The organism is Rheinheimera maricola, from assembly GCF_016918075.2.
Taxonomy (GTDB): Bacteria; Pseudomonadota; Gammaproteobacteria; order Enterobacterales; family Alteromonadaceae; genus Alishewanella; species Alishewanella maricola_A.
The window spans coordinates 1-230,686 of the sequence record NZ_JAERPS020000005.1 but is presented as its reverse complement, the minus strand read 5'-3'; the positions used below and the strand labels follow the sequence as shown (position 1 = coordinate 230,686).

The following is a 230,686-nucleotide window of genomic DNA, read 5'->3' as shown; positions in this document are numbered from 1 at the left end:
CTGCGTTAATGCGCAAAACACTTAATTACAATGAAGCGGCTGAGCTGGCATCGATTAACGGCATCATTGCTGCGACAACAGATTTAGCTATCGCAGCGCCCACAGAGCAAGGTTCTGGTCCAATTTTTATTGTTGGCATGCCCAGAACAGGTACGACGCTGGTGGAGCGTATTCTGACGCAGCATGACGATGTTTGTTCTGTTGGAGAGTTTTCGTTATTCCCGCAGTTGCTAAGCACTATGGCAAACGAATACCTGGCCCAGCATAAAGACAGTGTTGCCAATTTGCATGAGGCTGCACTGCGGCTGGATTATGCTGAACTGGGTCGCCGTTATATGACGGCAGTAACGGCTGCGTCAGATGGTAGTGCGCGAACAATTGATAAATTGCCGGTTAATTTTTTATACTGTGGCTTTATCAAAAAAGCGCTGCCAACTGCCAAAATTATTCATTTGCGTCGCAACGCCATGGATAGCTGTTACGCGATATTTAAGACCTTGTTTATTAACGCTTATGCATTTTCGTATGATCTTGATGAATTAGCCAATTATTATGCGGTGTATCGCAAGATGATGACGCACTGGCACAGTGTTATGCCCGGACATATTTTAGATGTTCAATACGAAGATTTGGTTACCGACGCTACAGAGACGGCAAAGCACGTTACACAGTGGTGTGGTATGACGTTTAAACCAGAACTGCTTGATTTTCATAAAGCCGACGTAGCGAGTACCACTGCCAGTGCCGCTCAGGTGCGTAAACCGATTTATACCAGCTCGGTAGACAAATGGCGTAATGTGGAAACGCAGCTCGCTGCACTTAAAGTTAAATTACAGCAGGCTGGAGTTGAAGTTTGATATGACTGTAAGCGACAAGGTAAAGCCAGCGACAGCCACCTTATTGCAGCAACGACAGAAGTTGCTGCAGCAATTTGCAGCCACACCACAGAGTGCGGCTTTGGCGCTGCAATTGGCGCAGTGCTATGTCAGCTGTGGTGAGGCTGAAGCCGCGTTTGACACCTTTATGCGCTTTATGCAGCTTTGCACGCATCAATTAAGCTATTTGGCGCCATTTTGTTCGCTATTGCACCAGCAGGGGTTTGCCGCTCAGGCTGCCCGACTTTATGCACACTACTGTGCGAAGATGCCAGACCGGGCGAGCCTATTTTACAACCATGCTTATTATTTGCGCTTTGCCGGCCAGTATCAGCAAGCGATTACCCAGTATCAGCAGGCATTGCGGCTGAACATAACGCAACCTGAAGAAGTTCTGCTTAATATAGCGGTGATTTTCAGTGATCATTTGCGGCAGGAAGAGTTAGCCGAGCAGGCGTTGTTGCAAGCGCTGCAGTTAAAACCAGACTATGTGCCGGCATTATATAATCTGGCAAATTTGGCCGAACAGCAGGGTGATAAGGTACGTTCTGAGGCGCTATTTAAGCGTATTGTTGAGCTTGATAGCCATTATTATCAAGCCTATGCCAGATTGGCAGATGTTATGACATTCAAGCAGCCGCAGGACCCAGTGATCCACCAGATGTTAAATGCGGTTGCTAGCAGTAAAATCGATGCCGACAGTAAAATTAATCTGCATTTTGCGCTGGGTAAAGCGTTTGATGACTGCCAGATATATAGTAAGGCTGCAGCACACTATATTGAGGCCAACCGGCTTAACGCTATGACGATGCCAGCCTACCAGCCGGCGGCTACTGAGCAGCTGATGCAGCAAATTATCCAGACTATTACGCCTGGCTGGCTAAAGCTGCATCAATTAGACAGCTCAGCGGCACCCATTTTTATTTGCGGTATGTTTCGCTCGGGTTCGACTTTGGCAGAACAAATTCTGGCTCAGCACAGCAAAGTAACCGCCGGTGGTGAAATTGAGTTTTTCCATCGCGAGCTACATTGCATTTACCCGCTGCAATGCGCCGGTATTAATCAGTCGGTATTAATGGACCTCGCTCAGCGCTATCTGCAGTATTGCCAACAATGCTTTGGTAGCACTGAAATGCTAACAGATAAACGACCGGACAATTATCTGTATCTTGGTTTACTCAAGGCTTTATTTCCGCGCGCAAAGTTTATTTTCACCCGCAGAAATAAGCCGGATAATTGTTTGTCGGTGTATTTTTTACGCTTGGGCAGCGCCATGAATTATGCTAACCGGCTGGAGCATACAATTCATTATTATCAACAACATGATCTACTTATGGCGCATTGGCAGCAGATGTTTGGTAGTGATATATATACCCTGGATTATGATCAGTTGGTGGTGCAGCCTGAAACAACGCTGCAACCGTTGCTGGATTTTCTGGGTTTGGAGTATCAGCCGCAGTTATTGCAATTTCATCAGGCAAAAAACGCGGTAAAAACGGCCAGTGTCTGGCAAGTTCGACAGCCGTTGTATAAGCATGCTTCTGGACGCAGCAGTAACTATGCTGCTGTTCTGCCTGAGCTTGCGCAGCTGCTGGTTGAGCCGTAACTGCGTAACTGGCTTTGGTGATTATATATCTGGCACGACGTCGCATGGCAGGGTAATACGGGCATCATCACCATTAAATGGCACGGTGCCATGCCAGATATAGCTGGGAAAGATGACACAAAGGCCTTCTTCCGGGCAAATGCTGCGGGCAATCTGTTCTCTCTCGCCAAGTTGCAATGATGTTTCCCCGAGTTTTAGCCAACCTTGATGCTGCGGATCTGTAGCGGATATTGTCTCAGGCACATGTAAATAGGTACAAATAGACAGCCAGCCTTGTGGGTGCACATGGTTGGTATGAAAGCCGTCGTTACGTAATTTTACCGACCAGCTGCCGGAAAAGCGCTGGTTTGAGGTTATGCGCCGTAATAACGGGTGGTCAGGGTCTGAGGGTAAAGCCGCTAAGTACTGCTGCAAATGCTCAGTTAGCAAATCGCGATATATTTGTACAATGCCGGCAGGATTATTAAATAGAAACCCGACTGTTTGTGTGCCATTACGCACACTTTGGTCTAGTGGCTGATGGTCGGTGGTATGCAAAGCATTCACGGCGGTTTTTAGTTCTTGCCAGAATGCAGCGAAGCTTTCATATCCGGCTGGAGTGGGTAATTTCTTAACACTAATGAACTGGCTGTAGTTATTTAACCAATTGTGTTGTGGGTCTGCCATTAAACGCCAGCATAACCCTAGATAAGCCCATACCTCCTGGTTGTCGGGAGCTATTTGCCTGGCTTGTTGTAATAGCGGCAGTGCAGCGTGGTACTGCTGTGCTTTAAGTAAACAATTGGCGTTATCCAACTGATACCTGACGCTATTTGGGGCTTGAGCCAATGCTTGTTGAAATAGCGGCATGGCCTTATCTATTTGATTTTGTTTGCAATGTAGGGTGCCAAGTGCATGCAGTAGCTGATGCTGTTTACCGCAGTGTTGTATTGCTTGATTGGTAACGGCAATGGCAGCTTCAAGGCGCTCAGCCATCAGCAAATGAGAAATATAACTTAAATACACGGCAGTAGAATTGGGTATGGCTATTAACGCTCGCTGAAAAGAGCTGAGGAATTGTGTGCTATTGCTGTGCTCCCAATAGAGTTTGTTTATTGCCGCGTGGGCGTCGATATAATCCGGTTGCAACGCTAGCGCTTGCAGCAATTGCTGTTCTGCTACGTCATATTGCTGTAAATCGTAATATAGGCAGCCAGCCAGATAGCGCGTTGTAGCGCTGTCTGGCAGCTGCTGAAAACAATCTAATGCTTGCTGTGGCTGCTGTAATTGGCGTAATGCCAGGATTTTTGTCAGGGTTAAGCCGCTATTGTCTGGTGTTAACTTTAGCGCCTGGTCTAGCGAACGCACTGCGTCATCTGGCTTACCACAGTCAATTAAGGCGCGTGCTTTTAACGTGAGCCATTTTGCTGCACTGGTATCAGGTACCGATGTTTTATCGATCAGGCTAAGTGCCGCCCGATAGCGCTGTTGTTGATAATGAACAAACGCTATGCCGTAGCTAATATCAGTATCAGCAGGGTTTAATGCTTGTAATGGCTGATACAGTGCGAGCGCTTCGGTGTATCGTTGACTGGTTAGTAAGAAATTAGCATAGCTTTTTTTAAACGTGGTATTCGCCTGGGCTGCCTGAATAGCGCGCTCAAAGTACTGTTCAGCTTGTTTGGGTTCACTGTGTGCAGTACATAACGCCATTAGGTGCATAGCATCCGCTGAATGCGGGGCGATTTGTAAAATTTTATTGCACAGTGCCGCTGCTGGCGCAAATTGACGCTGTTGGTAATAGGTTAACGCCGATTGAAAAAGTTTGGCCGGGCTATTTTGTTGCATTTGTATCCAATTACTTCCACAGGTATATTCGTGAGAATATCTGCCGAAGCGTTGAAAGACAAGCGTATGGGCACTCTGTAAAGGCTCGCTGACAACAACTGCCGGTAAAAGTTCGCATATTATCTGAAATTGAACCAAAAACTATTGCAAACTGTAAACAGATATTGCTAACTTGAGCACGGTTCGCGCAGTTGCATTTGTAGTTAGCGTGAAAAATTAAGCAAAAAAATTATTAGAAAAATAAGGAATCCAGGATGCAAACAACGAATAAGGTAACACGCGCTGTTCGTCTTGCTATGGCTTTCGGTGCGCTGTCAGCTGGTATGCTGACATCTGCTGCCGTAAGTGCACAGGAAGAAGAAGCAAAAAGTGATAATACGGTAGAACGAATCGAAGTAACCGGTTCGCGTATTTTACGTGAGGGTGCAATCGCGCCGTCACCTGTAACCGTAATCAGCGGTGAAGACCTAATCAATACCGGTGCCATGAACATCGGTGAAGTACTGAATAAGCTGCCTGCACTGGCAACGACATTCTCATTAGCAAACTCTGGTCGTTTTATCGGTACTGCTGGTATCAGCTTACTCGATTTACGTGGTATGGGCACTGACCGTACATTGGTATTGGTTGATGGTAAACGCCATGTTGCCAGCTCGCCAGGCACCTCTTCTGTTGATACTAACACCATTCCAAGTACCTGGATTGACCGGGTAGAAATCATCACCGGTGGCGCCTCAGCCGTATACGGTGCTGACGCGGTAACGGGTGTAGTTAACTTCATTCTGAAGAAAAATATTACCGGTATGAATGTTGGCGCCATCAAAGGTTTTGCTGAAAACAGTTCTTACCAGAATGAAAAGTACACCTTCTCTTATGGCCAGGACTTTGCTGAAGGTCGTGGTAATGCTGCTTTGTCTTTAGAGTACAATGCGCAGAATTCATTAAACGCGGTTGACAATCCGTGGACTGCAACGTCTTATGCTGCATTCCCGTATGCACTGGCAACTGGCCAGGCTCGTCCAGCTGATAAAGTAAATGACGAAGCGTTCCCGGACCGTATTACGCTGCCAAACGCAGGTTACTATGTAATTTCAAATCAGGGCACTGTATGGGACCCGTTTACGGGTGACATCTTAGGCTTATTTAACTCAGACAGCTCAATGCGTGATGTATATAGCGGCCCACTGGCTGATGCTAACTTCTGCGCCAGCCCAGGTTGTGATTACATCAACTTGCGTCAGTACACTGAAGTACAACCAAAGTTTGAGCGCGTTAACTATAACTTTAAAGTTAACTATGACGTGACAGAAGACTTAAATGCCTACTTTGAAGCGAAATACTCAAAAACCGAAGGCGAAAACATCGGCCAGCCGTTTTTCCGTTTCTTCACCGGTGCTAACCTGATCCAGCGCGACAATGCCTTCTTAGATCCGGGTGTTGCAGCGATAATGGATGAGCGTGGCTTACCTTTCATCGGCGTTAACAAGATGTTTAACGACATCGGTCGTCGTTTAGAAGAAAACACCCGTGAAACCACACGTTTTGTTGCTGGTATTCAGGGCAATATTTCTGAAGACTGGACCATGGACTTGTCGGTAGTGCACGGTGTATCAGAGATTGAGCGGGTTAACGGCGCCAACGTGATCATGGCAAACTATGCCGCAGCAATTGATGCTGTATTTGATGGCAATGGTAATATCGTTTGTCGCAGCGAAGCGGCGCGTGCAGACGGTTGTGTTGCGGCTAACATCATGGGTGATGGCGCGATAAGCCAGCAAGCGATTGATTATGTTACTACTACATCAATCGGTACCTCTGAAATCGAACAAACGGTATTTAGTGCTACGTTCAGCAACTCGGCTATTTATGAGATGCCAGCGGGTATGGTTGGTTTTGCCGGCGGTGTAGAATACCGTGATGAAACCAGCGTGACTATCGAAGATCCGTTCGCTAAAACAGGCGCGACTTTCTTCAACGCCCTGGGTGAAACCGACGGTGGCTACGATGTTACAGAAGGCTTCTTCGAATTATCAGTGCCATTGTTAGCTGACGTGTTCCTGATTGACACCCTGGTATTTGACACTGCAGTACGTTATGCCGATTATTCTACTATTGGCGATGCAACCAGCTGGAAATTGGGCTTAGACTGGACCATCAACTCAGAATTACGTGCGCGTTTTACCGTGTCTGAAGCGATTCGTGCACCAAACATTGATGAATTATTCTCTGGCCAGAGCCAGTCATTTGCCCGTGTTCGTGACGTATGTAAGGTTTCAGAGCTTGCCTTATTGGCACCGGAAGGCCGAGCGGTTCGCCAGGCTAACTGCGCTGCCTTAGGTGTTCCAGCAGATTTTAACTCTAACTACGATTCTGCCACGTTAGAAACGTTGGTAGGTGGTAACCCTGGTCTGTTGCCAGAAGAGTCACAATCTATTACTGCCGGTATTGTTTACCAGCCAGAATGGATAGACGGCTTCAGCTTCACAGCTGACTACTGGGAAATCGATATTGAAGATACCATCAGCGGTATCGGCTTCCAGACTATTCTTGACCGTTGTGTTGATTCACCAACCGGTATTAACAACCAGTTCTGTGCGTTGATTACCCGTGATCCTGCGACCAGTCAGATTACCTTACTAAAAGGTTTTGCACTGAATATTGCCCGCAGCCTGAACTCTGGTGTCGATTTTGAATTCGGTTACGATTTCGATGCTCTGGGTGGTCGTTTCAATACTAGCTTTATCGGTACTTATCTGATTGAAGCTAAAGACTATCCGTTCCAGGACGAACCTGATAACAACACTGATTATCAAGGTGTGTTAGGTGATGAAACCTGGCAGGGTAGTCTGTCAATAGACTACACCTATGGTGCCTGGTCTGTAGACTGGAACACGCGTTTTATCAACGGTGTTGAGTTATATGACCCAACTCAGCTGGCAACTAACCCTAACCCAAGCAATGAAATGCGCTACGGCTCATACTTCATTACCGATGCAGCAGTGGGTTATAACTTCGAGAATGGTTTAGGCCTGAAGTTAGGCGTAGACAACCTGTTTAACCGTAAATTACCTGGTACAAGCCAGGGTAACGGCGCAGGCTCAGCGATTTATGACAACATCGGCCGCTTTGGTTATGTACAAGCGACGTATAAGTTCTAATATTGCTTTGATTTAAGTTAAGCCGGCATTCGTGCCGGCTTTTTTATTTGCATAATTTACTCATTTTGCCTAGTTTTTATCACTTAGCTACATGGCAAAAAAACTATGAAATATTTTTAGCGGTAGCCGGGTCTTTTATTCGGCAATTAACAACATACAGGTGTGAATATGAAAACAATTAAACATTCAAATGTCGCTATGGCAGTTGGCGCTCTGGTATTAGGCTCATTAGCAACAGTGGCAACTACGGCAAATGCAAACCCCTTTACTGCCATGGAGCTGGCGTCTGGCTATGAAATGGTTGCCGCCGAGGGTAAATGTGGCGAAGGCAAGTGTGGTGAAGACAAGGCAAAGAAAGTCAAAGAAAAAATGAAAGACGGCAAATGCGGTGAAGGTAAGTGCGGCGCTGACAAAGCAAAAGAAAAAATGAGTGATAAAGCGAAAGAAGTTAAAGCCAAAGAGGGCAAGTGTGGCGAAGGTAAATGTGGTGAAGGCAAGTGTGGCGGTAGCGTATAAATTAGCCGCGTAAGGCCTGCGGCAGCAGGCCTGTTGCTTTGCGGAGTAAAGTGTATGAAAACGTTTTCGACAACGCCGTTGCATGGCTCAGGGCTTGGCCTGCGCCGCGAAATGTTAGACGATATCCTCCGGCTAAAACCGGCAGAGATTGACTTTTTTGAAGTGGCACCAGAAAACTGGATCCCTTTTGGTGGTAAGTTACAAAAGCAGTTTCGTCAGCTTACCGAGCAGCACCGTTTTATCTGCCATGGTTTGTCATTGTCTATTGGCAGCCCGGAGCCGCTCGACGTGGTATTTGTACGGCAGGTAAAGCAGTTTCTACAGCAGCATAATATTAGCTTGTATAGCGAGCACTTAAGTTACTGCTCTGGTGCGGGCCATTTATATGACTTAATGCCAATCCCGTTTACTGGCGAAGCAGTAAGTTATGTGGCAAAGCGGATACGACAGGTGCAGGATATCCTGGAGCAACCACTAATTCTGGAAAATGTGTCTTATTATGCCGCACCTGGGCAGCAGATGTCAGAACTCGACTTTACTCTGGCTGTGCTGCAAGAGGCTGACTGCCAGCTGTTGCTGGATGTAAACAATGTTTATGTTAACTCAATAAACCATGGCTATGATGCGCAAGCCTTTTTACGCGCTATGCCGTCAGAGCGTATTGCCTACTATCATATTGCCGGCCACTTTAATGAAGCAGAAGATTTATTGATTGATACCCATGGCGCGGCGGTAATCGATCCGGTGTGGCAATTACTTGCCAACGCTTACCAGCTGCACGGTGTTAAACCTACTCTGCTAGAGCGTGATTTTAATATTCCCGATTTATCAGTGTTATGCGACGAGTTAAACCAGATCAAGACGTTGCAAAATGCCGCTGGTAATTTTGTCGAACTCAGAGCGTAAATTTATGCAGTTTCAGCAAATTCAGCAGGCTTTTGTTGACCATATTAAAGATCCTGTACATCAGCCAGCACCAGAAGGTATTGAAGATCGGCGCATGGCTATCTATCGCGAGTTGTTCTTCAATAATGTCCAGGGCTTTGTCAGCACGGCTTTTCCGGTGCTAAAATCACTGTATACCGACAACCGCTGGCAGAATTTAATACGGCAGTTTTTTATTGGTTATCAATGCAGCAGCCCGTATTTTTTGCATATTGCTGAACATTTTTTGCAATACTTGCAGCAAGACTACCCGATACAAGCCGACGACCCAGCATTCTTGCTTGAGCTGGCGCATTATGAGTGGGCTGAGCTTTATCTGGCGACCATGCAGCAGACACAGGCCGAAACTGCGCTTAGTGCTGAGCAGGTTTTACATCAGGCCATGCAGCTGTCACAGCTAAGCATGCTTGTGGCCTACCCTTATCAGGTGCACCGTATAAGTACAGAATATCAGCCCGCGCAATCTGGAGATGTGCAGTGTTATCTGTTGTACCGCAATGATGCGGATGAGGTGAAATTTATACTGATAAACCCGCTAACAGCAGCGCTAGTGCACAGTTTGCAGCAACATCCTGGCAGCACGCTAACGCAACTGGTACAGCAGTTATCAGTTGTTTTGCCGCAATATACTGCCAGTCAATTGCAACAAGGTGCGGCGGTGATATTGCAAGACTTTGCTGCAAAAGGTGCCGTGGTGTCTTTTCAAGTTGGCTAAAATTCATTACCATAAGCGCCGTTAATTTCACTGATGACAGAAGAGTAGTGCAATGGCAAACGAAGAGTTCAAAGAGTCGTTTAACCTGTGGCAGTTTATTGCCGTGGTAATAGTGTTTGTGTCATTGCTGTGTCTTGCGCCAATAGTGCGTTGGCTGCAAATTCTGGCATAATACGTTAGCAGTGTTTAAGGCCGCCCGAGGGCGGCTTTTTTGTCCGGCAAAGAGTCGCATTTAAAAAAGGTTTAGCAAAATGGATAAGCAGGTGTTAGCTACTGAATTAAAAAAGGTTATCAAGGCCGTGATAGATTATCCCAAACCGGGAATCGTGTTTCGTGATGTAACAAGCCTGATGCAAGATGGCCCAGCCTTTAAAAAAGTTATCGACGCGTTAGCCCAGGCTTATGCTGATACCGACATCGACAAAGTGGTCGGCACAGAGTCTCGAGGTTTTATCTTCGGTGCGCCACTAGCCTATGCGCTTGGACTGCCATTTGTGCCTGTGCGTAAGCCTGGCAAATTGCCGCGTGAGCGTATTGCGCAAAGTTACCAGTTGGAATACGGTGAAGACACCTTGGAAATTCATCGTGATGCGATAAATTCAGGTGATAAGGTATTGTTGGTTGATGATTTACTGGCAACTGGCGGCACTATCGATGCCACAGTTAAGCTTGTGCGCCAACTCGGTGGCATTGTTGATCATGCTGCTTTCGTTATTGCACTGCCAGAGCTGGGCGGAGTAACGCGGCTTGAACAAGCTGGGTTAAATATCCTCAGTTTGGTTGAGTATAGCGGCGAATAAGTTTAGTCTGTGAGCGACTATCCTAAGTAAAACAGCAGCCGCCGTTATGAGTTATCAGGTTTTAGCCCGCAAGTGGCGCCCACAGCATTTTGCCCGCTTAGTCGGGCAGGATCATGTAAAAAATGCGCTTGGCAATGCACTAAGTAATAACCGGCTGCATCATGCTTATTTATTTACCGGCACCCGGGGTGTGGGTAAAACCACCATAGCACGTATTTTTGCCAAAAGCCTGAACTGTGAGCAGGGTATTACTGCCACACCCTGTGGCCAATGCTCTGCCTGCACTGAAATTGACGCTGGTAACTTTGTCGACTTGCTGGAAATTGATGCGGCCTCCCGCACTAAGGTCGAAGATACCCGCGATTTGCTGGACAATGTGCAATATGCGCCTAGTCGTGGCCGCTTTAAGGTCTATCTGATTGATGAAGTGCATATGCTGTCCAAGCATAGTTTTAATGCGTTACTAAAAACGTTAGAAGAACCACCACCACACGTTAAGTTTTTACTGGCGACAACTGATCCGCAAAAGCTACCCGTTACGGTGTTATCCCGATGCTTACAATTCAACTTATTAGCCTTGAGCCCGTTGCAAATTGAACAGCATCTGGCGTATGTGTTAGAGCAAGAGCAAATCCCATTTGAATCTGCAGCCTTGGTAATGTTAGCCAGGGCAGCGAAAGGTAGTTTGCGGGATTCATTAAGTTTAACGGATCAAGCGATTGCGCAGAGCAACGCCAATATCACGCTGGACACCGTGCGCACTATGCTGGGTTTTTTAGATCAAAGCTGGGCGCAGCAATTGTTACAAGCGATATTGATGCAAGACGCCGCCCAGTTGCAAATACAGCTAGCTGCTTTAGTACAGCAGCAAAGTAATTTTGCTCAGGTATTGGATGACATGCTGTCGTTATTGCATTTGACGGCGTTAACGCAGTTTAGCCAGGCCGCCGCCGCTTTTTCGGCACAGCAGGAGTATGTGCAGCAACTGGCCGCCAGTTTGTCGCCGGCACAAGTGCAGTTATATTACCAGTTACTTATTAGTGGCAAAAAAGAATTGCCGTATGCTCCCGACCCGCTCACCGGGTTGGAAATGGCATTGCTCCGCGCTATGGCATTTACTCCAGACAGCCAACCAACACAAGTAGCGGTAAATCCTGCAACGTTACACCCGGCACCACTAAAACCGCTGTCAGCAACTCAAGTTGTGTCTAAGCAAATAGCGTTAAAGCCCGAAGCGGAGCATCAACCAGATGCAGTAGCGTCATCCGGGGTAAGTTCGGTCACACATAATAATGTGGCCGAGCCGGCAGTTACTCCAGCTCAACCGGCTAGGCCGGCAGAGCCACCGGCACAACCGGCCGGCATTGATGCTGTTACTGCACGCATTATGGCGCGTCGAGGTTTACAAGTAACTGCAGCGCCAGAGCCAAAAAAGTCTGAGCGCCAACCGGCGCCTGTTATTGCAGAGGTGCCAGCGCCTGAGCCTGTGTCGGTTAGCAATGCACCGGTAGTTGAACCTGATGAAAGTGATATACCCCAGTACGATGTTGTGGCCACCGAGGCACTGTGGCAACAGTATCAACAAGATACTACGCAGACTGAGTCGGCACCCGCTGTGCTGGAGAATTTTGATGGCAGCATTAACGAACAAAATTTTTCAGTACGCTTTGCCGCACAAGTGGATGCCTGGGCTGCCAGAGTCGAAACACTGGATACAGGCGGTTTAAGCCGGTTATTTCTACTCAATGCTGCCATGCAGCTAAACGGTGACGAGCTGACGTTAACTGTGGCACAAAGTCAGCAACATCTGGATAGTGCTGAATTTCGTACTAAGTTACAACAGGTGTTACAGCGTAGTTTTAATCAGGCGCTAAGTATAGAAATTTGTTTTCAGGCCGAGGTCGCACAGAGCCCGCTGGCTATTCAGCAAAAGATTGTGCAAGAGCGTTTTGGCTACGTCAGTCGTTTATTGCAGCAAGATGAAAACGTGTTGCAGATACAACAGTTGTTTGATGCGCAGTTAGTTCCCGACAGTATCGTGGTAAATTAGCTGTGCAGATGCTCTTTGCGGGTGCAGCTTGTAATTTAGTAGCGAAGTTATTATCTTGTCGCTGTTAATTACGCAGCCTGACTGCGCAACTATTCCAATTTACATTTACAGCAGGTAAAAGCATATGTTTAAAGGCGGTATGGGCAATATCATGAAGCAGGCGCAAGCCATGCAGGATAAAATGCAAAAAATGCAGGCAGAAGTTGCCGCTATGGAAGTTACCGGTGAAGCCGGCGCTGGCCTGGTGAAAATAACCATGCTGGGTAATCACAATGTGCGCCGTGTCAGTATTGATGACAGTCTGATGCAAGACGACAAAGACATGTTAGAGGACTTAATTGCGGCGGCCATCAACGATGCCGTGCGGCGGGTTGATGAGACCAGCAAAGAAAAAATGGCCGCGGTAACCGGTGGTTTGCAATTACCCCCTGGAATGAAAATGCCATTTTAATGAGCCGACATACGCCTCTGCTACAACAGCTAATTGATGCGCTACGTATTTTGCCCGGTGTAGGGCCGAAGTCTGCTCAGCGCATGGCATTTGCTTTACTGGAACGTAACCGTGACGGCGGTATGCAGCTAGGCGCCGCGCTGAGTGCGGCTATGATGAAAATAGGCCATTGTCAGCAATGCCGTACTTTTTGTGAAACGACACTCTGCGCTATTTGCACCGATCCGAGCCGTGCTGTTGACGGCATCTTGTGTGTGGTCGGTTCGGCGGCCGATCAGTTGGCAATTGAGCAAACAGGCCAGTTTCATGGCCGTTACTTTGTTTTGCAAGGTTATTTATCGCCACTTGACGGAGTGGGGCCACAAGATTTGGGCTTGGATAAATTAGCCGCGCTGCTGGCAGAGGGTAGCGTTACTGAGCTTATTCTGGCGACTAACCCAACGGTAGAAGGTGATGCTACCGCATTTTATATTGCCGAGTTGTGCCACAAACACCAGGTTAAGGTGTCGCGTATTGCCCAAGGCATACCGGTTGGTGGTGAGCTGGAATTTGTTGATGGCACCACCTTGTCACATGCTTTTAGTGGTCGTAAAGCGTTTTAACTACCGCATCCCTGCTTGAAATCCGGTTAAACCTCCCCATATTAGTTGTCATCGTCTGGCTGCAACTGCAGCCACTATTGTAACTGCTAACCTTTGATGTGTGAGGATAACCACAATGAGTGATACCACAGCCACTTCCAGCGGCCAGAAGCAAACCCATGGCTTTCAGGCAGAAGTAAAACAGCTGCTGCAGCTGATGATCCATTCACTGTATTCAAACAAAGAAATTTTCCTGCGTGAGTTGGTATCTAATGCCTCAGATGCCGCCGACAAACTGCGCTTCTTGGCGTTATCTGATGGCAGTCTCTATGGCGATGATGGTGAACTGCGTGTTCGCATCAGCCTGGATGAAAAGGCCCGTACGCTAACGATTAGCGATAACGGCATTGGTATGACACAGGACGAGGTGATCAGCCACCTCGGCACCATTGCTAAATCGGGCACTAAAGAGTTTTTTTCACAGCTTTCCGGTGACCAAAGTAAAGACTCTAAGCTGATTGGCCAGTTTGGTGTTGGCTTTTACTCGGCTTTTATCGTGGCAGACAAAGTTACTGTGCGTACGCGTAAAGCGGGTGCGGCTGCCGATGCCGCTATTGAATGGGAATCTGCTGGTGAGGGTGATTACAGTATTACTCCAATCAGCAAAGACAGCCGCGGTACTGAAATTACACTGCACCTGCGCGAAGGCGAAGATGAATTTTTAAGCCGCTGGAAGGTAGAGAGTATTGTTACAAAATACTCTGATCATATTAGTATTCCGGTGGAGTTGTGGCAGGAAGAACAACCAGAGCGTGACGGCGCAGAAGGCGAGAAAATTGCTGCTGTTCCGGGTCATTGGCAAGCAGCTAACAAAGCAACTGCACTGTGGACTCGTGATAAATCAGATATTTCCGAGGAAGAATATCAGGAATTTTATAAGCACATCTCGCATGATTGGAGTGAACCATTAAGTTGGAGTCACAACAAGGTAGAAGGTAACAGCAATTACACCAGCTTGCTGTATGTGCCGAAAAAGGCCCCATTTGATTTGTGGAACCGCGATGCTCGCCATGGTTTGAAACTATATGTGCAGCGCGTGTTTATTATGGATGATGCCGAGCAGTTTATGCCAAGCTACCTGCGTTTTATCAAAGGTGTGCTTGATTCAAGTGACTTACCTTTGAACGTGTCGCGTGAAATTTTGCAAGACACTAAAGTGACTCAGACTTTGCGTAAAGGCTGTAGCAGCCGGGCACTGAAGATGCTGGAAAAGCTGAGTAAAGATAGCGAGCAGTATCAAGCATTCTGGTCTGAATTTGGTCAGGTGCTAAAAGAAGGCCCAGCTGAAGATGGCGGCAATAAAGAGCAAATTGCTGCGCTACTGCGTTTTGCCTCAAGCCACAATGACGACAGCACGCAAAATGTGGCGCTGGCCGACTATATTAGCCGGATGAAAGAGGGACAGGACGAAATTTACTATATTGTTGCCGACAGCTACGCTGCTGCCAAGCACAGTCCGCATTTGGAAGTGTTGCGTAAAAAAGGCCTGGAAGTGTTGCTATTGTCCGACCGCATTGATGAGTGGTTGGTGCAACATTTGACCGAGTTCGCTGGTAAAAAGCTACGCTCAGTCGCAAAAGGCGCGTTGGATTTATCTAAGTTGGATGATGACGAAACGAAAAAAGCTCAGGAAGAAACTGAGAAAGCTTTTGCCGATGTCATTGGTCGTTTTAAAACAGCACTGGGTGAGCAGGTAAAAGATGTCAAAGTCAGTCATCGTCTGACGGAAAGCCCGGCCTGTGTGGTAACTGATGAGTTTGATATGAGCACGCAGATGATCAAACTGATGGAGTCAGTTGGCCAGGCGGTACCTGAAGTGAAACCAATATTTGAACTGAACCCCGAGCATCAGCTGGTAAAACGTATCGCCGATGAGCAAGATGAAGAACGTTTTGCACAATGGGCACAGGTACTGCTGGATCAGGCATTATTATCTGAGCGTGGTAATTTAAAAGACCCCGCCAGCTTTGTTACCCGTTTAAACAACCTGTTACTGTCACTTGCGAAATAACGCCTGCTAAACGCCATGATACAAGTGTTAACTTGTATCATGGCACTTTAATTACAACTTTAGTCGACATTAGTCGCAGTTACAGCCCGGAAAAACTGCTGTTTTTACTCGTTTGGCACTTAAATGTACCGTCAAGCCTGTCTTTATGCAGTGGTACGACTAAAAGCCAATGAAATAGCCAGACCAGTTGGCAGAGCAAGACAAATTTCTTGTTTCAGCCTGCACATTATGTAAAGATCCAGCCCTTAATAATTTTGAATTAATCCCAAGACATGAGGGTGTTGCTATGCGCATAATTTTGTTGGGTGCCCCGGGTGCCGGAAAAGGAACCCAGGCTCAGTTTTTAATGAGTAAATATGGCATTCCACAAATTTCTACCGGCGACATGCTGCGAGCTGCCATTAAAGCGGGTACCGAGCTCGGTTTAGCCGCGAAGCAAGTAATGGACGCTGGCCAGTTGGTGTCTGACGACATTATTATTGGCCTGGTAAAAGAGCGTATCGCCCAGCCCGATTGTAGCAATGGCTTTTTATTAGATGGCTTTCCGCGCACCATCCCGCAAGCCGATGCGATGAAAGATAAAGGCATCGTTATTGATCATGTTATTGAATTTGATGTGCCGGATGACGTTATTGTCGAGCGTATGAGCGGTCGCCGAGTGCATCCCGCATCAGGCCGGGTTTACCATGTGCGTTATAATCCACCTAAGAGTGAAGGCAAAGATGACGTTAGTGGTGAAGACTTAGTTATTCGGCCGGATGACATCGAAGAAACCGTACGTAAGCGTCTGGATATTTACCATGAACAAACCGAGCCGTTAGTAGGCTACTACCGTGCTGAAGCGGATGCTGGTAATACCCATTACCATCATATTGATGGCACTAAAGCCGTAGAGGCCGTGACCAATGAGTTGGTTAGCTTACTAAGTTAAATTATCATACTTAGCAAAAAGCCCTGTTGAATCAGGGCTTTTTTGTTTCTGTTGCGCGAGCTATTTAGCTTTTATTCACTAATTGCTTAAGTGCGGCTAACGTGTGGTCGTAGTCGGGCTCTTTTGCCAGTTCATCTACTAACTGTTGATACGCCAGGGTGCCTTTACTGTCGATAATCAATACACTACGTGCCAGTAATCCCATGTCCTTGATCAATAAACCATAATTGCTGCCAAAATCACGCCATACTGCATCTGATAGTACGGCCATGTTTTCAATTTGTTCCTGCTGGCAGTAGCGCTTCTGTGCAAACGGTAAATCGGCGCTAATGGTAAGTAGCACTACATTTTCCGGCAACTTAGCTACCTCCTCGTTAAAACGTTTAGTTTGCAGCGAGCAGATACCTGTATCTATACTCGGCACCACACTGATCATTACGGTTTTGCCGGCGTAGCTGGCCAATTCGACCTTTTTGAAGCTGGCGTCGACTACTTTGAAGTTGGGCGCTGTGTTGCCGACAGTCAGTTTTTTCCCCAGCAACACAACTTGCTGATTGCCAGCTTTTACGCTGCTTAACCGTTCAGGTAATTTACTCTGCAAATCCACTGCTTGTGCAGCACTGTTCAAACCAAACAAGGCGCATGTAAGAAAAAGCGTATGAATATTAAAAGACAGTGTGAACATGATACAGCTCCTGTTAAGATAATTGCGATCAAAGTAATCAGCTGGAACACAACAATTTTTTCTGCGATACACACTAAACGAGTATTTCAGTCTAGACTGAAATGAAGCCTGTGCTAAGTGAGAAGCCGATGACAACTGCGGTACTAATTTGCGATGATTCAAATCTGGCGCGCAAACAGCTGGCCAGAATACTACCAGAAGACTGGCAATCCAAGCTGTTTTTTGCCGGCCATGGTGCCGAAGCGCTTGATACACTAAAGCAGCAACATATCGATTGGTTGTTTCTTGATCTGAATATGCCGGTAATGGATGGCTATGAAGTATTAGCTGAGTTAAAAAGGCGGCAGCTGGATATCAAGATTGTTGTGGTATCTGGTGATGTACAACCTGAAGCTATTGAACGTGTAAAAAGCCTTGGCGCACTCGACTTTATCCGTAAGCCGGTAGATGCACAAAAGTTACAGCAGTTGATGTTACAGCATGCGGTAGTCGCATCAGCATCGAGCAAACCGATGCCAGTTATACCAAAAGCGGCTGCGAACGTTGAGCTTGGTGCTGAGATGCGGGACGTATTGCAAGAGTTGACTAACGTTGCAATGGGGCAGGCCGGTGATTTACTTGCCCGTTTACTGAATGTTTTTGTTAAATTGCCTATTCCAAATGTGAATTTGATAGAAGTTAGCGAGTTGCATATGGCGTTGGCCTCTGTTGAACATGAATCAACCACCTCAGCTGTATGTCAGGGCTTTATTGGCGGTGGCGTGTCCGGGGAGGCGCTACTAATTCTCAACGACTCCAGCTTTAAAGATATTGCTCGCTTAATGAATTACCAAGGCGAGCTCACAGTGAAAGTTGAGCTGGAGCTGCTGATGGATATTGCCAATATACTTATTGGCGCAGTGCTAAAAGGGCTGGCTGAACAAATTGATATGAGCTTCAGTCAGGGCCACCCTGTGGTGCTTGGTCAGCACGCGGCGGTTAGCGAGCTGATCAAAGCTAATGCTAAGCGTTGGCGCAAGACGTTAGCTATAGAGGTGAGTTACAGTATTGAAAACTACAATATCAGTTGTGATTTATTGTTGCTGTTTACTGAAGACAGCTTAAAAACCCTAAATTATAAAGTCGCGTTTTTGCTGGAGGGTTAAGTATGTCGCAGGCGCAGGTCGAAGTTTCAGAAATTCATTGGTTAATGGACATGTTCCAGACAGTCGATGTTGGGCTGGTAGTATTGAATTGTGATTATCGCATTCAGGTTTGGAATGGTTTTATGGAGAACCATAGTGGCCTTACTCCCCGGCAGGTTAGAGACCGATATTTATTTGATCTCTTCTCTGAAATCGATGAAGACTGGCTGCGTCGTAAATGCGACCCGGTAGTGTTGTTAAAAAATCGTGCTTTTACTATCTGGGAGCAGCGGCCGTATATTTTTAAATTTCGGAACTATCGGCCGATTACCGGCAGCGCCGAATATATGTACCAGAACAGTACTATTTTTCCGTTAACGGACGCCCGAGGCCAGGTGACACATCTGTGTTTTTTAATTTATGACGTTACCGATGTTGCAGTTAGTCGCATCGAGCTGGAGTCGATGAATGGCCGGCTTAAGCAGCTATCTAAAACGGATTTTCTCACCCAGTTATTTAACCGTGGGCACTGGGAAGAGAATTTGATCCAGGAATTTAACCGCTTGCAGCGCTATTCTCATCAAAGTACTTTGTTAATGTGTGACATTGACCATTTTAAGCGCGTTAATGATACCTACGGCCACTCTGCCGGTGACTTAGTGATCCAACACATCGCTGACGCGGTGAGAAAAAATTTACGCGCAACCGATATTGCCGGCCGCTATGGTGGTGAAGAATATGCCGTATTGTTGGTGGACACCAGCCTGGATCAAGCCGCCTACTTTGCTGAGCGTTTGCGTAAATCTGTCGAACAGATGTCTATTGAATATAATGGGCAGCTGCTAAAAGTGACCCTAAGCCTGGGCTTAGCTGAGCACAATAAGCAGATGAAAGATCACCGGCAGTGGATCGAAGCATCGGATAAAGCGTTGTATAACTCCAAAGGTAACGGTCGCAATCAGGTAACCTGTTATCAAGCGGAATGATGCTGCTACAAATCACCCTGTTCCGGGCAGCTGGCCAATAATTCCGTGCTGCCATCCTCATTTTGTTGCTCCAGATACACGGTAAACCCCCATAAACGATGCAGGTGCTTTAACACCTGTTTTTGGCTAGCGGCTAGCGGTACCCGGTTCTGTGGAATATAGCGCAGTGTCAGTGAGCGGTCTCCGCTAAAATCGACATTATACACCTGTATATTCGGTTCTATCTGGCTCAGGTTATATTGCTGCGACAGCATCTGACGAATATTCTGATAACCCTCGGCATTGTGAATAGCTGCAACTTCTAGGCTGCTATCTTCGTCATCGTCGACAATAGCAAACAAGTGAAAGTCGCGGATCACTTTTGGTGACAGATACTGACTTATGAAACTCTCATCTTTAAAGTTTTGCATAGCAAAATGCAACGTATCAAGCCAATTGCTGCCTGCAAGGTCGGGAAACCATTGTTTATCTTCCGCCGTGGGCTGCTCACAGATACGACGTATATCGCTAAACATAGCAAAACCCAGGGCGTACGGGTTGATACCAGTATAATATTTACTGTTGTATTCTGGTTGCGCTACTACATTGGTATGGCTGTGCAACACTTCCAATATAAAGCGGTCGCTAACTTTACCTTCGTCGTATAGGTGCTGCAAAATAGTGTAATGCCAAAAGGTTGCCCAACCTTCGTTCATTACCTGGGTCTGTTTTTGTGGATAAAAATATTGTGAGATTTTACGCACTATACGCACAATTTCGCGTTGCCAGGGTTTAAGTAGCGGCGCATTTTTTTCAATAAAATATAAAATGTTTTCCTGCGGTTCGCTTGGATAGCGGCTGGTTTTTTGTTCGGCACTGACGGCCTTGGTCGGTATGGTACGCCATAAGTCATTTACTTGTGATTGCAGATAGGTTTCTCGCTCCTGTTGGCGTTTTTGCTCTTCATCCAGCGAAATCTTCTGCGGTCTTTTATAGCGATCTACACCATAGTTCATTAGCGCATGGCAGGAATCCAACATGTTTTCCACATCGGTAATGCCGTATTTTTCCTCACATTGGCTGATATAGTTTTTCGCAAATACCAGATAATCAATAATAGAGCCTGCGTCAGTCCAGGTTTTAAACAAATAGTTGTTTTTAAAAAATGAATTATGGCCATAACAGGCATGTGCCATAACCAGTGCCTGCATGGTTATGGTATTTTCTTCCATTAGATAAGCAATGCAAGGGTTGGAGTTAATTACAATTTCGTAGGCCAGTCCCATATAACCACGTTTATAGTTCTGTTCGGTATGGATAAACTTTTTACCATAAGACCAATGGTTGTAGCCCAGTGGCATGCCAACACTGGAATAGGCGTCCATCATCTGCTCAGCAGTAATTATTTCTATCTGGTTTGGATAGGTATCCAGCTTGTAAAGAGTCGCCACCCGGGTTATTTCCAGGTGATAGGCATCCAGCAAGTCGAAGGTCCAATCTGGACCATCTGGTAAACACGTTGTGGTTTGCACTTTAGCTTTGGCCATATAAACTCTCACTGCAAATTTGTTGTTTGGTAGACAGTCCGGTTTGGCTGCTATGCGGCCTGCTTTTTGAACAGCTCGCGAAACACCGGATAAATATCGCTGACTTCCTGAATATGCTGAATGGCAAAATTGTCAAACACGGGCAATAGTTTTTCGTATTCCTGCCATAAGCTTTGATGTGCCCTGGGCGTGATTTCAATGTAAGCGTAGTAACGCAGTAATGGCAGCAATTTGCTCGCCAGAAACTCGGCGCAGGGCGCGCTGTCATCAGTCCAGTTATCGCCGTCCGATGCCTGGGCTGCGTAGATATTCCACTCTGCCGGGTCGTAACGTTGCTGTACTATGTCATACATCAATTTGACTGCACTGGATACAATGGTACCGCCGGTTTCCTGAGAGTAGAAAAATTCGTGTTCGTCTACTTCTTTTGCTTGCGTGTGGTGGCGGATATAAACTACTTCTACGTTTTTATAACTGCGGCTTAAAAACAGATACAACAAAATATAAAAGCGTTTAGCCATATCTTTAGTCGCCTGATCCATCGAACCGGAAACATCCATCAGGCAAAACATCACCGCTTTGCTGGTGGGCTCTGGCCGTTTTTGAAAATTGCGAAAGCGTAAATCAAAGCTATCGATAAAAGGCACCGCAGCGATGCGTTGTTTCAACGTGGCAATGTCCTCTAGCAATACAGCTAACAGGTGCTGGTCGGGAATTGGCTCACGTTCCATGGCGGCAAGTTGTTGTTCCAGCTCGCGCAGCCTGCCTTTTTTGTCGGCTGTCATGGCAACACGCCGTGCTAGCGAGCCACGCAGCGAACGCACGATATCAATATTGCTGGGTACGCCGTCTGAACGATAGCCAGCGCGGACATTTTTATATTGCACCAGCTTATCCAGCTGGTTCTTTTTCAGGTTGGGTAACTCAAGATCTTCAAATAGCAGGTCAAGATATTCATCTTTAGAAATAGAAAAGACAAAATCATCACTGCCTTCACCGTCACTCGATGCATCACCCGGGCCGCTGCCACCGCCAGCACCGCCTTGCGGTCGCTTTATTCGATCTCCTGGGCTGAACTGGTCGTTGCCCGGGTGCACTATTTGCCGTTTACCGCCTTTACCCTGGTGAAAAAAGGGTTCGCTAATATCTTTGCTTGGAATGGTGACACTTTCCCCACTGCTGATGTCGGTAACGCTGCGATTACTTATCGCATCTGATACTGCTTTTTTAATTTGTTGCTTGTAACGGCGAATAAAGCGCTGACGGTTTACCGCGCTTTTGTTTTTGCCGTTAAGTCGTCTATCTATAAAGTGCGCCATACTGCCTCCGGCTACTCTGCTTATTGCGATTTACGCACGCGCAGATACCACTCTGACAGCAACCTGACCTGCTTACGGGTATAGCCTTTTTCCATCATCCGGTTGACAAAGTCATCGTGTTTTTTCTGATCGTCAGTTGAGGTTTTGGCATTAAACGAAATAACAGGTAACAGCTCTTCTGTACTGGAGAACATTTTTTTCTCAATAACAGTACGGAGTTTTTCATAACTGGTCCAGGTTGGGTTTTTGCCATTGTTTTTTGCCTTCGCCCGCAGTACAAAATTAACGATTTCATTACGAAAATCTTTCGGATTACTAATGCCGGCAGGTTTTTCAATCTTTTCCAGTTCTGCATTCAGTGCAGAACGGTCAAAAAGCTGGCCTGTTTCAGGATCGCGGTACTCCTGATCCTGGATCCAAAAGTCAGCATAAATGACATAACGATCAAAAATATTCTGGCCATATTCCGAGTATGACTCTAAATAGGCGGTTTGGATTTCTTTGCCAATAAACTCAATATATTTAGGGATCAAATAGCCTTTCAAATGCTCCAGATAGCGTTCTGCCGCGTCAGCTGGAAACTGTTCACGTTCTATTTGTTGTTCCAGAACATAAAACAAGTGCACTGGGTTGGCGGCTACTTCGGTACTGTCAAAATTAAATACCCGCGACAATATTTTAAAGGCAAACCGTGTCGACAACCCTGTCATGCCTTCATCAACGCCGGCATAGTCCCGATACTCTTGATACGATTTTGCTTTAGGGTCGGTGTCTTTTAAACTTTCACCGTCATAGACGCGCATTTTAGAATACAGGCTGGAGTTGTCTGGGTTTTTTAAACGTGATAACACGGCAAATTGCGCCAACGAAATAAGTGTACCCGGTGCGCACGGGGATGCATTTAATTCACTGTGTTCCAACAGCTTCTGGTAAATGCGCATCTCTTCACTTACCCGCAGGCAATATGGCACTTTAACAATATAAACCCGGTCCAGAAAGGCTTCATTGTTTTTGTTGTTGCGAAAAGTTTGCCACTCAGACTCATTGCTGTGCGCCAGAATTATTCCGTCAAACGGCAGTGCGGCTAAGCCTTCTGTACCGTTGTAGTTACCTTCCTGGGTGGCGGTAAGCAAAGGATGCAGTACTTTTATTGGCGCTTTGAACATCTCGACGAATTCCATCAGCCCCTGATTTGCGCGGCACAGCGCTCCAGAGTAACTGTATGCATCCGGGTCATTTTGAGCAAAATGTTCCAATTTTCGAATGTCCACTTTACCGACCAGCGAGGCGATGTCCTGATTATTTTCATCACCAGGTTCAGTTTTCGCTATCGCCAACTGGTCGAGAATTGACGGGTATTTTTTCACGACTTTAAATTGGCTGATATCCCCGTTGTATTCATGCAGACGCTTACTGGCCCAAGGTGACATGATATTACGCAAATAACGTTTAGGGATGCCGTATTCCTGCTGCAGAATATTCCCATCTTCATTGACATCGAACAGGCACAGCGGATTATCGAATACCGGCGAACCTTTGAGATAATAAATTGGAATTTGCTGCATTAAATGTTTTAGCTTTTCAGCCAGTGAAGATTTACCACCGCCTACTGGGCCAAGCAAATAGAGGATTTGTTTGCGCTCTTCCAATCCCTGTGCCGAGTGTTTCAGGTACGACACAATTTGTTCAATGGCTTCTTCCATGCCATAAAATTCACAGAACGCTGGGTAGCGCGAAATAACCCGGTTAGAAAACAGCCGGCTTAATTTAGGGTCTTGTGCGGTATCAACTAATTCTGGTTGGCCTATGGCCAACAGCAATCGTTCTGCTGCACTGGCATAGCAACTCTTGTCTTGTTTACATAACGCCAGGAACTCCTGGATGGTATATTCCTCTTCTTTTGCCGCCTCGTAGCGTGATTTGTAGTGCTCGAAAATACTCATATGCACCTCCAGCTTTTAAAAATCGGAAAAAGGTTAGCAGCCAAGCTGTTATTTTAAGGTTAGACAGTAAAGCCAATTCCCGCCTGACAAATAACAGAAAAACCTACAATTTTGTTTTAACTATACGGTTAAATTGATAAACAGATTTGTTTCCGAAGCAAGACGGGCTTGTAAAGCAGGTGAGACAAAAAACCCGGCAAAAGCCGGGTTTTTTATAAGGGGGATGATATTAGCCGGCGAAGTTACCGTTGGCAAAGTCCCAATTTACCAGTGCCCAGAATGCATCCAGGTAGGTTGGGCGGGCATTACGGTAATCAATGTAGTAGGCATGTTCCCATAAATCTACTGTCATTACTGGCGTTAGACTAGAGTCAGTTAAGGGTGTAGCGGCGTTGCTGGTGTTGACAATATCCAGGCTGCCATCGGCTGTTTTAACTAACCAGGTCCAGCTTGAGCCAAAGTTGTTGACAGCTTTGTCGTTAAAGGCAGCTTTAAATGCGGCAAAAGAGCCCCATTTTGTATTGATAGCGTTGGCTAGCGCGCCTGTTGCTTCGCCGCCACCATTTGGTGACAAGCAGTGCCAGTAAAACGTATGGTTCCACACTTGAGCGGCGTTATTAAAAATACCACCTTCAGAGGTACGAACGATGTCTTCCAGTGATTTACCGGCAAACGGGGTACCTTCAATTAAGCCGTTTAACTTAACGACATAAGTGTTGTGGTGCTTACCGTAATGGTATTCCAGCGTTTCGGCGGAAATATGTGGCACTAATGCGTCTTTTGCGTAAGGTAATGCGGGTAATTCAAAGGCCATAGTCGTTCTCCGTTGGCGTTGTTTATGATGTCTGCATGGCGTAGACTACAAAACCTGACTAAAATACTCAAGTTTTACAGTGTTGGCATTATGCTGATCTGGTGTCATGAGTTGTTATGATCAGTCTGTTTAGTATCAGCTGTTGAAGTGGGGTTTTTTTCTCAGATCTCAAGTGCCAGTTGCTGCAAACCAGCGTAAAATAACTGTCAGTGTGAACAAGCTTATATCCTGAGGTAGTAATGGAAACGTTAGATAAAATTAAACAGCAAATTGCTGATAACCCAATTTTGTTATTTATGAAAGGCTCGCCGAAATTCCCTAGTTGCGGTTTTTCTGCTCAGGCGTCGCAGGCGCTGATTGCATGCGGTGAGCAGTTTGCTTTTGTTGATATTCTGCAAAATCCGGATATCCGGGCAGAGTTACCCAAGTTTGCCAACTGGCCCACGTTTCCGCAGCTGTGGGTAGATGGTGAGCTGGTTGGTGGGTGTGATATTGTGCTGGAAATGTTTCAGCGTGGTGAATTGCAACCGCTGGTAAAAGACACTGCAGCGAAATACAAAACCGACACCCCTGCAGAATAACATCTGCAGCTGTGCACTCTGGCCGCATTGCGGCCTTTGTCTTTTATGCAGGCACAGTTTCATCCGGAGTATCTAAATCTACTGCTAAATTGTCATTGCTCAATGGCCAGCCGCCTAGTTGTTTCCAGCTGTTTACAATGTAGCAAAACAGCTCTGCGGTACGTTCAGTATCATACAGTGCGCTGTGTGCCTCGTTATTGTCAAATGCAATACCTGCAGCCTGGCAAGCCTTCGCCAGTACAGTTTGTCCCAGCGCTAATGCCGATAAACTGGTCGTATCAAATGACACAAAAGCATGAAAGGGCGAGCGTTTAAAATTGAGACGTTCAACTGCGGCGTTAAAGAAGCCCTGATCAAAAGCCGCATTGTGTGCCACGATAACACTGCGCTGGCAGCCGGCATCTTTTTGCGCTTTGCGCACCGCTTTACAAATTTCTGTGATGGCTTCGCGCTCTGGTACCGCACCACGCAGCGGGTTAAACGGGTCTATGCCGTTAAACGCCAACGAGCTGGCGTCAAGATTGGCACCTTCAAAGGGTTCAACATGAAAGTGCAGTGTTTGCTGCGGCACTAAATTGCCTACAACATCCATATCCAGCAAAGTAACCGCTATTTCAAGTAAGGCATCGGTTTTTGCATTAAAGCCAGCCGTTTCTACGTCGATAACTACGGGGTAGTAGCCCCGAAACCGTTGGGCAAGCAGAGATTTTGGTTCTGTCATAACGTCGCCATTTTACGAATTAGTGGCTATTATGCCAAAAAACTTTCTCAGCGTCTTGTTGCGGCATAGTGTTTGCTTATTATTAAAGGTTATTAGCAAAGGTTGGGTACAAAAGTGCTGAATTGCCAAAAAATAAACTGCGTTATCTTGTTGAGCGGGCTGTTCTTTAGTGCCGGTAGCGCTGCACAGTATCAGTTGCGTCAATATTCTGCCTCTATTGAGCAGTCAGCGTGGTCGTTGTCAGTTGATACACCACTACAGTGCTCGCTTGAGCACCAGATCCCGCATTTTGGCCGCGCAGTATTTCGCAGTGTGGCCAATAAATCGCTCAATTTGCAGTTTGAGTTGCAGATGTTGCGGCTGCCGGATAACTACGGTTTGGCAGAAGTGTTATCAGTACCACCAGCCTGGCGCCACGGCGAACCCGCTAAAGCGCTAGCGAGCATGCAGTTGTTAAAGCAGTTTAACGGTGATTTGCCGAAGAAAACAGCTTGGACGTTGTTAACTGAGTTAGAGCAGGGTTTTAGCCCAACTTTTTATTACATAGATTGGCACAGCCCTTATGATAAAGTGGCTGCGGCAATGAACCCGGTGCAATTTCCTGCAACGTATTATCAATTTAATCAGTGTATTACTAACCTTTTGCCGTACGGATTCGATGATATTGCCTTTACAGTATTAACTTACGAATCTGGCGGTGATCAATTGACGCGGGAGTCACAGCGGCGCCTGGCGCAAATTGCTGAGTATTTAAAGTATGATCCGGAGATAGATTATATTGAAATCCAGGGCTATACCGACAGCTACGGCGGGCGCTGGATGAACGAGCAGCTATCGGTTAAGCGGGCAGAAAAAGTAAAAAGTTTTTTTGTCGCAGCAGGTTTAAGCGAAGATAGGGTACAGGTAGAAGGTTTTGGTGAGCGGCGACATGTGGCACCAAACGACACGACAATTGAGCGCCAGCGCAACCGCCGCGTTGTACTGCAACTTACAAAACCTTAAAGTATTTGTTATGTAAGCCAGCTCAATAAGTGCTTGGCGCTTTTGTTAAGCATTTTGGCGCGTCACGCGGATTGGCTGCGACGTTGTTTTTCCATTAAACGCATCGCGGCTAATATTTTATCACCACTGAACGGTTTTACGATAAAAGTGGCGGCTCCCATCTTGATGCTCTGAGTCACATTTTCCAAGGTACTCACGCCACTTATCATCACCACAAAGCAGTTAGGTTTAGCTTGTTTAAACTGTGCTAATAACTCCAGACCGGAACTATCAGGTAGCTCAATATCCAGAAATACGATATCTGGCTGGTGCAAGCTAAATAACACTTTTGCATCGCCTGCTGTACCAGCGTTAAAGAAATTGAACGTGCGGTGTTCGAGTAACTTGTTATCAGCCAGTGCCATAATATTATTGCGTAGCAGCTGGCGGCTATAATCTACATCATCCACCAGTAGTACTTTAGGTTCTCTCATTTTTAACTCCTGACTGCTGAATAATCAGAAGAAATTGTTTACATTCCTTGAGCAAATCTTTGTTGTGTGTTTCGGATATCAAGCGTTGTTGCAGGTTGTCCGCCAAATGACTTAAATTTTGATGGCCAAAACTTGCGGCTCCGCCTTTAATTTTATGGCAAATTTGGCGCATCAAGTTTAAATCTTCTTGTTGCAGTGCTACAGCGAAGTCTTGACCGAGCTGCAGCAAGTTTTGATAAAACAACGCTGTTAGCTCATCGTTTAGGAGCAACGGCACTCTATCTTGTTGTGGTGTTTGATTAAACAGCTCGGCTAACTGAGTAATATCGACGGGCTTTTGCAAGGTGCAATCAAATCCTTCGCAGTCAATTTTATCTGCCGACATGGCAAATATCGGCCGGTCATAACCCAAGCGCCGCAGTATTTGCATGGCCTCAATGCCATCACACAATGGCATCTGAATATCAGTGATGACAATATCATATTTATAGCTAAGTGCTTCAGTTACAAGCTGTTCTCCATTTACAACGCCACAGGTTTGCATGCCCAGACTTTGACATTGTAATTCGAGTAATGTCAGCAGAAAACTGTCGTCTTCGCCAATCAAAATATGTTTATCTGAGGTCATGCTGGCTCCTGTATATCAGTCTCTGCCTGAAAACGCAGCGGAGATAAACGCTGGCAAAGTTGCTGAGATAACGGTAGAGGTTCCTGGCAAATTTGGCAAGCCAGTGCCTCTGCTAATAGCGGTGATAGCATAATGCCCCGGGCTCCCAGACCGCCAATCAGATACAGATTGTCTTGAGCGTTTGTCTGGCCTAACAATGGTAAACGATCTGGCAATGTCGCTCTAAAGGCGGCGGCGGCGCCGTCGATGGTACTAGAACTAAACCAAGTTGGTTGCTGTAATTGCTCATTTACCAGCTGCAGGTTTTCGGCATTATCGGCATCATAAATAAACGCTTCTGTTGCGTTACGGTCGAAGGTAGCACCAACACAATGCAGGCCCTGCCACTGTGGAGTAATGTAGCCTTTATGGCACAGCACTGTTTTTAATGGCGCCATCGCGCTATTTTGCACGTGGCTCACTTGACCCCGAATTTTATTCAGCGGCAGTGTTGCGGTTTGGCTAAACATTGCCAGTTTACTGCCACAAGCTAACACCAGGGACTCTGTGGTTTTGATGTCGCTATTGCTGTGTAGCAGCCAGATGTTGTTTTGCCGTTTAATATGATGTATCTGGCAAGCAAGGCTAACTTTAAAAGAGCTTTGCTGTTGCAGATAGTGCAGCGCCTGGCGACAAAATTGCTGTGGGTTTAGCCAACCTGCCAACGGGTAATAAATTCCGTTGAGCAAGAGCTCCAGCCCGGCGATGGCTGATGCCGTGTCAGCGTCTACTGCATGCACCAGTTCGCGCGGCCACAATGCTTTGCTAATCAGTTTATCCTGGCGCTGTTGCAATTGTACTGTACTGGCAAGATGCACTACACCACACCAATCCATGGCAAAATCGAGCCCTTGCTGTTGCCAGCGTTGATAAAATAGCCGGGCATACAAAAAGGCCTGAGCATGCAGTTGGCTATCATCGGTGAGGTTAGCATGCAAATTGGGGTATACCGCGCCCTGTCGATTTTGCGAAGCTTGCGATGCAACTTCGGCGTCTTCACATAGAAGGTGCACAGCAATACCGCGTTGAGTTAGCGCTAATGCAGTACAAATTGACGCAATTCCACCACCGATGATGGTAACTTCGCTGTGCGGTAGCACAGTTTTAGTAACTGGCTTATGCATCAAAGCCGTCAACATCTCGCGTTTACGGCCAAAACCTTTAACTTTTGTTACGGTAAAACCTGCTTGTTGCAAACCGCGCTTGACTAAACCGGCGGCAGTAAACGTTGATACGCTGCAGCCAGCTTGGCTTAGCCGTGCTAGCTGGTTAAATAAACTCTGCTGCCACATATCCGGATTTTTGCTTGGGGCAAAGCCATCCAGATATATCGCATCGCACGGCGCTACTAACTGTGGCAGCACGCTTTCGACATCACCAAACCATAAATCCAATAACACAGTATCTTGATCAAAGCTTAATCGATGACAACCAGCTACACACAAAGGATAGGCATCTAATAACAGCTGGCAGAGTTCGCTAAGTTCGCTATGCGTTGCCAGCGCACGGGTTAAATCAGCATGGCTTAACGGATATTTTTCCACACTACTAAAATACAAACGCTGGCAGTGTGCCTTGGGGTATTGGCGGCGATATTGACGAAAGCGCAGCCAGGTAAGTAAAAAATTGGCACCGGTGCCAAAACCGGTTTCAATAATATGGAAGGCGGATTGGGGGTGCGTTTGCCAACGCTGCGGTAACGCATTTTGCTTTAAAAACACGTAATCTGTTTCGGCCATACCGCCGCCATCAGAAAAATAAACATCATCAAAATCCGAGGCAAAAGGTATGCCCTGGTCATTAAAGTGTATTTTGGCGTGGGTAAGCTCAGGCATTAATTGATGGGTCCGGCACTAAATTCGGCTTGTAGTTTACCCTAAGCTACCGCAGAATTGGAAACAGAGTACAAGTGTGCGCTCAAAGCTGACCACTTTCTAAAACAAAGTCCGTACAATAGCGCACAATATTATTTCAATTTTGCCGGCGATAGGCCGGTTTGTGGGAGCAAGTATGAAAAGAGCGGTAATCACAGGTATCGGTATTGTATCCAGTATTGGAAATAATAAGCAGGAAGTACTGGCATCATTGCAATCTGGCCGTTCCGGCATTACCCGGTCAGAGCAATTTGCTGAGCTGGGGTTACGCTCGCAGGTGTGGGGTAATATTAAGCTGGATCCAGCAGAGTTCATCGACCGCAAAGCTATGCGCTTCATGGCTGATGCCGCGGCATATGCCTATATTGCCATGCAAGAAGCGATGCAAGATGCTGGCTTTACCGAAGAGCAAATTTCCAGCCCGCGCATTGGTTTGGTTGCGGGCTCAGGTGGTGCATCGTCAAAAGTGCAGGTGGAGGCTGCTGACATTCTGCGCGAAAAAGGCGTAAAACGTGTTGGCCCTTATGCCGTACCAAAAACCATGTCCAGCACCTGTTCAGCCTGCTTAGCCACACCGTTTAAAATTAAAGGCGTCAATTACTCTATTAGTTCAGCTTGCGCCACCAGTGCACATTGTATTGGCCATGCAGTAGAACTTATTCAGTTGGGTAAGCAAGACGTTGTGTTTGCCGGTGGCGGCGAAGAAGTGCATTGGACCCTGGCAATGGAATTTGACGCAATGGGCGCATTGTCAACCAAATACAATGACACGCCAGAGCAAGCGTCGCGCACTTACGATGCTAATCGTGATGGCTTTGTAATTAGCGGCGGCGGCGGTATGGTTGTAGTTGAAGAATTAGAGCATGCATTAGCCCGCGGTGCCACCATTTATGCCGAAGTTGTCGGCTACGGTGCGACGTCAGACGGCTTTGACATGGTTGCGCCAAGTGGTGAGGGTGCGGTGCGCTGCATGCAAATGGCGATGCAAAATGTTACTGGCGAGGTCGATTACGTTAATACCCACGGCACTAGTACACCCGTAGGTGATGTAAAAGAGCTGGGGGCAATACAGCAAGTGTTTGCCGGCAAAAAACCGGCTATCAGTGCTACTAAGGCGATGACAGGGCATGCTCTTGGCGCTGCAGGTGTACATGAAGCCATTTATTCGTTGCTAATGATGAAGCATAGCTTTATTGCGCCGTCTATCAATATCAGCGAGCTGGACGAAGCAGCTAGCGGCTTGAATATCGTTACTACTGCTACACCGGCAGAGCTTAATACCGTAATGTCTAATAGCTTTGGCTTCGGCGGTACCAATGCCACTTTAGTGATGCAGAAATACCGCGCATAATCGGTAATAGTCGAAACAAAAACGGGCGCATCACTGCGCCCGTTTTTTTATGCTTCAATATCGTCCAGCTCCCAGTCATCTAATAGCTGACGCAAGCGCTTTTGCTCCAACAGATCATCAATACGGCGTCTTGCTTCCAACTTTTGCTTATTTTTGCTGTCTTTTAATGTAACATCTTTGATGATCTCAACCTCGTCGGGTTGGTCATCCAACTCAAACTCGTTGCTTTCTAACTGTGACATAAGCGCACCTCAGATTTTTTTGCTTATTTACCGAGATTTATCGGTTTAAAAAAGTGAATTATTTTTTTAACCACGATAAAAATTTTTCACACAAGCGCTTCAGCATCACTAAGCAAAGGTCGGAACACCTGTTTGCGTGGTGACAGTTGGGTTTTAGTGCTTACCATATGCTCAATAAAATCAATAACTTTTTCTTGTAATCGTACGCTGTTTAAGCGGTTTATTCTTGCGATGCCACCCGGGCTCATTACGTTAACCTCAATGAGTTTGCCGTTAATTACGTCGATTCCAGCGAAAAATAAACCATCGCGTGCCAGCTTAGGGCCAATATGCGCGCACAGGCGCTTCTCCTGTTCGGTAAGCTGATGTTTTATCACCGTGCCGCCGGCATGCACATTGGAGCGTACATCATCTGCCGGTGGGATACGTCGCATGGCACCAATAGCTTTACCGTTGAGCATTAAAATACGAATATCGCCCAGTTCTGCGCCAGTAACATATTCCTGCAAGATAACGTAGTTACCTCGCTCGGTATCGCCTATGTAAAAATCCAACAGTGAGCGTGCGCTTTGTGCCGCTGACTTTTCCAACAAAATAACGCCTTTACCGCCATAGCCGTTCAACGGTTTTAATATCATTTTGTCGGTTGGTGATTCTGCCAGTACCCGTGCCAGATAATCTTTATTTTTTGATACATGGGTAACCGGAATAAATTCGTTGTCCGGGTCATGCAAAGAGGCCGTGTACATTTTATTGTTAGCAATGCGCACGCCGTCCAGATCATTCATGATAAAGGTATCTTCACGTACCGAGTCGAGAAAATTCAGCACTATGGGATCTAGCGGAGGGTTCAAGCGGATAAAAATAGCGTCAAAAGCTGCTAACGGCAGTTTTTGCTGGTTAAACTGAGCGTGGCGATAAAAACTGGCAATATTACTGGAAATTTTCTGGCCTTTAACAAACACCTTACAAAATGCCTGGGCAATGCTGTCGCGCACTGTTAAGTTATTGGCATGCGTAATCGCCACGCTGTGGCCACGACTTACCGCTTCGTGGATCATGCGAATGGTGCTGTCGCCATCGGGCTGCACTTTTTCCCACGGGTACATTAAAAAACAAATGCGCATAGCACTCTCGGCAAAGGACATTCTGGCTAAGCATACGAGAGCCAGCAGAAAATGGAAGCGGATGATAGCGGATAGGCAAAAAAACACACGTGAATTTTGCAATAACTACTGTGTTGGCTGCATCTAATTCAGGTAGTACGTCGTATCTGTAAACAACAGCATACTTATCAGGGGCGTAAATGGAACAATCACAACAACAATTGCTGCATTGGCTATATGCTACAGCGCAAGGTAATAAGCAGGCATTTGAGCAGTTGTATCAGGCTACGTCGGGCAAGTTGTTCTCGGTCAGTTTGCATTTACTGCGACGTAACGATTGGGCAGAGGATGTATTGCAGGATGCCTATGTACGAATTTGGCACAACGCGGCCGATTATCATGCTGAGAAAGGCAGCGTAATGAGCTGGATGATCAGTATTACCCGCTATCGTGCGCTGGACTTACTTAAATCTCGCCGGGTAAAAGCCGAGCATTTGGATATCTCGGATGCTGCTAATGATCAAAGCTCAGACGAGGTGCAGCCGGGGGAGGTGATAGGCTTGGTCCGGGAACGGGTTAAACTGGATGATTGTATGCAGGGCTTGAGCGAAGAGCACCGGCAATCCATTCAGTTGGCTTACTTTAACGGACTGAGCCATCAAGAGATCACTGAACATACTGGCTCGGCGCTTGGAACGGTTAAAAGTTGGATCCGCCGTGGTTTAACGCAATTAAAAAGGTGTCTTGAAGCATGAAGTATCAGGATCAGGATCTGCTCGACGCCCTGGCCGTCGACTTTATTCTTGGCGCCATGAAAGGTGCTGCACGCAAACGCTTTCAGCGTTTAATGATGGCTAACCCTGAAGTTCGCCGAACAGTTTGGCGCTGGGAGCAGCATCTAAATCCGCTTGCAGAAAGTTTGCCCGTTACGGTGCCCAATTCGGCTGTCTGGCAGCGTATTCAGCAACGTTTGGGCTGGCTGGCGCCGGTTGCCACAAGTGCAGCTGTGGCTAAATCGGGCAGATATTGGTTGGCATTAGCCACCGCAGCCTCGCTATTGCTGGCCGTAGTAATGCTGCGCCCGCTATTGCTAAGTCCGGTGCCTCAGCATATTGCCGTTATTCAGACCAGCGATGCCAAAGCCTGGTGGTTGGTGAGCAAGGCTGAGCGTGTTTTAACGGTAAAAGCAACCGGGGCGGTGAACCAAGAGCAACTTAATGACTATGAATTATGGATGCTGCCTGAAAACGGTGCCGCACCAATTTCATTAGGCTTATTGCCCCAGCAAGGTGAGCAATTGCTTAGCTGGCCTGATGCAGCCCAGGGCATTGCTATTGCAGCACTTGCGGTAAGTTTTGAGCCTCGAGGCGGTTCTGTAACCGGAGCACCTAGTGGACCGGTATTATTTACGGCTGAAATTGTCACGCTGTAGGGCTATCTAACACAATAAAAAACCGCTGCGGCGGTTTTTTTTTATGTTTTTTTCATTTCAGTGCATCTAGCTGCATCCAATAATACCAGTGTGTCGTTTCTAGGTAGCAATATTAATTAATAGGGAACACCCAACATGAAACGCACTGCAACCTTTCTCGCCGTAACTGCGGCAATTAGCACCTTGTCATTGGTTAGTCATGTCCAGGCATCAAGCCACCGCGAAGCGCCAAGCATTACTAAATCGCCTACTGTTGACGCGACTGATTTCTACCTGTTTAACAGCTATGAAACAGGCCGCGACGCTTACGTGACGGTTATTGCCAATTACATTCCGCTACAGGACGCTTATGGTGGTCCAAACTATTTCGCAATGGACCCTGCGGCGGTTTACAGCATTCACATCGATAATGATGGTGATGCGATGGCAAATATGAGCTTCAACTTTCGTTTCAGCAATACGCTAGCCAATGACGGTGCTGGGGTTAAGTTACCGATTGGGCCAGCTGGTAATCAGAAAATGGTTGCCGTGCCGCTGAAAAATGTTGGTGGTATTAGTGCTGGAGACTCTGGCGCACTGAATTTCATCGAAAACTACAGTGTTGAAGTTAACTCTGGTGCCAACAGCACTATGCTTAGCGCGCCTGGCGGCGCCATGCAATTTACCAAGCCTTACGATTTTGTTGGCACTAAGACGTTTACCAGTGCTGCCGCATATCAAGCTTATGCCGATCAGTATGTATATGACGTTGCCTTGCCAGGTTGTGATGGCATGGCGCGCATTTTTGTCGGGCAGCGCAAAGACCCGTTCGTGGTTAACTTAGGTGAAACCTTCGATTTAGTGAATTACGTGCCCGTCGAAGGTGATAGTACGCCTGGCGCCGGCGATGGTGCTGGCTTCCCTGGCGGCATTACGCAGAGCAGCAGTAATGATGATCTGGTGGATAAAAATGTCACTACGTTTGCTATAGAGGTACCAAAAGACTGTGTTACTGGCAGTGGCAACGGTGTTATTGGCGCCTGGACCACAGCTAGCTTGCCTCAGGCGCGGGTTTTAAATCCAAATGCTACTTTTTCGCGCCCAGATGTAAACGGTGGCGCTTTAGTGCAAGTGTCGCGTTTGAGTAACCCGTTGGTTAATGAGCTGATTATCGGTTTGGCCGACAAAGACACGTTTAATAGCAGCCAACCGGCTGACGATGGCCAGTTTGCCGACTATGTAACTCACCCTAGCTTACCGGCGTTGTTAAATATTCTATTCCGTGATGCGGTTAACACGACGTTGGGCACCAACATTGCCGATTTAGCGCCGTCTAATTTCCCGCGCATGGATCTGGTTAACGCGTTTTTAACCGGCGTAGCCGGTGTTAACCAACTGGCGACGGTTACCCCGTCCGAAATGCTGCGGTTAAACACTGCAATTCCTGCCACACCAGCGCAGATGCAGTCGGCTTTTGGTGTAGCAGGTGATGACCTGGCCGGTTTCCCTAATGGTCGCCGCCCGGGCGATGATGTAGTAGATATCGCGCTTCGTGTTGTTATGGGGGCATTGTGCCATGACATACCTGTAGCCGGAACGCCAACGAATCTGGGTTATTGTTCACCGGAAGACGCACCTGTAGGCAATGTACCCTTTACCGATGGTGCACCGCTTAATGCCAACATGTTAAACACCAGCTTCCCTTATTTGCTTACGCCGTTGGCAGGCTCGCCTAACTAAGGAGTTCAGAATGAAAATGAAACACTATACCTTAGCATTTTCGCTACTGTGTGCAGCAGTACTGGCAGGCTGTAATTCAGACAAAAAGCTCAATAGCCCACCGCAAATTGGCGCTAATAGTTTTGTTACTGAAACCGATGTCGCCATTATGGATCGGGTTGCCGCACAAGACGCTGATGACGATATGTTGGTCTTTGTGCTTGGCTCTCAACCGTCTAACGGCAGTGTCACCTTAGCTGCAGATGGTGTATTTACCTATACTCCGGCGGCCGAGTTTACCGGTAGTGACAGCTTTACCGTAAAGGTAAGTGACGGTGAACGCATTGCACAAGGACTGGTAAATATTAGCGTTGAAGTTGCTACCGTGTCTTTCTTAAGTTACTCACGTGCGGCGTTTTTGCAGCCGGAAGACACGAAAGCCCTGCCGATAAACGGGCGCATTTTTACGCAAGATGCGCAAAACGAAGCGGATTATGCTGATCTACTTACCGATCAGTAATACACACTATGGCGGAGCCAGTTTTGGCTCCGTAAACTATTTTGGGTACAATATGCGCTGGTTTTTCAGTATTGTTATGGCACTTGGGCTTAGTAGCGCCAACGCCACAGAATTTAAACCGGCAGCTGGGCAGCAGATAATATTGCAAGCCGAGTTGCCAGAAACGGCTGACATGCAGCAGTTACGGCAAGCTCTGATGTATCAGCGCGACAGTACTGCTACCTTGCCGTTGGCACAGCTTTATTTAATCGGTGCTCGCCAGCCGGGTTACGACGACTGGTTTCATCAAGCCGAGCAATTGCTGCGCAATGTTGATGACGCCGCGCGCCAGGGCCTGGAGTACTGGCTGTTATTAGCCGATGTTCAGCAACAGCAGCATCAGTTTGCAGCGGCGCTGCTTAGTCTTGAGCAGGTGTTTGCTTTGCAGCCGCGTCATATTCAAGCCAGTTTGATGGCTGCCAGAGTCTATCTGGCCTTACACCAGCTTGAACCCGCGCAACAAGCTTGCAGCAGGATATGGCAACAAGATTTATTTTTATTTTCGGTGTGCAGTTATGAGGTGGCAGGGCGTCGCGGTGATTGGCAGCAAAGTTATGTGGCGTTGCAACAGTTGTGGCAACGGCAGTCATCGCTGCCACCGGCCATTGATATTTGGCTGCGCGGTATTTTGGCCGAGCAAGCCGAACAGTTGGGGTTATTTGAAACGGCGCAGCAATGGTTAAGCCCGGTGTTAGCGCAAGCGCCAACAAGTTTATGGCTAAAATGGGCCGACTTAAGTTTGTTGTTAGGGCAAGCTGACGCTGTCTATCAAAGCATTACGGCGATACCACAACGGCAGAATATCGCCGATAGTTTGCTACTGCGCCTTGCTATGGCGGAACAACAGCTGGCAAAACCAGCCCAGTTTGGTAAGCAGCTTGGTGAAAGAATGCAATTACGCCTGGCGCGTGGCGACACCGACCATGCCGCCGATCTGGCGCTTTATTTTCTGCATTTCGTCCCTGATCCGGCCGCTGCAGTGCATTGGGCTGAATTGAATTACCAAAGAGCCAAAGAACCAGATGACGTGCGACTGCTCACACTTAGCCAGCAGGCGCAGCAGCAATCTTTAGGGAGCAGCGAATGAAATACATTTTCACATTATTGCTCATTGCAGCGCTAATCAAGCCCGCGTTGGCACATAAATTTAGCACCGCTTACATGGACGTGACCCAGCAGGCTGGCCAACCTACATTATTGTGGAAAGTGGCAATACATGACTTAGCCCTGGCAGGGCTTATTCAGGCGCCGAATAGCCATAAAGTTAGCTGGCAACAGGTGCTGGACAGTGAGGCGCGGTTGCAGGGTTATATTACACAGCGACTAACGTTGATAAGTGGCAATGAACCCTGCCAGCTTAAAACTGCGGCCACCGATTGGCTGGCGCAGCGGCTGTTACAGGATATGTTTTTGCTGTTGCCAATACAGACAAACTGTGTCGACTCCGCCGATTTGCAATTGAGCTATCAGGCATTATTCGACAGCCAGCATAGCCATAAGCTGCTGTTATCCTGGCAGCTGCCACCGCTAAAAGCTAACGCGGTATTAACAGCGAAAAGTCCACAGTATCCATCACATAAAGCCGAATAAGGGTTATTCATGCAAGCCAAGTTTCAACACGTTTTTAGCGGCATGCTACTGTTGGTTGCCGCACCTATTAGCTTGGCAGATCCATTGTCTGCTCATATTTTGGAGCAAATTAGTGTTAAAGGACGGCAAACCGACCTCTTGGGGTTGGCCAGCTCGGCCTCTGAAGGCCTGGTAGGTGATGCCGAAATAGCCGACCGGCCGTTGCTGCGTAGCGGCGAAATCCTCGAGTTTATCCCTGGCATGGTCGTAACTCAGCATAGTGGTAGTGGCAAAGCTAATCAGTATTTTTTACGTGGTTTTAATCTGGACCATGGCACCGACTTTGCCAGCTACATTGATGGTATGCCGGTAAATATGCGCAGCCACGGCCATGGTCAGGGCTATACCGATTTAAGTTTTCTAATCCCTGAGCTGGTGTCACAGATTGATTATCAAAAAGGCGCATACCATGCCAATAGTGGTGACTTTTCTGCTGCCGGTATTGCCCGATTTGGCATTCAGAATCGAACCCGTAATGAAGCCGAGCTCACCGTGGGGCAGGATAGTTATCGACGCCTACTGGCCAAAGGTAGCTCGACACACGGTAAGGCTGATGTGTTGCTGGCTGCAGAATTGCAGCAATATGCTGGTCCCTGGACTGATATCGCAGAAGATGTTGATAAACTGAACCTGCTGGCGCGGTATAGTAAACCGCTTGGTAGCGGGCAGTTTGCCGTTACGCTTATGGCATACGATAACAACTGGAATGCAGCGGATCAAATTCCACAACGGGCGGTAAGCCAGGGGCTGATCGATGCCTTTGGTTCGCTTGACACCAGTGTCGGTGGCGAAAGTAGCCGCAACAGTGTTTCTGCCAGTTGGTACAGTGATGCCTGGCAATGGCATGCTTATGCGATTCAATCTGAGCTGGAGTTATGGTCAAACTTTACTTACTTTCTCAACGATCCGGTTAATGGCGATCAGTTTGAACAGGTCGACCAGCGTTGGATTTACGGTGGTGAGCTTAGCCATCACTGGCATCATCAGTTCGGTGAGTTTGCCGTTGAACATGTTGTTGGAGTGCAACTACGTTACGACGACATTGACGAAGTGGGCCTGTATAACACCCAGCAACGTCAGCGCCTGAGTACCGTGCGGTCAGACATTGTGCAACAAGGCTCCGCCGCATTGTATAGCCAGAGCACTGTGCAGCTAGACAGTAACTGGAATGCGCATTTCGGACTGCGTTATGATTATTTCAACGTTGATATTCAAAGTGATACGCCGGTTAACTCAGGTAGCGCTACAGACGGCATCGCCTCGTTGAAAGGCGGTTTGAGTTATCAGTTTGCGCCCAACTGGCAAGCTTATTTAAATGCTGGTCAGGGTTTCCACTCCAATGACGCCCGTGGCGCCACCACTGTTATTGATCCACAAAGCGGTGAGAGTGTAGATCCAGTCGACCTGTTGGTGCGCACTAACGGTGCTGAGCTTGGACTGCGGTTTTTTGATTACAGCGCGTTAAATGTGTCTGTTGCACTGTGGTATCTGCAAATGGACTCAGAACTACTCTATGTTGGCGATGCCGGAACGAATGAGCCAAGCCGCGCTTCCAGGCGATATGGCGTAGAGCTTGCTGCTTATTATTGGTTGAACAGCAACTGGAGCCTGGACACCGAGTTAGCGCTAACGCGTTCGCGCTTTACTGAGCCGGCGGCAGATGAAGGTAACTTTGTCGATGGCGCGCTGCCAATGGTGCTGAGTATGGGGTTGATTTACAAAGCTGATAGCCCTTGGCAGCTAAGTATGCGATTGCGTCATTTTGGCAAACGTACTCTGGACAGTTTTAATCTGCAGCGCTCTAAAGCGACAACAACGCTAAATGCGGGTTATCGTTATGAATGGCCACGCTGGCGGTTATCACTAGAACTGTTAAATATTCTTGATAGCGACAACAGCGATATTGATTATTTTTACGCCTCGCGTTTGCCAGGCGAACCTGCTGAGGGTGTTGAAGACAGGCATTCTCATCCACTCGAGCCGCGCACCGCCAGATTGAAACTGGCCTATCGGTTTTAGATACTATCGCTAGGTAACAGATCGGTTTAAGCTTGTGCTACGTAAATGGTTACTGCAGCAGTTGCAGCCCCTTACAGGAGAGAAGAATGAAAGCGTTATTAAGTGCAGCGGTATTAGCTGTGGGTGTGTTCGCGATGCCCGCTATGGCTAACCAGTGTGGTGAAATTCTTGGCCATTCTATGCAGCAGTTAAATACCCGTGAAAGTGTAAACTTGTGCGACAGCTACAAAGGTAAAACCATTCTGGTGGTTAACACGGCCAGTAAGTGTGGTTTTACCAAGCAGTTTGAGGGTTTAGAAGCGCTGTATCAGCAATACCAGGATAAAGGTCTGGTTATTCTGGGCTTCCCGTCAGACAGCTTTATGCAGGAATACGATGATGCCGAAAAAACGGCAGAAGTGTGCTACTTGACCTACGGCGTAAAATTCCCGATGTTTGCCAGCTCTAAAGTAAAAGGCGACGAAGCCAACCCGGTATTTAAAGCGCTGATTGCCAAAACTGGCGAGTCACCCAGCTGGAATTTTAACAAGTACCTGGTAAGTAGTGATGAGCAAACGGTAAAACATTTTGGTAGCCGCACCGCGCCGGACGATACAGCCTTTATTGCTGAGCTGGAAAAAATGCTGGCAGCAAATGCGGCAGAAGCCACGGTTAAAGCTGGGGAGTAATCACTTAGCTGAATTAGTCAACTGCGGCTGGAACCTCGATTTGGTCATCACAGAGTGTCTGAGTAAGCGCGGCAGCGCGAACGAGTTGCTGTGATGAGCCAAAGCGAGTGTTGCAGCGCAAGCAGTTGGCGGGGAATCTAAAACTGCAGTTGAGTATCCCGACATCTCAATCTCTGGTTTATGCTGAGTCTGTGTTATGCCTTTTGGCTCAGTTCAAACGCGGTATCCACAGTAGTGGGTTTCGCTTCAGCTGCGCTGCGCGCCAACACATCGCAGCGCTCGTTTTCCGGGTGGCCGGCATGGCCTTTTACCCAGTGCCACGCAACTTTATGTGTTGCAGCTGCCGCATCCAGACGTTGCCATAGATCCTGATTTTTCACCGGCTGCTTCTGGCTGGTTTTCCAGTTATTACGCTTCCAACCTGCCAGCCACTGCATGATGCCTAAACGCACATACTGGCTGTCGGTGGTTAAGTCTACGTCGCAGCTGTCTTTTAAGCTTTCCAGTGCCATGATGGCAGCCAGCAGTTCCATGCGGTTGTTAGTGGTGAGTTTATAGCCGCCGCTCAATTCCTTACGATGCTGTTTATAGATCAGCACAGCGCCATAGCCACCCGGCCCCGGGTTACCCAGGCAAGAGCCATCGGTATAGATCGCAACTGTTTTGCGCATAAAGCCTTTCCTCAAACCAAAACGGCGTATAATCTAACTCAAATGCTGTAAAAAACGAAACCGCCATGGCTAAAAGACAAATTATTCTCGACACTGAAACCACCGGTATTAACCCCAGAGACGGTCACCGCATCATTGAGATTGGCTGTGTAGAGCTAATAAACCGGCGTTTTACCGGCAACAACTTTCATGTGTATATTAACCCGCAACGGATAATCGACGCTGAGGCTGTGGCCGTGCACGGTATTACCAACGAGCGGTTGAAAGATGAACCGGTATTTCGCCAGATAGCGCAGAACTTTTACAATTATATTCAGGGCGCTGAGTTGGTCATTCATAACGCCGCCTTCGACGTTGGCTTTATCAACCATGAATTTAGCCTGTTGCCGTCACCACTGCCGCCGGTCGCAGACTATTGCACCATTCTCGATACGCTGGCAATGGCGCGGGAAATGCATCCTGGCCAGAAGAATAACCTCGATGCGTTGTGCCGACGTTATGATATTAATAACAGCCATCGCACCTTGCACGGCGCTTTGCTGGATGCTGAAATTCTGGCGGATGTGTATTTGCTTATGACCGGCGGCCAGGTCAGTTTAAATCTGGCCAACGAGCAAGACGGCGCCGATGGCAATAATGGTCCTATTGCCATACAACGTAGCGGGCGGTTAAAGGTACTGCGGGCTGGCGAAGCTGAACTGGCAGCCCATGAAGAGCGGTTAGATTTGGTACAAAAAAAAGGAGGCAGTTGCTTGTGGCGAAACTGATAAAGGCATGTGCACTTTGCTTAGGTTTGCTGTGCAGTGTTGGTGTGCTGGCGCAGCAAGCTAACACAATGCCGGAACAACAAACCAGTGAGCTCAATGCGCAGACGCCAGTCGTTGATGATGGCTTTGAATTATTAAACGACTTACCTACCAAAAATCAAATCCCATTGTTTGACAATCGCTTTCGTATCGATGAAAACGTAGAGGAGATTACCCTGCTTTTATTTCGCAAGCGTGGTTCAGCCTCTGCGGTTTTGGTAAAGCCAGATGGTAGCAAAATTCATTTTAACAACGCAGAGGCCCAGCAGGTGCGCTGGCATGATGCCAGCAGTTACGACTTAATTCAGATTAAAAACCCTATGCCCGGGCCATGGCAGGCTATCGGCCGATTGTTGCCGGAAAGCCGTATTATGTTATTAACCGACATAAAGCTGAACGTGGATGCGTTACCGGACAATTTAATGGTGGGTGAGACAGTTAAAATTACCGCCCGACTAACTAATGGTGACCAGCCGATTACCGCCAAAGACTTTAATGAAGTTTTAGCGCTTGAGGTGATTTTTGTCAGCACCAATAATGCTGAATATGATAATTTTGGCCGTGGTGTGGTGCAGGTAGCGCAATTTCGCGACGACGGCAAAGGCTTTGATGAGCGCTCGCGAGACGGGGTGTTTACCGGGGAGTTTCAATTGCGTTTTGTGGCTGGCCAATGGACTCCCAAATACATTGTCAGAACACCGCTGTATACCCGTGAAGTAGAGCAGGCACCGGTTGTACTTAAAGCGGCGCCCATTGTTGCAGATATCAGTACATCACCGGCGGTGGCAGATGACGAACCCAATAAGATAGTAGTGCCACATCAGGTGTTGTTCAGGGTGAATGATGAGTCAGTAGACGCAACATCGGTGTTGCTGCAAGGCCGGGTGCGTTATCCAAATGGTGATGTTGGTGAATTTGCTTTGAACGAGCCGGGTACTGCAGCACGTGAGGTTGAGCTGCTAAATCATGGCCATGGTAGTTATATATTAGAAGTTTCGGCGTTTGGCCGGATGCGCGATGGTCGCGAGTTTATGCTCGAATTACCTGAAATTAGCTTTGTGGTTAATCGACCGGTATTAGAAGCGCCAGAGCTGGAGCAACTGCCAGATCAAATTCAACAACAAATTGCAGCAGAGCAGGCTGAGCCAGAGCCCGAATTTCCCTGGGGCTTGGTAATTGGCGCGAATATCGTCATACTGTTTGGCGGTGCTTTTGCTATCTGGTTTGTTATGACCGATAGAGAATTTTCTGCATTGATGTTCTGGCGTAAAAAGCAGGCAGCTAGTGCTGCTACGACAAATAAAGCAGACGTCAAAGCGGGTTCTGTAGATAAGAATAAGCCTAATGCGCAAAAAAACAACGATATGGACGACATTCTCGATCTAACACTGCCGGATGATTAAGGATTAGGCAAAAGCGGCAAAAAAGGTGTTGACGGCCTATCGGCTAATCCGTATCATTCCCGCCGCACTGCAGGATACCCAAACGAAATCTTGCAGCGCAATTGGTGCGGAGCGGTAGTTCAGTCGGTTAGAATACCGGCCTGTCACGCCGGGGGTCGCGGGTTCGAGTCCCGTCCGCTCCGCCAATATTTCAATGTACACCGGAGCGGTAGTTCAGTCGGTTAGAATACCGGCCTGTCACGCCGGGGGTCGCGGGTTCGAGTCCCGTCCGCTCCGCCACTACATTGAAAAAAGCTTCCTGATCCGGAGCGGTAGTTCAGTCGGTTAGAATACCGGCCTGTCACGCCGGGGGTCGCGGGTTCGAGTCCCGTCCGCTCCGCCACTTCAGTAAGTTGCCGTAAGGCAAAAGCCATAAGAGCGTAAGCTCACTCTAGCGCGGAGCGGTAGTTCAGTCGGTTAGAATACCGGCCTGTCACGCCGGGGGTCGCGGGTTCGAGTCCCGTCCGCTCCGCCATTTTACTTCCTTATTTTTTGTCAGCACCGAGCAGTAGTTCAGTCGGTTGCTCTCTGTTAAGCGCTTAGCCGGCCTGTCACGCCACAAGCCCAAAGCTTGCATGCTGAAAATGTTCGCGGGTTCGAGTCCCGGTAGCGAAGCCACTGTATGCCAGCATTATGCTGGTTTTTTGTTTTCTGCAGCAAAGCCACGGTTGCTAGTTCAGGATGTTAATCTGTGCTGATAGCTTGACGCGAAAAATAGCTAAGCGTATTTATCGTGGCATAGTGCTGTAAAGTCTGACGAATGTAATCCTGATGTGCTGATGCAGCCGAAATAACATAGTGCGTATCAATAGTCTCAATTACGCGCCGCTGATAATGTTTGGCAAATGGTAGATTGTGTTGTTGCAGATAGTAAATAAATGGACCTTCGTATGTTAGCAGCGCACTGCTGCGACCTTTTACAAACAGTTCTACTGCACTAAGGCTGTCTGGCAAGTCGGTAAAGCTATAGCCTTGTTCACTTAATAAATGCCGCTGACCATGGTAATCAAAACCTCGGATGGCGGCGATTGTTAAGTGTTTTTCCCGTGCTATTGCTGCACCATGTGTGAGTAAAGTCAGTGTTAATTGGGCATACGGCGGTTCGACAAAGCTAACATCGTTAGGCAAGGCTTTGGTGTGCTTAATATTAATAGTCAGGTCAACTTCACCGCTTTGCAACATTTTGTACAGCCTGGCTGCAGTGGCACATACGGTATTGACTTTAATAGTATCGTTTTGCAGTATATCGCGGGTTATCTCAATGGCCTCGCCTGAGCAATGCCCGGCTGAGTCAACCGTGATGTAGGGTGGAAAGTTATGTACGCCCAGTCGGATCTCGTCAGCCATGCTGACACTGCAGCTAACCAGTAATACAACAAACAATAAAATACGCATAGCTCGCCTTTTGAAGCAGTACCTGCACATACTAACGTATACACCTGACCGGGCAAGCTAACCTACGGCAATTAGCTAGCTGGTCGGAGTTGAAAGCTGTAAAGTCGCGGGCAGTAGGATGGCAACATCCAGGCCATGCTGGTTGTTCGCAGTAAAATTAATACTGCCGTGATGCAGTTTGACAATATAGTTAACTATAGATAAACCAAGGCCTGCACCTTCCGTACTTTGGTGTCGAGGGTGGCGGTAAAATCGGTCGCCCAGCCGGCTGGCGTCGGGTTTAACTATGCCGTTGTTACTAATACAGATCGTAGTTATGTCTGCTTTACTGTGCGATGTTACTAGCACTATACCGTCGACTACTGAGTATTTAGCTGCATTATCCAGCACATTCCGCAGTACACTTTGCAACAAGGCGCTATCGCCATACAGCTGACAACTATCGTCTAACTGCAGTTGCCACTGTACTTTGTCCAATAACTTTAGCGGTAACTGTGACAGACTTTCGTGCAGCAGTGGCGTTAGCGGTATTAAGGTGCAATTGAGCTGTTGCAGGTGATCTAGCCGAGCAATAGATAGCAGCTGATCGACCAGATGTGACATGCGCTTACTACCCTCGGTAATGGCATTTACCGCTTCGGCCACCTCGGTGGCGTCTTTGGCTGAGCTTAAATTTTGCGCATGCAATTGTAATATACTCAGCGGTGTACGCAGCTCGTGCGAGGCGTCGGCGATGAAACGTTTTTCCTGCGCTAAATAACTACGGATGCGCTGCAGCAAACTGTTGATGGCACTTTGCACCGGTTGTAGTTCTGCCGGCAGCTTAAGCTGTATTTCGTGCAGTTGCTCGGGGGTTTTATTGGCAACTTGTTGCTGCAATAAATTAACCGGCCTGAGCACCAGTTTAATCACCAGATAAATAAGCAGACTAAGCGGCAGCATCATAAACAGAATGGGCCGCACCTGTGCCTGAGCAATATGCGCGCCCATTTCTTCGCGGATATCTTCACGCTGGGCGGTAAATACCCATAAGTTTTGCTCTGGCACAAAATAGCTAAAGGTCACCCACAAGGTACCGTGCTCGGTGATTTCATGATAGCCGGACTCACGCTTGACTGTCGGAAACTGTTGGGCATTCTCAGACAGCATAATTAGCTTGTCGCCGTGATGGGCCTGAAAGGCAATTTTGCCCTCATATTTATGGCCATCCAGTAAACGCTCTTGTTGCGCACTGAGCGACTCGCCCATATCGGTAATATGCGGTACCGCGACTACTACCGGCTGCTCATTTGCGCTCATCATGTGGCTATCGCTTAGCAGTATGCTGATCAACTTAGCGCTGCGGGCCAATTCAGCATCGTAAATTTCGTCCAGCTCGTGCAGAGCATCGTTGTAAGCGATGTAAGCATTTAAACTCAAAGCACCCAGCATCAACAGGTTAATGCCTAGCATCAGGTAAAACTTAATACTGTTAGTGGTCATGTTGGCTTACCAGCATATAACCGACACCGCGTACGGTTTTAATCACCTCAGCGGAGAGCTTCTTACGTAGGTTATGAATATGCACTTCTATGGCGTTGCTTTCGGTATCACCGTCCCAGCCGTAGCTAAGCTCTTCCAGTTGTTGGCGCGATAAAATCCGGTCGGGTTTTAGCATAAACTCTTTTAGCAGCAGGTATTCGCGCCGGGTGAGGTTTACATCTTGCTGTTGAAACTGACACTGATGGTTGTGCAGGTTTAAGCTAATACCGGCCAACTGCAGGCTGTCATCTGTGCGCTGCTGCTGGCGGCGACTAAGTACCCGAATTCTGGCCTCTAGTTCCAGCACATCAATGGGTTTTACCAGATAGTCATCCGCGCCACCATTTAGGGCGGTTAGTTTAGTATCAAGCTGACTTTGGGCGGTTAATACCAGTATCGGCATGCTCACACCGGCTTGGCGTAATTGACGGATTAAATCCAGCGCAAAGCCATCCGGCAAGCCTAAATCGAGGATCATCAAGCCAAAGCTGTCGTCCTGTGCTGCTTGTAATGCCTGTTTACCGGTTGTGCAGTGTTCCGGCTGATACCCCATGCGTTTTAGCCGGGTAACCATACCTTGGGCCAGTAATTCGTCATCTTCTACCAGTAAAATTCGCATTAGGTTGCTCTTGGTTAGCTATTCACACAGCCAGAGACTAAATCCAGCTCCGCTCTGAGAGCCGTTGTTTTAACGGCAAATAACGATAGCATAGTATCAAAAACATTGTCGTGACTAAGCTTGGTATTTTGTCGCAAGCAATTGATATTTAACCTGGCATTGTGGCTAAAGCTATCAGACAGCCAGAACAGCATTGGCACTTTGGTTTGCGCGTCGGGGGCCATCCAATAAGGTAACCCATGCAAATAAACGCCGTTTTCACCCAGTGACTCGCCGTGGTCTGATACGTAAACTAACGCGGTGTCGTAGTGCTCGTTCAATGATTCTAACAACGTTATGCTGCTGCCCAGCAGTAAGTCGGTGCTAACAATAGCGTTGTCATATGCGTTAATAATCTGCTGTTGAGTGCACTCATTCAACAGATTCGTGCGACACTCCGGCAAATACAGCTTGTATTGCTCAAGGCTGCGTTTGTAATATTCAGGGCCGTGATTGCCTTGTTGATGCAGCACTATTAATTGAGATGTTGCATTGTCTTGCTGCAAAATACGTTGTTTCAGCCCTGCAAGCAGCGCAAGATCAGGGCATTCGCCATCGTTACAATGATAGGGGCTGTCTAGCGCAAATGGGGTATCTTGCGGTACCCGATCACACATGGTTTTACAGCCGGAATTATTGTTGCGCCATAGTACATTTACCCCCGCACGCTGCAGCACATCCAGTAGGTTGTCTGAGCCTTTTGCAATAGCCTCATCATAGGTATCTTTGGTTAGATGACTCAACAAGCAGGGTACCGAGATTGCGGTAGCGGTGCCGCAGGCGCTGATGGCGCCAAAATTGATCAATTTACGTTGTGCTAGTTGCGGTGTGGTATTTCGCTCGTAACCGTTAATACCTAAATGGTCGGCCCGTACGGTTTCACCCAGCACAAAAATGATTAGCCGGGGTTTGCTGCCGGCAAATAATTGTTGCACCGCATCAGAGGCATAAGGAGTATGGCTTTGTGCCATTGCTTTTGTTGTCGCCAGCATACCGGCAGATGCCACCAGTGCACTGAGCGGCAACGTTTGGTGCTTAAGGTATCTATGCTGACGAAATACGCTGGCATAACTTTGATACTGCGTTGCAATAAGCACAACAATCAGCATAAAAGTAGTAAACAGGGTGGCTAAGTACCAAAGCAGCGGTGTGACTTTTCTGGCATTGATGCCAGATCGCTGGCCAGATAGCGGTATATTAAACAGCAGCGTCGCGGGCAGTAGCAGCTGAAATAAAAAGTACGGCAACATTTTACCGCTTAATAAGCCCCGCACTTCAGCAACATCAGTTTCCACAGCGTTAGTTAGCATGCTTTTATCAATTAGCACACCATAAGTGAGCATAAAATACTGGCTGACGGCACTGATGCTGATAAGCAGTAACAGCCAGGGCTTTTGCCACTTATTGGTACCACCAAGCTGACATAAAAACAGATTCAGCAACAGCAGCAAGGCAGTGAGACGGATACTGATTTGTGCATTCGCGATAGCTGTCAGGCTGTTATAAAACGCCTGATTGTACCCCACAGACAGCACCACCGCGGTTAACAATGTCAGCTGCCAGGGCCGCAGCTGCCAGGTATGCCATGATGTTTGCTGCGCCGGGGATACTTCAGTGATTGCCTGCATGGAGAATGCTCAAATTAACTAAGGTTGCCCCCAAGTGTGTTGCGTTAGTCTTAAGCCCATCTTAAAAAATGTCATTAAATAGCCGATCTTACCGGGGGGCAAAACACCAAAAAACACAGCTTTGCACAGCAAACGCAGATAAACAGTGTCGTTATGTCGTGTGACATAAAATGAGCGCCGCGCAGTTGTTGGGTAATACCCAGGATTAAGCCGCCGGTTAAGCCGGCGGTTAAACCGACAAAGCGATACTGTGGCCTGGTGTGCTTGAAAAAGTAATACAGCGCAACCCAGGCATAGCCAACACTGGCATGTCCGGCCGGAAAACACTGGCTGTATGGCAGATACGAAGGTCGCGCTTGCAACAGATGAATGTACGGCTCTGTGCCACCAAAAAGTGCCAGGCTCCAGGGGCAGGCAATATTGGTAATGGCTTTGAGATAGGCCACCAGCACAAACGCGGTTAAGAGTGATATTGTCAGGGCCAGATAAGCTTTGCGCAGTTTAGGCTGGGTTTTATCCAGCCAATGGTAATAAAACGTAGTCAGTAATGCCGCCAGTGCAAACATGTAGTTTAATTTGCGCGCGCCCTTGTGCAATACGTCCTCGGTTAGCCAGTAATCTCTCAATGCCCATTGATATCCTTCAAGCTGATAAAATTTGGACGCCAGCCATATATCGGCACCAGCCAGATCAAATAACAGCATTGATGCCAGATACGCCACAAGCAGGCGACAAAATGTTTTGCTGAATAAAAAACGGTACATCAACATAACAAGGTACCGTTTTCTTGTTTTATACAGACGTTCATTTGACGCTCCGGTAAAGGTGTTAACTAAAGCCTAATTAATGCTGCTTAAGATTTGCTTAAGCTTGCACTTTTAGCATGCAAAAAACGTTGAGAGGTTAAAGTTGCATGCAAATAAGCACTCCTATTGTCCGTTTTTTCGGCCCTTATCTGCCATATGTCGTGATGCTGCTGCTCATGCTGGTGTTGTTATCTGCCAGCCGGATAGGTCTGTTTATTTGGCAATTTGACCGTGTCAGCGCTGCCGGTGACATCGGCACTATGCTGTTGCAGGGTGTCAGGGCCGATCTGATTTTTAGCGGTTTATGGTTAATTATGCCGTTGCTGCTGGCGCCACTGCTGGCAGGTAAAAAGCGCTTTCCCTTGTGGCGCCGTTTTAGCCATAGCTGGGTGCTGCTTGGGCTGTGTCTGGTTATCTTTATTGAGGTATCAACACCACAGTTTATTTTGCAATACGATATAAGGCCGAACCGGCTTTATGTTGAATACTTAAAATACCCCAAAGAAGTGTTCAGTACTTTGTGGCAGGGCTATCGTGCCATGTTGCTTGGTGGTGTTGCGATTACCGCCTTGCTGCTATGGGGTTTACACCGGGTGTTTAGTCGGGTTACGGCAGCCTCACAGCCTTATTCCGGCAAAAACTTGTGGTTAACCTGGCCGCTGGCAGTGCTATTGGTATTTGCAGCGGTGCGTTCCACCACAGAGCACCGGCCGGCTAATCCGGCGATGTTTGCTATTACCAGCGATGCGCTGGTCAACTCGTTAATTATTAACTCGCCATACTCAGTGTTGTATGCAGTTTACAATATGAAGCACGAGGCACACTCCGGCGAAATTTACGGCAAGCTGCCCGATGAAGAAATGCTGCAGCTGGCGCTGGACTGGCCCTGGTTAAAACGCCAGCGCTTTAATGATGCTAACTTACCAACGCTGCATTATCACCAGGCCAGTGTGCAACGTGACAAGCCGCTTAATCTGGTCATTATTTTGCAGGAAAGTCTGGGCGCTACCTTTGTTGAGTCACTCGGCGGTGTGCCAGTAACACCACAGCTGGAACAGCTAAAACATGATGGCTGGTGGTTTGAGCAAATGTACGCCACCGGCACCCGTTCGGTGCGGGGTATTGAGGCTGTGGTATCCGGCTTCATGCCAACGCCAGCGCAAAGCACGGTTAAGCTATCCTTGTCGCAACACAATTTTTATACTCTGGGTAGCACGCTCACGCCGCTGGGATACAACACCAGTTTTATTTACGGTGGTGAGGCGCATTTTGACAATATGCGCAGCTTTTTTACCGGCAATGGCATTAATCAGATTATTGATCAGCAGCATATGACAAAGCCGGTGTTTGTTGGCAGTTGGGGCGCCAGTGATGAGGATTTATTTACTGCAGCTGCACAGCATTTTGATGATATGCACCAGCAACAAAAGCCGTTTTTCAGCCTGGTTTTTACCTCGTCTAATCATACGCCGTTTGAATTTCCGGATGGTCGCATCAGCTTGCACGAGCAACCCAAAGCCACGATGAATAACGCGGTAAAATATGCCGACTATGCGCTGGGTAAGTTTATTGCACATGCCCGCCAACAGCCTTATTGGCAGGATACGTTGTTCCTTGTCGTGGCCGATCATGACAACCGGGTGTACGGCAACAACCTGGTGCCGGTTGAGAAGTTCCATATCCCGGCGCTGATCCTTGGCGCCGACCTGACACCAAAGCAGATTAAGCCGGTTGCCAGTCAGATTGATTTAGCGCCGACGTTGCTGTCACTGATGGGCATTAGCAGCCGTACACCTTTGATTGGGCGTGATTTTAGCGTGGACGATACCAGCCCGGGGCGTGCGCTAATGCAGTTTGATCAATATTTTGCTTTGATGGAGGAAGAGCAGGTCACCATTTTACGTCCGGGGCAACCAGCTGTCAGTGGCCAATACAACCCAGAGCATAAACAGTTGCAGCTGCATACGCAGGCACCCACCGCAGCACAGATTGAGCGTGTACTGGCGCAAGTGTTGTTGCCGTCCTATTTGTATCGCCAGCAACAATACCATTTAGCCAGTCAAGTGCCTTAACGCTTAAGGTTCGCTTAAGTATTGCCGGTTAGCCTGAACATCAACGTATGGAGGCAGTATGCAATTCAGATTTATAACCGCAGCGCTATTGGCTTATCTGCTTGGCAGCAGTGTCGCGGCAGTTGAACTTAACGAGCTGGAAGGCAGCCCGGTTAGCAGTATGCAGCAGCTAACAGGCAAGGTCGTGCTGGTCGATTTTTGGGCATCCTGGTGTGCGCCATGCCGTAAGTCTTTTCCCTGGCTAAATGCGATGCAGCAACGTTTTGGCGCCGAGGGCTTGCTGGTACTGGCGGTGAATGAGGACACAGACCGCAGCGAGGCCGCGCGGTTTTTACAGCAAGTGCCGGCAGACTTTTCCATTCTGTACGACCATGCCGGTGCACTCGCTGAGCAGTATCAACTGATGGGCATGCCAAGCAGTTTTCTGATTGATAAAAAAGGCCAAATTCGTTATCGCCATATTGGCTTTAAACAAGCTGATATCGCCGGCTATGAAACACAGATCCGCCAGTTATTGGCAGAGGAGTAGTATGATGAAACCGACAAAAATACTAAGCGGCACTTTACTGGTGCTTATGTTTGCTCAGCTAAGTGCTTGCAGCAGCCTGGGTGTTAAACCGTGGGAGCGCGACATGCTGGCAAAGGATGAGATGGCATTAAACAATGCACCGCTGGATAACCGGCTGGATGACCATATTTACTTCAGCAAAGAAGGCAGCAGCGGTGGCCGTAGCTTTGCCGGTGGAGGTTGCGGATGCAATTAAAACAACTGGTAAATATCAGTGCCGCGCTGGCTGCAGCCAGTTGTGCGTTATTAGGGCAGCAAGCGCAGGCGGGTACGGTATTAGATGACTGGCAATTCAACAGTGCTATTTTGTTGTATAACGAAACGGACCGCGTTAGCGCTGCCGAAGGCGTATTTACTGCCCGAGGTGATTTTGGTGATGATAAATTTCTTAACCTGGGGTTAGTTGTTGATGCATTAACGGGTGCCTCAGCCACCGGTGCTGTGGCGCAGCCGTATGTGCAAAGTTTCACCCGGCCATCGGGTCGCGGTAGTTATGATGTTGCGGCTGGGGACACGCCACTGGACGATACTTTTCACGATACCCGGGTGCAGTTAGATGCCAGTTGGGAGCAGCCACTGGCGCCAAACTGGCGTGTTAGTGGGGGCGGGCATGTATCGAAAGAGTACGATTACTTGTCGCTGGGGTTAAACGGCTCCGTGGCGCGGGACTTTAACCAGAAAAACACTACGGTTTCATTGGGGTTGGCGTATAGCCATGACACTATTTCACCGGAAGGCGGTATCGCCAGCGCCTTTGCACCTATGCTGTTGCGTCGCGATTTTGCTGATGATGACAGTTATCAGGCAGCGTTTGCTGCCACCCGCGACAGAGCCGATGACACTAAAGATACGCTAGATGTGCTGCTGGGCCTGACACAGGTAATTAACCGTGACTGGTTAATGCAGTTTAATTACTCATTAAGTGTCGCCGACGGCTATATGACCGACCCGTTTAAGCTAGTGAGTGTGGTGAACAGTAATGGCGTAGTACAACAAAACCTTTATGAAAGCCGGCCGGATAAACGTACCAAACACAGCTTATTCTGGCAGAACAAGCTGCATTTAAGCGGCACCTTTTTGGATGCCTCTTACCGTTATATGTGGGATGACTGGGAGCTTAGCTCGCACACCGCAGATGTGAAATGGCGTCTGCCAATGGGCGAGCAATGGTATGTTGAACCACAGTTTCGTTACTACCAACAAAGTGCGGCAGAGTTTTATCTACCGTTTTTACAGCAGGATGAGCCGATACCGCAGTTTGCCAGCGCAGACTATCGCATTGGCAAAATGAGCGCCTATACGCTGGGCGCCAAGTTTGGTACTAAGCTGGCAGCAGGCAATGAGTTGTCGTTCCGTATTGCCATGTATCAGCAAACGCCAGAAAATGATGGTGTGGTAGCACCTGGGGTACTGGCAGGAGTAGAGCTTTACGAAAAAGTTACCGCTGTGATGGCACAGGTAAGTTATTCTTTCTGATAGCTATTCAGATTGGAGAATATATGACGGTGCTTAGTATTCAGCAGGGCAGTAACTGTGTGGTTGGCCGGTTTCGGGCAATGGCCAGCCCCTGTGAAATCTTGCTGGAAGCTCAGGACATTGCACTATGCCAACAGTTGACGGAGCTTGCTGCAGCTGAGGCTGAGCGCATAGAGCAAAAGTACAGCCGCTATCGCCCGGATAGCGTATTAAGTTTGCTTAACTGGAACGCAGGGCATTGGCAGGCCATTGATGCTGAAACCGCTGCACTGCTGCAGTTTGCTAATAGCTGTTTTACGCTAAGTAGCGGCTTGTTTGATATTAGTAGCGGTATTTTACGCCGAGTCTGGCAGTTTGATGGCTCGGCCAATATTGCCAGCCAGCAGCAAATTGATGCCGTGCTGCCGTTTGTTGGTTGGCACAACATTAAGCTGGATGACAATCGGCTATTTTTACCCGCTGGCATGGAGTTAGATTTAGGCGGCATTGCCAAAGAATACGCGGTGGACAAAGTGCTGCAGCTGTTGCAGCAACAGTTCGCGGCGCAACAAGCGCCAAGCCTGGTGGTTAATTTTGGCGGTGATATGGCATGTAACCGGCCGCGGGACGATGGCAGCTTGTGGCGCATTGGCATTGAAAACCCAACGCTGGCCGACCAAGCCATATCTGCGGTAGGGTTAAGCAGCGGCGCTTTAGCCACCAGTGGTGACAGCCGCCGCTTTATCTTAAAAGACGGCGTACGCTACAGCCATATCCTTAACCCGAAAACTGGCTGGCCGATCAGTAATGCACCACGCTCAGTAACGGTTGCAGCACCCAATTGCCTGCTCGCCGGCATGCTGGCTACTACTGCTCTATTGCAGGGTGCAGACGCGGAGGCGTTTTTGCAGGCACAAGGGCTTAAATACTGGTTGGTAAAGTAGTGGCCGGTATAGTAGCCAGGTTATAACTGATACAACTGCAAAAAAGCCTCTGCCGGCAACTGGTTAAATTCCTGCAATAGCTGGCGAAACAATGTGCTGTCGCTAAGGTTGTCGAGCGACTGTATCAGTTGTGCAAGGTCGGTGTCCTGCAGGCGGCAGCATTGCTGATAGCGCTGGATCTGCAGATTGAGCGGCGCTTTACCCTGTTGCTGCAATAAGCGCTCGGCAACGACAAAAAACTGCGCGCCGCCCCAGTAGCCTGCGGCAAAGCGGCGCTGGCTCAGTAGCTGTGCGGCGCTATCGGCCATACTTAATTGCTGCAGGTAATGTTTGCGCTGCGGCGCAAATTTCGCATTGATTACTCTGGCGGCACTGTCAATTAAGCCCGCCTGTTGCATGATCTGATATTGCATATAACTGGCAAACCCTTCTGCAAACCAGGCATTTTTCTGGCCGAGGTAGGGTAGCGCCAGGTGGGCCATTTCATGGTAACCAGTCCAATCGGCAACGAACTCATGCTTGCTAAACTGCGGCGCAACATAAAAATGCACTTGTTGGCTATGCTCCCGCCAGGTATTGGCCCAGGGCACCGGCTCGTTGCCGGCACGACGGTAAACGTATAACTGCATGGCAAATGGATAGGGGCCAAGCACCTTTAAGGTTGCCTGGCTGCTAAAGGCTAGCCACTGACTTAATTTTACTTGTTCGGTAGAGCTGAACTCGTGCTGCCAGTGCAACTGATATGGCGCTGTTGCCGCCAGGCTAATCTGGCTGGCGCTGCCAAGCAGCACCAGTATCAATAGCAGCACGCTAAGCTTAGGCACGTTTTTTCAGCAGCAACGCAATATCATCACTGCTACTTATTGCTGTTTCCTCTTGGTTTACTTTACGCGGCCGCAGTTTTTCGCCCAATACCAACATGCAAGGGGTTAAAAACAGCGTTAGTACAGTGGCAAAGGTTAAACCGCCGGCAATGGCGCTGGATAGCTGGGTCCACCACTGGGTAGACGGCGCGCCAAAACCCAGGCTGGGTTCTAACAGGTTAACGTTAACGGCCAATACCATCGGCAGCAAACCCAATACGGTAGTAATAGAGGTTAACAGCACCGGGCGCAGGCGCAGGCAGCCGGTTTCCAATGCCGCATCAATGGCCGACAAGCCGCTATCGCGCAGTTGGTTGTAGGTGTCAATCAGTACGATATTGTTATTTACCACGATACCGGCCAAGCCAATAATACCCATACCTACCATCACAATACCAAAGCTTTGGCCATTTACCAGTAAGCCTAATAGTACGCCGGCAGTAGAGAAAATAATCGCCGATAAGATCAGTAAGCTTTGATACCAGCTGTTAAATTGCACCAACAAAATCATTAGCATTAAAAATATTGCCGTGGCAAAGGCACCGAGTAAAAAGGTCATGGCTTCTTGTTGGTCAGCGCTTTCACCGGCGGTTTTAACCATCACGTTATCTGCCAGTTTAACATCGCTACCCAGCAAGGCCTGTAAGCGCTCACTTACCTGAAAACCTTCAGCTAAATCGCTTTTTATTGTTATTGCCCGGTTGCCGTCAATGCGTTTTACCACACTGGTTTTTGGCGCGGGCACTAGCTGGATAAAGTTACTTAGCGGTACCTGGCCACGCGTGGTTTGAATGGTTAGCCGGCCCAGTTGGTCTAACGAGCGCCAGTTCTGTGGCAAGCGCACGCGAATATCTACCTCGTCGCTGGCATATTCCGGCCGAAACTTTGCTAGTAATAAGCCATTACTGATCATCTGCACCGCATTACCCACGGTAAGCACATCGGCACCAAAGCGTGCGGCGGCGGCGCGGTCTACCTCGATGCGCCATTCAATACCGGGCAGGCTTCTGTCATCTTCAATATCGACAAAGCCGCCCAGCTCACGCATTTTGGCAATAATTTGACCTACTGCCTGCTCGGTGGCGGCTGATTCCATGCTGCTAACCTGCAGCTCTACCGGTTTACCGGCTGCCGGGCCTTCCTGCTGCTGGCGAAACTCAAGAATAATACCGGGGATATCGGCGGTAAGCTTACGCATATCAGCTAAAATAGCCGCAGCGCGGCGGCGCTCATGCCAGTCGATAAACTGAAATTGCAAGGTACCAACGACATCAGGAGCCAGCTCACCACCGGCGCTGGCCAGTGAGCGGGCATACAGCGCTTTAACTTCAGCTAACCCCAGCAAGCGCTGCTCTACTTTTTTTAGCAGGGCGTCTTTTTCATGGATTGACATATCACCGCGCGCCCGAACCCACACCTGCGCAGACTCGGGTTCTACCGATGGGAAAAACTCCATACCATGGTTATATTTGCCGTAGGCGACGAAGATAAGCAGCATAGCGCCCAGCAGGCCGGCAAAGGTTAGCCCGGGGCGGCGTAATAAGCGGCCCAGTAAGTTTCGATAGGCTAAACCGGCGCGGCTTTGCTCTACCTGGTGCTGAGGAGGTTGTGCTTTACTAAGCGAGCCCATTACCGGCAAAAAGATCAGCGCCATAAATAGTGATGCCAGCAAACATAAAATGACCGTGGCCGGCAGGTATTTCATAAACTGGCCAACTACGCCGGGCCACACTAGCAGTGGCATAAACACCACCACTGTAGTGGCGGTTGAGGCAATAATAGGCCAGGCCATGCGGCTGGCGGCATTAGCCCAGGCTTGCTTAGGCTTTTGCCCTTCCGCTAAATTACGATCGGCCAGCTCGCTGACTACTATGGCGCCGTCTACCAGCATGCCGGCCACCAGAATAAGCGCAAACAGCACGATAATATTCATGGTGTAGCCAAGCGCAGCAATCATTAAAATACCGGCAAAAAATGCACCGGGTATAGTAATGCCTACCAGCAGCGCCGAGCGCACGCCCATGGTGGCGACAATCAGAATAAGAACCAGTACCACCGCAGTTAACACGTTGTTCAGTAGATCTGACAGCATGTTTTTTACTTCTTTGGATTGGTCCATAATGTAGTTAATTTGCATGCCGTCGGGAAACTGGCTACTGGCCTGTTCAATTAAGGCTTTGGTTTGCTCGATGGTAGAAATAATATTGGCGCCGGCGCGCTTTTTTACTTCCAGTACTACCGCTGGCTGGCCGTTAATGCGGGCAAAACCGAGCGGATCTTTAAAGCTGCGGCTAATGGTGGCTACATCGCCAAAGGTGATCACGGTATCGCCATCGGCTTTAATCGGCATTGACAGTACGTCGTTTAAATCCTCAATTACGCCCGGCACTTTCATCGCCATGCGACCGGCGCCGGTATCTAAGCTGCCGGCGGCGACCAGCCGGTTGTTGTTTGACACCAGACTAAACAGTTGCTGGTAATCCAGGCCGTAGCCCTCGAGTACCTGCGGGTCTACCACGATTTCCAGCAAGTCTTCGCGATCGCCACCAATATCTACTTCCAGCACTTCGGGAATGGCTTCAATATTTTCCTGCAGCTGGCGGGCAATAAATACCAGCTGGTTTTCTGATATTGGCCCGGATAAACCGACTGACAGCACCGGAAACAAGCCGACGTTAATTTCGTTTACGGTAGGCTCGTCTGCTTCGCTGGGTAGCTTGGAGCGGGCGGCATCGACCTTCACCCGCACATCAGCCAACGCTTTATCAGCATCAAAGCCAGCGTCAAATTCCAGCATCACCGAGGCATGGCCTTCGCTTGAGGTAGAGGTCATTTTTTTAATGCCCTCTAACGATCGCAACTCGTGCTCCATCGGCCGCACCAGCAAGCGCTCGCCATCTTCCGGGCTAATGCCATCCAGCGACATCGACACATACATCATCGGAATGGCGACATCGGGGTTGGCTTCTTTCGGAATAGACTGATACGCGCTGATGCCGGCAATAAATAAAAACAGCAACAGCATCATACTGGCGCGGCTGCGCTGTATGGCAGCCTGGATCAAGCTGTTCATGCTTTAGCTCCTGCTACCTTTACCTTGTCACCGGCGCGGACAAAACCGGCGCCCTGGGTAATAATTTGCGCCCGTGCCGGTAAGCCACTAACCCAGGCACCGTCAGTGTCGGCGGTAAGAATCTGCACCGGATAAAACACCACCTGTTGCTGCTCATCCACTACGGCCACGGTTAGCTTGCCGCTGTTATCTAAACTTAGCAACGCTGGCGAGATACGGTGTGCCGGCACGCTATCTAAGGCAATGTCCAGCGTGGCACTGGCACCGGCGATGCGCCAATGCTGTGGGTTGGCTACGCTAACTTCAATATAATAACTGCGGGTAGCGCTGTCGGCGGCATAGCTGATAAAGCTCAGCTCGCCGCTAAGCGCGCGGCCATCCAGTAATCGAACCTTGGCCTGTTGGCCAAGCTGTAAAGCGCTAACATGTTGCTGGGGAATTTGTGCGGTGACTTTAAGCTTATCAATTTGTACCAGCTGCAGCAGCGCTGTGCCAGTTTGAATTAAATCGCCCACTTCAATATGGCGCCGGTCGACCACGCCATTAAACGGCGCTACCGGCTCGGTTTGCTTAACCGCCAGCGTCGCGTTTTGTAGCTCGGCTTCGGCTTTGGCCAGTTCACTTTCCAGTCGGGTTAGTTCGGTGGCCGATAAAAACTGCGCTTTGCCCAGGGTACGGGCGCTGTTAAGTTCACTCTGGCGCAGCGTCAGGTTGGCTTTAGCCTGTGCCAACATTGCGCTTCGGCCTTCATCCGATAAGCGCAGCAGTTTATCGCCTTGTGCCACGTTATCGCCTTGCTGCTTTAGCAGCGCTTCAACCCGGCCCGCTTGTTGCGATTTAATGCTGACACTGCGCCATGGCAACACCTGGCCTTGTGCAATTTGTGTTGCCTGGTACAGCTGCGCCTCTGACCAGCGTGTTTCAACCTGTGGCAGCTGTTTTTGGGCGACCTGTTGCGGCGCAGGCTGGGTATCTTTGGCGCTGAAAGTATCTCCGCTTAATAGCCACAGTAACATTGCCACCGCCAGAACAATTGCCAGTAGCACAGGGGAGAACGAGAGTTTTTTCAGCATAAAATATCCTAGGTAGCAGGGAGCAAGGCCGCAGTTGGGGCATGGTGGTAAAATATACCTACAGTGATGAATGTCATCAAGGCCGTAACTGTAAGCAAATATGGCAGCATTAACCGCGCTTAACGCGCGGTTAATGCTGGTGCAAGTAATAACTATTGATTGCGGGCAAAGCGGCCTAATTGCTGCTGAGTACGGGCAGTGCCGCTAAGCAAGTCTTTGGCGGCCTGGTCAATAGAAGCCATCTGGCTGTAAGCCGCGCTGGTTACCTGTTCAATGGCGCTTAAATGCTGGTGCGTTTGCTGATAACGCTGCTCTAATTGCAACACGGTTTGGTTGATACTTTGCATACCGCTCTTCGCCTGCTGCAGCTCTTGCTGTAACTGGACGAACTCGCCACTGGTACTGGCAATTTGTTGCTGCGCCTGCTGCGCTTGCTGGTTCAGGCCTTGCGACTCGGTGCGGGTTTCACCCACCAGCTGTTCCATTTCATTTAAAAAGCCGGAAATTTGCTTAGTGGCATCATTTACTTTGGCGGCTAGGGTGCGCACCTCATCAGCCACAACGGCAAAACCACGGCCAGCATCACCGGCACGGGCGGCTTCAATAGCGGCATTTAGCGCCAGCAGGTTGGTTTGGTCGGAAAAGGTTTCTACCATCACCAGAATCTGCCGCACGTTTTCGGAGTTTTTATGCAGGCCGTTTATGGTGCTACCAAAGCTGTCGAGCAGCTTAACAATACCGGACAACTGACCGCTTAACTGCTGCATCTGGCCGCTGGCTACTTTGGCTTTATCTACTGCAACACCGGATATCTGATTTACTTCGTCGCCGTGCTGCACAATATCGGCCAGATTTTGCAATACTTGGTCACTGTCGCGGCGAATCTGTCCACTGCGTTTTTCTGTGTCTTGTAAATGACTGCGAGTGCTTTTTACCGCGGAAGACACCTGCTCATTTACCTGGTGGGTGTCGCGCGCTTGTTGGTGAATATCGCCCAGCAGCACGCCGAGCTGGCTGACAAACTGGTTATATTCCTCAGACAGGGTACGAAACTCATCATAGGTAAAAGCTGGCAGACGGTGGTTTAAATCGGTGCCTTTGCGGTTGGTATCATGCAGTGCTGATACCAGTGCTTTTACCGGCCGCACAATTAAATAGTGCATATAACCAATGGTAAAAACAAAGGCGCCAACACCCAGCAGCAGTAATGTCCACCAGCGGCCGTTTGCACCACCTTCAGGGTAAGCAAGATACAGCGCCAGTAAGAAAAAAACCGCTAAAAAGCTGATATTACCCACAATTTTTCGGCTTAAACTGCCGAAAAAACTGCGCTCTATAAATAAGTAAAGGGAAGTGAAACCGCTCATAAGGTCGCAAGTCCTGCCAGAGTAAACTGAGATGAAATCAGCATAACATAGCAATAGGCAAGCTGCGACCTGCCTGCGTTAGTGCAGTATGATCTGCAACAAAGTTAGTTTAAATAGCCAGTTTACGGCTGATAAACCAGCCAGCGACCATGGCAGCAATAAACACCAAGGTACCACTGCTGCCGGAGCTGATAGCCGCCAGTGCAGGGCCCGGGCAGTAACCGATTAAACCCCAGCCGGCACCAAATAATAATGAGCCGATGACCAGCGGTTTATCTAAATCCTTTTTGCCGGGCATACTAAAATGTGGTGCAAATAGCGGTTTGTCTTTTTTGGCAAACAACCAGTAACCGCTGCTGTAAACTGCCAAACCAGCAGCCATCACTAGCATTAAGCTGGGGTCCCAGTTAGCGTTCAGCGTTAAAAACCCCAGTACTTTTTCTGGGTCTATCATTTGTGAGTAAGCAATACCCACTGACATTAGTAAGCCGGCAATAAAAGCAATAATAATTGGCATAGTGGCGTCCTTAACGTAGTAGGGTGGCGACAACAACGCCGCTTAACATAAACAGCAGCGTGGCGGTGATAGAGCGCGGCGATAAACGGCTGATACCGCAAATACCATGGCCAGAGGTACAACCGCTGCCCCAGCCGGTGCCTACACCCACCAGTAAACCGGCAACAACAACCTGCCAGCTAAGCTCTGGCGTGCTGTAATTAAAATCAGTTATCAAGGAGCCTACCAGCAAAGGGCCTGCGATAACGCCGGCTAAAAAGGCCAGCCGCCAGCTGCGGCCATCGCTGGAGAACAGCGCTGAACTGGCAATACCGGAGATACCGGCAACACGACCGGAAAACACGAATAAGATCAATGCGCCCAAGCCTATCATGCCGCCGCCAATTAGGGCCGTATACGGGGTAAAGTTGTCCATGTTGTGCTCCTCGTAGTGTCTAACTGCTTATTGCTGCTTCACTGCAAAACCAGCATCCAGCCAGGCTTGCATGCCGCCGGCTACCGAATACACAGCAGTAAAGCCCATGCGCTGCAATGACTCTGCCGCCAACGCCGAGCGCGCTCCAGAGCGGCATATTAAATACAGCGGGCTTTGCGCCAGTTGCGCCAGAGCCATATCAGCCGCACAGCCGCTGGCTGCCACTTTAGGGTGGTTGTGAATATTCATCTCTAGTACACCACGCGGGTAATTTACCGCACCCACTATATGCTGCTGGGCAAATTCAGCTGGTTCACGTACATCGACCAATACTGTTTCGGCGTCGCGGCTCAAAGCGGCGTACAGATCATTAATAGTAACTTCCTTAATGGCCGCTTTGGCTTCTGCGATAAGTTGTTGTGAGGTTTTCATCGGATGCTCCTGTTAACTGACATTAAAGAACAGATTGATAAATAACGACTACGGCCATGATCACTAAGAATATGGCAAAGCCGCGCTGTAACTGCTGTTTAGGTAAGCGCCTGCCCACAGCTGCGCCAACATAGCTACCGGCAATACCGGCGATAATCATCAAACCTATGGTTTTCCAATCAAATACAGCACCGTCTGAGGCCATTACCCAATAGTATTTGCCAAAACCGACAAAAGATTTCATCGCGATAATAACCAGGCTGGTCGACACTCCAACCGGCATCGTTAAACCACCCAGTAACACCAGCGCTGGCACGATTAAAAAGCCGCCGCCCACGCCGACAAAGCCGGTAATGGCGCCGACTGCTAAGCCGTCGATAACAATTTTCACCGGTTTAAATGCTTTACCGTTGCCCAGCTCGCCAACCTTGCTGCGCCACATCATTACCGCAGCGACTAACATAAGCAAGGCGAATACCAGCAACTGCCAGCGCGCATCAACTAAGGTTCCTAGCCAGGCACCGCCGTAGGTGCCCACCATACCCGGAATACCAAACCATAACACATGGCGCCAGCTGATTAACCGTTGCAAGCCATTACGCACCGAGCCGAATAAGCTGATACCCGCTACAATGAGTAATGACGACGCTATCGCCAGTTGAGGCGGCATATGCAGCAAGTATAGTAGTACCGGCACGGTAAGGATAGAGCCACCTGAGCCAAACAGCCCCAAGCTTAAACCGATAACAATGGCACCCAGTAAGGCTAACATAATGACTTTACCTTATATAACATAATGGAATATGCTTATAACATGAATTGCATTCTAGAGTGGTTTTCGCTAAGCTGCAATCTAAATTTAGCATATTCTAATTTAAGAGGTTGAAATGGCCGTTGATCAAGTACAGATTAAAATGTTTTTCGATGCCGACAGCTCGACTTTTAGTTATGTGGTGGCCGATAGCAACAGCAGTTTCGCTGCCATTATCGACCCGGTGCTGAACTACGACGCGGCGGCAGGCGCAGTAAGCACGGCAAACGCTGACAACATCCTGGCATATTTAGCCGCCAATCAGCTTAAGCTACAATGGATTCTGGAAACCCATGCCCATGCCGATCATTTATCGGCGGCTGATTACCTACACCGCAAAACTGGTGCGCCGGTGGCAATAGGTGAAGGTATTAAAAAAGTGCAGCAAACCTTTAAGCTAGTGTTTAACTTGGGCGATGATGAGCTTTTGGCCAAAGGTGATTATTTTCATAAGTTGTTTGCTGACAATGAAAGCTTCAGTATTGGTAGTTTAGCCGCGCAGGTGCTTAACACCCCGGGGCATACCAATGACAGTGTCAGTTATTTGATTGCTGGTAACTTATTTGTTGGTGACTCGCTGTTTATGCCCGATTCCGGCACGGCACGTTGCGACTTCCCCGGTGGTGACGCGCATATTCTCTATCGTTCTATTCAGCGTATTTATCAGCTACCGGACGAGACAAAAATTTATATGTGCCATGACTATCAACCGGGCGGGCGCGAATTGAGGTATCAAACCAGCGTGCTTGAGCAAAAAACACAGAATATTCATGTTAAAAGCGATACGCCAGAACAAGAGTTTGTGCAAAAACGTGAAGCGCGCGATAAAACGCTGGCGGTGCCAAGGCTGATATATCCAGCGGTGCAGGTGAACATCCGCGGTGGTCAGTTGCCCAAAGCCGCGGACAATGGCGTAAGTTATATCAAGATCCCGTTAAAACAGCGCTAAATTTAGCGTCAGACGATCGGCTGACACTGACAGCCGATCGTTTTTGCACTATAAACCGTACACCTGCTCAGCAACTAAGCAACGGGAAGCGTACGGATGAAAGACAAAACACAACAGCCCTCACCTGAAATACCCAATCAGGCTTATCAGCTTTACGATAAATACGCCCATGGTATGTTAAGTCGGCGGGATTTTTTCAGCGCTATGGCCAGCCTGACAGTAAATGCGGCGCTGGCCACCACCTTTATCAACAGCATGTTGCCCAACTATGCGTTGGCGCAGCAGGTGTCATTTAACGATGCAGGGATTCTTGCCAGTTATCAGAAATTTGCATCACCACAAGGCTACGGTGAAGGCCGCGGCTATTTGGTAAAACCCAAAAATGCCACTGCTGCCCTGCCTACAGTGCTGGTGATCCACGAAAACCGCGGCTTAAACCCCTATATCGAAGATGTCGCGCGCCGTTTAGCCAAAGCCGGCTTTATCGCTTTTGCCCCTGACGCCTTGTGGCCATTGGGTGGCTACCCGGGTAACGACGATGAAGGCCGTACGATGCAACGCAGCCTGGAACCGACAAAAATAGTGGCAGATTTAAAGGCCGCTGCGCTGTGGCTGAAACAGCTGGAAGGCGGCAGTGGCAAACTGGGTGTAGTCGGTTTTTGTTTTGGTGGCGCCATTACCGGACGCTTAGCGGCTGAGCTGCCTGAAGTTGTTGATGCCGGCGTACCGTTTTATGGCTCACCGCCGCCGGTTGACAGCATTGCCAACATCAAAGCGCCGCTGCTGGTGCAATTGGGCGAACTGGATGAGCGGGTAAATGCTATGTGGCCAGCGGCAGAAGAGCTATTTAAGCGGCACAAACTTGATTACAAGATTGAATTCTATCCGGCTTCACACCATGGCTTTCATAATGATTCTACCGCGCGCTATAACAAGGATATGGCCGATTTAGCCTGGCAGCGCACGCTGGCGTTTTTCCAGCAGCATTTAAGCTAGGTAGCGTGCTTGTAGACATTGTTGCGGTTTTTCTTCAGCTCAGGCGTATTGGCGCCTGCTGGTAAAGCCGCAAGATTTTCGCTATAACCTGCGTTACCATTTTTATCGCAAGGCTAGGCTGATGACAGAACAGCATGTTCCCCTGACTGATTTTATTGAATACCCACCCGAACAAATGTTAGCGCGCGCACAGCAGCATCTGGCAAATCTGCGCCGGCGTCACTCTATCCGAAAATTCTCAAGCCGGGCAGTGGCGCGTGAGCTAATAGAGCACTGCATCCTGGCGGCAGGTTCAGCCCCCAGTGGTGCTAATCATCAGCCGTGGCATTTTGTTGCTATTCAAAGCGCTGAGGTTAAACAGCAAATCCGTCTCGAAGCTGAAGCGTTAGAGCAAGGCTTTTACGCTGGACGGGCCGGTGAGGAATGGCTGGATGCACTGAAACCACTTGGCACCAATGCCAATAAGGCCTATTTAGAAACCGCACCCTGGCTTATCGCCGTGTTCAGTAAAAAGCGCGGTGGTATAGAGCAGCAGGATGACAAAACTAATTATTACGTGCATGAGTCTGTCGGGCTGGCTACCGGCTTTTTATTGCAGGCACTGCACTACGCTGGCTTGGGCACGTTAACCCATACCCCGAAGCCGATGAGCTTTCTAAGCAAAATTTGTGGCCGCGACAATGACAACGAGCGGCCTTACATGCTTATTGTTACCGGTTATCCTGCAGAAGATGCCACGGTGCCACAGCATGCGCTGAAAAAGAAAAGCCTAGAGCAGATCTGCAGCTTTTTGTGACGCAGCTTAGCTATTTAATCAGCTGACATTGCTGCGCAACGGTATCGGTATGTCAGCCAAAAGCCCCTGTAGGCAGTTATTGTGGGCATTTTCAGCGCAGTTAACTCAGGGTCTGCGTCCATAGGCATTTAATTTCACATAAATTACTAATGTTGACAACATTGTTGTTTCATTTATGGTTTTATATTGGCTAGTTTAACCAAGGCCCCGCGTAAAGACTAACGTCAGCATGGCCTGCTTAAGGAGGCATAATGAAATTAGGCAATGTTCTACTGTGGTTACTGTGTTGGTTGGCACTAAGTGCTTGTAATGGTGATACAACACCATTACAACCGCCACCGGTTTCAACGCCAGAGCCTTTTGAATTCACTCATCAAGGCCTTGATGGGCTAATTATCAAGCGCCTGTATCAGCAAGAAGATAGTATTCTGGCATTAACCAATAATGGCCTGTACCAACAGCAACAACAGCAAAACAGCTGGCAGTTAATAGGTCTGGAAGGTTACGAGTTACAAGATTTGGCCATGATTACCGACCAACATTGGTTGGCGGCGGTGCGGTTGCAAGATGCGACTGAATCTGCGAGTAATCACCTGCAAGAATCGTTTGACGCTGGCGCCAGTTGGTTGGCGGTGTCGCGTCCATTTGGTGAAGATGGCAAGCATGAAGGTATTTATGCTTTGCACTACGACACGTTGCAGCAACGGTTATACGCCACAGGGCTTGGCGTGCTGGCACAGTCGGACAACTTAGGCATCAGTTGGCAAAAACTACAAGGCGACTGGGACATGTTGGCTCAACCCAACAGCGCTTTAGCGTTAGCGCCAGATCGCAGCCACATATGGTGGGGTGGGCAGGGAGCCATTGAGAATGGGGTCTTGTTCAGTTATCGGTTAGCCGATGGGCATAGCCAAACGTTTAAAGCGTTACTACCCGATCCCAGTGTGTATTACAACCTGCGTTTTGCCAACAATCATGTTTATGCTTGTGGCGAGGGCGGCATTGTAATGACCACCAACAACGGCGACAGCTGGATAAACCTGTTACCAGAGTCTGATCACCGATTTTATTTTGACATAGCCATGGATCCCAATAGCAATGGCCGTTTGTACACAGCGGGATGGGATAAAAAATTTAATGAGCCGCAACCGCTTATTTTACAATGGTCTGACAATGCCGGCCAAAGTTGGCAACGCTTGCATTATCAAGGCCCACCAGATTTTATGGGCGGTGTACGCAGTATGCTGCTGGTGCAGCAGCAAGAGCAGTCCTATTTATATCTGGGCTTGTACAAAGGCGGCATGATGAAAGTACGCTTAGAGTAATTATTGCACGCCAGAGGGTTGTTAAGCCGCAAGCTGGTAAACTAGCGGCTAATATTTAACGTTGGAGGCTATAGTGCGTTACCCGTGGATTTTATTTGATGCCGACGAAACCTTATTTCATTTTGACGCCTTCGCCGGCCTGCAGTTGATGTTTTCCCGTCAGCAGTATCAGTTTAGTGCCGACGAATATGAGTACTATCAATCTATTAATCTGCCGTTGTGGCAGCAGTATCAGCAGGGCGACATCAGTGCTCTGCAGTTACAAGTCAACCGTTTTACCCCCTGGGCAGCAAAGCTTGGCCAAACTGCCAGCGCGTTAAATAGCGCCTTTATGCAGGCAATGGCCGATATTTGCACACCGCTGCCAGGCGCCACAGAGCTGATTAATGCGTTAAAAGGCCGGGCAAAGCTGGGCATTATTACCAATGGCTTTACCGAGCTGCAGCAAATACGGCTTGAGCGCACCGGTTTTGCTGATGTATTTGACACCTTAGTTATCTCAGAGCAGGTTGGCGTTGCTAAGCCGCATATTGACATTTTTAATCATGCATTTTCCTTGATGGGCCATCCACCGAAACAGCACATCTTAATGGTAGGTGATAACCCGCATGCCGATATACAAGGCGGCATTAATGCCGGTATCGACACCTGCTGGCTAAACCGCCACGGCGCCAAACGGCCTGATGGTATAACACCACACCATGAAGTGGCCTCACTTGCGCAATTGCAGCATTGGTTACTTAGCACAGGCACTTAACTGCCTGCTGGTAAACTGCAGCTTTCTGTAAGCATTTTCCGGCTATTTAATCAGCTGATACTGCTGCGCTGCAGTGTCAGTTTGCAAACCAAAATGCCCCAGCAGGTAGTTATAGCTGGCATTTTCACCCCAGATACTGCTGCTGTGAATACCGTATACCAGGCAGCTGCCGGTAGAACACACTACCTGATCGCTGTAGCTTTTTATCGAATACACTTTCTGGCCAAAGCGAATGCCGTACAGGCCATCCAGAAACGGGCTTGATACCGAGAGCCCGGCACTGCCACAGGTTGAGTTCCACACATTATACGGGTACACGCCGCAGCTTAATAAACCGCGAAAGGCGCCGGCAATACCGACAAAACTGTTTACCTGTGACGCTATAGCCAATTTGTCTATTTGCTGGGCCGCCAGGGTCGCGCCCATCGAATGGCCTATCACATCTATCTTACCGGTGCAGGAGCTGGCCAACGCCTGCTGCAGCGCATTGCGCACCGGTGTTTCTTCACTGCCGCTGTGGTCATTACAGGCAGCGCAGCTTTTCGAACCCCAGTCCGGCCGGTAAATATCGCTGCTGCTGAATCCTGCCGTGTTCTCTGAGCACTAGTCTGAAAATAAGACCGCTGCCGCTTTAGCGGTAAGTTTGGCCGAGTCATGCCCTATGCCTGGCACCTGATGTACTTGAACATTGGCGGCCATGTTGTGGCGTGCGGCAAGGTTGTTCATTGCCGCTGCCCAGCTGTATGCAAATTCTAGCCGGTTACTGCCGATATGCGCCGCGCGTTGCTCCTGGGTTTTAGTGTCTGCTGCGCCAATTACTATCTGCACTTTGTTAGCAGCGCTGGCGTAATTGCGTAGTTGTGGGCTAACGCGTTCTTGCCGTTTAATTGCACCTTTATCCCACTGAATGATTTTGTTAAGACTACCAGCGCCATAAGGCCAGGGTACGTTATCATCGGGGTACGAATAACGGCCTGCGGCACTAATAACAGCTTTAATAATGCGTCCAGGATGGGTAACCACGTAACGTGCAACAAACTGGCCGCCAGCAGAGTGACCATACAAATAAAACTGATTGGCACCACTTTGGGTTTGGCTGCGATATTGGCTGATTAGCTGGTGTACAAATTCATCAGCGCCAATGTATTTGCCGAATAAATTACGGTAACCACCATAGCCCTGCGACAAATTGCCAAAGTGCTCGTTGTCAAAAACCGGTGCAATAATAATCAGACCATACTGCTCTGCATAGGGTACCCAACGTTCGGCATAGGTTTTAGTCTGCGCTGCCGCCTGCTGATTTTTATCCAGCATGCCATGCGCCAATACCAGAATATGCTTCGCCTGTGCCTTTGGTAGATACAGCTGATAGTCACCAACAGAGGTGCTATGAAGCTGAACCTGTGCCACAACCGGCAATGCCAGAAAATAGGTGGTTATCAGCCATAGCAATAAGCGTTGAATTGTTTTAATCACTACTACTTTACTCCTAAAATCTAGGCTCTTATAACGACGAGCTATTCAATTCATGGCAGTCTACCTTTGTTGCAAATTAGTAACAATTAATTGTGTGCTTGTTGGTTAAAGCTTGCGCGCAGTTTTCTGGAGTTTTTCGGTCGGGTAAGTGACTTAAACCAGGCAGAAAAATTTGGTTTTGGCAGGTGAAATAATCAGCCTATGAAAACACTGACGGTATACACCGGCTTAACTTTACTGAATTTTGTTGTGTGCTTTTTTATTTTTAATTATTCATTCAATCAACAAGCTACGCCATTTTTAGTTGAAGAGCGGCGAGTGGACAGCGGACTTTTAATGCTACAGACGACATTGCCCGCATACCTTTTGTGGTCAGTGATAGTTAGCTTAGTGTTCTATTGCATCGCGAGAAAGCTAAAGAGCAACCGTTAAAAAGTGATGAGTGCCTCAAACAAAAAGCCCGCAAAAGCGGGCTTTTTTTAACAGTTAGCTGTTACCAGCCGCACTGCATGCCTTTGTTTTGCTCGTCTAAATAAGCTTGCAGCGGGGCGAAGTAGGCCAGTATGGCGCTGGCATCCATTTCTGGTTTGCCGGTTACTACTTCAAGCGCTTGCTGCCATGGCTGGCTGGAGCCCATTTCCAGCATCTGGTTTAGCTTAGCGCCGGCCTCTTTGCTGTTGTATATCGAACAGCGATGCACGGCACCCTCGTTACCGGCGATATCACACAGTGCCTTATGGAACTGGAACTGCAAAATATGCGCTAAGAAATAGCGGGTGTAGGGTACATTGCCCGGCACATGGTACTTAGCGCCCGGGTCAAAATCTGCCTCTGAGCGCGCGATTGGCGCAGCAACGCCCTGGTATTTCTCGCGCAGTTGCCACCAGGCTTCGTTGTATTGCGCTGGGGTAATTTCACCGTTAAACACCTGCCAGCGCCATTGATCGACTAATAAACCAAAGGGTACAAAGGCAATTTTATCCATCGCCATTTTCAGCAGCAGGCCAATGTCTTTGCTTTCGTCCGGTACTTTATCCAGTAAACCAATTTGCTTTAGGTAATCGGGCGTGACCGACAAGGCAATAGTGTCGCCGATGGCTTCATGGAAGCCGTCGTTAGCGCTTTCCTGATAGTACACCGGCTGATCTTTGTAGGCGCGCTGGTAATAGTTGTGGCCCAGTTCGTGGTGAATTACCGAAAACTCTTCACCAGTGCGCTGGATGCACATTTTAATGCGCAAGTCGTCTTTGGCATCTAAATCCCAGGCGGAAGCATGGCATTCCACGTCGCGATCAGCCGGCTTGGTAAACAGTGAACGCTGGTAGAATGTTTCCGGTAGCGGGGCAAAACCCAGTGAGCTGAAAAACGCTTCGGCGCCACGCACCATTTTAATTTCGTCATAGTTATGTTTGGCCAAAAGCTCTGTAACGTCATAACCCGGATCGGCGTCTTTCGGTGCGACTAAGTCGTACACATTACCCCAACTTTGCGCCCACATATTGCCCAGCAGATGCGCTGGAATCGGTTTATCCAGCGGCACTTTGTCGGCACCATATTGCTCTGATAATTTGCTGCGCACATGACAGTGCAGTGATTCATACAAGGGCTTTACTTGATCCCAGACGCGGTCCAGCTCTTTGGCAAAATCATCGGCCGGCATATCGTACTTAGAGCGCCACATCGCGCCGGTATCGGCATAGCCCAGCTCTTTGGCTCCTTCATTGGTCAGCTCAATTAAGCGGGTATACAGCGGCCGCATCGGTGTGCTGATCTCACGCCAGCCCTGCCACATTGCCAGTTGTTCATCATAATCACGGCTGCTGGCCATAATGGCCGACATGTCACCCAGCGATAAACACTTACCGTCGGCTTGGCAGTATTTGCCTTTGCCGTAGATGCCGCCCAGTTCAGCAACAATTTTTGCCATTTCGGCGGTTTTAGCGGTATCTTGCGGTGCTGGTAAGGTGAGTGCCAGCTTGAGTTTGTCCAGCTTACGCCGGCTGTCGTCTGATAACGCCACCTGATCAAATTTTGCCGCGGCGGTAGCCAGCTGTACCATTTCAACGGTGAGTTTTTCATTCACATCGGCGGAGAGTGACGCGGTATCTTCGGTAATAAAGTTGGCATAAATCCACTCGGCGCGGTTGGACTCTTTATACAGTTGCACCAGCTTGGTTTCAGTTTCAGCCAGAAACTCCTGTGCATCGGCTTCGGTAAGTTGTTTTTGTTCCGCCTGCTGTGGTGCGTCGGCTTGTTGCTGCGGGCCGCAGCCGCTGAGCAGCAAGGCTGAACCCACCAGCAACGCGGTGGCAGAGAGTTTAAATGTGATCATAGGGTACCTTTTTCATTGTTGTTTGTGTTTTGTTATAAAAAGATGGCCGTGGTTTAACTGCACCAGTATAAACAGGCAGTGGCGGTAAACGCCAGTCTACTTGCTATAGAGTGGTGTTGTGCCGGGAGACAGCTGCTGCGGCGTGTTAACGCTGCTGCTTTTGTTGTAGCTGCCACATGCGGGCGTATTCTCCATTAGCGGCTAACAGCACATCATGGCTGCCTTGCTCGGCCAACTGGCCATTTTTTAGCACAATGATATTGTCGGCATCGGTAATAGTAGATAGCCGGTGGGCTATTACCAGGCTGGTATGATTACGCGCCACTTCACGCATGGCTTGCAAGATGGCCTGCTCTGAGCTGGAGTCAAGCGCCGAGGTGGCTTCGTCAAACAGCAGAATGGGCGATTTTTTTAAAATAGCGCGGGCGATGGCAATACGCTGTTTTTCGCCGCCGGACACTTTTAAACCGCGTTCACCCACCACAGTGGCATCGCCTTGTGGCAGGCTGTCGATAAAGCTGCGCAAATGGGCAAGTTCGATGGCCTGGTCAATCTCTGCTTCGCTGGCAGCGGGGCGGCCGTAGCGGATATTGTCACGAATGCTGTTGTTAAACAGCACGGTGTCTTGCGGCACTATGGCAATAGCACGGCGCAGGCTGTCCAGCGTTAGCGTGCTGATGTCCTGGCCATCAATGTAGATACTGCCGCCATCGATGCTGTAAAAGCGATACAGCAAGCGGGCGATAGTACTTTTACCGGCACCGCTGGCACCGACTATCGCCACCTTGCTGCCGGCGGGCACGTTAAAACTTAGCTGCTGTAAAATCGGCCGCTCACTCTGATAACCAAAATCGACCTTATTAAAGACAATATTGCCTTGTGCGATGGTTAGCGGCATGGCGTCAGCGGTATCGACAATTTCTGGCGCCCGTTTAAGTAAGCCAAGCATATTTTCTAAGTCGGTTAGCGCGCGGCGAATTTCACGGTAAACAAAGCCTAAAAAATTCAGCGGTAAAAACAGCTGGATCATATAAGCATTTACCATCACCAAATCACCCAGCGTCAGCTGTTTGTTGACCACTTCATCAGCCGCCAGCCACATTAACGCGGTTATGGCCGCGGCAATAATTAGCGCCTGGCCCGAGTTTAACGCCAGCAAACTTAAGCGGTTTTTTAACCGGGCCTGCTCCCATTTGGCTAAAAAGCTGTCGTAGGTTTGCGCCTCATATTGCTCGTTATTAAAGTATTTTACCGTTTCGTAGTTCAGCAGGCTGTCGATGGCACGGCTGTTGGTGGTGTTATCCGCCTGATTGGCTTCGCGGGTGTATTTATTACGCCATTCGGTAATAACCACCGTAAAGAAGATATAAACGCCTACAGCCAGTACGGTAACCAGCGAATACAGCGGCGAAAACAAAGCAGCGAAGATAATGGCGACGGCCAGAATTTCAAACAGGGTAGGCGCAATATTAAACATTAAAAAGCGCATTAAAAAACTTAAGCCATTGGTGCCGCGCTCTATATCGCGGCTAATGCCGCCAGTTTGCCGGTCCAGATGAAAAGATAGTTCTAAACTGTGCAGGTGCTTAAACACCTTAAGGCCAAGCTGGCGCATCGCATGCTCGGTTACCCGGCCAAACAGCGCGTCACGCACTTCGCCAAAAAATACCCCGGCAAAGCGCAGGCCACCATACAGCAGTAACAGCGCTACCGGCAGCAGCAATACGTTGTGTTGGCCGCTGTCTAGCGCATCGACAATGTATTTTAATGCCAGCGGCATTAGCAGCACTGCCGCTTTGGCGGCGATTAATGCTAGCAGCGCCAGCACTACGCGGTATTTAAACTGCCACAAATACGGCCATAGCATGGCCAGCGTTTGCTTAAGGTTAGTGGCTTGCGGCCGTTTTACCGGCTGTGGCTGTTTTGCTGTAGAGCGCATACCGCGCATGAAAGTGTCCTTGTACGACATCAGGCATAGGTGCAAAGGTACGCGGTATCTACGGCCACCTGCAACTGAAATTTGCTGTTGGCTGGCACTTCAAATTGCTGGCCACGGCTATATGTTTGCCAGCCGTTCGCGGCCGGCAGCAATACCGTTAGGGCGCCGCTTACTACGGTCATCACTTCATGTTGGCTGGTACTGAATTCATAGTCACCTGGCGCCATGACACCGACAGTGGCCGGCAGTTGCTCGCCAGCAAAGGCAATAGAGGCAACATTGCCATCAAAATATTGGTTTACTTTAAACATCTCATTCTCCGTTAAAAAAGCTCAGTCACAGTAAACCTGATCTGTGCTTCAGATGGAAGTGGCTGGCCTAAATTCAGATGGCTTTACGGCCAATTAATTTATCTGTGTCGTATTAGTTTGCTGGTGTAAATATTCTTGACGTTTATATGTAATAAAATAATTGTCATAAATTAACCAAAGTTAATGAATCTGCCATAAAAGCGCTTTATATTCGCTTGTCCTTAATAAAAATAACCAGGGAGTTAAAATGAAAATCAGGGCGCTATCAGCAACCATCGCGATGTTACTCGCTCCGGCGGTCCACGCCGATTTGTTTATTTCTGAATACGTAGAGGGCTCAGGCAATAATAAAGCACTGGAACTTTACAACCCAACTGCACAGGCTATTCCACTTAGCGGCTATGCTATCAAAGTTTATTTTAATGGCAGTACTAATGTAGGTACAACCATTAACCTGACTGGCACAGTGCCAGCTAATGGTACTTTTGTTTATGCCTCAAGCTCCGCCTCTGCTGAGCTAGTGGCGTTGGCTGACCAGACGTCTGGTAACAGCCTGTGGAATGGTGATGATGCCATAACGCTGGAAAACGCCGGCGTTGTTGTTGACTCAATAGGCCAGATTGGTGTTGACCCGGGTTCAGCCTGGGGCAGTGGTGATACTACAACAGCCAATGACACACTACGCCGCACCGGCATTTTATATGACACCAATACGACGGACAGTTTCGACCCGGCTGTGCAATGGGCTGGTTTTGCTCAGGATGATTTCAGTGATATTGGTTTGTTTAATGGTGACGGCAGTGGTCCGGTTGACCCGGATCCAGAGCCGGATCCGGTATTAACCTGTGGTGAGCCAGCAACCGCAATTTCTGCCATTCAGGGCTCTACAGATGTCAGCCCTTTGGTGGGTCAGCAGGTTCAGGTTGAAGCCGTTGTTACACATACGCTAGCGGGCTTACGTGGTTATAATATTCAAGCGGTTGCTGCAGAACAAGATAATGATGCTACGACCTCTGAAGGTGTGTTTGTTTACGTCAACAGCAGCGATTTGGCCGTAACAGCTGGCCAGCGTGTGCGTTTACTGGCAACGGTAGCAGAATTTAACGGCCACACTCAACTGACCAATGTGGCAGCCAGTCTGGACTGTGGTAGCAGTGAATTACCAGCACCAACACCGCTAACTTTACCTGTGGTCAGTTTGGCAGAGCTGGAAGCGGTTGAAGGCATGTTGGTCAGCTTTGAGCAGATGTTAACCGTTAACGATACCTTTACGCTGGGCCGCTTTGGTGAATTAACATTGGCAAGCGGCCGTCGTTATACGCCAACCCAAGTAGTTAGCCCGGGTGCTGAGGCGATAGCACTTGCTGCGGCACATGAGTTGAACAAAATTGTGCTGGACGACGCCAGTACCACACAGAATCCAGCAACAGTGCCTTACCCGGTGGGTGGCCTATCAGCCGCCAACACTGTACGTAGTGGTGATACTGTTATCAACCTTACCGGCACTGTGCATTACGGTTTTAACCAATATCGTATTATGCCAACCCAAACGCCTAATTTTATTCAGGCTAATCCTCGTACTGTTGCGCCAGAACTTGCTGCAGACGGCAATGTTAAAATCGCTAGCTTTAATGTGCTGAATTACTTTAATGGCGATGGCCAGGGTGCAGGTTTCCCTACTGCACGCGGTGCGCACACAGTGGCAGAGTTTGAGCGTCAGCGCGCCAAAATTCTCGCTGCCATGGTTGCGTTGGACGCTAGTGTAATAGGCCTGATGGAAATTGAAAACGACGGTTATGCGCAAAGCTCAGCCATTGCAGATTTGGTGAATGGTCTGCGAGCCGCGTCTGGCAATGATAACTGGCAGTATATTGATGCAGGTGGCCCGGTAGGTACCGATGAAATTGCTGTAGGCTTAATTTATCGCGCCGATCTGGTTGCGCCCGCTGCGCCGCTATTGATTCTGGACTCATCTAATTCTGCAGTAGATGATCAAGGTGTGGCCTTATTTGATGATAGCCGCAACCGGCCAATGCTGGCGCAACAGTTCCGCGTGCTGGATAACGATGCTGAATTTGCCGTAATGGTTAATCATTTAAAATCTAAGGGCTCGGGTTGTGGCTCTGCTGATAGCGACAATGGCGATGGCCAGGGTAATTGTAATATCGCCCGCACCCGCGCGGCACAGGCTATTGGTCAATTTGCCGCTGAGCAATTTGCACAGATACCGGCGCTGGTTATCGGTGATTTAAATGCTTATGCCAAAGAAGATCCGATTACGACGTTGGCACAGGCCGGTTACAGTAACGTGTTTGAAGCCTTGGGCAAAGTGCCAAGCCATGGTTATGTATTCTCAGGTCAATCTGGTTCACTAGACCATGCGTTGCTAAACGATTTTGCACTACGGTATCTAGCTGACGCGGCGAAGTGGAATATTAATGCCGATGAGCCGATAGCGCTGGACTACAATGTCGAGTTTAAATCAGCGCAGCAGCAACTGGATTACTATGCTGCTGATGCGTACCGCTCGTCTGATCATGATCCGGTAATTGTAGCGTTGAACCTGCCAGCAGCAATTCCGCCATTAGATGTTACTTTACAGCTGCAACGTGTTGTCAGTGCCCGTATGGGAATGAGGCTAGTGCAACTGCGTTGGACAGGCGATGCCAGTGGTTTAACATTGTATCGTGATGATGCTGCGGTTAAAGCCTTGAACCCGTCTGGCCGTGTTAATGACCAGTTCCGTAGCGATGTAGCTGCAGTAACGTACAAAATTTGCCAACAGGCAACAGGCAGTTGTTCTGCCGATTTGGTGGTTAACCTGGATTAATCTAAGTCAGAGCAAATAAAAACGCCGGCTAATGAGCCGGCGTTATTTTAAGTAAAATCAATCTTATGCGGCTTTGTCTTTTTTGTCTGTTGCAGTCGCACCTGCACCTTGCTGGGTCAAGCCTTTGTCTGCAGCCAGGTACTCTGGTTCAAAGTCATCTACGTTAATGGCAAACAGACGGCCTGTTTCTGCCACACGCAATTGCTCTGCTTCGGCTTCATTGATTACTTTAAGCGTTAAGCCCAGTTCTGCAACCTCGTTCAGGCGGAAGAAAGGCAAGCGCTTGCCTGCAGCGTGCATGACTTTATCGAAGATGGGCTCTGCCGCCAGGATATCAGTTAACGCCTGCTCCATTAAACCGAGCTGGTTTAATGGCTCGTTTTTCAGGTACAAATGATGGCCCAAGCGTGAGCGTGCTTCGCCAGGCGTTTGCATGATACGGGCAACTTTATGCTCTGTAATGTCTGATGCTTTGCGCAATGTGCGGCCCCATGGAAACACCACGCGCTTTAACACCACGCCTACAACTCGATTTGGGAAATTATCAAACAGTTCATCTAAAGCTAGTTGCGCTTTGGCCAGGTTATCTTCGCAGCACCACTGTACCAGTGGTAAGTCATCTACCTTACGTCCTTCATCGTTGTAACGCTTTAATACGGTTGAGGTCAGATAAAGCATGCTGAGAATGTCACCCAAGCGTGCAGATATGCGCTCGCGACGTTTGAGATCGCCACCCATGGTGCCCATCGCTACATCAGACATTAATGCCAAGGCCGCACTAAAACGATTCATTTGTTTGTAGTACTTTGCTGTTGCATCACCATAAGGCGCACTGCTAAAGGCACCACCGGTTAGTGATAACCAAAAGGTACGGAAGAAATTACTGATAGCAAAACCAATATGGCCAAACAACGCCTTATCGAAAGCGGTAACCGCTGCACCCTGGTCGTCCAGCTGCGCGGCTTGCAGTTCTGCCAGTACATAAGGATGGCAGCGAATTGCACCCTGACCGTAGATAATCATGTTACGGGTGAGAATATTGGCGCCTTCTACCGTAATAGCAACAGGTGCGCCTTGATAACCACGAGCAAGGTAATTGTTCGGGCCCATGCAAATGCCTTTGCCACCATGTACATCCATAGCGTCAGTAATAGCCTGACGCATACGTTCGGTCATGTGGTACTTGGTAATGGCAGAAATAACTGACGGCTTTTCGCCCAGGTCAATCGAGCCTACCGACATGGTAGTGGAGGCATCAGCCATGTAGGCATAGCCACCAATACGCGCCATTGCTTCTTCCACACCTTCCATCTTACCAATTGGCAGTTTGAATTGGCGGCGGATACGAGCGTAAGCTCCCGTCGCCATTGCTACGGCTTTAATACCACCAGTGCTGTTTGACGGCAGCGTAATGGCACGGCCAACCGATAAGCACTCAACCAACATCCGCCAACCTTGTCCGGCCATTTTTGTGCCCCCGATAATATAATCGAGCGGTACAAAGATATTTTCACCTTGAGTGGGGCCATTTTGAAATGGTACGTTAAGTGGGAAGTGGCGCCGACCAATTTTGACACCCGGGGTACTTACGGGGATAAGTGCACAGGTAATGCCCAGCTCTTCGTCATCACCAATAAGATGTTCCGGATCGAACAGTTTAAAGGCTAAACCCAACACGGTAGCAATAGGTGCCAGCGTGATATAACGCTTGTTCCAGGTCAGGCGCATACCAATCACTTCTTTGCCTTCCCACTGGCCTTTACAAATAATACCGGTATCAGGAATTGCACCGGCATCTGAGCCAGCTTCCGGGCTGGTCAGTGCAAAACAAGGCACTTCCAGGCCTTTGGCCAGGCGGGGTAAATAATGTTTTTTCTGTTCGTCAGTGCCATAGTGCTGCAATAATTCACCCGGGCCTAATGAGTTAGGTACGCCGACAACACTGGATAACACCATGCTTTTGCTAGTTAATTTTTGTAGCACACAAGATTGAGCATAAGCAGAGAACTCCAGACCGCCATATTCTTTTTTAATGATCATGGCAAAGAAGCCTTTATCTTTCAGATATTGGTATACCTCTGGCGCCAAATCAGCACGCTCATGGGTGGTGTGCCAGTCATCAACTATCGCCAGTAGCTCTTCTACCGGACCATCAAGAAAGGCCTGCTCTTCTGCGCTTAAACGTGGCGCCGGGAAGTTATGCATTTTGTGCCAATCCGGGTTGCCGCGAAATAAGTCAGCTTCCCACCAGGTTGTACCGGCGTCGATGGCTTCCTTTTCTGTGCTGGACATTTCCGGCATGATTTTGCGGTACACTTTAAGCAATGGCTTTGTCAGATATTGTTGACGCACTGCGGCGATGTTTAACGGCAATGCAAACAGCAAAAATACCAGCCAGCTAGCGGCACCAACCACATCGACCGCAGTAGCAATTGCAAGAATAACCGCTATAACCGCGGTAAACATGGTTAAACTGGCACGGTTGTATGCCAACATACCTATTGCGGTAATAAGTACCGCGCTGAGAACTAATACTTCCATCTTTTGCTCCTGATAAGAGGTCTGACCACTATCTGGGTAGAGTAGAACGCTTTGATTAAAGTTGCAAGCCCTGAACGTCGTTGTTAGACAAAGTGATTGTCAACTTAAGTTGCAACTCGTAGGCTTATACGCTTAAGCATAGCTGTTTGGCTCAATTTCGCCTGTCAGTAGCAGGTTTTAAGTTAAGGATCAGTATGTGTGAGTTGCTTGGTATGTCGGCAAATGTACCTACCGATATTTGTTTTAGTTTTAAAGGTTTAAAGGAGCGGGGTGGCCGCACCGGGCCGCATAAAGACGGCTGGGGCGTGGCATTTTATGAAAACAAAGGTGTGTGCACCTTTAAAGATGCACTGCCAAGTTATCAGTCAGAAATTGCCAGGCTGGTGTCAGACTATCCGATTAAAAGCTGTGCTGTTATTGCCCATGTGCGTCAGGCAAACCGGGGCCGAGTGGCGCTGGAGAACACCCATCCGTTTAGCCGCGAGCTGTGGGGGCGTTACTGGACCTATGCACATAACGGCCAACTTAGCGGTTACCAGCAACTGCCAGTGGCGCGTTTTACTCCGGTAGGGACTACCGACAGCGAACGCGCGTTTTGCTATCTATTAAGTGAATTAGATAAACGCTATCCGCATAAAGCGCCGAGCCGCAAAGCGGCGTTTAAGTTTATTCAACGCCAATGCAAAGCGCTGCAAAAACTCGGTGTATTTAATATGTTGCTGACCGATGGAGAGTACTTGCTGACTTACTGTACCACTAAGTTACACTGGATAACCCGTCGTGCGCCCTTTGGTGTGGCGCGTTTGTCAGATGTGGATGTGGACATTGATTTTACCACTCAAACCACACCCAATGATGTGGTAACCATAATTGCTACTGCGCCACTGACCAACAATGAACAGTGGCACAAAATGCAACCGGGTGAAAGCCAGTTGTTTCGCTATGGAGAGCCGTTAGCCTGAACTTGCGGTGTTAAATCCAGTTTGTGTAACTGTACATCAAACTGCTCGACATTATCTTCACCACGCCATAAGCGCACCAGCATGTAATCTAACTCCGGCGCTACCCAGGCATAAATTTGTTTGTCGCTGTTTGCTTCAACCCTGGCAATACGCAGCGTGTTGATGTTGCCATAAGGCAGGGGCAGTTTTTCTTCGGCCACTACTTTGTAATGGTACAACTTGCTGTTGCCGTTACGGTTCAGTACGTTGTAACTAAATTCTGTCTTGCCGGCTTTTAGGTCCAGCGCCAGTTGTAGCTGATAACTGATTTGATCTTGCCAGTCATCGTGCCATTCAACCGCTTTGGGTTTACGGCTTTTACCCTCAGTCAGTACCTTAGTATCGGGGTTAAGATTTAGCTCATAGTAGCGATTAGGCCCACTGCCGCTGCGGGTAAGTATGTAGCGCAGAGGCTGAATTTGGCCGTTATTAATAGTAAAATCAGATGTTTCGCTGCGTTTATCGGAAAATATCATCCAGCTAATATCACTGCTGTAACCAAGTTGATAACCTTGTTCAGTTAGCTTTAAATAGCGGTTGGCTTCACCATGCTTTTTGCCGGCACGATACACAACATAATCAGCATTAAAACTGCTTAATGGAGGGACGTCAGCACTAGCGGCTGAACAAAAAAGTGTTGCTAATACTATAAAAGGCGCGCAGAAGCGCCAGTTAATCTTCATCATCATTGGCATAACCGTTGGCTGCTAATACATTGCCGTCCAACCATGCCTGATCTGCCTGCTGTTGTAAACGATTTTGGCAAAACCAGCGCACAACCAATGGGTAGGTTCGATGTTCCTGTTCGTGTACGCGTTCGGCCAAGCTTAGTGCGTCATCGTCACTAAATACCGGCACCTTTGCTTGCAGTATCACCGGGCCGCCATCAAGCTGTTCGGTAACAAAATGCACACTGCAACCATGCTCGCTATCGCCGGCCGTTATTGCTCGCTGATGTGTGTCTAACCCTTGGTATTTCGGCAACAACGAAGGATGAATATTCAGCAAACGGCCAGTGAAGTGCTGCACAAAAGCAGGTGTCAAAATACGCATAAAGCCAGCCAACACAACTAAATCGGGCTTATGTTGGTCGATAGCGTCCATAAGCGCCGCGTCATATTTGTCGCGGCTGCTGTAGGTTTTATGGCTCAATACCTGCGTACTGATGCCCGCGTCATTTGCCCGAACCAGGCCATAAGCATTGGCTTTATTTGAAATTACCGCGCTGACTTTGGCTGGAATAAAGCCGCTGCTGCAGGCATCAATAATGGCCTGCAGGTTTGACCCGCTGCCAGAAATCAGTACTACGATAGATTTCATCAGTTGCCTTACTCGTTAATAATAACCAGCTCATCATCTGCCGAGGCAGCTTGGATTTCACCCAGGTGCCACACCGTTTCGCCGGCATCACGCAATATGCTGATAGCTTGTTGCAGTTTGTCTTGCGGTACTACTACCAGCATGCCAACGCCACAGTTAAAGGTGCGGTACATTTCGTGACGGCTAATGTTACCTTGCTGTTGCAGCCAGTTGAAAATTGCTGGCCACTGCCAGCTGGTGCCGTCAATAACGGCTTTGGTATTTTCTGGTAATACACGGGGAATATTTTCCCAAAAACCACCGCCGGTAATATGACACAGTGCATGAACCGGAGTTTGCTTAAACAAGTTAAGCAGGTTTTTCACATATATGCGGGTGGGCTCCAGCAGATGATCGGCCAGTGATTTGCCTTCAAGCAGCGTGTCCGGGCTTTGGCCACTCACTTCCAAAACTTTGCGAACTAACGAAAAACCGTTGGAATGTGGGCCGGAGGATGCCATTGCAATCAGTTGGTCACCCGGTTTTACCTTAGTGCCATCAATAATGTCAGCCTTCTCTACCACTCCCACGCAAAAGCCCGCGATGTCGTAATCTTCACCGTGATACATGCCTGGCATTTCTGCGGTTTCGCCGCCAACCAGTGCACAACCTGACTGATAACAACCTTCAGCAATACCGTTAACTACCGCTGAGGCTGTATCGACATCCAGTTTACCTGTGGCGTAATAATCCAGGAAGAACAGCGGCTCTGCGCCTTGTACCACCAGGTCATTTACACACATTGCCACCAGATCTATTCCTACGCCGTCATGGCGCTTTAAATCCATCGCCAGACGTAGCTTGGTACCTACGCCGTCAGTGCCGGAAACCAGAACCGGTTCCTTATAGCCGGCCGGAATTTGGCATAGAGCACCAAAACCGCCTAAACCACCCATTACCTCAGGGCGTCGCGTGCGTTTAACTGCGCCTTTAATACGTTCTACCAACGCATTTCCAGCGTCAATATCTACACCGGCGTCTTTGTAGCTTAAAGATGTTTTCTGCTCGCTCACGGCAATCCTCGAATGGCTAAAGGTGGAAAGGCTTAAAATTGGCGGCATTTTACCTGCTTAACGCCGCAGACAAAAGCCTTACTGCATAGCATTTGCCATTGCTTGCTTCATGTAGTTGTTCAGGCTAATGCTATTGTCATGACATATTTTATGGTAACAAATTGATGCGAAAGGAAATTCTTTATCATTATACTTTACATAAATAAAGGGGGCGCCACTGTCGCTGGTATTTTGGCGCCATTCTCCGCCAACACTGGCGATGTACAGCTCGCCAATATAGGCAGCAATAATATTACATAAGGTAAATACAACCTCGGAAGCATGCTTTTGCTGCTGTTCGCGTGTATGTAATTCAGCCAGAATTGAATCTATTTGTGTCAGGCTGTTGAGACTGTTATCCAGTGCTACCTGATGTGCTTCATTGACGTATTGCACGGCGTCTTTTGCTGCGGCTCGCATTAAATCCTGTAGTTCTTGTTGTGGTATCACTTGGCTCATAGGGACCTCAGATTTTTTGGTGCGCAGCTAGAATTAACTGGCGTAATTGTTTGCTGCCCGGACCCAAGGTTTCTTCCTTGGGCGTAACTAATGAAATTGCAGCGATGCGCTCGCTGCTCTGGCTTAGGTTAAGTTGTGTAAGGCTGCCTGCGGCAATGGCGTCGGTAACCAGAAAATCTGGTACCCAGCAAAATCCGAGCCCAAGCTGCAGAATTTCAATCGCCTCAGCAAAATTATCTACTGTCCAGCGCTGCTCTGCCCGAAGCCAGCCGGCATTTTCTTGTGGTTTTTGTGCGGTGTCGCGGATCACCAGTTGTAAATGTTGACTTAGTTCGTTTTGATCAATTTGCGTGGTTGAGGCCAGTGAATTCATGCTACCGGTTACCGGAATAAAGCGTGTGACACATAATGGCTCGCCAAGGTAGCCCTTAGGAATAACTGCTGCCGCAGCAATAACCAGATCGGCTTTCTTTTGCTGAATAAGCTCGGTGCTGCCAGTAATAACGCTATCAATTAATTGAATACGGCTGCCACGGCACAGCGGATAAAATGCGGCCAGTGCCTGATTTAAAAACCGTCGAGGGTAGGCAAGTTCAACGGCGACACGTATTTCTGGCTCCCAGCCTTGGGTCATGTTTGACGCCAATAATTCCAAATCTTCAACCTGCTGTGTCAGCAGGCGTGAGCGGCGTAGCATCACTTCACCGTGCTCTGTAAGATAGGCTTTGCGTCCGCGCACCTCAAGTAATTCAACACCAAGCTGGGTTTGTAGTTTAGCTACCGCATGGTTTAGTGATGATTGGCTTTTGCTTAGCATCTCCGCCGCTTGGGCGTAACCACCCGCATCAATTACGGCTTGCAGTATGCGCCATTGTTCCAGAGTTGAGCGTGGGCGATAAGGCATAAATATGATAGCGCTCCGCGATAGCTAATTATTAGCGATGATCACAGCGCGCAGCGGCGCCGGATAACCTTCGATGGTTTTACTATGATCAGTTGCATCAAGAAAATCAATTAAACTTTCATTTTCCATCCAGTCAGTTTGGCGTTGCTCGTCTAAGCCGGTGCAGTTCAAATCTGCCAGCCTTACATTGTTAAAACCTAGTCGCTGCAACCAATGTGTTAACGCCGCTACGCTGGGAATAAACCAGACATTACGCATTTTTGCATAACGCTCACCGGGCACCAATACGGTGTTTTCATCCCCCTCAACCACTAAGGTTTCCAGGATCAGCTCACCGCCTGGACGCAACTGGTTTTTAAGTTGCTGCAAAAAATCTAGTGGAGAGCGGCGGTGGTACAATACGCCCATTGAAAACACCGTATCAAATTGTTTTAGCGCCGGCATGTCATCAATGCCAATTGGAATAAGGTTAACCGCAGGGTCCGGGTTAAAGTGCTTGATGGCCTGAAACTGAGCATAAAACAGCTGTGACGGGTCAATGCCAACAACAAATTCAGCACCTTCACCGCGCATACGCCACAGGTGATAACCACTGCCGCAGCCGACATCCAGCACAGTGCGGTTTGTCAGTGCAGTAATATGTGGCAGGGCGCGTTGCCATTTAAAATCAGAACGCCATTCGGTATCGATATCAATACCGTGAATGTTAAACGGGCCTTTACGCCAGGGCTTTAATTGCTGCAATAAGTACCGAATTTGCTGCGCTTCGCCACTGCTGATATCGTCTGCTGCACCAAACTGCACGGCATTTTTAAGCTGAATAGCCGATGGCGTTGTCGCCGGCAAATTGCTAATGGTCTTTTGCCATTGCTTAAAGTCGCCATGCAGCGCCTCTTTGCTCCAGGTAGCCAGCTGCGCCGGCAAGGTTTGCAACCACTGATGCAGCTTGTTGGTTGCCAGTTGAGCGTAAAATGGGCTGAAATCGAGCATAGCTAACCTTATTAAGTGACGGCGTTAATTAATCGCGGGTTAATTTTATTGCTACCATGGAGCAAAAATTAAAGCACTGAAACCATAACGTTTGGCTGCTAAAGCCGGCTTGCGCCAGGCGTTGTTGATGCTCGCTCAGGGTGTCGGGCTTCATCACGTTTTCCAGCGCACTGCGTTTTTGGCTTATTTCCAGCTCGCTGTAGCCGTTGGCGCGCTTAAAGTCGTGGTGTAACTCAACCAGTAAATCGTTGGTTTGTGCGTCGCTATTGATAAATTTTTCTGACAAAATCAATAAGCCGCCCGGCTTTAAACCCTGATATATACGATTAATCAGGGCATTACGGTCTTCTTTGGGTAAAAACTGCAAGGTAAAGTTAATTACCACGATGGCGGCGTTCTCAATGATTTGCTCCCTGATATCCGCCAGCTTTACCGTAACCGGCACCTCTGAGCGAAACGCCTGCAAGTGCCGCTCGCAGCGCTCGACCATGGCACTGCTGTTATCTACCGCAATGATGCTGCTGTTGGCGGCACTGATATTACGTCGCATCGCCAGCGTAGCCGCACCTAAGGAGCACCCCAGGTCATAGTAGTGGCTGTCAGCTTGCTGATAGCGGGCGGTAAGCTTACCAATGGTGTGAATAATGGTCTGATAACCCGGTACGGAGCGTTGGATCATGTCGGGAAATACGTCGGCGACCTGGTCGTCGAAGCGAAAATCCTGAATTTGAGCCAAGGGCTCGGCAAAGATAGCATCTTTTTGCATAGTATTTTATCGGCTGGTGGCGGCGGGTGTAAGCGCGCACTTGAAACAAAGTAGCACTATTTTACCTTAATTGCCGCGAAACTACAGCAATGTGAATTGCTGCTCACCTGGCCAGGGCGTTAAGCAACTATGCGTGTAGGCTAAATCTTTAGCAAATTGGCGGCACAACTGCGGTGCCCATTGATTATCCGGGGTATGGAAAAAGCAAAACGGGCTTTTACCCTCATCCAGCCATTGCTGCACTTTTTTTAACCAGGGTTGATAAAACTGTCGGTTTAGCGCCATATCATCGGTGCCAATAAAGCGTAGCACCGGGGTTGAAGTAAAACTTATCGCATGTACCGGCACACGAGGCTTTTTGGCCTGAGCATCTACTAATTGCGACGTAGTGGCAGCTACTGAAAATAATGCTCTGCTGTCAATTACTACGCGTTCGGCAGCACAGTGCTGCAGCATTTTGTGCAGAGTAATTTCGTGTTGCCCTTTATCAAAAAAGGCTGGGTGACGAACTTCTAATACGCAGCGATACTGCTGGCTTATCTGTGCAACCATGGTGCTGATTTTTGCCATATCAGCCGGGCCGGTGCGAGCTGGTAATTGTAAATGTACCAGGGCTAACTTGGTGCCAAGCAATGCAATATGGTTAAGCCAGTCTTGTAACTGCTGGAAGCTGTCCACTGCGCCAAGGTGGCTGATTCGCTGCGGTACTTTTAATACAAAGCGAAAATTATCAGCAGTCTGTCGCTGCCAGCGCAGCAAAGTTTCTGCAGTGGGGTCGGCATAAAAAGTAGTATTACCTTCAGCACTGTTGAAATATTGGCTATATACTGTAAGCAGGTCAGATGCTTTAGTATCAATAGCATACAGAGAATTTTTCCATTGGGGATTTGCCCACACCGGGCATCCTAGATAGAGCATTGCTGATCTTGACCTTCTTAAGGTGACCGCGTACAACTAACACATAGCGCACAGGAAGCATAACATAATGGTTGTCAAAACAATCTGTTCGTTGTTGTTTGTAGCAAGTCTAATCTTTAGCGGCTGGTCGCGGGCGGAACTGCCGCAACAGCTAAATATTGCCCTGAGCAAAGACTCGTATCCTTACATGTTTGTAAATGAACATGGCGAAATAGACGGTTTGGCTGTTGAATATTGGCGCGAGGTAGCAAGACGCTCAGGTGTTAACATTGATTTTATCGTAGCCGACTGGCCAGATACCATAAAATTGTTACAAGACGGTAAGGTGCACCTTCATGGCGCGATGGCAAGAACGGTTCAACGTAGTTCCCGCTTTAACCTGATAGATTTAAACGTTGATGCATTTAGCAATGTTTATGTTCGGCGCGATTTATCCGGTGTTAGCTCAATCACTGATCTGCAACCTTTTGTGGTTGGTGTAGTCCAGGACACTGGTCACTTAGATGCTTTGAAGCAACATTTACCAGATGGGAATTTTAAGTATTTTGCTAACGTCACTGAATTGTATGCCGCTGCGCTTGCCGGGCAGGTTGCGGCGTTTGCCGGTCTAGACAGACTGCCGACGCAGCACCCTAGATACCAAGAGCTGAACCAAATATTTCCGCTATATAGCCGTATTGCACTGCGACGGATTGAGTTGGCGTATGCCTTATTACCAGAGCATGCGCAACTGGCAGAGCAACTGCAGTTGGCCGTTGCCAAATTGGACCGAAGCTTTGTTAATGAACTAGAGCGACGCTGGCTTGGCTACGCCGCAGATAGTGGCACCTTACTGCTTGGGTTATCAGTAGATAACCCACCGTACATGAACGTGTCATTACAGGGTGAAGCTCAAGGCTTATTTGTCGACTTATGGCGGCATTGGTCAGATATTACCGGGCAAAAAATCGCTTTTGTGCCCGACACTTCGTTTAATAATCTGCAGAATCTGGCGAAAGGCCGTATCGATGCGGTGATTGGCTTACCAGACAACAATATGTTGCCTGAGAGTATTATTTCAGCCTATCAGATATATGGTTTTAAATCAGAATACTTCACGCTGCAACAAAGTACATTTGGTCCGCTGACTGCCTTGTCACAAAGCAAAGTGGGGGTGTTTGAGAATGCACCTTATCTGCCTGAACTACGCCAACGCTACCCCAATACTGAATTTATCCGGTTTCGCCAGTTATCAGAAATGCTTAACGCGGTTATCAATAAAAAGTTGAGTGGCTTTTTTGCCGCAGCAGCAGTAGTACCGTTTCGCTTACAACAGCTTAATATGACCGATCTGTTTCAACCCCAGCAAGATACCCAGGTGGTTGCGCCAATATACAGCCTGGTACGATCTGACCGCCCGGAGCTTGCAGAGCAGATAAGCAAAGGCTTTACCAGTTTCTCATTAGACAAATTTATTCAGCTGGAAAGTAAGTGGGTCAGTAATACCAGCCTGCATTATTTTATGCAGTTTCGTAAGCACGCGCCGCTGACAACCGACGAGCGTACTTGGTTGACGCAACATCAACAACTGCGGTTAGGGATCCTAAATAATTGGCCACCGATGGAGTTCATTGACGATGGCGGCAATGCAGCGGGGGTTACGGTTGACATGTTCAAATTGCTCAGTGACCGCCTGGACATGAGCATTGAGTTAGTACTTTACACGAGTTTTGAGCATATGCTCAGTGATTTACAGCAGCAAAACATTGATATTATTGCCAATATATCTGAGCAAGAGGATCGTCGCGATTTTGCAGTCTTTACTAACGAATTCTGGTCTACACAATGGGCAGCGATAAGCCCTGGAGCTGAAGAGACCATAACTAGTACCCGCCAGCTCAATAATAAAAAAGTGGCGGTTTACCAGGACTATCAGTTAGCGAAGCATTTAAATAGCACCTATCCAGACATTAAGGTGGTCCCGGTGGCAACCTTGCAGCAAGGGTTGATAATGCTGCAAAAAAATGAAGTTGATTATGTGCTGGACTCGATTGAAGCCGCTACTGAAATGCTCAAGCAGCAAGGCCACATATATATGCGTATCCAAATCCTTGATGACTTACCATCGTTTGCTTCACTTATAGCGGTGCGTAAAGACTATGCGCCTTTGGCAGATATTCTGAACAAAGGGTTGCGCAGCATCAGTAAAGAGGATCGGCAAGAGCTGTATCAGAAGTGGTTTAGTTTTCAGATCACGCAGGGCATTAACAAAGAGCAACTTAACCGTTTGATGTGGCAGATTGGTGGTGCAGCATTGATGCTGCTAGCTTTTTTTGTGCTGTGGAATTTGTCACTGCGCCGTGAAGTGAGGCTTAGACGCCAGGCTGAACAAAAAATGCGCTTTATGGCAACACATGACGATTTGACCCGATTACCTAATCGTAGCCTGATAAGAGAGCGAATTGAGCAGGCATTGTTACAGCATGCACGGCACAACGAGTTACTGGCCATTTTGTTTATTGATTTAGATGGTTTTAAAGACGTTAACGATGCCCATGGCCACGACGCTGGTGATGAGTTGTTACTTAAAGTCGCTGCAATATTAAAAGACAAAGTGCGTAAAAGTGATACCGTTGCCCGGTTTGGTGGTGATGAGTTCGTAATTTTACTCACTGGGCTGTTAAGCCGCGACGACGCCGCCATTGTAGCTGAAAAAATTTTGCATCAACTGGCGCAGCCGTTAACGCTGTCGATGGGAGATGTGCAAGTAGGCGCCAGCATTGGTATTGCTATTTATCCCGATGACGGTACCGACAGCGCTAAACTGCTGAAAGTGGCAGATAGCCTGATGTATCGGATTAAACAGCAGGGTAAAAACCAATACTGTTTTTCCAGAGCGGTGTTTTCGTAAGCGGGCAGTGACATTAGGCGTCATTTCTATATAATTAGCCGTCATTTTAGTGCCGCTGATTAGCAAGGTAGAAGGAAGGTTTAATGCGTAGCCATTATTGTGGTTTATTAACCGCACAACATGTTGGGCAACAAGTGTCTTTATGCGGCTGGGTTAATCGTCGCCGTGATCTGGGTGGGTTAATTTTTTTAGACTTGCGTGACCGTGAAGGTATGGTGCAGGTAGTATGCGACCCGGATTTAAAAGACCTGTTTGATGTTGCCTATACACTGCGCAATGAATTCTGTATTCAGATAAAAGGCCAGGTGCGGGCACGGCCGGATTCGCAAATCAATAAAGATATGGCGACCGGTGCAGTAGAAGTGTACGCCAGCGAACTGATTATCCTCAATAAAGCGGCACCGCTGCCGCTGGACTCAAACCAGAACAACAGCGAAGAGCAACGCTTAAAATACCGCTACCTTGATTTACGCCGGCCAATGATGACCGAACGGTTGAAGTTTCGTGCCAAAGTGACCAGCTTTGTGCGTAATTTCATGGATAGCAACGGCTTTATGGACATAGAAACGCCTATCTTAACCAAAGCTACACCAGAGGGTGCCCGCGATTATTTAGTACCAAGCCGCACGCACAAAGGCGAGTTTTTTGCCCTGCCGCAGTCACCACAGCTGTTTAAACAATTGCTGATGATGTCGGGTCTGGACCGCTACTACCAAATTGTTAAATGCTTCCGTGATGAAGACTTACGTGCTGACAGGCAGCCGGAATTTACCCAAATAGATATTGAAACCTCCTTTATGAGTGCTGAGCAGGTCATGCAGGTGACCGAGCAGATGGTGGTAGAGATGTTTAACCAGTTGCTGGATGTTGATTTAGGCACCATGCCACGCATGCAGTATTGGGAAGCGATGCGCCTGTACGGCTCCGACAAACCGGATTTACGCAACCCGATGCAGTTTGTTGATGTTGCCGACTTGCTAAAAGACGTTGAGTTTAAAGTGTTCTCCGGCCCGGCCAATGATGCCAAAGGCCGCGTTGTGGCATTAAAAGTGCCAGGCGCTGCGGAAAAAGTATCGCGCAAAGATATCGATAACTACACCAGCTTTGTCGGCATTTACGGTGCCAAAGGCCTGGCGTGGATGAAGGTGAATGATGTTGCCGCAGGCTTTGAGGGCGTGCAATCGCCGGTAGCGAAGTTTTTAACACCTGAGATTATTGCCACTATTGTTGCGCGCACCGCCGCACAAAACGGCGATTTAATATTCTTCGGTGCTGACAGCTATAAAGTAGTGTGCGAAGCGATGGGCGCACTGCGCTTAAAACTGGGTGAAGACTTAGCCATTACCCAGCCAGGTTGGAAACCGCTGTGGGTAGTAGACTTCCCGATGTTTGAGGAAAACGACGACGGCAGTTTCTCGGCCGTGCATCACCCCTTTACCTCACCGCTGGATACCGCCGCTTTTTTAAATACCGCCAATAGCGAGCTGGAACTGGGCAAACTACTGTCTAATGCCTACGATATGGTATTAAACGGTACTGAGTTAGGTGGCGGGTCGGTACGTATTCACAGCGCAGATGTACAGGCTAAGGTATTTACTTTGCTGGGTATTAGCGATGAAGAAGCTGCTGAAAAGTTTGGCTTCTTACTTGAAGCGTTAAAGTACGGCACACCACCGCATGCCGGTTTAGCCTTTGGCCTGGACCGTCTGGTAATGCTGATGACCGGCGCTACCTCTATCCGTGATGTTATGGCGTTCCCTAAAACGGCTACTGCCGCGTGCCCGTTAACCGACGCCCCGGGTGCAGCTAACCCGGCACAGCTTGCCGAGCTTGGCATTGCCGTTGTACCTAAAGCACAATAAGTTTTAATTTTACCTGCAATACTGTGGCAGCAATGTAGCTGCCACAACTAAGGAGTAACTGATGGCCGGCCATAGTAAATGGGCGAACATGAAACATCGCAAAGCCCGTCAGGATGCGAAAAAAAATAAAATTTTTACTAAAATTATCCGCGAACTAACCGTAGCTGCCCGTTTGAATGCTGATGTTAGCGTCAATCCACGTTTGCGTCTGGCGGTAGATAAAGCCTTATCAGAAAACATGACCCGCGACACTATTGACCGTGCTATTAAACGCGGCGCTGGCGCCAGCGAAGGCGAAAACTACGAAGAGTTAGTTTATGAAGGCTATGGCCCAAATGGCGTAGCGGTTATTGTTGAAACCATGACTGACAACCATAAACGCACCGTAGCAGATGTGCGGCATGCCTTTACCAAGGCTGGTGGCAGTTTGGGCACTTCTGGCTCAGTATCCTATTTATTTACCCGCCGCGGCGTATTGCTTTTTGCCCCTGGTGTTAATGAGGATGCGTTGATGGAAGCGGCACTGGATGCCGGTGCTGATGACGTTGTGGCACATGATGATAGAAGCTTTGAGGTGTTTACCGCGCCAGAGCAGTTTAACGATGTTAAAGATGCACTGTTGGCAACCGGTTTTGCGCCTGATAGCAGCGAGGTTACCTTAATTCCATCTACCCGCGCCGACGTTGATGCTGACCATGTTAGTGCCTTTTTTAAAATGCTCGATCAGTTAGAAGACTCAGATGACGTACAAAACGTGTATCACAATGCTGAGATCAGTGAAGAGCTGATGGCAGAGCACGGCTAAGCGCGCAGCTAAAGTGAATATTATTCTGGGTATTGACCCCGGCAGCCGCTTAACCGGTTATGGTGTGGTGCGTCAGGTCGGTATGAAGTTTGAATACGTAGCCAGCGGTTGTATTCGCCTGAATACTACCGATCTGCTGCCCGAGCGCTTGCTGGACATATTTAACGGTGTCAGCGAAATAATCACCCAGACTAAGCCCACCATCTTTGCCATTGAACAAGTTTTTATGGCGCGCAATGCCGACTCGGCGCTAAAGCTGGGACAAGCACGCGGCGCCGCCATTGTTGCCGCCAAACATGCCGGGCTTGAGGTATTTGAGTACTCAGCACGCCAGGTTAAGCAGTCGGTAGTAGGCACCGGCGCAGCCGACAAAGCGCAGGTACAACATATGGTACGCACCTTATTAAAGTTACCGGCCAACCCGCAGGCAGATGCCGCCGATGCGCTTGCAGTGGCGCTGTGTCATGGGCATACTCAACAAAGTTTAATCAGTCTGGCCGGCCAGGCGCGCAAAACGGTTCGTGGCCGCCTGCGTTAGGCTGATTTATCACCTTACTTTATAAGCAGACCCTATGATTGGACGTTTACGCGGTATTTTGCTGGAAAAGCAGGCGCCGGATTTATTAATAGAAGTGGCCGGTATCGGCTACGAAGTGCAGTTACCGCTCACCAGCTTTTATCAGTTGCCAGCGGTAGGTATTGAAGCCACTATTTATACCCATTTTGTTGTGCGTGAAGATGCCCAGTTGTTATATGGCTTTGTTAATCAAGCCGAGCGCGCGCTGTTTCGCCAACTGATTAAAGCCAATGGTGTGGGGCCAAAGCTGGCGTTGACCATTTTATCCGGCATGACAGCGCAGCAATTTGTGCGCTGCGTGCAGTTAGATGATGTGAGTTCCTTAGTTAAGCTACCGGGTGTGGGTAAAAAAACCGCTGAGCGCTTAGTGGTGGAAATGCGTGACCGGTTAAAAGATTGGGGCATAGCACCGAATACCCCGATAACCGATGGCCTGATACTGCAGGACGACGAAGCCATTTTCAGCCTGCAGCAAAGCGCCGAACAAGATGCCGCCAGTGCGCTGGTGTCATTGGGTTACAGCCAGCTACAGGCCGATAAGGCCGTGCAAAAGGTAAAACAAAGCGGAATGAGCAGCGAGCAACTGATTAAAGCCGCGCTGCGGAGCATGATGTAAACCATGATAGAAGCCGATCGTTTAATTCAAACCAGTGCTACCCGCGAAGACGAAGTAATTGACCGCGCGATAAGGCCAAAAACCCTGGCCGATTACACCGGGCAAGAGCATGTCTGTCAGCAAATGGCTATTTTTATAGAGGCGGCGCGCGGCCGGGGTGATCCATTGGATCACCTGTTGATATTTGGCCCGCCGGGTTTGGGGAAAACCACGTTAGCAATGATTGTCGCCAACGAAATGGGCGTTAATATTAAAACTACCTCTGGTCCGGTGTTGGAAAAAGCCGGTGACTTAGCTGCGTTGCTTACCAACCTTGAACCAAACGATGTATTGTTTATTGATGAAATTCACCGCCTAAGCCCGGTGGTAGAAGAAATTCTTTATCCGGCAATGGAAGATTATCAGCTGGACATTATGATAGGCGAGGGCCCGGCGGCGCGTTCAATTAAGTTGGACTTACCGCCGTTTACTCTGGTGGGGGCGACTACACGTGCCGGCGCCTTAACCTCACCGCTACGCGACCGCTTTGGTATAGTGCAACGGTTAGAATTTTATAAAGTCAGTGAACTTACCCAAATCATTCTGCGCTCGGCACACTTTTTAAATTTAGTGCTGGACGAGGCCGGTGCGGCTGAGATTGCCCGGCGCTCACGCGGTACGCCGCGTATTGCCAACCGTTTACTGCGCCGTGTGCGCGATTATGCCCAAGTTAAGGCCAATGGTGAGGTAACGGTAGATATTGCCTCGCAGGCGCTGCTGATGGTTGATGTTGATGCCGAGGGCTTCGATTATATGGACCGCAAACTTATTTTAGCCATTATTGAAAAGTTTATGGGCGGACCGGTCGGCCTGGATAATTTAGCCGCAGCCATTGGCGAAGAAAAAGATACTATTGAAGATGTGATCGAACCATTTTTAATTCAGCAGGGCTTTATTCAACGCACACCGCGTGGCCGTATCGCTTCACCACGTGCTTACCAGCACTTTGGCTTTGACTTACCAAAATCAGATTAACAAATTAAAATTATACGCTAACCATTTTAATCTGCGGCTAGGCGGCAAATGAGCGACCTGGTACGCCAGCCCGGCCCCATGAGCATAGTTGTCTTTGTGAATGGTGGTGAGGGAACGTAGCCAACACCGCCGCAACTTCAACCAGGACGCGGATGCAAAAAAAAGCCCGCTCAAGGAGCGGGCACAAGTTGAAGGAGTGCTTCAAAAAATCCAGGGAACATGTTGAAACAGTAACAAAATTTGGCAACGACACAAACTCTGCTACCCAGTGATCTTTACCAAGATGCGACAACTTCTTACCACATCTTTGCGCTAGTTCAGAACACAGGTAGCATGATAGATGTTTGGAGTAATTACTTCAAACTAGAAAAACTACAACCTTCGGATAAAAAAATCTAATACTTTTTTTACTGTTGTCAAAGTGAGTCTACGCGGCGTAGGCAGCTCTTTCTTTCTGTGCTCTGCATTCATGCACGGTTAATATTGATTGTGCAAGATAGCTGTCATTACTTTTTGTTTATACTGTTAAAAAATGTATTGCGATGGACCAGCATTAATTGCCAAAAACTTAGCATTTATGCGGAACCTACGGCTTATTTTTTAGTCAACAGAAAGCAATAGAAATTACAAGTAGCTAATGAAGAAAAATATAGTTACTGTTCTGCTTGCCAGGCAATTGTGTTAATAGGCCGGCTTATTTATCATATGCGCAATTAAAGCGAATGCTCATGTCAGATACTTTCTTTACATTCCCCGTGCGCGTGTACTACGAAGATACCGACGCTGGAGGAATAGTGTACTATGCGAATTATTTAAAATTTTTTGAACGAGCGCGCACCGAATGGTTGCGCGCCTTGGGTATTGAGCAGGATTTATTATTGTCAAAAAATGTGGCATTTGTTGTTATTCAGGTTTTAATGGACAACAAAAAGCCAGCAAAATTTAATGAATTATTGACGGTTTATAGTCAAATCAGTACCTTAAAGAAAGCTAGTATGGTTTTTGTACAGAAAATTCATAATAACGCCGGTGAGTTAGTGTGTTCGGCAGAAGTTAAAGTGGCAGCAGTGTCGTTTTCAGGTTTGAAGGCCAGAGCGATTCCAGCCGAAGTATTAGAGGTGTTAGCACGTGGCAGGTGAGATTTCAATTTTAGGGCTGTTAATTGAAGCCAGCTTTGTAGTGCAGTTGGTGATGTTGATTTTATTGGCTATGTCAGTGATGTCATGGTCAATGATCTTTAGCCGCCGCAAAGCATTGAGCGAAGCGGTAGTCGACGCGAAGAAATTTGAAGATAAGTTCTGGTCTGGCATCGACTTATCTAAACTGTATCAGGAAGTAAGTGCGCGCAGCAGCAACAATGGTTTAGAAGCCTTATTTAAAGCCGGCTTTAAAGAATTTGCTCGCTTGCATAAAAGTAATAGTCGCCAAAGTGCAGCGGTAATGGAAGGCACTCAACGCGCAATGCGTGTTGGCTTATCGCGAGAAGTGGAACGTTTGGAAATGCACCTGCCGTTTTTAGCTACGGTTGGCTCGATAAGCCCGTACATTGGTTTATTCGGCACGGTATGGGGCATTATGAACTCATTTATCGCGCTGGGTGCAGTAGAGCAAGCTACGCTAGCGATGGTTGCACCGGGTATTGCAGAAGCCCTTATTGCTACCGCGATCGGTTTGTTTGCGGCGATCCCTGCTGTTATTGCGTACAACAAGTTCTCACATCAGGTTGAAATGCTGGAAAGCAGTTATGCCAATTTTGTAGAAGAGTTTGCAAATATTTTGCATCGCCAGGCCGTATCTAATACTGGAGATGCCGCCTGATGTACGTACGGAAAAAACGGCGATTAAAGGCAGAGATTAACGTCGTGCCTTATATCGACGTTATGTTGGTACTGCTGGTTATTTTTATGGTAACAACGCCACTAATTACCCAGGGGGTAAAAGTAGAGTTGCCAAAATCGGCAGCTGAACCAATAAAGCAGATGCAAGACGGTAAAACACCGCTTGTGGCTACGGTTGACCAAGACGGTTTGTATTATTTTGAAAAAGACGGCAAGCAACAAGGGCCCTTTACCGCAATGGAACTAACGGTTGAGGTGGCAAGCTGGCTGACTATAGAACCTGGAACCCAGGTAATTGTTAAAGGTGATCGTAAGGTGAGCTACGATGCCGTTATCCGGTTGATTAACGTTTTAAAAGCGGCCGGTGCGCCTGCCGTCGGGCTGATGACAGATAACGTGGATTCAAATTGAGATGGCGCTAAAAATAGAGCCACCACTGGCCAAGTCGCTGGGGTTGCATCTGGTAATAGTGGTACTTTTGTTGTTTGGTGCTGAATTTTCGCATACACCAGAAATGGTATCAGTGAGTTTGGAAACCGAGGGTGAAGCACCCGTTTCTGCTGTGGCGATAGATCAAAAACAGTTGAACGCCCGTGTTGAGCAGATGCAGCAAGAGCGTGATGCAGCAAAAGCGGCAGAAGAAAAACGCATTCGCGACTTAGAGCGCCGCGCTCAGCAGGCTGAAAAAAATCGTGCTGAAGAAGAGGCACGTTTAAAGCGGGTGGCTGCAGAGAAGCGAACTGCAGATGCTGAAGCGCAAAAAGCCAAGGCGGCAGCCGCAGAGGCAAAGAAAGTGCAACAGCAGGAAAATGCCAAAGCGCGTGAAGCTGAATTGGCACGTAAAGCTAAACAGCAAGAACAGCAAAAAGCTGAAGCGGCTGCTAAAGCGGCAGAGCAAAAGCGTATAGCAGAACAAAAAGCGGCTGAAGAGGCAGCAGCCGAGCGTGCGCGCCAGGCTGAGGCAGCGCGGCAGCAAGCAGAACAAGAGCGTCTGATGCAAGAGCAGTTGGCAAAAGAAGCACAGGCTCGGTCTGCTGCAAGAACGAGACAGGCAGCGACCGAAGTAGAGCGCTATACCGCGTTAATACGTGGTGCTGTGCAGCGCAATTTGCTGGTGGATGAAAGCATGCGAGGACGCTCATGCCGCATTAATATCCGCCTTGCCAGCAATGGTTTTGTCACACAGGTCGGTGTGATAAATGGTGATAAGACCGTATGTGATGCAGCTGTGCGAGCAGTTAATAGAGCAGGGACCTTGCCGGTGTCTGCTGATCCAGACGTTTATAACCAGTTAAAAGACATTAACTTAACAGTGAGCCCAGAATTTTGATTATGTTTAAAGTGTTAAGACAAGCCATTTTTACTGTATTGGTAGCTCTGAGCGGCGCAGCGCATGCGTCGCTGGAAATTGTTATAACCGAGGGTATTGATTCTGCCAGGCCGATAGCTATTTTACCCTTCACATTTAGAGGTACAAACATACCGCAGCAGAGGCTGGATGAAATTATTGCCGCAGATTTAATGCGCAGCGGTAAATTCAGCCCGTTGCCCGCTATTAAAATGCCACAGCGGCCGCAAACTGCAGCGCAAATTGATTATGCCGCCTGGCAGCGCGAAGGCGTTGAAGCCATCGTTATTGGCCAGATTACCGAAGTTGGCATTGACCGTTACACAGTAAGCTTTGAACTGGTTGACGTATTAAAAGGCAGTAAGAATGCTGATCGACAGTCACTCAATGCTGGCCGTCTAACTGCCACAACAGAGCACATATTAGACAGCCGCGAAACAACCATTAACGGTGGCCAGTTCCGGCAATATGCACACCGTATAAGTGATATTGTCTATGAAAAGCTCACAGGCGAGCGAGGGGCATTTTTAACTAAAATTGCTTATGTATTGGTGAACCGTCAACTTGAGTTCCCTTACCAGCTGGTAGTAGCAGATTATGACGGTTTTAATGAACAGGTGTTGTTGCGGTCCAAAGAGCCGTTAATGTCACCTTCTTGGTCGCCAGATGGCACCAAGCTGGCGTACGTAACCTTTGAAAAACGCCAATCACAAATTTACATTCAAGATATTTATACCGGCCGGCGTACCATGGTCAGCAGTACGCCGGGTATTAACGGTGCACCAGTATGGTCGCCGGAAGGTACGCGTTTAGCAATGGTGCTGTCTAAGGATGGCAACACAGAAATCTATGTGATAGACGTGGCAACCAAAGCTTTGACGCGGGTAACGAATCATCGCGCAATCGACACTGAACCGTCGTGGGCGCCTGATGGCAAGGAGCTGTTGTTTAGTTCGGAGCGCGGTGGCAATCCGCAACTATATAGCGTAAATTTGTTAACAGGTACGACCAGGCGTTTGACCTTTGAAGGTGAAATGAATCTGGCCGGCTCTTACACACCGGATGGTACATCGGTGGTTATGGTGAATCGCACCAGAGGGCAATATCACATTGCAAAGATGGATCGTCAGACCCGGTTTTTGCAAGTGTTAACAAAAACTAATCTGGATGAGTCACCCAGCGTGGCGCCAAACGGTTCTATGATTATTTATAGTACTATGCATGGCGCAACGCAGGTGTTAGCACTGGTTTCTATGGATGGTCGTTTTAAAGCGCGTCTGCCGGCGGTTGAAGGGCAAGTCAAATCGCCGTCATGGTCGCCATTTTTATAAAATAAAAAGTGTTATTGAATTTAATTACTAAGGACAACATCATGAAATTAAGTAAAGTTTTTAAAGGTTTATTAATTGCATTACCAGTGCTAACTCTGGCCGCTTGTAGCTCAACGTCTTCTACTGACGCCTCTGATGCCGACACTTCTGGTGTAGCGCAGCAAACCGTGCAAGTAGAGAAAGTAGAACAAGTAGTCAGCCCGGCTGAACAAATGCGCCAAAAACTGGAAGCATTGCGTCAGGAAAACACTATCTATTTTGACTTCGATAAAGCCACTGTTCGCCCTGAGTTTATTGAAACTCTGCAAGCACATGGCGCTTTCTTAACGGCTAACCCAAGCGTACGTGTGACGGTTGAAGGCCATTCAGATGAGCGCGGCACGCCAGAGTACAACATTGCCCTGGGCGAGCGTCGTGCTATCGCGGTAGTACAGTATCTGCAAAATCTGGGTGTATCTTCTGGCCAGATCTCAACCGTAAGCTACGGTGAAGAAAAGCCAGTTGATATGTCACGTAGCGAAGCAGGCTTTGCTAAAAACCGTCGTGCAGTGTTAGTCTATTAATCTGGACTTGTTACTATATAGATGCGAATGAAAGTTAACTACATTCTGCTTAGCGCATTAACACTGGCTCACGCCGGTGTTAATGCTAATCCTGCACCTGTGACTGATATTAATTCAAACCGCAGTGCCATTACCAACTCAACAACCCAGAGCAGTGGTACCGTTGAACAACGACTGTCTGCACTGGAACGTATTATTGAAGCAAGAACCGAAGCGCAGATGCGTATGGCGCAGCAATTACAGCTGTTGCTAGACGAGGTTAGTGAATTGCGCGGCGTTACTGAAACGCATGCTTATCAGCTTGATGAAATTTTGCAGCGTCAGCGCGATATTTATCAGGAAATCGATCGCCGCGTCAGTGCTATTCAAACGCCTGCGCCGGCTAATGTTGCACCGCCGCCGAACAATAATACCGTCACCGTGCCAGTATATTCGGCTGATGTGTCAGAAAACGACGCTTACGACAAAGCTGTTAATATGGTGCTGAAAGATCGTCGTTACGATGCCGCCATTCCCGAGTTTGAAAATTTTATCCGGAACTATCCAAACTCAGGTTATGCTCCTAACGCACACTATTGGTTGGGGCAGTTACTATTTAATAATAACAATCTGGCGCAAGCGAAAACCCATTTTGAACGGGTAGTTACAAATTTCCCTGATTCAAGCAAAGTGGCTGATGCGCTGTTGAAATTGGGACAAGTGGCCGAACGGGAAAATGATAAAGCGGCTGCGCTGCGCTATTACCGGCAGCTGCTGCAGAAGCAACCTACTTCGACTTCCGCCAAGCTGGCTCAAGACAGGATTAGCGCTTTACAGTAACTTGATGCTATTAAATGCCGGCAAAGCGCTGGCATTTTGAGCAGTTAGACTATACTGGCTTGGTTTTTGACACTTTTTGGTTGCACAAAAGCCGTAAATCAGTAAGATATGCCTCCGCGGTTAGGGTCGTTAGCTCAGTTGGTAGAGCAGTTGACTTTTAATCAATTGGTCGCTGGTTCGAATCCAGCACGACCCACCAAACCGCCAATAACATTGATATCGAAATGGGTCGTTAGCTCAGTTGGTAGAGCAGTTGACTTTTAATCAATTGGTCGCTGGTTCGAATCCAGCACGACCCACCATTTCGATAACCCTGTTTGGGTCGTTAGCTCAGTTGGTAGAGCAGTTGACTTTTAATCAATTGGTCGCTGGTTCGAATCCAGCACGACCCACCAACTCTTCTTTTACTTTTTTAAAGTAATATTCCTGCATGGGTCGTTAGCTCAGTTGGTAGAGCAGTTGACTTTTAATCAATTGGTCGCTGGTTCGAATCCAGCACGACCCACCATGCAGCTTTTCCCCATACATTGGTGTGTTACACTCAGACTGTATTTTAGCTCATTGCGGCGTTATAATACCGGCCCTTTACAGCCACCGGGTAAGCCGTATGGAGCAGACGTTGTATTTCACCGAGCAAGATTTTGCCTTTCCAAAAAAGCCGGTACCGCTAAGCAGCGACGATAAGCAAGCTTACAAGACGCGTATTAAAGCCTTATTACAGCAAAAAGATGCTGTACTGGTGGCGCACTACTATACCGACCCTGAAATACAGGCACTGGCTGAAGAAACCGGTGGCTGCGTGTCAGACTCACTTGAAATGGCCCGTTTTGGCAATGAACATCCGGCCAAGACGCTGATTGTCGCCGGTGTTAAATTTATGGGTGAAACCGCCAAAATACTTACGCCAAGTAAAACCGTATTAATGCCGACGCTTGAAGCTACCTGCTCATTAGATTTAGGTTGCCCGGCCGAGCCGTTCTCGGCGTTTTGTGATGCCCATCCGGATCGCGTAGTGGTGGTGTATGCCAATACCTCGGCTGCAGTAAAAGCACGTGCTGATTGGGTGGTTACCTCCTCTATTGCCTTAGACGTGGTAGATTATCTTGATAGTCAGGGTAAAAAGATTTTGTGGGGCCCGGATAAGCACTTAGGCGCTTATGTGCAAAAGCAAACCGGTGCAGACATGTTACTGTGGAATGCGGCCTGTATCGTACACGACGAATTTAAAGCCAATGCGCTTATCGATCTAAAAAAGCAGTATCCTAATGCCGCCGTATTGGTTCACCCTGAATCGCCTGACAGCGTAGTACAACTCGCAGATGCGGTGGGCTCAACCAGCCAGCTTATTAAAGCCAGCCAGACCTTACCCAATGACGTATTTATTGTCGCCACAGACAAAGGCATCTTTTACAAGATGCAGCAGTTAATGCCGAATAAAACCTTTATTGAAGCCCCAACCGGCGGTAACGGCGCCACGTGTAGAAGCTGTGCACATTGTCCCTGGATGGCAATGAACGGCTTAAAAGCGATTGAGGCGGCGTTAACAGACACTACCGGCCATGAGATCTTTGTTGATGCTGCGCAACGTGAAAAAGCCTTAGTACCGCTAAACCGCATGCTGAAGTTTGCAAAAGAGCTGAAAATGCAGGTAAAAGGCAACGCTTAATGTGCTTTTCGCCTGATATGTATAAAAAGCAAGCGGAAGCAAAGCGCAATTACATATAACAGTTGCAGCACGGCAGGAATTTCCCTAGTATAGCCGCGCTTGCATCGCAAGTTCCGGAGAGATGGCTGAGTGGCTGAAGGCGCACGCCTGGAAAGTGTGTTTAGGTTAACCCCTAACGAGGGTTCGAATCCCTCTCTCTCCGCCACATTCATGTATACAACAGTCTATAGTTGTCGCTAACCCCGTATTTATACGGGGTTTTTTGTTTGTAGACATGTCGTTAGTTGTCGCTCGTTGTCTACTGAAAACGCCCATCTTTTTGGGGTAAATCAATCAGAATTCCGGGGTAAGTCCCCTGATCTGCAGTTTGATACCCCAGAAGCTTTACCCTGTCCAATTTTTGATAAAGGAACAGGCATGAAGTTAACAGATCAGATTGTGAGTGATGCAGCACCAAAGGTTCGTAATTACAAACTTAGTGATGGAAATGGCTTATTTGTCGTTGTTACACCACTAGGGACTAAATACTGGCGCTGGAAGTACTTTTACAATGATAAAGAAAAGTCACTCTCTATTGGCGCGTTTCCTGAAATCACAGTATTGCAGGCCAGGGCATCACGAGATAAAGCACTCGCGGATTTGAAGTTAGGCATAGATCCTTCGGTGCAAAAGCAAATCAAAAAACAAGTTAATGCGATAGCAGTAGACTGCAGTTTTGAGATTGTTGCCCGTGAGTGGTTCGCCATCCGAATGGTTGATAAAAGTAAAACCCACCAGAAACGTTGTATGGCAATTCTTGAAAGCTACCTGTTTCCAAGTATTGGCCGTTTTCCAGCTAATGAGATTAAACCTGTAATGTTGCTGGGTGCACTGCGAAAAATTGAAAATAAGGGGATAATTGAAACTGCCAACAGAGCCCGACAAATTGCAGGGCAAGTGTTTTCATATGCGGTTATCACCGGTCGTGCTGAAAATAACCCGGCAATTAATTTAAAAGGCGCATTAAAAGTGCCAATCAAAGGACATCACGCCGCCATTACAGAGCCAACAGAGCTTGGAAGGTTTTTAATTGCACTGGAGTCTTTTCGGGGCAGTTTTACCGTGGTATCTGCAATAAGAGCATCGGTACTGTGGTTTTGTCGCCCAGGTGAGCTTTGTAAGCTGAAATGGGCCGATGTAAATTGGGAGAAAAAGCGTATTGAGTACACCGCTTCAAAAACCGCTCAAGCGCATATTATACCACTGGCATCGCAGTCTATTAGGTTGCTGCATGAATTATCTTCTGTTAGCGGTAGCAGTCCGTTTATTTTCGCTTCTCCCCGAGGCAAAGACCGCGCTATAGCACTTGATAGCATGAGAATGGCAATGCGTAGTATGGGCTTTAGCAAAGAAGATGTGACGACACATGGCTTTCGTGCTACTGCAAGAACCTTGTTAGACGAAGAGTTGGGATTCAGAATCGATTGGATTGAACAACAACTTGCACACACCGTAAGAGATCCCAATGGTAGAGCTTACAACAGAACTTCTCATCTGGAGCAGCGTTTTGTAATGATGCAAGCTTGGGCTGACTACCTGGATAAATTAACAAATATTGATAAAGATTCTGAAAATGACAAAGACAGTAAATAAGAACCGAGCCACTAATTTAACAGAGCCTGATTGGTTTAAGCCTGACGTTTACAACGATTGGGTAAAAGGGGCGACAGCAGGAAAGCTGCTTATAGAAATTCTTACCAGAGTAGATTTCTTAAAGAACATTGACTCAAATATTTCTGATTTTGATGGTTCTATGGAAATCGAACGCAACCATTTTTTGGATTCTATTAACAACTACGGTTTAATAAAATGGGCTTCTAGAGCAAAAAGAGCTGAACTTCGTGCAAATGCCAAAGCAATTTATTCACCTGTAAAGCCTGTAGCAATAGATGATGTTGTGATGGCGATTAAAAGGATCCAGGCTAAAGGGCAGACGTTTACTTTCACCGAAAATCGAGCAGGAGAAACCATTCTGCATACTGCACAAATGCGAAATCATCCGGTCGATTTTCATTTGTCAGATGAGATGTGGTTGAAAATAGACCTTAGAAACCTAAGCAGTGATCAATTTGCCCTTGAAGCTAAATTATATTCTCTCCTGTACAGCGATCTATTCGCACCAAACAATCAAAAACTCCCTTTTATGGGTAGGAATTACATCAATCAATTCAAGAAATTGATTGATTTTAATCCACTTGTTTACCTGGATTTGGTGATTTGGAAAGTGGTAACCGAGAGTGCTTTTAGTAAACAAAATATGGTGAATTGTTTCTTTGAGGCAAAACCCAATCTGTTTAAAGCCGACCCAGAGAATTTTTTTAATAGAACAGTCAGTAGTTTAATGGAGTCTATGTTAGGAGTTGATGCTAGCGGAACAGTGATTAACGATATGGCATTGAAAAAATTGTCCGGATGGCTAGCTTCATGGAACTCAAATGTGGGTTGTTCCTTTGCCAGTATACCGCTTAACGAATTTTAGCCTTATCAGTTTTCAGTGTGAAAAACAAGGATGTTTTCACTGCTAAATTGTCATTTAGACGAATAAATATTTTCTCAATAATTCTTTGTGACAACAGAAGTACTGTCGTAAGGAATTAGATATGGCAATGAAAATTAAAACGATTGATGCCCTTGAGCCTGCTAAAAAACCGTACAAAAAGCATGATGGCAAAGGGTTATATTTAGTGGTTTACCCATCTGGCACAAAAGTATTCAGACTAAAATACTTCTATATGCTTAAAGAGAATACTATTACTTTAGGCAAGTGGGGAAAAATAACTCTAAAAGAAGCGCGAGAAAAAGCTGAGGAATTTCGCCTCTCATTGCGGCAAAAGCAGGAGCACCTAGACCCGTTAAAGGATGAATCTACGAAAGACTCATTAAATGGTCATAGTACAGACTTCACTTTTGGCGAAATATCAGCGCTTTGGTTATCAAAAAAGTTTAAGCGCCTGTCAATCAAGTACCGATTAGATACTCAGGGGATACTGGAACGTCATATTTTACCTACTTTGCGTGAGCGCTTTTTATCCACTATCCGCGTGAAGGAGCTGTATGATCTTCTGTCATCGATTCAAGATAAAGGCTTACTCGAAACTGGCGTTAGAGCATATTCGATTATTGACAGAGTTTATCGCTTTGCTGCTGCGCAAGGGTATGAGGGTAAATATCCTTGCCCGTTGTTAAAGGGGCAACTCGATTCCCCTAAAGTATGCGCAATGCCTGCTGCTACGGATGAATTTGAATTAACATCAATACTGCAGCGTCTCGATGAAGGTAACCGTTCAACAAACGTAGTTATGTTAGCTATCCGCTGCTCTTTTCATTGGTTTTGCCGCCCAATTGAACTTAGAACATTGCAATGGAGTGCTGTTAACTTCGCTCTTAAACGTTTGGAATTGGTGGCTGCAAAATCAGGACGACCACACTTAATTCCTTTGACTGCACAAACACTGGAGCTGCTTGAACAATTAAAAAAGCTCGCTGGAGACTCTCCGTATATCTTTCAGTCACCAACATTACCAGATCAACCAATCAGTGAAAATACTTGTAATAATGCGTTGAGATTGCTTGGAATTAAGCATGATGAGATGGTAATGCATGGTGTTCGTGCAACGGCAATGACATTGCTTAGAGAGCGATTCAAGGTTAAGTCGACTGTAATTCGCCTGCAACTGGGGCATACCATTAAAGACAAAACTGGGAGAGCTTATGACCGCTCACGACACCTTAAAAAACGGAGGGTGATGATGAGAATGTGGTCGCAATTTTTAGTTGATTTAACAGCTGGGAAAGTAGATTTATCAGACCTTATCGGAGATATATAATTGAATAGCACAGACAAATTTTTAAGAATGAAAGACGTTACAGAAATTGTAGGGATGCATCGCTCGACGATATATAAACGGATTAATGAAGGCTCATTTCCAAAGGCTATTAGCATTGGTGGCCGCAGCATACGTTTTCTGGAATCTTCAATTCGACAATGGATGTTGAAGAATGTACAACCCAACTAGAGCTTTCCCAAAGCACAAAGGCCAGCAAATGCTGGCCTTTGTGCTTTGGGGTAAAAATTATTCATTTTATATTTACCCCGTTGGAATCGAGAGGACAAAACGTTGAATGCTCTTTAGCATTTTGACACGTCAGGGGTAACTCGTTTTGATCAATTTTTTACCCCTGACGCGGCTTTAAAAAAGCTCCGTAGTAAAAAGCGTTTATGCAATAAACCAGCAAAACGCGGAATAGGAGAGCGGCGAATGCCGTTTTCCTATGAAGCAGGCGCATGTACGGCTGGCCCGTACCACCCCCGAAATCGTTTTGCGCCCAAGCGCAAAATTTAGGGGGATACCCGATAGGGGAGACACCTAAACCCCCGACCGTTTCGCCAGAAACGGCTGGTGAGGTGCAGCCGGGACAAATGCGCAGCATTCGGCGAACCCACACCGCGAATTTTGGGGGTGGTACGGGGCAACGCCCCGGTACATGCGCCTGGTGTTCTGACGGGCTAGTGCCGAAGGCGCGTAAAGCCAATCCGGCCTCGAGAGGCCAGGAGTGGCGGGCACGGCAGAGCACATGGCTAAGCGGCAAAGCCGGTTGGTCATCCTGCAAAGCAGGTTTGGCTTGCGATAATCATCGCAAGTGGCATAACAAGCAGAGCTGCACAGCATCTGGCAATGAAAATACGCAGCAATTACGCCTGAATTGCACAAATTTGCCCGAAGCGGAGATACCTATTTCTGACATTAACACTCAGAAACAGGAGTAAAAAAGTATGTCCGCAGACATCACTGAGCAGTACCAACGGTACTTCGATGTCGATATGCAATATCGACATGGCAGCAATAACCAACAAATCGGCAAATCCCGCCGTGAATACACCCTTAAAATAGTCGGGCGTTTTGGTATGACAATTCCACTAATAATCGCATGGCTGTATGGCATGTCTAAAGCGCAGGCGCTAGTGCATCTTAATAAGCTGGTACAGCAAGAACTACTGGAAGTAGTACCAACTCATCGCTCACCCGATGAGCGGGTTTATATTCTTAGTCGCAGTGGCGCAATCTATGCAGAAGAGCTTACCGGCATGCCCATTTATTTTCGCTCAACATCGCAGCCGGAATTGCGGGTAAATCTGAACACGCTGTATCACGACTTAATCATGCAGTTCATCATTCTGCTGGGCATGCCGCAAAGTAGTACCGGCAGCACTCACAGCCAGGATATCTGGCATGGGTTTATATCGGACATAGAAGTACGCCGCTTAAGTAAGGCCGGGCACTGGCGAAATGTAGATGCGATAGTGAAGGAGAGCGATGGCAGCATTACTGCAGTAGAAATGGAGCACTCGTTTAAGCAACTGCCCACGCGCAAAAATATCCTGCTGCAGTACCTGCAGGATTTAAATAACGGCTACTACCAAAAAGTGATGCTGTTTTCGCAGAAAGTTGAAGTACTAAACGACATGAAGCGCATCAACGCCAACATCATTGAATTTTTGCTGGCTACAAAGAGCGCCGAACGCATTACCGAGCAGCATGCCGCCGAACTGCAGCAAGCGCTGGTATACCGCACTAAATATTGTGAGGAAATAAGGCAGCGTTTTTATGGTTAATCTGGATTAGTTCACACACTTTCAGGCAGTCAGCGCTTTACTAATTGCAGCCTCCTGGCTCCTTAGTGCCCAAAGCAGAAGTTTATATACTTAGCGATTACAAGTGTTAACCTTTAATGGTTACGGCGAGGCGAGGGTAAGGTCCATACTTTGACTACTCTCATAGGTTGCTTTTTTTTTGACTTTGGCTTATAAATAAATTGCTCATGGTAGGAGCCTGCCGCTCGTCGTTGCAAAGCTTTTGAAGTACTACCTTCATTATCTATTTTTACTTACTCAATGTTTTTATTCGGGTTTGTTGAGTGGTTGACGAGCGACGCTTTTAGGCAAGCCAGGAGATTAAAAATGTTGAATAAAACTATTCAGCCATCAACTATTGGTGGAATTAAACGTCACGCTAAACAGATTAAAAAGTCGAATGGCCTATCTCATTATGAAGCTTTAGATATTGCAGCACAAAATGCTTCTTTTGAGAACTTCGCACATGCGCGCAATCGGCTCCAACATTCAAATACAGTAAACTCATCTTACCAATTATTCTTTACGTGCTATTGGTATGATAGAAAAATCCATAAAGCTGGTAGAGAAGTACTTGAAATTAAACTTTCGACGCCTTTGTTCGAAATAGCTTCCAAAAGCGAACTTAAAAACGCCAACAGTCTGGGGTGGTTTAGACCCGCTTCCCCAGATCACTTAGTTGACGATCATGTCAATCCTTCACAGGAAGCTGCAGTAAATAAGATTTGTAAAGCTGTCAGGGTGCTAAGATTTATGGAGGCCACGGGCTTGAAACCTAGCCGAGACTACAATGCAGCCTATCCAAATAAGGACCACAATAACAAATTACCTGACTCTGATCATTCAAGTGAATGGTGCGCCTCTGACTCAGGGCAAATTATCCTGATTGATGAGCCATACCTTGATCCGATAGTCGATGGAAAGAGAGCCGCATGGGCCAAAAAGCACAATTGGTATTTACAGGCTTCAAAGTGGGCAGGGATGTATTATCCTGGCATGTCAAACATGTTCGTCTCTACGGATGCATCGACGGGATATGACTTTAAAGGTTTAATGAGTAAAATCGACAACATACCTTACCCAATAACCGAAGAAAACTGGACAGGTATGTCCTCTAAAGGACACGAAACTTTTCTGAGCCCTCTCTGCGTGACACCGCAGGACAAAAAGAGAGCTGTTGCTAAAGGCACTATATATAGAGAGTCAAGTAGTAAGACACAGCCTATGAGGCGCTGGGATGCACCACACAATGAGCGTCGTCCAAATGCAGTTATGTCTGTTGAATCTCACCAACTTGCAGCGAGATTAATAAAGGCCGTTCAGCAATCTGCGGAAAAACCAATTGCCGTTAATAGACGCTTATCATCCGTCAAGAGCAAACTGGAGGATTGGTTTTTTTCAGAGTATGAAAGAGGTGTAACGGATAAGTATGATCTCTTCTATTATGGTGATATTGATAGAAATGATCCATTTGTACTGCAAGCTAATTCATCAAAAGGTGTTGTTAGTCTGCTGCAGCAATTGAAAGATATGTTACTTGGAGCCTATGTTGATTGTGGGCCTTTGAGAAAAATGATTGGAAAAATTAATACGTCAATTAAGCTGACTTCCAATATTTAATAGCGAATATCAGTAGAACTCTCGAAGATAAGCCCGTTAATCAATAAATGGTTTACGGGCTGTTTTTTCAGCGAGATACAACAATATTGCTAATCCTCAAAATTGTATTTTAAAAGAAACAACACGTTGCAAAGAGGTTCTATGTAAAAGCTTGTCGAAGCTTTTAATTTTACCGACACTTGACGTTTGTGCAGATCCAGTTTGTTTTTAATGGCATATAGCGAACTACCCGCTACTCGCTATTCGCTCATAGCAGCCAATCAAATTAAGTCTGAAGATCTGTAAAAGCAGGTAAGATGTAATACGAGGATCTTACGATTGTCGATGCAACAACGCCAGCACTAAGCTGGCGTTGTCACGGCGCGTCCTTGCGCCATTATAGAGTCCTTTCACCGGTCATGACCTGACCCGGCGTCCCATCGGGGAGCATACTTGTGCAATTACACGCAGACGTTATGCCGCGTGCTACCCGTAAGATTCTGCCCAAAACCTTACTCGCTCAGAATTAACGACCGTAGGCACGGCCTTCTAATGCCTTTTGGCGATAGATGGGGGGTATTTATGAAGAACAACAATCATGCCCTTACCCTTAGTTAGTCGCCGGGAAGGCAAATTTTGAGGGCTTGGTGATATTTTTCGACGTGTTAGCGATTGCTGTCTGAGTTTGATGACGAATAGAGTTTGTTAAGTCTGGGCCTGACAATAAAGAGATAACTCAGTAAACCAGAGATAACAACGCCAACAGCCGTAAGTAGCAAATATAGCCCCACATTCATGCTAATGAACCTCCGTTTTTAAGTAATCATACTTATCAAAGCGCCGAAAACCAGCACTAATTGATTAGTTCGTTGTCATTTGGAGCCTCAGTCATGTTTAATCGACGTCGGATCTGATACCGGTTGATAGGTGCTGGGTTTATTTATCTGCTGCGCAATTAAGTCATACGGAATATGTGGTTGTAGCAGTGGTTCAAATTCAATCGTGTCAGTAATGCTCTCATCTAACCAGCGGTTCACCAGTGTTAAGTCTATGGGCAAAAGTAACGGTGATGCTTTGGTGTGTATGTGCATAAGCTTTGGGTGTGGTGGTAAGGTAATTACTGAACAGGAAAGAGCCGTCTCGCCGGTAGTTTTGTTCACCCATTCTCGACACAGGCCTCCCAGTAATATTGCACCGTCTTCTGCTATCAGGTCATGGTAATGCAGCGGCTTGTTGTTCACATACTCTGTTTCGCCAAAGCCTTTGGCGGGGATAACACAGCGGCTGTGACGGTATGCCTGGTAGCCTGCAGAGCCTTTAACGTTACGCTTATCGTAGCGGGTGTTAAACTACGTATATCTGGACGGTTTAAAGCCGGTATCTGCAGGCTCTAACAACAGCCACCAAATAGCGTTGTCCATTCGGCGAATGCCGCCTTTCTGCCAGACAATACTGACCTGATTGGTAGCCCGGATAAACCGGCTAAAAATTTGGCGATCAGGGAACAACTGGATCTGCAGCCCCTCACACAGTTCTCTAACGCCAGGATCGTCGATAACGTTAAGTCTGCCGCACATGTCTCGACTTCTTGTTGCCTTTTAGATACTGGTAGTATGGGCTATTTAGAGAATTTTGAAGCACAACATCTTCTTCCGTTAAGTGCCAAAAAGCGCACATTCCCTAATCTTAGTCTTACTATGACTGCTGTAGGAGTGTAGTGTTCTATACCTTTACAGGCTAACCTGTGTTTAAGTGCAGATTACACCGGATAAGTTTCATACGCCCAGAGCCTTGATATCTTTTCGCTTACTGAGTAGCACTTGATTTTTGCTTGTCGGTGGCTACAATGGATACACAGTTGTGTTACCAGTGTGTATCCAATGCCAAAATCAGCCAACTACCGGATCAGGATCGAACCTGAACTACATCAAGAATTTTTGGATGCCTGCAAGTCAGAAGACAAACCGGCAGCGCAGGTAATCAGAGAATTTATGAGAGGTTATGTCAACAAGTACAGAACGGCGCTACAGCCAGATCTGTTTGTTGCAGAGCAGCCTCAAGACTATAAGCGTGAAGGGAAGAAACATGAGTAAGCCAAACAAGAAAACTGCTGCCCGCCGACGCCCCACCATGATTGATCTATTTGCTGGCGCTGGTGGGCTTTCGGAAGGATTGCAGGAGTCCGGGTTTAAGTCTCTATATGCTAACGAGATACAGGCTCGATATGCTGAAACCTTTGCGATCAACCATCCAGATACATTTGTAGATCAACGCGACATACGAGAGGTTGATGCCAGAAAGGTCAGGGAAAAGCTTGGACTTAAAAAAGGAGAGCTTGATCTCCTAGCTGGCGGGCCACCATGTCAAGGCTTCTCTATTAACGCACCAGTGCGTTCAGAAAAGGATGAAAGGAACCATCTTTTTAAAGAGTTTCTGCGCTTTGTCGACGAGTTCTACCCTAGTGCTGTCCTGATTGAAAATGTTCCTGGATTAGTATCCTTTGAGGGTGGAAGCACCTTAGATGCTATTCTTACTGCACTCAGAAAACATGGATATACTGCTGATGTAAGAATTCTTTATGCCCCGCATTATGGAGTACCTCAAACACGATGGAGAACTATCATCATCGGCTTGAGAGACAGTAGCAATATTCAAGAAGCGTTTCCTACTCCTATTTGCTATGCCCCGCTAAGGATAAATTTCACTTCAAAATTTGCAGGTCGGAATATTGTCTCATTGCCGCAATCTGCTGAGTTGCCTTCGTTTACATCTGTAAAAGATGCTATTGATGATCTGCCTGAGTTAACAAATGGCGAAATGGGTCGAGATTTAAAACCTTATCGTGTTGCACCACAAAATGAATTTCAAAGGATTATGCGTGCGGGTTCGGAAGGAGTCCTCAATCATCAAGCTGCTCGATTGAGTAAAATCAACTTGGAGCGCTTAGTACATATTCCGCCAGGCGGAAATTGGACAGACATTCCATTTGAATTATTACCAAAGGGCATGCAGAGAGCTCGCCGCTCAGATCATACAAAACGCTATGGTAGAGTTGATCCTGAGGGCCTTGCTTCAACAATACTTACTAAATGCGATCCTCATTGGGGTGCATACTTTCATTACAATCAAAATCGAGCGTTTACTGTTCGTGAAGCAGCACGAATTCAAACATTCCCTGATACATTCTGGTTTGCAGGCTCACGTGTTGAGCAGTATGAGCAAGTAGGAAATGCAGTACCTCCATTGCTGGCGGCAGCAATAGGTAGAAGCATTTCAAAAATACTTGGCCATGAAGCCACAGAACTGATGAGAGCAATCTGATGGCAGGTACTATATGGGAGTTCTTTGGCTATAGAACCGATGATTCATCATTAGAAGCTCGAGCCGCTGTAGAAAAAAAAGAATGTCCGATAATTGGGGAAGTATGCGAGAAAAGTTTCAACGATGGCGTTACTTCAGGTGTATGTGCTCTAAAGCCCATGACTTCCCAACCTGTTATTTGCTGCCCAATACGGTTGTATGCGGACGAATACAGGATATTGAAAGATGTATCGATTAAGGCGTTTGGTGAGGGGTTCAAACTCGTACCCGGTCGTGAGGCGCTAGGCTTCGCTACGAAGGGAAGCGAGTCTTGTATTGCTGTTTTTGGTAAGCGATGGGGTGGAGAGCTACGTTTACCTCAAAAATCTGGCAGCGGTGGGTACTTTGTAGACTGGGTGCTAGCAAAACTTGACGCCGCTGGCGAGCTAGAAGAGTTTGTTGCTGTTGAAGTCCAAACAATAGATACCACTGGGACTTACCGAAACGGTTACGAAGCTTTGATGTACGATCGCAGTACAATCAAGACTACAGCGGGGCTGAATTGGGAAAATGTATCAAAACGTATACTTCCTCAATTGATATATAAGGGCCAAGTGCTACAGAGAGAAAGCCTTTGCAAAAAGGGGTTGTTTTTTGTGTGCCCACACCCTGTATATGAAAGAATAATGAATAGACTGGGTGGCCAAGATGGGCTAATCCGCTATTCTCTCCAACCAGCGTCAATTAGCTTTCTCGCCTATGATCATGACTATGGCACACCAAAAATAGACGGCCAGCTTATTCCGCTGAAGCAGACAGTTTCGCATTCAACTACAGTGTATAAGCTACAAGAGGCATTTAATAACGTAACTCTGCCAGACGAGGATGTTTATAAGGCAGCAATCCTTAAAGCTCTGGGAAAGCAATGACAAGATTTCACTTTCCAGTTCTCGGCATTCTAATTGGTTGCGAATATTGAACGCTCAGGTTCAGGTATTGTCTTCTTTTGACTTTGGTGGGTAAAAGGCAGCGCTAGGGCGTCACCGAGAAATACTGCCGACATACACAACTCCAATATATGTGTATAAATACAGTGCGTCACTGTTTTCGAAATTGACAATTTCAGGCCGTTAACATTTTCAGCGCTGAAAAATGCTAACGGCTTTGCAGGATAAAAAGCGTTATCAGTTGATATCCTGGAATGTCAGGCCGCTAAGGCCGAGTTTGCGTACTACAGTCATAAAGCTAGTTGGCAGGTTAGTACTGTATATGCCCAGGCTTAAACCTTGTACGCGAAATAGCACGCCGTCTGAGACTCTGTCACCATCCAGCACTAGTTTTTTAAACATGCGCATCGGAGTTCCGTCCCGGCGCAACTTGCGCTGTGACTGAGCCTCATTAAAAATATCTTCTCTGGCCAGAACATGAATAATATACCAGCGCCAACCATCCACATTGATCGGCAAAAATTCAACGTAATCATTTAGAAATGGACGCAGCTTTTCACAGGTTTCCGCCGATGCAGCAAACGCTATTGCACCAAATGCAGCAATGTCAGGCTGTGGTTTTAGCCGCTCGTCGGGGTTGTAAAACCAGGTGACTTCCATTGGTATCCAGTTTTCGGCTAACGGCTTGCCATATAGCCCAACTGGCTCGTCAATCTGCATGATCAGCTCTAATGCAGTTTCTTGCAGCATGGCATATTGTTCGACGTCTGCAAAAACACCGAAAACTTTTGTGTCAGTTATTACCTCAGACATCAGTTATTCTCCTATTCAGCGGGAACTCGCCGTCCTCCAGTTCCTCTGCAACGTCACGCAGGGTAGAGATAATAGCATTGCGGCCCATGCCTTCTGCAATGGTAGCCTCCAGTAAAAACTCGACATTGAGAAAATAGGTGTCGGTATGCGTTTTAGAATGCGATTGCGCATTCGGCAGGTATTCATGTGGGCAATGCCGGTGAAACCGCGGCAGGAATACCCCGTTACACTCGTTATCTATATCAATGGCATACGCGGCCAGCCTAATTCGAGATTTAGCAGCGCGGGGGTGATCCCAGGCAACAATATGGTGTGCTGACATGTTTTGCTTGCGATCACGACCGGCTGCCAGCATGTTATTTGACAACTTCTCATTGTGTTTTCGGGCATGCGTCCAACGAATATGGCGACTTAGTTCTAACGTCTTTTGGTCAATAGCGCCACGCTGGTAGCGTACGGTGTCGATAACCGTATCCCGATAGTAAATAGCGTAGGCCATAGCAGCGGCCTGGCCATACTGTTTGTTACCCGTGACATTAGTAAAATCTTCAGCCATATCACTGACAGAGAGATAAACCGGCTCAGTCACATTTTTCATGCTGTGTGCTCCATGCAGAAAGGTTCATTCAAGTTTATCTTATGAGAATTAAATGTAAATAAAATTGCTTCAATTTTGGTTTTTATTAACAATAGAGGGTTTTGTAGGTAGTAATAATATGGTTGGCGGGTTTAAAAATTTTTAAACTGATTCAGTTATGTCAGAAGCAAAATTTACTCCGCATATCGTTAAATCAGGGTATGTGCAGAATTCAGTGCTGCAAACATAAACCTGTTTTCTTTCAAGCAGCCTCCTTTGCCAGTGCGAAAAGTCCAGTCCCAATTACCCGCCTAAATGTAATCAGAAAATCTGCTTGCTATTCGATCGAAAATAATTAAGTTCGGGAAAATGCTTCAGCTTGGTAGCGCTAAACACTGCTGACAAGCCGGGCTGAATTTTGGCATTTAAACGATAAGGAAAAAGTTATGAGTTTTTATAGTTGGTTTAGCGGGCTGTTTGATGACGGCTCTGTCCGGTTTGAATCTGTGACGGATTCAGTGTCTGAGCAACTTGAGGTTAACCCTGCAAGCGGATTGCTGATGGTTGGTGGTCTAGGTGGCCTTGATTCAGTGGGTAACCCTTACGGCACTGATAACAGTACCCCTATTAGTTGTGACGTCATAGTCACCGGCCTTGACGATCACAGCAGTTGTTCAACAATGGATATGTTCGACAGCGGCTCTTCAAGTTCCTTCGATGATTCTTACAGCACCGGTTCTGGCTTTGATAGCTGGTAGCCGCTCAGAGCAGAGGATAGACAGATGAATGAGTATTTGTGGTTAATTCCGATCTTACTGTTAACGGTTGGGCTGGTGGTGCTGGTGTACAAAAGCACCAGGAAAAAGCAGCTTAAGGATTAGCGGGAGTACTCTGTGCGGGAAGCATAAGCCGGTAGCCCTCGACGGGATCTAACTTCAGGGCTTTGCAATAGTTGATAAATTCAAGCACATCCAGCGAGATGTCGCATTTCTCAACTTTAACCACCCAGGAATGACTGTGCCCCATCAATTCGGCGAATTGGCGCACCGTCAGGCCCTGCTGCTTGCGGGCAGCAGCTAACCATTTGATGGCACTTTGATATCTGGGGTCATGGATTGTTTTCATGAGCGCACAGTAATCTGCATATAAAAATGTTCCAAAAAGGAACCAAATAGGTAGAATTAACCCTTCCCAAAGCCGGGGACATTCGTGTTGTGGCATGGGTTAAATAAGAACGTCTTGAAGTAGATTCAGGCAAGTAATGAGAAGTGTTGGAGATTTCTAATGGATTGTTTTAATAAACGTTTTGGCTTAACCGCACTGGCTGCCGTCTTTTTTGTGGCAGGTTGTGCTAGTAATAAGGTAAAAGTGAGACCTGTGCCAGAGAAAATTGTTTCTGATTTTACGGTATTCGCAAAGCTTGATGTGACCCCTGAAGGGCGCTATTTCTTTCGTGATTTTTCTTTCGGGGCGGTGAGCAATGTTATCAATCTGAATACCTTGAGACATAACATCAAAACGGCATTAGTTAAGTGTGATGAAGGCATTAGTGCGGGTGATAAAAAGACGGACGAAGATCCTGAGTGTAAGCAGGATAAATTGGCAATGTTTAGAATCAAAAACATCAAGCACAACACTATTAGCTTCGACGAAGAATTATTTGAAAAAGCCTTAGCAGAAGCCTTGGTAGCGCAACCTAGGGAGCAACTCATCGCTGAGTTTAATAAAATCTACCATCAATCCCCCCAATTTTTTGCTGACAAGCAAGCTGAATTTGATAAACGATGGCAGTACCTAAACGCTAAGCTACCCGGAGCGCTCGTCGTGAATGACAATAGCCAACTATATGATGGTACACCTAAAGTCTATATCGTTAAAAATGACCCAATTAGAACGTATTCCGGGGCATCTTTTTTTTGGCAATCTTCAAATGAATTCAGATCGAAACTTCAAGAGGTTGCAAATAACGATTATGCAAAAACTCGCTTCACTCTGCGTTGTGAAGGTTTAGAGTCATTTTTCCATACCATCTCGGGATGCGAGCAGGAATGGGGGCCGTTAGATGAACTTGAGATTAAACCTGTTGTTTACAAGATAGATAGGGTAAGGAACTACGGTTATGCACCGATGTTTAAAGCATCGGATACGTACGTTTCTGCAACGTCAGACAGACATGGCGTAATGACTTTAACTAATTTAACCGATTCTTATGTGACAATCGACAGTCTGTCGCTATATGTAGGAGACGAAATTAAAAACTTATCAAACCTGAATTTGTCGTTACCGCCCAGGTCAATCAATAAAGACATCATGTTGCATAAATACAGTATTTACTCTAGAAAATCATTTAACAATATTAGAAAAGCTGATTTGGTTAAAAGCATAAATATCGGTATGGCAATCAAGTATAAGGTGGTGGATACCAATGTGGAAAAAACATTGTTCAAAACCGGTGACGTTAAGTACAAAGATATGCCAGGTTGGGTAATCTAAATGTTGAGGCTGTATTTCCTGACAAGCATGGGCTAATGGGACGTGGCGTGCATGAGAGGCATTAAAACATTAGGTTGTGAGTTGTTAGGTGCATTAGTTGTGGTGGTAATGTTTAGCCCACTGGTAAATATACTGATGCATGAACCTGATAAAGATAAAGCGGTGTATCTGCTGTTTCTAATCAGCGTAATTGATACCTGTGGCATGATTGGCTATGCCGCTTATAACATACACGCAAAGCGGCGTGGCCATGATGTCGTGAATGCGCTGGTTTACCCACTGGTGTATGCACCTTTAGCAGCCTGCTGGTATATCAGGCGCTATCTAAACAGATAGCAAAATTCAAAAGGTTGTCCTCGAAAGGCCCCGGCGTAAAAACCGGGGTTTTTCATTTTTATTTGCTACAAATCGCGAAAAGTTCGTTAGGCCTGAGCGCATTTAGTTCTGAATTCCACAACTATCTCGGAGCATCAAATGAATTCAGTAACCAAAACTTTAATATCGCAGCTTGAAGTGGCACAGCTTGTTATTGATAAGGAGTTTAACCTCAGTGAAGAGGCGTATGGCGCGACGCAACTTGACCTTTTTGCTGAGCAGATAACAGAGATCCGTATTCAGCGTATTGGCGCAAAGCTAATGAAAATGACCAAAGATGAAAACTTTGTCAGTGGCGTGGTTGCCATGCTAAATCATGTTTACCTGCCGGATGAATACTACACCGCAGAGGAAATAGCGGGGCTTGGCTAAAATTGCTTAGCTAACCCGCAGTGCCACGCCGTACTGGGCAAATACGGCCATGTCTTTTTGAAACCAGTGCTTAAAGGCGCTGGTATCATAGCCATGCAACTCGGCAAGTTCAGCGTAACGTACGGCGGTTTTAAGTAAATCGCCGTAGCGCCATATTTTGCCGTAGGCCACAACACAAAGGCTTGGCTGCTCACCTAAAATCTGAATAGCCTGCATTACTTTGTGCAGGTAACGTAGTTCATTGGTTTGCTGTTCAGTCACGTTTGGCGTTGTGTGTTTGCTCATGGCGATGGCTCCTATTTGCATTGCCTGAGCTTAGGTTGTCGGCCAATTTTTGAAAAGCCTTAACGCGCCGGGTAAAAATTAACCTGTATCTTAATGTTACATATTCCCATTAAAACGCATGGCCGCGCACTTCGTCTAAATTCGCCACCATAATTTGCTGCGCCTCCGGGCGGGCTTCTATTTTGGCCAAATCCAGGTTTAGCGCTTGCACGGCATAAGGCACTAAGGCAGAGCGCACCGGTATCACTCGTTTGCCATCTTGCATATTGTAATCTTCGGCAATAATGGCTTTTTGGTAATCAGTTAAGCGTGAGTCGGGCACCAGAATAATATTCACCATGCTATTCCAGCGCACATCATCTTCCCGGTGCATATCAGCATCGCCTTCAATATCATTAATACCGCGAAAGCGGCTGAGCACAAAATCCCGAAAGTCACGGTTTCTCTCGCAATACGCGCGAACATGCCAGCGCAGTGGCGTGCATACCAGGGTATGCGGCGCAATTATGCGGCTTTCTTCATCCGGGCTGGTTAGCGATACATAGCCCATATCAATCTTTTTACCGTCGCGGGCGGCTTGCACCAGAGCGCGTAAAATATCCGGGTTTACCTGGCGCAGTGGCGGGCTTAGCATTTCGGTATGGGCAAAGCCTAAATCAAGTTGGCTAAAGGTGTGGGCGAAGTCTTTGCTGCTGGCAAGGGCATGCAAGTACTCATCAGCCAGGCCGCTGGTTACTTTCGGCGTAAAGGTGTCACTAGGCTTATAGCCTTTAAGTTTACTGTCATACACCAAATTACCCGGCGCAACATCTCGCAAATAAGCATTAATGTCTTTCGATGCCTGCTGGCGGGCGATGCCAAAGCTGTTGCATAAATGGTTAGTGGTTAAACGGCCTTCCCATAGCGCCACTATCTCAATCAGCCGGTAGCGCATTAGTAGCTCCCAGCGTATAGGCCAGCCTGTATTAGTTACTTCCATAGTGTTATTACCTGTGTTTTTACTGTGTAGCAGTAGATACATTCCTATTTGGCAATTTATGTCATTTTGCCTGGTATAAAAATGCCAACGCGGATAAAAGCTAATCTATCTGCCTGAAAACCATACACTGAACACCTGCACAGTATGGCGTCAATTTCGAAACGCCCTAATATGACAGTACACGGATGACATGTCACTGTTGATGACAGTTACAGTAGGCCAGAAGCAGATGCAGGATGCATCGACAGGATGTAACAGGGATTAACCAGGCAGGGATGCCACCTCAAGCAAAATAAGGAGAGCAAATGAACTACGCCCAGCGCGAGCTGTTTTTCATCAACCTGAAACAGCAATTTAGCGATATCTTTCAGGCCAGCAAGGCGGATAAAGACAATGCAGATCTACGCCTGCGCACTCAGGGTTTTATCCATGCTGGTGAGTTATTAGAGCTTTGCAGCCGCACCGAAGTGCAGCAACTGATGGAGCAGGTACACCAGGACGTGTTCGGCGTCAGTATTGCCGAGCGTAAGCCCAAAGAGCAAACCCGCCGCCAACAGGCGTTAAAGCTGGGCGATTATGATTACTTCGACGAACCGGCATTTAAACGGCTACGGTGATAGTAATCGCTCTGAGTACCTAATTTAGTTGCGTCATTTAAGTTGCAGCAATATATTGAAGGCATACAGAAAATTTAACCGAGCAATATTAGGTGCTAAGTTTTTTTGGTAAGGATTTCAGGAATACACCGCAATGAAGCAAGCTGCAAATTTTAAACATCTTGAAGCGCTACCCGAGCTTTACCAGATGGCTGCTTTTACCCAGGATTACGCTTGTAGTGATCCACAAAGTGCACTGATGAAAATGCGCAGCCTGTTGGAAAAGTTTGTCGGATTGATTAACGCCAAATTACAGCCGCCGGTGTTCCCCCAACGCAAACATTCAGCAGTACTTTAATCCAAAGAAACTTTTTCCGGTCAGCTATAGATTTATTTCAGGGATGAAAAATGAATATTAAAAATGTGCGCATTAAAAACTATCGTTTGCTGAAAGATGTTTCGTTTTCAATTGATGATAAAACAACATTAATTGTTGGGCGTAACAACACTGGGAAAACGTCATTTGCTGAGGCATTTCGTAGCTTTCTGAACCCCGCTGGGCCTAAGGTGCGTTACGAAGATTTCAACCAATCTTGCCTGAAAGGTTTTGAAGAAGCGTTAAATGCTGTAAGAGGCGGTGCGGAAGACGATGCTGTTAGGCCAATACTTCCAACGATTGAGTTAGAGCTGCAGGTTAATTATCGTGATAATGCTGATGAATATGGTGTTTTAGGCGATTTTATAATCGATTTTGATGATAAGTTGTTTGATACGATTATCCTGGTTTCATATCAATTAAAAGATGGCAAGATTGCTGAATTTTTTAGCCAGTTCGACAATGAAAATCGCAAGCAGTATTTCTCTGAGCTTAGAAAGCGTATTGAGCATTATTACGAAGCTGTCGTCTATGCTATAGAACCAACTAACCCAGACAACAAAGTTCGTGTTGAGTTTGCATCCTTTAAAAAGTTGCTGCTATCGGGGCTCATAAATGCTCAACGAGGTTTAGATGATGAAACGCATAATGAACGTGATGTGCTGGGTAAGTCGTTAGGAAACATTTTCAAAAGTTCGAGCAGTGTTGGTGCGCCGGATGCTTTTAAAGCTCAATCGAATGAAATCAATACTGTTGTCGAAGAGCTGCAACAGAGAGTAGATACTGACTTTCAAGAAAAAGTTCAGGCACTACTGCCAACCTTAACTATTTTTGGTTATCCGGGGCTGCATGATCCTAACTTAAGTGCTGCAACCGAGCTTAATGTGAAGTCACTGTTGGAAAGCCACACAAGAGTCTATTACCAACGTGACGATCACTTTACTTTGCCTGAAACCTATAATGGTTTAGGAATGCGGAACTTAATATTCATTTTGTTCCGCATTTACGAGTATTTCCGAGAGTTTCAAAGCTATCAAACGCCTCCGAAAGGGCATGTTATTTTTATTGAAGAGCCCGAAGCTCACCTTCATCCGCAAATGCAGGAAGTGTTCATTCGGCAACTTGAATTGATTGTTGGACAGTTCCAGAGAGAGTTAAATGATCAGCAAGTGTGGCCTGTACAATTTATCGTTAGTACGCATTCCTCACATATTGCCAACGAAGCTGATTTTAGCAAAATTCGATATTTTCTCTCAAAAAGTGGAGATGAGACTAGGGTAAAAGACCTTGGAATTGCCTTTCGCGGTCCTGAGGATGCAAGTGATAAAGAGTTCTTGCATAAATATCTGACGTTAACAAAGTGCGATTTGTATTTTGCTGACCGGGCCATTCTCGTTGAAGGTGCAACAGAGAGAATACTGTTGCCTGAAATGATCAAAAAAGTGGATTCCACGACAGGGACTAACTTAAAACAAAAATACCTATCCTTAGTAGAGATTGGTGGGGCATATGCGCATCACTTCTATAAATTCATTGATTTTCTGGAGCTGAAGACCCTCTTTATAACTGATCTTGATTCAGTAGATTCAAAGCAAAATCATTCTGGAGTAATGGTAAGCCAGGGGGACAGGTCAAGTAACGTAGGGATTTCAAAATGGTTTGGTGGGGATGGTTACTCTGATTTGGCAGCTGTTCGTGCTAAAGATTCTGATTCAAAAATTCACGGATGCAGACGGCTTGCGTTCCAGGTAAATGAAGATGTCAGTGGTTTATGTGGCCGTAGTTTTGAAGATGCATTTATTCTGGCAAATAGCCAATTGTTTGAGCTCGATAAGCTAACTGGTGATGCACTTGAAATTGCAGTTTTTAACAAGGCAAAGGAAATAGGTAAAAAGAGCAAAGCTGATTTTGCGATTGATTACTGTATTAAACATACAGATTGGCTTGTCCCCAAATACATACAAGAGGGATTGGCGTGGTTGGATCAGACGCCTAATGCTGTTGAGGATGTGCAGCCATGACACCGCCTAACCCAGCGCAGATAGCATCAGCCGAGACACTCGAAAATGTAAGACACTGTATTGAACAGGGGCAATGCTTCAGATTGGAGGCGGGGGCTGGTGCAGGAAAAACATATTCGTTAATCGAGTCTATTAAATACCTAATTTCTGTTCGTGCCAATGAGTTTGCTGTAGCTGGAAAGCAGGTGGCTTGTATCACTTATACCAACGTGGCCAAAGACGAGATTAAGACCAGAACTGATAATAACCCGATTATTTTTGCAGATACTATTCACGCCTTTAGTTGGAGTGTATTGCAAAATTACCAAGATAAATTAAGGGAGCTTATCCCTACTTTGGGTGAAAAATGGCAAAAGAGGATTTCTGAATCAGTTGGGATACAGCGCCAGACTGTAAAGTACGATTTAGGATTTGCGTCCATAAAGGGTAATGAAATATCACTACATCATGATGACGTAGTTGCCTTGATGGCCCGCATGTTGGAATTTCCTAAATTTCAGAAATTATTGAAAAGTAAGTTCCCGTTTATTTTCATAGATGAGTATCAAGATACAGATGCAGAACTCGCTGCAAGCATTGTGCATAACCTGATTGATAATGACTCGGGAGTTGTTATTGGTTTTTTTGGCGATCATTGGCAAAAAATTTATGGCTCTAAAGCATGTGGGTTGATTGTGAGCCCTGCCGGAAAAATTACAGAGATTGGCAAACGAGCCAATTTCCGTTCAGATAAAAATATTGTTGAATGCCTCAATCGTATGCGCCCTGAGTTGCCGCAGGCTGAGTCAGATCCAAACTCTCAGGGTACATTAAAAATCTATCATTCGAATGGGTGGCAAGGAATTAGGCAAACAGGAGGTCATTGGAAGGATGACCTTCCAGAGGCTGAATCAAGGGTATTTATCCAGCAAACCAAATCTTTAATGGCTAAGCATGGCTGGGATATGTCTTTATCTAAAACCAAAATACTATTTCTGACCAACAACCTGATAGCGACAGAGCAAAATTTTAAGAATTTGGCTGACTGCTTTGAGTATCCAGAAGATTATCTGAAAAAGAATGACAAATACATTGAGTTTTTCGTTGATGTTGTTGAGTCGACCGCTTTTGCTTTCCAGCATAGAAAGTATGGTGAATTACTTCAGATAAAAAAGAAAAGCAGATCTTACTTAACGTCGCAAATGGACAAAACAAAGTGGATTGCAAACCTTGCTGATCTAATGCAGCGAAGAGCGAATGCCAGTATTGGTGATGTTTTAGATTTATTAATGACAACGAATACGCCTAGGGTTCCAGCGAAGGTTTCAGATTCTGAAAACCGTTACAAAATACTATCAGCAACCCCTCCTGTTGAACTGAGTGCTGACGATTTGAGTTTTGTAGAGAAGATTGGCAAGTTGCGGGCAGTCAAATATAGCGAGGTCTCAAACCTGGCAGAATACATAAATGACAAAACCCCTTTCTCGACTAAGCATGGGGTAAAAGGTGCTCAATTCGATAATGTTCTGGTGGTTTGTGGTCGTGGCTGGAATCATTACAACTGGGACCAAATGCTTACATGGATACATGACGGCGTACCAGCGGGAAAACAAGAGACGTTTGAACGAAGTAGAAACTTGTTTTATGTCAGTTGTTCCAGAGCTAAACATAACCTTACGCTCCTCTTTACACAAAAGTTGTCGGAGTCATCTCTTAGCGTGCTTGAGCAAGTTTTTGGCAAAAGTAATGTGTTAGGTAACCCTTTCAAGGGTAATTGAAGACTCAAATTGATTATTTTTAGAAGGCTTAAATGAGAACATCACTCAGACATAACGGCAGCGAAATTATCGAAATTTACGAGGCCAGTGTTAATGGAAAAAAAGCAGCTGGTGGTTACGGCTTTACTCTTATTTTTCAAAGCTCACATCGAGGATTTGAGCCCCCGATCATGATTTTTGATATTCGATTAACACTAGAGCTTCTAGAGCCAAGGATTGTAATTGCTAACAGCATTTTGTCTTCTAACCAGTTGATTACGTGTAAAAACTATCCAAGTCGAGAGCAGATTTTTTTCGAGTTTGTGCTATCAAAAGAGCAACTTAATTTCATCGAAGAGAATCGGCAAGATCGCGATTTGAAGTTAAATGTATGGCTGCGCAACGTTTCGTTTCAGGACGGTATGAATACGGCAAACTCGGATACTGCAGAAGTCAGCATTTTGAGAGACCATTGGTTAAAGGCGCTGAAAGATGCTGGTTTCCGCCAAACAGTGCTGTTTGAAATACCAATGCCTGATTGTGCCGGTGAGCCTGAAAAGTTAATTGCTAAAGCACAAGAGTTTATTGAAGTAGGCCATTACAAAGACGCTGTTATGCAGTGTCGCTGTATAATCGAGCACATCGAAGAAGTGCGAGGAGACAAAAGAGACTCAGCTGAAGCCAACAGGCTGGCACATGCAAAGAGCGAACAACGACAGCAGATGTCTGCTGAGCAACGACTGCTCAGCATCAGAGAGCAACTCAAAAACGTGTGTCAGCTTGGTGCGCATGGTTCTGAGCAGTTTACGCGGTCGCAGGCAAAAGCCGTGCTTGGCATGACCATGGTGTTGTTGGCAGAGCCTACAGTGGGTTACAGCAAATTTCTGGCTGAAGAAAAACAACGAATAGATGAAGAACCTGAAGTAAAAGAACAGCATCAGGAACAAGCAGCGTCTCAGCTAAAAGACGAAGTATTAGCAGAAAGCGTGCCTGAGTAGGCACCAATAAACTTTATAACAATAGCTGGGAAATGCAGTGATGAGCATGGACAGCAATATGGATACAACAAATTACAGTTTAACAAAATTATTGCCGGAGTTTTCCAGGCTTTGGGCTGGTGACTTTACCTCGCCGGAGGGCCTAAGTGCGGTATTTATAGCGCTGTTATTCGGCTTGGCAATATTCTTCTCAGTGATGTCCGTAATCAACTATTTTCGGGCAAGCCGACATGTACGTTTTTAAAAACGATTACTAAAAGGGCTGACGTTAGAGCAGTTGTTGGATAACCTTCCCGAGCTGGCCAATTTGACAGCAAGCGTTTTAGGTCATACCGATGCGCCGTTTTACCAGAACAACCAGATGCTGATGCAAAAGGCTATTTTGTTGGATTAGGTTGGTTGGTGGGATGGTGTGGGAAAGGACGATTGTTGTAATGACGACGTCCTTTGCAGATGTTTAAATTTGTGGTACTAAATTGCGAGAACAAGCTTTAAAAGCGCAAAAAATTATAAAATTTTTAAGGGATTAGATTTGAAAATAGAAATTTGGGATGGTGGTTTACAAGAGCAAGAGATTACAGCAATCGAAAAAATACAACAAACATTTGCTGTTAAACCTGTCCAAGCAAACGCCACTGCCAGAGGCGGCTCGATCCAAGATCAGATGCGTGGTTTAGGGTTAGCTCAACAGCCAAGTGGCATGTTTCCCTGGAAAGGCTATGCCGGTTTCCGATTCGTTGATTCGAAAAACCATGATGGCGAGTTTGATCTTGTGATTGTCACGCACTGCAATTTGATTATTGTTGAGTTGAAAGACTGGAATCATGAACCGATTACAGCGAAAAATGACCGTTGGTTCAAGGGCAACAAGGACATGTCTCGTTCCCCTGTAAGCACGACGAGAAATAAGAAGTTCACGTTAGAAAACAAAATAAAGAAGATTGCTAAACGGTTTACTAATTCAAAATTTCCACCTCATGTCCATTTCTTTGTTGTGATGACGGGAAATGCTGATTTCAGTAAATTGCCTGAAGTAGATCTCAATCACACGATGTCGCTAAAAGATTTTCTGAAATTAGCTGATGAAAAAACATTCAATAGTCGTTTTAATCCACATTCCAACTCTAAATGTTTGCAAGCAGATATTGGTCTATTTGATGAGATGTTCTTAGGGCCGCAAACCGCGCCGAAAGCACTTCGTATCAATGGATACTCTGCGACTGAAATTTTCTTTGAACATCCACGCAAGATTTATAAAGAATATTTGGCAACAGCAGAAAATTCGGCGAGCACCCAAGCCTTACTAAGAGCTTGGGATTTTAACCATCTTGATGGTCATAAATCAAAGACGCTGGATGGACGTGCTGAGATCGTTTCTCGTGAGCGAGAAGTATTGCAGCATATTAATCATCAAAATCGAGAGCTTTATAACCATTGTTTAAGGTCGCTGACCTCATTTCAACGTGATGAAGTGACAACGCATTACTATGAAATATACGAGCTTCCTCCAGGGCATGTCCGCTTCAACGAATTTATTGGCAGGTACGGTATTGGTTTAGCAGAGGGTGATCGCCTAAATGTGGCGAAACTCTTAATCGCAAAATTTGCTGATTTGCACGACATCAAAATCGCGCACCGAGATATTGCAGATCATAGCCTGTGGATCTCGCACGCAAAAGAAGTATCCCTCTCTAACTTTATTTCTGCTTACCATCAACCTATTGGCACTGTTGGGGATTATCGTACAGCGTTATCCGTTGGTGCCGTTGAAGCAAAAGACATGCTTGGTGATGGAAATTTTTCACCCTTTCAACAAGATGTCCATGCACTTGGATTAGTCGTCTGGCATTTGCTCAATGGCAAACGAATGTCACCTAAGTCTTTAGAATCTGTGCAGGATGAAATACTTAGCAGTGATAAATGGTATGCCCCTATTGTGCTATCAGCGATTTCAGCCAGTTTTGGCTCAGCCAGAGAGTTTTTTGCTGCGATAAAACGTGAAGAACCTAGTGGCATTTCAATACCAACCTTTGATTCTTCTGAACTTGATCCATACCGACATCCAATTAATCACTCCAGACAGTTTAAAGAGGATGGGGATTTTTTGATTGAAACGGAAGAAAAAGAAGTCTACATCTCTGATGGTAAATTAGTAAAAGCTTGGCTAAATATGGGGGTTAGGGGTGAAGATCCCGTTACTGACTTTCAGGTGTTAAGATTTTTAAAACAGTTAAGCAAGCTTGCATCAATCCGACCACCATTTCTTCCGGAAATATTTGAGTTCGGGATCGCGACAAAATCTTCCAGCGTATATTTGGTCTCCGCGTTTATCGACGGCTTAACCTGGAGTGACTACCAATGCGCCGATTTTGAAGCGAAGCTGTCATTGATCATTAGCTTAGTTTCTGCAGTCGAGCAGTTGCACCATCTTGGCGTGAGCCATGGAGATCTTCATCCAGGTAATGTGATGATTGAGTCTGGGACTAATTCACTATTTATAATAGATATTCCTGACTTTAACCAAGCTGGTGATGAGCAGAAAAATCATGCTTATAGTCCGGAATTTATCGATACTTGTTCTGCAATAGAGCGTGATATTTTTGCAGTAATTAAAATGTCCTTTGAGTTGGTCTCGGACGAAAAGGACCGTTATCCAGCATTTTATTCGGCATTATCAGAAGTTTCGGCTATTGAAAAAAATGATAGGCAGTTTGGTTTCAAGAGCTTGGCTCGCTTTAGGAAAGCCCTTGAACAGTCCACTGAAAGTTCTGAAGAGCAGTTGATTGAAATTGTTACTAACAAGCTTGATGAACCTTTCACCCTTTATCCGGATAATGGACATCTATATGTCGCTGTAGAACCACACAAGTCTGAGCCCTCGAAACTAACGGTAACTTTTTTCGGAATTGGTGGTGTGCTTAAAGTAGTTTATAACCTTTCCCAAAGCGCTGTGGTGTACGTTGCGCACTCTTTTAAACGTTCCTCAATTAGCCCAAGAGACATTGACTCAAGTCAATTCGAAATAAACGTGCCAATAAAAGTTTCTTCTGGTCGCGCGACGGTTCTTGAACCCCTGAGCAGTTATTTAAACTCTCATGAAGCATTTACGCGAACAATTACTTTAATGAAAAGCAAGGACGAGCAACCTGCAACACCTGACGATGTTGTGACATCGCAATTGTTCGAAGCATTTCGTCTTTTAGAAGCGAAAGAAAGCGTAGTTTCCGAGACAAATAAACTTTCAATACCGACTAAGAAACTATGGCAAGCGATATTAGAAACAGAAACTGAGTCGTCTCCCAGTATCCGCGTTGACGGTGAAATTTCTCGAGTTGATAGCAAATCAAATGAAATAATCATTCCTTATGCTGCAGATATCGACCCGCTAGGTGAATTCAGCCCTGGCGATGAAGTCACAGCAAGTATTATTGATAGGGATGATGCGGAAAGGATTATTGGTGAGGTTTCCCTAAAAAATTCGGCACTAAAAGAAATCCGGTTGATGAAGCCGAAACCTGCCGCGTTCAGTCTTAAAGAAAACGATATTGTTTATTTTCGCTCTAAGCAAGACAGATCTTCATTTCGCAAACGCCGCAAAGCCCTAGAAAGAATTTTAGATCGTGAAAGTGTCATTCCCAATCTCCAAGATTATTTCGACCCTTCCTGTGAATATGATGCAGTTGACTATGGCATTTCTATTAGCGAAGAAGAGTTCTCACGGTATGACCGAGTAGATGGACATGGTGGTATCATTAGACTCAATGAGCAGCAACGTGATGCATTGAGAACACTTATCAGTCGAGGCCCGGTATCGTTGCTACAAGGCCCACCGGGGACGGGTAAAACGGAGTTTATCTCCGCTTTTGTGCATTATTTGATTGAGAGCCAAAATGCAAAGCGCATTTTACTTGTCAGTCAATCGCATGAAGCAGTAAATACAGCTGCAGAGAGAATAAGAAAACACTGTGTAAGATTGAACACTGACATAGAGGTGGTTCGATTTAGTAACCGCGAAGGAGCGGTATCTCAGGCGCTTAAAGACATTTATTCAAATTCAATTACGACCGAAAAACGCGAACTATTTAACGCTGAAGTAAAGTATCGCGTTGAATTGCTTAAAGATGCAATAGGACTAGATGCTGAATTTATTTCGGCTGTTGTCTTGGCTGAGTTACAACTATTTAGGCAAATTGATGAGTTGGTCGCATTATTCAACCAGATTGATGAGTCAAAAGATGAAAACGACAAGGTTGCCTTAAAACGTATAGTGGTCGGACTTGATGATACGATACGAACGAAGCTAAGTGAAGTCTATAATATTCAATTAAGTGCTGATTCCAGAGTTTCAGACGCGAAGACCTATGTTCTTTCAAAGCTTTGTGCTGATTATGCAGTAAGGCCCGATGAGGCGCTGAAAGTCAGAGCTTTGGCAAAAATCTGCCGTGACATGCAAGAAGCGATTGCAGGTGAACGAGTCAATCTTGATGAATTTTACGCACGCTCAAGGCAACTTGTCGTTGGCACCTGTGTTGGTATTGGCCAGGGGCATATTGGGATCAGCGAGAATATTTATGATTGGGTAATCATTGATGAGGCAGCGCGTTCAATTGCCAGTGAATTAGCGATTGCAATGCAATCTGGGCGGCGTGTGTTACTGGTTGGCGATCACCTGCAACTACCACCTCTTTATTCTGATGCTCATAAAGATGCACTAGCTTTAAGGCTTGGTATTAAAAACTCAAAAGCCGAATTAGATGAAGTTCTGCAAAGTGACTTTGCACGAGCCTTTGATTCTAAATATGGCGCTCAAGCGAGTGCAGCTCTTCTTACGCAATACCGGATGGCTCCAGCGATAGGGACTCTAGTTTCGGAAACTTTCTATAAAAAAAGAAAATTAGTAAACGGTAACCGAACGATCCCCAATATCTATGAGAATGCGCCTGAAGCATTACAAAGCTATGTGTCCTGGTTGGATACATCGTCTCTAGGTGGACGTTCTTATCATCTAGAAGGTAAGGGGAGTAGTATTTATAACCGTGTAGAAGCCGACCAGATCTTGCTCGTTCTAAAGCAAATTGCCGAAAACAGCGAGTTCGTCGCAAGCTTGTCAGCAGTGACTAAAAAGGATGAAGCTGCAATTGGGATCATCTGCATGTATGCAGAGCAAAAACGAATTATTAGGCAGAAGTTTAATCAAGAATCATGGAGTGATGGTTTCAAAGAATTAGTAAAAATTGACACCGTTGATAGTTATCAAGGTAAAGAAAATAGAATCATTATTTTGTCGCTGACCCGTTCAGACAAACACCGTAGCCCAGGTTTCTTAAGAATGCCAAATCGCATTAACGTAGCGATGTCTAGGGCTATGGACCGATTATTAATTGTGGGTAATTCAGATATGTGGCAAGGGCGAAATAAAGAACTTCCTTTGGGAGAGGTTGTTCAGTTTATGCAAGAACATGGCACAGGCAGTGGTTATTCGTTTTTGCAAGTAAAGACAGGGAAGTAAAATGACAGACAATAGTATCACTTACCACGAAATCGATTTTTTGCTACCGGCACAAAAATTTAGTATCCAGTTTTCCTATATCTCGCAAAGAGGCTTACCATTTATAAGAGAATATGTCCTACGACTCGTCCATGTCGCTCCAATGAGTAAGCATCAGATCGCTCAGTTTTTTGGACTTAGCAAGAGGGAGGCTGATGAGGTCATCTCTGATTTAGTGGACCGTTCCGAAATAACGCTTGCAATGGATGGTCGACTCACATTAACTGAAAAGTCGAAGAGTTACTTTCCTGGTATGGGCCAAGCGCCATTGTTATCTATTACTAAAGAGAGTTCTGCAAATTTATGGTTCGATTTAGCAACGTTTTGTTGTTTCAGTAATCAAAATATTTCCGACAAATGGCGTGCAGGAGTTTCCTTAAAAGTTGACGAGAGTAAGGCTGCAATTAGTGAAAAGTTGGCTGAGAAAAATTTTCAACTGCAATTCAACCAAATTTTGGATAGGAATTACTTATCGCTAATTAATGATAACACTGCAACTGAATCGCCTTCTGTTTACACGGTAAAAACTGTAAAAAAATTGCGTACATCGCTATTGCGTTTGAAAACATCATTCCAAATGGATATTGACGGTAATCCACTTGAACGAAATGATTTCTCTGAACTTATCGACTCTCAGTTTGTGCATGAACTTATTGCCACCGAGCTCTATAAATCTGCGAGTTCTAGCAATCTTGTCAGCCTTTTAAAAGCGATGAATGTTGTTGGTGATACAGAGACTTTAAAACTGTTTGACTCACAAAGTAATGCATTTAATCCTAACTATATTAATGATCTAAGGTTGCTTGAAGAACATAGCAATTCAGGTAGACATACTTTTCTAGGCCCTATCTACTCGTCTGAAAATTGGATTACATTGCAAAAGTTCTTGGCTCCAATCATCAAAAAGCGAAGAGACTCAAAAGAGGATTCAGGTTATAAGCCCTTTCTTTGGTTAGCACCTTCAGACAAGTTTTGGGGGAAAAGTGAGCGACTCGTATCAAGCCTGAGTGACGTGATCAGCAATTCAACTACAAAGACTAAAACCTTGTATAAGCCAAATATTTATCTTCCGATAAATGGCGCTGACGATATTAGGACATGTCGGGAGTGGGAGCGTGAGTTTCCGGAATATAAAGATTACTTGAAAGGCATAAAGGAAGGCTTTCTAGATGGAAATGTTGAGATCCTTCTTATAGAGGATGAGCTTGCAGTTGTTTCATATCATTTTTCTCAACCTGAACTATTACCAGTTACCTTGCCGGTCGGATTTATATCTACGAATCATAGTTTTATCGCGCATATCGGGCAGCTTGTAACTCAGTATCTAAATGATGCTAGCGCATTCGATAAACCCAATGATTGCGGGTTTATTAGTGAATTAGTTAAAAGACGCTAATAATAGTTGCACTTTGAAAATTAAGCCGGACGATGATCTTAAAAGAAAAAACTCAAACCAGCTCTGCATCTATCAAACTGGATGCTGGCATTAAGCAAGAGCACGACGTCGTTTTTTCCTGCGTCGCACTTACAAAAATAGCGACAACGTAATGGTGCTTAATGATTTACGCATTGAGCATGACGGCGAAAGCGCGCAGATCGACCACCTTATTGTGTACACCTATGGCTTTATCGTAGTGGAGTCAAAGAGTATTCGTGGTGAGGTTAAGGTTAATGAATACGGTGAGTGGACCCGAAGTTACAAAGGGCAGTGGAGTGGCATGCCATCGCCGATTAAGCAGGCCGAACTGCAGTTTAAATTACTGAAGCAGTACCTGTGTGACAACACGGAAAAGGTCATTGGCAAGTTTTTGGGTATGCAGCAAGGTATGGGCATGCGTTGTTATGATGTGTTCTGCGCTATCTCAAGCGATGCCATTATTGATAGAAGTGCAGCCCCAAGAGACATTGCTGATAAATTGGTGAAGTCTGAGTTTATTACCGATGCACTAGATAAGAAGATGAACTTTATTAAGTTTTTCAACCTCGCTGCCAAAATTGCCGACACCCGGCCGACCTTCAACCAGGATGAATTGCAGCATATTTGCCAGTTTTTACTGGGTAACACGCAACAGTGTCAGAACTATAGCGTTAACGAAAAGCCTGCAGCCTGGCCAGCACCAACGCCGATGACAGCTACACCGGAAACGACGTCCTTTGCTCCAGTTGAGCCTGCAGAACAAAGGGTATCACCAACAATTAGCGCTGTTGCAAAGCCTTCGGATGCCGTTGCTGCGCAGTGCAAACATTGTGGCAATTGCAGCACACTCAGCCCGCAATCAGGCCGTTATGGTTACTACGTGCAATGCGGCAAGTGTGGCGGCAATACGCCATTGAAGAGACCATGCCCGGAATGTAACAGCCAGAATACCAAGGTGAGTAAGTTAAAATCCGTTTTTCGCCTTAATTGTGCTGAGTGCTCGACGATAACGAAGTTAAATCTTAATAGCCGATGATAATTAAGTTGCGACTATGCATTACCAATTCTGCGCCACCAACGCTTTAATAAAATGGCTTAAAACCGACTTACCGCGCTTGCCTGCTGCGCCAGGCCAGCAGGTTGGGGTGAATACCGTTACCAGCACCCGTGAGCAAATGTGCTGGCAGTTACATATTATTGAAAACCGCTACGGCAGCTGGCATAAAACCATTATTGCCACCGAAGCAAATAGCCGTTTTACGCTGTTTATTCCGGTAGACTTGCTAATGAGCATTGAAGAGCTAACCCAGCGCCTGCAAATGGAATGGCAGTGGGTGTTGGCCGAAACCTTGCGCCTATCACACATAATACCAAGCAGCGATATAGCGCTGCTTTTAAGCAACCTTGGCGAGATGACATTTGAAGCGCAGTGGGTTAAAAACACCGACCGCGGTGTAAACGGTCATGTGACAGACGCCGGGCTTTGGGTAACCCAGACTCTGGCTGACCTGCGTAAAGACGCACTTTCGCCTGAGTTAGTGCTGGAGTTAGCTGTTTACCTGAATACCCAACCGAAACGGGTGAATAAAGGTAAGGGTAAACTGGTGCCCGTGCTAGCGTTATTGGACTACTGCACAACCCTTATTAAGCCCACAACCAGTGAGCTGGATATCACGGGCGGGCCAGCTAATCCAAAAAACAGCGAGTGTAACGTTGTTTACTTCAAAGACTTTAAAAAGTAGCCCGCTAGTTCTGTCGCATTTAACACCGGCTGCTATCAAGCTATAAAAAGGGTTTTGTATTGACGCAAAGTAGTAGTGAGACGCCAGGCATTAGTAGAGTAATTAAGCCACATTGGTTTTTACGCCTGTTTGGCGTAGAGCCGGTATCGTTAAGCTTGATTGACGAGCGTTTAGAATTAAAAACGGTTAACGGGCAGCGCTATACTGTGCTGCCCGATTCTTTAACTAAAACCAACACAAAGATTGAAGGTTTGTTCTTCGCGGATTTATGTTTAACCACTGATCGCGGCGAACTTTTAATTAATGGCCTGCCCAAGCTAGCCTGTGAAGAGCATTATAGATGGCTTACTGGGATTTGGTTTAGTCAGCTTTCGCCAGCTATGCAGCAAGTATTAGCTGACATACAGCGGCTGCTGAGTGCTGGTTACCCAAGAACATCCCGATTGAAACAGGTCGTAGCGCTGGCACAGCAAGCAGTAAAACAGTTCAAAACACTGCCGGATAGAACAAGTTTTCCTAACGTTGATTTTACTGTTTTCGAAACATTACAGTTTAAAGCAGGTTGGAAAGAGGCAGATTTTAACCTGCTAAGACAGCAATACATCAGAAAGCAATTGGCATTGCACCAGCAGTTCTTTGATAAGGTAGAAAGCAAGCCGCTTACAGAAAAACAGCGGGAAGCCTGTGTTGTCGATGAAGATAACAACTTGGTGCTGGCTGGAGCCGGAACTGGAAAAACCAGTACCATGGTGGGGCGTGCTGGTTATCTGTTGCAAAGTGGCCAGGCGCAGGCGAGTGAAATACTGATGCTGGCTTTTGCCAATAAAGCCGCGGCTGAAATGCAGGAGCGGATTGAAAAGCGTTTAGGGGATTGCGGGATTACCGCCAGTACTTTTCATAAGCTGGGCAAAGATATTATTGCCAGTGTTGAGGGGAAACAGCCGTCGCTGTCGCCACTTGCTGAAGACGATAAGCTGCTGGCAAAGCATGTGAATGAATGGTTTGAAGAGCATTTAAAGCAGCCTGCTTATCAAAAGTTGGTGTTGGATTATTTTCAGAATTACCTGTATCCGGTTAAAAATGCATTTGATTTTGACAGTGAAGGGGCGTATTTCGATTACATACTGGCCAATGACATCCGCACGCTTAAAGGCGAGAAAGTAAAAAGTTTAGGCGAGTGCCTGATAGCGAATTACCTGCTCAGGCAAGGTATTGAATATCAATATGAGGCTCGCTACGAGCATCCTACGGCAGATGTGTTCCATCGCCAGTACCAACCCGACTTTTACCTGCCGGATTACGGTATTTATATCGAGTTTTACGGTATTGACCGACAAGGCAATACCGCACCTTATGTAAACCGGCAAGCCTATCATGAGGGCATGGCCTGGAAGCTGCAATTACACCAAAGGCACGGGACTAAGCTTGTCACCTTGTATCACTATCAACATCTGGACGGTACGTTATATACCGAACTGGATAAACAATTCGCGAGCTTTGGCGTTAAGCCCGAACCATTGCCGCGAGAAGCTGTGCTTGAGACGTTGAGAGAGTTTGGTGCGATATCGGCTTTTGCACAGTTGCTAAGTGATTTGCTAAAGCGCTACCGGGCCAATTGTTACGAACCGGGGCAGTTGGATAAGGCCATCGATGCGGCTGACAACCCGCAACAAGTTCAAGCTGCGCTGTCTTTGCTTTTACCGGTAGTTGATGACTATCAATGCTTATTGGCTAGGAACAACCATATCGACTTTGACGATATGATAGGTAAAGCCCTTAGTTATGTAAAAATCGGGCGTTTTAAAAGCCGCTGGAAGTACTTACTGGTTGATGAATTCCAGGATATTTCCGATGCCAGAGCACGGTTGGTTACGTATTTGCGCGATAGTGTGCCTGTAGCGTCACTGTTCTGCGTAGGTGATGATTGGCAGGCCATTTATCGTTTTACTGGTAGTGATTTGCAGTTTACCACTGACTTTATTTCGCGGTTTGGTCCCACTCAAACTACACCTTTGGATCTGACCTTTCGCTTTAACAATAGTATCAGCGATGTCGCCTCGCGTTTTGTGCTGCAAAACCCTCAGCAGGTCAGAAAACAGCTGAACACCTTAACCCGTGTGACTAAACCGACCGTCTCATTAATGCGAGCGGATAACCGCATTAGCCCGGGAGAGCCGGACCGATTAGAAAGGGTACTGCAAAAGATCAGTTCGATTGCAGAGCCTGGTAGTACTGTTTACCTGTTGGGCCGGTTTGGCTTTAACTTACCAGACTATGCCGAATTAAAACGTTTATCCCGCCAATTTAATCAGTTAAAACTGGCGTGCTTTAGCATTCACGCGTCAAAAGGCAAAGAGGCCGACTATGTCGTTATCCTTGGATTAGAAAACGGCAAGCATGGGTTCCCCTCACAGAAAGTAACGCATCCACTGCTGGAGGCTTTATTGCCAGCTAAGGAGCAATTTGCATATGCTGAAGAGCGACGGCTGTTTTATGTGGCGTTAACCCGCGCCAGACATCGGGCATATCTTATTACCGATATGGCCGTTGCGTCTGAATTTGTAGTCGAGTTACTAAACGACAAGTATCCGTTGGAACTGAATGAATTTGAAACGTCATTGAGCCAGCAGTTATTCCATCTAATCAAATGCATTAAGTGTAAAACCGGCAGCATGGTGCCAAGAGCCGGGCAGTTTGGTGCTTTCTTCGGCTGCAATAAATATCCACTGTGTAATCATACCGAACCGGGCTGTAGCCAATGCGGCTCAGCTATGACGCGAAAAGGGCGATTTAACGTCTGTCTTCACAATGCGTGCGGCCATTGGGTGCCGGTTTGCCCCAAATGTGGTGCTGAAATTTTGCAACGCTCAGGGCGTAATGGTGTCTTTTGGAGCTGCCGCAATTCCCGCAAGGAAGGAATGAGTTGTGGCCATAAAGAGCAGGTTATTGACTATTTAACCAGCCTAAAAACACTATCTTAAATAGGCCCTCCAAGCAGGTCTCGGGAGGTTAAAGTAAAAAACGGCGGGATACCCCGCCGTTAGGTTAACGCTTCGTCATAATGTCCCAGTAGTACATAGCTACTTCCATATAGATATCCGGCGGTAAGCCGAATATGGCCTCAAAATCATCCGCGTGCTGTATGCAGAACTCAGCAATCTCTGCTGAGCAGGCTGACAGTACCCGGTACATCTCATCGCCCTCAAGATATTGCGTGGCGCTGAGCCTGTCACGCAACGACTTGCTGATGCTGATACCTAAGTTACGCCCGGCTTTGTCGCGGTGCAGATAGATATAGTCCTCAAATACCGGTTCGCCGCTGCAGCCTTTCTTCGTATTCGCCATTAGCAAATACGTAGACGCATCATCCCATGGCGACTTGCTTGCCCGTTGATATACTCGTATAGCACTGTTAGTTGTATTCATTTTCTGTCCTCATTATTTTCGCATGGACACGACCTCTTCAATGCCCTCATGAGTAACTAACGACGGATTTGGCGAATTTTTTGCAAAGAAAGAAGTGTGTTTTCACTTCGTACTAAGGAGAGCAGGGGCCTGGAAAATTGGTAATTAAAACACTTACGCCTGTTTCCAAACTTTTAGTAAGTGACCCAGTCTGCTTATCCAAGCATAATATGCCCTATGAATGAGGATAATAAGGTTCTGCAGTGACTGAGCTGGTAAATATTGACGACGTTATAAAGGGATATAAAGACATTCCTCATCGGTATTACTTTAAATTTATGGAGCGATTTCGCTATTTCCATGTTGGCACCGCCCAGGAGTTCCTTGTAACAAAAGAATCTGTGAAAAGGTGGTTTGATAGCTTCCCGCCCGAGCGACGTGCTGCCTTCAGAGACGCTGGTTATATCCAGAACCTTTTAGATACACCGTCTACTTATGTTGCGGAAAACGACCGGTTGGTGATTGATACTCAAATTCTACATACATCCTCAAATGAGCCATTCGAACACGCTGTAATGCGTATTGCCAAAGAGCATGAATTCCGAGATGAGTTGATTGAGGAAAGGAAGGTGGCTATCGAGAGTCTTAAAGTAAGTACTGAAACCGAAAGTGCAGCAATCAACAGTCGTATTGAGTTTATTGATTCGTATATCGAGAAAGTCAACGCTATATACCGACCAGAAAAATTAGCCCGATACTACAGAGGGATGCTGATGTGCGGCAATCCATTTGATATCTTCAAAGAGATCGGCGGTGATATCGCGAGGTTTTGAGTGTTTTAGCTCTGATTGAGTCATCAGTTGTGTCTGAAGATCACTGGTGGTAGCATCTCTTCGAAACCTTGATTTATTCAAGGCGAAATAAAAAAGGTAAAGTTTAGGGGTAAGTGCAACAACGAGAGGCTGGAGCCCTTTAAAAATAAGGGGCGCGACATCAATGTGGAATACTCTCTCTCCGCCAGATAAATGAAAAAGGCCCACGCCAAAAACGTGGGCCTTTTTCATTTATGCGGCAGAGATCGAGGATGTGGTTCGAACCCTGAGTTCGACCAACTTGTCAGGAACAAGTTGGAACGCACTTTAGTGCGGCCCCGAAGGGGTGGAGGGCAGGAAGCCCGGAATAATCCCTCTCTCGGCCAAAAGCTCGGGGTTTTTGTTTTAAGGCGGCAGAGATCGAGGATTTGAAGAGAACCCTTCGGTTCGACAAAACACCAGGATAGCCGTTTTGCATGGCTCAGCCACCCGAAGGGCGAGGGCCATGGATGGCGCGAGTGACAAATTCGCCGGTAGCACCAGGTTGCTTGGAACAATTTTGGACAGCGCTTGCGCTGGTGCGAAGGACTGTAGCAGGAAAGCCTCAGTAAATTTGGACGCACTATAGTGCTGCCCGCAGGGCGAGTGACATGGATGGCAGGAAAATGACGTTCTGTTATTGCACATCATCGCCCTGATGATAGTTATATGATGGAAGGCTCCGGGTTAGACTTGCACTTCAATTTCATGTAAGGGAGTAAAAAGCAGAAGTGCAGTAATTATTTTAAGATCAGAGTAAAGCGCTAAGACTTTGTCAGCTTGCTTTACAGTTTCCTTGCGGGTAGCGCATTAAAAAAACACTAAATCATATTAAAGTCAATGCCTTGCATTCTTGGCATGCTGCTTGCTTTGGCTCGCGTCGTGCTATGAATCTAAAATAATTATTAATAAGGAAGTATCATATGAAAAATACGGTAACATCAATGGCAAAAGCTCTGTTTGTTATGGCTTTATTTTCAGCCCCTGTAGCTGCAACACCTATTTTTACTTTCGACGAGCCAGGAAATTCATTTACAAATGGAAGCTGGGATTTTGCCTTGAATTTTGAGGTGTTAAATCAGGTGACGGTAACTGGTCTTGGTTATTTTGCAGATCCCACTACTGGCGCTGTAGATGACAACGCAGTGGCTTTATATGATTCTAACCAAAATTTACTCGCCAGTGTTATTGTTACCAACACATATGATGTGTTCGACTTTTTCCGCTACGTAACAATTTCTGAACTTATACTTGGCCCAGGAATTTATCAAGTTGTAGGAGTAAGTAACAGCGACAATTATACATGGAACAATGTAAACCATATTTTTGATTCAAACATTGCATATGTTTCTAATTCATGGGCAGTTGACACTGATGGCGTTGCAAATTACATAGCTGGCTCTCAAACTGACTCTCTATTTGGTTTCTCTGGTCCAAATGTTTTTATTGGTGATTCTCGGGACTTTACGAACCCTAATGCGGTGCCTGCGCCTGCGACTTTAGCTATCTTCGGGCTAGGTTTATTAGGACTTGTCGCTCGTAACAGAAAGCAAAAGTAAAAATTGTCCAAATTAGTGCGCGATAATTTATTGCGCACTAAATTTTAATTTGAAACTAGCCGCCGCTGTAAATTCATGCCACATCCTTAATGCATCGAGTACTACTTGATGCTCCTGCTTTAACAAATCAATACACTAGCGATAAACGTGGGCCTATTTCATTACTCAGACCAATACCAACTAGTGACGTTGTAACGACAATGCTGTCTGTTGTCAGTAGTCAGTGCTTTTACCCAGTGTTCGGCACCCTCTGATGACGGGTTAAACAATACGCAGCGGTTGTATAGTGGGGCAATGGTAATGTGATTATTGTCTTTACCCATAAACATCAGTTCACCGCCGTTGTCGCTTTGCCAATCCTTATTTAAGTACAGCAACATACACACTTCTCTTCCTGGCGAGTCATCGGCATGTTGATTGACGAAGTCGGTCGCCTTTAAACGAAAGAAATTGGTATTAATGTCTGGCTTGGCTACGTTGATATCGGTTAGCGACACGTTAAAGATACCGGACAATAGCGCCATAAACTGGTCGCTGCGCAAAAAGGATAAAAACTCTGCCGCGACATTAGCCGCTGGGTGAGTCGCATCGAACGCAGGTCGTTGCCATACATCACGTTGCACAAAACGTTGGCTGTTACGGGTTTTCTGCCAGGTAGTTTCGTCAACATATAACGCCGAGTAGCTGTGTTGTTGTGCCTGCCAGTCCGTATCTCGCTGCAAAATCCGCATGACTTGTTCGAGTTTATCGTTAGCAAATAAATTATCTATCACCAGATGATTGGGGCAGGCACGCAATAGTGCTTTTCGGTAGGTACGCAGCGCAGCATCTGTAACGTGCTGTTCATTTAGCCACATTAAAACAACTCTCATTTGGTGCAAGGTAATATCGGCCTATAGTAAAACAGAAATTACCAAGTTGGCGCGGGAGATTTTTGCTTTTTTACAATGCCAGCTGATAAAATGGCCACGCTTTCCTTCAACCGCCAGCCGGCGGTATGACCTAAGTTCCCGATCCGGAGTTTCGATGCGTAATATTATTGCGTTATTGTGTGCTATGTGGCTGCCAGGTGCATTCGCACAAGCGTCGGTCATTGTATTTAGTGATGGGTTTGAACAGCATGATGCCAATGCCTGGCGTCAGCTGGGGGAGTGCCAACCGCTGCTGGCAATCGCCCGCTCCGGCGAGCTGGCACTGCGCTGTCAGTCCGGTAATAGTGTGCTATTTAGCAAAGTCGCCATTAATGAAATGGGTGTGTTGGAGCTGTGGGTTAAGCCCGCGACGGATATTACCGCCTACCGCATTCATGTGCTGGTATCTGATTTACCCAACATAGATGCCTTGTGGCAGCCTGTGGCGTTAATTGAACACAGCGGTGGTGACGTAAATTATAAGGCCCACAGGGTGTCTATAGACGACCCTGCTCGGCGCTATTTACGGCTGGATATTGAAACCACCAATGGCATCATTGACATTGACGATGTGCAGATTGAGCGCATTTTATTGGCCACGGCATTACAAAAAAACGAACAGCGTATTGTTAGTGGTATCTTAGATAAATTGCGCCAGGATCAAAATATTGCCTTGCAGGCCGAGTCGTTTCGCACACTTGGTGTTAATTACGCGGCCCAATTAGATTTACAGCGCCAGTATCTGGAGTATGCCAATGCGTTACACGCAGGTATAGCACTGGCGTTAGCCGGTTCAGAGCGCAACAAAATGGCAAACCCAATGGCCTATGCCAGCTTTCGTAACATTATTGGCAATACAAAGCGTGTTACTACACCGCTACAGCAAGCACGCCTGAGTTCGATGCTAAAGCCATTTGGCGATTTGGCTACAGCAACCTTGAACGTAGTCAGTGGCGGCGCTTATTCAGCGTTTGCCGAGCCGTTTAAATCCTTTCTGGCATCCAGTTTTGACAAATCCAGCTATAGCGATGCTGGTTTAAGCCGCGCAGATCGTAAATTTGCCGAACAAAACGGTTTGCAAATATATCAGGACGCCGAACGCTTTCTCGCTGAGTTGGAGAAAGAGTTACAGCAAGTTAGCGCATTGGATATGGACCTTATTAATATTCAAAAAAACATCGACAGTTTCCGCCGTAACCTGGACAAACAACTACGCGATACCTTGCAGCACGCCAGCATGGCACGCTCGCAGGAAACAGTGAGCCGGGCGTTGAGTAAAGACGAAACAGTGCGGCAGAAGTTGATGCAGGAGGTAGCAGGCAATATTAGCCTGAAGGCCAACAGCTACCTGAATGAAGGCAATAATACAGACCTGGTGCGGTTTGTATTGAAGACCTCAGAGCAGCTTGAACAAACACAAAGCTATAAAGATCAGTTTAATCAGATCACTTCTGCCATGTTGACTTACTACGACCGGTTTGAACGTTCAATTAATAGCAGCCAAAACCCGTTTACCGATGCCGCCGACAAACAAGCCTGGGACCATCATGCGCAAAAGGCGCGGGGCTACCTGCAGCAGTCAAAGGAGTCGTTTAATCGCGCTTATTTGTGAAGTTACTGATTAGTCGTGGCAACCTTGTGACAATGTGACCGCGACAAATTGTTACTTTTTTGTTTGGTTCAGCTACTGCTCAGTTTACGGCGACTATGCTTAAAGCATACTTAAAGGCATGTTGGTGATAGTGATTACTGACATTCCTGCGTTTTAATACAGGAGTCGGTTATGAGTGCGGTAAAACAAAGCAAAGCGCAACAACATCGTTTTTTCTTTCAACAGCAAAAAGCAGTCGATTTAACCCAGCAAGAACGCCAGGCATTAACCATGGTATACAGTGATGACGATGCGCAGCAGCAACAGTCAGCACGGCGTGAAAACGACACGACACATTGTGCGGTGTTAGGTTATAACTAAGCTTATTGTTTAAATAACTGCGGCTGCATAAACGGGATCATTGCCAGAATAATGGCTTGCTGATACACACCTGAACGTGTCAGCAGATGATTAGTCAGCATGGCAATGGCCCCACCTTGTTGTTTCACATTGTGTTGCGCGAACATTCGATCCATAACATCACCTAATTCTTCCCCCTGCTGTATTGCTAACAGCGCTGCCGGCGGCAACGGTAAACTGGCAGAACGGGTTTTACTAATGCAGCCCTGATGTGAAATAGCAATCCAGGCGAAGCTGCAATCTCCATCCAGACCAGCTTCCATGGCTACATAATAATCTGCCCCCGGTGTGTTATCTACAACAGCCTGGAGCCGGTTAAGTGCGCCTTGTAAAGTTTCTGCACTACTCATTGGTTGGGCAGCCACGCCAGACAAAGTACTTTGCCCACTACAGTTTATTAGTTGGCCGGTGAATATTTGTGATAGAGCAGTGTGCACCGCGTGTATCTTGGCTGGATTAGCCGAAGCGACAACTACTTTCATGTGTATTCTCTTTATTCATTTGTACCTGCCCAGCATAACCTGAATTTACCAGTGCTTGAAGCCAATGCTTGCCCGCAATCGTTTAGCTGATTAGAATCGGCGCCATTACTCGTTGGTTTAACAAAGCTCAAGTTTTAACCGGGCTTGGGCTTTAACAGATTGAGGCAGGCATGAATAAAAACGTGATAACAAATGGGGTAGCCGCAGCAATTACGCTGGCAGGTTGGTATTTACAGCAACCATTGCTGTTGAGCGTGGGGTTATTCGCGTTGTCTGGTGCGTTAACCAACTGGCTGGCAGTACATATGTTATTTGAAAAAGTGCCGCTGCTGTATGGCTCTGGTGTAATACCGGCGCGGTTTGAGCAGTTTAAAAGTGGTATTTATCAGTTGGTGATGACGCAGTTTTTTAGTAGCGACAATATCGATCGTTTTTTAGCTGAGAAGCAGCAGAGTCATAGCGAGGCTTTTGATTTTAAACCCGTAATTGAGCAAAGTGATTTGTCACCTGCATTTGATTCACTGGTTAAAGTGGTAGAGCAATCGTCGTTTGGCGGTATGCTTGGGATGTTTGGCGGCACAGCGGCGCTGCTGCCGTTAAAAGAGCCGTTTATCGCTAAACTGAAGTTGGCACTGGTTGAGGTGTCGCAGTCTGATGAGTTTAACCAGTTAGTGTTGGCGCAGTTGGATCAACCTGAACAGTTGGCGGGGATCCGCCAGCAAGTTGATATCATAGTGCAGCAGCGCCTAAACGAGCTAACCCCCGAGCTGGTAAAAGACATTGTTCAGCAAATGATCCGGCAACACTTGGGCTGGCTGGTGGTGTGGGGTGGAGTATTTGGTGGCATTATTGGTTTGCTGGCGGGGTTTGTGCAGTAAGCTAGCCGAAAAAAGGCGCGGCTTGTGCCGCGCTTAGCCTGTTAAATATTTAGCTTATCACTCATCCAGCGGCGTGTTTGGCTGCGTATTGCTCTACTTCGCGCCATACCCGCAGGAAATTGCCCGACAAAATTTTCTCAATATCAACCGCGCTGTAGCCACGCTTAAGCAAGCCGTCTACTAAGTTCGGGTAACTGGCAACGTCTTTTAAACCCACAGGTAAAGAATCGCCAACCCCGTCGTAGTCTGAACCAATGCCGACATAATCAATGCCAACCAGTTTTACCACATGGTCAATATGGTCTAGCACCGTGTCTAAGGTAGCAAAGGGGTAAGGGTTTTTCTTGCGAAATTCCAGCTCAAACGCGGCGTCATCAGCTACGCCGGCTTGTTTTGCCGCGGCTTTACGCAAAGCACCGTATTGATTGGCCATTTGTGTGACAAAAGATGAACCAAAATTAATTTGCACAACACCGCCGTTTTTGGCCAGCGCTTTGAGCATATCGTCATCCATATTACGCTCAAAACCCGGCGTATAGCTGCGTAGCGAAGAGTGCGAGGCAATAACCGGAACTTTGCTTAGCGCAACAGCTTGATAAAACGCATCATCTGAAACATGGGATATATCAATCATCATGCCGATATTGTTCATTGCTACCACCAGCTCTTTGCCAAACGGGCTCAAGCCATTCCAGCGGCGGCGCAAGTCGTAGCTGGAGTCGGCAATATGATTGCTTTCAGAGTGCGACAAGGTAATGTAGCGGATGCCGCGATCGTAAAAATGTTGCAGGTTCTCCAGCTTGCCCGCTATTGGTGTGCCGTTTTCCATACCTAACGCTAACGATACTTTGGCGCTACCAAACTGCTCGATCACATCTTGGGTGCTATAAGCCATGGCGAATTTATCCGGCGCGCGCGCCACCAGCGCTTCCATGCTGTCAATAAGCTGGTTTGCCAATTGATAACCGCCGCCGCTACGCTCGTAGGATGCCGGAATATAAATAGACATAAAAGGTGCATTTAAGCCGCCGGCTTGTGCACGCGGATAATCAAATTCGCCGCGTTGTGTTGCCTGGGTAACGTCTTCCCAGTCTTTATGCAACCGGTAGGGCACGTCAATGTGGGTATCGATGATAATGGTCTGTTGCGCCAATTGCAGAGCACTAACAGCTGGTTGGTTGTTTGCTGATGCATTATCCGCTGTGCTGGCACAGCCGCCAAGCAACGCTGCACCGCACAGCAGCGCAATAGGGCTTATGTTAAGCTTCATTGTTATGTTATCTCTTCTATTGAATTATCGAACATATATCAACAGGTTTAGCGCAGCAGAACAAGCGCTGTCAGACCAGTTAGCAATTTTCAGCGCCTGATATTATCACCGGCTACACTTAATGCGATAAGTTAATTCTTGTCAGGTCGCCGGCTGCACAGCATTAACGGCAACGGCGGAGGCGTTACCTTGCTACAGAGGACTATACGCATGGGCTACAAATACTATGAAGGCAACTGGGGCGAGATGCGCGCCAGAGCAAAACTGCAGTGGGATAAGATAAGCTACGACGAACTGGAGCAATCCCGTGGCAGCTTTGATGATCTAGCCGATATCATCCAGGAGAGATATGGTCTGGACCGAAACGATGCAATGGAACAGGTGGAAGATTTTTTTAGCCGCTACTAAAGCTTGGTGTGAGAATAACAATGGTCGGACTGGCAGAAAGACATGCTGGCTCGGCCATTTTCTCGTTAAATTGGACGCATGAAGACTTACTAAAGTATTGTTAAATATGCGAATAAATTTAATGCCATAAACCGAGGTTGGCGTGAGAATGCCGACCCGAATTGCTATTTTAATGATTTTATTGCGTATTTTAATCTTGCCGCGGTACTCTGTATTGTGCCAACAATATATACCTAGATGTATATTAACTAAAAAGCGGCCAGCCTTCAGTGCGGCCTCCCTCTTATCCGCATCGGAGATATGCATGAAATCAATTCCACTATGGCTGGGTACAGCATTAGTATCTGTTAGTTTATTGGGTTGCAATGATACTTCAGCCCCAGCTGCACAAAATAACCAAACTACTAGTGCTCAAGCCAGCGCTAAAGCACAAAGCAATGCGCTGCTTAAGCCCTGGACTGGTCCATATCAGGGCGTACCGGCATTTGATCAGATGCAACTTACTGATTTGAAAGCAGCATTAGAACAAGGCATGGCCGCGCATTTAGCCGACATAGACAAAATTGCCACAAATGTCGCTGCACCAACGTTTGAAAACACTATAGTTGCCATGGAAAGCGTTGGCCCTCAACTCGATCGGGTGTTTACCTACTATGGTATCTGGAGTGCGAATAACTCATCTGAAGAGTTTCGTGCTATACAGCGTGAAATGGCACCAAAATTGTCTGAGTTTTCATCTAAAATCACCCAAAACGAAGCGTTATTTCAGCGCGTCGCCGCCGTATATCAGTCAGAGCAAATGCAAAACCTAACCCCGGAGCAACAACGGCTGACGCAACTGGTGTATTTAGGTTTCGCCAATAACGGTGCCACGCTAAACGCCGAGCAGAAAAAGCGCTATGCCGATATTAATCAGCGTTTGGCGCAGCTGTACACCCAGTTTTCTAACAATGTATTGGCAGATGAAGAAAACCATGTATTGTTTTTAACCAAGGAACAACTTAATGGCTTACCGGATTCACTGGTAAACGCAGCTGCCGCAGCAGCATCCAGCCGTGGTAAAGATGGCATGTATGCCATTACAAACACCCGCTCGTCAATGGATCCGTTTTTAACCTATTCAACAGAGCGGGAACTGCGCAAGCAAGTGTGGACAACTTACTACAGTCGCGGTGATAACGGCGATGCGACGGACAACAATGCTTTGATAGCCGAAATTATGGCGCTGCGGGATGAACGTGTTGGCTTATTAGGTTTTGCCAACTATGCAACCTGGCGTTTGCAGGACCGGATGGCACAAACACCAGAACGGGCAATGGATTTGATGCTGTCAGTATGGCCTGCAGCAACTGCAAGGGTAGAAGAAGAAGTGGCCGATATGCAGGCACTGGCACAGCAGCAGGGTGATGATATTACCATTGAAGCCTGGGATTATCGCTTTTATGCCGAGCAAGTACGTAAAGCCAAGTATGATCTTGATTCTGATGAGGTTAAGCAATATTTGCAGTTAGATAAACTGCGCGAAGCCATGTTTTATGTAGCCGGCCGCCTGTTCAACTTTAATTTTACTCCGGTAGCGGAAGGCACTGTTCCGGTATTTCACGCCGATGTAAAAGTGTGGGAAGTTACCGACAAAACCAGCAGTAAGCATATTGGCTTGTGGTATCTGGATCCATTTGCCCGTCAGGGTAAGCGCTCTGGTGCCTGGGCCACTAGCTACCGCGGTTACAGCAGTTACGACGGTGAAAAAAATGTGCTGTCATCGAACAACTCAAACTTTATTAAAGCACCAGCGGGTGAAGCCGTATTGATTTCCTGGGATGACGCCGAAACCTACTTCCATGAGTTCGGTCACGCATTGCATGCGTTGTCATCAAAGGTAACCTACCCAACGTTAAATGGTGGCGTGCGTGATTATACTGAGTTTCAGTCGCAACTACTTGAGCGCTGGCTATTAACCGATGAGGTGATTAATCAGTTTTTGATACATCATAAAACCGGTGCCGCCATGCCGGCAGAACTGGTAGCCAAGATTAAAAAAGCCGCGACCTTTAATGAGGGCTTCAAAACCACGGAATATTTAGCGTCGGCCATTATTGACCTGAAAATGCACATGCTGGATGACCCCAAAGACCTGGACCCGGATGCGTTTGAACGCGACACACTCAATGCGATGGGTATGCCATCACAGGTGGTTATGCGCCATCGTACACCGCAGTTTGGCCATGTATTCTCTGGCGAAGGCTATGCTGCAGCCTATTACGGCTATATGTGGGCAGAGGTGTTAACCTCGGATGCAGCAGAAGCTTTTGCCGAGGCGCCAGGTGGCTTCTACGATAAAGACGTGGCAGCTAAGTTAGTACAGCACCTGTTTAGTGTGCGAAATGCAGTTGACCCGGCTGAGGCTTACCGTGCCTTCCGTGGGCGGGATGCTAAAATTGACGCGCTAATGCGTGATCGCGGCTTCCCGTTACCTGCGGCACATTAGTTGTAAAAAAAGGGCACTGCGAGGTGCCCTTAGTTTAAGGTCTGGGTTTATGGTCTGGCGTTACGCCAGACCAACATAGACGTTTTGTACATCGTCATCAGCGTCTATAGCATCTAAAAAGGCTTCTACTTCAGCACGCTGAGTATCATCCAGCGATACCGGGTTATTGGCGCGGTAAACCAGTTTGGCGGTCAGTACTTTATAGCCGAACTCGGGTAGTGCTTTGGCTACCATATCTAAATCGGTCGCTTCTGTTAAGAATATGACTTCATTATCATCACCGGCTTCAAAGTCTTGAGCGCCTGCTTCTATCGCGGCCACTTCCATATCGGCATCCGCAGCGTCTGGCTCTGCTTCAATTTGGCCTAAGTGTTTAAAATCCCAGGATATTGCGCCAGAGGTGGCCAGCTGGCCTTTGCGAAATAATTGACGGATACTCATGGCACTGCGGTTTTTGTTGTCTGTTAAACATTCTACTATTACCGGTACCTGGTGCGGCGCAAAACCTTCGTACACGACGGTTTCATAGTTGGCCGGGCCGTCCAGTAACCCCGCGCCTTTTTTAATTGCCCGCTCCAGCGTATCTTTGGGCATGGATGCCTTTTTTGCCGCTTCAATAGCTGAGCGCAATTTAGAGTTCATGTCCGGATCGGCACCATTACGTGCAGCTACGGCTATCTCTTTTGCCAGCTTAGTAAAAATACGGCCTTTTGCGTTGGCCGCATCCATTTTATGTTTGGCTTTCCATTGTGCGCCCATTATTGCGCTCCCATAAATTTGACTATCAAAATGAACAGTGCGCTAGTCTAGCCAATTGCAGGCTTTTAACGCAACAGCCACTACAATAAATCTGCATTGCGCGGCATAAAAGCTGGCAGGCAGGTGTAGGCTAAGCTAGGCTTTTTGCAATTTAACTGTAGGAGATTGGCTATGTTTAATCCTAATCCGGTGGGGTGGTTTGAGATACCTGTTACCGATATGCCTCGGGCACGACATTTTTATCACCATGTCTTTGCTGTAGAGTTTGAGATGCTGGAAATGGGCGCCGACGTAATGGCAATGTTTCCGTTTGACCATGTAATGGCTGGCGCCAGTGGTGCTTTGGTGCAAGGACCAGACTACGAACCGTGCGACCGCGGCACTATGGTGTACTTTGAATGTGCCGATGTAGCTCCGCTGCTGGCTAAGGTGGAGCATGGCGGCGGTAAGTTGCTGCTGAATAAGACCAGTATTGGTGAACACGGTTTTATCGGCATATTTCGCGATAGCGAGGGCAACAAGGTTGGTATGCATTCACGGCAGTAATGGGTTCAAACTGTTCTGGAAAAAATTGCGCCAGTGCTCTATCAAAAAGTTATCAAGCAACAGCTGCAATACGATACTCGAAAACGAGGGCGTGTTCGGGCTGCGAATTCGTGATAACAGCGTAAAAAAAGAAAATATCAGTTTTTTGTCAGATGTTTAAGGGCCTGAACTCTGGAACCCGCACATAGTTAGCTCTAGTATCTAGGATTAGGTTAGCTTAAGAAGGATTACGTTATGTTTGTGAATAATATCAATAACAGTGCTGCGCAGTTGCAACTTTACGCTAATGAAAAAGCCGCTGCTACAACGCCGTTGCAAAGCCCGAATGCTATTGCTGCAACACCCTCCGCTCAGTTGGATGATGTAATAATTAGCGAGCAAGCGCGGGCGCTATTTTCAAATAGTGCGCAAGGTAATGGCGCAGGTATTGAGCCGCCAAAAATTGCGGCAGCTAATAAATCAGAACCGGTTTATACCACTTTAGGCAATGGCGCAGGAATTGAGCCACCGAAAACAGGGGCCGCTAATAAATCAGAACCGGTTTATAGCACTTTAGGTAATGGCGCAGGAATAGAACCACCAAAGCCGTAATGAGGGATTTGCATGAGTTGGTCATCGATCGATAGCGTACTTTTTGCTTTAGATAAAATAATCTTTGTGGCGTATTTTGCTTTGCTGGTTTTGGCAATGTTATTTCAACGTAAGGTATCGTCATTTGTTATAACCTTAATAGTGCTGACCGTTGCAAATGGTGCCATGACGTCGCTATCACCAATATTGTATCAGTATGCAACCCAGCCCGAGCTTTTTGCTAAGTTCACCTGGTATGCCAGTTTCGCCGTGATTGACGTGCTGGCACTGTTTTTACTGTATAAGTTTCATCAATTGCTCAATCAAAATGTATGTTTTATCGCTAACCTGGTCGGCATTTTCTTTGTCACTTTTGCCACCTTGCAAACGTTGCGCTTTGTTGATCGTTTCGTATTTAACACTGAGTTTTTCCAGCAATTTTATCAACATGCGATCCCGGCACTTAATATCGTACTGGTTCCTATTATTATTATTAGCTGGGTATTTGAACTTAAGTTAGGTCAACGATTTATGAAAGCAGGATCAACTTTATGACGGTCATTCTGGCGTTGGTCATTGTGGCCATTAATTTGCTGGCCTTTTGGGCTTATAAAAAGCTTGGTGTACTGCGTTCTATTAGCCAGATCCAGGCTGAAGTTGAATTGGAAATGCACAGTCGGGCGCATAAGTTGTTAGTGCGTCGTGATCAACTAGAAGTTGGTCTGATGAAAGACGCGTCTGAGCAGGTTGACGAACAATGGAAAGGCGATCTGGCTGAATATATGGAAACGTATGAACAAGAAGCATTGATGCGCTCAAAACAGCGCTTAAATCGGCTTTAATATTGCAGTTTAAACAACAACTCCGCCAAATCGGGTTGCCACAGATATTGTGCTTGCACCCGATAGTTTATAAGCAACACACCTTCACTAAGTAAGCGATGCCGCTGCTCTTCAGCGCTTGCTGAGCCGGGCGTAAATGCCAGGCTTCGGTCGCTGCGCAATACCCGGTACCACGGCACCGCTAGTTCTTCCGGAGCATAACCTAGTGCTTTGCCAACCAGTCTGGCACGTCCTGGCAAGCCAGCTAAATCGGCAATCTGGCCGTAGCTGGCAACCTTGCCGCTGGGAATTTGCAGTACAGTTTGCCAAATCCGGCGATAATTTTGATTTTGCATGATTGTGCCTGGTTTCCTGCATTAGATGGCCTGACGTCCTATTACCGTTTTACCAATCGGCGCCAGTGATAGCACTGCCAGCTTAAGATGCTGAATGCCAAAAGGGATACCAATAATACTGATAAAACACACTACAGCATGGCATAAATGTCCCAGCGCCAGCCAAATCCCAAAACATAGAAACCAGATAATATTACCAAGCGTACCTAAGGTGCCAGTGCCAATGTCGTCATAACGATTTATATAACGGCGGTTGACCGCATCTTGACCAAATGGCCAAAACGCCATTTCGCCAATCACAAAGCAGCTACGGCCAAAGGGAATGCCTATAATGCTGATAAAACAAACCAGCCCAGCAAGCCACCAAAGCGCACCCATAACAAAACCACCCAGGACAAACCACAGTATATTAAAAAGCAATCTGAAAATACTCATTGATGTTCCTTTAATAACGAATAATATTGTTTAACTGCAGAAGCCATGCCAAAGGTTTTGGTGTTTAAAAACAATGACCTAATTAATTTAGGTGAGTGTGCAATATATGCATTTGACTGATTTTTAGTGAATTAGACCATTACGACAGGAGTAAATAGTTGCAGTTACAGCATATTGAGGCAGTAGTATTTGATTTAGATGGCACTCTAGTTGATTCGGCGCTGGATTTTGCATCCATATGCCGCGATGTTGGCTGGCCGACAGGCACACCGTTACTTGAGCGTCTGGCACAGCTGGATAATACTGATGAGTACAACCGGGCGCATGAGATTATTTGTCAGCACGAACTTCGGGGGGCTGCGCACGCTAGCTGGATGCCTGGCGCTGAACGTTGCCTACAGCAATTATCTAGCCAGCGCATGCCGATGGCTATATTGACACGTAATATGCGTGCAGCGACACAATTGACGCTGCAGCGCTTGCAGATCCCGATAGAGCGGGTACTGACGCGTGAGGATTGTGCGGCTAAACCAAATCCGGAAGGATTACTGCGCTTTGCACATGATTTGCAGCTGCCGGTACAGCAGATGTTGTATGTTGGCGATTATATTTTTGACCTGCAAACAGCTGCCAATGCAGGCATGCCATCCTGCCTTTACCTGAATTCGCATAATCAGCACTTTGCTGTACAGGCAGACTGGAGTTTTAGTCATTTTGATGAACTTGCACGGGCTTTAGCACGTTAGGCTGTCACAATCTAATATTGTTGCTGTTTTGCAATCTAGTTCTTGAATGCGTTAGGATGCTTCTATATTAATAAACAATAATTTAGTGAGTGTCGGGGAAGGAATAAGTGTTTAAACGGCTAAAAGATGACTTTTATTTGGCTATGCTAACCCTGGTCGGCGCCATTATTGTGCTATGCGTTACCCCTTACGGTGTCTATCGCTTGACTACGGGCAATTATATAGTCGGCATCGCTGATATGTGCATCGTAGTGTGCGCCATCGTAGCAACCCGTGCCGCGTGGCGTACAGGCGACACCGTAAAGCCGGGGTTGGTTATGGCATTGGTATTTTGTGCCGGTGCATTGCTGGTATGTATCAGCTTGGGTGCCGATGGCTTGTTTTGGGTGTATCCGTTTTTAGTGTTCATTTTTTTTCTGGTATCGCCCATCCGGGCTTTTACGCTATTAGTGTTGTTGCTAACGTCGTTGTTTATGATCGCTCAGCTTTATCCTGGCGCTATATTTGCCAGTACCTTTCAAATGATGGCGTTTTTTGTCACTACCACGATAACCAGCGTATTTTCATTTATTTTTGCTTACCGTGCTCAGGTTCAGCGCCGTGAACTACAGCGATTGGCCACTACCGACAGTTTAACCGGAGCTTCGAACCGACGTACCTTAAATGATCAGCTGGCTGTAGCCATTAATGAATGTGCTAAAAATGGCCGTCAATATGGTTTGCTGTTACTGGACTTAGATCATTTTAAGCAAATTAACGATAAACATGGGCATAAGGTGGGCGACAAGACGCTAATCGAGTTGGTGCCGGTGTTGCAATCTTTGCTACGCCAGAGCGATAAGGTGTTTCGTTTTGGCGGCGAAGAGTTTGTGGTGCTGGTGGCTGATGTTAAGCCGGTAGATCTCAGTAATCTGGCCGAAAAGTTACGCAGTGGTGTGCAGCAAAGAATGACGCTGCCAGATAATACAGTGCTGACTACGTCTATCGGTGTGGCCCAGCTACAGGCCAATGAAGACTGGGAAACCTGGCTACATCGCGCAGATATGGCGCTGTATCAGGCGAAGCACGAGGGCAGAAACAAGGTTGTCATTGGCTAATGACACCAATGTTGCGACTGCAAATAAGGCGTTAAAATGGGCGCCATGCTGTTCATTACTTGTAGTGGTAAAGCTGACGTAAAGCTAAATTGCTCTGCAGCAGCATCGGGTACGTAAGCGGTTAGTACGCCGAAATGTTGATAACCAAGATAAAACGCAAAGGTTGCCGTACGATTTAGTGCTTTGGAGCTCACATGTTGGCCTTTTGCATTTAGCTGAACCAGCCTGTTATCTCCGGTGCCGGTTTTGCCGCCTATAGCCAGTTGTGCATCGGCATAGGCTGATTGTAACCGCCTGCCTGTACCCGCTGTTACTACTTGCTCTAAAGCCGTTTTAGCTGCCGCAGCCACTTCTGGATCCAGCACCTGTTGTGTTTGGAATAATGGCCTGTCCAAACGGGTATGGTACGGCGTATTACTGGCAAATGTCATGTTGTCTATGCGTATGGTAGGCAAGCGTTTACCGTTGTTAATAATGATGCCTATGAGTTCAGCCAGGGCTGCTGGGCGGTCTCCGGAGCTTCCAAGTGCGGTAGCCAGCGACGGCACCAAATAATCAAATGGATAACCCAGTCTTTGCCAGCGTTGATGTAAATCCCAAAAGGCTTCAATTTCCAACATGTTGTGAATACGATTGTCGCGGGCGCTGCGAAAGCGGGTTTTAAATAACCACTGATACACTTCCTGTCGCTGCTCACTGCTGTCGGCAATAGCCTGTTGCAGATTGGCCTCAGGATGCTGGTGTAAGTATTTTAATAACCAAAGCTCAAGCGGGTGACTACGTGACAGGTAAGCACGATCGGGCAGGCTGAATACATCGGCTTGATATTTATCAAACAAAGCCAGCCAGCTTTTTGTAGTCTGCTCGTTACTACTGAATTGCTGCTGCATCAAGGTAATAAACTGTTCCGGGGTGCTGCGTGGTGCAATATACAGATAAGCTACCGCCAGGCGCTCTGGTGTTTGCCGACTGCTGGCGATATACAACTGCAGGCGCTGCTCTGCGTTTACGCCTTGGTACTTTTTCCAGAAACGTCGTAAAAAGGTGCCGCCCTCGCGGTCGGCAAAGCGACGTAGATATTGATCGCGACGCGGATTGTCATCATCGGCCAGCAACTGATAACTGCTGTTTTCGCCATGATAAATACTGTAGTTCACCATATCCTGCAACAAGCGTACAAATGGCAAATTAATCGATTGCTGCAATGCTTCGGCTATTGTTGGGTTAAGTTTGTCTTCTTCCTGACGAAAGTTATTAAAGGTGTGCAAGCCTCCGCCGGTATAAAAACTTTCTTTAGGGTTAGCGCTGTAGCGACGTTCTAAGGCTGCCTGCAGTATGTTGTCTAGTGTGATACCAGGATGCGCCGTAAGGTAATTAACCACCCAGCTGGTCAGGTTGTCTTGTGGTGCAATGTCAAGAAACTGCAACGTTTCGCTTGGCTCTTCGGCGTATAAGCGGTGTAGCTCGGCAATAATTTGCAGGTAGCTTACCAACACGCGCAGCTTGGCAGTCGAGCCCAATTCAAGCTTACTGGCATCATTCATGTCGAATGGTTGATCAGTATTGTCGGTCTGCACCCGCACTTTGTTGCCGTTATCAGTACTTTGATACAAGGTAAAGCTGTAGCGCATTTTGTCTTGCTGCCCCGCCAGTAATAGTCGGTCAGCGAACAGCCCTGCTTGTTGTGCCGGTTCATAACGGCTTAGCTGATGTAGATGTTGGCTGATATCGCGTTGCAGTTTACTGTGCAACGTGGTTTGGCTTTGTAAATCCAGCCGGTCTAACTGATAGAGGTTTTGTCCCAGTAATTGACTTAAACGATTGCGCACCATGGTATTGGCTTTAAAGTCCGCACCTGGCGGTGTGTTTGCTGCGGCTTTGCCATTAAAAGCCAGCGACTGTTGTATTGCCTTTGTTGCCAGCGCCGCAGGTATTACAGCTTGTTGCTGCATCAACGCGATATAGCGATTGCTCAGCTGCTCTAGATCAGCTCTACCCTGGATCAAGTAATACGATGGTCGTCGCTGCGCGATAATAAGCGCAATAACTTGCTTTAGGGCCGCGCCTTGCTGCTCGGAGTAGGGGCCACTTTGCAACAGTAACTGGTTAACGTGCTCTGGTGCAGCACCAAACCAGGCATACAAACCCTCTGCAATGCCGTTTACTTCGCCAAAACCTGGTGTCGCTGCTAGCGGCACGGTATTTAGATAGTCTAATACAATGCGTTGGCGTGCCTCGCTGGTGTCTGTCCCGGATTGATACACACGCACACTGGCAGAAACCAGCTGACGAAATTTATCTGCAATATCTGACGTAAGCCCTTGTGGTGAGTGGCGATATTTTTCTAGCTGAGTAGCTAGTGTACTGCCGCCTGCGGCTGCTGCCGGAATGCCTGCGGCACGTTGTAATTGCGACAATACTGCGGCGCCCAGTCGCGGTATATTCAGTACCGGGTTAGCACGGTTGTGCTCTGGTGTCAGTAAGCTGCGGTCTTCGACAAATAATAAGCTTTGCACAATAAATGGGGCGATCTGGCTAAAGTGATCAAACTGCATAGCCGGTGACTTTGCCTGATACAGCGTTTCTGCGGTGCAGCTGTTAATGGTGAGGCCAGCGTGTGGTTTTTCTTGGTATGGTGGATAAAAGCCGTAATCGCTGTAGCGCATTAATTCATCCGAAAATTGCTGCTGCTCTACAATACGAAAGCCAACCTGCTGCAAGTTTTCCAACCACAGAGGCAGTTGATGGTAGCCAAAACGCTGGTCGAACGGCCCTGCTGGCGGGTAGTATATCTGGGTTGCCGCACCGTCTTGCAGGTTATAGCGTAGTTTGCTGGCATACCAATGCCAGAACGTCGATTGATAAAAATGGTTGCGGCTTTCCTGATAAATAAAAAGCGCCAGTAATATCGCTGTCAGTAGCAATAGCACCCGTACATAACTCACTGGCGGTTGTGGCGGCTTGACGTACGGAGTTTCCCGCACATTGTCGAATGTCATGCGCTGTAACAGCGGCTTGGCATTTAATGTGGGTTCAGTTCTGGGCTGATGACCTTGTGGTGCGCTCATACAAGCGAATTAGTCTCCGTATTTTTCATGTTTCAGTTGTTCTGCAAGCTCAGCCCGTTGTGGCAAGTGGTTAACCTGCCAGCCGTGTAAATTGTCGTTAATTAGCTGACACAGGGCCTCAATATGTTCTGGCTCGGCATTTAATGCACTGATGTACTCATAGCGCTGGCCGCCGGCATGTAAAAAGTATTCTTTGTTTTCTTCGCCAATTTCTTCAATGGTTTCCAGACAATCAGCGGAAAAGCCCGGACAAAAAATTTGCACACTTTTCACGCCTTGTGCCGGCAAGGCTTTTAACGTTTCATCGGTATAGGGTTTTAACCACTCTTCTCGGCCAAAGCGAGACTGAAACGTGGTTATATACTGCTCTTTGTTCAGCCCAAGTTGCTCTGCAATTAAGCGCGAAGTTTTATAGCATTCACAGTGATACGGGTCGCCATTGAGTAAATAACGCTTGGGAATGCCGTGATAAGACAAAATTAATCTATCGGCTTGGCCATGCTGTTGCCAGTGGCGACGAATCTTATCGGCCGCAGCCTTAATAAAAGGTGCGTAATCAGGATAATGCGAGACAAAACGTAAATCTGGTAGCCAGCGTCGGCACATAAAGTTGCGAGCCAGTTCATCAAAGGTTGAGGCTGAGGTGGAGGCAGAATACTGTGGGTACAATGGTAGTACCACCAACTTGCGTACGCCTTGGGCAAACATTTTTTCCAGCACACTATCAAAACTGGGGTTGCCATAGCGCATAGCAAATTCTACCACCACATCGTTCAGGCCATCTTGCTGCAGCTTGGCCGCAACCGCATCGCGCTGCGCCTGAGTATGAAACAATAACGGTGAGCCCTGCTCAGTAAATACTGTGGCGTAGGCTTTGGCTGAGCGGCGTGGCCGAAACTGTAAAATAACGCAATTTAATATTAGCCACCATAACAACCGTGGCACCTCTACTACTCGGGGGTCGGATAAAAATTGCTTTAAATAGCGTTTAAGCGCCTTGGGCGTAGGTTCATCGGGAGTGCCGAGGTTGGTTAGCAGAATGCCAATTTTGTCGCTTTGCTTGTGGTCGAAGTTGGGGGTGTTGATATAACGCATAACAGAATGGCTGCTCTTCTTGCTAAAGGAACTGATAATACGCTGGCGCTGCGCGGACAGTTTACCTGATTTAAAGCCTAAGCCGATCTTAGCAGTTTCTGCAGTGGATAAGTAAGCTGGAGTGAAATTTAATCTACTTAACGGCTATCAGTGCAAATAATTGCAGTGCAAACCAAAAAAAACGGGCTGCAATAGCGGCCCGCTCAGGTATTAATGGTGATGATGACCGCCTTCGCCATGGGCATGACCGTGAGCAATTTCGTCATCGGTTGCTGCTCGTACTGACAATATTTCAATGGCAAATTGCAGGGTTTTACCAGCTAACGGATGGTTAGTGTCAACGTCGGCTTTAAACATACCCATTTTTACGATAGTAACCTGGCGTTGGCCTTGCTCGGTTTGTATAACCGCAGTCATGCCTGGTTGCCACTTCTTAGCGCCCATCAGGTGTTTTACTTGCACACTTTGGACGGCATCTTCATCGCGCTCACCGTAGGCTTGCTCGGGCGTTAAGGTAATGTCGAGTTTGTCACCGCTGGTTTTACCATTCAACGCTTGCTCTAATGCTGGCAGCATTTGTTCATGGCCGTGCAAGTACAACAGTGGGTGGCTACCTTGTGATGACTCAATCTGCTTGCCGCTTGCCGCATCGCTAAGAGTGTAATGAAACTGTACTACGCTATTATTGCCAATTTGCATAATTTCTTTCCGCTTAAATAAAACGGCCATTATCCCGCTCAGATGGAGAAAAATCGACAGATTTTCGCATTTGCAGCGAAAGTAGCAGTTGGCGCTTTAGTATTTGCTCACTACACTGCTGTATGACAGTAGCTATTAATTCGGATAGTTAACTATGGGCAGATATGTAGTCGCAATTATTGTCACACTGTGGTTCTGTGTTGCGCCTGCTGCATGGGCGAAAACCAAGTTTACGATTGGTACGGAAGACATCAATTTTTATCCGCATTACGATTTTACTGCGCCGGATAGTACCGCTTTTGCCAATGAAGTGCTGCAACTCTTTGCGAAAGAGCAAGGCTATCAATTCAGCTTCCAGCCGTTGCCGGTAAAGCGTTTGTATCATGAGCTGGATAATTTGGTAGATTTTATCTACCCGGATAACTCTAACTGGGCGAAATATCAGGACTCGCAAGCTAGCCGGATATTCAGTGAGCCGGTTATTTATAATCTGGGCACTACCTTAGTGCTGCCAGCTAACAAAGAGATTAATCTTACGCAGTTTCGCACGCTTGCTGTGATACATGGCTTTACACCCATTGCCTGGTTGGCGATGCGCGGTGAACATAAATTTAAATTATATGAAGTACCCAATGCGGTATCAGCGCTTAATTTGGTGTTGCGTGGTCAGTTAGACGGCGCTGATGTGGAGTACAATGTAGCGCAGCAAATTTTACGTGATCAGCAGCAAGAGGGAGCTTTGGTGGTGGCCAGCCAGCTGCCGATGACACGGGTGAGCTTTCATTTGTCTACCATTCGTCATCCGCAGGTGTTGCAGCAGTTTAACCGTTTTTTGCTTAGTCATAACGAGCAAATTAACGCGTTAAAACAGAAGTACCAACTTACCGACAGCCTGCCGCAGTAACAGGCTGTCGATCTGTTTTAGGTAGCGGCTTTCATACCGCTGATAAATTGCTTCAACTGCGCCAGCAAGGTTGCTGGTTCGTGTTGGTGCTGCTCAATCAGTTTAACAATGGCCGAACCGGAGATAGCACCGGCGGCACCGCTTTGAATGGCATCTTTAACATGCGCTGGCGTGGAGATGCCAAAGCCCAGCAGCGGTGGCGCCGGATTATAGCTGCGAATACGGGCTATCAGTTCGCTGGTCGGCATGGCGGCAACCGTTTCGGTACCGGTTACGCCGGCGCGGCTTAACAGATAAGTGTAACCGCGGCCATAAGAGGCAATTTCGCGCAGGTCATCATCGTCAACATTAGGCGGCACTACAAAGATTGGTGCGATGTCATGTTTTATAGCGCTTTGGCGAAACAGCTTGCTTTCATGTAGTGGCACATCGGCTATTAACACCGAATCCACTCCGGCAGCTGCCGCTTTAGCGTAAAAGTCGTCGATACCGCGCGCCATCACCAAGTTGGAGTACAACAGCAAGCCAATAGGGATAGTGGGGTGGTAAGCGCGAACTTTACTAAGCACATCAAAGCTGATGGCGGGTGTTACGCCGGCCGCTAAGGCACGGATATTAGCGCCCTGGATCGTCGGACCATCGGCTATCGGGTCTGAAAAGGCGATACCCAACTCCAGCGCATCGGCACCGGCGTCAATCAGGGTTTTAATGATCTCAAATGACAGCTCCGCTGACGGGTCGCCAATGGTGACAAAGGGCACAAAAGCGCCGCGGCCTTCGCGGTTTAAGCGGTCAAACATCTGCTGATAACGCTTCATAATTGGCCTCCTGCTAATACGCTATGTACATGAGCTAAGTCTTTATCGCCTCGGCCGGATAAATTTACCAGTAACACAGTTGGCTCTGTCGCCTGCGCGGCCAGTTTTAAGGCATAAGCCAGCGCATGCGAGCTTTCCAATGCCGGAATAATGCCTTCGCTTTTCGCCAATTGCTGAAAGGCGGCCAAGGCTTCATCGTCGTTAATGGCCACATATTCGGCGCGGCCAATTTGCTGCAAATGGGTATGCTGCGGGCCCACGGCCGGATAGTCGAGGCCGGCTGAAATAGAGTAAGACTCTTCAATCTGGCCGTCAGTGGTTTGCATAATAGCGGTGTAAGCGCCATGCAAAATACCGTAGCTGCCGGTAGACAGAGCTGCACCATGTTGATGGGTGTTAATGCCTTTACCACCGGGTTCTACACCAATCAGTTTTACGCCCTCTTCAGCGATAAAATCTGCGAACATGCCAATCGCATTTGAGCCGCCGCCGACACAGGCAATTACCGCGTCAGGCAGCTTGCCTTCGGCTTTTAAGATTTGTTGCTTGGCTTCTTCGCCAATCATCTTTTGAAAATCACGCACTATGGTTGGGAACGGGTGTGGGCCGGCCGCGGTGCCCAGCATATAATGCGTGCTGTCATAAGTGGCGGACCAGTCGCGCATTGCTTCGTTTACCGCATCTTTTAGCGTGCCGCTGCCGCTGGTTACCGGAATAACGGTAGCACCCATCAGCTTCATACGAAACACGTTCGGCTGCTGGCGTTCAATATCTTTGGCACCCATATAAATGCGGCACTTCAGGCCCAGTAACGCACAGGCTAACGCCGTTGCCACACCATGCTGGCCGGCACCGGTTTCGGCGATGACTTCTTTTTTACCCATGCGTTTAGTTAGCAGCGCCTGGCCCAGTACCTGATTAGTTTTGTGCGCACCGCCGTGCAATAAGTCTTCGCGTTTTAAGTAAATTTTAACCAATGGGTTGGGCGAAATATTGCGACACAGCGTAAGCGGCGTTGGCCGGCCGGCGTATTCGGTTAACAGCTGTTGAAACTCGGCATGAAAGGCCGGATCTTCTAACGCATCGACATAGGCTTGCTCCAGCTGTTTCAAGGCCGGCACCAGTAGCTGCGGCACAAACATGCCGCCGTACTGGCCAAAATAAGGGTTAAGTTTTAGCTCACTCATGGTGAAACTCCCGCAATAGTGTAAAAGCTGACTGAATTTTTGCCGCATCTTTGATGCCAGGCGCAGTTTCCAGCCCTGAATTGAAATCTAGCCCGGCAACGGGCAATCTGGCCGCAGCTAAGCAGTTATCCGGTGATAAACCTCCGGCCAGCATAATCGGCTGGCTGCTGTTTTGCTTTGCAACCAAGGCCCAGTTAAAGCTGCAGCCACTGCCGCCATGTTGCTGTGGATGATAGGCATCCAGCAAGATACGGTCGGCCAGCGCGCTAAATTCGGGTAGTGCATCTTTTACCCGGTAGGCTTTCCAAATCTGGCACTGTGGCGGTAACAGCGGCTTTAGCGCACTGATATAGTTATCGTCTTCGTCACCATGCAACTGCACGGCGCTAAGCGCTAAGCTTTGAGCTAACTGCGCCACTTCGCCCGGTTTAGCGTCAACAAAGACGCCGACATACTTGAGTGCTGCACCCTGCTGCACGGCTTTGGCTTGCTCTGGCGTAACATTGCGCTTTGATGGCGGATAAAAAATCAGCCCGCCGAAACAAGCTCCACTGCGGTGCGCGGCAGCGGCGTCTTCCGGCCGGGTTAAGCCGCATACTTTGTGCTCGCCCAGCACTAATTCCCGGGTCGCTGCAGCTAAGTCGGTTTGTGCCATTAACGAGCTGCCGACTAAAAATGCATCGGCTACCTGGGCTAAGTGCCGCACTTGCTGGTTAGTATAAATACCGGACTCTGATACTACCGTTCTGCCCTCAGGGATCAGTTTAGCCAGCGCAAAACTGGTGTCTAAATTGGTGCTTAAATCGCGCAGGTCACGGTTATTAATGCCGATAAGCTGCGCATTCAGTGCCACTGCACGCAGGGTTTCTGCCTCATTACTGACTTCGGTTAGCACTGTCATGTTCAGCTCGTTGGCGGTGGCGGCAAGGCTTTGGTACTCGTCATCACTTAGCACCGATAACATCAGCAATACTGCGTCGGCGCCACAGTGACGGCCTAAGTAAATTTGGTAGCTGTCGATAATAAAATCTTTATGCAGTAGCGGTTTATCGACTAATTCACGCATGGTGCGCAGGTATTCATACCTGCCCTGAAAGAACGTCTCGTCAGTGAGTACCGAAATACAATCAGCGTATTGGCCGTAAACCTGTGCTAATTCTGCAAGATTAAAATCACTGCGGATCAACCCTTTTGACGGCGAGGCTTTTTTACACTCCAGGATAAAGCGCGGGCCTGCTTGCTTAAGCGCCGCCAGAAAGTCACGCTCTGTCGGTTTTATCTCTGCCACAAAAGTTGTCAGCGGTTGCGCGGCTTTAAGCGCGGCTACTTCGCCAGCTTTATGCGCAACAATTTTCGCTAGCACATTCGGCATTTGTTCAGCCATTTGCTTGCTCCTTGCTTTGACTAAGGTGTTTAAACTGCGACAGGGTAGTAAAAGCCTTATTGCTGCTTAACAGCTCCAGCACCGCCCGGGTATTTACTTTCAAATCATCACCTATGCCGGCAATTTTCAGCATCGCTGCCACATTTATCGCCACTGCCGCCTTATGGGCATCTTGGCCTTCGCCTTGTAAAATGGCCAGCGTAGCGGCGGCATTGTCAGTTGGCTCACCACCTGTCAAAGCACTCAGCGGTGTAAGCGCAACACCAAAATCGTCCGGGGTCAGACTAAACTCAGTCAGCTCGCCGTCTTTTAATTCACAGACATAGGTGGTGCCGTGCAGCGCTATTTCATCACAGCCACTGCCGTGTACTACCCAGGCGCGTTTTACACCGAGTTGCTGCAGCGCCTGCGCCATTACGCGGCATAGGTTTGCATCATACACGCCAAGCAACTGAAAATCCGGTGCAGCAGGGTTAACCAGCGGGCCTAGTAAATTAAACAGCGTGCGGCTTTTCAGTGCATTACGTACCGGCATAGCGTGTTTAATGCCGGCATGGTACAGCGGTGCAAATAAAAAACTGCAATTAGTCTGTGCAAGTGTATTGGCCGCCTGCTGTGGCGTCATTTGGATATTTACACCCAGCTGTTCGAGTAAATCGGCCGAGCCGGAGCGCGATGACACACTGCGGTTGCCGTGTTTTACCACCTTTAAACCCATAGCCGCGCCGACTATGGCGGCCGTGCTGGAGATATTAATGGTATTGCTGCCGTCACCACCGGTGCCACAGCAGTCGATACCTCCACTGATCTGGCGCGGGAAAGGCGTAGCGGCAGCACGCAAAGCGCTGGCGGCACCGGCAATTTCATCGGCAGTTTCACCGCGCATTTTAAGGGCAACCAAAAGCGCCGTCAGATGTATTGGCTCAACTTCACCTTGCACCACGGCGCTAAAAAACTGCTCTGCCTGGGAAAAGCTCAGCGATTTGCCACTCAGGCTGTGTTGTACTGTGGATAGAATGTTATCGGTCATGCTCTGCCCCGTAATAAATAATCAATGCTTTTTTTTAACAACGGTTTACCAAGGGTTGTCAGAATAGACTCGGGGTGAAACTGAAAGCCCAGCATGCGTTTATCTTCGTTAATCACCGCCATTGGAATGTGTCTGTCGTTAGCCAGCAAGGTTAACGCCTTGGGCATTTTGGTGGCCATTAGCGAGTGATAACGCGCCACTAAAAAAGGCTTGGGTAAACCGGCAAATAACGGATGTTCCTGCAAGGTAATGGCCGCGGTTTTACCATGTACGGTTTCACCGGCCCGGCCAACCACGCCGCCAAAGTGCTCTACAATAGCCTGATGGCCCAGGCAGATACCGAGAACCGGAAAGCTTGTATCACACAGCTTTAGCAGTGCCGGCATGCTACCTGCCTGGCCTGGGCTGCCGGGGCCTGGTGATAACACCAGTAATACCGGTTCTGTTTCAGTCAACATTTGCTGATAGATGTAGTCTGCTGGCACCGTATTGCGATACAGCTTCACGCTGTAGCCCAACTGGGCAAATTCATCGACCAGGTTGTAGGTAAAGGAGTCGATATTGTCGAGTAAATAAATAACGGCCATCAGTTACTCCTTAACTGCTTTATGGGCTGATACTATTGCGCTGATAACCGCCTGCGCTTTGCTGCGGGTTTCGTCGGCTTCGGCCTGAGCGATAGAGTCAAACACCACACCGGCCCCTGCCTGAATATAAGCGGTGTTATTGGCAACATAGGCCGAGCGGATGACAATGCAGCTGTCAAAATCACCATTGCCGGACAAATAACCGACAGCACCGCCGTAGCTGCCGCGACGTTTACCTTCTACACCACGGATAAGCTCAGCGGCTTTTACTTTAGGCGCACCAACCAGAGTACCCATATTCATACAGGCCTGATAGGCATGCAGGGCGTCCAGTTCCGGCTTTAAGGTGCCGACTACGCGCGACACCAAGTGCATCACATAAGAGTAACGGTCTACTTTTAGCAGCTCTTTCACATAACGGCTGCCGGGTACGCTGATGCGTGCGACATCGTTACGCGCCAAATCCACCAGCATTAAATGCTCGGCTTTTTCTTTTTCATCCTGGCGAAGTTCCAGTTCAATGCGGCTGTCCAGATCGCGGTCGATGCTGCCGTCGCTTTTAAAGCCGCGGCGGCGGGTGCCGGCGATAGGGTAAATTTCGACCTGACGGCTTTGGGCGTCAAATTTCAGTGCCGACTCCGGCGAGGCGCCAAACAGGCTAAAGGCGTTGTCTTTTAAATAAAACATATAAGGGCTGGGGTTTTGTTGCTTTAAGCGGGCATAGGCAGCCAGAGGGGCCGGGCAGGGCAGGCGGAAGCAACGTGAAGGTACCACCTGAAAAATATCACCGGCAACAATATGCTCTTTCAGCTTTTCTACCTGATTAATAAAATCAGCATCGCTGATATCAACCTGCATCGCAGCATCAATAGTTGCATTGGTTGTCGTTTCTGCCGGTGAGCTGTGCAGCAGCTGTTTTAACTGCTCCAGCCGCTTGCCGATAACAAAGCAGTTGGCCGGGGCCTGTTCGCCACAAAATACATTGCCGACCAGCCGGCTCTGGCCGCTTTGGTGATCCAGCACTAGCAGCGTTTCTGCCAGATAGAACACATAGTCCGGACACTGGTTTTCTGCTGTTGGTACCTGCGGCAATTGCTCAACCGTTGCGACCATGTCGTAACCGATAACGCCGCCTAAAAAGACCGCGAACGGCTCATCGCTTTGGCACTTTAGTTCACGCTGCAAAGTGCGCAGCACGCTAAAAGGGTTGGGTGCCTGCAGGCGGGCATTTTCTTCCAGTAACAACGCCGGGCGCTGATAGGTAACGCTTAGCCGATCTGTGCTTTGCTCCACTACGGCGTCACTACTTAGCTTAGCGGCCAGATACGGCAGCAGTACCGCGCCATTACTGCTAACGGCGTTAATTGTTACGTTTTGATCATTGCATTCTATGCGCAGCGCCGCATCAATCAGCAGCAGGCTTTTTAGATTGTCTTTGCTGTCAATTTCGGCTGACTCCAGCAGCAACGAGTAGGGGCTTTGTGCCGTTAGCGCCTGATAGCAGGCCAGTGCATCACTGTGGTACGGCAGTGGCATGGCGATACTGGCCACTTCGCCTGGCGTGTCGGTGATATGACTAAATATCATGTTTCACTTTTTCCTTATGATTCATAAATATAGCTAAATATTTTTGCTTTTAGTCGCTTCGCACAGTTTTGCAGGCACATAAAAAAAGCCCGCTTCTTGTGGAAACGGGCTTCGGTAATTACAGCTAATACAACGCCTACACACGCCCGTTGGGAATGTGCCACCACCAGTTTGTCAGGTTAAGGGTTGTGATAAATTGCATTAGCTTTAACTACCTCGTTTGTTCAGCGCACATAAAACCGCAAAAGGGTAGCAAGCGTCAAGTGCTTATTTGTTATAACTCAGAATTAAAAACGTATAAGCGGCCGGATGGCCGCATTTTTACGCCTGGGTTTAGCTGACAGGTTTTTCCAGTTGTTGAATTTTCTGCCAGATCTCCTCGCTTTCTGCGGTTAAATCGGCAAACAGGCGCATATCACCGTTACGTTGGGCATGCATCGCCTGCTCTAGCTTTTGGTCATAGGCTTTACGCAGTTTTTTTACCGGATCAGATTTTAACCAGCCAAACATAGTTTTCGTCGCTCAAAATAAGGTGTAGCGAGGTTACGCCGTGCAGTGGCAAATAGTTCAGTTTATTTTGCGATAAGTCTCTGCTGTGCGACAATAGCAGCCTTATTTTGAGGTGCTGATGAAAATTGATCTACACAGTCATACCCTGTGCTCTGACGGCGTGTTATCGCCTGCAGACCTTATCGCACGTGCAGTAGAAAAGAGTGTGGATGTATTGGCTATCACCGACCATGATACGGTAGCCGGTTTAGCGCTGGCACAGCAGGCGATAGAGGCCCAACAACTACCGCTGCAACTGATTAACGGCGTGGAAATTTCTACCGCTTGGCAGCAACTGGAAATTCATATTGTTGGCTTGAATATTAACCCGGATTGCCCGCAGTTTTTGCAGCGCTTAGCGACCCAGCAACAGGCAAGAGTCGTGCGTGCTGAGGAAATGGCGCGCCGCTTAGAAAAAAACCAGATCCCCGATGTGTTGCCAGCGGTGTTAGCGCTGGCCAATGGCGCCGCCCTTACCCGCACCCATTTTGCCCGCCATTTGGTCAGCATTGGCAAAGCCAGCTCTATGGATGGCGTGTTTAAGAAGTATTTAGGTCGCGGCAAAATTGGCTATGTGCCGAATAACTGGGTTGAGATGAGTGATGCCATTGCGTGGATCCACGATGCCGGTGGCGTGGCGGTGCTGGCACATCCACTGAAATACAAGCTAACCACCAAGTGGGTAAAACGGTTAGCGGAGCAGTTTGCCGCCGCCGGTGGTGATGCGATAGAGGTAATTTCGCCGCAGCAAACGCCGGTACAAAAACGTGAGCTGTGGGCCCTGTGCCAGTTGCACGGTTTAACGGCGTCGGTGGGGTCCGATTTTCATCAGCCGACAACTTGGAATGATATCGGAAAAAATCTATATTTAACCGACGATGTAGTACCGGTGTGGGCGAACTGGCCGTTGCAGGCTAGCGCAGTAATGCCAGCATAAGACATTAATTTTATTTAAGAAGAATAACAATGAGCCAATTTTTTCATATTCACCCGGAAACGCCGCAGCAGCGTTTACTAAAACAAGCAGTGCAAATTATTCAACAGGGTGGTGTGGTTATTTACCCGACCGACAGCGGCTATGCGCTGGGCTGTCATGTTGGTGATAAAAACGCTATGGAGCGTATTTTACAAATTCGTCAGGTAAGTGGCGATCATCATTTTACGTTGATGTGCCGCGATTTATCTGAGCTGTCGGTGTATGCCAAAGTAGAAAACAGCGCTTTTCGGCTGATTAAAAACAATACCCCAGGCGCTTATACCTTTATTTTGCGCGGTACCAAAGAAGTGCCAAAGCGGTTATTAAACGATAAGAAGAAGACCATTGGTCTGCGTATTCCGGAAAACAAGATTGCGCTGGCGCTGTTGGCTGAGCTGGGTGAGCCGCTGCTTAGTACCAGTTTAATTTTACCCGGCGAAGAGTTTGCCGAAAGCGATCCTGAAGATATGCGCGCCCGGTTGGAGAAACAGGTCGATTTGATTTTGCATGGCGGTGTAATAGGCGAAGCACCGACCACAGTGATTGATTATTCCGACGATGTGCCCGTGGTGCTGCGCGAAGGCTGCGGCGACCCGACGCCGTTTCAGTAAGCTAGATACAGGCCGCCATGACAGAGCAGGTGTTGCCCGACAGCCTAACCATTCAGCAACCGCTGCCGCTGGCCTTTGTGCGCGGTGAAGCTGTGCTGGACCGGCCGGAAGACTTGTATATTCCGCCCGATGCGCTGGAGATTTTGCTCGATGCGTTTGAAGGTCCGCTGGACTTTTTACTGTATTTAATTCGCAAGCATAAGTTTGATATTGTCGATTTACCGGTTAACGAAATTACTCTGCAATATATCGAATACATTGACCTGATGCAGGGGCTGAATTTTGAACTGGCGGCAGAGTATCTGGTGATGGCGGCGATGTTAGCCGAGATTAAATCGCGTTTATTGTTGCCACGACACAGTGAAGTGGAGGACGAAGAGGCTGACCCACGCGCTGAGCTTATTCGCCGTCTGCAGGAATATGAAGTGTTTAAGCAGGCCGCTACTGAGCTGGATAGCCTGCCACGTGACGAACGCGACCACTTTAACGCTACTGCCGTGTTGGCCGACAACTTTGCGCCGTTATTGATATTGCCCGATGTCGATTTAGCCGAGCTGACACTGGCATTAAAAGACATAGTTAAACGGGCGAAGGATTTTCAGCACCATCATATTAAGCGCGAGCACCTATCTACCCGTGAACGCATGAGCCGTATTCTGGACTTACTCAGCCAACATAATGGTTATCTGGCGTTTACTGCCTGTTTTGACGTAACAGAAGGTCGCGAGGGCGTGGTAGTGACCTTTTTAGCCATACTGGAACTGACCAAAGAAAAGCTGGTCGAGATGATTCAGGTGGAAGCCTACGGCCAAATACATGTCAAACTGAAAGCTGGTGAGGCATAATGGCGGACAAAATTAATGATGTGCAGCTAATACAGTTGGTTGAAGCAGCGATTTTTGCCGCTGACAAGCCACTGACTAGTGACGATTTACAAAGTACAGTGCTGGATGGCTTTAATGTCAGCAAAAAGCGCTTGACAGATACCCTGGCCAGGTTGCTGCAGGATTACGCCGGCCGCGGTGTTACGCTAACTGAAACGGCCTCGGGCTATCGCTTTGTTACCAAACCGGAGCTGAGTGACTACTTAGCCAGGTTGTGGCCTGAACGTTCGCCGCGTTATTCGCGTGCGGTATTGGAGACGCTGGCGCTGATAGCCTATCGTCAGCCCATTACCCGCGGTGAGATAGAAGATATCCGGGGTGTATCGGTAAGTAGCCAGATTATGCGCACCTTGCTGGATCGCAACTGGGTGAAGGTGGTTGGGCATAAAGAAGTGCCCGGCCGGCCCGGTTTATACGCCACTACAAAAGAGTTTTTAGATTATTTTGGTTTAAAACATTTAAACCAGTTACCCCCTTTGCCAGAATTTCAGGCCATCAGCCTGGATCTGGCTGACACCGTCGTGACGACAGGAGAATTGCACTAATGAGTGAAAAAGCCGCAAGTGAAAAGTTACAAAAAGTATTGGCCCGTGCTGGCGTTGGCTCGCGCCGCGAAATGGAAGAATGGATAAGTGGCGGCCGTGTTACGGTTGACGGCAAACCAGCTACCCTTGGCGATCGTATCAGCCCGACCCAGCAAGTGCGGGTAGATGGTCATCCGGTACAAATTGCCAGCGAAGCCGAGCAAATTTGCCGCGTATTGGCGTACCACAAGCCAGAAGGTGAAATATGCTCGCGTACTGATCCGGAAGGCCGGCCCACAGTGTTTTCACGCCTGCCAAACATTAAAGGCGCACGCTGGATAGCCATTGGCCGGCTGGATATTAACACCTCAGGTTTATTGCTGTTTACCACCGACGGCGAGCTGGCAAACCGCCTGATGCACCCCAAATTTGAAGTAGAGCGCGAGTACGCGGTACGGGTGTTTGGTGATGTGAACGATGCGATGATCCAGCGCCTGCGAACCGGTGTTGAGTTAGAAGACGGCAAAGCTAACTTTAAAAAAATTAAAGCGTTACCGGGCGAAGGTATCAACCGCTGGTTTCATGTGGTGTTAACTGAAGGCCGCAACCGTGAAGTGCGTCGGATGTGGGAATCGCAGGGCGCGGTAGTCAGCCGGCTTATTCGTGTGCGTTATGGCGATTTATTGCTGCCAAAACACTTACCTGCCGGTGGCTATGCTGAATACCCGCTGGAAGATGTGAATTACCTGCGCAAGTTAGTCAGCTTAGCACCGGAAGTGGCTACCTTGGTAAAACCAGAAGACAGAGACGAGCGTCGCCGCCGCATGGCCAGTATGAAACGCGCGGTACGTAAGCACGATATTGCTGCCAAAACGCCTGAGCGCACGCCGAAGGAGCGTAAGCCAACAGAAGCGAGGCCGGCAAAACCGGATGGCAACAAACCAGCAGGGCGCAGAGGCCCCGCCAAGCCAAAAGGTAAGCCAACACGGCAGCCTAACGGTAAAAAGCCCAGCCGCGAAGGTAGGAGTTAAGCACTAAACAACAAAGGCGCGAAAGCGCCTTTGTTGTGTCTGGGAAATACTTTAGCAGCGGTTAAATGCCGGTATAAACCACTCTGGGTACAGCAAATAGTGTAGCAACCGCAATTAAACTGCCGATGAGTGCAATCAACGGACCGGTGATAATGCCGCCAAGCTGAAAATAGCCCATCACTGAGCCGGTTATCATTAGCATTAAACCAAGGTTTTTTACTACGGCCGCGTTGCGGTTTTCATGGCTCCATTGCTGACAATTAGCGCATTGCAGCATAAAAATACCGTTAACTTTTTTAGTTGCGCCAGCCTGCTTTAAATTCACTTTGTGTCCACAGGCAGGGCATTGCAACATTTTCATTAGTGCATTTCCCTTACTAACCTGAAGCCGATTGATGGGTATTTAGCGTCTATAGATACAGCATCCCGAGCGGATAATCGTGTGTTTTGCGCCCGGTCCGTGTAACTGCCACCTTTAACAATGCGGTTTTCACAATCACCGGTTTTTACCGGATTAGTATCATTGGAGCGGGTTTTCTCATTATGACAATCCAATACCCACTCTGCCACGTTTGATGACACGTCATAAAGACCATAAGGATTTGTGTTATAGCGGCCAGATATCCAAGGCTGAGCCGCCTCAGTGCCTGGTTTGCAATTGCCAATATCACGATCGCAGTGTTCTTTGCTCTGGATATAGTTATCACCCCACCAGTACACGGCTTTAGTACCTGCTCTGGCGGCATATTCCCACTCTGTTTCAGAGGGTAAGCGGTAATGCTGGTTAGTTTGTTCGGTTAACCATTTAGCGTATGCAGTAGCGTCCATCCAGCTGACATTAATCACCGGCATATCGCCCCGGCCCCAGCCTCTGTCGTCCGGTAAGGCACGATTAGTGGCGTTAGCAAACTTATCGTATTGCGCAAAAGTAATTTCAGCGCGGGTTATGGCAAAAGCCTTGCTATTTTTTATGCTGCGCAATGGGCCAAGATAACCGGTTGAAGTAGTATATTCTTCACCGGCAATACCTTCCCCCGCCGGGATAACACTTAGCTGCGGTCCGTCACTACTGTCGTTGAGTGTATCGGTAAAAAATTCAGCGGTATAAGCGGGAGGCTTACCACAAGACACAATAAACAGTGACAGTGTTGATATTGCCACTATGTTTTTCAGCAACGACATATTCTTCCTATTCATTAACGCTGTAACCGATAATAAAATTATGTAACGATGGCTTGGTTTAACGCTTACTCAGGCATCCTCGTTATTTGCAGAATGTGTTTTTAATCGAAAACCCTTACTAAAACAAGGCTGAATAGTGCCTGATATTAATATATTAACCTTGCTGGTTATTGCTGTGGCGGTGCTATTAACTGGTATTTCCAAATCCGGTTTTGCCGGTGCTATTGGCGGTATTACGGTACCGTTAATGTCGCTGGTGATAAGCCCGCTGCTGGCAGCGGCGCTGTTGCTGCCGATGTTAATCATTGCTGACGTACTAAGCTTGCGCCAGTGGTGGGGGGAGCACAATGTAAAGCATTTAATGCTGCTGCTACCGGCTGCACTGCTGGGCATAGTTGTTGGTTATGTTAGCTTTGGCTGGTTAGATGAAGCGGGTTTACGCTTGTTGTTAGGCGTGATTACGCTGCTATTTGCGCTAAATATGCTGCTAAAGCTGGTAAATCAGTCACACTTGACCTCGCCTTGGGCCGGCCGCGTGCTGGGGGCGTTAAGTGGCTTTACCAGCTTTGTCGCTCATGCCGGTGGGCCGCCGCTGAATATGTATTTGTTGCCGCAACGGCTGGCAAAGCCGCAATACCTCGCCACGGCAGTGGTGTTCTTCGCGGTGGTTAACCTGCTTAAGCTACCACCATATTTATTGCTGGGGCAGCTCAATCTTGCTCTGTTTGGCTATGCACTATTGAGCCTGCCGCTGTTGTGGCTCGGCGTTAAGCTTGGCGTGGTATTGCAGCATCACATCAGCGAAAACATCTTTTATCATCTGATCAGTATCAGCATGCTGCTGTTGGGGCTGCGACTGATTTATCAGGCTTTGTAGCGCGGGTTGTATCGCCGCAGCTGTTGCTTCTAATCGATTAATTACTGCTTCAGGGTAGACCGATTGATACAACTGCCGCATGGTGCCGTCGCGATAAATATGCTCTAGCGCCTGTTGCCAGGCGGTTATTCTGTCATCGCTGACATCTCGTGAAAACGCCAGATAAAGCTTGGTTTCCTGCAAGGTATTAACACGAAACAGACCGTCGCTGCCCGCAGCTTGCAATGCTGCTTCAACCTGAGCTGCCGCCGCATCATTAAGGATAATTAAATCAACTTTACCTGCAGTAAATAAATCAAAGCATTCACCATGTTTGCTGGTAAGAATTAAGTTACGTTTATCGTCAAAGCCAATGTTTTGCAAAAAACTAATATTTTGCGAGTTGACGTAGTCGCACGCTATTAATTTTGATTTAGATATTGCAGTGGTATTCGTTGGCGCAAAACGGCTACTGTGGCCATAAAGCGATGTTTGCACCAGTTTAAGTGGGCCCACCCATTTAAACAGATTTTCCCGCTCGTTGCTGCGGGCCGTTTCAAACAGGGCGATATTGCTTTGACTACGGGCAATTTCATAGGCCCTGGCCCATGGTAGCAGTTCGACGTCGCCAAACTCATTCAGTCTTTGCTGTAAAATGCGAATTAGTTGTACGGTAACACCGGTCACTTTGCCCTCTTGATCAAGGTACATGCCAGGTGGACTATGCTCGGTAAGAAAACGTAGCGGTGCAAATTGCTCCTGACGTGACGGTTCAGTGGCTGCCACCAGTGGTGTTGTCATTGCCAATGCTAAAACCAATAAGCGAGTTGACGCCATTACATCCTATCCATATCGCTCAACAGATGTTAATCAGTCTAGTGCAAGCTTATAGCAAGTACCATTTTATCCTTAACGCACTTTGCTTTTACGTACCATTTTATACAGCAGTTCTGGTGACAACCTTGATACCATTGCGCCTAAGCGCTCTTTTAACCCGCCGATGACAATATAGCTCTTACCTTTTACTAGCGCCTTTATGGCTTTTTCGGCAAAGGCGGCTGCACTAATAGCATTGGCCTGGGCATCGTCCATCGAGCCAAGTGCGCTGCCATCGCCGGTAAGTGCATTTCGAGAGACATCGGTTTTAACAAAACCCGGGAAAATCGTCGCCACGGTTAAGCCTTGCTCAAACAGTTCCGCACGCAGGCTATTAGCCCATAAATGCAGTGCAGCTTTGGCGGCGGAGTAGCTGCCACGGTATTGGGTGCCCACTAAACCAGCGACGGAGGAAACAAACACCACCTTGCCGCCACCGTCGGCCAGAAGCAGTGGCAGTGCCTGGCGGGTAAGGTTTACCTGAGCAAAATAATCGACTTCAAATAGCTTGCGGTCAGTCTCTGGCATGGTGTCAACAATCAGCGCCCGCTGGCTGATACCGGCGTTATTAATTAGCCAGTCTAAACCGCCTATTTGTTGTTCAATACTGTGTATTGCGTCCAGAACAGCGGCTGCGTCGGTAATGTCCAGCGGCAACAACAGATGTTGATTGCTGTTTGCCAGGCTGGCACGTACCCGCTGTAGTTCGCTGTACCGTCTAGCGCTTAATACCAGCCGTGCGCCATCTGCTGCCAGCTCGCGCGCCAGGGCCTCGCCAATACCACCGGAGGCACCGGTTATCCAGATCACTTTGTTATGTATTGCTGATTTTGTGATGGCCATCTAAAGCTGTTGTCCTGTGTTGTAACATCACAAGACAGTAAGCCAGCCTTAACCCTGTTGTAAAGCGTTGTTGTGCTGCACTTTATATTTACGTTTGTAACAGCCGGTCAGCAATATCAAGGCAGTTAACCCAATCACCGGCGCCGCCAGCCAGCTCACCAGTTGCCATTCGCCGGGCAGCCACTGCGACAGCATGCGCCGGCCGCCAGCGGCAAAAAAAGCAGTGTAAACAGCAATGCCGCTGCCAATCATGGCGCTAAAGTGCTCAATAATCCAGGCGCGCGGTTTTACGTCAGATTTATAAACATACAGGCTAATGGTAGTGGCTGTGGTAAGGCTGACGGCAGCAAAAATAATCAATAGCGGCATGCCCACTATTATGCCCTGCCAAGCAACATATAACGCGGTGGGGAACAGTAACAAAACCGGTGCTTGATAGTTCCAGCGACGCAGCATAGCGCGATCGCTTTTGGCTTGTAATACGCCAATAGCATGACGCACGGTTACCCAGGTTAGCAGGCTAAGCAGCAGCAAAAACTGCGAAAATGGTACACGCCATACCAGCATACGTTCAATTTGTTCAGTCGTCATTTGTTTGCCTGCTGTGTAAATGCCGACAGGGTCGTATAAACCCATCAGGCTCATTACCATGCCTGAGCCTGAAACGATTAACATAAGGTAGTAAAAAACGTTGCCAGCGTTGACATGCAGCTTGCTGCCTTTACGGACGACAACTGGCAGCCAATACAGCAACAAAGCGATAGCGCCTAGCGCAATGTGTAAATACAGCAATATGCTATGGATCTCAGACATGGTACACCTCCTCGGTTAATGTCAGCAGCTTACGCTGGAGGAGGTTGTTGCACAGGTGCCGAAAGTCAGGATTTTTCACTATGACTTATGGCCTATTGCGGATATTTTTTTGTTGCGCATAATGCGCTGATGAAAACAAAATTTGATTTTGCCAGCCTGGCCGGTTTATTGACCTGGTTGTTGGTGTATGGCGTAAGCCTGTTTCTATTGGCTAAAGTGGCGCCTGACAAAAATTTAGTTGCGGAGCATGCGTTGTTTCTTGGTTATGGCGCTGCGTTCTGGCTATTAACGCGTGAGCAAGGCGTTTGCTCGCTGCTCGGCCGTTTTGGCTTGCCGTTGTTAGTATTACAACTGGGCTTTGCTTTTGCGCTTATCTGGTTGTTGCCTGCTCGCCATTTTGACTTTTTATCTATCCTGACCATTATCTGGGCAGCAATGTTGCCTTTTGTTATGCCTACGGCGGCTGCCATGCTGTTAACGGTGCTGGTAGTGGCGGCATGGTTCAGCCTGATCGCCTGGCAAAGCGGCAGTAGCGTCTGGATCTCGGCGTTACTGTACGGCAGCTTTCATCTGTTTGCTGTATTGGTGCAAAGCGCCAGCCGTGAAGCTGAAAGGGCCAGAGATGAACTGGAACAGAAGCATCAACAACTGCAGGCAACGCAGCAATTACTGCAGGCGGCTTCCCGCCAAAGCGAGCGAACCCGCATTGCGCGCAATTTACATGATTTAGTGGGGCATCATTTAACGGCGCTGACAATACAGTTGCAGGTAGCCGGCCATTTAACCGATGGAGAGGCTAAGGTACAGGTGGGTAAATGTCACCAACTGGCAAAGTTGCTGCTGGCCGATGTGCGCGAAGCGGTAAGCACTATGCGCCAGTATGCAGATGTAGCCTTAGTTGAAGCGATAGCTTCATTGATAAAAGTACTGCCGGAGCAACTTGTCGTAAAACTGCAAATCCCCGCCAATATTATGCTTCACGACTTACAACAGGCACAGCATTTGTTGTGTATTGTGCAGGAAGCACTAAGTAACAGTTTAAAACACAGTGGCGCGTCTGAAATTCAGATTGATGCCGTTGTTAACGGCGAAAAATTGCAGCTGACAATCGTTGATAACGGCAAGCTTTCTGCAAGCTGGCAGCCGGGGAACGGCATTAAAGGCATCCAGGAAAGATTGGCTGAGTGCGGCGGCAGCTTGGAATTGACCACACAGCGCCAGGCAATGCAACTTAGCATCACTTTACCGTACAAAGAGAGTGACAATGCATAAGGTACTGCTGGTAGACGATCAAAAACTGATCCGCGATGGTATTAGAAGCCTGCTTGGCTTGTCGGGCAAAGTTCAAGTGGTGGCCGAATATGCCGATGGCAGCGGTGTAGTAGCAGCTTGCCAGCAGTTAAATCCGGACGTGATCTTGCTGGATTTATCCATGCCGGTAATGAACGGTGTACAAACACTAGCGGCACTAAGGCAGGCGGCGATAAATGTGCCAGTGCTGATTTTAACCACTTTTGATGAACATGAGCTGGTACTAAAAAGTATTACACTAGGCGCGCGCGGTTTTTTGCTCAAAGATGTGTCGCTGGAAACGCTGGTAGAGGCCATTGCAGCCCTGTCCGGCGGTGGTAGCTGGTTTGCACCGAATATTACCGAGCGCCTGTTGGGAGCGATGCGCAGTAACGATGCCAGTGAAAAGGGCGACTTTACTATGCCGGCGCAGCTTGAGCCGTTAAGTGATAAAGAGCTGGAAATTTTGCAGTTGATGGCAGCGGGCTACAGCAATAAAGAAATTGCCACTGCGCTTTACAAATCGGAAGGTACGGTAAAAAACCAGTGCTCGGCAATACTGTCTAAGCTTGGGGTGCGAGACCGCACCCGCGCGGTGTTGCTGGCACTGGAGCTTGGGTTAATTAGTTAGCTGTTATAACCATTAGGATTCGCCGACTGCCAGCGCCAGCTGTCACGTACCATATCATCCAGCGTTCTCTCAGCTTGCCAGCCAAGTAACGTTTTGGCTTTTGACGGCTCGGCATAACAGGTGGCAATATCACCGGGCCGACGCGGCGCGATCTGGTATGGTACTGCCACCGCATTTACGTGACTAAAAGCTTTTACCATATCTAATACGCTGTAGCCGGTGCCTGTGCCTAAATTAATGGCTTCGATACCGCGATGACTTTCCAGATATTGTAGTGCTTTAACATGGCCGCGGGCTAAATCTACGACATGAATATAGTCGCGCACGCCGGTGCCATCGTGAGTCGGGTAGTCGTTGCCAAAGACGCTGAGCTTGTCGCGTTTACCTACCGCAACTTGCGCGATAAACGGCATTAAGTTATTTGGTATACCATTAGGGTCTTCGCCTATTTGGCCGCTGTCATGTGCACCCACCGGATTAAAGTAACGCAGTGAGGTGATGCCCCAGTCGGGTTCGGCGCGTACCAAATCCTCAAGAATATGCTCTATCATCAGCTTGCTCTGGCCATAAGGGTTAGTGGCAAAACGCGCTGAGGTTTCCGTAATAGGTACCTGCTTGGCGTCGCCGTAAACGGTAGCCGATGAGCTAAATACTAATGTTTTTACGCCAAATTCGCGCATTACCCGGCATAAGGTAACGGTACCTGCAACATTATTGTCGTAGTAATGCAGCGGCTGCTGTGTCGATTCACCCACCGCTTTTAAACCAGCAAAATGCACCACAGCACTGATGGCATACTGGCCAAATAACTGCCGTAATGCAGTTTCGTTACGGATATCGCCGTTAACGCTAATCAGTTGCTTACCCGTCAGTTGCTGCACCCGTTTAAGCGCTGTATCTGAGCTATTGCTAAAGTTATCCAGGCTTAATACCTGATAACCTGAGTTTAATAGCTCCAATGCGGTATGGCTGCCAATATAGCCGGCGCCGCCGGTAAGTAAAACGTAATTCATGCTACTGTCCTTGTGGCTGGCAATTTAAGGTAATACTTTTTTAAACGGTTTTACGGTTGAACGGGCATATACGCCGGCTGCCAGGTACGGGTCGGCATCGGCCCAGCTTTGGGCATCAGCTAAACTGGCAAACTCTGCCACGACCAAAGAGCCGCTAAAGCCAGCCGCGCCGGGGTCCATGCTGTCAATAGCAGGTGTTGGGCCGGCCAGTAATAAGTGGCCTTGATTTTTTAGCTGCTCTAAGCGGGCCAAATGTGCCGGGCGGGTAGCAAGGCGCTGTTCTAAACTGTTAGCAACATCTTCGGAATAAATCATGTAGAACATAGTGGGCTGTCCTTTTGCAGAGCCAGTGTAAATTGGCGCACGATAGCAGATCCTTGCCTTTGTTCCAACGCCGTTGAACGCATCGGAGCAGTAGAGGCTAGGATTTACTGCAACAGCCTGTTAGCATGCAGAGCGCTATAACATTAACCGGGCAAAAGTCCCGGTATTCTAATAAGAAAAAACTCAGGGAGTCCGCGTAGCAATGAAACGTGAACAATTCAGTTCCAGCCTCGGTTTTGTACTGGCTGCCGCCGGTTCAGCCGTTGGTATCGGTAATCTGGTCGCCTTTCCGGTAATGGCCAGCAAAAACGGCGGTGCCGCATTTTTAATTATGTATACCTTTTTTGTCTTCTTTATCTGTTTACCGGTGATGCTGGCAGAGATGAGTTTAGGTCGCCACACGCGGAAGAATCCGTTGGGAGCTTATACTGAGATTGGTCAAAACCGCGCCTGGCGCACGGTTGGCTGGATGTCGGTTATTACGCCTTTTATGATTGGCGTGTTTTATCTGGTGATTACCGTGTGGATCTTCGGTTATCTGGGTAAGTCGGTAATGGGCCAGTTGAACGAGCTGGCTGCTGCGGGAAGTTTCGGTAACTTTATTAACAGCAACGAGCTTTTTGTTTATATGGCGATTGTGATAGGCCTGACCTTTGCTATTTTACAAGGAGGGGTAAAGCAGGGCATAGAAAAGGCGGCACGGGTATTAATGCCGATGCTGTTTGTCATGTTAATTGCGTTAGTTATCTATGTGTTTACCCTGGATAACGCCATGCTGGGCGTTAAGTTTTTCCTTATTCCTGAGTTTGATAAACTAACCGGTAAGGTATTAAACGGCGCGCTGGCGCAGGCGTTTTTCTCGTTGTCACTGGCAATGGGTATTTTAATTACTTACGGCTCGTATATTCAGAAAAACAACAATATTGTGCACGCCGGCAAAATGGTGGCAGGCTTGTCGGTATTAGTGGCATGTTGTTCAGGCTTGTTGATATTGCCGGCGGTATTTTCGTTTAACCCTGATATTCAGTTAAGCACTTTGTCAGAATCCAGCATCAGCATGATTTTTACCTTTTTACCGAAAATCTTTCTGGCTATGCAAGCTGATATTGGTTATTTCGGCGCCAGCTTTATTGCCGCTTTCTTTTTCCTACTGGTGTTCTTTGCGGCATTAACTTCCCTGGTATCGATTATTGAGGTGCCGGTATGCAGTTTAATGGATCAAAAAGGTGTAAGCCGCCGCACGGCGCTGTTTTCGCTTGGCGCAGCTATGATAGCGCTGGCTGTGATTTGTGCGCTGTCATTTGGCCGAGTTGAGGTATTTAGCAACCTGCTAAGCTATGGCGGTATCAATAAATCATTTTTCGATGTGGTATACGACATTTTCTATGAAACCATCTTACCTTTGAATGGTTTCTTGTTATGTCTGTTCGTAATTTATCGCTGGAAAAAACATAATCTGGACGCTGAAATAAGCCAGGGAAACAGCACTTTTGCTGGCTCACTGCTGCAAAAATACGTTAACTTCTCGTTGGGTACCTTTATCCCACTGATCCTGGCGGTAATCTTCGTTAATACTGTCTCGACCATTTTCTTCGGCCAAAACCTGTTGTTTTAAGTAAATAGATTGCATGATTAAAGGCAGCTTCGGCTGCCTTTAATCATGCTGCAGCTTGCAAGAAGGATCTGGTTTAGTCTGTAATGCCGTGATCGGAGTGCATTATGGCAGGCAATACCTGAATAACCCTTAGCAAACTTTTTTAGCAGGTTGTAACTACGCGGGGGCACCGTGGCGTTATTATTGCTGCTTAACACAATATGAGGATCAACTATGAAATCACCAAGAGATGTAGAAAAAACCTACCCAAACCATGAGTTTGTTGAAAAACTGCGGCGTTTGGCTGATGCCATTGAAAACGGCGAAAAATTTGAGATCCAAATAGCCGGTGAGCGGATCTATGTGCCGGTGCGCGCCGAGTTTAGTATTGAACACGAGCGTGAAGGCGACAGTGAAGAAATTGAGTTTCAGATCAAATGGACAAATAACTAGCGCTGGCTTTGCGCTTGCCCGGTAGCAACCGGGCGGCTGTTGGCAACAGCACGATGTTCCCCTGCGAAGGTTGATATCGTTGGTATCAACAAGCCTTACCCAATTGAGTGCCATTGGTTTCGCCGCTATAACTCCCCCTTGTGGTGTAAATCCCAAGAATGGCATAGATAAAACAAATAGTTAGAAGCGAAGGGAACATTCAAGGCAGTTCCCGAACAGAGCATTCGCCAAAACTCACAAACCATGAATGCTGCCATGAATGTAAAAACGATGCTCGCCGATTTGCTCTCATTTGTCACCCCAAATGTATGCACAAAGCCCAGCTTTCTGGCTTGGGGGGCGGCAGTACAAAGCTTGATGCAGAATGGCCAATGCACAGTAACGGCTATCGGCCGTGATTTTGACAGTCAAACGTCACAGAAACACGGCATCAAACGGGAAATACCCGCTTAAATAAGCCATTTTCAGATTATATCTTTAGCACTAAGGTATCGGCTACTTTGTCTTGAATAGCTTGCCGGTTTGGGTCCCAGTATATTTGGATAAACCCCAATAGGCCGGTGGCAAAGCCTGCACTGTAGCCACCCTGGCGACCAAATGCCTGCCATAGCGACAACGGGGTGTTATTTAGCTGCACCACTTTTATCGCCATAAAGGCTTTACCAATCGTTTGGCCACCATTCCAACTGATAAACAGCGTGAAATAAAATACTGCCCAGCCAAAACCAATGCCCAAATCGGTTAAAATGCCCTGCAACCATTTCAGCACACTGTGGTCCGACTGCGCTAACTTTTGCCACCAGGAGATGTTTGTTTCCGGTTGTGTCGTAGCTTGAATTAATTGGTCCGTTGCTTGCCCGGCAGCTTGTTGGCGATGCTGCTTAATATTGCGCATTACCTTATCCAGCGCCGCCTGTTGCTCTGCCGGGGTCAGAATTGACTCTTCAAGTAAGTCTCTGACCATGCTGTCAATTTCGTCGTCTGTAAGCTTACTGCCACGTAATTGTTCGCTGATATTGTCTAACTGCTTATCAGCGCATTGGGCATTGCAATCTGTATTGGTAAGCGCAATAGCACTGGCAGTAATTAATAAACCTGCTTTAACTTTATAGTCACTGCGTTCATCGGCTTTTTGCGGCGCTAAGGGTAGTAAAAATAATGCCAATATCGCGATGGTGATAACAGTATTCCGGCGCCGGTTGTTTTGCTGCATATGGCAGCGCAAAGCCAGATAGGCCGCCACAGGCAGCAGAAATAAAAAGCTGCCTGAGGTAAGCAGGGCAATAACAACACCGTCCAGAGTTATTGCCATCGCCCGGCGCCATGGCTTTGCCAGCGGACGGCCAACAAGCGCATTGGCAACGGTAAAGTCATGCGGCGTAACAACCTGACGTACTTGCTGCGGTGTAAGTTGAACACCGTTCAGGTCAATATACACACCCGGAGACACTTCGGTGATGCCGGCATTACCGTCAAACTGGTGCAAACTCATAAAAATGTGGCTCTGCAATGTAATAATTCACCGCACTCTAAACAGGCCATAAGGCTATTGCAATAGCTGGCATCACGCGGGATAAGATAATATGAACTGACATTTGTCAGCCCATTTCGATGACAACAAGCGCTGTCGTTGCTGCTGCCGTTAATAAACAATAGGCATCAGGTTTAGTTATTCAGGCAAAGGTTTATGTTTTCGACATTATCCAATACACCCAAGGCATTAAAATTAAGCAAACTCAAAACGCTCTTGCTTTTGCTACTGACACTGTTGTTGCTATGCAGCCAGCTGCCGCAGTTAATTACCCTGTTTGTGCCCTTGTCTAATCAGGGCAAGGTGCAAAGCCAATTGTACTTACCCGCAACGGCAAACGCGAACAACCCGGCACCGCTATTGGTGTTTTTCGGCGGTTCGGAAGGTGGTATGAGCATGACCAATACACGCAGTGCGCCAGAGCGGCAAGCCTATCTGGATGCAGGTTTTGCACTATTGGTTGTTGGTTATTTTGGCTTGCCGGGTATTCCATCTGGCTTGGATCGGATAGAGCTTGGCGGGGTGCTTGAGGCTATTGAATATACCCGCAGCAATGCTGCCGTCGACGCAGAGAAACTGTCAGTGCTGGGCGTGTCAAAAGGGGCGGAGTTAGCCTTATTACTGGCCAGTCGTTCGGCGAACATCAGCACTGTGGTGGCGGTGGTGGGTAGTGACGTGGTGTTTGCCAGCCCACAGTGGTATAGCACCAGTTCGTCCTGGAGCTGGCAAGGCCAACCAATTGCTTTTCTGCCTTTTAGCTTGCGATCAGCACTGCCGTTGCTGCAAGGCAATTTTCGCCTGGGCTATGAAATTGCGATGCAAAATAAGCAGGCTTACCAGCAAGCGCTGATCCCGGTGCAGCAAATGCAGGCCGACGTGTTACTTATCTCAGGCACAGCTGATGAGCTGTGGCCATCCAGTGAAATGTCCGATCGGATTATGCAGCGGCTGCAGCAACATCAATATCCGTATCGATATCAGCATTTAAAAATAGCCGGCGGCGGCCACGGCGGGCTGGCCAGGCAATATCAAAGCGAGATTGTAGAGTTTTTGCTGGCATCACAGCGCTAATGAAAAGTTGCGGGGCCGAAGCCAGGGGCTGGTCGCGCGCTTTGCGGCTTACCAGTACAACGGCTAAATATGCTGCGGTCTTAGATTTTTTCGACAGTGAGTTGTTTGGTAAGCATAATAAGCGCTATTTACAGATCGGACGGTAAGTTGTATGAAAAAAATAACCATAGCACTGGCGTTTTTGCTGGCGCTTGTCGGCGCAGTAATCGTATTTCAGCAAAATATTATTTCATCAGTTATTCTGCCGCAATATATCGACTGGGCCAGTGAAACTGAAGCAGCTGGCGTAAAAATGGGCGAGCCGCTTAACGAAGAGCAGCTGGCTCTTGCCAGAGAGATCGGCATTAAAAGCCCGGAAAAGGTCAGGCTGGTGTACGTCGATGCCGTGCCATTCCCGTATCACAATCCTATGTTGAAGTTGGTTGGTGAGGCCACAGGTTTTATTGGCGATGGCATTATTAACAATGCTCAGGTATTTGGTTACTCGATTTATGTCAGAAAAGACTTCCGGCTAAATACGCCCAAGCTGGCGCACGAGCTGGTGCATGTGCTGCAAATCGAGCGCGCAAGCCTGAAGCAGGTAATCAGCCAGCACTTTAGCGATTTACTCAAATACGGCTATGATAACTCGCCGCTGGAACTGGAAGCCTTTGAGGCAAATAAAACCTACAGCAATCGCTAAATACCCGGCGTTAGGGTGAAAGCAGCAAAAAAGCATTAAATAAGTCGTTTGTTGGTTCTATCCGGGCGAGATCTGATAGCCTGGCTGGCTTAATTTGAGGAGTAAAAGTGACAACGCATATACTGGTGCTAAGCGATATTTTTGGTTTATGTGCCGGCCTTGAGCGCCTGCAGGCCGATTTAAGTCAGGCTGGCGCTGATGTTCAGCTTATCGACCCTTATCAGGGGCAAATGCAGCATTTTGCTGATGAAGCCCGCGCCTATGCGGCTTTTAGCACACAATGTGGCCATGATGCCTATGCGGCAATAGCACAACAGGCGCTGCAAAACGCCGCCCGACCGTTTGACTTGGCCATTGGTTTTAGCGCCGGTGCAACTGCGTTATGGCGCGCGTTAGCGCAGGCTAACGAGAGCCAGGTAAAGCAAGCCGTGCTGTTTTACCCCGGCCAAATACATCAGCATCTGGCGTTAACACCTGCTGTGCCGGTGCAGGTTATCTTTGGTCACAGCGAGCCAAATTTTGCCGTAGCTGATATCTGTACTCAGTTACAACAACAGCCGGGCGTAACGGCTGGTAGTACAGACTACGCTCACGGTTTTATGAACCCGGCATCACAAGCTTTTGCTGAGGCCGGTTATCAGCAGCAGCTAAGTAAATTACTAAAGCGTTTGGCTTAAATGTTTATCAGCCTGCGGTTAAGTGCTTAACGTTGTGTAACTCAAGCGGCGGTTAATCTATTTCAATTAATACTTCATTGCGCCTGAGCATCGGCAGGGTAAGCGGGCCGTTATAGCCGGCTTCTATCGGTGCACTTATTGCTGTGTAGCCATTAGCGCTCAGCCATTGTTGCAGCATGGCAGTATGTTTTTCCACGTTGCTTCTGCTTAGTGTGCCGCTAAACTGAATGGCGGCCACTTGGTAATTTTTAACCTCAGTAACCACCAACTCCGGGTTAGTCGGTTTGGGTGTGGTTTGCAGGGTAAAGTCTTTTGGCATTACAAAAGACATCATCGAATCCCCCGGGCGGTTACGCATAAACACCGGCGCTGTCATGGCGATTTTCTCGCCCTTGCTGCTGTTGTCCATTATCACCGGCGCCGTCATGGCTATGCTAACGGCCCCTTCGTTGTCGCCACTGATATAACCGAATAATTTTCTAAAGGCGCTATTGCGGCCATCGCCAGCCATATCGGTAGACACCAGAATCATGCTGTCATAGTTACGCACTTCAATATTTTGGCTGGCATCCGCTTTAAGCAGGGTATAGGGCGCAGTTTCAACGTCGCTTTGGCCAAACACTGAACAACCGCTAGTTAACAACGCGGCAAACAGGGGGAATAATAGTTTCACGGTAGATCCTTTGTCAGTAAATAACTGTGTTTTTTATACGGCCAGAAACGTAAAAAAGAGCAACACGAAATAGAGCATAGGCCTGCGCTTATTTTCAGACATTAGTTGTAACAATAACCTTGTAGGCAAAACCCGCTTTTCGGTGCAGCATCGTGTCAACAGATGGCTGCTGTGGCAGCATCAGATTATGTTACTAACAAGGATAGGTGGAAAATGGCAGCAGTCAGTACCGCGATGTCGCAGGGCTATGTGCGTTTTGCCGGCTGCTGTTATTTGTTAATTATCGGCTTAGGTTTGTATTTTGAAACAATGGTGCGTGGCAACCTGATTGTTGCCGGCGATGCCATTGCAACCGCAGCGCAAATTAGCGCGGCCCAAACGTTGTGGCGCAGCGGCATCGTCGCCGACTTATGTATGCAGCTGTTAGACATTCCGATCATCGTACTGTTTTATCTGTTATTTAAGCGGGTAAATGCCGCACTTAATTTAACCGCCACCGGTTTTAACCTGATCCAAACCGCTATGCTGGTAGCCAATAAATTAACCCTAATGCTACCACTGCTGCTGGCAGGCAGCGGCGTATATTTAGCCGCCTTTTCAGCAGAGCAGCGCGACGCCTTAGCTTATCTGGCGATACAGCTACACGGTTATGGCTTTGCTATTGGCCTGCTGTTTTTTGCCCTGGCCTGTATTATCCGCGGTTATCTGATTATTAAATCGCAGCTGTTCCCCAAAATACTCGGCCTGATGCTGGGCCTGGCCGGTGTCTGTTATCTGATAAATACCCTGGCACTGCTAATGGCTCCTGATGTGGCTGCCAAGCTGTTCCCGTGGATCATGCTGCCGGTGTTAGTCGGCGAGTTATCGCTTAGCCTGTGGATGATAGTAAAAGGCGCCAACCTGAAAGGACTGGCGTAATTATCGCACCGGGCCGGCTAATTTGATAATCCGGCTGAAGGTGTTGCAATAGCAAGCCAGGCGGCAAGCTGGCTAGCGGGCAGGTTAGTATTGTGGCTACCGCTATAGCTTTTCACTCTGGCAATACCAGGCGCAAAGGCGCGGTACAGCGCCTCAGTGTGAGCACGGCCGATAATTTCATCCTGCTCTGCCAGTAAAATCAGTGTGCGGCTGTTTATGGTTGGGGTATATGCCACAGAGTTGTAGGTATCTTTTAGCAACCACTTAACCGGAAACAGCACAAACTGCCGCTGTGCCAGCGCGCTCAGGCTGTCAAACGGCGTTATCAACACCAGTTGTGCGACCTTACGCTGGGCCGCTAGCTGCACGGCAACGCCTGAACCTAAGCTGCGGCCAATTACCGTAACATCACTGTGTTTGCTGTTCAGCTGGTCATACAGCGCCAGCGCATCGGCTACCAATGCCTGCTCTGAGGGCTTGCCGGAACTGCCGCCATAATCACGATAGTGCATAAGATAAATAGCATGGCCGGGAAACGCTGCAGCAAACTCCGGCAAAGCCACACTGACATCCTCGGCATTGCCGCCAAAATACAACAGCGCCTGGCTGGTTTCGCGCGGCTGTTGGCTTACCAGCACAGTGGCATCGGCTTGCTGCAAAATCAGCGGATCGGTTGGCGGCAACTGGGCCGGCACGGGGAAATAAATTAGCTGGCGCTGCAGCAAATACAACAGTAAACACAGCAGGCAATAGCCCGCCAGCACATAGCCTGCAACAGTAAACAGCATACGCATGCGAAATCCGGCAGTAGGTTAAAGATTGTAAAGCAGCTTAGCGGATAGCGGGGCTAAAGCAAACGGCAGTGTTTGAGGCCAGAGGTTAGCTCTCTGGCAAGGCGCTGGCGCCAACGCTTTTCAACAGTTGGCTCAAGGGCTAAGCTGTATTGACATAAGGTTCGCCGAGTAATTTCAACGCGCGTTTCAACGTTAAGGTAATATTTGAAATGACAAACAATACTGAATTGCTAAGCAGTGAAAACCTGCGTGAGATGGGCCTGATTGGCCCGCCCAAAGCGGCCGGTGTGCATTTTAAACGCTACCTGCAGCGTAAAAACCTGACAGCAGCCGACGCAGCCCGTGATCTTAACGTCGCCAAATCGACCATTACCCGTTTTATCAATGGCGAAAGTGAGTTAAGCATTGAGCTGGCAACCAAGATAAAGCGGGTTTATACCGCGCCGGTAGAGGTATTTTTTAAAACTGACGAAGATATTCAGCTATATCTTGAAGCCTGTATTGAAGAAGCGGCTGATGATCCGGTGTTTATCGTGCATGCGTTAGGGGTTATTGCCAATGCAAAAAACATGAGTCAACTGGCGCGTGATACCGGCATCAGCCGCGAAGGTTTATATAAAGCCTTTTCACCGGACGGCAACCCAACCTTTGCTACCGTCGCTAAAGTAGCCAAAGCTCTGGGGTTGCAGATTACTGTGCAAACTATCGGTAACGCGAAGCTAATTTAAGAGCCAGATACGTTGTAGAGTTAGCTAACTCTTGAGCTTTTATTTCTTTTAATAATTTCGTCAATAAATTCGGTATGCTCATACGGAAGATTTAGTGCTTCTGCAACGAAAATACTAGGTTTTTTTTGTATTTCCTGATTGTAGAATGAATGACTATAGCTATATCGCTTCTGACTTACTTCATTCGAAACAAAATATAGTTCAAGCCATAAAATATAGTGGTTTTTGGTTTCTGTGTCGCCAAATTTACTATAGCTGTTTAAATGGCAGAATTTTTCATGTTGCTCTGATATTTTTTTTAAGTGCCGAAGTATGTATTCAAATGCAGCAATTAAATCTTGGTTGGACCTGTCGTACGATATAAATAGCCGATTGATAGTTTCATAGTCTGGTGGAGAGGGAATTTTTGGCAGTTCAATTTCCAGTGGCATCTTACAAGTAAAGCAAACGACATTCCGGTACATGTTGGATGATGTAAAACAACCTTTTTTAGCTTGGTCAGTAAGTCTATCGAATACAAGCTTGAATGTTTTATCAAATTCTTTTTTTTCACGGTTTAAAGTAAGTTTTTGGTTTATCCAAGCACCAGAAAATGCTGCGGCAATTAATTCTAAAAACTTTAGTACAAGATCGGTCATGAAAATTCCTAAACTGTATAGTGATGTGCACTTATCAAGCGCATAGCTTTGCCTTTTAAACAGAGAGCTTTTGGTGATTGAGATAGCAAAATCTCAGTATAATTTGCTGTTTATCATTAAGAAGTTTGAAAGCCTATTATAATAAACTATTTTTCGCTATAGCCCAGTCGGGACTTCAGGAGCATGTCTTGCCTTTTGCCTTTTGCCTTTGCTGTTCAGGCGTATGCGCTGATATCAATGTCCTCAGGGTCAGGTCTTGCCTTTTGCCTCTTCTGCTCAGGCGTAGGTTCTCAAATGTCCTCAGGGTCAGGTCTTGCCTTTTGCCTCTTCTGCTCAGGCGTAGGTTTTCATATCAAAGTCTTGGTATTATTATCCGTATAAACAACCTAGTTTGGGGTAACGTTACCCCGGCAGTATTGAGTGTTCAACCGGCTTTACCGGAGATTTAAAAAAGTGCATAGCGACACTGTTAAACAGCAATTAATAGCACTGGAACAGCTACTGGTGCAGCCCGATACGCGTTTATCTGCAGAACTACTAAACCACTACCTAGCTGATGATTTCTATGAAATCGCCGCTACCGGCCGCTGTTTTGGTAAGGCCGATGTGCTTGAGCGCCTGCCAACTGAAGCTCCGCCTGTTATTACCCAGCAAGATTTCGACTGCCGCGTGTTAGCTGATGGACTGGCGCAGCTGACTTATCGCGCCACCATACAGCGCGCAAAAAACGATAGCCCAAGCTACTCAATGCGCAGCTCTATCTGGCGCTTTGATGGTGAAAAATGGCAGATGGTTTTTCATCAAGGCACTGCTTGTAATCCATTTTAACCGCAGGAATTACCGCACTATGCGCGATGCATTAAGACAAAAAATTATTGCCGTTTGTGATAACAAAATCCTCGTCAAAGGCGAGACAGTCGGCGTGTCGTTTTACGCTTTTTTTGCTAACAAAAACGACGACCCTGCGTTATTAATGGAAGCGGCAACCTGGTGGATCCAAACCCACCGGCTGGATCATTTTGAAAAAGCGCTGAAGATAAAGCAGCTGGTTACAGCAGGGTTTTAGTCCACCAACAGGCCATTATTATCGGCATAGGCAAACTGGCCGGGGATAAAATCTATCCCAGCGTAGCTATTTAAATTAACCGGGAAACAGCTCAGTACAATTGGTTATTGGTTGAAGTTCAATGGACTGCTCCAGAAACACCACGTGAACCTGATCAATTAACCAGCTGTCGTTCTCAACACGATAAGCCAGATTAAACTGCAGGGGCTGCTGTTCATTATCTCGGCCGAGGACAGCCAGGCAGCCGATATTACCAGTGACTAACTCTTGATGCTGTGATGGTTTAGCCATCATGTTTTTAAACAGTAATTGCTGCGTGACGCTAGTATCACTAAACGACTGTGGTAACAGATTGGAACTGAAATATGCTGGCGCCAGTTGCTCGACGTTTTCGGCATTCATCTGGTTGCTGTAATCAGTGTAGGTTTGATACAAAGAAACTGGCTTTGTCGCTGTGCAGCCGAGCAAAACCAATAGGGCTGCGGCGCTAACAAGATATTTCATCTCTAGTTCCCCATTATTTGCTGGTACTGGTGCTCAAGAGCTTGATTCCGGCCTTTCATTGCGCTTGCTGCACGGCACAATAAGCCTGAGCAGGATAAAATAAGCGCCTCTATATCAAATTCGCCTGATACCGACATGCTTATAATTTCCAGGCTGAATGTAGCGGTGTATTTAACGTTATTGTCGCTTCCTCGCGTGAAACTTATGCTTACTCGTTTAATATTTGCACCAATCTGCTCCAACGCTGGTGAGCCGCTAAATGTCAGATTGCCTGCTGCACCCGATAACGTAGCTTTGCCGTTCTGATCTATTGTCAGTTTGGTACTGCCTGATTTAGCCATCAGTTTCACTGTAAGATCGTTGTCCGTTGAGTATGCCAGCTCGACTAACTTGGCTATCGTGACTTTCAATTCTGCGCGTTTAACGTCCATATTATTGCTTCCTTGATTTTAAATTTAACCAAATATAAACAAATGGAATAAATTTTCAACTTTTGCTGGTGAACTAGGCTGATAAACCTCAAAAGAAAGGCGGATGGGCAGTACCGAAATTGAACTTGTTTCAAGCTGTCGTCAAAAAGTACTAACAGGAAAAAATTGAATTGCTGAAAGAGTTACGCATGGCCGAAGCGCAGCTGAGTTCAGGCGCGGGTGCTGGTAATAACGATGCAAGGGCGCAGGCGTTGGCGCGTATTAACGCGCTAAAGTAATCACGTTACACCAACTGCTTAGTCGCCACTAACACACCATTATTATCGGCATAAACAAACTGGCCAGGGATAAAATCTACTCCGGCGAAGGTCACTGTTAAGTTGATATCGCCTAAATCACGTTTATCGGTTTTCATTGGGTGAATACTTAGTGTTCTTTCCAATTAACTGGTAAGAGCACTGCTGCCTGCACGCCAAGTGGCGTTTGGCGTATCTCGTTAATTATATTTACAGCATGTAGCGGCTAAAGCAATTTTCGCTGATTTGAGTTTGTGTGTCGTGTCAAAGTGAAAAATATGTTTATAATTGGTTATCTTTGTTCGCAGGTCAGCGTGTTTTAGGCAAAACTAATGATTAAATCGGTGTTTTTAATTTTGGGCTTGTTTATAGCTAATTTAGCTGTAGCTGAGAGTGGCGAGAAGTTAAGCGCCGCACAGCAAGCTTTCTACAGTGGTGATTATATAACCGCGAAAAGTGGTTTCTCGCAGGTGGCAGCACAAGGCTCTGCTGAAGCAGAGTATTTTTTGGGTTTAATTGCCAAAAATGACGCAGATACTGTTGATTACCAGGCTGCGAAGTCTCATTTCACCAACGCGGCACGGCTTAATCACTCTCAAGCCATGTGGGAGTTAGGAGTGTTATATGAAAACGGCGAAGGGGTGGAACAAAACCAGTTCACGGCGCTGGACTGGTTTCGAAAATCAGAATTGGCTGCCGGCACTGTAGCTCCGGACAGCTTTTATATTACAGATCACAGCGGTGAGTTAAGCGAGGTGTCAGCGCCGCAGTACCTGCAGCATTTAATTCAGCAAGCACAGAGCGGACGTGCCGATGCAAAGTTTGCACTGGCGAAAACATATGATTCCGGTCTCGTCACTGCAGCAAACCTGCCGCAGGCCTTTAACTATTACCTTAGTGCAGCCAAAGACGGGCACGTTAAATCGGCTCAACTTGTCAGCTACTTTTATTGTCGTGGCATTGGCGTACCGCGCAATCCGGAGCAGGCCAACGCTTGGATAAAAGCCAGCGGTTATTCAACATCTTGTGATTAATAAGGATATTTACTATGACAAACAGACAACAGGATCTGGTACGCGAATTACAACACAACGAACACGTAGTGCACGTAGTGTCATCAGAAGATCTGCAGAAGGAATACTTTGAACTGAAAGCAAATATTAAGTTTGCAGCTCAGCAGATTGCTCCTGCTCTGGATGCCGTAAAAGCCGCAAAGTTAATACATGAAGTTGGTGGTTTTAAACCTGATCAAGTGGCATTAAAAAGGTACGGCAATAAGCAGTATGTTATTTTCAAAGGCAAGGCCGGTGAGAGGCGCGTACTTAAAGGCACTAAATATTTGGCAGATAACCCAACTGTTGTCAGGATGGCGGTGGGGCCAAAGGGTATTGTTAAGTCAGCCAAAGGTGGTTTTGTTCTCACCGCTGTTTTATCTGTGAGCATAGAAATTTTTGACTATGTGATAAGAGACACTGCATTGTTATCTGAATTGCTCGGCGTAATAACGACAGATCTTATTAAGATTGGCCTGAGCAGTATAGCCGGGGCAGTAGCGGGTTTGGTCGTTGGTTCCATGGTAACGATAGGTACCGTCGCTGCGGCACCATTTATTGCAGCAATAGCTGTAGGTGTTATTACAGGCCTACTGCTTGATGAAATAGATGAACGCTTGGGGGCAACTCAAGCTTTAATCAGAGCTTACAAAAAGATCGGTATCCGACTTGATGAAATTAAGTATGAAACCAGCAGGAATTTAAATTATCTGGAACGGAACCCGCACTTAATCCGCTGTCTATTCGGGCCTTGTTTCGGGGTTCAAGGCTACTAATGTCTAACACTGCCAAACTATGGGCATTTATTGCGTTTAATGTTATTGCCGTAATGGCGGTTGTATATGTTGTATATGACCTTATAACTGTTAATTCAGCTATAGAAAATCTAAAGCCGACAGTGCGCTATGTCACCGGCACCAGTTATATGTTGCTGATGTCGGTATTTTTTCTGTTCAGTGCAATAGAGTATGCCGGCGCAAAAAACAAATTATTATGGGTTCGTAGCTATTCGAACCAGCTTGTAATTGGTTGGTTTATTGCCACCTTGATATTGGCGTACTTTATTCCGGTTGTAATGCAGAGTCGGCTGGAAAAGGCTGGTTATGTGGCGTGCGACAATCCTCAGGTTATTTCACGCGTATCACGAGGGAAAAGTCTGATTTTTGTGCATAAAAACGCTTTCCCCAGGCCAGCTGGAGGGACAAATGGGCAAGCTGAATCGGTTTGCCACCGTTTTGTTGAAAGTATGACACGCCAAAAATGAATGCCCCGCTTACAGCAAGGCTTTAGTCGCCACCAACACACCATTATTATCGGCATAAACAAACTGGCCAGGGATAAAATCTACTCCGGCGAAGGTCACTGTTAAGTTGATATCGCCTAAATCACGCTTATCAGTTTTCATCGGGTGAATACCCAGCGCCTGCACGCCGAGCGGCGTTTGGCGTATCTCGTCTATATCGCGAATACAGCCGTTGATAATAATACCTTCCCAGCCGTTTGCTGCCGCTTGTTCGGCCAGCATATCACCGAGCAGGGCATGGCGTTTGGAGCCGCCACCGTCTACTACCAGCACCTTACCCTGGCCCGGTGTGGCTACCAGCTGTTTGACTTTGGAGTTATCTTCAAAGCATTTTACCGTAACAACTTGCCCGCCAAAGGCGGTTTTGCCACCGTAGTTTTGAAATACAGGCTCAGCTACGCGGATGTCAGCTGAATGGGCGTCGCAGAGGTCGGGTAGGGTGAATGGCGGCATGGCTTTACTCCTTGTATTGATGCTGGGGTATGAAATGCAGGTTCGGGCAGTTGAGTAGCAGGCTCGAACCGGTTTGCCCACGCCAACACGTCGTGAACCCATCCATGGGGACTCCTCTATGCCCGTCCGGGGCATAGACGGTTGGCTTAGGGCAAACCTAATCTCGCTTTAATAGCCCGCTGCTGCAGATGGCAGAAGCGTTATACTTCCAAGCTTATACTTCTAAATAGTCCAGTATGCCTTCGGCGGCTTTACGGCCCTGGGCGATAGCGGTTACTACCAAATCTGAGCCTAATACCATATCGCCACCGGCGAAGATTTTATGCTCGTTGGTTTGCATGGCAAAAGTGCTTTTTTCGCTGGCGATAACGCGGCCTTTATTGTCCAGCTCTACACCCATATCCACTAACCATTGCGGCGGGCTGGGCTGGAAACCGAAGGCAATCACCACGGCATCGGCTGGCAATACCTGCTCGGAGCCTGGCACCGGCTGCGGGCTGCGGCGGCCTTTGGCGTCGGGTGCGCCCATCTCTGTGGTCACCACTTTAACGCCACATACCTGACCGGCACTGTTTACTTCTATGCCCAGCGGTTGCAGGTTAAACAAAAACTCCACGCCTTCTTCGCGCGCGTTTTGCACTTCCTTGCGTGAGCCTGGCATATTGGCTTCGTCACGCCGGTAGGCACAGCTGACCTTGGTTGCGCCCTGACGAATGGAGGTGCGAACGCAGTCCATCGCTGTGTCGCCACCGCCTAGCACCACGACGGTTTTATCTTTTAAGCTAACGTACGGGTGCTCGGTTTGCCAGCCCATTAAGTTGTTGATATTGCCAATTAAAAACGGCAGTGCCTCGTAAACGCCTGGCGCATCTTCATTGGTTAAACCGCCTTTCATTGGTGTGTAAGTGCCCAGCGCTAAAAACACCGCGTCGTACTCGCTTAGCAGGCTGTCAAAGCTGACATCGACACCGACGTTAGTGTTTAAGCGAAACTCGATACCCATGTCGGTAAAGATTTCCCGGCGCAGGCTTAGCACGCTTTTTTCCAGCTTAAACGGCGGTATACCAAAGGTTAACAGGCCGCCGATTTCCGGGTAACGGTCGAACACCACCGGGGTTACACCGTTACGCACCAGTACATCGGCACAGGCGAGGCCGGCCGGGCCGGCGCCGATAACCGCTACGCGGCGTTCGGTTTTTACCACCGCAGAAAGATCCGGCCGCCAGCCCATTTCAAAGGCTTTATCGGTAATATATTTTTCAATACTGCCGATGGTCACCGCGCCAAAGCCTTCGTTTAGCGTACAGGCGCCTTCGCATAAGCGGTCTTGCGGGCAAACGCGGCCACATACTTCCGGCAGGCTGTTGGTTTTATGCGCCAGCTCGGCGGCTTCAATAATTTTGCCTTCGTTGGCCAGCTTTAACCACTGCGGAATATAGTTGTGTACCGGGCACTTCCATTCACAATAGGGGTTACCGCAATCAAGGCAACGATCGGCCTGGCCTTCAACCTGGGTGTGGGTCATCGGCTGATAAATTTCAACGAACTCGATAGTGCGTTCGCTATGTGAGCGTTTTGGCGGATCAATCCGTTTTACGTCAATAAACTGGTATACATTCTGTGCCATAACTCTTCCCTACATCGCCTGAACCCGCAGCTCGGCTGACGAGCGTGCGCGGTGTCCTAACAAGGTGTTTACGTCGCTGGTTTTTGGTTTTACCAGCTTAAATTGGCTTAAGTAGCGGTTAAAGTCGTTTAAGATCTTCTGCGCTTTTTCGCTGCCGGTTTCTTCTACGTGCTGGTGCAATAAGCTGCGCAGGTGTTCCTGCAGTATTGGAGTGCTCACTTCCAGCGCCTCTACCAGCTCGGGGTTTAACCTAAGCTCTAAGTCATTTTGCTCATCCAGCAGGTAGGCAAAACCGCCGGTCATACCGGCACCAAAGTTCACCCCGGTGCAGCCCAGTACCACGACTACGCCGCCGGTCATATATTCGCAGCAGTTATCGCCGGTGCCTTCTACCACGGCTAAGGCGCCGGAGTTTCGCACGGCAAAACGCTCGCCAACCTGACCTGCCGCATATAAACGGCCGCCGGTGGCGCCGTAAAGGCAGGTATTACCGGCAATGGTAAAGCCGTTCTTGGCAAAGCTGGCGCCCTTGGCGGGGAAAATAGCCAGTTGGCCGCCGGTCATGCCTTTACCTACGTAGTCGTTGGCATCGCCCTGCAGTGACATATGCAGGCCACCGGCATTCCATACGCCAAAGCTCTGGCCAGCGGTGCCGGTAAAGCGGATGCGGATTGGATCGGTGGCCATACCCTGATTACCGTGCTGACGGGCAATAAAGCCCGACAACGCCGCGCCAACCGAGCGGTCGGTATTACGAATACTCAGATTAAGCTGGCCGCCGCTTTTGTTCAGTACCATTTGCTCGCAGCGCGCCAATAACTGCTGGTTAAGGGCGCCTTCGTCAAACGGCGTATTGTTTTGCACGCAAAACAGCGCCTTGTCAGATGTTACGCCGCTGGCTTGCAGTATTGGTGTTAAGTCTAAGCGGGCTTGTTTTTGCGTTTCGCTGTCTTTTACTGCCAACAAATCGGTGCGGCCAATCAGCTGGGTAAGCTCAGTTACCCCCAGCTGCGCCATCAGCTCACGTACTTCAAAGGCTAAGAACTTAAAGTAGTTCATTACCATTTCCGGCAAGCCGGTAAAGTGATCGCGCCGCAGGGTAGCATCCTGGGTGGCCACGCCGGTGGCACAGTTATTTAAATGGCAAATACGCAGGAACTTACAGCCCAGCGCCACCATAGGGCCGGTACCAAAACCGAAGCTTTCAGCGCCTAAAATAGCCGCTTTAATAACATCCAGCCCGGTTTTTAAGCCGCCGTCTACCTGCAAGCGTACGCGGTCGCGCAGGCCGTTTTCTACTAAGGCCTGGTGCACTTCGGCAAGACCTAACTCCCACGGGCTGCCGGCATATTTTACCGAGGTAAGCGGGCTGGCACCGGTACCGCCGTCATAACCGGACACGGTGATTAAATCGGCATAGGCTTTGGCCACGCCGGCGGCTATGGTGCCTATGCCGGGCTCTGACACTAATTTCACTGAGATCAGCGCCTGCGGATTAACCTGCTTTAAATCGAAAATCAGCTGGGCTAAGTCTTCAATCGAGTAAATATCGTGGTGTGGCGGTGGCGATATCAGCGTTACGCCAGGTACCGAGTAACGCAGCCGGGCTATTTCGGCGGTAACTTTCTCGCCGGGCAACTGGCCACCTTCGCCGGGCTTAGCGCCCTGGGCCACTTTAATCTGAATAACCTCAGCGTTAACCAGGTAGTGCGGCGTAACACCAAAGCGGCCTGATGCCACTTGTTTAATCTTGGAGTTTTTCTCGGTGCCAAAGCGGCGAGGGTCTTCACCGCCTTCACCCGAGTTAGAGCGCCCGCCAAGGCGGTTCATCGCTATGGCCAGCGCTTCATGGGCTTCCGGGCTTAGGGCGCCGATAGACATGGCGGCACTGTCAAAGCGTGGGTACAGGTTTTGCTCACTTTCTACTTGATCCAGCGCTACCGGCGTGCTGTCAGCCAGTTTAAATAAGTCACGTAAATGCGCCACCGGGCGCTGGTTCACGATGCTGCTGTACTGCTGGTAATCTTCGTACTTGCCTGAGCGCACGGCCTTTTGCAGCGTTTGCACTACATCGGGGTTGTAGGCGTGGTATTCGCCGTCGTGCACGTATTTTAATAAACCACCGTGGTTTAGCAGTTTACGTTTTAACCAGGCAACTTTGGCCAGTTGCTGCACGTCCTGTTCAAAGTCGGTAAAGCCGGCACCACCCAAACGTGATGGGATATCCGCAAAACACAGCTGCATCACCGCTTTATCAATGCCGACGGCTTCAAACAGGTTGGAGCAGCGATAGCTGGCCACTGTTGAAATGCCCATTTTCGACATTATTTTGTACAGGCCTTTATTAATGCCTTTACGGTAATTCAGCACGGCCTGGCGTGCGGTTAAGGTAATAACACCTTTTTCTACCAGTTGCTCTACCGTTTCGTAGGCCATAAACGGGTAGATGCCGGTGGCACCTAAGCCAATTAATACTGCGAAATGGTGTGAGTCACGCGCTGAGGCGGTTTCAACAATAATGTTGGAGTCGCAGCGTAGCTGAGCATTTACTAAGGCATGTTGCACCGCACCTACCGCCATTGCCGCTGGGATAGGTAACTTGCCTTGCTCTATGCGGCGGTCGGTTAAAATTACCAGCACCACGTTATTATCGCGCACGGCAGTAATAACATCGGCGCATAATTGTTCTACCGCTTGCTCAAGGTTAACGGCGGCCGGGTCAAAGTTCAGCGAGAAAATCTGATGTTTGTAGTACTTCTCGTCGGCTTGTTTTAACTGCTTTAAGTCGGAGTACATCATTACCGGCGATTCAAACTGAATGCGGCGGGCGTAACCGGCGGTTTCTTTAAACACGTTATGCTCGCGGCCGATACTGGTGGCCAGTGACATAACATGAGACTCGCGTAGCGGATCGATAGGCGGGTTGGTTACCTGGGCGAACTGCTGGCGGAAGTAATCATATAAGGTGCGTGGTTTGCGCGATAATACCGCCATTGGCGTATCGTCGCCCATAGAGCCGACGGCTTCCTGGCCGTCTTTGGCCAGCACTGTCATTACCTGATCGATTTCTTCATAGCTGTAGTTAAACAGCTTGTGGTACACCAGCATATCGTCATCCGAGAATACCCGTTTGCCGATTAAGTCGGTTTCGTATTGCTCGTACGGTACCAGCCGCTGCACGTTAGCATTTAGCCAGTCACGGTAGGTGTGTCGCGCCATTAAGTCGCCGTCGATTTCATCCGAGCGCCAGATTTTGCCGGTAGTAGTGTCTACCGCCAGCATTTCGCCCGGGCCGACGCGTCCTTTTTCTACCACTTCATCCGGGGTGTAATCCCAAATGCCGACTTCTGACGCCAGTGTGATTAACTTATCGCGGGTAATCACAAAGCGGGCAGGGCGCAGGCCGTTGCGGTCAAGGTTACAGGCGACATGCTGGCCGTTGGTCATTACGATGCCGGCCGGGCCGTCCCACGGCTCCATATGCATGGAGTTAAATTCGTAAAACGCCTTTAAGTTGTCATCCATTACGCGGTTGCCCTGCCAGGCTGGCGGCACTAACAAACGCATAGCACGGAACAAGTCCATACCACCGGCTAATAACAGCTCCAGCATATTGTCCAGCGAGCTGGAGTCGGAGCCGCTTTGGCTGACAAAGGGCGCTGCATCTTGCAAATCACTTAACAGCGGCGAGGAGAATTTATACTGCCGCGCGCGGGCCCATTGGCGGTTACCGGTAATGGTATTAATTTCACCGTTGTGGGCTAAAAAGCGAAACGGCTGTGCCAGCTGCCAGCGCGGCATGGTATTGGTAGAAAAACGCTGATGGAACACGCAAATGGCGGTTTCCATGCGGATATCGGCTAAGTCCAGATAATAGCGCGGTAAATCGGCCGGCATCATCAGGCCTTTAAATACGGTAACTAATGACGAGAAGCTGGGGATATAAAAATCGGCATCGTCGCTTAGCTGTTTTTCAATGCGGCGGCGCACCATGTAGAGGCGGCGCTCCAAGTCATGATCGCCCCAGCCGTGCGGCGCATTTACTATAACTTGCTCAATAGTGGGCATAGAGCTAAGCGCTAACGGGCCCAGCACGCTACTGTCTACCGGTACGGTTCGCCAGGCCACCAGGGTCAGAGTCTCCCGGGCAATTTCTTGCGCGATAATTTTTTTTGCTAAGGCGGCTTTTACCGGATCCTGGCTGAAGAAAATCATGCCGACGCCGTATTTTTTTGCCAAATTCCAGCCGTTTTCTTCGGCGATAGCGCGGAAAAAACTGTCTGGCTTTTGCATTAATAAGCCACAACCATCACCGGTTTTACCGTCGGCAGAAATACCGCCGCGGTGCTGCATACGGTCAAGGCCGTTAATTGCGGTTCTGACGATCCGGTGGCTGGCAGCGCCTTCCAGATGCGCTATTAAACCGAAGCCACAGTTTTCTCTTGCCTGACTGTGCTGGTACAACGCCATGACTAACCTCCACACTTGTCCTGATATTTAATAAATATTTATTATTTATGAATTATTATTCTTATATTTGGTTTTTGCTGCTGCTGAAAGAAAATAACGGTTCCTCTTTCAGAGGTCAATGCGTTGTAGAGTATTTGCTCTGGAAATGTTTAGCCATCTAAACGTTCAAGAATGTACAGGTATACCGCCATTCGCAACAAAATGCAAGCTGACTTTACGGTGTTGTGCTGTAGGCGTATCGCAGAAAGCCTACTTTTGAAAATGAAAATAAATTACATGAATTGGCGATATTTTTGCCAATTATAGCGCTGCAGGCAATAAAAAAAGCTGCCTTAGCAGCTTTTTAGCCTCGATAGCTATGGCTTAGTGCGCCATATTTATGCGAATTTGTCTTATTTGCTTTTAAGCTTGTGGCTGTTAGCGCTCGAATGTGCCTTTTACTAAGGCTTCACCTTGTTGTACCAACAGCTTACCTTTGGCGATAACCGTATCGATAGCCAGATCATCACGTCGCAGCAGTACGATGTCAGCATCCAATCCGGTAGCAATACGACCTTTTTGCTTTAAGCCCAGTATGGCTGCCGGCGCTGCGGTAATGCTACAAATAGCGTCACTCAAGCTGACCTTATGCTGGGTTATCGCCTGGCGGGCCGACTGATACAGGCTTTGCACGCTACCCACCTGCAAACCGAGCAACTCACCTTCGTCGTTGTATATCGGCAGACTGGCGTTGCCATCTGAGCTTAGTGTCAGTTGCATTGGTTTAATGCCAAATTCCAGTGCTTCAGCCAGCGCTGCAGCAGCGGCAACTTCACCGTGTTGTAAGTCAAAATCGGTAGTGCTGGTGGTAAAGTCAATTACACCACCTTTAGTGGCAAATTCCAGCCCGGCTTCAAATACCCGGCGGTTGCGGTTCATATGGGTGGGATAAAATTGTTTCAGCTTTAATTCGGTACCGGCTACAGCCTGATAAATTGGCAGTAAAATGCGCTCACCGGCGCCCATATGCACACTGACCACGCCGCTTTTTCCAGCCAAAATACCGCCAACGCGCGCTGCCGCCGCTACTTTGCGAATTTCGTCGGTAGTGGGCTGTGAGGAGCGATGATCGCTGATGGCTATTTCGCCGACACCGATAAACTTGTCGATTAAAATTAAGTCATCAGTAATATTGCCGGTTAGGGTGCGACAGGGTATTTCGTACGAGCCGGTATGGCAGTAGGTGGTAATGCCTTCACTATCCAGCGCATGGGCTTTGGCTAATAAGTTAGTTAAGGTGCGGGTGGTGGCATCAGTGCCTAAAACGCCAACGGCCGTGGTAACACCGCCTAAGGTAGCATCGGTGAGTTGCATTTCCGGCGTGCGGGTAGCAAAGCCGCCTTCACCTCCGCCGCCAATAAAGTGCACTAACGAATCAACAAAGCCTGGTGTTAAATAACAATCGCTGGCATCAATTACTGTTACCGGTAAGTTGCTACCAGCCAGGTTAAAATCGTTGCCTACGGCGGCAATTCGGCCACCGGCTATCACTACGTCCATTTTGCCAAGTCGCTGCGGTGCATACAGCTCAGCATTTTTTATAAGTATAATATTATTCAAAATAGTAACCTCAAAACAGCCGCGCTGCGGCTATTGATATCCTATGGCCACGGCCAGAAACATAAAGGCGCTGGCTAGAGCGAACAGCCATAGTTGTAATTTCCAAACAAAGCGAAACCAGACAGTCCAGTCGACCCGTACCACACCCAAACAGCCGATTAAGGCGGCAGAAGTAGGAATAATGCAGTTGGTTAAGCCATCGCCCAGCTGGAAAGCCAATACCGCAATCTGGCGCGAAAGTCCGACTAAATCGGCCAGTGGTGCAATAAGTGGCATAGTCAGCGCGGCCTGACCGGATCCGGAGGCGACAAAGAAGTTAATCACCGACTGGATAATCAGCATTAGCCAGGCAGATAAAAAGGCGGGTAAATCGCCCAGTAGCTGGCCACTGTAGTAGAGCAGGGTGTTAAGTACCGATGGCGATTCAGGGCTGTCTCCGCCGAGCAATAACACTATGCCTTTTGCCATGCCGACGATAAGTGCTGCCGGCAATAACTCGGCCGCACCATGTTTAAAGCCATCGGCAGCGTCGTTCATACTTAGGCGTTTACCCAGTACCGCAATTACGGCAATCACAATACCAATGGTAAAAAACTGGCTGGCAATTTCCGGAATATAATACTGGCGTACAGTCACACCCCAGATAATCCAAATCAGGCCGGCAAAAAAGGCCAATAGGATCACCGAGTCCAGTCGGCTGTAATCGTTTTTAGCATCGGCACTTTGTTGCGCGCGCAGTTTTTGGTCAGTAGTAAAACTTAACGACAATTCAGGTGTAGCTTTTACTTTCGCGGCATATCGCATGGTAAAAATAATGCCAAACAGAGTAAATACCAGCCACATAGCTATGCGTAAATTACTGCCGGATAATAGCGGAATTTCGGCAATACCTTGAGCAATTGCAACGTTAAACGGGTTCATCCAGGAGGTAGCAAAGCCAATTTGCGTGGCAACGTAAGTAACCAGTACCGTGGTGATGGCGTCGTAGCCCAGCGCCAGCATTAGTGGCAGCAGCACAATACAAAAGGCGATAGCCTCTTCGCCCATACCAAATACGGCGCCGCCTAAAGAAAACAAACCAAACATCAGCGGAATAAACAAAAACTGCATGCTTTGCGTTTTAGCAATTAACGCCAGGATGCCGTTATGAATGGCGCCGGTTTTCATGATAATGCCAAAGGCACCGCCGGTAAGCAGAATAAAAGCCACAACGCCTATCGCCGAGCCCCATTTATTACCAGAAACTAAACCTTCAAAAGCATAGTTAAAAAAGCCAATGCCGCCGCCTTCAGCAAACAGTGGCACGCCTTGTTGGTGGTCGCTGGCGAAGCTGAAACTGTCTGGGTCAATTTTGCCCTTCAGTTTGGCTGCGCCTTCTGTGACCGGAGCCGGCTCGGTAAGGGTAAAAGAGCCCGCGGGTACCAGATGTGATGCAATAGCGGCCAATATCATGACAAAGAATAGGATGACAAAGGCGTCAGGCATCGATACCGGTTTTTTTGTTACGGTAGACATAAAAGTTACCTGTGAAAAAGCTCAAGAAGGGGGGAGCAAGCTCCCCCGCCAGATTAGAAACGGTAGCTAAATAATAACCGGTAATTGCGTCCCAGAGCATCGTGATTGATGGAGTCAAAACCGCGGCTTGAGCCGTAAGCTTTTGGTGGATCCCGATCGAACAGATTATCCACACTCAGGCTAATGCTGGCGTTACTAAAGTCGTAACCAATATTTGCCCGTACGGTAGTCCAGGCAGACACATCGCGTTCGCCATCGGCATCAAGCACGCCAAGCGCATCTAATTCATCCAGTTCGCGCCCGCGCATACCGCTAATATCATCGGCATATGACGATGTATAGTTGACAGTAACACTGCTGAAAAACGCATCACCTGACCAGGAAAGCCCAAGGCTGGCAATGTTTTCCGGGTAACGCCAGGTGCCAACCAGTTCTTCAATAAAGTCTGACCCCGGACGATTGCGTTCGAATGATAAGTAATGGGTGGCATCAAAACTTAGCTTCATCGTGCCGCCGGCAATATCAAAGCGCTGATCAAAAGCGATATCAACACCGCTGACATTTTGCTCTCCGGTGTTTTGTAGCAACAACACGTGGTCGCGAAACAGCGGCAGCTCATTGAAACGCGGCTCGGCATAATCTATCCAGGCGCCCAATATTTCGCTCAGGTTAGCGCCATCGTCTTCAATAGTATTGCCGGCAGCGTCAGTTACGTCGCATAAGTCAGGGTTGTAAGAAATACCCTGGCCACCCTCAGGCACTAAACCGCAGTGTCGCAATGAGGCGTCAGTAATAGCCGCATTTAGCACCGCAGTCATATCGGTATCGACCAGGCGGTCATGTTTAAACTGCCAATAATCGACTGTTAACGTAGTGTCCTGCGTTGGGCTCCAGCCAAAACCGAAACTGACTGAGGCTGATTCTTCGGCCTGAAGCAAAGGGTTACCCAATTCTAGAACGTTGTTGCTGCGCTCAGTGCCATCACCTTCGCAGTATAGATCTGCCACTGCCTGGTTAGCGCCGCAGTCAAAGCTAGCTGTGGTAGTACGTAGTTTTACCCCCGCTTGAGTTAACGATGGAGCGCGGAACGAGGTGGCCCATGAAGCACGCACTACCAATTCTTCCACCGGACGCCAGCTTAGCGCAACTTTAGGGTTAAAGGTGCTGCCGAAGTCATCATAGTTGTCGTAACGGCCAGCAAGTTGTAAATCCAGCGTTTCGGTTAATGGAATATAAAACTCAGCAAAGGCGGCCCACTGACTACGGTCGGCGGCAGACAAGCTAGAGCCAAAACCAAAAACATCAACCAGATAGCCGTTGGCTGCATTGGCTTGTGAGTTACTAGAGGGGGTATCAGTGATTTTTTCTCTGCGTAGTTCTACACCAAAAGCAGAGCCGATAATATTACCGTTAAACTCACCTAAGTCGCCGCTGATACGGGCATCCCAGCCATACACGGTACTTTTACCATCACGAGTTGGCATTTCTTGCGCCAAGGCCAGCAGTGCATCGTTGGCGGCATTGCCTGTAAGGAAAGGATTATAAATAGCACCTGAGCATGATAACGTGTCGCTGTCGGCATTATAGTTGGCAATACTGCCGTCATTACATAACTCGCCAGCCAGCGCCGCATGATATTTGTAACGGTTATACACCCCTGCAATAGCGGTTTGCTCTGATTCAGACTGCGACAGGGTGAGTGCAGTTTCCCAGCTCCAATCGCCGACATCACCAGCCAAACCTGTTACCAGGCGCAGCGACGTATTATCTATTTCTACGGTGCGCGGTGTAGCAAACCGAGCATCAAACTGGAAACCATACAACCGGCGGCCAGCAACGGTATTGAACGGGTCGATGTAAATTTGATCGAGGATGTCGTTGCGCACATTTTCCGGGAAGATGTCCAATACGGTTTCGTCGGCAAAAGGTCCTTCGCTATCGTTCACCTGATTGATGGGCGCCGGCGAAGATTGCGAGGTGGATTTGGTCTGGCCGTAAAAAAAATCACTGGTCCAGCGCACATTACCCAGTTCAGTATCGAAAATAAAACCTGCTGAAGAGCTTTCAAACGGCGTACTCAACTGATCATCTTCGTTCGGATAGTAAGCACAGATTTGTTCGCCAAGTTCTGTGGTAACTAATGCCGTGGGGCAGCCAGGCGTGGCCAGCTCATTGCCGTCAACGGCTGAAAAGTAATAAATATTCGGTGCGGTTTTTGGCAGGTAGGAATACGAGCTTTGCAACAGCGGGTTACGCGTGGCATCGCGGTCTTTTGCCATAAAGCCTTTGCGGTCAAAGTGATCGGCAAAAACGGTTAAGTTGCCGCCGGCCACTGCAGTACCAAACACCAGATTTAGGTTGTATTTACCTTCGTCAGATGAGGCGGTGCTGTTGCCGTAAGACGCATTTACTTCTGCGCCCTGATAGTCTTTTTTCAGAATATAGTTGATTACACCAGCCACAGCGTCGGCACCATAAATGGCAGAAGCCCCGGTGGCCAGCACTTCAACCCGTTCTATAGCAGCTAACGGAATACTGTTAATATCAACAAAGTTTTGTGTGCCGGCGGCAAACGAGCTGGCTGCGACTCGACGGCCGTTAATCAACGTTAAGGTTGCGGCTGGGCCTAAGCCGCGCAGCGATGCTGCAGCTTGTCCTGCTGGTGTTGAGTTGGAAGTAGCACCGCTTTCAGATGTAGAAAAAGTACCTGAGCCGCCGCGTAATTGGGCAACATCTTTCAATAAATCGTAAATGGTGCTGGCGCCTGAGTTTTTGATGTCATCGGCCGAGATCACCACTAATGGTTGGGTGCCCTCCAGGTCGACGCCTTTTATACGCGAACCCGTGACCTGAATTTTCTCAATTTTTTGCTCTTCTTTGGCAGTTTCTTCAGCGGCAAAAATAATAGGGGAAACAAAGAAGCCGCCGGCAACAGCCAGCGCTAAAGGCGATAATTTATGCATAGATATACCTGTCTTAACATGGCACAGCTTTCGGTATAGTCCGAATTGGTGTGCTTGAAATTTATTATGTTAGTTGCTGTGGTGCAGGAATAGACCCCTGCCAGGCACGGTTTAGTGCCTGACGTGTGTCTACTCGTTAAACCACTCCGACAGGTAGTAAGACGAGTAGAAATATGAATTAAGAGCAAAGGCTTTTTTCAACATACCGCTACTACAAGAGAATAAAGTTTGTCTAATACAATTACTGCTAATTGGCAAAGAAGTCAATACAGGATAATCTATGGCATCGCAAATTTATCACCGCTATCTGTTATGCCGATAGTTTTAACCATCTGGGTCTAACAAAAAGAAAGAGAATAATGAGATCACTTCGATTATATCTGTCAATCACGTTGCTGGCATGCTCAGCTCAGGCTGCGAGCGTGGCCGATGGGGTAACCTATCCGGATTACTCAATGGTGCTAGTTGGTGGCGGCTTGAAAACCTGCGGCTCTATGACACCACAACATTGTATTGAGCCGGGAGTGTTTTCTGATAGAGCCAAAGCAGCAGAATTATTTGAGCTCTCCACCAATCATCTTGCCAATGTTGGCAGCGTCGAGTTCTGGGGGGCTGAGCGCGTTATTGAGCAGCAGCAAACGCTGGCACTGCTTGAATTTATTCGTAGCAGGGTAGCCAGTGAACGTATTACCGAACGTGAACTTACCCGATTATGGCGCGCTGCTGAAATTGAAATGGACGGTATTTGGGTATCGGGCCGGGTTAACTATGCTGCTTTGACTGAGAGAGAGCTGAACTTTGTGTTTGACCAGCTGCAGGTAATGGTAACCGCAGATAAGGCGAATAAATCACCAAACGCCAGGCTTAAAGAGTATGCAGATTTAACCAAGTCTAAAGATGCATTCTCAATTGAAGTGTACCGTAAAGTGGTGGAATTGGCTGCTCAAGTGGCGGGTTCGCAGCGCAAACCACGGATTTTAGTGGTCACGGCGTCAGGCCGAGATCCCTTCGCTGCGGTTGACTTTTACACTAACCTTTTTTCAGAAGCGGGGGCGGAGGTAAATTGGCTGCCGTTGAATGCTGCATATCAGCACGCCCAGCAGAAAAAAATTGATGGTAAAGCTTCTTGCGATAATTTGCCGCAATATTTGGCTCAAACCCACGGTGCTTACCAGCGTAGCCGTGTTTATCCTGATTTAATGCAGCAATTACAACGATTTTGCCAACAGGGAACAGAAGGTGCGCTTGAGCAAATTCGTCGCGCTGACGCAATCTTCTTTAACGGTGGTGACCAAAGCTTAACATTACAAGCGCTGCGCTTGGAAGATGGTGCTGCGTCAGAGGAATTGAAACAAATTGAACGGATGCTGGCATCTGGCCAAATTATAGTTGCAGGTACCAGTGCGGGTACCGCGGTAATGTCGGGCGGTAGCTTTGTTGGTAGACGAACACCAATGATTACCAATGGAGACAGCTACAATGCGATGCAGTTTGGCGCTTTTGATTTACCTGCGCCGCAGCCTGGTTGTGATAAAGATCAAAGCTGCAGCAATGGCCTGGCAGAAAACCATTTAACCTTTGCCAGCCAAGGTGGACTTGGCTTGTTTAATTGGGGAGTACTAGATACACATTTTTCAGAGCGTGGTCGCCAGGGGCGTCTTATCCGTCTACTTAATGATACTCAAACCCGCTTCGGTTTTGGTGTCGATGAAGCCACTGCTTTATTAGTTGGCTTTAGCAGTGAAGAGAATGCACCTGAAGTGAAAATGGAAGTGCTAGGTGCTGCCGGCGTTTTTGTTGTAGACAGCCAACAAGCACAAAATTCAGGTGAAGGCAGTGTTAGCGCAATAAAGCAAGTTAGTACTCACTATCTAACCCGTGGTGACAGCATGGAAATAAAAGCCGGGGTATTAAGAACCCGTTTTGCTGCCTGGAAATTTGCGCCGAATAATATGCAAGCACCGATGCTAACATCAGGAGAACTGTTTGAACGTGACAATTATAAGCAACTGGCCCATTTAGCCTGTTTGACGCAAAGTAGACAGGCAGATGGTAAGGCGGTTAAGGTTGGGCAGGGCCATCAAATCCGGTTATATAAAGATCACTCCTCTTATGCCAGACAAGGTGTATATCGTTTGCCCGACCGGGAGATCCAGTATTGTTCGTATCGTAATTTGATGGTCGATATTCAGCCGTTGCAGTAAGCGTATAATAAACAGCGACAAACGAGGTAATAACCTGATGCAAGGCCCGGTTCATCCGCAGGTTAGAACGTTTGCGAGCTGGATCCGTAAATGGGGTAAGTTACAGTTGGCATTGTTTTGTCAGCTGTTGTTACTTGTTTTCGGAGTGATAGTGAGCTCGGGTTTGGAACTGGTGTTACGCAACCAGATCGATTTTTCCTTACTGGGCGGCGCCACTTTATTGGCTTTAACCATAGGTCCGGTGCTGATTAGTTGTCTATTTTATCTGGTGCTGCATCTGGATGCGGCGCTGTCATATCTGGTTGACTCTGCCCATCAGGAGCGTTTGCTCAATGAAGGAATGCAGGACAATATCCGTCAGCTCAATTTTGAAATAGAAGAGCGCAAAAAAGCCTTTCAGGCAAAACGTCGTGCCATCGATGAACTGCGCAAAGAAATAGCAGAGCGAAAAAAAACGCAGGTAGAACTAGAAGAACAAAGCCTGTTAATACGCTCTATTGTCGATAGCTCGCCTGATCTATTTTATTATCGTGATGAGACAGGGCGTTTTGCCAGCTGTAATAAAATGTTTGAAGTGATAATGGGTAAATCGGCTGACGAGTTAATTGGTCGCTACCCGGCAGATATTTATACAGACGACAGTGCGCAGGCCGCGATCCTCACAGAGTACGAATTACATATGCAGCCATCTGAATTGACGCTGGATGTCGAATTTGTCAGGGATGATGGCCAGATATTGTGGTTTGAGATGCGTAAAGTGCCATTTTACGACCGACATAACCGCTATATCGGTCTATTAGGTTTTGGCCGCGATATTACCTCCCGCAAACTGGCTGAGCAGGCATTGGAAAAAGCCTACCAGGATAAGGGCAAGTTTATTGCAACATTAAGTCATGAGTTACGCACGCCATTAAATGGCATCGTAGGCTTAAGCCGGCGCTTATTGGAAAGTAAGCTAACAAAGCAGCAAAATGGTTGGGCGAATACCATTTTTAGCAGTGCTGAAACACTAGGTAATATTTTTAATGACATCATTGATTTGGATAAGATCGATCGGCGGGATTTAGATATCGTTTATCAAAGTATCGGTATTAAACAGTTTATTAGTGATATTGCCAATTTTGCCGAATTGCTATGCCAGCAAAAAGGCTTAAAGTTTGTGCTCAGCTGTAGTGGCGAGCTAGACGGATATCTTCAACTCGATCCGACAAGGTTACGGCAAGTGCTGTGGAACCTATTAAATAATGCGGTTAAGTTTACTAGTACGGGTAGTATAAGCCTAAACTGCGAGCTAAATACTGCCGGTCAGCAATTACGTTTTGTAATCCAAGATACTGGCATAGGTATAGCTGAGCGAGAGCAGGAACGTATATTTGATATGTATTATAAGTCGGATGATGGTCGACGCCTGAGTATCATTGGTTCTGGTATCGGCTTATCAGTATCGCGTGCTTTGGTTGAGGCAATGCAAGGCAGTATTAGTGTTACTAGCGCCGTAGGTGAGGGTAGTCAGTTTTGCGTGCTGTTACCGACCAAACACCAGCCGCAACAGGAACAACAAGCTATCAGTTGCCCGGAGCTGACCATATTACTCATAGAAGATGTACCGCTCAACGCCGAGATAGCCATTGGGCTACTTGAGCAACGCGGGCATTCGGTAATTCACGCTGACACTGGCGAGGATGCTATAGCTTTACTCGAAACAGAAGATGAGATTGATTTAGTTTTGCTAGACATGCAATTGCCCGACATGAGTGGCGAGCAAATTGCCCGCTATATCCGCAATGAACCACATTTGTCCAGTTTACCAATAGTAGTGTTAAGCGCGAATGTACGCAAAGCCGAAGAGCAATTGGAAGGCCTGCAGATTGAGGGGGCGCTTGCTAAGCCAATCAATACCGCAAAACTGGATTTGGCGCTGGCGCGCTTATTTTCACCCAGCGCAGTGCGCCTGCTGCAGCCAAAACCAGAACCGCAAAGCAACGCGCAGCTTATGTTGGATACTGCCACACTTAATGACTATATTCATTCTTTGGGCAAAGACGCGATGAAGCGTAGCGCACAGCTATTTGCGCAATTGCTGCCAGGTTATATCAACCGAATGATGGAAACTGCCGTGCAACGCCAGCAGAAAGAGTTTCAAGAAGCCGCACATAAACTAAAAGGGGCTGCAGCTTCAGTGGGATTATTGTGGGTGCAGCAGCAAGCAAAACGATTGGAACAGGAGCCGTTAAGTGGGCAAGGTTTGGAAACGCAATTGGTAGATTTCCACCTAAAAACAGAGCAGCACCTGGCTGCTCTGACTGACTTTATTGAACAAGCTTAAAATGTTACTTTTCTAGCTTGCCGACAAAGCGGTAACCTTCACCGTGAATAGTGCTAATTAACTCAGGGCTGTCGATATCTGACTCAAAGTGTTTACGAATACGCCGAATAGTGACATCAACTGTACGGTCATTTGGACGTAAATCACGGCCTGTCATATGACGGATTAATTGTTCACGGGTAAAAATTTTGCCCGGTGTATCCAGCATTAAACGCAATGCACGATATTCACCTTTTGGTAAACGGCGCGCCATGCCTTTAGGCGAAGTCAGATTACGACTGTTTTCATCTAGCGTCCAGCCGTTAAATTTGACTATGCTTTTGTGCTCTTCAACTACAGGTTGCGCCACTGTGCGTGTTAACAAGTTACGAGCACGAATAGTTAATTCACGCGGGTTAAACGGCTTGGTAAGGTAATCGTCTGCACCAATTTCCAAGCCCAGAATACGATCTACTTCGCTGTCGCGGCCGGTTAAAAAGATAAGGCCAATGTTTTCTCGCTGGCGTAATTCCCGCGCTAAAATTAAACCATTTTTACCCGGCAGGTTAATATCCATGACGACCAGATTGACTTTATTATCTGTTAGTTTCTGGTTCATCTCCTCGCCGTTTACTGCTTCAATAACGTCATAGCCCTCTCCCTGAAACAGGCTGACTAAGTTTAAACGGGTTACTTCTTCGTCTTCAACAATCAGAATCACGGGTGTTTGCATTGGAGTTAAACCTTAAGTGAATTTTGTGAAATTTATATCGCATTTGCGTTTTATAGATGACGTTGTTTTGTCAAATAATGAACAATTATAACCACAGCGGCAATTGTTAACAAGTTTTTTTGTTAACAATTGCGAGGTTGGTGTCTCGCTTGCGACCAAAGTAATGCTGTCAGCGGTAAATTGCAGCAGATTACTTTTGGGCTTGTTTTACGATGATGGGAAAGTCGATTTCAATTTGAATACCTTTACCTAGTTCGCTTTCCAAATTAATTTTGCCGTTCAGCGCTTGTGTCACCAAATTATAAACCAAGTGCAAGCCCAGACCGCTACCACCTTCACCTCGCTTTGTGGTGACAAAGGGATCAAAAATTCGTTTTTTTATGGACTCCGGTACACCGGCGCCATTATCACTGTAGCTTAACAGGCAGCGGTTATCGCTAATGTTAACTTTAATCTGTATTTCGCCTTGCTCAATATGTTCAAAAGCATGGATTAAGCTATTCATTATTAGGTTTATGAGAATTTGATTGATGGGCCCCGGCTTGCTATCTAGTTCTAACTCAGCCGGACAATCCACAACTAGCTGATGCTGGGTTTTTTTCAAGTTTGGCCGCAATGACAGCAATACTTCGTTAATTAGCTGCAGCATATTGAACTGACGTCTGTTTTCATTTGATTGATCGACAGCAACGCGTTTAAAACTTGAAATTAAGCTGGCCGCGCGCTCCATATTTCTATAGATGATGCCGAGGTTTTCTTTGCTCTCTGACAAAAATTTAGCCAGTTGCGACGAAGTAAGCTTTTTATCATCAAAGGCTTTTTGAATGTCGCTAAGCTTGTCTTGCATTAACGTAGAGGCTGTTACACCCAGTCCAATTGGTGTATTTACTTCATGGGCTACGCCGGCAACCATTTGCCCCAGGCTGGCCATTTTCTCTGTTTCAACTATCTGATGCTGATATTGGTGCAATGTGGCCAGCGTGTTGAGCAGTTCCTGATTCGACGTTTTTAAGGCATCGGTGCGCTGGTTTATTTTTTGCTCCAGACTTAACGTCAGCTGCCGGTTTTCTTGCTCCGCTTGCTGTAGTTTGCTGATTTGCTGTTCAATTTTATCCAGCATAGTGTTAAAGGCCCGGCTGAGCATATTGTATTCTTTGATGGGGGCTACCGGTGCCCGGATCTGATAATCCTTTTCTTTAGAGACTTTTTGTACCACGCTAAGCAAGGTTTCAATAGGCGTAGTAAAGCGTTGTTGTAGTTTTGAACTGACAAAAAACGCGCTACCAAGTGCAATCAAAGCAATAAGGATATCCAGCAATACCCGGGTTTGAATGTAGGAGCTCAGTTCTTCCTGACTAGCCCTGATATAGACAAAACCAAGTTGTTGCTCGGCAGTTCCTATGGCTTTAGCCAGTTCGATATGGTCATCACTAATATTGGCTTTTTTCAGTTGAGTAACCCGGTTAAATTGCACTGGGTAGGGGCCAACATCTCTGCGGTTATAGCTAGCAAAAAAACTAAGTTCGTCTGAGTCGGTTTGTTTTTTGTAAATATGAATGTTGTGCAGAATTTCCACTGCGGAGAATGAGCTTAAGCGATTATCCTCCATATCTGCTTCGTCGTTCAAGATACTGTCGGCAGCGTTGAATGCAATAATGCTAATGTAACTGTCTAGTTGCGAAATCAGCTTGTTTCGCTGTAGTTTAAAATCTTGAGTTGCTGAAATAGCCATGGCAACGCAAAGGGTAAGGCTGCATATAAGCATAATGACCCAAATTAACGCGCTTTTGATAGATGTAGTTTTATCTATTGCAATCATTCAGTTATCTCTGGCACTTTACAAGCCCCTATTAGCTATCCGTGCTTGTATTGATGTTAAGCACATTAGCTTAATTTAGCAAACTGCACTGGAAAATTTAGCAAAGCCGTTTATAGTTGAAGCACTTGTTGCTTTGGGGTTAGTTATGAGCCTGTGGGAAAGTTACAAAACGAGTGTTTTTCTCTGCCATCAGGCCCTGACTGAAGATATTGATTTCGCCATTATAAGTGCACAAAACCCCGCTGGACACACTGAGCATCCTTACCTTAATTTACGCCGTGACAATGAACTTCAGGCCTGTCTCAATAAACAACGGCTTCCTTATCGCTCTGTGATTGGCAGTGCGCCGGATCGAAGTTTTCAGGAAAAAAGCTGGATAGTACTTTGTGATAAGAAAAGTGCTATTGAACTGGCGCTGCAGTTTGAGCAAAACGCGATCTACTGGGTGCAGCAGGGCGAATTGTTTTTAGTGCCGGTTTTAATTGCGCAAACGGAAGAGTGTCTGGGTAGTTTTAGTGAGCGCTTGATACTGCTAAACGATTAAATTTTGCGATTGAGAATAGCCAGCACCGTCTCCAACTTATCACCATGCACAACTTCAAATTGGCGCCTGGCCATGTTTTGTTTGATTTGCTCGGTTTCATTGGCGGGTTGCTGCAGTAGTAGTGCAAAGTCTGTAACGCAAATACACACTACCGCTGCCGCCATACCGGGTAATTCAGCTACCCGATACAGTAGATGCGGGCAAGCCTTTTGTCGTTTAGGGTTTTCAATACAGCGCATATTGTCAGCGGCAGCTACTGGCCTTAGCCAGAACAACAGCAGCAAAACTGACAGTGTGCGCATATAGTTTCCTTAGAATTAGGCCTTGTTAACTATGATTGGCTGCCCGATACACGATAAAACCGTTTGTCTTAGCTTTTATCGTTACCTGTTTAAACGATTCTTGTAATAACTCTAGATACGCCAGATGACTATTGGCTACCAGTGTAAGACTGCCCTGGCTAGTGAGGCGCTGTGCACTTTGGCGGATAAAGTTATCAACAATACTGTAGTCGGTTTTAATGCCTGTGTGAAATGGCGGATTACTGACAATATAATCGAACTGTTTTGGGTTGGCCGGTAAACCATCTGCTGCAATTACAGTGCCCGCTAAGCCGTTTGCTGCTAACGTTTGTTCCGTCGCAGTTGTAGCGAGCAAACTAATATCAGAACTGAATAGTTCAATAGCCGGATGTTTACGTTTTAACATTGCTCCAACAACACCGCAGCCGCAGGCAAAATCCAGCACCTTTCCTTGAGATATTTGTGGCAGGTTTTCCAGCAACAAAGCTGTGCCAACATCAAGTTTCCCATGGTTAAATACCCCTGGCAGAGAATGCAAAACAAGCGACTCACCGGCAATTTCAATTGTGAAACTGCTAGAGCCAATGTGCGGTAATTGTTTAAAATCACCAAATAAAGCAAACCATAAACAGTGCTTGGCGTTATCAAGTTTATTTGCTGCCAAGCCCATTTTTTCTGCATGCTTGCTCAGACTTTTAATACCTCCTTTGTTATCACCGCAGACAAACAGCTGTGTCTCTGGCCCAATAGCGTTTTTCAACTGGGCCAGGGTAAAGCCAAATTGCTCTTTGCTTTTGGGATAAAACAACACCACAGTATCAAAGGTATGGGTAAAATCTGGCTGCACATCGGTATATAGTTGTACTTGGTCATTGCGCCAATTTGATGCCACTGAGGCATCTGTGCTGTAGCAACTCAGTTGAAGCTGCGGTGCCAGATGCAACAGTTCGTTAGCAAGATTGTCTGCCATTGGCTCAACCAGCAGTACGTTGCCGCTGAGGTCGTCGATGTTACGTAATACCAGTTGACTGGCTGTTGCTAGCATTTAGCCTTCCTTTTTAAACATCAGATCCCAAACACCATGGCCCAAACGCTGGCCACGTTGCTCGAATTTAGTCAGTGGCCGCTGCTCTGGCCGTTCAACATAGGTACTGTCGGTAGATAAATTGCTGAAACCCTCAGCAGCTGACATCACTTCGAGCATATGTTCAGCATAGTTTTGCCAGTCGGTAGCCATATGAAATACGCCGCCCGGCTTTAACTTACGCCGTAAAAGTTGCACAAATTCACCTTGCACAATACGGCGCTTATGGTGGCGCTTTTTATGCCACGGATCGGGGAAAAACAGCTGCACTGTATCCAGGCTATTGTCGGCAATGCTGTGCTCCAGCACTTCTACCGCGTCGTGCTCAAATACTTTTAAGTTCTTAACCTGCTGTGTTACCGCTTCAGATAAGCAGGCGCCCACACCGGGCCGGTGCACTTCAATACCGATAAAATCTTTTTCTGGCGCTTCTTTTGCCATTTGCACCAAGGACTTACCCATACCAAAGCCAATTTCCAGCACCTTGTGATTATCGCGGCCAAATACCTCTGCTAATTGCAGTGGTTGTGCCTGATAGCTTACACCGTAATCGGCCCAGTAAGTATCAAGTGCATGTTGCTGGCCTTTGGTCAGCCGGCCTTCGCGCAGCACAAAAGAGCGAATTCTGCGCATATAGGTGGTGTTTTCAGCCTGATCATCTTGCTGTTGGCCGGTACTGTCTGTCATCTGTTGCTCCGCATAATCGTTAACGGCGCGTATTATCCTTGTATTAGTGGCTTTGCTCAACTGCGATTATGGTTGGCAAGCTAAAGAGTGCTGCTTATACTGCGCGCAATTGTTTATGCAGGGGCCGTTATGTTGCCGCAACAGGATGCAGTTTGGTTTTCAAATCAGTTGGTTAGCTGGTATCAGCAACACGGGCGCAAAACACTACCGTGGCAGCTGAATAAAAGCCCGTATAAAACCTGGCTCAGTGAAGTTATGCTGCAGCAAACCCAGGTTGCCACTGTTATTCCTTACTTTGAGCGCTTTACCGCGCGTTTTGCTGATATTAATGCCCTGGCCGCAGCGCCGCTGGATGAAGTGTTGCATTTGTGGACCGGGCTTGGCTATTACGCCCGTGCACGTAATTTACATAAAACTGCGCAAACTATAGCAGCGCAGTATAACGGCGATTTTCCAACTGAATTTGACCAGGTGCTAGCGTTGCCGGGCATAGGCCGTTCGACCGCCGGTGCAGTGTTGTCATTAGCGCTGGGGCAGCATTACCCGATATTAGACGGTAACTGCAAAAGAGTGCTGGCACGCTTTGCTGCTGTATCCGGTTGGCCCGGTGAGAAAAAAACTGAGCAACAGTTATGGCAACTGGCTGAGCAGATAACGCCAAAACACACTGTAGCTGAATTTAACCAGGCGATGATGGACCTTGGTGCAACACTGTGTAGCCGCAGTAAACCACGCTGTGTTGAATGCCCGCTGAAACTAAAATGTCAGGCCGCTTTGGCCGGTGAGCAGGCGTTGTATCCGGGCAAAAAACCTAAAAAGGCTTTGCCGGAAAAGCAGAGTTTCTGGCTGCTGTTGCAGCATGACACTCAAGTGCTGTTGGCACAGCGCCCGGCATCGGGTTTGTGGGGCGGGCTGTTTGGTTTTATAGAGTTTGCCTCAGCAACCGAGCGCGAGCAGTATGTTGCGCTAAATGCCTTGCAGGCAGAAAGCAGTGAAGAGCTGGCGGGCTTTCGGCATACTTTCAGCCATTTTCACTTATGGATCCAGCCGCAATTGCTAAAGCTTAAATGCAAGCCTGATACAGTGCAGGAGCAATCATCAGCGACTTGGTTTACAATAGAGCGCATTCCACAGGTTGGTTTGTCGGCGCCGGCAAAACAACTGTTTCAGCAGTTATTAGCTGCAAGCATGCCCAACAAGGACAAACAATTATGAGCCGTAGCATATTTTGCGAATACCTTAAAAAAGAAGCCCCTGGGCTGGATTTTCAGCTGTATCCGGGGGATTTAGGCAAAAAGATATTTAACAGTATTAGCAAAGAAGCCTTTGCCCTGTGGCAGGCAAAACAGATTATGCTGATTAATGAAAAAAAGCTGAACATGATGAACCCCGAACACCGTCAGTTTTTGGAAGCGCAAATGGAAGCTTTCCTGTTTAAAGGTGAAGACGTTGAAATTGAGGGCTATAAGCCGGTAGATAAGTAAACTTAGCTTAGCTCTTTGCTGGCGTCGTGGCGACAGCGGCGCTATAATTCGGATTAGAAAATTTAATCACTGATTTAATCATCTAAGAGATATTATGGCGCGTCGCCTGCCTCCGCTAAATGCATTAAAAGCCTTTGAAACCGCCGCCCGGCATTTAAGCTTTACTAAGGCGGCAGAAGAAATGTACGTTACCCAAGCCGCTATCAGCCATCAGATTAAAGCGCTGGAAGACCATTTAGGCTTGAAACTGTTTATGCGTAAAAACCGCTCTTTGTTGCTTACCGAAGAGGGGCAGAGCTATTTTCTGGATATCAAAGAAATATTCCTGCAGCTGCATGAATCGACCGAAAAGCTGCTGGCCCGCGGTGCCAAAGGCTCGCTAACGGTAAGCCTGCAACCAAGCTTTGCTATTCAGTGGCTGGTACCCCGGCTAAATCAGTTTAGTGAGCAACACCCGGATATTGATGTACGTATTAAAGCCGTCGACTTAGATGAAGGCTCTTTAACGGATGATGTCGACGTTGCCATATATTACGGCCGTGGTAGCTGGCGTAATTTGCACGCCGATAAACTGCACACCGAATACTTACTACCGGTATGTTCGCCATTGCTGCTTAACAGCAGTAAACCGCTGCAGGAGCCGACAGATCTGCAATACCATAATTTATTGCATGATGGCTCGCGTCGGGCTTGGAAGGCCTGGTTTACCACGCAAAACTTTAAGCATTTTAATGTGAATCAGGGGCCGATATTCAGCCACTCTTCTATGGTGTTGCAAGCGGCTATTCATGGCCAGGGCGTTGCCCTGGCGCATAACGTGCTGGCACGGCCGGATATTAATTCCGGCCGCTTAATAGTGCCGTTTAACCATGTATTGATATCTAAAGACGCGTATTATTTGGTCTGCCGCGAAAGCCAGACCGAACTTGGTAAAATAACAGCTTTCAGGCAGTGGATGACGCAAATGGTCGAAACAGAACAAGCTGAATTTGCCGAACAGCAGTTTACTAATGCGGTGGCACTTGACTGATATCATTATTGATAAAGCCAGCGAGCCTAAAGCCCGTTTGCTGTTGGCGCATGGTGCCGGCGCTGGCGCACAATGTGAGTTTATGCAGCAATTGGCGCGGCAGCTGGCGGCAAACAATATTGAGGTATGGCGCTTTAATTTTGCTTATATGCAGCGCTTTATCGATAGTGGCAAACGCAGCTTACCAGACAAAATGCCGCTATTGCAGGCCGGGTTTATGCAACACATCGACAATTGCCCGGCTGATTTAGCCTTATTTATCGGCGGTAAATCGATGGGAGGCCGGGTCGCCAGCTTGTTAAACAGCCACCCTCGCGTGCAGGCGGTATTTGCTTTTGGTTATCCGTTTCACCCGCCGAAAAAGCACAGTTGGCGCACTGAGCATTTTGCTGCTTTGGCTTGCCCGTTGTTTATTGCACAGGGTGAGCGGGATGCCTTTGGTTCCAAGGCCGAGCTTACTGATAAACAATGGCCGGCAGTACAAATTTGTTGGCTTACTGATGGCGACCACGATTTGAAGCCGCGGCTTAAAAGCGGCCTGACACAACAACAGTTGATAGCGCAGGCGGCACAATTTTGTAGCAGGAAAATTGATGAAGTACTTTTGGCAAAGCAGTAACAGCGTAGCCGCTGTGTATGGCGCCGCCGTAGTGGGCTTAAGCGCGTTAGTGATGCATTTATGGCAGGGCCAGTTAAGCACTGAAGCTTTGGCCCGGGTTTTAAGCGCTTTGGGCATGCTGGCATTTCACTGTCTGGCGTTGTTGGCGCTGGGGCGGCTGCATAGCGAGGCCAAATTAACAAAGTTGGTTGCTGTTGTCTGGCATCTGGGGCTGTGGTGTTTTGTCTGGACTATACTGGCGGGTGTATTTGCCTTGCCGTTTTATTATTCACAGTTGGCGCCAATAGGTGGCCAGCTCCTTATAGTTGCCTGGCTGTTGCTTGCAATATGCGCCTGGCGGCGGAGTTAACATGAAACAACTATTACTGTATTGTCGCGCCGGCTTTGAAAAAGAATGTGCGGCAGAAATTCAGGATAAGGCCGGGCAGTATGATGTGTTCGGTTTTTGTAAGCTTAGCGCCAACAGTGCTTTTGTTATTTTTGAAGCCTATGACGCCGACAGTTTGGCGCATTTCTATCGTGATTATCCGTTTGAGCAGTTTATCTTTATCCGCCAGTGGTGTCTGCTGCAGGCGGAATTGCTTGAGCTGCCACCAGCAGATCGTATTGCACCGGTACTGCAGGCATTACTTGCAGCTGAGCTAACCGGCTGTGGTGAGTTAAGAGTAGAGTACCCGGAAACCAATGACGGCAAAACTCTGTCGACGCTGGCGCGCAAACTAACGGTACCGCTACGCCAGATACTGCGTCAGGCCGGGGTAATGCTGGCGAAAGAGCAAAAGCGCGCGCCGGTGTTGCATGTGTTTTTGTTAAGCGGCCAGCAAGGCTATATTGGTTTGTCTTATCCGGAGAACAACAGCCCGCTGGAAAACGGCATTATGCGGCTGAAGTTTCCCAATGAGGCTCCTAGCCGCAGTACCTTAAAGCTTGAAGAAGCTTTTTTGCAGTTTATTCCGAAACACGAATGGGACAAACGTTTAGGCGGCGGCTTAAACGCGGTTGATTTAGGCGCCAGCCCGGGCGGTTGGACCTATCAGCTGGTTAAACGCAGCATGATGGTTACCGCTATAGATAACGGCCCTATGGCAGAGTCGCTGATGGAAACAGGTCAGGTTAAGCATTTAACAGTAGATGGTTTTAAGTTTGAACCGCAAAAGAAAAATGTCTATTGGGTTGTCTGCGACATGATTGAGCAGCCGCAACGGGTTGCCGAGCGGATGGGCGACTGGCTGATTAACGGCTGGTGTCAGGAGGCAATATTTAACTTAAAACTGCCGATGAAAAAGCGCTATGAAACTGTAACCGAGATATTGGCGCAGCTGGAGCAGCGCCTGGTAGATGCGGATATTAGATTCCGCTTACAAGTTAAGCACCTGTACCATGACCGTGAAGAAGTTACGGTACATGTGCAAAACCTGGTACTGAAGTTCTGAATCTTGTCTGATGACTCAGTGCTGACTATTCAGCGCTGAGTTCAAGCTTAACCCATACCAAACGATGATCTGAGCTGGCGCCGCGCGACCCCACCAACGGATACAACGGGCTGGCTTTCTCCGGCCAGAATACACCGCTGTCTTTTATCACAAAACCCGCTTTAGATGGCAGCACATAATCTGCCCGCATACGCCAACCGGCAGTATGGAAGGCAGCGTTAGGATTATCCGGCGCATTTTCAACCGCACCCTTACTTTTTGGTGGCATGCTATTGTTGACGCGCGGATGATTATATAAGGCGCTAATGGCGGCATTGAGTGCGTCACCTTCACCATCGGCTGAGGCATTCAAATCGCCCAATAAGACAAAGGCTGAATTGGCAGCTAAACCACCTTTATTGCCATTGTCATCATAGATATAGCCGGCATTTTCTGGCGTTAAATAATCAACCCACAAACGAATTTCGTCATGGTTGCGAATGCCGTTACGATTCTCCGGCCCGTCAAATACCGGTGGTGTAGGGTGGCTGGCCAATATATGTACCGTTTTACCGTTTATATTAAGAGGGATATCCCAATGGCTTTTAGACGATAACGGAAACTGTGCCCAGGCTGCTTTGCTGTACCAGGGGCTGCGATCAACTTTTTTTGTTGGCATGTAGCCCGGCATATCCTGCCATTTAAATTGCTGAAAGGTGCGCACAATTGCGCTGTCTATAGGATACTTAGACAGCAGTACCATGCCGTACTGGCCGGGGTAAAAACCAAAGCCCCAGGCGTCTGCACCTACTCCTGTTGCATTGCCGTCATTGTCTAAATCATAGCCACTGGGTTGGCCAGTGTTTACAGTGTTGTAGTAAAAATACGGGTAGTCTATCGGCAGTGCTTTTCCCTGCGCTTTGTTCAGGTAATTACTTATAAAGCTTTTAATACCAAGCTCAGGGCTTGCTATGTAATCAAATTCATTTAACAGCAACACATCCGGTTGCATTAACTGAATAATGTGGGCGATGTTTTTAATTTGTGACTGTTCACCATTTTGCAGTAACGACGCCAGCACCGTGCCGTCACCAGGCTCACCTGCGGGTAAATAATTTTGTGCTTCCATGCTGACGTTAAAGGTAGCGACAGTGAGTTCATTGGCATTCATTCTGGACGCGACTCCAAGACTAAGTAAGGCAACGAGAACAAAATTAACCGAAAATATTTTCATTAGCAGCAGGTTGGTAAATAAGACAGTTAGATAGCATAAAGTGCGGCGCTTACAAAAACCAGTAACTGGTAAAAAATGCGGTAAAAGTCATTTTTTAGTCAATTTTAAGCCACATAGTGCGCAACTCAGACCAGCTATGTTACACTTGTATTGCAATCGCCTAAGACAATGAGAGGAGCAAAAAGTTCCCGTGATTCGGATTGGCGTAAGAAAACTGTAATATGGTTCCTATACCATTATCTCCCAAATTGAACACAATGATTGTATTCAAGTGGATTTAGATAAATACCTACAACTACCAGGTGAAAAACGATATGAAAATTAAAAGTCTAGCTCTTGCGGTAACGCTCGCCTTAGGTGCAAGCAATATCGCTTTGGCGCAGGAAACTTCATCAGCTGTGCGCGGTGTTGTTACAACTGAAGGCGGTACTACAGTGGCCAATGCTACTGTGACTATGACAGATAAACGTAATGGTACAACAAGAACTATTACCACAAACGACACCGGTACTTTTTCTGCGCGCGGCTTGCAAGTAGGCGGCCCTTATTTATTAACAGTTGTTGGCCCTGAAGGTCGCACTGAAACTATCGATAACGTTTTTCTGACTTTAGGTGACACACAAAACCTAAACGTAGTAATTCAGCAGCCTGATATAGAGCGTATAGCCGTTACAGGCGCGTCAATCAGCAATTCTGCTTATGGCAGCAAGAGCCCGGTAGCTAACTTTAACCTGGCTGATTTACAAACTATTCCATCTATTAACCGCGATTTGTCAGACGTTGTCGCTGCTGATCCGCGTATCTATATCGATGCCGGTTTTTCTCGCGGTATTCAGTGTAATGGTGCCAATCCACGCTTTAACAGCCTGACCGTTGATGGCGTTAAAATGAATGATAACTTCGGTTTGAACTCTAACGGTTACCCAACTGAGCGCATGCCGTTCTCCTTCGATGCGCTGGAGCAGGTATCAGTTGAATTCGCCCCATTTGATGTTAAGTACGGCGGTTTTACTGCTTGTAACATCAACGCTGTAACCAAGTCAGGTACTAATGAGCTAAAAGGTTCAGTGTTCTTTGACTACACCAACCAGGATATGATTGGTGACACTCTGGAAGGTGGCGCTCCATTTGATCGTGACGATTTTACTAAAAAGAACTATGGTTTTAACGTTGGCGGTGCTTTAGTTAAAGATAAACTGTTCTGGTTTGCCGCGTACGAAAAATATGAAGGTGCGGATAATTTTGGTCGTGGTCCGCAAGATTCTAATGCAGCTACTAAGGTAAATGGTTTAAACCAGGCAGATGTAGATCGCATTGCACAAATTGCACGTGATGTTTATGGCTATGAAGTTGGTTCTCCTATTACTTCATCACCGGTTGTTGATGAAAAGTTGTTACTGAAGTTAGACTGGTATATCAATGATATGCACCGGGCAGCTTTCACCTATAACTACAATGACGGTGGCTCGGTTCGTGAGTCTGATACCTTCTCAGGTTCATATGAGTTCTCAGATCACTACTACGACCGTGGTGCGCAATTTGATTCTTATGTAGTGCAGTTGTTCTCTGACTGGACGGATAACTTCTCAACTGAAGTTCGTGCCGGCTATTCTGAGCTAGACAACCGTCAGGTTAACATTGGCCCTGGTGGTTTAGGTGAAGTGCAAATACGTGTCAATGCCGCCACAGTGTTCTTGGGGGTGGATGACTCGCGTCAGGCAAACAAACTGAACTACGACACTACTTTCTTGAAACTAGCCGGTACTTACAGCGCAGGCGACCATATAATTTACGCTGGTTATGAGTTTGAAGAATACAATGTATTTAACATGTTTGTGCAGCACGCTATTGGTGAGTACCGTTTTGACAATATAGATGATTTTGAAGCTGGTGTGCCGGCTCGAATCTATTATGGCAGTGGTGCAGGTACAAATAACCCAGCGGATGCTGGCGCAAATTTTGGTTACGAGAACCATACTTTATATGCTCAGGATGAATACTATATCTATGATATGGATATGACGCTGACCTTTGGTTTACGTTATGACTGGTATAGCAGCAGTGATAAGCCGCGCGTAAACGACAATTTTGTTGGACGTTACGGTTTTGCCAACGACACCACTTTCGACGGTGAAGGTCTGATCCAGCCACGTTTAGGTATTAACTGGAACGTAAATGACGAGCTGGAATTGCGCGGTGGTATAGGTTTATACTCAGGTGGCAACCCTAACGTTTGGTTAGCGAACGGCTATCAAAATGACGGTATTACTCAAATTCAGTTAGAAAATCGTTCACGTCCAAACTTGTTTGAGATTCCTTTATCTGGTGCTGGTCGCCCACTGTTTGATATCCCGCAAGGTGCATTTGACGAAGTAGCAAATGCTACCGGCGACAGTGCTGTTAACGCAGTAGACCCTGCATTTAAGTTACCAAGTGAGTGGAAGTACGCTTTCGGCGGTACATACAGTTTTGATTCTGGCTATATTGTTATGGCCGACCTGATGTATTCAGTAGGTCAAAACCAGTCTATTGTGAAAGACTTAGCATTAGAGCAAGTAGATACACTGTTTGATGGTCGCCCGGTATACTCTCGTGTTGGTGGCCGTAGCGGTGAATACCTGTTAACCAATGCATCTGAAGACTCTAAAACAATGTCTTTTAGTACCTCTGTGTCGAAAGATTTTGATTTCGGTCTGAAAATGCAGTTGGCCTATGCTTATATTGACGCAGAAGATTCGAACCCAATGGGTAGTTCAGTTGCCGGTTCTAACTTTGGTAACTATGCGCGTACTGACATTAACGATCCGCGTCCGGCAACATCAAACTATGAAACGCCGCACCGCTTCACTTTACGTGCTACTTACCAGCATGAGTTCGTCGATGGCTATGCAACGACATTTAGCTTGATCGGTTCGCATAACAAAGGCCGTCCATACAGTTACACTTTTGACGGTAATATTGCAGGCGACACTATTACTGGCAGACAGTTACTATATGTACCGACTGGCACAGATGATCCAAACGTTGTGTGGGGTGGTGTGACTGACAGAAATGGCATCTACACGCCATTTAACCAAGAAGGTTTCTTTAGCTTGGTTGATGCAGAAGGTCTGACACGTGGGCAGATTGTCGACCGTAACCACAACTATTCAGACTGGTGGACTAAGTTTGACTTGCGTATCACGCAGGAATTGCCTGGTTTCGTTAAAGGCCACAAAGCGAAAGCGTTCTTTGTTATTGATAACTTAACTAACTTACTGAATGATGACTGGGGCGTAATGTACGAAGCCGGTTTCCCACAAACGGTAGCGATAGTTAATGCAACAGTTAACGATGACGGTAAGTACGTATTTAACGGCTTTTTGGATAATGCATCGCAAAACATTGTGTCTAACCCGTCGTACTGGAGCATGAAAGTTGGTATTGAATACCGGTTCTAATGTTTTCAGTTATAACTGAATAAAAGTGCCCGCATAACGCGGGCATTTTTTTATTTCTTAATCAGTCGTTTTTAGCGATAATCACCGGCTGATTTGTGCAAAAGTGAATATGGCAGTGGGAAAAAATACTATTATCGCTATTGCCGGTGCTTCCGCATCGGGTAAAAGCCTTTTTGCCTCAACGGTATACCAAGAGCTGGTAGCTGAGCTGGGTGGTGAGCGTATCGCTATCTTGTCAGAGGACGCTTACTATCGCGATCAAAGCCATTTGTCGTTTGAACAGCGTACTCTAACTAATTATGATCACCCAGCGGCCTTTGAGCACGAGTTATTAGCCACACATATACGAGCTTTGCGCAGTGGCAAAGCAATACAAATGCCGCAGTACAGCTATAAAACGCATACCCGCACTGATGAAACTATTACCGTTCAACCTGCCAAAGTGATATTAGTAGAGGGCATTTTGTTGCTTACCGATGAGCAATTGCGTGAACAGTTTGATATAACTGTGTTTATGGATACGCCGTTGGATGTGTGTTTACTGCGGCGGATTAAACGTGATTTAGAAGACCGCGGCCGCAGCTTAAGCTCGGTAACTGAGCAGTATGAAAACTCTGTACGGCCGGCTTTTTTTGAGTTTATCGCTCCGTCTAAACAATATGCTGATCTGGTGGTTACCCGAGGTGGTAAAAACCAGATTGCAATTGATATTATAAAAGCAAAAATACGCCAGTTACTGGCAGAATAATAATAATCAGGGAATAACGTATGATGGGATTAGTGGGCATTTTTGCCCTGTTATTGGTGGCATATGCAGCATCGGCCAATCGTAGCCGTATAAATTGGCGTACTGTAGGTGGTGCTTTTGCTATTCAGTTAGTAATCGGTGCTTTTGTGCTCTATGTGCCTTTCGGTCAGGACGTGCTGTATAGCATCTCTACTTTTGTTGCCGATATTATCAGTTACGCTACGTCAGGCATTGAATTCTTATTTGGTGACATTGGCCGTAAATCTCAGGGCTTTATTTTTGCCATCCACGTACTAACCATCATTATTTTCTTCTCGTCGTTGATTGCGGTGCTGTATCACATTGGTGTAATGACTTGGGTTATCCGTATTATTGGAGGCGGTTTGCAAAAACTGCTGGGTACTAGCCGGCCGGAATCCATGTCGGCTGCTGCGAATATTTTTGTCGGTCAAACTGAAGCGCCATTAATCGTGCGGCCCTTTATTCCGACCATGACCCGCTCAGAATTATTCGCTGTGATGGTTGGTGGCTTGGCATCGGTTGCGGGCTCAGTATTGGCCGGCTATGCGGGCCTGGGTATTGAATTAAAATACTTGATAGCTGCCAGTTTTATGGCCGCACCAGGTGGCTTTTTAATGGCGAAGTTAATTCTGCCGGAAACCGAGCAAGCAAAAAACGAGCTGACTGAAATTAATGCTAAAACTGAGCATACTAATTTAATTGATGCGGCAGCTGCTGGTGCGTCTAGCGGTATGCAGCTGGCATTAAATGTTGGCGCTATGTTGCTGGCATTTGTTGGTTTAATAGCCCTGGTTAACGGTGCAATCGGCGGTATTGCCGGTTGGTTTGGTATTGAAGGTTTAACGCTACAAGTTATTTTTGGTTATGTGTTCCAACCGTTGGCATTCATTCTAGGCGTGTCTTGGGATGAAGCTCGTATGGCAGGCAGTTTTATCGGTCAAAAGTTAGTCATAAATGAATTTGTCGCATACCTAGACTTTGTGCAAGTGAAAGAGCAGTTAAGCGCCCATACCCAGGTAATCGTTACTATTGCCTTATGTGGTTTTGCTAATTTTTCTTCAATTGCTATTTTATTAGGTGGTTTGGGCGGTATGGCACCAAGTCGCCGCGCTGATATTGCCGAGCTCGGTTTAAAAGCCTTGCTGGCGGCAACATTGGCGAATTTAATGAGCGCTGCGATTGCAGGGTTCTTTTTTTCTTTAGGCTAAAAAACAGGTCTTTTATATGACACAGCAAGTTCCAACGTTAGATATAAGACGGTTTGTCACCGACAAAGATAACTTTGTTGCCGAAATTGGCAAAGCCTACACTGAGTTTGGATTCTGCGGCATTAGTGGCCATGGTATTCCGGATGAAGTGGTAGCAAACACTTACACTGCAATTAAACAGTTTTTCGCGCTGCCTAGTGAGGTAAAATCGAAGTATTACACGCCAGGGCAAGGTGGCGCGCGCGGTTATACAGCGGTAGGTGTTGAAAAAGCTAAAGACTCTAATCACCCAGATTTAAAAGAGTTTTGGCATGTTGGTCGTGAGTTGGATGGACCTGCGCCACATCCAAGTTTATATCCTAATGTTTGGCCAACCGAGGTTGCAGGCTTTAAGCAGGCAACTTATGCGTTGTTTACCGAACTTGAAAAGCTGGGAAATACCGTGCTGGAAGCGTTAGCGCTATTTCTTGGCCAAGAGCAAGGTTACTTCGCTGATAAAGTCAATTACGGTAATTCCATTTTACGACCCATTCACTATCCACCAATTAAAGATACTTCTACTCAATCTATTCGCGCTGGACAGCATGAAGATATAAACCTGATTACATTATTGGTTGGTTCCAATGAAGCCGGTTTGGAAATTTTGCGTCGCGACGGCAGTTGGTTACCAGTTACAACAATTGAAGGCACTATTGTGGTGAATATTGGCGATATGCTGCAACGACTTACCAATCATGTGCTGCCATCGACAACACATCGCGTAGTAAACCCTGCGGGCGTTGCTGCTGGTGAGCCGCGCTATTCTATTCCGTTTTTTATGCATCCGAATCCGGACTATGTTATTGATACGCTACCCAGCTGTATCAGTGCTGAGCGGCCGAATCGTTACCCCGAGCCTATTAACTCTAATGACTACTTAATGCAGCGATTAGAAGAGATAGGCTTATTGAAAAAGGCCAAATACTAAGCATGCTGCTTAGTATTTGCTCGAACGATATAAAACGATAGAAAATGTGCATGTTGCTAGTTGACTGGTTTTTGAAAGTCGCTATACTGCACGCCATGTTAACGCAGTAGCGAAGACATAACGCAGATGTGGTGGAATTGGTAGACACGCAAGCTTCAGGTGTTTGTGCCCACAAGGCGTGAGAGTTCGAGTCTCTCCATCTGCACCAAATTAACCGGCCTAGGCCGGTTTTTTTGTGCCTGCAATCCATGCAGGCATCCCTTCGGGACCAGCCTTCGGCTGTCCAAAAGCGCTCCAGGCGCTTTTGTGTTTTTACCGTTTTAGTTCGATGCGGCGGATAAAGTCATCTACCAGCATGTCATAGAGTTTATTTCCCAGATATAAATCCTCTACACCGTCATCGATGTTCGGATTATCGTTCACCTCTATTACATAAACCTTGTCACCATCTTGTTTTACATCCACACCATATAAACTATCGCCGATAGGAGCGCAGGCGCGGATAGCGGCGTCCAGCACATGGGTCGGTACTTCGGTAACAGCGCAAGTACTAAAGCCACCGCTTTCCGTTTTTGCCTTACCATGTTTATAAATTTGCCAGTGATTGCGGGCCATAAAATATTTGCAGGCAAAAATGGCCATACCGTTTAGCACTCCAATGCGCCAGTCGTATTCGGTAAAGGTGTAGCGCTGGGCCAGAATAATAGCGCTTTGTTCAAATAACGCGTCGAGTTGTGAGCGCAGCTCAGTTAGCGTTTTTACTTTCACCACGCCGCGGGAAAAACTGCCATCCGGAATTTTCAGTACTAAGGGCAAACCCAAGGTGTCGGCAGCGCGCTCTAAGTTATCTTCGTCTTGCTTAAACAGCATAATGCCGTCAGGCATAGGTACTTTATGTTGTTCGAATAAGGTTTGCAGATACACCTTATTACCACAGCGCAATATTGAATTTGGGTCGTCAATTACCGCTAAGCCCTCACGCTCTGCTTTTAATGCCATATGAAAGGTATGATGGTTTACGCCTGTCGTCTCGCGAATAAACAAACCATCGAACTCTGCCAGCCGGTGAATATCTTTGGCGCTAATTTGCTCGGTGTCCATAGCGGCTCTTTTCGCTGCTTTACTAAACAGCTCAAGCGACTTAGGTGTACAGGGCGGGAATTTCTCTTTTGGATCAACTAACACCGCCAAATCATATTTATACTTGCGATTTGTTGGCTCAACCCGCCAGATTTTATGGCTGTAGCGCTCCAGTGTATTACCAAATAAACTTTGCTCTTGCTCGTTTAGTTTATGCACACTGCCTATCTTCAGCGTTTTAACCTGCCAGGTAGTTTTTTTCTGTAACTCTACACGCAGTATAGGTACTGAAAAGGCATCAAACAGATAGCCGGCGACTTTCTTCAGCGCCTTGTGTTCGGTTTCGCCAAAGTAAATGTTAAATACCAGTTGTGTGCTGGTCTCATCAACTAACGCTTTGTTGAGCTGGGTTAAGATGGTGCCGGGAATTTCTTCGGCTATATCGGCGATTTCATGGCGGTTAAATTTATTAAATGCTCTTACTGAAGGCACCACGTGGTGGCCGCGAGCCTCTGCCAATAATGAACAGTAATAGCCGCTGCCTAAATATTGTGCCTGGCGGCATAAGTTGATTACGCGGGTACGCTGTTTGTTTTTGGCTGACCATTTCAAATAGGCGGGTAACGTCATTACGCCATCGTATTGATGAAAAGGTGCCCAATCCTGTGCTTTGTCGACTACGATAATAAGCTTGGCCATCGGCACTCCTGTATGTTTGAGAAAGCATGTCGTGGTGTGACAAAAAAAGACAGCGAATAAATCTTTACCACAACAGTTAAATTTCTTGTTGGCTTTTCATTTGTTTAGCTGTTGTTATCCTAAACTTAGTTAAAAATCTGTCAAAGGCAATAGTGAGTGTAATTATGGCTTTACCCGCAGCAGCTACGCTGTTATCGATTAGAAACGCAACGTTGGCTGATGCTGTAGTTTTAGTAGCATTAGAGCAAAAGTGTTTTACCACTGACCGTATTAGTTTACGCAGCTTTAAGCGATTTATCACAGAAAAGCGCAGTGATCTGCAACTGGTTGAGCGCAGTGGGCAGATTGTAGGATACTTTCTGCTTATTTATCGTCGTGGCACCAGCTTAGCGCGTTTGTATTCTCTGGCTGTAGATCCTGATAGCCGCAAACAAGGCATTGCGGAATTGCTTATGACTGAGGCCGAGAAAGCTGCAGCTGCGCGAAGTTGCGTATTACTGCGTCTGGAAGTGCGTTATGACAATACCGCCGCTATTCGCTTATATGAAAAACTGAACTATCACGAATTTGCCGTTAAGCATGATTTCTATGAAGACCATTCTGATGCTATCTGTATGCAGAAGCAGATTATCCAATTTGATACGGAGTCAGTAAGCCGGCAAGTACCTTATATAGCGCAAACTACGCCTTTTACCTGCGGCCCAGCTTGCCTGTTAATGGCATTTAATTATTTTGCACCTGGTAAATATGCCCCTGCAGCGCTGGAAATAGATATCTGGCGCGAGGCAACTACCATATTTATGACCTCTGGTCATGGCGGCTGCGGACCCAGAGGTTTAGCGCTGGCTGCTTACAATAGAGGCTTCGAAGTTGAAATATATTTAAATAAAGAGGGGCCGTTATTTACCGACTCTGTGCGCAATGAGGTTAAAAAAGCCATTTTGCAACGAGTGCATGACACGTTCCAGCAAAAGGTGGATCAAAAAGCGATACCTCTATATAGCAGTGAGCTGGGAATCAGCAAAATAAAGCAGTTACTGCAAGATGGTGCTCTGCTGCTAGTATTAATCAGTACCTGGCAATTTGATAAAAGCAAAGCACCACACTGGGTAGTGGTATGTGCTGTGGATGAGCACTTTGTCTATATTAACGATCCTGATACGGAGGACATCCCTTGGTTATCCAGTGCAGAGCGGCAATATATTCCGGTAAAACATAGTGTGTTTATCAAGGCTTTTAGCTACGGCAAAAACCGACTTAAAGCGGCCATAGCCATCAGAGCTTATGAAAAGTAGAGTGGTTCGTTGTTAATTGCAGCATTTTGGTTAATTAATCG

Annotated in this window: 211 protein-coding genes, 10 tRNA genes and 3 pseudogenes (1 of these 224 cut by a window edge); 133 read left to right on the top strand and 91 right to left on the bottom strand. The window is 47.4% G+C overall.

Features of this window, described 5'->3' with window-relative positions; genetic code table 11:
* Positions 1 to 857, top strand: the 3' portion of a protein-coding gene (locus I4W93_RS14520; RefSeq protein ID WP_205312287.1) for a tetratricopeptide repeat-containing sulfotransferase family protein. Its footprint begins 739 nt before the window's first position; 857 of the gene's 1,596 nt are visible here — the last part of the coding sequence; its start codon lies off the left edge, out of view; its stop codon occupies positions 855 to 857.
* Position 858: 1 nt separating this feature from the next.
* Positions 859 to 2,481, top strand: a complete 1,623-nt coding sequence (locus I4W93_RS14515) for a tetratricopeptide repeat-containing sulfotransferase family protein (protein ID WP_205312286.1) — start codon at positions 859 to 861, stop codon at positions 2,479 to 2,481.
* A 21-nt stretch (positions 2,482 to 2,502) separates the two neighbouring features.
* On the opposite strand, the gene I4W93_RS14510 is transcribed toward I4W93_RS14515, so the two are convergent.
* Positions 2,503 to 4,308 carry a tetratricopeptide repeat protein gene (locus tag I4W93_RS14510; protein WP_205312285.1) on the bottom strand — a complete coding sequence of 602 codons (1,806 nt, stop codon included), beginning with the start codon at positions 4,306 to 4,308 and terminating at the stop codon, positions 2,503 to 2,505.
* Positions 4,309 to 4,562: 254 nt separating this feature from the next.
* On the opposite strand from I4W93_RS14510, the gene I4W93_RS14505 reads away from it, so the two are divergent.
* The 10 genes from I4W93_RS14505 (at position 4,563) to adk (ending at position 16,526) form a co-directional block, all read left to right on the top strand.
* Positions 4,563 to 7,466, top strand: coding sequence for a TonB-dependent receptor domain-containing protein (locus I4W93_RS14505; RefSeq protein WP_205312284.1), 2,904 nt, complete (start codon positions 4,563 to 4,565; stop codon positions 7,464 to 7,466).
* Positions 7,467 to 7,634: 168 nt separating this feature from the next.
* On the top strand, positions 7,635 to 7,982 hold the full coding sequence (locus I4W93_RS14500) for an HvfA family oxazolone/thioamide-modified RiPP metallophore (RefSeq protein WP_205312283.1): 348 nt from the start codon (positions 7,635 to 7,637) through the stop codon (positions 7,980 to 7,982).
* Between the two features lie 54 nt (positions 7,983 to 8,036).
* A complete protein-coding gene (locus tag I4W93_RS14495) occupies positions 8,037 to 8,888 on the top strand; it encodes an HvfB family MNIO-type RiPP peptide maturase (protein WP_205312282.1) in 852 nt (283 codons plus the stop codon).
* Positions 8,854 to 9,642 carry an HvfC family RiPP maturation protein gene (locus I4W93_RS14490; protein ID WP_224673468.1) on the top strand — a complete coding sequence of 263 codons (789 nt, stop codon included), beginning with the start codon at positions 8,854 to 8,856 and terminating at the stop codon, positions 9,640 to 9,642. Before I4W93_RS14495 ends, I4W93_RS14490 begins: the two co-directional genes overlap by 35 nt.
* A 251-nt stretch (positions 9,643 to 9,893) precedes the next feature.
* Positions 9,894 to 10,442, top strand: a complete 549-nt coding sequence (gene apt, locus I4W93_RS14485; protein WP_205312281.1) for an adenine phosphoribosyltransferase — start codon at positions 9,894 to 9,896, stop codon at positions 10,440 to 10,442.
* A 46-nt stretch (positions 10,443 to 10,488) separates the two neighbouring features.
* On the top strand, positions 10,489 to 12,492 hold the full coding sequence (dnaX, locus tag I4W93_RS14480) for a DNA polymerase III subunit gamma/tau (RefSeq protein ID WP_205312280.1): 2,004 nt from the start codon (positions 10,489 to 10,491) through the stop codon (positions 12,490 to 12,492).
* A gap of 124 nt (positions 12,493 to 12,616) precedes the next feature.
* The gene (locus I4W93_RS14475; RefSeq protein ID WP_205312279.1) at positions 12,617 to 12,943 is read left to right on the top strand and encodes a YbaB/EbfC family nucleoid-associated protein; all 327 of its coding nucleotides are present in this window, start codon (positions 12,617 to 12,619) and stop codon (positions 12,941 to 12,943) included.
* Entirely contained in the window at positions 12,943 to 13,545 is a 603-nt protein-coding gene (gene recR / locus I4W93_RS14470) for a recombination mediator RecR (RefSeq protein WP_205312278.1), read from the top strand. Before I4W93_RS14475 ends, recR begins: the two co-directional genes overlap by 1 nt.
* 115 nt (positions 13,546 to 13,660) lie before the next feature.
* Complete coding sequence (gene htpG / locus I4W93_RS14465) at positions 13,661 to 15,595, top strand: molecular chaperone HtpG (RefSeq protein WP_205312277.1); 1,935 nt, start codon at positions 13,661 to 13,663, stop codon at positions 15,593 to 15,595.
* Between the two features lie 286 nt (positions 15,596 to 15,881).
* Positions 15,882 to 16,526 carry an adenylate kinase gene (gene adk, locus I4W93_RS14460; protein WP_205312276.1) on the top strand — a complete coding sequence of 215 codons (645 nt, stop codon included), beginning with the start codon at positions 15,882 to 15,884 and terminating at the stop codon, positions 16,524 to 16,526.
* Positions 16,527 to 16,590: 64 nt separating this feature from the next.
* Here the strand turns inward: adk and tpx are convergent, their stop codons facing one another.
* On the bottom strand, positions 16,591 to 17,211 hold the full coding sequence (gene tpx / locus I4W93_RS14455) for a thiol peroxidase (protein ID WP_205312275.1): 621 nt from the start codon (positions 17,209 to 17,211) through the stop codon (positions 16,591 to 16,593).
* Positions 17,212 to 17,339: 128 nt separating this feature from the next.
* Here tpx and I4W93_RS14450 point away from each other — a divergent pair, with 128 nt between their 5' ends.
* On the top strand, positions 17,340 to 18,356 hold the full coding sequence (locus I4W93_RS14450) for a response regulator (protein ID WP_205312274.1): 1,017 nt from the start codon (positions 17,340 to 17,342) through the stop codon (positions 18,354 to 18,356).
* A gap of 2 nt (positions 18,357 to 18,358) precedes the next feature.
* Complete coding sequence (locus tag I4W93_RS14445; protein WP_205312273.1) at positions 18,359 to 19,321, top strand: sensor domain-containing diguanylate cyclase; 963 nt, start codon at positions 18,359 to 18,361, stop codon at positions 19,319 to 19,321.
* Positions 19,322 to 19,326: 5 nt separating this feature from the next.
* Here the strand turns inward: I4W93_RS14445 and I4W93_RS14440 are convergent, their stop codons facing one another.
* The 4 genes from I4W93_RS14440 to sodB all read right to left on the bottom strand — a co-directional run bounded on the left by I4W93_RS14440 (position 19,327) and on the right by sodB (position 24,923).
* Positions 19,327 to 20,847 carry a SpoVR family protein gene (locus I4W93_RS14440; protein WP_205312272.1) on the bottom strand — a complete coding sequence of 507 codons (1,521 nt, stop codon included), beginning with the start codon at positions 20,845 to 20,847 and terminating at the stop codon, positions 19,327 to 19,329.
* 50 nt (positions 20,848 to 20,897) lie between these two features.
* Positions 20,898 to 22,166, bottom strand: a complete 1,269-nt coding sequence (locus I4W93_RS14435; RefSeq protein WP_205312271.1) for a YeaH/YhbH family protein — start codon at positions 22,164 to 22,166, stop codon at positions 20,898 to 20,900.
* A gap of 20 nt (positions 22,167 to 22,186) precedes the next feature.
* Complete coding sequence (locus tag I4W93_RS14430; RefSeq protein ID WP_205312270.1) at positions 22,187 to 24,109, bottom strand: PrkA family serine protein kinase; 1,923 nt, start codon at positions 24,107 to 24,109, stop codon at positions 22,187 to 22,189.
* 229 nt (positions 24,110 to 24,338) lie between these two features.
* On the bottom strand, positions 24,339 to 24,923 hold the full coding sequence (gene sodB, locus I4W93_RS14425; protein ID WP_205312269.1) for a superoxide dismutase [Fe]: 585 nt from the start codon (positions 24,921 to 24,923) through the stop codon (positions 24,339 to 24,341).
* A 239-nt stretch (positions 24,924 to 25,162) separates the two neighbouring features.
* Here sodB and I4W93_RS14420 point away from each other — a divergent pair, with 239 nt between their 5' ends.
* Positions 25,163 to 25,504, top strand: a complete 342-nt coding sequence (locus I4W93_RS14420) for a Grx4 family monothiol glutaredoxin (RefSeq protein WP_205312268.1) — start codon at positions 25,163 to 25,165, stop codon at positions 25,502 to 25,504.
* A 43-nt stretch (positions 25,505 to 25,547) separates the two neighbouring features.
* Here I4W93_RS14420 and rnt read toward each other — a convergent pair whose 3' ends face one another.
* Positions 25,548 to 26,225, bottom strand: a complete 678-nt coding sequence (gene rnt / locus I4W93_RS14415) for a ribonuclease T (RefSeq protein ID WP_205312267.1) — start codon at positions 26,223 to 26,225, stop codon at positions 25,548 to 25,550.
* A 150-nt stretch (positions 26,226 to 26,375) separates the two neighbouring features.
* On the opposite strand from rnt, the gene I4W93_RS14410 reads away from it, so the two are divergent.
* Positions 26,376 to 27,227, top strand: a complete 852-nt coding sequence (locus I4W93_RS14410) for a flagellar protein MotY (protein WP_224673467.1) — start codon at positions 26,376 to 26,378, stop codon at positions 27,225 to 27,227.
* A 62-nt stretch (positions 27,228 to 27,289) separates the two neighbouring features.
* Here I4W93_RS14410 and I4W93_RS14405 read toward each other — a convergent pair whose 3' ends face one another.
* Genes I4W93_RS14405 through mnmC form a run of 3 tightly spaced genes read right to left on the bottom strand, consistent with a single transcriptional unit; the run spans position 27,290 to position 30,202 of the window.
* Positions 27,290 to 27,700, bottom strand: coding sequence for a response regulator (locus I4W93_RS14405; protein WP_205312266.1), 411 nt, complete (start codon positions 27,698 to 27,700; stop codon positions 27,290 to 27,292).
* Positions 27,687 to 28,328, bottom strand: coding sequence for a response regulator (locus I4W93_RS14400; protein WP_205312265.1), 642 nt, complete (start codon positions 28,326 to 28,328; stop codon positions 27,687 to 27,689). The genes I4W93_RS14405 and I4W93_RS14400 overlap by 14 nt, the downstream gene beginning before the upstream one ends.
* Positions 28,325 to 30,202 carry a bifunctional tRNA (5-methylaminomethyl-2-thiouridine)(34)-methyltransferase MnmC2/FAD-dependent 5-carboxymethylaminomethyl-2-thiouridine(34) oxidoreductase MnmC1 gene (gene mnmC, locus I4W93_RS14395; RefSeq protein ID WP_205312264.1) on the bottom strand — a complete coding sequence of 626 codons (1,878 nt, stop codon included), beginning with the start codon at positions 30,200 to 30,202 and terminating at the stop codon, positions 28,325 to 28,327. Before mnmC ends, I4W93_RS14400 begins: the two co-directional genes overlap by 4 nt.
* Before the next feature lie 175 nt (positions 30,203 to 30,377).
* On the opposite strand from mnmC, the gene fabB reads away from it, so the two are divergent.
* The gene (fabB, locus tag I4W93_RS14390; RefSeq protein WP_205312263.1) at positions 30,378 to 31,592 is read left to right on the top strand and encodes a beta-ketoacyl-ACP synthase I; all 1,215 of its coding nucleotides are present in this window, start codon (positions 30,378 to 30,380) and stop codon (positions 31,590 to 31,592) included.
* A 47-nt stretch (positions 31,593 to 31,639) separates the two neighbouring features.
* On the opposite strand, the gene I4W93_RS14385 is transcribed toward fabB, so the two are convergent.
* Together I4W93_RS14385 and I4W93_RS14380 are read right to left on the bottom strand one after the other, a co-directional pair.
* Positions 31,640 to 31,834, bottom strand: a complete 195-nt coding sequence (locus tag I4W93_RS14385) for a PA3496 family putative envelope integrity protein (RefSeq protein WP_205312262.1) — start codon at positions 31,832 to 31,834, stop codon at positions 31,640 to 31,642.
* 86 nt (positions 31,835 to 31,920) lie between these two features.
* Positions 31,921 to 32,961: a glutathione synthetase gene (locus tag I4W93_RS14380; RefSeq protein ID WP_205312261.1), complete on the bottom strand. Its 1,041-nt coding sequence runs from the start codon at positions 32,959 to 32,961 to the stop codon at positions 31,921 to 31,923.
* Positions 32,962 to 33,140: 179 nt separating this feature from the next.
* Between I4W93_RS14380 and I4W93_RS14375 the strand changes: the two genes are divergently transcribed.
* The 8 genes from I4W93_RS14375 (at position 33,141) to I4W93_RS14340 (ending at position 40,945) form a co-directional block, all read left to right on the top strand.
* A complete protein-coding gene (locus tag I4W93_RS14375) occupies positions 33,141 to 33,695 on the top strand; it encodes a sigma-70 family RNA polymerase sigma factor (protein ID WP_205312260.1) in 555 nt (184 codons plus the stop codon).
* Complete coding sequence (locus I4W93_RS14370) at positions 33,692 to 34,372, top strand: anti-sigma factor (RefSeq protein ID WP_205312259.1); 681 nt, start codon at positions 33,692 to 33,694, stop codon at positions 34,370 to 34,372. The genes I4W93_RS14375 and I4W93_RS14370 overlap by 4 nt, the downstream gene beginning before the upstream one ends.
* A gap of 135 nt (positions 34,373 to 34,507) precedes the next feature.
* Positions 34,508 to 36,091, top strand: a complete 1,584-nt coding sequence (locus I4W93_RS14365) for a DUF4331 domain-containing protein (RefSeq protein ID WP_205312258.1) — start codon at positions 34,508 to 34,510, stop codon at positions 36,089 to 36,091.
* A 10-nt stretch (positions 36,092 to 36,101) separates the two neighbouring features.
* A complete protein-coding gene (locus tag I4W93_RS14360; protein WP_224673466.1) occupies positions 36,102 to 36,590 on the top strand; it encodes an Ig-like domain-containing protein in 489 nt (162 codons plus the stop codon).
* 52 nt (positions 36,591 to 36,642) lie between these two features.
* Complete coding sequence (locus I4W93_RS14355) at positions 36,643 to 37,716, top strand: tetratricopeptide repeat protein (RefSeq protein ID WP_205312257.1); 1,074 nt, start codon at positions 36,643 to 36,645, stop codon at positions 37,714 to 37,716.
* The gene (locus I4W93_RS14350) at positions 37,713 to 38,219 is read left to right on the top strand and encodes a hypothetical protein (protein ID WP_205312256.1); all 507 of its coding nucleotides are present in this window, start codon (positions 37,713 to 37,715) and stop codon (positions 38,217 to 38,219) included. Before I4W93_RS14355 ends, I4W93_RS14350 begins: the two co-directional genes overlap by 4 nt.
* Before the next feature lie 9 nt (positions 38,220 to 38,228).
* Entirely contained in the window at positions 38,229 to 40,277 is a 2,049-nt protein-coding gene (locus tag I4W93_RS14345; protein WP_224673465.1) for a TonB-dependent receptor, read from the top strand.
* 86 nt (positions 40,278 to 40,363) lie between these two features.
* Positions 40,364 to 40,945, top strand: coding sequence for a glutathione peroxidase (locus I4W93_RS14340; protein ID WP_205312255.1), 582 nt, complete (start codon positions 40,364 to 40,366; stop codon positions 40,943 to 40,945).
* Between the two features lie 194 nt (positions 40,946 to 41,139).
* Here I4W93_RS14340 and rnhA read toward each other — a convergent pair whose 3' ends face one another.
* Positions 41,140 to 41,616 (bottom strand): ribonuclease HI, encoded by a 477-nt coding sequence (gene rnhA / locus I4W93_RS14335; protein WP_205312254.1) that lies wholly within the window; start codon positions 41,614 to 41,616, stop codon positions 41,140 to 41,142.
* Between the two features lie 65 nt (positions 41,617 to 41,681).
* On the opposite strand from rnhA, the gene dnaQ reads away from it, so the two are divergent.
* From dnaQ to I4W93_RS14305, 6 genes are all read left to right on the top strand, one after another.
* Positions 41,682 to 42,383, top strand: a complete 702-nt coding sequence (gene dnaQ / locus I4W93_RS14330) for a DNA polymerase III subunit epsilon (RefSeq protein ID WP_205312253.1) — start codon at positions 41,682 to 41,684, stop codon at positions 42,381 to 42,383.
* Positions 42,371 to 43,825: a TIGR03503 family protein gene (locus I4W93_RS14325; RefSeq protein WP_205312252.1), complete on the top strand. Its 1,455-nt coding sequence runs from the start codon at positions 42,371 to 42,373 to the stop codon at positions 43,823 to 43,825. Before dnaQ ends, I4W93_RS14325 begins: the two co-directional genes overlap by 13 nt.
* A 108-nt stretch (positions 43,826 to 43,933) precedes the next feature.
* Positions 43,934 to 44,010 (top strand) — tRNA-Asp (locus tag I4W93_RS14320).
* A 17-nt stretch (positions 44,011 to 44,027) separates the two neighbouring features.
* Positions 44,028 to 44,104, top strand: a tRNA-Asp gene (locus I4W93_RS14315).
* Positions 44,105 to 44,130: 26 nt separating this feature from the next.
* A tRNA-Asp gene (locus I4W93_RS14310) sits at positions 44,131 to 44,207 on the top strand.
* Positions 44,208 to 44,262: 55 nt separating this feature from the next.
* Positions 44,263 to 44,339, top strand: a tRNA-Asp gene (locus I4W93_RS14305).
* A gap of 209 nt (positions 44,340 to 44,548) precedes the next feature.
* On the opposite strand, the gene I4W93_RS14300 is transcribed toward I4W93_RS14305, so the two are convergent.
* The 5 genes from I4W93_RS14300 to I4W93_RS14280 form a co-directional block, all read right to left on the bottom strand.
* Positions 44,549 to 45,259 carry a substrate-binding periplasmic protein gene (locus tag I4W93_RS14300; protein ID WP_205313606.1) on the bottom strand — a complete coding sequence of 237 codons (711 nt, stop codon included), beginning with the start codon at positions 45,257 to 45,259 and terminating at the stop codon, positions 44,549 to 44,551.
* Positions 45,260 to 45,334: 75 nt separating this feature from the next.
* Complete coding sequence (locus tag I4W93_RS14295) at positions 45,335 to 46,741, bottom strand: ATP-binding protein (RefSeq protein WP_205313605.1); 1,407 nt, start codon at positions 46,739 to 46,741, stop codon at positions 45,335 to 45,337.
* Entirely contained in the window at positions 46,731 to 47,399 is a 669-nt protein-coding gene (locus tag I4W93_RS14290; RefSeq protein WP_205313604.1) for a response regulator, read from the bottom strand. Before I4W93_RS14290 ends, I4W93_RS14295 begins: the two co-directional genes overlap by 11 nt.
* 14 nt (positions 47,400 to 47,413) lie before the next feature.
* Entirely contained in the window at positions 47,414 to 49,066 is a 1,653-nt protein-coding gene (locus tag I4W93_RS14285) for a phosphoethanolamine transferase (RefSeq protein WP_205313603.1), read from the bottom strand.
* A 74-nt stretch (positions 49,067 to 49,140) separates the two neighbouring features.
* Positions 49,141 to 49,836 (bottom strand): phosphatase PAP2 family protein, encoded by a 696-nt coding sequence (locus I4W93_RS14280; RefSeq protein WP_205313602.1) that lies wholly within the window; start codon positions 49,834 to 49,836, stop codon positions 49,141 to 49,143.
* A 143-nt stretch (positions 49,837 to 49,979) separates the two neighbouring features.
* Between I4W93_RS14280 and I4W93_RS14275 the strand changes: the two genes are divergently transcribed.
* Genes I4W93_RS14275 through I4W93_RS14255 form a run of 5 tightly spaced genes read left to right on the top strand, consistent with a single transcriptional unit; the run spans position 49,980 to position 54,911 of the window.
* Positions 49,980 to 51,944, top strand: coding sequence for an LTA synthase family protein (locus I4W93_RS14275; RefSeq protein ID WP_224673464.1), 1,965 nt, complete (start codon positions 49,980 to 49,982; stop codon positions 51,942 to 51,944).
* Between the two features lie 58 nt (positions 51,945 to 52,002).
* Entirely contained in the window at positions 52,003 to 52,473 is a 471-nt protein-coding gene (locus I4W93_RS14270; protein ID WP_205313601.1) for a TlpA disulfide reductase family protein, read from the top strand.
* Between the two features lies 1 nt (position 52,474).
* A complete protein-coding gene (locus I4W93_RS14265; RefSeq protein WP_224673463.1) occupies positions 52,475 to 52,708 on the top strand; it encodes a DUF4266 domain-containing protein in 234 nt (77 codons plus the stop codon).
* Complete coding sequence (locus tag I4W93_RS14260; RefSeq protein WP_205313600.1) at positions 52,699 to 53,988, top strand: DUF3570 domain-containing protein; 1,290 nt, start codon at positions 52,699 to 52,701, stop codon at positions 53,986 to 53,988. The genes I4W93_RS14265 and I4W93_RS14260 overlap by 10 nt, the downstream gene beginning before the upstream one ends.
* Positions 53,989 to 54,011: 23 nt before the next feature.
* A complete protein-coding gene (locus I4W93_RS14255; RefSeq protein ID WP_205313599.1) occupies positions 54,012 to 54,911 on the top strand; it encodes an FAD:protein FMN transferase in 900 nt (299 codons plus the stop codon).
* Positions 54,912 to 54,931: 20 nt separating this feature from the next.
* Here the strand turns inward: I4W93_RS14255 and I4W93_RS14250 are convergent, their stop codons facing one another.
* The 8 genes from I4W93_RS14250 to I4W93_RS14215 all read right to left on the bottom strand — a co-directional run bounded on the left by I4W93_RS14250 (position 54,932) and on the right by I4W93_RS14215 (position 63,423).
* Positions 54,932 to 55,735: a hypothetical protein gene (locus I4W93_RS14250; protein ID WP_205313598.1), complete on the bottom strand. Its 804-nt coding sequence runs from the start codon at positions 55,733 to 55,735 to the stop codon at positions 54,932 to 54,934.
* Entirely contained in the window at positions 55,728 to 58,847 is a 3,120-nt protein-coding gene (locus I4W93_RS14245) for an efflux RND transporter permease subunit (protein ID WP_205313597.1), read from the bottom strand. The genes I4W93_RS14250 and I4W93_RS14245 overlap by 8 nt, the downstream gene beginning before the upstream one ends.
* A complete protein-coding gene (locus tag I4W93_RS14240) occupies positions 58,844 to 59,920 on the bottom strand; it encodes an efflux RND transporter periplasmic adaptor subunit (protein WP_205313596.1) in 1,077 nt (358 codons plus the stop codon). The genes I4W93_RS14245 and I4W93_RS14240 overlap by 4 nt, the downstream gene beginning before the upstream one ends.
* Before the next feature lie 152 nt (positions 59,921 to 60,072).
* A complete protein-coding gene (locus I4W93_RS14235) occupies positions 60,073 to 61,287 on the bottom strand; it encodes a methyl-accepting chemotaxis protein (protein ID WP_205313595.1) in 1,215 nt (404 codons plus the stop codon).
* A gap of 109 nt (positions 61,288 to 61,396) precedes the next feature.
* Entirely contained in the window at positions 61,397 to 61,804 is a 408-nt protein-coding gene (locus I4W93_RS14230; protein WP_205313594.1) for a DUF6691 family protein, read from the bottom strand.
* Positions 61,805 to 61,814: 10 nt separating this feature from the next.
* On the bottom strand, positions 61,815 to 62,219 hold the full coding sequence (locus tag I4W93_RS14225) for a YeeE/YedE family protein (protein WP_205313593.1): 405 nt from the start codon (positions 62,217 to 62,219) through the stop codon (positions 61,815 to 61,817).
* Between the two features lie 27 nt (positions 62,220 to 62,246).
* The gene (locus I4W93_RS14220) at positions 62,247 to 62,651 is read right to left on the bottom strand and encodes a rhodanese-like domain-containing protein (protein WP_205313592.1); all 405 of its coding nucleotides are present in this window, start codon (positions 62,649 to 62,651) and stop codon (positions 62,247 to 62,249) included.
* A gap of 22 nt (positions 62,652 to 62,673) precedes the next feature.
* On the bottom strand, positions 62,674 to 63,423 hold the full coding sequence (locus tag I4W93_RS14215) for a sulfite exporter TauE/SafE family protein (RefSeq protein WP_205313591.1): 750 nt from the start codon (positions 63,421 to 63,423) through the stop codon (positions 62,674 to 62,676).
* Between the two features lie 115 nt (positions 63,424 to 63,538).
* Here I4W93_RS14215 and I4W93_RS14210 point away from each other — a divergent pair, with 115 nt between their 5' ends.
* The 5 genes from I4W93_RS14210 to yjjG all read left to right on the top strand — a co-directional run bounded on the left by I4W93_RS14210 (position 63,539) and on the right by yjjG (position 68,285).
* Positions 63,539 to 64,411 (top strand): MBL fold metallo-hydrolase, encoded by an 873-nt coding sequence (locus I4W93_RS14210; protein WP_224673462.1) that lies wholly within the window; start codon positions 63,539 to 63,541, stop codon positions 64,409 to 64,411.
* Between the two features lie 96 nt (positions 64,412 to 64,507).
* Complete coding sequence (locus tag I4W93_RS14205) at positions 64,508 to 65,407, top strand: dienelactone hydrolase family protein (protein ID WP_205313590.1); 900 nt, start codon at positions 64,508 to 64,510, stop codon at positions 65,405 to 65,407.
* A gap of 121 nt (positions 65,408 to 65,528) precedes the next feature.
* Complete coding sequence (locus I4W93_RS14200; RefSeq protein WP_205313589.1) at positions 65,529 to 66,203, top strand: nitroreductase family protein; 675 nt, start codon at positions 65,529 to 65,531, stop codon at positions 66,201 to 66,203.
* 251 nt (positions 66,204 to 66,454) lie between these two features.
* Positions 66,455 to 67,528, top strand: a complete 1,074-nt coding sequence (locus I4W93_RS14195; RefSeq protein WP_205313588.1) for a WD40/YVTN/BNR-like repeat-containing protein — start codon at positions 66,455 to 66,457, stop codon at positions 67,526 to 67,528.
* Between the two features lie 73 nt (positions 67,529 to 67,601).
* Entirely contained in the window at positions 67,602 to 68,285 is a 684-nt protein-coding gene (yjjG, locus tag I4W93_RS14190; protein WP_205313587.1) for a pyrimidine 5'-nucleotidase, read from the top strand.
* Between the two features lie 42 nt (positions 68,286 to 68,327).
* On the opposite strand, the pseudogene I4W93_RS14185 reads toward yjjG, so the two are convergent.
* The 5 genes and pseudogenes from I4W93_RS14185 to ppnP all read right to left on the bottom strand — a co-directional run.
* Positions 68,328 to 68,861, bottom strand: a pseudogene (locus I4W93_RS14185) (alpha/beta hydrolase family protein); the annotation flags it as partial.
* Between the two features lie 27 nt (positions 68,862 to 68,888).
* A complete protein-coding gene (locus I4W93_RS14180; protein WP_205313586.1) occupies positions 68,889 to 69,761 on the bottom strand; it encodes a serine aminopeptidase domain-containing protein in 873 nt (290 codons plus the stop codon).
* Between the two features lie 493 nt (positions 69,762 to 70,254).
* Positions 70,255 to 72,093, bottom strand: coding sequence for a M2 family metallopeptidase (locus I4W93_RS14175; RefSeq protein ID WP_205313585.1), 1,839 nt, complete (start codon positions 72,091 to 72,093; stop codon positions 70,255 to 70,257).
* Positions 72,094 to 72,238: 145 nt separating this feature from the next.
* Entirely contained in the window at positions 72,239 to 74,041 is a 1,803-nt protein-coding gene (locus I4W93_RS14170; RefSeq protein WP_205313584.1) for an ABCB family ABC transporter ATP-binding protein/permease, read from the bottom strand.
* Between the two features lie 20 nt (positions 74,042 to 74,061).
* Positions 74,062 to 74,343 (bottom strand): pyrimidine/purine nucleoside phosphorylase, encoded by a 282-nt coding sequence (gene ppnP / locus I4W93_RS14165; RefSeq protein WP_205313583.1) that lies wholly within the window; start codon positions 74,341 to 74,343, stop codon positions 74,062 to 74,064.
* Between the two features lie 247 nt (positions 74,344 to 74,590).
* Between ppnP and I4W93_RS14160 the strand changes: the two genes are divergently transcribed.
* Positions 74,591 to 77,173, top strand: coding sequence for an ExeM/NucH family extracellular endonuclease (locus I4W93_RS14160; protein WP_205313582.1), 2,583 nt, complete (start codon positions 74,591 to 74,593; stop codon positions 77,171 to 77,173).
* Positions 77,174 to 77,236: 63 nt separating this feature from the next.
* Here I4W93_RS14160 and fadE read toward each other — a convergent pair whose 3' ends face one another.
* Positions 77,237 to 79,714, bottom strand: a complete 2,478-nt coding sequence (fadE, locus tag I4W93_RS14155; protein ID WP_205313581.1) for an acyl-CoA dehydrogenase FadE — start codon at positions 79,712 to 79,714, stop codon at positions 77,237 to 77,239.
* A 194-nt stretch (positions 79,715 to 79,908) separates the two neighbouring features.
* Between fadE and I4W93_RS14150 the strand changes: the two genes are divergently transcribed.
* The gene (locus I4W93_RS14150) at positions 79,909 to 80,676 is read left to right on the top strand and encodes a class II glutamine amidotransferase (protein WP_205313580.1); all 768 of its coding nucleotides are present in this window, start codon (positions 79,909 to 79,911) and stop codon (positions 80,674 to 80,676) included.
* Here the strand turns inward: I4W93_RS14150 and I4W93_RS14145 are convergent.
* From I4W93_RS14145 to I4W93_RS14110, 8 genes are all read right to left on the bottom strand, one after another.
* Positions 80,655 to 81,404 (bottom strand): DUF3108 domain-containing protein, encoded by a 750-nt coding sequence (locus I4W93_RS14145; protein WP_224673461.1) that lies wholly within the window; start codon positions 81,402 to 81,404, stop codon positions 80,655 to 80,657. The genes I4W93_RS14150 and I4W93_RS14145 overlap by 22 nt on opposite strands.
* Positions 81,388 to 82,035, bottom strand: a complete 648-nt coding sequence (purN, locus tag I4W93_RS14140) for a phosphoribosylglycinamide formyltransferase (RefSeq protein WP_205313579.1) — start codon at positions 82,033 to 82,035, stop codon at positions 81,388 to 81,390. Before purN ends, I4W93_RS14145 begins: the two co-directional genes overlap by 17 nt.
* Positions 82,036 to 82,043: 8 nt before the next feature.
* On the bottom strand, positions 82,044 to 83,087 hold the full coding sequence (gene purM, locus I4W93_RS14135) for a phosphoribosylformylglycinamidine cyclo-ligase (protein WP_224673460.1): 1,044 nt from the start codon (positions 83,085 to 83,087) through the stop codon (positions 82,044 to 82,046).
* Between the two features lie 78 nt (positions 83,088 to 83,165).
* Entirely contained in the window at positions 83,166 to 83,585 is a 420-nt protein-coding gene (locus I4W93_RS14130; protein WP_224673459.1) for a hypothetical protein, read from the bottom strand.
* A 7-nt stretch (positions 83,586 to 83,592) separates the two neighbouring features.
* On the bottom strand, positions 83,593 to 84,489 hold the full coding sequence (locus I4W93_RS14125; RefSeq protein WP_205313577.1) for a LysR family transcriptional regulator: 897 nt from the start codon (positions 84,487 to 84,489) through the stop codon (positions 83,593 to 83,595).
* A 24-nt stretch (positions 84,490 to 84,513) separates the two neighbouring features.
* Entirely contained in the window at positions 84,514 to 85,479 is a 966-nt protein-coding gene (cmoB, locus tag I4W93_RS14120) for a tRNA 5-methoxyuridine(34)/uridine 5-oxyacetic acid(34) synthase CmoB (RefSeq protein ID WP_205313576.1), read from the bottom strand.
* Positions 85,480 to 85,507: 28 nt separating this feature from the next.
* Complete coding sequence (cmoA, locus tag I4W93_RS14115) at positions 85,508 to 86,245, bottom strand: carboxy-S-adenosyl-L-methionine synthase CmoA (RefSeq protein WP_205313575.1); 738 nt, start codon at positions 86,243 to 86,245, stop codon at positions 85,508 to 85,510.
* An 81-nt stretch (positions 86,246 to 86,326) separates the two neighbouring features.
* A complete protein-coding gene (locus tag I4W93_RS14110; protein WP_205313574.1) occupies positions 86,327 to 87,163 on the bottom strand; it encodes a DUF72 domain-containing protein in 837 nt (278 codons plus the stop codon).
* Positions 87,164 to 87,230: 67 nt separating this feature from the next.
* Here I4W93_RS14110 and I4W93_RS14105 point away from each other — a divergent pair, with 67 nt between their 5' ends.
* From I4W93_RS14105 to I4W93_RS13985, 25 genes are all read left to right on the top strand, one after another.
* On the top strand, positions 87,231 to 90,053 hold the full coding sequence (locus tag I4W93_RS14105) for a transporter substrate-binding domain-containing protein (RefSeq protein ID WP_205313573.1): 2,823 nt from the start codon (positions 87,231 to 87,233) through the stop codon (positions 90,051 to 90,053).
* A gap of 83 nt (positions 90,054 to 90,136) precedes the next feature.
* A complete protein-coding gene (gene aspS, locus I4W93_RS14100) occupies positions 90,137 to 91,915 on the top strand; it encodes an aspartate--tRNA ligase (protein ID WP_205313572.1) in 1,779 nt (592 codons plus the stop codon).
* A 61-nt stretch (positions 91,916 to 91,976) separates the two neighbouring features.
* Positions 91,977 to 92,720 (top strand): YebC/PmpR family DNA-binding transcriptional regulator, encoded by a 744-nt coding sequence (locus I4W93_RS14095; RefSeq protein WP_205313571.1) that lies wholly within the window; start codon positions 91,977 to 91,979, stop codon positions 92,718 to 92,720.
* Positions 92,721 to 92,733: 13 nt separating this feature from the next.
* A complete protein-coding gene (gene ruvC, locus I4W93_RS14090) occupies positions 92,734 to 93,258 on the top strand; it encodes a crossover junction endodeoxyribonuclease RuvC (RefSeq protein WP_205313570.1) in 525 nt (174 codons plus the stop codon).
* 34 nt (positions 93,259 to 93,292) lie between these two features.
* Entirely contained in the window at positions 93,293 to 93,913 is a 621-nt protein-coding gene (gene ruvA / locus I4W93_RS14085) for a Holliday junction branch migration protein RuvA (RefSeq protein WP_205313569.1), read from the top strand.
* A 3-nt stretch (positions 93,914 to 93,916) separates the two neighbouring features.
* Positions 93,917 to 94,927 (top strand): Holliday junction branch migration DNA helicase RuvB, encoded by a 1,011-nt coding sequence (gene ruvB, locus I4W93_RS14080; protein WP_205313568.1) that lies wholly within the window; start codon positions 93,917 to 93,919, stop codon positions 94,925 to 94,927.
* Between the two features lie 722 nt (positions 94,928 to 95,649).
* Positions 95,650 to 96,066 (top strand): tol-pal system-associated acyl-CoA thioesterase, encoded by a 417-nt coding sequence (gene ybgC, locus I4W93_RS14075; protein ID WP_205313567.1) that lies wholly within the window; start codon positions 95,650 to 95,652, stop codon positions 96,064 to 96,066.
* A complete protein-coding gene (gene tolQ / locus I4W93_RS14070) occupies positions 96,056 to 96,745 on the top strand; it encodes a protein TolQ (protein WP_205313566.1) in 690 nt (229 codons plus the stop codon). Before ybgC ends, tolQ begins: the two co-directional genes overlap by 11 nt.
* Positions 96,745 to 97,176, top strand: coding sequence for a protein TolR (tolR, locus tag I4W93_RS14065; RefSeq protein WP_205313565.1), 432 nt, complete (start codon positions 96,745 to 96,747; stop codon positions 97,174 to 97,176). Before tolQ ends, tolR begins: the two co-directional genes overlap by 1 nt.
* 1 nt (position 97,177) lies before the next feature.
* The gene (gene tolA / locus I4W93_RS14060) at positions 97,178 to 98,095 is read left to right on the top strand and encodes a cell envelope integrity protein TolA (protein WP_205313564.1); all 918 of its coding nucleotides are present in this window, start codon (positions 97,178 to 97,180) and stop codon (positions 98,093 to 98,095) included.
* A gap of 2 nt (positions 98,096 to 98,097) precedes the next feature.
* Entirely contained in the window at positions 98,098 to 99,444 is a 1,347-nt protein-coding gene (gene tolB / locus I4W93_RS14055; RefSeq protein WP_210037171.1) for a Tol-Pal system beta propeller repeat protein TolB, read from the top strand.
* Between the two features lie 41 nt (positions 99,445 to 99,485).
* The gene (gene pal / locus I4W93_RS14050) at positions 99,486 to 100,007 is read left to right on the top strand and encodes a peptidoglycan-associated lipoprotein Pal (protein WP_205313563.1); all 522 of its coding nucleotides are present in this window, start codon (positions 99,486 to 99,488) and stop codon (positions 100,005 to 100,007) included.
* Between the two features lie 27 nt (positions 100,008 to 100,034).
* The gene (ybgF, locus tag I4W93_RS14045; protein WP_205313562.1) at positions 100,035 to 100,826 is read left to right on the top strand and encodes a tol-pal system protein YbgF; all 792 of its coding nucleotides are present in this window, start codon (positions 100,035 to 100,037) and stop codon (positions 100,824 to 100,826) included.
* A 123-nt stretch (positions 100,827 to 100,949) separates the two neighbouring features.
* Positions 100,950 to 101,025: transfer RNA gene (locus I4W93_RS14040), tRNA-Lys, on the top strand.
* A gap of 27 nt (positions 101,026 to 101,052) precedes the next feature.
* Positions 101,053 to 101,128: transfer RNA gene (locus tag I4W93_RS14035), tRNA-Lys, on the top strand.
* A gap of 17 nt (positions 101,129 to 101,145) precedes the next feature.
* Positions 101,146 to 101,221 (top strand) — tRNA-Lys (locus tag I4W93_RS14030).
* A 37-nt stretch (positions 101,222 to 101,258) separates the two neighbouring features.
* Positions 101,259 to 101,334, top strand: a tRNA-Lys gene (locus I4W93_RS14025).
* A 99-nt stretch (positions 101,335 to 101,433) separates the two neighbouring features.
* Complete coding sequence (nadA, locus tag I4W93_RS14020) at positions 101,434 to 102,492, top strand: quinolinate synthase NadA (RefSeq protein WP_205312889.1); 1,059 nt, start codon at positions 101,434 to 101,436, stop codon at positions 102,490 to 102,492.
* Between the two features lie 115 nt (positions 102,493 to 102,607).
* Positions 102,608 to 102,697 (top strand) — tRNA-Ser (locus I4W93_RS14015).
* 212 nt (positions 102,698 to 102,909) lie between these two features.
* Positions 102,910 to 104,124 (top strand): tyrosine-type recombinase/integrase, encoded by a 1,215-nt coding sequence (locus tag I4W93_RS14010; RefSeq protein ID WP_205312886.1) that lies wholly within the window; start codon positions 102,910 to 102,912, stop codon positions 104,122 to 104,124.
* On the top strand, positions 104,105 to 105,010 hold the full coding sequence (locus tag I4W93_RS14005; protein ID WP_205312884.1) for a DUF6387 family protein: 906 nt from the start codon (positions 104,105 to 104,107) through the stop codon (positions 105,008 to 105,010). The genes I4W93_RS14010 and I4W93_RS14005 overlap by 20 nt, the downstream gene beginning before the upstream one ends.
* 121 nt (positions 105,011 to 105,131) lie before the next feature.
* Entirely contained in the window at positions 105,132 to 106,358 is a 1,227-nt protein-coding gene (locus tag I4W93_RS14000; RefSeq protein WP_205312882.1) for a tyrosine-type recombinase/integrase, read from the top strand.
* Between the two features lie 27 nt (positions 106,359 to 106,385).
* On the top strand, positions 106,386 to 106,547 hold the full coding sequence (locus I4W93_RS20555) for a helix-turn-helix transcriptional regulator (RefSeq protein WP_224673483.1): 162 nt from the start codon (positions 106,386 to 106,388) through the stop codon (positions 106,545 to 106,547).
* Positions 106,548 to 107,305: 758 nt separating this feature from the next.
* Positions 107,306 to 108,145 carry a hypothetical protein gene (locus tag I4W93_RS13990; RefSeq protein ID WP_205312878.1) on the top strand — a complete coding sequence of 280 codons (840 nt, stop codon included), beginning with the start codon at positions 107,306 to 107,308 and terminating at the stop codon, positions 108,143 to 108,145.
* Between the two features lie 345 nt (positions 108,146 to 108,490).
* Entirely contained in the window at positions 108,491 to 109,783 is a 1,293-nt protein-coding gene (locus I4W93_RS13985) for a DUF5623 domain-containing protein (RefSeq protein ID WP_205312876.1), read from the top strand.
* 863 nt (positions 109,784 to 110,646) lie between these two features.
* On the opposite strand, the pseudogene I4W93_RS13980 reads toward I4W93_RS13985, so the two are convergent.
* A pseudogene (locus I4W93_RS13980) lies at positions 110,647 to 111,054 on the bottom strand (SOS response-associated peptidase family protein); the annotation flags it as partial.
* 57 nt (positions 111,055 to 111,111) lie between these two features.
* A complete protein-coding gene (locus I4W93_RS13975) occupies positions 111,112 to 111,339 on the bottom strand; it encodes a hypothetical protein (protein ID WP_205312874.1) in 228 nt (75 codons plus the stop codon).
* 508 nt (positions 111,340 to 111,847) lie between these two features.
* Here I4W93_RS13975 and I4W93_RS13970 point away from each other — a divergent pair.
* Together I4W93_RS13970 and I4W93_RS13965 are read left to right on the top strand one after the other, a co-directional pair.
* On the top strand, positions 111,848 to 113,083 hold the full coding sequence (locus I4W93_RS13970) for a DNA cytosine methyltransferase (RefSeq protein ID WP_205312868.1): 1,236 nt from the start codon (positions 111,848 to 111,850) through the stop codon (positions 113,081 to 113,083).
* Positions 113,083 to 113,991, top strand: coding sequence for a NotI family restriction endonuclease (locus I4W93_RS13965; RefSeq protein WP_205312866.1), 909 nt, complete (start codon positions 113,083 to 113,085; stop codon positions 113,989 to 113,991). Before I4W93_RS13970 ends, I4W93_RS13965 begins: the two co-directional genes overlap by 1 nt.
* Positions 113,992 to 114,246: 255 nt before the next feature.
* Here the strand turns inward: I4W93_RS13965 and I4W93_RS13960 are convergent, their stop codons facing one another.
* The gene (locus tag I4W93_RS13960; RefSeq protein ID WP_205312863.1) at positions 114,247 to 114,822 is read right to left on the bottom strand and encodes a hypothetical protein; all 576 of its coding nucleotides are present in this window, start codon (positions 114,820 to 114,822) and stop codon (positions 114,247 to 114,249) included.
* The gene (locus I4W93_RS13955) at positions 114,815 to 115,420 is read right to left on the bottom strand and encodes an AHH domain-containing protein (RefSeq protein ID WP_205312860.1); all 606 of its coding nucleotides are present in this window, start codon (positions 115,418 to 115,420) and stop codon (positions 114,815 to 114,817) included. The genes I4W93_RS13960 and I4W93_RS13955 overlap by 8 nt, the downstream gene beginning before the upstream one ends.
* 425 nt (positions 115,421 to 115,845) lie before the next feature.
* Between I4W93_RS13955 and I4W93_RS13950 the strand changes: the two genes are divergently transcribed.
* Positions 115,846 to 116,157, top strand: coding sequence for a hypothetical protein (locus tag I4W93_RS13950; protein WP_205312858.1), 312 nt, complete (start codon positions 115,846 to 115,848; stop codon positions 116,155 to 116,157).
* A gap of 112 nt (positions 116,158 to 116,269) precedes the next feature.
* Here the strand turns inward: I4W93_RS13950 and I4W93_RS13945 are convergent, their stop codons facing one another.
* Positions 116,270 to 116,524 carry a helix-turn-helix domain-containing protein gene (locus I4W93_RS13945; RefSeq protein WP_224673455.1) on the bottom strand — a complete coding sequence of 85 codons (255 nt, stop codon included), beginning with the start codon at positions 116,522 to 116,524 and terminating at the stop codon, positions 116,270 to 116,272.
* A gap of 159 nt (positions 116,525 to 116,683) precedes the next feature.
* On the opposite strand from I4W93_RS13945, the gene I4W93_RS13940 reads away from it, so the two are divergent.
* The 3 genes from I4W93_RS13940 (at position 116,684) to I4W93_RS13930 (ending at position 118,639) form a co-directional block, all read left to right on the top strand.
* Positions 116,684 to 117,892, top strand: a complete 1,209-nt coding sequence (locus tag I4W93_RS13940; protein WP_205312855.1) for a hypothetical protein — start codon at positions 116,684 to 116,686, stop codon at positions 117,890 to 117,892.
* Between the two features lie 51 nt (positions 117,893 to 117,943).
* Positions 117,944 to 118,228: a hypothetical protein gene (locus tag I4W93_RS13935; protein ID WP_205312852.1), complete on the top strand. Its 285-nt coding sequence runs from the start codon at positions 117,944 to 117,946 to the stop codon at positions 118,226 to 118,228.
* A gap of 138 nt (positions 118,229 to 118,366) precedes the next feature.
* On the top strand, positions 118,367 to 118,639 hold the full coding sequence (locus tag I4W93_RS13930) for a hypothetical protein (RefSeq protein ID WP_205312849.1): 273 nt from the start codon (positions 118,367 to 118,369) through the stop codon (positions 118,637 to 118,639).
* A gap of 6 nt (positions 118,640 to 118,645) precedes the next feature.
* Here the strand turns inward: I4W93_RS13930 and I4W93_RS13925 are convergent, their stop codons facing one another.
* On the bottom strand, positions 118,646 to 118,924 hold the full coding sequence (locus I4W93_RS13925; protein WP_205312846.1) for a hypothetical protein: 279 nt from the start codon (positions 118,922 to 118,924) through the stop codon (positions 118,646 to 118,648).
* A 109-nt stretch (positions 118,925 to 119,033) separates the two neighbouring features.
* Positions 119,034 to 119,903 (bottom strand): BrxR family helix-turn-helix transcriptional regulator, encoded by an 870-nt coding sequence (locus I4W93_RS13920; RefSeq protein WP_205312844.1) that lies wholly within the window; start codon positions 119,901 to 119,903, stop codon positions 119,034 to 119,036.
* A 305-nt stretch (positions 119,904 to 120,208) separates the two neighbouring features.
* Here I4W93_RS13920 and I4W93_RS13915 point away from each other — a divergent pair, with 305 nt between their 5' ends.
* The 10 genes from I4W93_RS13915 to I4W93_RS13870 all read left to right on the top strand — a co-directional run bounded on the left by I4W93_RS13915 (position 120,209) and on the right by I4W93_RS13870 (position 137,318).
* Positions 120,209 to 120,520 carry a hypothetical protein gene (locus I4W93_RS13915; protein WP_205312834.1) on the top strand — a complete coding sequence of 104 codons (312 nt, stop codon included), beginning with the start codon at positions 120,209 to 120,211 and terminating at the stop codon, positions 120,518 to 120,520.
* A 133-nt stretch (positions 120,521 to 120,653) separates the two neighbouring features.
* Complete coding sequence (locus I4W93_RS13910) at positions 120,654 to 120,857, top strand: hypothetical protein (RefSeq protein WP_205312831.1); 204 nt, start codon at positions 120,654 to 120,656, stop codon at positions 120,855 to 120,857.
* Between the two features lie 50 nt (positions 120,858 to 120,907).
* Positions 120,908 to 122,896 carry an AAA family ATPase gene (locus I4W93_RS13905; protein WP_205312828.1) on the top strand — a complete coding sequence of 663 codons (1,989 nt, stop codon included), beginning with the start codon at positions 120,908 to 120,910 and terminating at the stop codon, positions 122,894 to 122,896.
* Positions 122,893 to 124,653 (top strand): UvrD-helicase domain-containing protein, encoded by a 1,761-nt coding sequence (locus I4W93_RS13900; protein ID WP_205312826.1) that lies wholly within the window; start codon positions 122,893 to 122,895, stop codon positions 124,651 to 124,653. Before I4W93_RS13905 ends, I4W93_RS13900 begins: the two co-directional genes overlap by 4 nt.
* A gap of 32 nt (positions 124,654 to 124,685) precedes the next feature.
* Entirely contained in the window at positions 124,686 to 125,630 is a 945-nt protein-coding gene (locus I4W93_RS13895; protein WP_205312823.1) for a hypothetical protein, read from the top strand.
* A gap of 532 nt (positions 125,631 to 126,162) precedes the next feature.
* On the top strand, positions 126,163 to 131,139 hold the full coding sequence (locus tag I4W93_RS13890; RefSeq protein WP_205312820.1) for an AAA domain-containing protein: 4,977 nt from the start codon (positions 126,163 to 126,165) through the stop codon (positions 131,137 to 131,139).
* Between the two features lies 1 nt (position 131,140).
* Complete coding sequence (locus tag I4W93_RS13885) at positions 131,141 to 132,574, top strand: hypothetical protein (RefSeq protein WP_205312818.1); 1,434 nt, start codon at positions 131,141 to 131,143, stop codon at positions 132,572 to 132,574.
* A 118-nt stretch (positions 132,575 to 132,692) separates the two neighbouring features.
* Positions 132,693 to 133,631, top strand: coding sequence for a nuclease-related domain-containing protein (locus I4W93_RS13880; protein ID WP_224673482.1), 939 nt, complete (start codon positions 132,693 to 132,695; stop codon positions 133,629 to 133,631).
* Positions 133,632 to 133,647: 16 nt separating this feature from the next.
* Positions 133,648 to 134,337 carry a hypothetical protein gene (locus I4W93_RS13875; RefSeq protein ID WP_205312810.1) on the top strand — a complete coding sequence of 230 codons (690 nt, stop codon included), beginning with the start codon at positions 133,648 to 133,650 and terminating at the stop codon, positions 134,335 to 134,337.
* 59 nt (positions 134,338 to 134,396) lie between these two features.
* Positions 134,397 to 137,318: a UvrD-helicase domain-containing protein gene (locus I4W93_RS13870; protein WP_205312807.1), complete on the top strand. Its 2,922-nt coding sequence runs from the start codon at positions 134,397 to 134,399 to the stop codon at positions 137,316 to 137,318.
* A gap of 64 nt (positions 137,319 to 137,382) precedes the next feature.
* Here I4W93_RS13870 and I4W93_RS13865 read toward each other — a convergent pair whose 3' ends face one another.
* Positions 137,383 to 137,763, bottom strand: coding sequence for a hypothetical protein (locus I4W93_RS13865; RefSeq protein WP_205312796.1), 381 nt, complete (start codon positions 137,761 to 137,763; stop codon positions 137,383 to 137,385).
* Between the two features lie 242 nt (positions 137,764 to 138,005).
* On the opposite strand from I4W93_RS13865, the gene I4W93_RS13860 reads away from it, so the two are divergent.
* Complete coding sequence (locus I4W93_RS13860) at positions 138,006 to 138,575, top strand: hypothetical protein (RefSeq protein ID WP_205312795.1); 570 nt, start codon at positions 138,006 to 138,008, stop codon at positions 138,573 to 138,575.
* A gap of 941 nt (positions 138,576 to 139,516) precedes the next feature.
* Positions 139,517 to 140,152, top strand: a complete 636-nt coding sequence (locus tag I4W93_RS13855) for a PEP-CTERM sorting domain-containing protein (RefSeq protein ID WP_205312792.1) — start codon at positions 139,517 to 139,519, stop codon at positions 140,150 to 140,152.
* A 161-nt stretch (positions 140,153 to 140,313) separates the two neighbouring features.
* Here the strand turns inward: I4W93_RS13855 and I4W93_RS13850 are convergent, their stop codons facing one another.
* The gene (locus I4W93_RS13850; protein ID WP_205312790.1) at positions 140,314 to 141,009 is read right to left on the bottom strand and encodes a 2OG-Fe(II) oxygenase; all 696 of its coding nucleotides are present in this window, start codon (positions 141,007 to 141,009) and stop codon (positions 140,314 to 140,316) included.
* 169 nt (positions 141,010 to 141,178) lie between these two features.
* On the opposite strand from I4W93_RS13850, the gene bdpA reads away from it, so the two are divergent.
* Both bdpA and I4W93_RS13840 read left to right on the top strand, forming a co-directional pair.
* Entirely contained in the window at positions 141,179 to 142,675 is a 1,497-nt protein-coding gene (gene bdpA / locus I4W93_RS13845; protein WP_205312787.1) for a BAR domain-like protein A BdpA, read from the top strand.
* 171 nt (positions 142,676 to 142,846) lie between these two features.
* Complete coding sequence (locus tag I4W93_RS13840) at positions 142,847 to 143,035, top strand: hypothetical protein (RefSeq protein ID WP_205312785.1); 189 nt, start codon at positions 142,847 to 142,849, stop codon at positions 143,033 to 143,035.
* Between the two features lie 2 nt (positions 143,036 to 143,037).
* Here the strand turns inward: I4W93_RS13840 and yjjX are convergent, their stop codons facing one another.
* Positions 143,038 to 143,556, bottom strand: coding sequence for an inosine/xanthosine triphosphatase (gene yjjX, locus I4W93_RS13835; protein WP_205312782.1), 519 nt, complete (start codon positions 143,554 to 143,556; stop codon positions 143,038 to 143,040).
* A 170-nt stretch (positions 143,557 to 143,726) separates the two neighbouring features.
* Here yjjX and I4W93_RS13830 point away from each other — a divergent pair, with 170 nt between their 5' ends.
* Entirely contained in the window at positions 143,727 to 144,434 is a 708-nt protein-coding gene (locus tag I4W93_RS13830; protein WP_205312780.1) for a DUF445 domain-containing protein, read from the top strand.
* 61 nt (positions 144,435 to 144,495) lie between these two features.
* On the opposite strand, the gene I4W93_RS13825 is transcribed toward I4W93_RS13830, so the two are convergent.
* Complete coding sequence (locus tag I4W93_RS13825; protein WP_205312777.1) at positions 144,496 to 145,704, bottom strand: dipeptidase; 1,209 nt, start codon at positions 145,702 to 145,704, stop codon at positions 144,496 to 144,498.
* Positions 145,705 to 145,914: 210 nt separating this feature from the next.
* Here I4W93_RS13825 and I4W93_RS13820 point away from each other — a divergent pair, with 210 nt between their 5' ends.
* Both I4W93_RS13820 and I4W93_RS13815 read left to right on the top strand, forming a co-directional pair.
* Entirely contained in the window at positions 145,915 to 146,112 is a 198-nt protein-coding gene (locus I4W93_RS13820; protein ID WP_205312774.1) for a CsbD family protein, read from the top strand.
* Between the two features lie 304 nt (positions 146,113 to 146,416).
* Positions 146,417 to 148,600: a M3 family metallopeptidase gene (locus I4W93_RS13815; RefSeq protein ID WP_205312772.1), complete on the top strand. Its 2,184-nt coding sequence runs from the start codon at positions 146,417 to 146,419 to the stop codon at positions 148,598 to 148,600.
* Between the two features lie 60 nt (positions 148,601 to 148,660).
* On the opposite strand, the gene I4W93_RS13810 is transcribed toward I4W93_RS13815, so the two are convergent.
* Complete coding sequence (locus I4W93_RS13810) at positions 148,661 to 149,359, bottom strand: YebC/PmpR family DNA-binding transcriptional regulator (RefSeq protein ID WP_205312769.1); 699 nt, start codon at positions 149,357 to 149,359, stop codon at positions 148,661 to 148,663.
* Positions 149,360 to 149,530: 171 nt separating this feature from the next.
* Here I4W93_RS13810 and I4W93_RS13805 point away from each other — a divergent pair, with 171 nt between their 5' ends.
* The 4 genes from I4W93_RS13805 to I4W93_RS13790 all read left to right on the top strand — a co-directional run bounded on the left by I4W93_RS13805 (position 149,531) and on the right by I4W93_RS13790 (position 151,317).
* Complete coding sequence (locus I4W93_RS13805) at positions 149,531 to 149,905, top strand: VOC family protein (protein ID WP_205312765.1); 375 nt, start codon at positions 149,531 to 149,533, stop codon at positions 149,903 to 149,905.
* Positions 149,906 to 150,139: 234 nt separating this feature from the next.
* The gene (locus tag I4W93_RS13800) at positions 150,140 to 150,496 is read left to right on the top strand and encodes a hypothetical protein (RefSeq protein ID WP_205312763.1); all 357 of its coding nucleotides are present in this window, start codon (positions 150,140 to 150,142) and stop codon (positions 150,494 to 150,496) included.
* Positions 150,497 to 150,508: 12 nt separating this feature from the next.
* Entirely contained in the window at positions 150,509 to 151,030 is a 522-nt protein-coding gene (locus I4W93_RS13795) for a hypothetical protein (protein WP_205312760.1), read from the top strand.
* Positions 151,027 to 151,317, top strand: a complete 291-nt coding sequence (locus tag I4W93_RS13790) for a hypothetical protein (RefSeq protein WP_205312757.1) — start codon at positions 151,027 to 151,029, stop codon at positions 151,315 to 151,317. The genes I4W93_RS13795 and I4W93_RS13790 overlap by 4 nt, the downstream gene beginning before the upstream one ends.
* Here I4W93_RS13790 and I4W93_RS13785 read toward each other — a convergent pair.
* On the bottom strand, positions 151,314 to 151,652 hold the full coding sequence (locus I4W93_RS13785) for an MGMT family protein (RefSeq protein WP_205312754.1): 339 nt from the start codon (positions 151,650 to 151,652) through the stop codon (positions 151,314 to 151,316). The genes I4W93_RS13790 and I4W93_RS13785 overlap by 4 nt on opposite strands.
* A 21-nt stretch (positions 151,653 to 151,673) precedes the next feature.
* Positions 151,674 to 152,087 carry a YccF domain-containing protein gene (locus I4W93_RS13780; RefSeq protein WP_205312751.1) on the bottom strand — a complete coding sequence of 138 codons (414 nt, stop codon included), beginning with the start codon at positions 152,085 to 152,087 and terminating at the stop codon, positions 151,674 to 151,676.
* A gap of 158 nt (positions 152,088 to 152,245) precedes the next feature.
* On the opposite strand from I4W93_RS13780, the gene I4W93_RS13775 reads away from it, so the two are divergent.
* Positions 152,246 to 152,833 carry an HAD family hydrolase gene (locus I4W93_RS13775; RefSeq protein ID WP_205312748.1) on the top strand — a complete coding sequence of 196 codons (588 nt, stop codon included), beginning with the start codon at positions 152,246 to 152,248 and terminating at the stop codon, positions 152,831 to 152,833.
* A gap of 107 nt (positions 152,834 to 152,940) precedes the next feature.
* A complete protein-coding gene (locus I4W93_RS13770; protein ID WP_205312745.1) occupies positions 152,941 to 153,930 on the top strand; it encodes a GGDEF domain-containing protein in 990 nt (329 codons plus the stop codon).
* Here the strand turns inward: I4W93_RS13770 and I4W93_RS13765 are convergent.
* The 3 genes from I4W93_RS13765 to I4W93_RS13755 form a co-directional block, all read right to left on the bottom strand.
* On the bottom strand, positions 153,927 to 156,998 hold the full coding sequence (locus I4W93_RS13765; RefSeq protein ID WP_205312743.1) for a transglycosylase domain-containing protein: 3,072 nt from the start codon (positions 156,996 to 156,998) through the stop codon (positions 153,927 to 153,929). The genes I4W93_RS13770 and I4W93_RS13765 overlap by 4 nt on opposite strands.
* Before the next feature lie 9 nt (positions 156,999 to 157,007).
* Positions 157,008 to 158,093, bottom strand: a complete 1,086-nt coding sequence (gene hemH / locus I4W93_RS13760; protein ID WP_205312734.1) for a ferrochelatase — start codon at positions 158,091 to 158,093, stop codon at positions 157,008 to 157,010.
* A 210-nt stretch (positions 158,094 to 158,303) separates the two neighbouring features.
* The gene (locus I4W93_RS13755; RefSeq protein ID WP_205312732.1) at positions 158,304 to 158,792 is read right to left on the bottom strand and encodes an FKBP-type peptidyl-prolyl cis-trans isomerase; all 489 of its coding nucleotides are present in this window, start codon (positions 158,790 to 158,792) and stop codon (positions 158,304 to 158,306) included.
* A 154-nt stretch (positions 158,793 to 158,946) separates the two neighbouring features.
* Between I4W93_RS13755 and I4W93_RS13750 the strand changes: the two genes are divergently transcribed.
* Positions 158,947 to 159,696 carry a substrate-binding periplasmic protein gene (locus I4W93_RS13750; protein WP_205312729.1) on the top strand — a complete coding sequence of 250 codons (750 nt, stop codon included), beginning with the start codon at positions 158,947 to 158,949 and terminating at the stop codon, positions 159,694 to 159,696.
* A gap of 17 nt (positions 159,697 to 159,713) precedes the next feature.
* On the opposite strand, the gene trpA is transcribed toward I4W93_RS13750, so the two are convergent.
* The 7 genes from trpA to I4W93_RS13715 all read right to left on the bottom strand — a co-directional run bounded on the left by trpA (position 159,714) and on the right by I4W93_RS13715 (position 166,799).
* On the bottom strand, positions 159,714 to 160,514 hold the full coding sequence (trpA, locus tag I4W93_RS13745; RefSeq protein ID WP_205312726.1) for a tryptophan synthase subunit alpha: 801 nt from the start codon (positions 160,512 to 160,514) through the stop codon (positions 159,714 to 159,716).
* Positions 160,511 to 161,701, bottom strand: coding sequence for a tryptophan synthase subunit beta (trpB, locus tag I4W93_RS13740; RefSeq protein WP_205312718.1), 1,191 nt, complete (start codon positions 161,699 to 161,701; stop codon positions 160,511 to 160,513). The genes trpA and trpB overlap by 4 nt, the downstream gene beginning before the upstream one ends.
* On the bottom strand, positions 161,694 to 163,085 hold the full coding sequence (trpCF, locus tag I4W93_RS13735) for a bifunctional indole-3-glycerol-phosphate synthase TrpC/phosphoribosylanthranilate isomerase TrpF (protein WP_205312710.1): 1,392 nt from the start codon (positions 163,083 to 163,085) through the stop codon (positions 161,694 to 161,696). Before trpCF ends, trpB begins: the two co-directional genes overlap by 8 nt.
* On the bottom strand, positions 163,078 to 164,115 hold the full coding sequence (gene trpD, locus I4W93_RS13730; RefSeq protein ID WP_205312701.1) for an anthranilate phosphoribosyltransferase: 1,038 nt from the start codon (positions 164,113 to 164,115) through the stop codon (positions 163,078 to 163,080). The genes trpCF and trpD overlap by 8 nt, the downstream gene beginning before the upstream one ends.
* Complete coding sequence (locus I4W93_RS13725; RefSeq protein WP_205312698.1) at positions 164,112 to 164,702, bottom strand: aminodeoxychorismate/anthranilate synthase component II; 591 nt, start codon at positions 164,700 to 164,702, stop codon at positions 164,112 to 164,114. Before I4W93_RS13725 ends, trpD begins: the two co-directional genes overlap by 4 nt.
* 3 nt (positions 164,703 to 164,705) lie before the next feature.
* Entirely contained in the window at positions 164,706 to 166,289 is a 1,584-nt protein-coding gene (locus I4W93_RS13720) for an anthranilate synthase component 1 (protein ID WP_205312693.1), read from the bottom strand.
* Positions 166,290 to 166,622: 333 nt separating this feature from the next.
* Positions 166,623 to 166,799 carry a DUF6435 family protein gene (locus I4W93_RS13715; RefSeq protein WP_205312684.1) on the bottom strand — a complete coding sequence of 59 codons (177 nt, stop codon included), beginning with the start codon at positions 166,797 to 166,799 and terminating at the stop codon, positions 166,623 to 166,625.
* A 118-nt stretch (positions 166,800 to 166,917) separates the two neighbouring features.
* On the opposite strand from I4W93_RS13715, the gene rnm reads away from it, so the two are divergent.
* Genes rnm through rluB form a run of 5 tightly spaced genes read left to right on the top strand, consistent with a single transcriptional unit; the run spans position 166,918 to position 170,864 of the window.
* Positions 166,918 to 167,775, top strand: coding sequence for an RNase RNM (gene rnm / locus I4W93_RS13710; RefSeq protein WP_205312680.1), 858 nt, complete (start codon positions 166,918 to 166,920; stop codon positions 167,773 to 167,775).
* 29 nt (positions 167,776 to 167,804) lie between these two features.
* Positions 167,805 to 168,425, top strand: a complete 621-nt coding sequence (locus tag I4W93_RS13705) for an L-threonylcarbamoyladenylate synthase (RefSeq protein WP_205312678.1) — start codon at positions 167,805 to 167,807, stop codon at positions 168,423 to 168,425.
* A gap of 17 nt (positions 168,426 to 168,442) precedes the next feature.
* Positions 168,443 to 169,270 (top strand): segregation and condensation protein A, encoded by an 828-nt coding sequence (locus I4W93_RS13700; RefSeq protein WP_205312675.1) that lies wholly within the window; start codon positions 168,443 to 168,445, stop codon positions 169,268 to 169,270.
* Positions 169,270 to 169,854 (top strand): SMC-Scp complex subunit ScpB, encoded by a 585-nt coding sequence (gene scpB / locus I4W93_RS13695; protein ID WP_205312672.1) that lies wholly within the window; start codon positions 169,270 to 169,272, stop codon positions 169,852 to 169,854. Before I4W93_RS13700 ends, scpB begins: the two co-directional genes overlap by 1 nt.
* Positions 169,854 to 170,864 carry a 23S rRNA pseudouridine(2605) synthase RluB gene (rluB, locus tag I4W93_RS13690; RefSeq protein ID WP_205312663.1) on the top strand — a complete coding sequence of 337 codons (1,011 nt, stop codon included), beginning with the start codon at positions 169,854 to 169,856 and terminating at the stop codon, positions 170,862 to 170,864. The genes scpB and rluB overlap by 1 nt, the downstream gene beginning before the upstream one ends.
* Before the next feature lie 61 nt (positions 170,865 to 170,925).
* Here the strand turns inward: rluB and I4W93_RS13685 are convergent, their stop codons facing one another.
* Together I4W93_RS13685 and I4W93_RS13680 are read right to left on the bottom strand one after the other, a co-directional pair.
* Positions 170,926 to 171,225 carry a hypothetical protein gene (locus I4W93_RS13685; RefSeq protein ID WP_205312653.1) on the bottom strand — a complete coding sequence of 100 codons (300 nt, stop codon included), beginning with the start codon at positions 171,223 to 171,225 and terminating at the stop codon, positions 170,926 to 170,928.
* Positions 171,225 to 172,046 carry a formylglycine-generating enzyme family protein gene (locus tag I4W93_RS13680; RefSeq protein ID WP_205312649.1) on the bottom strand — a complete coding sequence of 274 codons (822 nt, stop codon included), beginning with the start codon at positions 172,044 to 172,046 and terminating at the stop codon, positions 171,225 to 171,227. The genes I4W93_RS13685 and I4W93_RS13680 overlap by 1 nt, the downstream gene beginning before the upstream one ends.
* A 136-nt stretch (positions 172,047 to 172,182) precedes the next feature.
* On the opposite strand from I4W93_RS13680, the gene I4W93_RS13675 reads away from it, so the two are divergent.
* Entirely contained in the window at positions 172,183 to 172,923 is a 741-nt protein-coding gene (locus tag I4W93_RS13675) for a sulfite exporter TauE/SafE family protein (protein ID WP_205312639.1), read from the top strand.
* Between the two features lie 72 nt (positions 172,924 to 172,995).
* Here the strand turns inward: I4W93_RS13675 and I4W93_RS13670 are convergent.
* The 3 genes and pseudogenes from I4W93_RS13670 to I4W93_RS13660 form a co-directional block, all read right to left on the bottom strand.
* Positions 172,996 to 173,703, bottom strand: a pseudogene (locus tag I4W93_RS13670) (substrate-binding periplasmic protein); the annotation flags it as partial.
* A 108-nt stretch (positions 173,704 to 173,811) separates the two neighbouring features.
* Positions 173,812 to 174,621 carry an SDR family NAD(P)-dependent oxidoreductase gene (locus tag I4W93_RS13665; RefSeq protein ID WP_205312633.1) on the bottom strand — a complete coding sequence of 270 codons (810 nt, stop codon included), beginning with the start codon at positions 174,619 to 174,621 and terminating at the stop codon, positions 173,812 to 173,814.
* Between the two features lie 48 nt (positions 174,622 to 174,669).
* Positions 174,670 to 175,434, bottom strand: coding sequence for a hypothetical protein (locus I4W93_RS13660; protein ID WP_205312632.1), 765 nt, complete (start codon positions 175,432 to 175,434; stop codon positions 174,670 to 174,672).
* 129 nt (positions 175,435 to 175,563) lie between these two features.
* Between I4W93_RS13660 and I4W93_RS13655 the strand changes: the two genes are divergently transcribed.
* Together I4W93_RS13655 and I4W93_RS13650 are read left to right on the top strand one after the other, a co-directional pair.
* A complete protein-coding gene (locus I4W93_RS13655) occupies positions 175,564 to 176,706 on the top strand; it encodes a sensor histidine kinase (RefSeq protein WP_205312631.1) in 1,143 nt (380 codons plus the stop codon).
* On the top strand, positions 176,699 to 177,355 hold the full coding sequence (locus I4W93_RS13650; RefSeq protein ID WP_205312630.1) for a response regulator: 657 nt from the start codon (positions 176,699 to 176,701) through the stop codon (positions 177,353 to 177,355). Before I4W93_RS13655 ends, I4W93_RS13650 begins: the two co-directional genes overlap by 8 nt.
* On the opposite strand, the gene galE is transcribed toward I4W93_RS13650, so the two are convergent.
* Positions 177,352 to 178,368, bottom strand: coding sequence for a UDP-glucose 4-epimerase GalE (gene galE, locus I4W93_RS13645; RefSeq protein WP_205312629.1), 1,017 nt, complete (start codon positions 178,366 to 178,368; stop codon positions 177,352 to 177,354). The genes I4W93_RS13650 and galE overlap by 4 nt on opposite strands.
* Positions 178,369 to 178,392: 24 nt before the next feature.
* A complete protein-coding gene (locus I4W93_RS13640) occupies positions 178,393 to 178,692 on the bottom strand; it encodes a YciI family protein (protein ID WP_205312628.1) in 300 nt (99 codons plus the stop codon).
* Positions 178,693 to 178,894: 202 nt separating this feature from the next.
* On the opposite strand from I4W93_RS13640, the gene I4W93_RS13635 reads away from it, so the two are divergent.
* The gene (locus tag I4W93_RS13635) at positions 178,895 to 180,307 is read left to right on the top strand and encodes a sodium-dependent transporter (RefSeq protein WP_205312627.1); all 1,413 of its coding nucleotides are present in this window, start codon (positions 178,895 to 178,897) and stop codon (positions 180,305 to 180,307) included.
* Between the two features lie 213 nt (positions 180,308 to 180,520).
* Complete coding sequence (locus tag I4W93_RS13630) at positions 180,521 to 180,739, top strand: amphi-Trp domain-containing protein (protein WP_205312626.1); 219 nt, start codon at positions 180,521 to 180,523, stop codon at positions 180,737 to 180,739.
* A gap of 469 nt (positions 180,740 to 181,208) precedes the next feature.
* Here I4W93_RS13630 and I4W93_RS13625 read toward each other — a convergent pair whose 3' ends face one another.
* The gene (locus I4W93_RS13625; RefSeq protein ID WP_205312625.1) at positions 181,209 to 182,231 is read right to left on the bottom strand and encodes an RDD family protein; all 1,023 of its coding nucleotides are present in this window, start codon (positions 182,229 to 182,231) and stop codon (positions 181,209 to 181,211) included.
* Positions 182,232 to 182,426: 195 nt separating this feature from the next.
* Between I4W93_RS13625 and I4W93_RS13620 the strand changes: the two genes are divergently transcribed.
* The 3 genes from I4W93_RS13620 to I4W93_RS13610 all read left to right on the top strand — a co-directional run bounded on the left by I4W93_RS13620 (position 182,427) and on the right by I4W93_RS13610 (position 184,700).
* Positions 182,427 to 183,341, top strand: coding sequence for an acyl-CoA thioester hydrolase/BAAT C-terminal domain-containing protein (locus I4W93_RS13620; protein WP_205312624.1), 915 nt, complete (start codon positions 182,427 to 182,429; stop codon positions 183,339 to 183,341).
* 151 nt (positions 183,342 to 183,492) lie between these two features.
* Complete coding sequence (locus I4W93_RS13615) at positions 183,493 to 184,023, top strand: hypothetical protein (RefSeq protein ID WP_205312623.1); 531 nt, start codon at positions 183,493 to 183,495, stop codon at positions 184,021 to 184,023.
* Positions 184,024 to 184,130: 107 nt separating this feature from the next.
* On the top strand, positions 184,131 to 184,700 hold the full coding sequence (locus tag I4W93_RS13610; protein ID WP_205312622.1) for a dienelactone hydrolase family protein: 570 nt from the start codon (positions 184,131 to 184,133) through the stop codon (positions 184,698 to 184,700).
* A gap of 52 nt (positions 184,701 to 184,752) precedes the next feature.
* Here I4W93_RS13610 and I4W93_RS13605 read toward each other — a convergent pair whose 3' ends face one another.
* A complete protein-coding gene (locus tag I4W93_RS13605) occupies positions 184,753 to 185,373 on the bottom strand; it encodes an SOUL family heme-binding protein (RefSeq protein ID WP_205312621.1) in 621 nt (206 codons plus the stop codon).
* Positions 185,374 to 185,586: 213 nt separating this feature from the next.
* Here I4W93_RS13605 and I4W93_RS13600 point away from each other — a divergent pair, with 213 nt between their 5' ends.
* Positions 185,587 to 186,291: a DUF4386 domain-containing protein gene (locus I4W93_RS13600; protein ID WP_205312620.1), complete on the top strand. Its 705-nt coding sequence runs from the start codon at positions 185,587 to 185,589 to the stop codon at positions 186,289 to 186,291.
* 17 nt (positions 186,292 to 186,308) lie between these two features.
* Here the strand turns inward: I4W93_RS13600 and I4W93_RS13595 are convergent, their stop codons facing one another.
* Positions 186,309 to 187,085, bottom strand: coding sequence for an alpha/beta hydrolase (locus I4W93_RS13595; RefSeq protein ID WP_205312619.1), 777 nt, complete (start codon positions 187,083 to 187,085; stop codon positions 186,309 to 186,311).
* 209 nt (positions 187,086 to 187,294) lie between these two features.
* Between I4W93_RS13595 and I4W93_RS13590 the strand changes: the two genes are divergently transcribed.
* A complete protein-coding gene (locus I4W93_RS13590; protein WP_306660304.1) occupies positions 187,295 to 187,813 on the top strand; it encodes an addiction module antidote protein in 519 nt (172 codons plus the stop codon).
* 20 nt (positions 187,814 to 187,833) lie between these two features.
* On the opposite strand, the gene I4W93_RS13585 is transcribed toward I4W93_RS13590, so the two are convergent.
* Positions 187,834 to 188,451 (bottom strand): hypothetical protein, encoded by a 618-nt coding sequence (locus I4W93_RS13585; protein WP_205312618.1) that lies wholly within the window; start codon positions 188,449 to 188,451, stop codon positions 187,834 to 187,836.
* A gap of 453 nt (positions 188,452 to 188,904) precedes the next feature.
* On the opposite strand from I4W93_RS13585, the gene I4W93_RS13580 reads away from it, so the two are divergent.
* Positions 188,905 to 189,279, top strand: coding sequence for a nuclear transport factor 2 family protein (locus I4W93_RS13580; RefSeq protein WP_205312617.1), 375 nt, complete (start codon positions 188,905 to 188,907; stop codon positions 189,277 to 189,279).
* Between the two features lie 19 nt (positions 189,280 to 189,298).
* The gene (locus tag I4W93_RS13575) at positions 189,299 to 189,517 is read left to right on the top strand and encodes a DUF6500 family protein (protein WP_205312616.1); all 219 of its coding nucleotides are present in this window, start codon (positions 189,299 to 189,301) and stop codon (positions 189,515 to 189,517) included.
* 75 nt (positions 189,518 to 189,592) lie between these two features.
* On the opposite strand, the gene I4W93_RS13570 is transcribed toward I4W93_RS13575, so the two are convergent.
* The 3 genes from I4W93_RS13570 to I4W93_RS13555 all read right to left on the bottom strand — a co-directional run bounded on the left by I4W93_RS13570 (position 189,593) and on the right by I4W93_RS13555 (position 190,867).
* The gene (locus tag I4W93_RS13570) at positions 189,593 to 190,021 is read right to left on the bottom strand and encodes a hypothetical protein (protein WP_205312615.1); all 429 of its coding nucleotides are present in this window, start codon (positions 190,019 to 190,021) and stop codon (positions 189,593 to 189,595) included.
* 2 nt (positions 190,022 to 190,023) lie between these two features.
* Entirely contained in the window at positions 190,024 to 190,452 is a 429-nt protein-coding gene (locus I4W93_RS13565; protein WP_205312614.1) for a hypothetical protein, read from the bottom strand.
* A gap of 283 nt (positions 190,453 to 190,735) precedes the next feature.
* Positions 190,736 to 190,867 (bottom strand): RraA family protein, encoded by a 132-nt coding sequence (locus I4W93_RS13555; protein ID WP_224673454.1) that lies wholly within the window; start codon positions 190,865 to 190,867, stop codon positions 190,736 to 190,738.
* Positions 190,868 to 191,080: 213 nt separating this feature from the next.
* On the opposite strand from I4W93_RS13555, the gene I4W93_RS13550 reads away from it, so the two are divergent.
* From I4W93_RS13550 to I4W93_RS13540, 3 genes are read left to right on the top strand one after another with little or no spacing between them, the layout of a single operon-like run.
* Positions 191,081 to 191,782, top strand: a complete 702-nt coding sequence (locus tag I4W93_RS13550) for a tetratricopeptide repeat protein (protein WP_205312613.1) — start codon at positions 191,081 to 191,083, stop codon at positions 191,780 to 191,782.
* Positions 191,783 to 191,796: 14 nt separating this feature from the next.
* Positions 191,797 to 192,576 carry a hypothetical protein gene (locus tag I4W93_RS13545; protein ID WP_205312612.1) on the top strand — a complete coding sequence of 260 codons (780 nt, stop codon included), beginning with the start codon at positions 191,797 to 191,799 and terminating at the stop codon, positions 192,574 to 192,576.
* 53 nt (positions 192,577 to 192,629) lie between these two features.
* Positions 192,630 to 193,064 carry a hypothetical protein gene (locus tag I4W93_RS13540; RefSeq protein ID WP_224673453.1) on the top strand — a complete coding sequence of 145 codons (435 nt, stop codon included), beginning with the start codon at positions 192,630 to 192,632 and terminating at the stop codon, positions 193,062 to 193,064.
* A gap of 9 nt (positions 193,065 to 193,073) precedes the next feature.
* Here I4W93_RS13540 and rraA read toward each other — a convergent pair whose 3' ends face one another.
* The 6 genes from rraA to I4W93_RS13510 all read right to left on the bottom strand — a co-directional run bounded on the left by rraA (position 193,074) and on the right by I4W93_RS13510 (position 205,730).
* Entirely contained in the window at positions 193,074 to 193,556 is a 483-nt protein-coding gene (rraA, locus tag I4W93_RS13535; RefSeq protein WP_205312610.1) for a ribonuclease E activity regulator RraA, read from the bottom strand.
* A 214-nt stretch (positions 193,557 to 193,770) separates the two neighbouring features.
* Positions 193,771 to 195,183: an FAD-dependent oxidoreductase gene (locus I4W93_RS13530; RefSeq protein WP_205312609.1), complete on the bottom strand. Its 1,413-nt coding sequence runs from the start codon at positions 195,181 to 195,183 to the stop codon at positions 193,771 to 193,773.
* 9 nt (positions 195,184 to 195,192) lie between these two features.
* Positions 195,193 to 199,653: a glutamate synthase large subunit gene (gene gltB / locus I4W93_RS13525; RefSeq protein ID WP_205312608.1), complete on the bottom strand. Its 4,461-nt coding sequence runs from the start codon at positions 199,651 to 199,653 to the stop codon at positions 195,193 to 195,195.
* 417 nt (positions 199,654 to 200,070) lie between these two features.
* On the bottom strand, positions 200,071 to 201,252 hold the full coding sequence (gene iadA, locus I4W93_RS13520; RefSeq protein WP_205312607.1) for a beta-aspartyl-peptidase: 1,182 nt from the start codon (positions 201,250 to 201,252) through the stop codon (positions 200,071 to 200,073).
* A 30-nt stretch (positions 201,253 to 201,282) separates the two neighbouring features.
* Positions 201,283 to 202,767, bottom strand: a complete 1,485-nt coding sequence (gene yfcC / locus I4W93_RS13515; protein ID WP_205312606.1) for a putative basic amino acid antiporter YfcC — start codon at positions 202,765 to 202,767, stop codon at positions 201,283 to 201,285.
* A 53-nt stretch (positions 202,768 to 202,820) separates the two neighbouring features.
* Positions 202,821 to 205,730 carry a TonB-dependent receptor domain-containing protein gene (locus tag I4W93_RS13510; RefSeq protein WP_205312605.1) on the bottom strand — a complete coding sequence of 970 codons (2,910 nt, stop codon included), beginning with the start codon at positions 205,728 to 205,730 and terminating at the stop codon, positions 202,821 to 202,823.
* A gap of 359 nt (positions 205,731 to 206,089) precedes the next feature.
* Between I4W93_RS13510 and I4W93_RS13505 the strand changes: the two genes are divergently transcribed.
* Both I4W93_RS13505 and I4W93_RS13500 read left to right on the top strand, forming a co-directional pair.
* Positions 206,090 to 207,934 carry a cyanophycinase gene (locus tag I4W93_RS13505; RefSeq protein WP_224673452.1) on the top strand — a complete coding sequence of 615 codons (1,845 nt, stop codon included), beginning with the start codon at positions 206,090 to 206,092 and terminating at the stop codon, positions 207,932 to 207,934.
* 37 nt (positions 207,935 to 207,971) lie between these two features.
* Positions 207,972 to 210,260 (top strand): ATP-binding protein, encoded by a 2,289-nt coding sequence (locus I4W93_RS13500; RefSeq protein ID WP_205312604.1) that lies wholly within the window; start codon positions 207,972 to 207,974, stop codon positions 210,258 to 210,260.
* Positions 210,261 to 210,264: 4 nt separating this feature from the next.
* Here the strand turns inward: I4W93_RS13500 and arcA are convergent, their stop codons facing one another.
* Both arcA and I4W93_RS13490 read right to left on the bottom strand, forming a co-directional pair.
* Entirely contained in the window at positions 210,265 to 210,972 is a 708-nt protein-coding gene (gene arcA / locus I4W93_RS13495) for a two-component system response regulator ArcA (RefSeq protein ID WP_205312603.1), read from the bottom strand.
* Positions 210,973 to 211,162: 190 nt separating this feature from the next.
* Complete coding sequence (locus tag I4W93_RS13490) at positions 211,163 to 212,704, bottom strand: ATP-binding protein (RefSeq protein WP_224673451.1); 1,542 nt, start codon at positions 212,702 to 212,704, stop codon at positions 211,163 to 211,165.
* A 232-nt stretch (positions 212,705 to 212,936) separates the two neighbouring features.
* Between I4W93_RS13490 and I4W93_RS13485 the strand changes: the two genes are divergently transcribed.
* Positions 212,937 to 213,335, top strand: a complete 399-nt coding sequence (locus I4W93_RS13485; RefSeq protein ID WP_205312601.1) for a DUF3293 domain-containing protein — start codon at positions 212,937 to 212,939, stop codon at positions 213,333 to 213,335.
* On the opposite strand, the gene I4W93_RS13480 is transcribed toward I4W93_RS13485, so the two are convergent.
* The 3 genes from I4W93_RS13480 to trmB are packed head-to-tail and all read right to left on the bottom strand — an operon-like array spanning position 213,332 to position 215,408.
* Complete coding sequence (locus I4W93_RS13480; protein ID WP_205312600.1) at positions 213,332 to 213,637, bottom strand: hypothetical protein; 306 nt, start codon at positions 213,635 to 213,637, stop codon at positions 213,332 to 213,334. The genes I4W93_RS13485 and I4W93_RS13480 overlap by 4 nt on opposite strands.
* Positions 213,638 to 213,662: 25 nt before the next feature.
* Positions 213,663 to 214,682: a methyltransferase gene (locus tag I4W93_RS13475; protein ID WP_205312599.1), complete on the bottom strand. Its 1,020-nt coding sequence runs from the start codon at positions 214,680 to 214,682 to the stop codon at positions 213,663 to 213,665.
* On the bottom strand, positions 214,683 to 215,408 hold the full coding sequence (gene trmB, locus I4W93_RS13470; RefSeq protein ID WP_205312598.1) for a tRNA (guanosine(46)-N7)-methyltransferase TrmB: 726 nt from the start codon (positions 215,406 to 215,408) through the stop codon (positions 214,683 to 214,685).
* A gap of 129 nt (positions 215,409 to 215,537) precedes the next feature.
* On the opposite strand from trmB, the gene mutY reads away from it, so the two are divergent.
* From mutY to rlmM, 6 genes are all read left to right on the top strand, one after another.
* Positions 215,538 to 216,623, top strand: a complete 1,086-nt coding sequence (gene mutY, locus I4W93_RS13465; RefSeq protein ID WP_205312597.1) for an A/G-specific adenine glycosylase — start codon at positions 215,538 to 215,540, stop codon at positions 216,621 to 216,623.
* Positions 216,620 to 216,892: an oxidative damage protection protein gene (locus tag I4W93_RS13460; RefSeq protein ID WP_205312596.1), complete on the top strand. Its 273-nt coding sequence runs from the start codon at positions 216,620 to 216,622 to the stop codon at positions 216,890 to 216,892. The genes mutY and I4W93_RS13460 overlap by 4 nt, the downstream gene beginning before the upstream one ends.
* Positions 216,893 to 216,986: 94 nt before the next feature.
* Entirely contained in the window at positions 216,987 to 217,922 is a 936-nt protein-coding gene (locus I4W93_RS13455; RefSeq protein WP_205312595.1) for a transcriptional regulator GcvA, read from the top strand.
* Positions 217,903 to 218,541 carry an alpha/beta family hydrolase gene (locus I4W93_RS13450; protein WP_205312594.1) on the top strand — a complete coding sequence of 213 codons (639 nt, stop codon included), beginning with the start codon at positions 217,903 to 217,905 and terminating at the stop codon, positions 218,539 to 218,541. The genes I4W93_RS13455 and I4W93_RS13450 overlap by 20 nt, the downstream gene beginning before the upstream one ends.
* The gene (locus I4W93_RS13445; RefSeq protein ID WP_205312593.1) at positions 218,516 to 218,890 is read left to right on the top strand and encodes a DUF423 domain-containing protein; all 375 of its coding nucleotides are present in this window, start codon (positions 218,516 to 218,518) and stop codon (positions 218,888 to 218,890) included. The genes I4W93_RS13450 and I4W93_RS13445 overlap by 26 nt, the downstream gene beginning before the upstream one ends.
* Position 218,891: 1 nt before the next feature.
* A complete protein-coding gene (gene rlmM / locus I4W93_RS13440) occupies positions 218,892 to 219,974 on the top strand; it encodes a 23S rRNA (cytidine(2498)-2'-O)-methyltransferase RlmM (RefSeq protein WP_205312592.1) in 1,083 nt (360 codons plus the stop codon).
* 25 nt (positions 219,975 to 219,999) lie between these two features.
* On the opposite strand, the gene I4W93_RS13435 is transcribed toward rlmM, so the two are convergent.
* Positions 220,000 to 221,124, bottom strand: a complete 1,125-nt coding sequence (locus I4W93_RS13435) for an endonuclease/exonuclease/phosphatase family protein (protein ID WP_224673450.1) — start codon at positions 221,122 to 221,124, stop codon at positions 220,000 to 220,002.
* A 377-nt stretch (positions 221,125 to 221,501) separates the two neighbouring features.
* On the opposite strand from I4W93_RS13435, the gene I4W93_RS13430 reads away from it, so the two are divergent.
* The 5 genes from I4W93_RS13430 (at position 221,502) to I4W93_RS13410 (ending at position 227,779) form a co-directional block, all read left to right on the top strand.
* Positions 221,502 to 224,627 carry a TonB-dependent receptor gene (locus tag I4W93_RS13430; RefSeq protein WP_205312590.1) on the top strand — a complete coding sequence of 1,042 codons (3,126 nt, stop codon included), beginning with the start codon at positions 221,502 to 221,504 and terminating at the stop codon, positions 224,625 to 224,627.
* Between the two features lie 109 nt (positions 224,628 to 224,736).
* On the top strand, positions 224,737 to 225,375 hold the full coding sequence (gene udk / locus I4W93_RS13425; protein ID WP_205312589.1) for a uridine kinase: 639 nt from the start codon (positions 224,737 to 224,739) through the stop codon (positions 225,373 to 225,375).
* A 20-nt stretch (positions 225,376 to 225,395) separates the two neighbouring features.
* Positions 225,396 to 226,604, top strand: a complete 1,209-nt coding sequence (locus I4W93_RS13420; protein WP_205312588.1) for a NupC/NupG family nucleoside CNT transporter — start codon at positions 225,396 to 225,398, stop codon at positions 226,602 to 226,604.
* 16 nt (positions 226,605 to 226,620) lie between these two features.
* Positions 226,621 to 227,571, top strand: a complete 951-nt coding sequence (locus tag I4W93_RS13415) for an isopenicillin N synthase family dioxygenase (RefSeq protein WP_205312587.1) — start codon at positions 226,621 to 226,623, stop codon at positions 227,569 to 227,571.
* Between the two features lie 122 nt (positions 227,572 to 227,693).
* Positions 227,694 to 227,779 (top strand) — tRNA-Leu (locus I4W93_RS13410).
* A gap of 104 nt (positions 227,780 to 227,883) precedes the next feature.
* Here the strand turns inward: I4W93_RS13410 and I4W93_RS13405 are convergent.
* The gene (locus I4W93_RS13405; RefSeq protein ID WP_205312586.1) at positions 227,884 to 229,350 is read right to left on the bottom strand and encodes a RimK family ATP-grasp domain-containing protein; all 1,467 of its coding nucleotides are present in this window, start codon (positions 229,348 to 229,350) and stop codon (positions 227,884 to 227,886) included.
* Positions 229,351 to 229,514: 164 nt separating this feature from the next.
* Here I4W93_RS13405 and I4W93_RS13400 point away from each other — a divergent pair, with 164 nt between their 5' ends.
* Positions 229,515 to 230,645, top strand: coding sequence for a peptidase C39 family protein (locus tag I4W93_RS13400; protein ID WP_205312585.1), 1,131 nt, complete (start codon positions 229,515 to 229,517; stop codon positions 230,643 to 230,645).
* The last annotated feature ends 41 nt before the right edge of the window (positions 230,646 to 230,686 follow it).

Bases quoted from the DNA above. Each gene is read 5' to 3' on its own strand.
- I4W93_RS13905 (WP_205312828.1), top strand. From the start codon at position 120,908: ATGAATATTAAAAATGTGCGCATTAAAAACTATCGTTTGCTGAAAGAT.
- I4W93_RS14505 (WP_205312284.1), top strand. From the start codon at position 4,563: ATGCAAACAACGAATAAGGTAACACGCGCTGTTCGTCTTGCTATGGCT.
- I4W93_RS13885 (WP_205312818.1), top strand. From the start codon at position 131,141: ATGACAGACAATAGTATCACTTACCACGAAATCGATTTTTTGCTACCG.
- I4W93_RS13400 (WP_205312585.1), top strand. From the start codon at position 229,515: ATGGCTTTACCCGCAGCAGCTACGCTGTTATCGATTAGAAACGCAACG.
- I4W93_RS13795 (WP_205312760.1), top strand. From the start codon at position 150,509: ATGAGTTGGTCATCGATCGATAGCGTACTTTTTGCTTTAGATAAAATA.
- I4W93_RS13500 (WP_205312604.1), top strand. From the start codon at position 207,972: ATGCAAGGCCCGGTTCATCCGCAGGTTAGAACGTTTGCGAGCTGGATC.
- I4W93_RS13975 (WP_205312874.1), bottom strand. From the start codon at position 111,339: ATGTGCGGCAGACTTAACGTTATCGACGATCCTGGCGTTAGAGAACTG.
- I4W93_RS13790 (WP_205312757.1), top strand. From the start codon at position 151,027: ATGACGGTCATTCTGGCGTTGGTCATTGTGGCCATTAATTTGCTGGCC.
- purN (WP_205313579.1), bottom strand. From the start codon at position 82,035: ATGAAATCTATCGTAGTACTGATTTCTGGCAGCGGGTCAAACCTGCAG.
- I4W93_RS13945 (WP_224673455.1), bottom strand. From the start codon at position 116,524: ATGAAAACAATCCATGACCCCAGATATCAAAGTGCCATCAAATGGTTA.
- I4W93_RS13840 (WP_205312785.1), top strand. From the start codon at position 142,847: ATGAGTGCGGTAAAACAAAGCAAAGCGCAACAACATCGTTTTTTCTTT.
- I4W93_RS14260 (WP_205313600.1), top strand. From the start codon at position 52,699: ATGCAATTAAAACAACTGGTAAATATCAGTGCCGCGCTGGCTGCAGCC.
- I4W93_RS13620 (WP_205312624.1), top strand. From the start codon at position 182,427: ATGTTTTCGACATTATCCAATACACCCAAGGCATTAAAATTAAGCAAA.
- I4W93_RS14445 (WP_205312273.1), top strand. From the start codon at position 18,359: ATGTCGCAGGCGCAGGTCGAAGTTTCAGAAATTCATTGGTTAATGGAC.
- I4W93_RS14360 (WP_224673466.1), top strand. From the start codon at position 36,102: ATGAAAATGAAACACTATACCTTAGCATTTTCGCTACTGTGTGCAGCA.
- I4W93_RS14110 (WP_205313574.1), bottom strand. From the start codon at position 87,163: ATGCTCTATCTAGGATGCCCGGTGTGGGCAAATCCCCAATGGAAAAAT.
- I4W93_RS13510 (WP_205312605.1), bottom strand. From the start codon at position 205,730: ATGCATAAATTATCGCCTTTAGCGCTGGCTGTTGCCGGCGGCTTCTTT.
- ybgC (WP_205313567.1), top strand. From the start codon at position 95,650: ATGCTCATGTCAGATACTTTCTTTACATTCCCCGTGCGCGTGTACTAC.
- recR (WP_205312278.1), top strand. From the start codon at position 12,943: ATGAGCCGACATACGCCTCTGCTACAACAGCTAATTGATGCGCTACGT.
- I4W93_RS14125 (WP_205313577.1), bottom strand. From the start codon at position 84,489: ATGCCTTATCGCCCACGCTCAACTCTGGAACAATGGCGCATACTGCAA.
- I4W93_RS20555 (WP_224673483.1), top strand. From the start codon at position 106,386: ATGAAAGACGTTACAGAAATTGTAGGGATGCATCGCTCGACGATATAT.
- fabB (WP_205312263.1), top strand. From the start codon at position 30,378: ATGAAAAGAGCGGTAATCACAGGTATCGGTATTGTATCCAGTATTGGA.
- I4W93_RS13785 (WP_205312754.1), bottom strand. From the start codon at position 151,652: ATGCAAAATCAAAATTATCGCCGGATTTGGCAAACTGTACTGCAAATT.
- mutY (WP_205312597.1), top strand. From the start codon at position 215,538: ATGTTGCCGCAACAGGATGCAGTTTGGTTTTCAAATCAGTTGGTTAGC.
- I4W93_RS13615 (WP_205312623.1), top strand. From the start codon at position 183,493: ATGAAAAAAATAACCATAGCACTGGCGTTTTTGCTGGCGCTTGTCGGC.
- I4W93_RS13920 (WP_205312844.1), bottom strand. From the start codon at position 119,903: ATGGAAGTAACTAATACAGGCTGGCCTATACGCTGGGAGCTACTAATG.
- I4W93_RS13445 (WP_205312593.1), top strand. From the start codon at position 218,516: ATGAAGTACTTTTGGCAAAGCAGTAACAGCGTAGCCGCTGTGTATGGC.
- I4W93_RS13455 (WP_205312595.1), top strand. From the start codon at position 216,987: ATGGCGCGTCGCCTGCCTCCGCTAAATGCATTAAAAGCCTTTGAAACC.
- I4W93_RS13850 (WP_205312790.1), bottom strand. From the start codon at position 141,009: ATGTGGCTAAATGAACAGCACGTTACAGATGCTGCGCTGCGTACCTAC.
- I4W93_RS14205 (WP_205313590.1), top strand. From the start codon at position 64,508: ATGAAAGACAAAACACAACAGCCCTCACCTGAAATACCCAATCAGGCT.
- I4W93_RS14000 (WP_205312882.1), top strand. From the start codon at position 105,132: ATGGCAATGAAAATTAAAACGATTGATGCCCTTGAGCCTGCTAAAAAA.
- I4W93_RS14375 (WP_205312260.1), top strand. From the start codon at position 33,141: ATGGAACAATCACAACAACAATTGCTGCATTGGCTATATGCTACAGCG.
- I4W93_RS13685 (WP_205312653.1), bottom strand. From the start codon at position 171,225: ATGAAAATGTTGCAATGCCCTGCCTGTGGACACAAAGTGAATTTAAAG.
- trpD (WP_205312701.1), bottom strand. From the start codon at position 164,115: ATGACCGATAACATTCTATCCACAGTACAACACAGCCTGAGTGGCAAA.
- udk (WP_205312589.1), top strand. From the start codon at position 224,737: ATGGCAGTGGGAAAAAATACTATTATCGCTATTGCCGGTGCTTCCGCA.
- I4W93_RS14200 (WP_205313589.1), top strand. From the start codon at position 65,529: ATGACAGAACAGCATGTTCCCCTGACTGATTTTATTGAATACCCACCC.
- I4W93_RS14240 (WP_205313596.1), bottom strand. From the start codon at position 59,920: ATGCTGAAAAAACTCTCGTTCTCCCCTGTGCTACTGGCAATTGTTCTG.
- I4W93_RS13585 (WP_205312618.1), bottom strand. From the start codon at position 188,451: ATGACCGATCTTGTACTAAAGTTTTTAGAATTAATTGCCGCAGCATTT.
- apt (WP_205312281.1), top strand. From the start codon at position 9,894: ATGGATAAGCAGGTGTTAGCTACTGAATTAAAAAAGGTTATCAAGGCC.
- I4W93_RS13505 (WP_224673452.1), top strand. From the start codon at position 206,090: ATGAGATCACTTCGATTATATCTGTCAATCACGTTGCTGGCATGCTCA.
- I4W93_RS13665 (WP_205312633.1), bottom strand. From the start codon at position 174,621: ATGGCCATCACAAAATCAGCAATACATAACAAAGTGATCTGGATAACC.
- I4W93_RS13750 (WP_205312729.1), top strand. From the start codon at position 158,947: ATGGGCAGATATGTAGTCGCAATTATTGTCACACTGTGGTTCTGTGTT.
- tolR (WP_205313565.1), top strand. From the start codon at position 96,745: ATGTACGTACGGAAAAAACGGCGATTAAAGGCAGAGATTAACGTCGTG.
- scpB (WP_205312672.1), top strand. From the start codon at position 169,270: ATGGCGGACAAAATTAATGATGTGCAGCTAATACAGTTGGTTGAAGCA.
- aspS (WP_205313572.1), top strand. From the start codon at position 90,137: ATGCGTAGCCATTATTGTGGTTTATTAACCGCACAACATGTTGGGCAA.
- I4W93_RS13820 (WP_205312774.1), top strand. From the start codon at position 145,915: ATGGGCTACAAATACTATGAAGGCAACTGGGGCGAGATGCGCGCCAGA.
- ppnP (WP_205313583.1), bottom strand. From the start codon at position 74,343: ATGTTTAAAGTAAACCAATATTTTGATGGCAATGTTGCCTCTATTGCC.
- arcA (WP_205312603.1), bottom strand. From the start codon at position 210,972: ATGCAAACACCCGTGATTCTGATTGTTGAAGACGAAGAAGTAACCCGT.
- I4W93_RS14230 (WP_205313594.1), bottom strand. From the start codon at position 61,804: ATGCCAATTATTATTGCTTTTATTGCCGGCTTACTAATGTCAGTGGGT.
- I4W93_RS13970 (WP_205312868.1), top strand. From the start codon at position 111,848: ATGAGTAAGCCAAACAAGAAAACTGCTGCCCGCCGACGCCCCACCATG.
- I4W93_RS13640 (WP_205312628.1), bottom strand. From the start codon at position 178,692: ATGTTCTACATGATTTATTCCGAAGATGTTGCTAACAGTTTAGAACAG.
- trmB (WP_205312598.1), bottom strand. From the start codon at position 215,408: ATGACAGACAGTACCGGCCAACAGCAAGATGATCAGGCTGAAAACACC.
- I4W93_RS14280 (WP_205313602.1), bottom strand. From the start codon at position 49,836: ATGTTGATGTACCGTTTTTTATTCAGCAAAACATTTTGTCGCCTGCTT.
- I4W93_RS13575 (WP_205312616.1), top strand. From the start codon at position 189,299: ATGCGCGATGCATTAAGACAAAAAATTATTGCCGTTTGTGATAACAAA.
- I4W93_RS14245 (WP_205313597.1), bottom strand. From the start codon at position 58,847: ATGAACAGCTTGATCCAGGCTGCCATACAGCGCAGCCGCGCCAGTATG.
- rnhA (WP_205312254.1), bottom strand. From the start codon at position 41,616: ATGCGCAAAACAGTTGCGATCTATACCGATGGCTCTTGCCTGGGTAAC.
- dnaQ (WP_205312253.1), top strand. From the start codon at position 41,682: ATGGCTAAAAGACAAATTATTCTCGACACTGAAACCACCGGTATTAAC.
- I4W93_RS13600 (WP_205312620.1), top strand. From the start codon at position 185,587: ATGGCAGCAGTCAGTACCGCGATGTCGCAGGGCTATGTGCGTTTTGCC.
- I4W93_RS14285 (WP_205313603.1), bottom strand. From the start codon at position 49,066: ATGCAGGCAATCACTGAAGTATCCCCGGCGCAGCAAACATCATGGCAT.
- I4W93_RS14350 (WP_205312256.1), top strand. From the start codon at position 37,713: ATGAAATACATTTTCACATTATTGCTCATTGCAGCGCTAATCAAGCCC.
- I4W93_RS14365 (WP_205312258.1), top strand. From the start codon at position 34,508: ATGAAACGCACTGCAACCTTTCTCGCCGTAACTGCGGCAATTAGCACC.
- I4W93_RS14255 (WP_205313599.1), top strand. From the start codon at position 54,012: ATGACGGTGCTTAGTATTCAGCAGGGCAGTAACTGTGTGGTTGGCCGG.
- I4W93_RS13570 (WP_205312615.1), bottom strand. From the start codon at position 190,021: ATGAAATATCTTGTTAGCGCCGCAGCCCTATTGGTTTTGCTCGGCTGC.
- I4W93_RS13650 (WP_205312630.1), top strand. From the start codon at position 176,699: ATGCATAAGGTACTGCTGGTAGACGATCAAAAACTGATCCGCGATGGT.
- trpA (WP_205312726.1), bottom strand. From the start codon at position 160,514: ATGAAGCGTTATCAGCAGATGTTTGACCGCTTAAACCGCGAAGGCCGC.
- I4W93_RS13435 (WP_224673450.1), bottom strand. From the start codon at position 221,124: ATGAATGCCAATGAACTCACTGTCGCTACCTTTAACGTCAGCATGGAA.
- rraA (WP_205312610.1), bottom strand. From the start codon at position 193,556: ATGCCGCCATTCACCCTACCCGACCTCTGCGACGCCCATTCAGCTGAC.
- tolB (WP_210037171.1), top strand. From the start codon at position 98,098: ATGTTTAAAGTGTTAAGACAAGCCATTTTTACTGTATTGGTAGCTCTG.
- tpx (WP_205312275.1), bottom strand. From the start codon at position 17,211: ATGTTCACACTGTCTTTTAATATTCATACGCTTTTTCTTACATGCGCC.
- I4W93_RS14405 (WP_205312266.1), bottom strand. From the start codon at position 27,700: ATGAGAGAACCTAAAGTACTACTGGTGGATGATGTAGATTATAGCCGC.
- I4W93_RS14340 (WP_205312255.1), top strand. From the start codon at position 40,364: ATGAAAGCGTTATTAAGTGCAGCGGTATTAGCTGTGGGTGTGTTCGCG.
- I4W93_RS13825 (WP_205312777.1), bottom strand. From the start codon at position 145,704: ATGAAGCTTAACATAAGCCCTATTGCGCTGCTGTGCGGTGCAGCGTTG.
- I4W93_RS13895 (WP_205312823.1), top strand. From the start codon at position 124,686: ATGAGAACATCACTCAGACATAACGGCAGCGAAATTATCGAAATTTAC.
- mnmC (WP_205312264.1), bottom strand. From the start codon at position 30,202: ATGCCTGAGCTTACCCACGCCAAAATACACTTTAATGACCAGGGCATA.
- I4W93_RS13875 (WP_205312810.1), top strand. From the start codon at position 133,648: ATGCATTACCAATTCTGCGCCACCAACGCTTTAATAAAATGGCTTAAA.
- fadE (WP_205313581.1), bottom strand. From the start codon at position 79,714: ATGGAAGTATTAGTTCTCAGCGCGGTACTTATTACCGCAATAGGTATG.
- I4W93_RS13930 (WP_205312849.1), top strand. From the start codon at position 118,367: ATGAATTCAGTAACCAAAACTTTAATATCGCAGCTTGAAGTGGCACAG.
- I4W93_RS13960 (WP_205312863.1), bottom strand. From the start codon at position 114,822: ATGTCTGAGGTAATAACTGACACAAAAGTTTTCGGTGTTTTTGCAGAC.
- I4W93_RS14160 (WP_205313582.1), top strand. From the start codon at position 74,591: ATGAAAATCAGGGCGCTATCAGCAACCATCGCGATGTTACTCGCTCCG.
- I4W93_RS13485 (WP_205312601.1), top strand. From the start codon at position 212,937: ATGAGCCTGTGGGAAAGTTACAAAACGAGTGTTTTTCTCTGCCATCAG.
- I4W93_RS13810 (WP_205312769.1), bottom strand. From the start codon at position 149,359: ATGGGCGCACAATGGAAAGCCAAACATAAAATGGATGCGGCCAACGCA.
- I4W93_RS14440 (WP_205312272.1), bottom strand. From the start codon at position 20,847: ATGGCCAAAGCTAAAGTGCAAACCACAACGTGTTTACCAGATGGTCCA.
- I4W93_RS14500 (WP_205312283.1), top strand. From the start codon at position 7,635: ATGAAAACAATTAAACATTCAAATGTCGCTATGGCAGTTGGCGCTCTG.
- I4W93_RS13625 (WP_205312625.1), bottom strand. From the start codon at position 182,231: ATGAGTTTGCACCAGTTTGACGGTAATGCCGGCATCACCGAAGTGTCT.
- I4W93_RS13480 (WP_205312600.1), bottom strand. From the start codon at position 213,637: ATGCGCACACTGTCAGTTTTGCTGCTGTTGTTCTGGCTAAGGCCAGTA.
- I4W93_RS13595 (WP_205312619.1), bottom strand. From the start codon at position 187,085: ATGCGTATGCTGTTTACTGTTGCAGGCTATGTGCTGGCGGGCTATTGC.
- I4W93_RS14005 (WP_205312884.1), top strand. From the start codon at position 104,105: ATGACAAAGACAGTAAATAAGAACCGAGCCACTAATTTAACAGAGCCT.
- rnt (WP_205312267.1), bottom strand. From the start codon at position 26,225: ATGACAGAACCAAAATCTCTGCTTGCCCAACGGTTTCGGGGCTACTAC.
- I4W93_RS13935 (WP_205312852.1), top strand. From the start codon at position 117,944: ATGAGAGGCATTAAAACATTAGGTTGTGAGTTGTTAGGTGCATTAGTT.
- I4W93_RS13660 (WP_205312632.1), bottom strand. From the start codon at position 175,434: ATGTCTGAGATCCATAGCATATTGCTGTATTTACACATTGCGCTAGGC.
- I4W93_RS14270 (WP_205313601.1), top strand. From the start codon at position 52,003: ATGCAATTCAGATTTATAACCGCAGCGCTATTGGCTTATCTGCTTGGC.
- I4W93_RS14010 (WP_205312886.1), top strand. From the start codon at position 102,910: ATGAAGTTAACAGATCAGATTGTGAGTGATGCAGCACCAAAGGTTCGT.
- I4W93_RS13415 (WP_205312587.1), top strand. From the start codon at position 226,621: ATGACACAGCAAGTTCCAACGTTAGATATAAGACGGTTTGTCACCGAC.
- I4W93_RS13855 (WP_205312792.1), top strand. From the start codon at position 139,517: ATGAAAAATACGGTAACATCAATGGCAAAAGCTCTGTTTGTTATGGCT.
- I4W93_RS13705 (WP_205312678.1), top strand. From the start codon at position 167,805: ATGAGCCAATTTTTTCATATTCACCCGGAAACGCCGCAGCAGCGTTTA.
- gltB (WP_205312608.1), bottom strand. From the start codon at position 199,653: ATGGCGTTGTACCAGCACAGTCAGGCAAGAGAAAACTGTGGCTTCGGT.
- I4W93_RS14130 (WP_224673459.1), bottom strand. From the start codon at position 83,585: ATGAGCCAAGTGATACCACAACAAGAACTACAGGATTTAATGCGAGCC.
- I4W93_RS14170 (WP_205313584.1), bottom strand. From the start codon at position 74,041: ATGCGCGGTATGCGCTCTACAGCAAAACAGCCACAGCCGGTAAAACGG.
- I4W93_RS13680 (WP_205312649.1), bottom strand. From the start codon at position 172,046: ATGTCGTTGCTGAAAAACATAGTGGCAATATCAACACTGTCACTGTTT.
- I4W93_RS14195 (WP_205313588.1), top strand. From the start codon at position 66,455: ATGAAATTAGGCAATGTTCTACTGTGGTTACTGTGTTGGTTGGCACTA.
- I4W93_RS14450 (WP_205312274.1), top strand. From the start codon at position 17,340: ATGACAACTGCGGTACTAATTTGCGATGATTCAAATCTGGCGCGCAAA.
- I4W93_RS13420 (WP_205312588.1), top strand. From the start codon at position 225,396: ATGATGGGATTAGTGGGCATTTTTGCCCTGTTATTGGTGGCATATGCA.
- pal (WP_205313563.1), top strand. From the start codon at position 99,486: ATGAAATTAAGTAAAGTTTTTAAAGGTTTATTAATTGCATTACCAGTG.
- I4W93_RS13965 (WP_205312866.1), top strand. From the start codon at position 113,083: ATGGCAGGTACTATATGGGAGTTCTTTGGCTATAGAACCGATGATTCA.
- I4W93_RS14150 (WP_205313580.1), top strand. From the start codon at position 79,909: ATGTGTGAGTTGCTTGGTATGTCGGCAAATGTACCTACCGATATTTGT.
- htpG (WP_205312277.1), top strand. From the start codon at position 13,661: ATGAGTGATACCACAGCCACTTCCAGCGGCCAGAAGCAAACCCATGGC.
- I4W93_RS13590 (WP_306660304.1), top strand. From the start codon at position 187,295: ATGACAAACAATACTGAATTGCTAAGCAGTGAAAACCTGCGTGAGATG.
- I4W93_RS13715 (WP_205312684.1), bottom strand. From the start codon at position 166,799: ATGTTTGGCTGGTTAAAATCTGATCCGGTAAAAAAACTGCGTAAAGCC.
- I4W93_RS14510 (WP_205312285.1), bottom strand. From the start codon at position 4,308: ATGCAACAAAATAGCCCGGCCAAACTTTTTCAATCGGCGTTAACCTAT.
- rnm (WP_205312680.1), top strand. From the start codon at position 166,918: ATGAAAATTGATCTACACAGTCATACCCTGTGCTCTGACGGCGTGTTA.
- I4W93_RS14370 (WP_205312259.1), top strand. From the start codon at position 33,692: ATGAAGTATCAGGATCAGGATCTGCTCGACGCCCTGGCCGTCGACTTT.
- sodB (WP_205312269.1), bottom strand. From the start codon at position 24,923: ATGGCCTTTGAATTACCCGCATTACCTTACGCAAAAGACGCATTAGTG.
- I4W93_RS14220 (WP_205313592.1), bottom strand. From the start codon at position 62,651: ATGAAAACCTCACAACAACTTATCGCAGAAGCCAAAGCGGCCATTAAG.
- I4W93_RS14210 (WP_224673462.1), top strand. From the start codon at position 63,539: ATGGCCGTTGATCAAGTACAGATTAAAATGTTTTTCGATGCCGACAGC.
- I4W93_RS13940 (WP_205312855.1), top strand. From the start codon at position 116,684: ATGGATTGTTTTAATAAACGTTTTGGCTTAACCGCACTGGCTGCCGTC.
- I4W93_RS13780 (WP_205312751.1), bottom strand. From the start codon at position 152,087: ATGAGTATTTTCAGATTGCTTTTTAATATACTGTGGTTTGTCCTGGGT.
- I4W93_RS13725 (WP_205312698.1), bottom strand. From the start codon at position 164,702: ATGGCCGTTATTTATTTACTCGACAATATCGACTCCTTTACCTACAAC.
- I4W93_RS14095 (WP_205313571.1), top strand. From the start codon at position 91,977: ATGGCCGGCCATAGTAAATGGGCGAACATGAAACATCGCAAAGCCCGT.
- I4W93_RS14215 (WP_205313591.1), bottom strand. From the start codon at position 63,423: ATGTTAGCCTTACTGGGTGCCATTGTTATCGGTTTAAGCTTGGGGCTG.
- I4W93_RS14515 (WP_205312286.1), top strand. From the start codon at position 859: ATGACTGTAAGCGACAAGGTAAAGCCAGCGACAGCCACCTTATTGCAG.
- I4W93_RS13545 (WP_205312612.1), top strand. From the start codon at position 191,797: ATGACAAACAGACAACAGGATCTGGTACGCGAATTACAACACAACGAA.
- I4W93_RS13720 (WP_205312693.1), bottom strand. From the start codon at position 166,289: ATGATATTTAGTCATATCACCGACACGCCAGGCGAAGTGGCCAGTATC.
- I4W93_RS14380 (WP_205312261.1), bottom strand. From the start codon at position 32,961: ATGCGCATTTGTTTTTTAATGTACCCGTGGGAAAAAGTGCAGCCCGAT.
- rlmM (WP_205312592.1), top strand. From the start codon at position 218,892: ATGAAACAACTATTACTGTATTGTCGCGCCGGCTTTGAAAAAGAATGT.
- I4W93_RS14265 (WP_224673463.1), top strand. From the start codon at position 52,475: ATGATGAAACCGACAAAAATACTAAGCGGCACTTTACTGGTGCTTATG.
- I4W93_RS14475 (WP_205312279.1), top strand. From the start codon at position 12,617: ATGTTTAAAGGCGGTATGGGCAATATCATGAAGCAGGCGCAAGCCATG.
- I4W93_RS13460 (WP_205312596.1), top strand. From the start codon at position 216,620: ATGAGCCGTAGCATATTTTGCGAATACCTTAAAAAAGAAGCCCCTGGG.
- I4W93_RS14490 (WP_224673468.1), top strand. From the start codon at position 8,854: ATGCCGCTGGTAATTTTGTCGAACTCAGAGCGTAAATTTATGCAGTTT.
- I4W93_RS14145 (WP_224673461.1), bottom strand. From the start codon at position 81,404: ATGATGATGAAGATTAACTGGCGCTTCTGCGCGCCTTTTATAGTATTA.
- nadA (WP_205312889.1), top strand. From the start codon at position 101,434: ATGGAGCAGACGTTGTATTTCACCGAGCAAGATTTTGCCTTTCCAAAA.
- I4W93_RS13990 (WP_205312878.1), top strand. From the start codon at position 107,306: ATGTCCGCAGACATCACTGAGCAGTACCAACGGTACTTCGATGTCGAT.
- I4W93_RS13700 (WP_205312675.1), top strand. From the start codon at position 168,443: ATGACAGAGCAGGTGTTGCCCGACAGCCTAACCATTCAGCAACCGCTG.
- trpB (WP_205312718.1), bottom strand. From the start codon at position 161,701: ATGAGTGAGCTAAAACTTAACCCTTATTTTGGCCAGTACGGCGGCATG.
- I4W93_RS13915 (WP_205312834.1), top strand. From the start codon at position 120,209: ATGAACTACGCCCAGCGCGAGCTGTTTTTCATCAACCTGAAACAGCAA.
- I4W93_RS14235 (WP_205313595.1), bottom strand. From the start codon at position 61,287: ATGAGCGGTTTCACTTCCCTTTACTTATTTATAGAGCGCAGTTTTTTC.
- I4W93_RS14175 (WP_205313585.1), bottom strand. From the start codon at position 72,093: ATGATCACATTTAAACTCTCTGCCACCGCGTTGCTGGTGGGTTCAGCC.
- I4W93_RS13815 (WP_205312772.1), top strand. From the start codon at position 146,417: ATGAAATCAATTCCACTATGGCTGGGTACAGCATTAGTATCTGTTAGT.
- I4W93_RS13530 (WP_205312609.1), bottom strand. From the start codon at position 195,183: ATGGCACAGAATGTATACCAGTTTATTGACGTAAAACGGATTGATCCG.
- trpCF (WP_205312710.1), bottom strand. From the start codon at position 163,085: ATGGCTGAACAAATGCCGAATGTGCTAGCGAAAATTGTTGCGCATAAA.
- I4W93_RS14400 (WP_205312265.1), bottom strand. From the start codon at position 28,328: ATGACCTCAGATAAACATATTTTGATTGGCGAAGACGACAGTTTTCTG.
- I4W93_RS13635 (WP_205312627.1), top strand. From the start codon at position 178,895: ATGAAACGTGAACAATTCAGTTCCAGCCTCGGTTTTGTACTGGCTGCC.
- I4W93_RS13985 (WP_205312876.1), top strand. From the start codon at position 108,491: ATGTTGAATAAAACTATTCAGCCATCAACTATTGGTGGAATTAAACGT.
- I4W93_RS13950 (WP_205312858.1), top strand. From the start codon at position 115,846: ATGAGTTTTTATAGTTGGTTTAGCGGGCTGTTTGATGACGGCTCTGTC.
- I4W93_RS13900 (WP_205312826.1), top strand. From the start codon at position 122,893: ATGACACCGCCTAACCCAGCGCAGATAGCATCAGCCGAGACACTCGAA.
- I4W93_RS14355 (WP_205312257.1), top strand. From the start codon at position 36,643: ATGCGCTGGTTTTTCAGTATTGTTATGGCACTTGGGCTTAGTAGCGCC.
- I4W93_RS14435 (WP_205312271.1), bottom strand. From the start codon at position 22,166: ATGGCGCACTTTATAGATAGACGACTTAACGGCAAAAACAAAAGCGCG.
- dnaX (WP_205312280.1), top strand. From the start codon at position 10,489: ATGAGTTATCAGGTTTTAGCCCGCAAGTGGCGCCCACAGCATTTTGCC.
- I4W93_RS13865 (WP_205312796.1), bottom strand. From the start codon at position 137,763: ATGAATACAACTAACAGTGCTATACGAGTATATCAACGGGCAAGCAAG.
- galE (WP_205312629.1), bottom strand. From the start codon at position 178,368: ATGAATTACGTTTTACTTACCGGCGGCGCCGGCTATATTGGCAGCCAT.
- tolA (WP_205313564.1), top strand. From the start codon at position 97,178: ATGGCGCTAAAAATAGAGCCACCACTGGCCAAGTCGCTGGGGTTGCAT.
- I4W93_RS13490 (WP_224673451.1), bottom strand. From the start codon at position 212,704: ATGGCTATTTCAGCAACTCAAGATTTTAAACTACAGCGAAACAAGCTG.
- I4W93_RS14295 (WP_205313605.1), bottom strand. From the start codon at position 46,741: ATGACCACTAACAGTATTAAGTTTTACCTGATGCTAGGCATTAACCTG.
- adk (WP_205312276.1), top strand. From the start codon at position 15,882: ATGCGCATAATTTTGTTGGGTGCCCCGGGTGCCGGAAAAGGAACCCAG.
- I4W93_RS13555 (WP_224673454.1), bottom strand. From the start codon at position 190,867: ATGAAAACCGATAAACGTGATTTAGGCGATATCAACTTAACAGTGACC.
- I4W93_RS13540 (WP_224673453.1), top strand. From the start codon at position 192,630: ATGGCGGTTGTATATGTTGTATATGACCTTATAACTGTTAATTCAGCT.
- I4W93_RS13800 (WP_205312763.1), top strand. From the start codon at position 150,140: ATGTTTGTGAATAATATCAATAACAGTGCTGCGCAGTTGCAACTTTAC.
- I4W93_RS14430 (WP_205312270.1), bottom strand. From the start codon at position 24,109: ATGAGTATTTTCGAGCACTACAAATCACGCTACGAGGCGGCAAAAGAA.
- I4W93_RS14385 (WP_205312262.1), bottom strand. From the start codon at position 31,834: ATGTCACAGTTAGAAAGCAACGAGTTTGAGTTGGATGACCAACCCGAC.
- I4W93_RS13830 (WP_205312780.1), top strand. From the start codon at position 143,727: ATGAATAAAAACGTGATAACAAATGGGGTAGCCGCAGCAATTACGCTG.
- I4W93_RS14290 (WP_205313604.1), bottom strand. From the start codon at position 47,399: ATGCGAATTTTACTGGTAGAAGATGACGAATTACTGGCCCAAGGTATG.
- cmoA (WP_205313575.1), bottom strand. From the start codon at position 86,245: ATGCAAAAAGATGCTATCTTTGCCGAGCCCTTGGCTCAAATTCAGGAT.
- I4W93_RS13655 (WP_205312631.1), top strand. From the start codon at position 175,564: ATGAAAACAAAATTTGATTTTGCCAGCCTGGCCGGTTTATTGACCTGG.
- I4W93_RS14495 (WP_205312282.1), top strand. From the start codon at position 8,037: ATGAAAACGTTTTCGACAACGCCGTTGCATGGCTCAGGGCTTGGCCTG.
- I4W93_RS14225 (WP_205313593.1), bottom strand. From the start codon at position 62,219: ATGGACAACTTTACCCCGTATACGGCCCTAATTGGCGGCGGCATGATA.
- I4W93_RS13755 (WP_205312732.1), bottom strand. From the start codon at position 158,792: ATGCAAATTGGCAATAATAGCGTAGTACAGTTTCATTACACTCTTAGC.
- I4W93_RS13805 (WP_205312765.1), top strand. From the start codon at position 149,531: ATGTTTAATCCTAATCCGGTGGGGTGGTTTGAGATACCTGTTACCGAT.
- yjjX (WP_205312782.1), bottom strand. From the start codon at position 143,556: ATGAAAGTAGTTGTCGCTTCGGCTAATCCAGCCAAGATACACGCGGTG.
- I4W93_RS13630 (WP_205312626.1), top strand. From the start codon at position 180,521: ATGAAATCACCAAGAGATGTAGAAAAAACCTACCCAAACCATGAGTTT.
- I4W93_RS13550 (WP_205312613.1), top strand. From the start codon at position 191,081: ATGATTAAATCGGTGTTTTTAATTTTGGGCTTGTTTATAGCTAATTTA.
- I4W93_RS14105 (WP_205313573.1), top strand. From the start codon at position 87,231: ATGGTTGTCAAAACAATCTGTTCGTTGTTGTTTGTAGCAAGTCTAATC.
- I4W93_RS13955 (WP_205312860.1), bottom strand. From the start codon at position 115,420: ATGAAAAATGTGACTGAGCCGGTTTATCTCTCTGTCAGTGATATGGCT.
- I4W93_RS13475 (WP_205312599.1), bottom strand. From the start codon at position 214,682: ATGCTAGCAACAGCCAGTCAACTGGTATTACGTAACATCGACGACCTC.
- I4W93_RS14275 (WP_224673464.1), top strand. From the start codon at position 49,980: ATGCAAATAAGCACTCCTATTGTCCGTTTTTTCGGCCCTTATCTGCCA.
- I4W93_RS14345 (WP_224673465.1), top strand. From the start codon at position 38,229: ATGCAAGCCAAGTTTCAACACGTTTTTAGCGGCATGCTACTGTTGGTT.
- I4W93_RS13405 (WP_205312586.1), bottom strand. From the start codon at position 229,350: ATGGCCAAGCTTATTATCGTAGTCGACAAAGCACAGGATTGGGCACCT.
- I4W93_RS14300 (WP_205313606.1), bottom strand. From the start codon at position 45,259: ATGCGTATTTTATTGTTTGTTGTATTACTGGTTAGCTGCAGTGTCAGC.
- ybgF (WP_205313562.1), top strand. From the start codon at position 100,035: ATGAAAGTTAACTACATTCTGCTTAGCGCATTAACACTGGCTCACGCC.
- yfcC (WP_205312606.1), bottom strand. From the start codon at position 202,767: ATGTCTACCGTAACAAAAAAACCGGTATCGATGCCTGACGCCTTTGTC.
- I4W93_RS13565 (WP_205312614.1), bottom strand. From the start codon at position 190,452: ATGGACGTTAAACGCGCAGAATTGAAAGTCACGATAGCCAAGTTAGTC.
- I4W93_RS13430 (WP_205312590.1), top strand. From the start codon at position 221,502: ATGAAAATTAAAAGTCTAGCTCTTGCGGTAACGCTCGCCTTAGGTGCA.
- I4W93_RS13910 (WP_205312831.1), top strand. From the start codon at position 120,654: ATGAAGCAAGCTGCAAATTTTAAACATCTTGAAGCGCTACCCGAGCTT.
- I4W93_RS13765 (WP_205312743.1), bottom strand. From the start codon at position 156,998: ATGAGCGCACCACAAGGTCATCAGCCCAGAACTGAACCCACATTAAAT.
- ruvB (WP_205313568.1), top strand. From the start codon at position 93,917: ATGATAGAAGCCGATCGTTTAATTCAAACCAGTGCTACCCGCGAAGAC.
- ruvA (WP_205313569.1), top strand. From the start codon at position 93,293: ATGATTGGACGTTTACGCGGTATTTTGCTGGAAAAGCAGGCGCCGGAT.
- hemH (WP_205312734.1), bottom strand. From the start codon at position 158,093: ATGCGTTATATCAACACCCCCAACTTCGACCACAAGCAAAGCGACAAA.
- I4W93_RS14420 (WP_205312268.1), top strand. From the start codon at position 25,163: ATGGAAACGTTAGATAAAATTAAACAGCAAATTGCTGATAACCCAATT.
- cmoB (WP_205313576.1), bottom strand. From the start codon at position 85,479: ATGCTCGATTTCAGCCCATTTTACGCTCAACTGGCAACCAACAAGCTG.
- I4W93_RS13450 (WP_205312594.1), top strand. From the start codon at position 217,903: ATGCGGTGGCACTTGACTGATATCATTATTGATAAAGCCAGCGAGCCT.
- I4W93_RS13925 (WP_205312846.1), bottom strand. From the start codon at position 118,924: ATGAGCAAACACACAACGCCAAACGTGACTGAACAGCAAACCAATGAA.
- rluB (WP_205312663.1), top strand. From the start codon at position 169,854: ATGAGTGAAAAAGCCGCAAGTGAAAAGTTACAAAAAGTATTGGCCCGT.
- bdpA (WP_205312787.1), top strand. From the start codon at position 141,179: ATGCGTAATATTATTGCGTTATTGTGTGCTATGTGGCTGCCAGGTGCA.